At 60.4% G+C, this 230,686-nt stretch carries 207 protein-coding genes, 2 tRNA genes and 3 pseudogenes (2 of these 212 cut by a window edge); 97 read left to right on the top strand and 115 right to left on the bottom strand.

From position 1 onward, the window contains the following. Positions 1 to 50: the end of an Lrp/AsnC family transcriptional regulator gene (locus F506_RS04685; protein ID WP_053195561.1), read on the top strand. 460 nt of this gene lie to the left of the window's left edge; only the last 50 of its 510 coding nucleotides appear in the window; the start codon falls outside the window, past its left edge; the stop codon is at positions 48 to 50. Positions 51 to 99: 49 nt separating this feature from the next. Here F506_RS04685 and F506_RS04680 read toward each other — a convergent pair whose 3' ends face one another. Further along, a complete protein-coding gene (locus tag F506_RS04680) occupies positions 100 to 1,002 on the bottom strand; it encodes a LysR family transcriptional regulator (protein ID WP_053195560.1) in 903 nt (300 codons plus the stop codon). Positions 1,003 to 1,292: 290 nt separating this feature from the next. Between F506_RS04680 and F506_RS04675 the strand changes: the two genes are divergently transcribed. The 7 genes from F506_RS04675 to F506_RS04645 all read left to right on the top strand — a co-directional run bounded on the left by F506_RS04675 (position 1,293) and on the right by F506_RS04645 (position 9,407). Beyond that, positions 1,293 to 2,771 (top strand): ABC transporter substrate-binding protein, encoded by a 1,479-nt coding sequence (locus tag F506_RS04675; protein ID WP_407638238.1) that lies wholly within the window; start codon positions 1,293 to 1,295, stop codon positions 2,769 to 2,771. Positions 2,772 to 2,831: 60 nt separating this feature from the next. Then, positions 2,832 to 3,749: an ABC transporter permease gene (locus tag F506_RS04670; RefSeq protein WP_053195558.1), complete on the top strand. Its 918-nt coding sequence runs from the start codon at positions 2,832 to 2,834 to the stop codon at positions 3,747 to 3,749. A 9-nt stretch (positions 3,750 to 3,758) separates the two neighbouring features. Beyond that, positions 3,759 to 4,679 (top strand): ABC transporter permease, encoded by a 921-nt coding sequence (locus F506_RS04665; RefSeq protein WP_144423995.1) that lies wholly within the window; start codon positions 3,759 to 3,761, stop codon positions 4,677 to 4,679. Positions 4,680 to 4,691: 12 nt separating this feature from the next. Further along, positions 4,692 to 5,714 carry an ABC transporter ATP-binding protein gene (locus tag F506_RS04660; protein ID WP_053195557.1) on the top strand — a complete coding sequence of 341 codons (1,023 nt, stop codon included), beginning with the start codon at positions 4,692 to 4,694 and terminating at the stop codon, positions 5,712 to 5,714. Next, entirely contained in the window at positions 5,711 to 6,583 is an 873-nt protein-coding gene (locus F506_RS04655) for an ATP-binding cassette domain-containing protein (RefSeq protein ID WP_053195556.1), read from the top strand. The genes F506_RS04660 and F506_RS04655 overlap by 4 nt, the downstream gene beginning before the upstream one ends. A gap of 60 nt (positions 6,584 to 6,643) precedes the next feature. Next, entirely contained in the window at positions 6,644 to 8,053 is a 1,410-nt protein-coding gene (locus F506_RS04650) for a M20 family metallopeptidase (RefSeq protein WP_053195555.1), read from the top strand. Positions 8,054 to 8,225: 172 nt separating this feature from the next. Continuing rightward, on the top strand, positions 8,226 to 9,407 hold the full coding sequence (locus F506_RS04645; protein ID WP_053195554.1) for a M20 aminoacylase family protein: 1,182 nt from the start codon (positions 8,226 to 8,228) through the stop codon (positions 9,405 to 9,407). Positions 9,408 to 9,508: 101 nt separating this feature from the next. On the opposite strand, the gene F506_RS04640 is transcribed toward F506_RS04645, so the two are convergent. The 4 genes from F506_RS04640 to F506_RS04625 form a co-directional block, all read right to left on the bottom strand. Then, entirely contained in the window at positions 9,509 to 11,062 is a 1,554-nt protein-coding gene (locus F506_RS04640) for a methyl-accepting chemotaxis protein (RefSeq protein ID WP_053195553.1), read from the bottom strand. A gap of 166 nt (positions 11,063 to 11,228) precedes the next feature. Then, a complete protein-coding gene (locus F506_RS04635) occupies positions 11,229 to 12,404 on the bottom strand; it encodes an NAD(P)/FAD-dependent oxidoreductase (RefSeq protein ID WP_053195552.1) in 1,176 nt (391 codons plus the stop codon). A 34-nt stretch (positions 12,405 to 12,438) separates the two neighbouring features. Beyond that, complete coding sequence (locus F506_RS04630) at positions 12,439 to 13,968, bottom strand: amidase (RefSeq protein ID WP_053195551.1); 1,530 nt, start codon at positions 13,966 to 13,968, stop codon at positions 12,439 to 12,441. Between the two features lie 33 nt (positions 13,969 to 14,001). Beyond that, positions 14,002 to 15,234, bottom strand: a complete 1,233-nt coding sequence (locus F506_RS04625; protein WP_053195550.1) for an MFS transporter — start codon at positions 15,232 to 15,234, stop codon at positions 14,002 to 14,004. A gap of 130 nt (positions 15,235 to 15,364) precedes the next feature. Here F506_RS04625 and F506_RS04620 point away from each other — a divergent pair, with 130 nt between their 5' ends. Next, positions 15,365 to 16,279 (top strand): LysR family transcriptional regulator, encoded by a 915-nt coding sequence (locus tag F506_RS04620; RefSeq protein ID WP_053201258.1) that lies wholly within the window; start codon positions 15,365 to 15,367, stop codon positions 16,277 to 16,279. Between the two features lie 69 nt (positions 16,280 to 16,348). Here the strand turns inward: F506_RS04620 and F506_RS04615 are convergent, their stop codons facing one another. Beyond that, positions 16,349 to 17,911, bottom strand: a complete 1,563-nt coding sequence (locus tag F506_RS04615) for a DHA2 family efflux MFS transporter permease subunit (protein WP_053201256.1) — start codon at positions 17,909 to 17,911, stop codon at positions 16,349 to 16,351. A 17-nt stretch (positions 17,912 to 17,928) separates the two neighbouring features. Beyond that, positions 17,929 to 19,074, bottom strand: coding sequence for an HlyD family secretion protein (locus tag F506_RS04610; protein WP_053195549.1), 1,146 nt, complete (start codon positions 19,072 to 19,074; stop codon positions 17,929 to 17,931). 191 nt (positions 19,075 to 19,265) lie between these two features. On the opposite strand from F506_RS04610, the gene F506_RS04605 reads away from it, so the two are divergent. Beyond that, a complete protein-coding gene (locus tag F506_RS04605) occupies positions 19,266 to 20,744 on the top strand; it encodes an efflux transporter outer membrane subunit (RefSeq protein WP_235471378.1) in 1,479 nt (492 codons plus the stop codon). Positions 20,745 to 20,798: 54 nt separating this feature from the next. Here F506_RS04605 and panE read toward each other — a convergent pair whose 3' ends face one another. The 4 genes from panE to F506_RS04585 all read right to left on the bottom strand — a co-directional run bounded on the left by panE (position 20,799) and on the right by F506_RS04585 (position 23,745). Beyond that, a complete protein-coding gene (gene panE / locus F506_RS04600; RefSeq protein ID WP_053195548.1) occupies positions 20,799 to 21,731 on the bottom strand; it encodes a 2-dehydropantoate 2-reductase in 933 nt (310 codons plus the stop codon). 2 nt (positions 21,732 to 21,733) lie between these two features. Beyond that, complete coding sequence (locus F506_RS04595; RefSeq protein ID WP_235471377.1) at positions 21,734 to 22,084, bottom strand: winged helix-turn-helix transcriptional regulator; 351 nt, start codon at positions 22,082 to 22,084, stop codon at positions 21,734 to 21,736. Positions 22,085 to 22,150: 66 nt separating this feature from the next. Then, positions 22,151 to 22,954, bottom strand: a complete 804-nt coding sequence (locus F506_RS04590; protein ID WP_053195547.1) for an SDR family NAD(P)-dependent oxidoreductase — start codon at positions 22,952 to 22,954, stop codon at positions 22,151 to 22,153. Positions 22,955 to 23,184: 230 nt separating this feature from the next. Then, positions 23,185 to 23,745 (bottom strand): TetR/AcrR family transcriptional regulator, encoded by a 561-nt coding sequence (locus F506_RS04585; protein WP_053195546.1) that lies wholly within the window; start codon positions 23,743 to 23,745, stop codon positions 23,185 to 23,187. 201 nt (positions 23,746 to 23,946) lie between these two features. Here F506_RS04585 and F506_RS04580 point away from each other — a divergent pair, with 201 nt between their 5' ends. Continuing rightward, on the top strand, positions 23,947 to 24,588 hold the full coding sequence (locus F506_RS04580) for a glutathione S-transferase family protein (protein WP_053195545.1): 642 nt from the start codon (positions 23,947 to 23,949) through the stop codon (positions 24,586 to 24,588). Positions 24,589 to 24,652: 64 nt separating this feature from the next. On the opposite strand, the gene F506_RS04575 is transcribed toward F506_RS04580, so the two are convergent. Next, positions 24,653 to 24,991 carry an STAS domain-containing protein gene (locus F506_RS04575; protein WP_053195544.1) on the bottom strand — a complete coding sequence of 113 codons (339 nt, stop codon included), beginning with the start codon at positions 24,989 to 24,991 and terminating at the stop codon, positions 24,653 to 24,655. Positions 24,992 to 25,268: 277 nt separating this feature from the next. Here F506_RS04575 and F506_RS04570 point away from each other — a divergent pair, with 277 nt between their 5' ends. Next, positions 25,269 to 27,008, top strand: a complete 1,740-nt coding sequence (locus tag F506_RS04570) for a chloride channel protein (protein ID WP_053195543.1) — start codon at positions 25,269 to 25,271, stop codon at positions 27,006 to 27,008. Between the two features lie 97 nt (positions 27,009 to 27,105). Here the strand turns inward: F506_RS04570 and F506_RS04565 are convergent. Continuing rightward, positions 27,106 to 27,724, bottom strand: a pseudogene (locus F506_RS04565) (3-oxoacid CoA-transferase subunit B). A gap of 12 nt (positions 27,725 to 27,736) precedes the next feature. Continuing rightward, on the bottom strand, positions 27,737 to 28,441 hold the full coding sequence (locus F506_RS04560) for a CoA transferase subunit A (protein ID WP_053195541.1): 705 nt from the start codon (positions 28,439 to 28,441) through the stop codon (positions 27,737 to 27,739). A 159-nt stretch (positions 28,442 to 28,600) separates the two neighbouring features. On the opposite strand from F506_RS04560, the gene F506_RS04555 reads away from it, so the two are divergent. Next, positions 28,601 to 29,161 carry a PAS and helix-turn-helix domain-containing protein gene (locus F506_RS04555; protein WP_053195540.1) on the top strand — a complete coding sequence of 187 codons (561 nt, stop codon included), beginning with the start codon at positions 28,601 to 28,603 and terminating at the stop codon, positions 29,159 to 29,161. A gap of 11 nt (positions 29,162 to 29,172) precedes the next feature. Here F506_RS04555 and F506_RS04550 read toward each other — a convergent pair whose 3' ends face one another. Then, the gene (locus F506_RS04550) at positions 29,173 to 30,075 is read right to left on the bottom strand and encodes a LysR family transcriptional regulator (protein ID WP_053195539.1); all 903 of its coding nucleotides are present in this window, start codon (positions 30,073 to 30,075) and stop codon (positions 29,173 to 29,175) included. Positions 30,076 to 30,223: 148 nt separating this feature from the next. Between F506_RS04550 and F506_RS04545 the strand changes: the two genes are divergently transcribed. Next, positions 30,224 to 31,117 carry an MBL fold metallo-hydrolase gene (locus F506_RS04545; RefSeq protein ID WP_053195538.1) on the top strand — a complete coding sequence of 298 codons (894 nt, stop codon included), beginning with the start codon at positions 30,224 to 30,226 and terminating at the stop codon, positions 31,115 to 31,117. 29 nt (positions 31,118 to 31,146) lie between these two features. Continuing rightward, a complete protein-coding gene (locus tag F506_RS04540) occupies positions 31,147 to 31,785 on the top strand; it encodes a DsbA family protein (RefSeq protein WP_053195537.1) in 639 nt (212 codons plus the stop codon). A gap of 6 nt (positions 31,786 to 31,791) precedes the next feature. Here F506_RS04540 and F506_RS04535 read toward each other — a convergent pair whose 3' ends face one another. Together F506_RS04535 and F506_RS04530 are read right to left on the bottom strand one after the other, a co-directional pair. Continuing rightward, a complete protein-coding gene (locus F506_RS04535) occupies positions 31,792 to 32,448 on the bottom strand; it encodes an HAD family hydrolase (protein WP_200907713.1) in 657 nt (218 codons plus the stop codon). A 41-nt stretch (positions 32,449 to 32,489) separates the two neighbouring features. Beyond that, a complete protein-coding gene (locus F506_RS04530; RefSeq protein WP_053195536.1) occupies positions 32,490 to 33,932 on the bottom strand; it encodes an aminotransferase-like domain-containing protein in 1,443 nt (480 codons plus the stop codon). Positions 33,933 to 34,112: 180 nt separating this feature from the next. On the opposite strand from F506_RS04530, the gene F506_RS04525 reads away from it, so the two are divergent. The 10 genes from F506_RS04525 to F506_RS04480 all read left to right on the top strand — a co-directional run bounded on the left by F506_RS04525 (position 34,113) and on the right by F506_RS04480 (position 45,975). Further along, positions 34,113 to 35,435 carry an aspartate aminotransferase family protein gene (locus F506_RS04525; RefSeq protein ID WP_053195535.1) on the top strand — a complete coding sequence of 441 codons (1,323 nt, stop codon included), beginning with the start codon at positions 34,113 to 34,115 and terminating at the stop codon, positions 35,433 to 35,435. Positions 35,436 to 35,464: 29 nt separating this feature from the next. After that, positions 35,465 to 36,958, top strand: coding sequence for a CoA-acylating methylmalonate-semialdehyde dehydrogenase (locus tag F506_RS04520; RefSeq protein ID WP_053195534.1), 1,494 nt, complete (start codon positions 35,465 to 35,467; stop codon positions 36,956 to 36,958). A 606-nt stretch (positions 36,959 to 37,564) separates the two neighbouring features. Beyond that, the gene (locus tag F506_RS04515) at positions 37,565 to 38,758 is read left to right on the top strand and encodes an ABC transporter substrate-binding protein (protein ID WP_053201250.1); all 1,194 of its coding nucleotides are present in this window, start codon (positions 37,565 to 37,567) and stop codon (positions 38,756 to 38,758) included. 105 nt (positions 38,759 to 38,863) lie between these two features. After that, entirely contained in the window at positions 38,864 to 39,724 is an 861-nt protein-coding gene (locus tag F506_RS04510; protein ID WP_053195533.1) for a branched-chain amino acid ABC transporter permease, read from the top strand. A gap of 10 nt (positions 39,725 to 39,734) precedes the next feature. Then, positions 39,735 to 40,721 carry a branched-chain amino acid ABC transporter permease gene (locus tag F506_RS04505; RefSeq protein WP_053195532.1) on the top strand — a complete coding sequence of 329 codons (987 nt, stop codon included), beginning with the start codon at positions 39,735 to 39,737 and terminating at the stop codon, positions 40,719 to 40,721. Then, positions 40,721 to 41,515 (top strand): ABC transporter ATP-binding protein, encoded by a 795-nt coding sequence (locus tag F506_RS04500; protein WP_053195531.1) that lies wholly within the window; start codon positions 40,721 to 40,723, stop codon positions 41,513 to 41,515. Before F506_RS04505 ends, F506_RS04500 begins: the two co-directional genes overlap by 1 nt. Next, positions 41,512 to 42,216 (top strand): ABC transporter ATP-binding protein, encoded by a 705-nt coding sequence (locus tag F506_RS04495; protein WP_053195530.1) that lies wholly within the window; start codon positions 41,512 to 41,514, stop codon positions 42,214 to 42,216. Before F506_RS04500 ends, F506_RS04495 begins: the two co-directional genes overlap by 4 nt. Positions 42,217 to 42,264: 48 nt before the next feature. After that, complete coding sequence (locus F506_RS04490; RefSeq protein ID WP_053195529.1) at positions 42,265 to 43,518, top strand: Zn-dependent hydrolase; 1,254 nt, start codon at positions 42,265 to 42,267, stop codon at positions 43,516 to 43,518. Between the two features lie 19 nt (positions 43,519 to 43,537). Further along, positions 43,538 to 45,037, top strand: coding sequence for a M81 family metallopeptidase (locus tag F506_RS04485; RefSeq protein ID WP_053195528.1), 1,500 nt, complete (start codon positions 43,538 to 43,540; stop codon positions 45,035 to 45,037). A gap of 8 nt (positions 45,038 to 45,045) precedes the next feature. After that, on the top strand, positions 45,046 to 45,975 hold the full coding sequence (locus tag F506_RS04480; protein ID WP_053195527.1) for a DMT family transporter: 930 nt from the start codon (positions 45,046 to 45,048) through the stop codon (positions 45,973 to 45,975). Here the strand turns inward: F506_RS04480 and F506_RS04475 are convergent, their stop codons facing one another. After that, a complete protein-coding gene (locus tag F506_RS04475; RefSeq protein WP_053195526.1) occupies positions 45,976 to 48,021 on the bottom strand; it encodes a putative bifunctional diguanylate cyclase/phosphodiesterase in 2,046 nt (681 codons plus the stop codon). Positions 48,022 to 48,316: 295 nt separating this feature from the next. On the opposite strand from F506_RS04475, the gene F506_RS04470 reads away from it, so the two are divergent. After that, on the top strand, positions 48,317 to 50,017 hold the full coding sequence (locus F506_RS04470) for a methyl-accepting chemotaxis protein (RefSeq protein ID WP_053195525.1): 1,701 nt from the start codon (positions 48,317 to 48,319) through the stop codon (positions 50,015 to 50,017). Positions 50,018 to 50,109: 92 nt separating this feature from the next. Here the strand turns inward: F506_RS04470 and F506_RS04465 are convergent, their stop codons facing one another. From F506_RS04465 to F506_RS04445, 5 genes are all read right to left on the bottom strand, one after another. After that, the gene (locus F506_RS04465) at positions 50,110 to 50,661 is read right to left on the bottom strand and encodes a peroxiredoxin family protein (RefSeq protein WP_200907712.1); all 552 of its coding nucleotides are present in this window, start codon (positions 50,659 to 50,661) and stop codon (positions 50,110 to 50,112) included. 182 nt (positions 50,662 to 50,843) lie between these two features. Next, entirely contained in the window at positions 50,844 to 51,506 is a 663-nt protein-coding gene (locus tag F506_RS04460; protein WP_053195524.1) for a BON domain-containing protein, read from the bottom strand. Further along, the gene (locus tag F506_RS04455) at positions 51,499 to 52,095 is read right to left on the bottom strand and encodes a phosphoheptose isomerase (RefSeq protein ID WP_053195523.1); all 597 of its coding nucleotides are present in this window, start codon (positions 52,093 to 52,095) and stop codon (positions 51,499 to 51,501) included. The genes F506_RS04460 and F506_RS04455 overlap by 8 nt, the downstream gene beginning before the upstream one ends. 163 nt (positions 52,096 to 52,258) lie before the next feature. Then, positions 52,259 to 52,657: a YraN family protein gene (locus F506_RS04450; protein ID WP_053195522.1), complete on the bottom strand. Its 399-nt coding sequence runs from the start codon at positions 52,655 to 52,657 to the stop codon at positions 52,259 to 52,261. A 6-nt stretch (positions 52,658 to 52,663) separates the two neighbouring features. Further along, positions 52,664 to 53,893, bottom strand: coding sequence for a penicillin-binding protein activator (locus F506_RS04445; RefSeq protein WP_053195521.1), 1,230 nt, complete (start codon positions 53,891 to 53,893; stop codon positions 52,664 to 52,666). A gap of 11 nt (positions 53,894 to 53,904) precedes the next feature. Here F506_RS04445 and rsmI point away from each other — a divergent pair, with 11 nt between their 5' ends. Continuing rightward, on the top strand, positions 53,905 to 54,813 hold the full coding sequence (gene rsmI / locus F506_RS04440; RefSeq protein WP_053195520.1) for a 16S rRNA (cytidine(1402)-2'-O)-methyltransferase: 909 nt from the start codon (positions 53,905 to 53,907) through the stop codon (positions 54,811 to 54,813). Between the two features lie 31 nt (positions 54,814 to 54,844). Here rsmI and F506_RS04435 read toward each other — a convergent pair whose 3' ends face one another. From F506_RS04435 to F506_RS04405, 7 genes are all read right to left on the bottom strand, one after another. Then, positions 54,845 to 55,177 carry an SMR family transporter gene (locus tag F506_RS04435; protein ID WP_053195519.1) on the bottom strand — a complete coding sequence of 111 codons (333 nt, stop codon included), beginning with the start codon at positions 55,175 to 55,177 and terminating at the stop codon, positions 54,845 to 54,847. A 44-nt stretch (positions 55,178 to 55,221) separates the two neighbouring features. Then, positions 55,222 to 56,298 (bottom strand): septal ring lytic transglycosylase RlpA family protein, encoded by a 1,077-nt coding sequence (locus F506_RS04430; RefSeq protein WP_053195518.1) that lies wholly within the window; start codon positions 56,296 to 56,298, stop codon positions 55,222 to 55,224. Between the two features lie 97 nt (positions 56,299 to 56,395). Beyond that, complete coding sequence (rodA, locus tag F506_RS04425) at positions 56,396 to 57,505, bottom strand: rod shape-determining protein RodA (protein WP_053195517.1); 1,110 nt, start codon at positions 57,503 to 57,505, stop codon at positions 56,396 to 56,398. 4 nt (positions 57,506 to 57,509) lie between these two features. Next, entirely contained in the window at positions 57,510 to 59,447 is a 1,938-nt protein-coding gene (gene mrdA, locus F506_RS04420) for a penicillin-binding protein 2 (protein ID WP_053195516.1), read from the bottom strand. 23 nt (positions 59,448 to 59,470) lie between these two features. After that, on the bottom strand, positions 59,471 to 59,983 hold the full coding sequence (mreD, locus tag F506_RS04415) for a rod shape-determining protein MreD (protein WP_053195515.1): 513 nt from the start codon (positions 59,981 to 59,983) through the stop codon (positions 59,471 to 59,473). Then, a complete protein-coding gene (gene mreC, locus F506_RS04410) occupies positions 59,980 to 61,071 on the bottom strand; it encodes a rod shape-determining protein MreC (protein WP_053195514.1) in 1,092 nt (363 codons plus the stop codon). Before mreC ends, mreD begins: the two co-directional genes overlap by 4 nt. 249 nt (positions 61,072 to 61,320) lie before the next feature. Next, on the bottom strand, positions 61,321 to 62,364 hold the full coding sequence (locus F506_RS04405) for a rod shape-determining protein (protein ID WP_007881173.1): 1,044 nt from the start codon (positions 62,362 to 62,364) through the stop codon (positions 61,321 to 61,323). A gap of 272 nt (positions 62,365 to 62,636) precedes the next feature. Here F506_RS04405 and gatC point away from each other — a divergent pair, with 272 nt between their 5' ends. The 5 genes from gatC (at position 62,637) to F506_RS04380 (ending at position 67,819) form a co-directional block, all read left to right on the top strand. Continuing rightward, positions 62,637 to 62,939 (top strand): Asp-tRNA(Asn)/Glu-tRNA(Gln) amidotransferase subunit GatC, encoded by a 303-nt coding sequence (gene gatC / locus F506_RS04400; RefSeq protein ID WP_053195513.1) that lies wholly within the window; start codon positions 62,637 to 62,639, stop codon positions 62,937 to 62,939. Positions 62,940 to 63,022: 83 nt separating this feature from the next. After that, a complete protein-coding gene (gene gatA, locus F506_RS04395; protein ID WP_053195512.1) occupies positions 63,023 to 64,489 on the top strand; it encodes an Asp-tRNA(Asn)/Glu-tRNA(Gln) amidotransferase subunit GatA in 1,467 nt (488 codons plus the stop codon). Positions 64,490 to 64,532: 43 nt separating this feature from the next. Next, positions 64,533 to 65,993 carry an Asp-tRNA(Asn)/Glu-tRNA(Gln) amidotransferase subunit GatB gene (gene gatB / locus F506_RS04390; protein WP_053195511.1) on the top strand — a complete coding sequence of 487 codons (1,461 nt, stop codon included), beginning with the start codon at positions 64,533 to 64,535 and terminating at the stop codon, positions 65,991 to 65,993. Between the two features lie 229 nt (positions 65,994 to 66,222). Then, complete coding sequence (locus F506_RS04385) at positions 66,223 to 67,119, top strand: TauD/TfdA dioxygenase family protein (RefSeq protein WP_053195510.1); 897 nt, start codon at positions 66,223 to 66,225, stop codon at positions 67,117 to 67,119. A 187-nt stretch (positions 67,120 to 67,306) separates the two neighbouring features. After that, on the top strand, positions 67,307 to 67,819 hold the full coding sequence (locus F506_RS04380; protein WP_053195509.1) for a hypothetical protein: 513 nt from the start codon (positions 67,307 to 67,309) through the stop codon (positions 67,817 to 67,819). A 109-nt stretch (positions 67,820 to 67,928) separates the two neighbouring features. Here the strand turns inward: F506_RS04380 and pyrE are convergent, their stop codons facing one another. Beyond that, positions 67,929 to 68,594: an orotate phosphoribosyltransferase gene (pyrE, locus tag F506_RS04375; RefSeq protein ID WP_053195508.1), complete on the bottom strand. Its 666-nt coding sequence runs from the start codon at positions 68,592 to 68,594 to the stop codon at positions 67,929 to 67,931. A 129-nt stretch (positions 68,595 to 68,723) separates the two neighbouring features. Between pyrE and F506_RS04370 the strand changes: the two genes are divergently transcribed. Next, positions 68,724 to 69,497: an exodeoxyribonuclease III gene (locus tag F506_RS04370; protein ID WP_053195507.1), complete on the top strand. Its 774-nt coding sequence runs from the start codon at positions 68,724 to 68,726 to the stop codon at positions 69,495 to 69,497. Positions 69,498 to 69,595: 98 nt separating this feature from the next. Here the strand turns inward: F506_RS04370 and F506_RS04365 are convergent, their stop codons facing one another. The 4 genes from F506_RS04365 to F506_RS04350 form a co-directional block, all read right to left on the bottom strand. After that, the gene (locus F506_RS04365) at positions 69,596 to 72,250 is read right to left on the bottom strand and encodes a DNA topoisomerase III (protein ID WP_053195506.1); all 2,655 of its coding nucleotides are present in this window, start codon (positions 72,248 to 72,250) and stop codon (positions 69,596 to 69,598) included. A 378-nt stretch (positions 72,251 to 72,628) separates the two neighbouring features. Further along, positions 72,629 to 73,105 carry a DUF494 family protein gene (locus tag F506_RS04360; RefSeq protein ID WP_053195505.1) on the bottom strand — a complete coding sequence of 159 codons (477 nt, stop codon included), beginning with the start codon at positions 73,103 to 73,105 and terminating at the stop codon, positions 72,629 to 72,631. A gap of 159 nt (positions 73,106 to 73,264) precedes the next feature. Further along, the gene (dprA, locus tag F506_RS04355) at positions 73,265 to 74,380 is read right to left on the bottom strand and encodes a DNA-processing protein DprA (RefSeq protein WP_053195504.1); all 1,116 of its coding nucleotides are present in this window, start codon (positions 74,378 to 74,380) and stop codon (positions 73,265 to 73,267) included. Then, positions 74,377 to 75,249, bottom strand: coding sequence for a hypothetical protein (locus F506_RS04350; protein ID WP_144423994.1), 873 nt, complete (start codon positions 75,247 to 75,249; stop codon positions 74,377 to 74,379). The genes dprA and F506_RS04350 overlap by 4 nt, the downstream gene beginning before the upstream one ends. Before the next feature lie 133 nt (positions 75,250 to 75,382). On the opposite strand from F506_RS04350, the gene def reads away from it, so the two are divergent. Then, positions 75,383 to 75,895 (top strand): peptide deformylase, encoded by a 513-nt coding sequence (gene def / locus F506_RS04345; RefSeq protein WP_053195502.1) that lies wholly within the window; start codon positions 75,383 to 75,385, stop codon positions 75,893 to 75,895. 77 nt (positions 75,896 to 75,972) lie between these two features. Here the strand turns inward: def and F506_RS04340 are convergent, their stop codons facing one another. Beyond that, a complete protein-coding gene (locus F506_RS04340; protein WP_053195501.1) occupies positions 75,973 to 77,040 on the bottom strand; it encodes an MBL fold metallo-hydrolase in 1,068 nt (355 codons plus the stop codon). A gap of 159 nt (positions 77,041 to 77,199) precedes the next feature. Here F506_RS04340 and F506_RS04335 point away from each other — a divergent pair, with 159 nt between their 5' ends. From F506_RS04335 to F506_RS04300, 8 genes and pseudogenes are all read left to right on the top strand, one after another. Next, the gene (locus F506_RS04335; protein WP_053195500.1) at positions 77,200 to 77,640 is read left to right on the top strand and encodes a MerR family transcriptional regulator; all 441 of its coding nucleotides are present in this window, start codon (positions 77,200 to 77,202) and stop codon (positions 77,638 to 77,640) included. A gap of 117 nt (positions 77,641 to 77,757) precedes the next feature. Then, positions 77,758 to 78,942 carry an isovaleryl-CoA dehydrogenase gene (locus F506_RS04330; RefSeq protein ID WP_053195499.1) on the top strand — a complete coding sequence of 395 codons (1,185 nt, stop codon included), beginning with the start codon at positions 77,758 to 77,760 and terminating at the stop codon, positions 78,940 to 78,942. A gap of 37 nt (positions 78,943 to 78,979) precedes the next feature. Further along, positions 78,980 to 80,173: an acetyl-CoA C-acetyltransferase gene (locus F506_RS04325; RefSeq protein WP_053195498.1), complete on the top strand. Its 1,194-nt coding sequence runs from the start codon at positions 78,980 to 78,982 to the stop codon at positions 80,171 to 80,173. A 16-nt stretch (positions 80,174 to 80,189) separates the two neighbouring features. Then, the gene (locus tag F506_RS04320; RefSeq protein ID WP_053195497.1) at positions 80,190 to 80,801 is read left to right on the top strand and encodes a 2-hydroxychromene-2-carboxylate isomerase; all 612 of its coding nucleotides are present in this window, start codon (positions 80,190 to 80,192) and stop codon (positions 80,799 to 80,801) included. Beyond that, positions 80,801 to 81,253, top strand: a complete 453-nt coding sequence (locus tag F506_RS04315; RefSeq protein ID WP_053195496.1) for a YchJ family protein — start codon at positions 80,801 to 80,803, stop codon at positions 81,251 to 81,253. Before F506_RS04320 ends, F506_RS04315 begins: the two co-directional genes overlap by 1 nt. 51 nt (positions 81,254 to 81,304) lie before the next feature. Next, a complete protein-coding gene (locus tag F506_RS04310; RefSeq protein WP_053195495.1) occupies positions 81,305 to 82,954 on the top strand; it encodes a carboxyl transferase domain-containing protein in 1,650 nt (549 codons plus the stop codon). 146 nt (positions 82,955 to 83,100) lie between these two features. After that, positions 83,101 to 84,075, top strand: coding sequence for a DUF4410 domain-containing protein (locus F506_RS04305; protein ID WP_235471504.1), 975 nt, complete (start codon positions 83,101 to 83,103; stop codon positions 84,073 to 84,075). Positions 84,076 to 84,205: 130 nt separating this feature from the next. After that, a pseudogene (locus F506_RS04300) lies at positions 84,206 to 85,663 on the top strand (acetyl-CoA carboxylase biotin carboxylase subunit); the annotation flags it as partial. Positions 85,664 to 85,742: 79 nt separating this feature from the next. Here the strand turns inward: F506_RS04300 and F506_RS04295 are convergent. After that, positions 85,743 to 86,996, bottom strand: coding sequence for an MFS transporter (locus tag F506_RS04295; protein ID WP_053195493.1), 1,254 nt, complete (start codon positions 86,994 to 86,996; stop codon positions 85,743 to 85,745). Positions 86,997 to 87,122: 126 nt separating this feature from the next. Between F506_RS04295 and F506_RS04290 the strand changes: the two genes are divergently transcribed. The 9 genes from F506_RS04290 (at position 87,123) to F506_RS04250 (ending at position 98,374) form a co-directional block, all read left to right on the top strand. Further along, positions 87,123 to 87,947, top strand: a complete 825-nt coding sequence (locus F506_RS04290) for an AraC family transcriptional regulator (RefSeq protein WP_053195492.1) — start codon at positions 87,123 to 87,125, stop codon at positions 87,945 to 87,947. A gap of 403 nt (positions 87,948 to 88,350) precedes the next feature. After that, positions 88,351 to 89,169, top strand: a complete 819-nt coding sequence (locus tag F506_RS04285) for a transporter substrate-binding domain-containing protein (RefSeq protein WP_053195491.1) — start codon at positions 88,351 to 88,353, stop codon at positions 89,167 to 89,169. A gap of 95 nt (positions 89,170 to 89,264) precedes the next feature. Further along, complete coding sequence (locus tag F506_RS04280) at positions 89,265 to 90,152, top strand: NAD(P)-dependent oxidoreductase (RefSeq protein ID WP_053195490.1); 888 nt, start codon at positions 89,265 to 89,267, stop codon at positions 90,150 to 90,152. Positions 90,153 to 90,625: 473 nt separating this feature from the next. Beyond that, positions 90,626 to 91,294, top strand: a complete 669-nt coding sequence (locus F506_RS04275; protein WP_144423993.1) for a CC0125/CC1285 family lipoprotein — start codon at positions 90,626 to 90,628, stop codon at positions 91,292 to 91,294. A gap of 10 nt (positions 91,295 to 91,304) precedes the next feature. Then, positions 91,305 to 92,537, top strand: a complete 1,233-nt coding sequence (locus F506_RS04270) for a S1C family serine protease (protein ID WP_053195488.1) — start codon at positions 91,305 to 91,307, stop codon at positions 92,535 to 92,537. Between the two features lie 532 nt (positions 92,538 to 93,069). Beyond that, on the top strand, positions 93,070 to 93,564 hold the full coding sequence (locus F506_RS04265; protein WP_235471368.1) for a sigma-70 family RNA polymerase sigma factor: 495 nt from the start codon (positions 93,070 to 93,072) through the stop codon (positions 93,562 to 93,564). Between the two features lie 18 nt (positions 93,565 to 93,582). Beyond that, complete coding sequence (locus F506_RS04260; protein WP_053195486.1) at positions 93,583 to 94,578, top strand: FecR domain-containing protein; 996 nt, start codon at positions 93,583 to 93,585, stop codon at positions 94,576 to 94,578. A gap of 96 nt (positions 94,579 to 94,674) precedes the next feature. Then, complete coding sequence (locus F506_RS04255) at positions 94,675 to 97,101, top strand: TonB-dependent siderophore receptor (RefSeq protein WP_053195485.1); 2,427 nt, start codon at positions 94,675 to 94,677, stop codon at positions 97,099 to 97,101. 25 nt (positions 97,102 to 97,126) lie between these two features. Further along, the gene (locus F506_RS04250) at positions 97,127 to 98,374 is read left to right on the top strand and encodes a PepSY-associated TM helix domain-containing protein (protein ID WP_053195484.1); all 1,248 of its coding nucleotides are present in this window, start codon (positions 97,127 to 97,129) and stop codon (positions 98,372 to 98,374) included. Positions 98,375 to 98,420: 46 nt separating this feature from the next. Here F506_RS04250 and F506_RS04245 read toward each other — a convergent pair whose 3' ends face one another. Together F506_RS04245 and F506_RS04240 are read right to left on the bottom strand one after the other, a co-directional pair. Continuing rightward, a complete protein-coding gene (locus F506_RS04245) occupies positions 98,421 to 98,954 on the bottom strand; it encodes an NADPH-dependent FMN reductase (RefSeq protein WP_053195483.1) in 534 nt (177 codons plus the stop codon). 143 nt (positions 98,955 to 99,097) lie between these two features. Beyond that, positions 99,098 to 99,970 carry an aldo/keto reductase family oxidoreductase gene (locus F506_RS04240; protein ID WP_053195482.1) on the bottom strand — a complete coding sequence of 291 codons (873 nt, stop codon included), beginning with the start codon at positions 99,968 to 99,970 and terminating at the stop codon, positions 99,098 to 99,100. Between the two features lie 120 nt (positions 99,971 to 100,090). Between F506_RS04240 and F506_RS04235 the strand changes: the two genes are divergently transcribed. Next, positions 100,091 to 100,990 carry a LysR family transcriptional regulator gene (locus F506_RS04235; protein ID WP_053195481.1) on the top strand — a complete coding sequence of 300 codons (900 nt, stop codon included), beginning with the start codon at positions 100,091 to 100,093 and terminating at the stop codon, positions 100,988 to 100,990. A gap of 142 nt (positions 100,991 to 101,132) precedes the next feature. Beyond that, entirely contained in the window at positions 101,133 to 101,804 is a 672-nt protein-coding gene (locus tag F506_RS22995) for a hypothetical protein (protein WP_144423992.1), read from the top strand. A 44-nt stretch (positions 101,805 to 101,848) separates the two neighbouring features. On the opposite strand, the gene F506_RS04230 is transcribed toward F506_RS22995, so the two are convergent. From F506_RS04230 to F506_RS04215, 4 genes are all read right to left on the bottom strand, one after another. After that, entirely contained in the window at positions 101,849 to 102,745 is an 897-nt protein-coding gene (locus tag F506_RS04230) for an NAD(P)-dependent oxidoreductase (protein WP_053195480.1), read from the bottom strand. Then, positions 102,742 to 103,059, bottom strand: coding sequence for a putative quinol monooxygenase (locus F506_RS04225; RefSeq protein WP_053195479.1), 318 nt, complete (start codon positions 103,057 to 103,059; stop codon positions 102,742 to 102,744). Before F506_RS04225 ends, F506_RS04230 begins: the two co-directional genes overlap by 4 nt. 9 nt (positions 103,060 to 103,068) lie before the next feature. Further along, positions 103,069 to 104,436, bottom strand: coding sequence for an NAD(P)H-dependent oxidoreductase (locus F506_RS04220; protein WP_053195478.1), 1,368 nt, complete (start codon positions 104,434 to 104,436; stop codon positions 103,069 to 103,071). Positions 104,437 to 104,760: 324 nt separating this feature from the next. Then, on the bottom strand, positions 104,761 to 105,675 hold the full coding sequence (locus F506_RS04215) for a LysR substrate-binding domain-containing protein (RefSeq protein WP_053195477.1): 915 nt from the start codon (positions 105,673 to 105,675) through the stop codon (positions 104,761 to 104,763). Between the two features lie 255 nt (positions 105,676 to 105,930). On the opposite strand from F506_RS04215, the gene F506_RS04210 reads away from it, so the two are divergent. Both F506_RS04210 and F506_RS04205 read left to right on the top strand, forming a co-directional pair. Continuing rightward, the gene (locus F506_RS04210) at positions 105,931 to 106,995 is read left to right on the top strand and encodes a TRAP transporter substrate-binding protein (protein WP_053195476.1); all 1,065 of its coding nucleotides are present in this window, start codon (positions 105,931 to 105,933) and stop codon (positions 106,993 to 106,995) included. Positions 106,996 to 107,021: 26 nt separating this feature from the next. Continuing rightward, positions 107,022 to 108,863, top strand: coding sequence for a TRAP transporter large permease (locus F506_RS04205; protein ID WP_053195475.1), 1,842 nt, complete (start codon positions 107,022 to 107,024; stop codon positions 108,861 to 108,863). Positions 108,864 to 108,933: 70 nt separating this feature from the next. On the opposite strand, the gene phoR is transcribed toward F506_RS04205, so the two are convergent. The 7 genes from phoR to pstS form a co-directional block, all read right to left on the bottom strand. Next, entirely contained in the window at positions 108,934 to 110,253 is a 1,320-nt protein-coding gene (gene phoR / locus F506_RS04200; RefSeq protein WP_053195474.1) for a phosphate regulon sensor histidine kinase PhoR, read from the bottom strand. Between the two features lie 92 nt (positions 110,254 to 110,345). Beyond that, positions 110,346 to 111,023, bottom strand: a complete 678-nt coding sequence (locus tag F506_RS04195) for a response regulator (protein ID WP_053195473.1) — start codon at positions 111,021 to 111,023, stop codon at positions 110,346 to 110,348. Between the two features lie 49 nt (positions 111,024 to 111,072). After that, on the bottom strand, positions 111,073 to 111,783 hold the full coding sequence (gene phoU / locus F506_RS04190) for a phosphate signaling complex protein PhoU (RefSeq protein WP_053195472.1): 711 nt from the start codon (positions 111,781 to 111,783) through the stop codon (positions 111,073 to 111,075). Between the two features lie 168 nt (positions 111,784 to 111,951). After that, the gene (gene pstB, locus F506_RS04185) at positions 111,952 to 112,737 is read right to left on the bottom strand and encodes a phosphate ABC transporter ATP-binding protein PstB (RefSeq protein WP_053195471.1); all 786 of its coding nucleotides are present in this window, start codon (positions 112,735 to 112,737) and stop codon (positions 111,952 to 111,954) included. 38 nt (positions 112,738 to 112,775) lie between these two features. After that, positions 112,776 to 113,684 (bottom strand): phosphate ABC transporter permease PstA, encoded by a 909-nt coding sequence (gene pstA, locus F506_RS04180; protein WP_053195470.1) that lies wholly within the window; start codon positions 113,682 to 113,684, stop codon positions 112,776 to 112,778. Continuing rightward, positions 113,684 to 114,658 (bottom strand): phosphate ABC transporter permease subunit PstC, encoded by a 975-nt coding sequence (gene pstC / locus F506_RS04175; protein WP_235471367.1) that lies wholly within the window; start codon positions 114,656 to 114,658, stop codon positions 113,684 to 113,686. Before pstC ends, pstA begins: the two co-directional genes overlap by 1 nt. Before the next feature lie 172 nt (positions 114,659 to 114,830). Next, positions 114,831 to 115,880, bottom strand: a complete 1,050-nt coding sequence (gene pstS / locus F506_RS04170) for a phosphate ABC transporter substrate-binding protein PstS (RefSeq protein WP_053195468.1) — start codon at positions 115,878 to 115,880, stop codon at positions 114,831 to 114,833. A gap of 385 nt (positions 115,881 to 116,265) precedes the next feature. Here pstS and ppk1 point away from each other — a divergent pair, with 385 nt between their 5' ends. Together ppk1 and F506_RS04160 are read left to right on the top strand one after the other, a co-directional pair. After that, entirely contained in the window at positions 116,266 to 118,374 is a 2,109-nt protein-coding gene (gene ppk1, locus F506_RS04165) for a polyphosphate kinase 1 (RefSeq protein WP_053195467.1), read from the top strand. A gap of 145 nt (positions 118,375 to 118,519) precedes the next feature. After that, positions 118,520 to 118,978 (top strand): SixA phosphatase family protein, encoded by a 459-nt coding sequence (locus F506_RS04160; protein ID WP_053195466.1) that lies wholly within the window; start codon positions 118,520 to 118,522, stop codon positions 118,976 to 118,978. Positions 118,979 to 119,048: 70 nt separating this feature from the next. On the opposite strand, the gene F506_RS04155 is transcribed toward F506_RS04160, so the two are convergent. From F506_RS04155 to F506_RS04135, 5 genes are all read right to left on the bottom strand, one after another. Beyond that, positions 119,049 to 120,785: a methyl-accepting chemotaxis protein gene (locus F506_RS04155; protein ID WP_053195465.1), complete on the bottom strand. Its 1,737-nt coding sequence runs from the start codon at positions 120,783 to 120,785 to the stop codon at positions 119,049 to 119,051. 542 nt (positions 120,786 to 121,327) lie between these two features. Next, positions 121,328 to 123,442 carry a methyl-accepting chemotaxis protein gene (locus F506_RS23770; RefSeq protein ID WP_083457578.1) on the bottom strand — a complete coding sequence of 705 codons (2,115 nt, stop codon included), beginning with the start codon at positions 123,440 to 123,442 and terminating at the stop codon, positions 121,328 to 121,330. 305 nt (positions 123,443 to 123,747) lie between these two features. Further along, complete coding sequence (locus F506_RS04145) at positions 123,748 to 124,794, bottom strand: glycosyltransferase family 4 protein (protein WP_053195464.1); 1,047 nt, start codon at positions 124,792 to 124,794, stop codon at positions 123,748 to 123,750. Next, the gene (locus tag F506_RS04140) at positions 124,776 to 125,636 is read right to left on the bottom strand and encodes a UDP-2,3-diacylglucosamine diphosphatase (protein WP_053195463.1); all 861 of its coding nucleotides are present in this window, start codon (positions 125,634 to 125,636) and stop codon (positions 124,776 to 124,778) included. The genes F506_RS04145 and F506_RS04140 overlap by 19 nt, the downstream gene beginning before the upstream one ends. Continuing rightward, positions 125,633 to 126,400, bottom strand: a complete 768-nt coding sequence (locus F506_RS04135; protein WP_053195462.1) for a GNAT family N-acetyltransferase — start codon at positions 126,398 to 126,400, stop codon at positions 125,633 to 125,635. Before F506_RS04135 ends, F506_RS04140 begins: the two co-directional genes overlap by 4 nt. 292 nt (positions 126,401 to 126,692) lie before the next feature. Here F506_RS04135 and F506_RS04130 point away from each other — a divergent pair, with 292 nt between their 5' ends. From F506_RS04130 to F506_RS04105, 6 genes are all read left to right on the top strand, one after another. Beyond that, positions 126,693 to 127,430, top strand: a complete 738-nt coding sequence (locus F506_RS04130) for an acetoacetate decarboxylase (protein WP_053195461.1) — start codon at positions 126,693 to 126,695, stop codon at positions 127,428 to 127,430. A gap of 63 nt (positions 127,431 to 127,493) precedes the next feature. After that, positions 127,494 to 128,276, top strand: coding sequence for a 3-hydroxybutyrate dehydrogenase (locus F506_RS04125; protein WP_053195460.1), 783 nt, complete (start codon positions 127,494 to 127,496; stop codon positions 128,274 to 128,276). A 751-nt stretch (positions 128,277 to 129,027) separates the two neighbouring features. Next, positions 129,028 to 129,960 carry a BKACE family enzyme gene (locus tag F506_RS04120; RefSeq protein ID WP_053195459.1) on the top strand — a complete coding sequence of 311 codons (933 nt, stop codon included), beginning with the start codon at positions 129,028 to 129,030 and terminating at the stop codon, positions 129,958 to 129,960. 418 nt (positions 129,961 to 130,378) lie between these two features. Beyond that, positions 130,379 to 131,116, top strand: a complete 738-nt coding sequence (locus F506_RS04115; RefSeq protein ID WP_053195458.1) for a gluconate 2-dehydrogenase subunit 3 family protein — start codon at positions 130,379 to 130,381, stop codon at positions 131,114 to 131,116. A 49-nt stretch (positions 131,117 to 131,165) separates the two neighbouring features. Beyond that, the gene (locus F506_RS04110; RefSeq protein ID WP_053195457.1) at positions 131,166 to 132,944 is read left to right on the top strand and encodes a GMC family oxidoreductase; all 1,779 of its coding nucleotides are present in this window, start codon (positions 131,166 to 131,168) and stop codon (positions 132,942 to 132,944) included. Further along, the gene (locus F506_RS04105) at positions 132,941 to 134,257 is read left to right on the top strand and encodes a cytochrome c (RefSeq protein WP_235471363.1); all 1,317 of its coding nucleotides are present in this window, start codon (positions 132,941 to 132,943) and stop codon (positions 134,255 to 134,257) included. The genes F506_RS04110 and F506_RS04105 overlap by 4 nt, the downstream gene beginning before the upstream one ends. A gap of 715 nt (positions 134,258 to 134,972) precedes the next feature. Here F506_RS04105 and F506_RS04100 read toward each other — a convergent pair. The 7 genes from F506_RS04100 to F506_RS04070 form a co-directional block, all read right to left on the bottom strand. Further along, complete coding sequence (locus F506_RS04100; protein WP_053195456.1) at positions 134,973 to 136,304, bottom strand: hemolysin family protein; 1,332 nt, start codon at positions 136,302 to 136,304, stop codon at positions 134,973 to 134,975. Positions 136,305 to 136,559: 255 nt separating this feature from the next. Next, the gene (locus F506_RS04095) at positions 136,560 to 137,273 is read right to left on the bottom strand and encodes a hypothetical protein (protein WP_053195455.1); all 714 of its coding nucleotides are present in this window, start codon (positions 137,271 to 137,273) and stop codon (positions 136,560 to 136,562) included. Positions 137,274 to 137,571: 298 nt separating this feature from the next. Beyond that, positions 137,572 to 138,990, bottom strand: coding sequence for a dihydropyrimidinase (gene hydA, locus F506_RS04090; RefSeq protein ID WP_053195454.1), 1,419 nt, complete (start codon positions 138,988 to 138,990; stop codon positions 137,572 to 137,574). A 13-nt stretch (positions 138,991 to 139,003) separates the two neighbouring features. After that, positions 139,004 to 139,732, bottom strand: coding sequence for a maleate cis-trans isomerase family protein (locus tag F506_RS04085; protein ID WP_053195453.1), 729 nt, complete (start codon positions 139,730 to 139,732; stop codon positions 139,004 to 139,006). Between the two features lie 17 nt (positions 139,733 to 139,749). Then, entirely contained in the window at positions 139,750 to 140,556 is an 807-nt protein-coding gene (locus F506_RS04080; RefSeq protein WP_053195452.1) for an ABC transporter ATP-binding protein, read from the bottom strand. Positions 140,557 to 140,566: 10 nt separating this feature from the next. After that, positions 140,567 to 141,382, bottom strand: a complete 816-nt coding sequence (locus F506_RS04075; protein ID WP_053195451.1) for an ABC transporter permease — start codon at positions 141,380 to 141,382, stop codon at positions 140,567 to 140,569. A gap of 46 nt (positions 141,383 to 141,428) precedes the next feature. After that, complete coding sequence (locus tag F506_RS04070) at positions 141,429 to 142,487, bottom strand: ABC transporter substrate-binding protein (RefSeq protein ID WP_144423990.1); 1,059 nt, start codon at positions 142,485 to 142,487, stop codon at positions 141,429 to 141,431. Between the two features lie 333 nt (positions 142,488 to 142,820). Between F506_RS04070 and F506_RS04065 the strand changes: the two are divergent. Then, positions 142,821 to 143,222 (top strand): annotated as a pseudogene (locus F506_RS04065) (putative sulfate exporter family transporter); the annotation flags it as partial. Here F506_RS04065 and F506_RS04060 read toward each other — a convergent pair. Beyond that, positions 143,211 to 143,684: an SRPBCC family protein gene (locus F506_RS04060; protein ID WP_053195450.1), complete on the bottom strand. Its 474-nt coding sequence runs from the start codon at positions 143,682 to 143,684 to the stop codon at positions 143,211 to 143,213. The pseudogene F506_RS04065 and the gene F506_RS04060 sit on opposite strands and share 12 nt — an antisense overlap. A 110-nt stretch (positions 143,685 to 143,794) precedes the next feature. On the opposite strand from F506_RS04060, the gene F506_RS04055 reads away from it, so the two are divergent. The 7 genes from F506_RS04055 to F506_RS04025 all read left to right on the top strand — a co-directional run bounded on the left by F506_RS04055 (position 143,795) and on the right by F506_RS04025 (position 151,501). Then, positions 143,795 to 145,876 carry a UvrD-helicase domain-containing protein gene (locus tag F506_RS04055; RefSeq protein WP_053195449.1) on the top strand — a complete coding sequence of 694 codons (2,082 nt, stop codon included), beginning with the start codon at positions 143,795 to 143,797 and terminating at the stop codon, positions 145,874 to 145,876. A gap of 217 nt (positions 145,877 to 146,093) precedes the next feature. Next, positions 146,094 to 146,894 carry a basic amino acid ABC transporter substrate-binding protein gene (locus tag F506_RS04050; RefSeq protein WP_053195448.1) on the top strand — a complete coding sequence of 267 codons (801 nt, stop codon included), beginning with the start codon at positions 146,094 to 146,096 and terminating at the stop codon, positions 146,892 to 146,894. Positions 146,895 to 147,020: 126 nt separating this feature from the next. Beyond that, positions 147,021 to 147,764, top strand: a complete 744-nt coding sequence (locus F506_RS04045; protein ID WP_053201242.1) for an amino acid ABC transporter permease — start codon at positions 147,021 to 147,023, stop codon at positions 147,762 to 147,764. After that, positions 147,745 to 149,046, top strand: a complete 1,302-nt coding sequence (locus tag F506_RS04040) for a TIGR03862 family flavoprotein (protein ID WP_053195447.1) — start codon at positions 147,745 to 147,747, stop codon at positions 149,044 to 149,046. The genes F506_RS04045 and F506_RS04040 overlap by 20 nt, the downstream gene beginning before the upstream one ends. After that, the gene (locus F506_RS04035; protein WP_053195446.1) at positions 149,043 to 149,255 is read left to right on the top strand and encodes a SlyX family protein; all 213 of its coding nucleotides are present in this window, start codon (positions 149,043 to 149,045) and stop codon (positions 149,253 to 149,255) included. The genes F506_RS04040 and F506_RS04035 overlap by 4 nt, the downstream gene beginning before the upstream one ends. Before the next feature lie 51 nt (positions 149,256 to 149,306). Beyond that, entirely contained in the window at positions 149,307 to 150,461 is a 1,155-nt protein-coding gene (dinB, locus tag F506_RS04030) for a DNA polymerase IV (RefSeq protein ID WP_053195445.1), read from the top strand. 107 nt (positions 150,462 to 150,568) lie between these two features. Further along, positions 150,569 to 151,501, top strand: a complete 933-nt coding sequence (locus F506_RS04025; RefSeq protein ID WP_053195444.1) for a recombination-associated protein RdgC — start codon at positions 150,569 to 150,571, stop codon at positions 151,499 to 151,501. 79 nt (positions 151,502 to 151,580) lie between these two features. Here F506_RS04025 and F506_RS04020 read toward each other — a convergent pair whose 3' ends face one another. Continuing rightward, positions 151,581 to 152,213 (bottom strand): TetR/AcrR family transcriptional regulator, encoded by a 633-nt coding sequence (locus F506_RS04020; RefSeq protein WP_053195443.1) that lies wholly within the window; start codon positions 152,211 to 152,213, stop codon positions 151,581 to 151,583. A gap of 345 nt (positions 152,214 to 152,558) precedes the next feature. On the opposite strand from F506_RS04020, the gene fusA reads away from it, so the two are divergent. Together fusA and F506_RS04010 are read left to right on the top strand one after the other, a co-directional pair. Next, a complete protein-coding gene (gene fusA / locus F506_RS04015) occupies positions 152,559 to 154,670 on the top strand; it encodes an elongation factor G (RefSeq protein ID WP_053195442.1) in 2,112 nt (703 codons plus the stop codon). A gap of 272 nt (positions 154,671 to 154,942) precedes the next feature. Continuing rightward, positions 154,943 to 156,100 carry a branched-chain amino acid ABC transporter substrate-binding protein gene (locus tag F506_RS04010; protein WP_083457576.1) on the top strand — a complete coding sequence of 386 codons (1,158 nt, stop codon included), beginning with the start codon at positions 154,943 to 154,945 and terminating at the stop codon, positions 156,098 to 156,100. A gap of 117 nt (positions 156,101 to 156,217) precedes the next feature. On the opposite strand, the gene gabD is transcribed toward F506_RS04010, so the two are convergent. The 12 genes from gabD to F506_RS03950 form a co-directional block, all read right to left on the bottom strand. Continuing rightward, complete coding sequence (gene gabD, locus F506_RS04005; protein WP_053195441.1) at positions 156,218 to 157,672, bottom strand: NADP-dependent succinate-semialdehyde dehydrogenase; 1,455 nt, start codon at positions 157,670 to 157,672, stop codon at positions 156,218 to 156,220. Positions 157,673 to 157,704: 32 nt separating this feature from the next. Beyond that, positions 157,705 to 159,108, bottom strand: coding sequence for a dihydrolipoyl dehydrogenase (gene lpdA, locus F506_RS04000; RefSeq protein WP_053195440.1), 1,404 nt, complete (start codon positions 159,106 to 159,108; stop codon positions 157,705 to 157,707). A gap of 7 nt (positions 159,109 to 159,115) precedes the next feature. Next, a complete protein-coding gene (locus F506_RS03995; protein ID WP_053195439.1) occupies positions 159,116 to 160,390 on the bottom strand; it encodes a pyruvate dehydrogenase complex dihydrolipoamide acetyltransferase in 1,275 nt (424 codons plus the stop codon). Position 160,391: 1 nt separating this feature from the next. Next, a complete protein-coding gene (locus tag F506_RS03990; RefSeq protein WP_053195438.1) occupies positions 160,392 to 160,883 on the bottom strand; it encodes a VOC family protein in 492 nt (163 codons plus the stop codon). Then, positions 160,880 to 163,084 carry an alpha-ketoacid dehydrogenase subunit alpha/beta gene (locus tag F506_RS03985; RefSeq protein WP_053195437.1) on the bottom strand — a complete coding sequence of 735 codons (2,205 nt, stop codon included), beginning with the start codon at positions 163,082 to 163,084 and terminating at the stop codon, positions 160,880 to 160,882. Before F506_RS03985 ends, F506_RS03990 begins: the two co-directional genes overlap by 4 nt. 39 nt (positions 163,085 to 163,123) lie before the next feature. After that, positions 163,124 to 163,978 (bottom strand): SDR family NAD(P)-dependent oxidoreductase, encoded by an 855-nt coding sequence (locus F506_RS03980; RefSeq protein WP_083457573.1) that lies wholly within the window; start codon positions 163,976 to 163,978, stop codon positions 163,124 to 163,126. Further along, positions 163,975 to 164,730 carry an ABC transporter ATP-binding protein gene (locus F506_RS03975; protein ID WP_235471361.1) on the bottom strand — a complete coding sequence of 252 codons (756 nt, stop codon included), beginning with the start codon at positions 164,728 to 164,730 and terminating at the stop codon, positions 163,975 to 163,977. The genes F506_RS03980 and F506_RS03975 overlap by 4 nt, the downstream gene beginning before the upstream one ends. Then, entirely contained in the window at positions 164,727 to 165,494 is a 768-nt protein-coding gene (locus F506_RS03970; protein WP_053195435.1) for an ABC transporter ATP-binding protein, read from the bottom strand. The genes F506_RS03975 and F506_RS03970 overlap by 4 nt, the downstream gene beginning before the upstream one ends. Continuing rightward, positions 165,491 to 166,795, bottom strand: a complete 1,305-nt coding sequence (locus F506_RS03965; protein WP_200907711.1) for a branched-chain amino acid ABC transporter permease — start codon at positions 166,793 to 166,795, stop codon at positions 165,491 to 165,493. Before F506_RS03965 ends, F506_RS03970 begins: the two co-directional genes overlap by 4 nt. A gap of 4 nt (positions 166,796 to 166,799) precedes the next feature. Further along, positions 166,800 to 167,741, bottom strand: a complete 942-nt coding sequence (locus F506_RS03960) for a branched-chain amino acid ABC transporter permease (protein ID WP_053195434.1) — start codon at positions 167,739 to 167,741, stop codon at positions 166,800 to 166,802. A 126-nt stretch (positions 167,742 to 167,867) separates the two neighbouring features. Further along, positions 167,868 to 169,103: a branched-chain amino acid ABC transporter substrate-binding protein gene (locus F506_RS03955; RefSeq protein ID WP_053195433.1), complete on the bottom strand. Its 1,236-nt coding sequence runs from the start codon at positions 169,101 to 169,103 to the stop codon at positions 167,868 to 167,870. A 74-nt stretch (positions 169,104 to 169,177) separates the two neighbouring features. After that, positions 169,178 to 169,999 (bottom strand): shikimate dehydrogenase family protein, encoded by an 822-nt coding sequence (locus tag F506_RS03950; protein ID WP_053195432.1) that lies wholly within the window; start codon positions 169,997 to 169,999, stop codon positions 169,178 to 169,180. A gap of 155 nt (positions 170,000 to 170,154) precedes the next feature. Between F506_RS03950 and F506_RS03945 the strand changes: the two genes are divergently transcribed. Beyond that, positions 170,155 to 171,024: an SDR family NAD(P)-dependent oxidoreductase gene (locus F506_RS03945; RefSeq protein WP_235471360.1), complete on the top strand. Its 870-nt coding sequence runs from the start codon at positions 170,155 to 170,157 to the stop codon at positions 171,022 to 171,024. Positions 171,025 to 171,036: 12 nt separating this feature from the next. Continuing rightward, the gene (locus tag F506_RS03940; RefSeq protein ID WP_053195430.1) at positions 171,037 to 171,753 is read left to right on the top strand and encodes a FadR/GntR family transcriptional regulator; all 717 of its coding nucleotides are present in this window, start codon (positions 171,037 to 171,039) and stop codon (positions 171,751 to 171,753) included. A gap of 329 nt (positions 171,754 to 172,082) precedes the next feature. Here the strand turns inward: F506_RS03940 and F506_RS03935 are convergent, their stop codons facing one another. Beyond that, complete coding sequence (locus F506_RS03935; protein WP_235471357.1) at positions 172,083 to 173,078, bottom strand: alpha/beta fold hydrolase; 996 nt, start codon at positions 173,076 to 173,078, stop codon at positions 172,083 to 172,085. 93 nt (positions 173,079 to 173,171) lie between these two features. Between F506_RS03935 and F506_RS03930 the strand changes: the two genes are divergently transcribed. Both F506_RS03930 and F506_RS22530 read left to right on the top strand, forming a co-directional pair. Continuing rightward, positions 173,172 to 173,609, top strand: coding sequence for an Rrf2 family transcriptional regulator (locus F506_RS03930; RefSeq protein ID WP_053195429.1), 438 nt, complete (start codon positions 173,172 to 173,174; stop codon positions 173,607 to 173,609). Between the two features lie 9 nt (positions 173,610 to 173,618). Continuing rightward, the gene (locus F506_RS22530; protein WP_083457570.1) at positions 173,619 to 173,807 is read left to right on the top strand and encodes a DUF1289 domain-containing protein; all 189 of its coding nucleotides are present in this window, start codon (positions 173,619 to 173,621) and stop codon (positions 173,805 to 173,807) included. 256 nt (positions 173,808 to 174,063) lie between these two features. On the opposite strand, the gene F506_RS03925 is transcribed toward F506_RS22530, so the two are convergent. Further along, positions 174,064 to 174,140, bottom strand: a tRNA-Asp gene (locus tag F506_RS03925). Between the two features lie 77 nt (positions 174,141 to 174,217). Further along, complete coding sequence (locus F506_RS03920; protein WP_053195428.1) at positions 174,218 to 174,814, bottom strand: nitroreductase family protein; 597 nt, start codon at positions 174,812 to 174,814, stop codon at positions 174,218 to 174,220. Positions 174,815 to 175,100: 286 nt separating this feature from the next. Between F506_RS03920 and F506_RS03915 the strand changes: the two genes are divergently transcribed. Further along, positions 175,101 to 175,292: a hypothetical protein gene (locus F506_RS03915; protein WP_053195427.1), complete on the top strand. Its 192-nt coding sequence runs from the start codon at positions 175,101 to 175,103 to the stop codon at positions 175,290 to 175,292. A gap of 216 nt (positions 175,293 to 175,508) precedes the next feature. Here F506_RS03915 and mnmE read toward each other — a convergent pair whose 3' ends face one another. The 5 genes from mnmE to rpmH form a co-directional block, all read right to left on the bottom strand. Beyond that, positions 175,509 to 176,915 (bottom strand): tRNA uridine-5-carboxymethylaminomethyl(34) synthesis GTPase MnmE, encoded by a 1,407-nt coding sequence (mnmE, locus tag F506_RS03910; RefSeq protein WP_053201232.1) that lies wholly within the window; start codon positions 176,913 to 176,915, stop codon positions 175,509 to 175,511. A 106-nt stretch (positions 176,916 to 177,021) separates the two neighbouring features. Continuing rightward, positions 177,022 to 178,674 (bottom strand): membrane protein insertase YidC, encoded by a 1,653-nt coding sequence (yidC, locus tag F506_RS03905; protein ID WP_053195426.1) that lies wholly within the window; start codon positions 178,672 to 178,674, stop codon positions 177,022 to 177,024. Positions 178,675 to 178,693: 19 nt separating this feature from the next. Beyond that, on the bottom strand, positions 178,694 to 178,963 hold the full coding sequence (gene yidD / locus F506_RS22525; RefSeq protein ID WP_083457568.1) for a membrane protein insertion efficiency factor YidD: 270 nt from the start codon (positions 178,961 to 178,963) through the stop codon (positions 178,694 to 178,696). After that, entirely contained in the window at positions 178,963 to 179,373 is a 411-nt protein-coding gene (gene rnpA / locus F506_RS03900) for a ribonuclease P protein component (protein ID WP_144424146.1), read from the bottom strand. Before rnpA ends, yidD begins: the two co-directional genes overlap by 1 nt. A 37-nt stretch (positions 179,374 to 179,410) precedes the next feature. Further along, a complete protein-coding gene (rpmH, locus tag F506_RS22520) occupies positions 179,411 to 179,548 on the bottom strand; it encodes a 50S ribosomal protein L34 (protein WP_006461360.1) in 138 nt (45 codons plus the stop codon). 1,021 nt (positions 179,549 to 180,569) lie between these two features. On the opposite strand from rpmH, the gene F506_RS03890 reads away from it, so the two are divergent. From F506_RS03890 to F506_RS03875, 4 genes are all read left to right on the top strand, one after another. Continuing rightward, entirely contained in the window at positions 180,570 to 182,492 is a 1,923-nt protein-coding gene (locus F506_RS03890; RefSeq protein WP_053195423.1) for a PrkA family serine protein kinase, read from the top strand. Between the two features lie 81 nt (positions 182,493 to 182,573). Further along, the gene (locus tag F506_RS03885; RefSeq protein WP_053201230.1) at positions 182,574 to 183,839 is read left to right on the top strand and encodes a YeaH/YhbH family protein; all 1,266 of its coding nucleotides are present in this window, start codon (positions 182,574 to 182,576) and stop codon (positions 183,837 to 183,839) included. Further along, positions 183,836 to 185,398 carry a SpoVR family protein gene (locus tag F506_RS03880; RefSeq protein WP_053195422.1) on the top strand — a complete coding sequence of 521 codons (1,563 nt, stop codon included), beginning with the start codon at positions 183,836 to 183,838 and terminating at the stop codon, positions 185,396 to 185,398. The genes F506_RS03885 and F506_RS03880 overlap by 4 nt, the downstream gene beginning before the upstream one ends. Positions 185,399 to 185,422: 24 nt before the next feature. After that, positions 185,423 to 186,037 (top strand): LON peptidase substrate-binding domain-containing protein, encoded by a 615-nt coding sequence (locus F506_RS03875; protein ID WP_053195421.1) that lies wholly within the window; start codon positions 185,423 to 185,425, stop codon positions 186,035 to 186,037. Here the strand turns inward: F506_RS03875 and F506_RS03870 are convergent, their stop codons facing one another. From F506_RS03870 to metH, 4 genes are all read right to left on the bottom strand, one after another. After that, the gene (locus tag F506_RS03870; protein WP_016834912.1) at positions 186,038 to 186,718 is read right to left on the bottom strand and encodes a MarC family protein; all 681 of its coding nucleotides are present in this window, start codon (positions 186,716 to 186,718) and stop codon (positions 186,038 to 186,040) included. A gap of 110 nt (positions 186,719 to 186,828) precedes the next feature. Beyond that, entirely contained in the window at positions 186,829 to 188,010 is a 1,182-nt protein-coding gene (locus F506_RS03865) for an MFS transporter (RefSeq protein ID WP_235471501.1), read from the bottom strand. Between the two features lie 346 nt (positions 188,011 to 188,356). After that, the gene (locus F506_RS03860) at positions 188,357 to 188,632 is read right to left on the bottom strand and encodes a WGR domain-containing protein (protein ID WP_053195420.1); all 276 of its coding nucleotides are present in this window, start codon (positions 188,630 to 188,632) and stop codon (positions 188,357 to 188,359) included. Positions 188,633 to 188,682: 50 nt separating this feature from the next. Continuing rightward, complete coding sequence (gene metH / locus F506_RS03855; RefSeq protein ID WP_053195419.1) at positions 188,683 to 192,441, bottom strand: methionine synthase; 3,759 nt, start codon at positions 192,439 to 192,441, stop codon at positions 188,683 to 188,685. Between the two features lie 184 nt (positions 192,442 to 192,625). Here metH and F506_RS03850 point away from each other — a divergent pair, with 184 nt between their 5' ends. The 3 genes from F506_RS03850 (at position 192,626) to F506_RS03840 (ending at position 194,434) form a co-directional block, all read left to right on the top strand. Then, positions 192,626 to 193,189, top strand: coding sequence for a phosphorylase family protein (locus tag F506_RS03850; RefSeq protein WP_053195418.1), 564 nt, complete (start codon positions 192,626 to 192,628; stop codon positions 193,187 to 193,189). Between the two features lie 147 nt (positions 193,190 to 193,336). Continuing rightward, on the top strand, positions 193,337 to 193,948 hold the full coding sequence (locus F506_RS03845) for a cysteine hydrolase family protein (RefSeq protein WP_053195417.1): 612 nt from the start codon (positions 193,337 to 193,339) through the stop codon (positions 193,946 to 193,948). Positions 193,949 to 193,981: 33 nt separating this feature from the next. Further along, positions 193,982 to 194,434: a cupin domain-containing protein gene (locus F506_RS03840; RefSeq protein WP_053195416.1), complete on the top strand. Its 453-nt coding sequence runs from the start codon at positions 193,982 to 193,984 to the stop codon at positions 194,432 to 194,434. 69 nt (positions 194,435 to 194,503) lie between these two features. On the opposite strand, the gene F506_RS03835 is transcribed toward F506_RS03840, so the two are convergent. The 9 genes from F506_RS03835 to hemE all read right to left on the bottom strand — a co-directional run bounded on the left by F506_RS03835 (position 194,504) and on the right by hemE (position 205,157). Then, complete coding sequence (locus F506_RS03835) at positions 194,504 to 195,409, bottom strand: LysR family transcriptional regulator (protein WP_053195415.1); 906 nt, start codon at positions 195,407 to 195,409, stop codon at positions 194,504 to 194,506. A 22-nt stretch (positions 195,410 to 195,431) separates the two neighbouring features. Continuing rightward, the gene (fmt, locus tag F506_RS03830; protein WP_053195414.1) at positions 195,432 to 196,397 is read right to left on the bottom strand and encodes a methionyl-tRNA formyltransferase; all 966 of its coding nucleotides are present in this window, start codon (positions 196,395 to 196,397) and stop codon (positions 195,432 to 195,434) included. Positions 196,398 to 196,409: 12 nt separating this feature from the next. Next, complete coding sequence (locus F506_RS03825; RefSeq protein ID WP_053195413.1) at positions 196,410 to 197,189, bottom strand: SDR family oxidoreductase; 780 nt, start codon at positions 197,187 to 197,189, stop codon at positions 196,410 to 196,412. Positions 197,190 to 197,280: 91 nt separating this feature from the next. Further along, on the bottom strand, positions 197,281 to 197,991 hold the full coding sequence (locus tag F506_RS03820; protein WP_053195412.1) for a thiol:disulfide interchange protein DsbA/DsbL: 711 nt from the start codon (positions 197,989 to 197,991) through the stop codon (positions 197,281 to 197,283). A gap of 101 nt (positions 197,992 to 198,092) precedes the next feature. Beyond that, the gene (locus F506_RS03815) at positions 198,093 to 198,734 is read right to left on the bottom strand and encodes an SPOR domain-containing protein (protein ID WP_053195411.1); all 642 of its coding nucleotides are present in this window, start codon (positions 198,732 to 198,734) and stop codon (positions 198,093 to 198,095) included. Positions 198,735 to 198,741: 7 nt separating this feature from the next. After that, positions 198,742 to 200,490 carry an arginine--tRNA ligase gene (gene argS, locus F506_RS03810; protein WP_053195410.1) on the bottom strand — a complete coding sequence of 583 codons (1,749 nt, stop codon included), beginning with the start codon at positions 200,488 to 200,490 and terminating at the stop codon, positions 198,742 to 198,744. Positions 200,491 to 200,614: 124 nt separating this feature from the next. Then, entirely contained in the window at positions 200,615 to 201,133 is a 519-nt protein-coding gene (locus tag F506_RS03805) for a DUF6622 family protein (protein ID WP_053195409.1), read from the bottom strand. 168 nt (positions 201,134 to 201,301) lie between these two features. After that, positions 201,302 to 203,338, bottom strand: coding sequence for a primosomal protein N' (locus tag F506_RS03800; RefSeq protein ID WP_053195408.1), 2,037 nt, complete (start codon positions 203,336 to 203,338; stop codon positions 201,302 to 201,304). 739 nt (positions 203,339 to 204,077) lie between these two features. Next, positions 204,078 to 205,157 (bottom strand): uroporphyrinogen decarboxylase, encoded by a 1,080-nt coding sequence (hemE, locus tag F506_RS03795; protein WP_053195407.1) that lies wholly within the window; start codon positions 205,155 to 205,157, stop codon positions 204,078 to 204,080. Between the two features lie 147 nt (positions 205,158 to 205,304). Here hemE and F506_RS03790 point away from each other — a divergent pair, with 147 nt between their 5' ends. Then, positions 205,305 to 206,090 (top strand): transporter substrate-binding domain-containing protein, encoded by a 786-nt coding sequence (locus F506_RS03790; protein WP_053195406.1) that lies wholly within the window; start codon positions 205,305 to 205,307, stop codon positions 206,088 to 206,090. A 57-nt stretch (positions 206,091 to 206,147) separates the two neighbouring features. Here the strand turns inward: F506_RS03790 and F506_RS03785 are convergent, their stop codons facing one another. From F506_RS03785 to F506_RS03730, 12 genes are all read right to left on the bottom strand, one after another. Then, entirely contained in the window at positions 206,148 to 206,915 is a 768-nt protein-coding gene (locus F506_RS03785) for an SGNH/GDSL hydrolase family protein (RefSeq protein ID WP_053195405.1), read from the bottom strand. Positions 206,916 to 206,917: 2 nt separating this feature from the next. After that, positions 206,918 to 207,724, bottom strand: a complete 807-nt coding sequence (locus tag F506_RS03780; RefSeq protein WP_053195404.1) for a PPK2 family polyphosphate kinase — start codon at positions 207,722 to 207,724, stop codon at positions 206,918 to 206,920. A 46-nt stretch (positions 207,725 to 207,770) separates the two neighbouring features. Next, the gene (locus F506_RS03775; RefSeq protein ID WP_053195403.1) at positions 207,771 to 208,181 is read right to left on the bottom strand and encodes a CoA-binding protein; all 411 of its coding nucleotides are present in this window, start codon (positions 208,179 to 208,181) and stop codon (positions 207,771 to 207,773) included. Positions 208,182 to 208,430: 249 nt separating this feature from the next. Further along, positions 208,431 to 208,853, bottom strand: a complete 423-nt coding sequence (locus tag F506_RS03770) for a F0F1 ATP synthase subunit epsilon (RefSeq protein ID WP_053195402.1) — start codon at positions 208,851 to 208,853, stop codon at positions 208,431 to 208,433. A gap of 71 nt (positions 208,854 to 208,924) precedes the next feature. Beyond that, complete coding sequence (gene atpD, locus F506_RS03765) at positions 208,925 to 210,325, bottom strand: F0F1 ATP synthase subunit beta (RefSeq protein ID WP_053195401.1); 1,401 nt, start codon at positions 210,323 to 210,325, stop codon at positions 208,925 to 208,927. Positions 210,326 to 210,381: 56 nt separating this feature from the next. Continuing rightward, positions 210,382 to 211,251 (bottom strand): F0F1 ATP synthase subunit gamma, encoded by an 870-nt coding sequence (atpG, locus tag F506_RS03760; protein ID WP_053195400.1) that lies wholly within the window; start codon positions 211,249 to 211,251, stop codon positions 210,382 to 210,384. 29 nt (positions 211,252 to 211,280) lie between these two features. After that, complete coding sequence (gene atpA, locus F506_RS03755; protein WP_053195399.1) at positions 211,281 to 212,822, bottom strand: F0F1 ATP synthase subunit alpha; 1,542 nt, start codon at positions 212,820 to 212,822, stop codon at positions 211,281 to 211,283. Between the two features lie 58 nt (positions 212,823 to 212,880). Further along, positions 212,881 to 213,414 carry a F0F1 ATP synthase subunit delta gene (locus tag F506_RS03750; protein WP_053195398.1) on the bottom strand — a complete coding sequence of 178 codons (534 nt, stop codon included), beginning with the start codon at positions 213,412 to 213,414 and terminating at the stop codon, positions 212,881 to 212,883. 1 nt (position 213,415) lies between these two features. Continuing rightward, positions 213,416 to 213,886, bottom strand: coding sequence for a F0F1 ATP synthase subunit B (locus tag F506_RS03745; protein ID WP_034296260.1), 471 nt, complete (start codon positions 213,884 to 213,886; stop codon positions 213,416 to 213,418). Positions 213,887 to 213,962: 76 nt separating this feature from the next. Further along, positions 213,963 to 214,208: a F0F1 ATP synthase subunit C gene (atpE, locus tag F506_RS03740; RefSeq protein WP_006461334.1), complete on the bottom strand. Its 246-nt coding sequence runs from the start codon at positions 214,206 to 214,208 to the stop codon at positions 213,963 to 213,965. Positions 214,209 to 214,285: 77 nt separating this feature from the next. Next, the gene (gene atpB / locus F506_RS03735; RefSeq protein WP_053195397.1) at positions 214,286 to 215,101 is read right to left on the bottom strand and encodes a F0F1 ATP synthase subunit A; all 816 of its coding nucleotides are present in this window, start codon (positions 215,099 to 215,101) and stop codon (positions 214,286 to 214,288) included. Further along, positions 215,098 to 215,442, bottom strand: a complete 345-nt coding sequence (locus F506_RS03730) for an ATP synthase subunit I (RefSeq protein ID WP_053195396.1) — start codon at positions 215,440 to 215,442, stop codon at positions 215,098 to 215,100. The genes atpB and F506_RS03730 overlap by 4 nt, the downstream gene beginning before the upstream one ends. Positions 215,443 to 216,530: 1,088 nt before the next feature. On the opposite strand from F506_RS03730, the gene F506_RS03725 reads away from it, so the two are divergent. The 4 genes from F506_RS03725 to F506_RS23835 all read left to right on the top strand — a co-directional run bounded on the left by F506_RS03725 (position 216,531) and on the right by F506_RS23835 (position 220,282). Then, complete coding sequence (locus F506_RS03725) at positions 216,531 to 217,973, top strand: DUF6056 family protein (RefSeq protein WP_053195395.1); 1,443 nt, start codon at positions 216,531 to 216,533, stop codon at positions 217,971 to 217,973. 10 nt (positions 217,974 to 217,983) lie between these two features. Beyond that, positions 217,984 to 218,964, top strand: a complete 981-nt coding sequence (locus tag F506_RS03720; protein ID WP_053195394.1) for a glycosyltransferase family 2 protein — start codon at positions 217,984 to 217,986, stop codon at positions 218,962 to 218,964. Beyond that, a complete protein-coding gene (locus tag F506_RS03715; RefSeq protein ID WP_053195393.1) occupies positions 218,957 to 219,373 on the top strand; it encodes a GtrA family protein in 417 nt (138 codons plus the stop codon). The genes F506_RS03720 and F506_RS03715 overlap by 8 nt, the downstream gene beginning before the upstream one ends. Before the next feature lie 747 nt (positions 219,374 to 220,120). Further along, the gene (locus F506_RS23835; RefSeq protein WP_407638213.1) at positions 220,121 to 220,282 is read left to right on the top strand and encodes a DUF6680 family protein; all 162 of its coding nucleotides are present in this window, start codon (positions 220,121 to 220,123) and stop codon (positions 220,280 to 220,282) included. A gap of 487 nt (positions 220,283 to 220,769) precedes the next feature. On the opposite strand, the gene F506_RS03710 is transcribed toward F506_RS23835, so the two are convergent. Further along, on the bottom strand, positions 220,770 to 221,903 hold the full coding sequence (locus F506_RS03710; protein ID WP_053195392.1) for a hypothetical protein: 1,134 nt from the start codon (positions 221,901 to 221,903) through the stop codon (positions 220,770 to 220,772). 844 nt (positions 221,904 to 222,747) lie between these two features. Here F506_RS03710 and F506_RS03705 point away from each other — a divergent pair. From F506_RS03705 to F506_RS03680, 6 genes are all read left to right on the top strand, one after another. Then, positions 222,748 to 223,629: a hypothetical protein gene (locus F506_RS03705; RefSeq protein WP_144423989.1), complete on the top strand. Its 882-nt coding sequence runs from the start codon at positions 222,748 to 222,750 to the stop codon at positions 223,627 to 223,629. 40 nt (positions 223,630 to 223,669) lie between these two features. Further along, positions 223,670 to 224,257 (top strand): hypothetical protein, encoded by a 588-nt coding sequence (locus F506_RS03700; RefSeq protein WP_144423988.1) that lies wholly within the window; start codon positions 223,670 to 223,672, stop codon positions 224,255 to 224,257. Positions 224,258 to 224,323: 66 nt separating this feature from the next. Continuing rightward, positions 224,324 to 224,707: an SMI1/KNR4 family protein gene (locus F506_RS22515; protein ID WP_083457563.1), complete on the top strand. Its 384-nt coding sequence runs from the start codon at positions 224,324 to 224,326 to the stop codon at positions 224,705 to 224,707. Positions 224,708 to 224,820: 113 nt separating this feature from the next. Continuing rightward, positions 224,821 to 225,132 carry a hypothetical protein gene (locus tag F506_RS03695; RefSeq protein WP_144423987.1) on the top strand — a complete coding sequence of 104 codons (312 nt, stop codon included), beginning with the start codon at positions 224,821 to 224,823 and terminating at the stop codon, positions 225,130 to 225,132. A gap of 90 nt (positions 225,133 to 225,222) precedes the next feature. Then, the gene (locus tag F506_RS03690; protein ID WP_053195388.1) at positions 225,223 to 225,555 is read left to right on the top strand and encodes a hypothetical protein; all 333 of its coding nucleotides are present in this window, start codon (positions 225,223 to 225,225) and stop codon (positions 225,553 to 225,555) included. 533 nt (positions 225,556 to 226,088) lie between these two features. Then, positions 226,089 to 226,505: a hypothetical protein gene (locus F506_RS03680; RefSeq protein WP_053195386.1), complete on the top strand. Its 417-nt coding sequence runs from the start codon at positions 226,089 to 226,091 to the stop codon at positions 226,503 to 226,505. A gap of 114 nt (positions 226,506 to 226,619) precedes the next feature. Here F506_RS03680 and F506_RS03675 read toward each other — a convergent pair whose 3' ends face one another. Continuing rightward, positions 226,620 to 227,549: a LysR family transcriptional regulator gene (locus tag F506_RS03675; RefSeq protein WP_053195385.1), complete on the bottom strand. Its 930-nt coding sequence runs from the start codon at positions 227,547 to 227,549 to the stop codon at positions 226,620 to 226,622. A 140-nt stretch (positions 227,550 to 227,689) separates the two neighbouring features. On the opposite strand from F506_RS03675, the gene F506_RS03670 reads away from it, so the two are divergent. Next, complete coding sequence (locus tag F506_RS03670; RefSeq protein ID WP_053201226.1) at positions 227,690 to 228,919, top strand: FAD-dependent monooxygenase; 1,230 nt, start codon at positions 227,690 to 227,692, stop codon at positions 228,917 to 228,919. A gap of 163 nt (positions 228,920 to 229,082) precedes the next feature. On the opposite strand, the gene F506_RS03665 is transcribed toward F506_RS03670, so the two are convergent. The 4 genes from F506_RS03665 to F506_RS03650 form a co-directional block, all read right to left on the bottom strand. Then, on the bottom strand, positions 229,083 to 229,661 hold the full coding sequence (locus tag F506_RS03665) for a TMEM175 family protein (RefSeq protein ID WP_053195384.1): 579 nt from the start codon (positions 229,659 to 229,661) through the stop codon (positions 229,083 to 229,085). Between the two features lie 301 nt (positions 229,662 to 229,962). Continuing rightward, positions 229,963 to 230,038, bottom strand: a tRNA-Thr gene (locus F506_RS03660). A 24-nt stretch (positions 230,039 to 230,062) separates the two neighbouring features. Then, the gene (locus F506_RS03655) at positions 230,063 to 230,542 is read right to left on the bottom strand and encodes a ClpXP protease specificity-enhancing factor (protein WP_053195383.1); all 480 of its coding nucleotides are present in this window, start codon (positions 230,540 to 230,542) and stop codon (positions 230,063 to 230,065) included. A 141-nt stretch (positions 230,543 to 230,683) separates the two neighbouring features. Beyond that, positions 230,684 to 230,686, bottom strand: the 3' end of a protein-coding gene (locus tag F506_RS03650) for a glutathione S-transferase N-terminal domain-containing protein (protein ID WP_053195382.1). 609 nt of this gene lie beyond the right edge of the window; 3 of the gene's 612 nt are visible here — the last part of the coding sequence; the start codon falls outside the window, past its right edge; the stop codon is at positions 230,684 to 230,686.

Here is a 230,686-nt window from a genome sequence, read left to right as displayed (position 1 = left end):
CCTTCATGGTGATCAAGGAAGTGCTGTCGACCACGCAGCTGCATCTGTGAGACATGAAAGGTGAGAGGTGAGCGATAAGAGGTGAAAGGTGAAAGGCGCCTAATCCTTGTTCAGCTCCGCCAGCAGGTAGTCGAGGAAGATCTCCACAATGCGCGGCAAGGTGCGGCCCGACAGCGTCTGCACCTCGACGTAGCGGCCGTCAAGCGCGCGGTCGCTGATCGGCACCATGGTCAGAACATCCTGGCGATAGCGCACCGTCACTTCCCCGGTCAGCGAGAGCGCATCGCCTTCCAGCAGATAGTTGTGCAGCGTCTGGATGTAGTTGCTGGTCAACACCGGCTCGAACACCAATTGCTGGCGGCTGCAGGCCAGGTCGAACAATTGCCGCAGCGTAGTGTCCTGCTCGGGTAGCGCCAGCGGATAAGGACGCAGTTGCGACAGCGTGACGCTCTTGAAGCGGCTCAGCGGATGGCCCTTGCGCATCAGCAGCAGCACGGGCGCGGGCTGCTGATGCGCGATCTTGATGTCGGGTTCCGGCAGCCGGTTGAAGGTCACGCCGATGTCGGAGTCGCCTTCACGCACCTGGCGCGAGACCAGCCCCGGCGGTCCGACGTAGACCTGAAACTGGATGGCCGGATATTTCTGCTGGAAACCGCGGATCACCCGCGGCAGGAAGTCGATGCCGAAACCTTCCGACGCCGCCACGCGGATGCGACCGCGGCGCAATCCCTTCAACGCCAGCAAATCGGCCACCATCCGGTCGGCCTCCAGCGTGACCTTTTGTGCGTGCGCGGCCAGCATCTCGCCGCCGGCGCTGAGCACCATGCCGCGCGGCCGGCGCTCGAACAGGACGGTGTCGAGCAAGGATTCCAGGTTGCTGATCTGGCGACTGATGGCCGAACTTGCGACGTTCAGGCGTTGTGAGGCTGCGGCGATGGAGCCGCAGCGCACCACTTCCAGAAAGTAGCGCAGCGCCGTGTCCTGCAGATATTGCGATTTCATGACTTTCCTTTTTTGCAGCGAATGACGACAGATTAGCCGTTTTTCATGGCAATCGACAATCCTGCATTCTCATTACAGCAACGCTGGCTTCGTAATTCTCTAATTGTGGCACCCCCGCAATCGACCTAGTATCCATTGCACGTCGTTGTGCCACGCCATCGTGTGGCGGCGTTGTTTTCCCCAACACTTCAAATGGAAGGGCTGCAATGAACGTGAAGAAGAACATGATGCAGAAGTCGCTGGCGAGCCGGACGCGCGGCGCATTGCTGCTGGCGGCGACTGCGGCGGGCATGGCGATGTCGGCGCCGGCGCTGGCCAACAAGGCCAACGACACGCTGGTCTACGCATCCGACAGCGAAGTCGAGAACATCAGCCAGTATCACAACAACCTGCGCGAAGGCGTCATCCTCGCGCACCTGATCTGGGACACGCTGATCTACCGCGATCCCAAGAGCGGCGACTACAAACCGCAGCTGGCGACCGCCTGGAAATGGGAATCGCCGACCGCGCTGGTGCTGGATCTGCGCCAGGGCGTGCAGTTCCAGAACGGCGACAAGTTCAGCGCCGACGATGTCGTGTTCACTTTCAACTACGTCGTCTCCAATGAGTCCAAGGCCGTCACGCGCCAGAACACCGACTGGATCAAGAGCGCCGAAAAGCTGGGCGACTACAAAGTCCGCATCAACCTGAAACAGGCTTTCCCGGCCGCGCTCGAATACCTGTCCGGTCCGTTGCCGATCTATCCGGGCGCGTACTTCAAGAAGGTCGGCCTCGAAGGCTTCTCCAAGGCGCCGATCGGCACCGGTCCGTACAAGACCACCAGCGTGACGCCCGGGCAAGGCGTCACCCTGGTGAAGAATGACAACTACTTCAAGGACAGTCCGCAAGGCCAGCCCAAGATCGGCAACATCAAGTTCGTCGTCATTCCGGATCCGGAAACCCGCTCCGCCCAGCTGATGACCGGCGCCGTCGACTGGATCTGGCGCGTGCCGGCCGACCAGGCCGAGTCGTTCAAGAGCATGCCCAAGGTCACCGTGCAAAGCGGCGAGACCATGCGGGTGGGTTTCCTGACCATCGACGCGCCCGGCTCGTCGTCGCCCAACTCGCCGATGAGGGACTTGCGCGTGCGCCAGGCCATCAACTACGCAATCAATCGCAAAGGCATTGCCGACAACCTGGTGCGCGGCGGCAGCAAGCCGATCTACACCGCGTGCTTCCGCACCCAGTTCGGGTGTGACGCCAAGGTCGCGATCAACTATGAGTACAACCCGGCCAAGGCGAAAGAACTGCTCGCCGCCGCCGGCTTTCCGAACGGCTTCGATACCGATATCTATGCCTATCGCGAGCGCGAATTCGCCGAGGCCATCATCGGAGACCTGCACAAGGTCGGCATCCGCGCCCGCCTGCACTACATGAAATACGCGGCGCTGCAGGTGGAGTACCGCAACGGCAAGACGCCGTTGACCTTCCAGGCCTGGGGATCGTTCTCGATGAACGACACCTCGGCATTCGCGGGCGTGTTCTTCAAGGGCGGCAGCGACGACATCACCAAGGATCCTCAAGTGCGCCAATGGCTGGAAACCGCCGACAGCTCGACCGATCCGGCGGTGCGCAAGGTCAATTACTCGAAGGCGCTGGAGTCGATCTCAAAACAGGCATTCATGGCGCCGCTATTTTCCTACTCCACCTTTTACGCCTACAACTCGCAGCTGAAGTTCCAGGGCTATCCGGATGAGTTGCCGCGCTTCTACGAAGCCAGCTGGAAGTAGTTCCGCCATGGCGGACGGCAACCGCCGTCCGCCCAGCCAACGTGAAGAGGGCTTGCCGCCATGTTGATCTATCTCTTGCGCCGCCTTGCGATTGCCTTGTGCGTCGCCGTGACGGTATCGATCGTCAGTTTTTCACTGCTGCACATGTCGGGCGACCTGGCTACGGCGATTGCGGGACCTGAAGCCAGCGCCTCGCAGGTGGAAGCAATACGCGTCCAGTTCGGCCTCGACCGGCCGATGATGTCCCAGTATGTCGACTGGCTGGGCAACGCCATGCATCTCGATTTCGGCAAGTCCTTCTACTTCCAGGGACCGGTCATGGAAATGGTGGCCGAACGCCTGCCGATCACCATGAAGCTGGGCGGCATCGCCTTGCTGCTGGCCGTCACGGTGGCCATTCCGCTCGGCGTGCTGGCGGCGATTTATCGGGACACCTGGCTGGACCGCGCGGCGCTGGTGATTGCCGTGGTGGGACAGGCCATGCCCAGCTTCTGGTTCGGCCTGAGCCTGATCCTGATTTTTTCCGTCACGCTGCACTGGTTTCCCGTGTCCGGCAACGAGAACTGGGAACACTTCGTGCTGCCGGCCATCGCTCTCGGCTACTACGCGATGCCCGCGATGATGCGGCTCACGCGCGCCGGCATGCTCGAGGTGCTCGGTTCCGACTACATCCGCACCGCACGCGCCAAAGGCCTCAGCAAAGGCAAGGTGATCTTCAAGCACGCACTGCGCAATGCCGTCATCCCGGTGGTGGCGCTGGCCGCCGTCGAACTCGGTTTCATGCTGGGCGGCTCGGTGGTGATCGAATCGGTCTACTCGATGCAGGGACTCGGCCAGCTGGCCTGGGACGCCATTTCACGCAACGACTATCCGGTGGTGCAGGCAGTGGTGCTGATCATCGCCATGTTCTACATCGGCCTGACCTTCCTGGCCGACGTCATCAACGCGCTGCTCGACCCGCGCATCCGCACCCGCTGAGGAATCGCCATGACGACCATCTCGACTTCCACCCTCCCTGCCGGCGGCCTGTTGCAGGGCGCGCTAAAACCGGCGCCGCTGTGGCGCCGCAAGCTCAATCGCATGCTCGGCCATCGCGGCCTGGTGCTGGGTGCAGCCATCCTCGCCGTCATCGTGCTGGCGGCATTGTTTGCACCGCTGCTGGCGCCGCACGACCCTTACGATCAGAACGTCGCGCAACGCCTGATCCCGCCGGTGTGGAATGCGCAGGGCAGCTGGGAGCACATCCTCGGCACCGACAAGCTCGGCCGCGATTACCTGAGCCGCCTGATCCACGGCGCGCGCGTGTCGCTGATCATCGGCGCCGCGGCGGCGCTGATCTCGGGCCTGATCGGCACCACGCTGGGCGTGCTGGCCGGCTACTTCGGCGGCCGGGTCGATGCGCTGATCAGCTACATCATCACCACACGGCTGTCGATGCCGGTGGTGCTGGTGGCGCTGGCGATGGCATCGCTGGTGGGCGGCTCGCTCAAGGTGGTGATCATCCTGCTAGGCCTGCTGCTCTGGGACCGCTTCGCCGTGGTCACGCGGTCGGCCACGCAGCAACTGCGCGATGCCGAATTCATCGCGGCGGCCAAGGCCATCGGCGCGTCGACGCCGTACATCCTGGTGCGCGAAATCCTGCCCAACATCATGAGCGCACTGATCGTCGTGATCACGCTGGAAATGGCGCATGCGATTCTGCTGGAAGCGACCTTGTCCTTCCTCGGCCTCGGCGTGCAACCGCCGACCCCGTCATGGGGGCTGATGGTTGCCGAAGGCAAGTCCTACATGTTCTTCAAGCCCTGGGTGATCGTCATCCCCGGTCTGGCGCTGGCGCTGCTGGTGCTGGCCATCAACCTGGTCGGCGACGGTTTGCGCGATGTCAATGCGCCCGACGGCCGCAACTGAAAGGGGCAAGCCATGAGCGTCCTGTCCGATGTCTTGCTCGATGTAAAGAACCTGCGTGTCGACCTGCCTACCGAGAACGGTCTGCTGCACGCCGTGCGCGGCATCGACTTCCATGTCAGGCGCGGCGAAATGCTGTGCCTGGTCGGCGAATCCGGCTGCGGCAAGTCGATGACTTCCCTGGCGCTGATGGGACTGTTGCCGCGCAAGGCCATTTGTACGGCCGACCGCCTCGCATTCGACGGCGTCGAGCTACAGGGATTGACGGAAAAACAGCTCAACCAGCTGCGCGGCCAGCGCATGGCGATGATCTTCCAGGAGCCGATGACGTCGCTCAACCCGGCCTATACGCTCGGCAACCAGCTGTGCGAGGCGATGCTGGAACACCCCGGCGTCACCCGCGCCGAAGCGCGCGAGCGCGCCATCTATTTACTGCACAGGACCGGCATCGGCAACGCCGAGGACCGCCTGCGCCAATATCCGCATCAACTATCGGGCGGGCTGCGCCAGCGCGTGATGATCGCCATGTCGCTGATGTGCAGTCCCGACCTGATCATCGCCGACGAGCCCACAACCGCGCTCGACGTCACCATCCAGGCGCAGATCCTGCGCATGATCCGCGATCTGCAGCGCGAGTTCGGCACTGCCGTGGTGTTCATCACCCATGATCTCGGCGTGGTCTCGCGCATCGCCGATCGCGTCGCCGTGATGTACGCCGGCCAGGTGGTGGAGACAACCGACGTCGCGCAGCTGTTCGCGGCGCCCCTGCATCCCTATACGCGCGGTTTGCTGAACTGCATTCCGGTGCGCGGCAAGACGCCGCCGGGCAGCCGGCTGCAAGCGATTCCCGGCGTGGTGCCGAGCCTGACCGGCGAGGTCCGCGGTTGCGCTTTCCGCAATCGCTGCACGCTGGCCGACGCTGTTTGCGAACAGGAGCCGCCGATGCTCAACACTGCGGCCGACGGCAAGACTCACTACGCGCGCTGCCACAAGATCGCGGCTGCGCAAGCGATGCCATTGAACGAGGTGGCTGCATGAATACCATCGATACCGGCGTAGCGCCGACCGCGCCTCCACCGGACACGCAGCCGGACCGCGACATTGCGCTCGAGCTATGTTCACTGGGCAAGGTGTACGCGCTCAAGCGCGGCATGTTCAAGGCGCCCGGCGAGATCAGGGCGGTCAACGACGTGTCGCTGCGCTTGTATCGCGGCGAGACGCTAGGCCTGGTCGGCGAGTCGGGTTGCGGCAAGAGCACGCTGGCCAAGATGCTGCTGGGTCTGCTCGAACCGAGCAGCGGCAATGTGCTGATCAACGGCCAGGAAGTCGATCCGACGCTGCGCAAGGACAACGCACGCCACATCCAGCCGATCTTCCAGGACCCCTATTCTTCGCTCAATCCGCGCAAGACCGTGTCGGAGATTGTCGGCCTGCCGCTCAGGCTGCATCGCGTCGGCTCTTCCGCCGACCGGCAAAAAGCGGTGCGCAAGATCCTCGACCTGGTCGGCATGCCGGAGCGCACTTACGGCCAGTATCCGAACCAGCTGTCCGGCGGCCAGCGCCAGCGCGTTGCGATTGCGCGCGCCCTGATTCTGCAGCCGGACATCCTGATCTGCGATGAACCGACGTCGGCGCTGGACGTCTCGGTGCAGGCGCAGATCCTCAATCTGCTGCTGGACCTCAAGGCCGAGTTCGGCCTGACCTATCTCTTCATCAGCCATGACCTGGGCGTAGTCGAACACCTGGTCGACCGCGTCGCCGTCATGCACAAGGGCAGCATCGTCGAACTGGAAACCCGTGAAAAGATTTTCTCCGCTCCCGGACATCCCTACACGCGCATGCTGCTGGCGTCGGCGCTGACGCCCGAGCCGGGCCTGGGCATTCCGGAGCTGGCGGCGAGCGAATGAGAGCAGCCGGCCGCGCCCGGCCACATTAAAAATGATTGACGACTACACAGGAGAAGCAACATGAGCAGAGCACAAGCCATCGCGCAGGCGAGCGCCTATTTTGACGATGGCCGTTTCATGCAGGCACTGCAAAAACGCGTCGCCATCCGTACCGAAAGCCAGGAAGCCGCAAGCAGGCCTATCCTGTACGACTACCTGCGACTGGAAATCCAGCCCGAACTGGAAGACCTCGGTTTCCACTGCGAGATCATCGACAATCCGCTGCCGGACGGCACGCCGTTCCTGCTTGCCGAGCGCATCGAGGAAGGCGCTGCCTTTACCCTGCTGACCTACGGCCACGGCGATGTCGTGCGCGGCTACGACCATCAATGGCGCGCCGGACTCAAGCCCTGGGAAATCGTGGTCGAAGGCGACCGCTGGTACGGTCGCGGCATCGCCGACAACAAGGCCCAGCACACCATCAATTTCGCCGCCCTGGCGGAGGTCTTGAAACTGCGCGGCGGCAAGCTCGGCTACAACGTCAAGGTCATCCTCGAAATGGGAGAAGAGGCCGGTTCGCCGGGGCTCAAGGAAGTCGCCGCACAGTACGCCGAGAAACTGAGGTCGGATCTCTTCATCGCCTCCGACGGTCCGCGCGTCAATGCGCCGACGCCGACCATGTTCCTGGGCTCGCGCGGCGGCTGCAATTTCGACCTGCGCGTCAACGCGCGCGACGGCGGCCACCACTCCGGCAACTGGGGTGGCCTGCTGCGCAACCCCGGCGTGCGCCTGGCCAATGCGATTGCCTGCCTGGTCGACGGCAAGGGCCGCATCCGCGTGCCCAGCCTGTTGCCGGATGGCTTGCCCGACAGCGTGCGCCACGCGCTGCGCGATGTCGAAGTCGGCGGCGGCCCCAATGATCCAGAAGTCGATGCCGACTGGGGCGAACCCGGCATGACGCCGGCCGAGCGCGTGTTCGGCTGGAACACACTGGAAGTGCTGGCCTTCAAGACCGGCAATCCGGAAGCGCCGGTCAATGCGATTCCCGGTCACGCCCACGCACATTGCCAGATCCGTTTCGTGGTCGGCAGCGACGACCGCAATTTCATCGCCAACATCCGTTCGTATCTCGATGCCCATGGCTATACCGATGTCGAAGTGACGCTGTCGGGCATCCAGTTTTCCGCCACCCGCCTCAATCCTGATGACGAGTGGGTGCGCTGGGGTCTGGCGTCGATGCAGGAAACCAGCGGCAAGCAGCCGACGCTGCTGCCCAACCTCGGCGGATCGCTGCCCAACGACGTATTCTCCGACGTGCTCGGCTTGCCCACGCTGTGGGTGCCGCATTCCTACCCGGCCTGCTCACAGCACGCGCCCAACGAGCATATACTTGCCAGCGTCTCGCGCGAATCGCTGCAAGTCATGGCGGGCCTGTTCTGGGACCTGGCCGAACAAGGCAAGCAGGTGCTGGCGCGCAGACTGGCAGCCTGAGAACGTGTTTGCGATCTTACTGCGCGACCCTGATTTGCCGCTAAACGGTACTCAACATCCTCATGTACTTAGGTACATTCCGGTGTTTCCGTGCCGTTTAGCGACAACTGAGGGCCGCTCGCTACAGATCGTAAACACGTTCTGACAACAATTCTTCATCCGGAGCAAATCCATGAGCACAAAGTTTTGCCAGATCGCCGATCTGGATGACGTCAAGCACGAACTGGTCGGCATTCGCCGCCACATCCACCAGCATCCCGAATTGTCGTATGAAGAAGTCGACACCGCGCGGCTGGTGGCGGAACGGCTGGAAGACTGGGGCTATGCGGTCACGCGCAACATCGGCGGCAACGGCCTGGTGGCCACGCTGCGCGCCGGCAGCAGCACGCGCAGCATCGGCGTGCGCGCCGACATGGATGCCCTGCCCATCCACGAGATGACCGGACTGAGCTACGCCAGCGAACATCAGGGGAAAATGCACGCCTGCGGCCACGACGGCCACACCGCGATGTTGCTGGGGGCGGCATTACAACTGGCGCGCACGCGTCGTTTCGACGGCACCGTCAACCTGATCTTCCAGCCTGCCGAAGAAGCCGGCTTCAACAGCGGCGCCGAACAGATGCTCAGGGACGGCTTGTTCGAACGCTTCCCCTGCGACGCCATCTTCGGCATGCACAACCACCCCGGCGTCGCCACCGGCACCTTCATGTTCCGCGCAGGCGCCTTCATGGCAGCCTGCGACACGGTCAAGATCAAGATCATCGGCAAGGGCAGCCACGCGGCGCGCCCGCATCTGTCGGTCGATCCGCTGGTCGCCGCCAGCAGCCTCGTGATGGCGCTGCAGACCGTGGTCTCGCGCAATGTCGATCCGATGGAAACGGCTGTGGTGACGGTCGGATCGCTGCATGCTGGCCATGCCGCCAACGTGATTCCGGAACACGCCGCCATGGAGCTGAGCGTGCGCTCCTTCAAGCCGGAAGTGCGCGAGTTGCTCGAACAACGCATCCGCGCACTGGTGCTGTCGCATGCGGAGAGTTATGGCGCCCGCGCCGAGATCGAGTACATCCGCGGTTATCCGGTGCTGATCAATTCGGAAGCCGAAACCGAATTCGCCAGGCAGATCGCGGAGGAACTGGTCGGCGCAGACAAGATCATCGCACCGTTCGGACCGATCGCCGGCAGCGAAGATTTTGCCTACTTCCTGCAACAGCGTCCCGGTTGTTTCGTACGGGTCGGCAATGGCGCCGGCCAGCCGATGCTGCACAACGCACACTATGATTTCAACGACGACAACGTGACGGTCGGAGCGGCCTACTGGACGCGTCTGGTGGAGCGCTACCTGCAAGCGCAGTAAGTACGTACATGTAAAAAGAGCCTGGCCGGCACCACCTCGGGGTAGTGCCGGCCAGGCTCTTTTTACTTGCCGCCGGGCTGTTTCGTACGGCGCCGCCGCGACTAGTGCGCCGCCGGTTTCAGTTTGAACACAGTGACCAGCTGCTTCAGGTTTCTCGCCTGATCTTCCAGCGAATGCGCCGCTGCGGCGGCTTGTTCGACCAGCGCCGCGTTTTGCTGCGTCACGCCGTCCATCTGGGAGATCGCCTGATTGACCTCCTTGATGCCGGCGGCCTGTTCCTGGCTGGCCGAATTGATCTCCCTGACCAGCGTGTTGGCGCTCTGCACGCTTCCCACCACTTTGCTCATGGTGGCGCCGGCCTGTTCCACCAGCTTGCTGCCGGAGGCGACCTTGTCCACCGATTCATTGATGAGTATCTTGATTTCCTTCGCCGCCGTGGCGGAACGCTGGGCCAGTCCGCGCACTTCGGACGCCACCACCGCAAACCCCCGGCCCTGCTCGCCGGCCCGGGCCGCTTCCACGGCGGCGTTCAGCGCCAGGATATTGGTCTGGAATGCGATGCTGTCGATGACGCTGATGATGTCGACGATCTTGCGGGAAGACTCGTTGATCGTATTCATCGTCTCGATCAGCTGGGCCATGACGTCGCCGCCTTCGCTGACGACTTCTGCGGCAGACGTCACCAGCTGGTGCGCCTTGCCGGAATTCTCCGCGTTCTTGCCGACGCTCGCAGTCAGCTGCTCTATCGAGGCGGCGGTTTCTTCCAGTGCACCGGCTTGCTCCTCGGTGCGGGACGAGAGATCCAGATTTCCGGAAGCGATCTCGCCGGAGGCAATGGCGATGCTGTCGGCGCCGTTGCGGACGTTCGAGACGATCACATGCAGTTGCTCGCTCATGCTCTGCAAGGACATGACGAGCTGGCCCACCTCATCCTTGCTGACGATCCTGGCCTCCGAAGTCAGATCGCCAGAGGATACCTGCTTGGAAATCGCCAGCGCCATGTCGATCGGGCGCGTGATGCTCTTGGTCAGCACGATGGCAAAGAAGATGCCGGCCAGGAGAATCACGCCCTCGAGTGCAAAGATCAGTTTCTGGCTATTTTCGGCCGTCGTTTCCACATGCTGGGCGATGGTGTCTATTCTGCCGCGCTCGAAGTCGAGCAGCTTGCGCATGGCGTCCTGGGTGCCTTTGGCGACCGGCAGATACTCCGCTTCAAAGACTGCGGCGATCTCTTCCGCCTTGCCATCCTTTTTCAGCTTGTAGATGCTGTCCCTGACGGTCAGGAATTTCTTGCGGTAGTCGTTGATGTTCTTGAACAGCTGGCGTTCTTCTTCCGTCGAGAGCAGCTTCTCCACTTGCGCCAGGGTCTCGGCGGAGGCCTTGCTCGACTGTGCGGCCTCCTTTGACAAGAAGGCATCCAGTTCGGGATCCTTGCTTTTCACGACTGAAGTCGTGCGTTGGATCGCGTTGAGCAGCAGGGTATTCCATTCCGACACCAGTCGCTCCGAGCGCAAGGGCTCGTCCATCATGGAGCGCGTCTCCTCGGTCACGGCCTTCAGCCGCAAGATGCCGATCCCCGCCACCAGGATCGAAAATACCAGAACTACTGCAAAGCCGCCCCCAAGCCGCGGACCAATTTTTATATTTTTCAACATGACGTGTTCCGTAATCAGGGCCGCGATATGTGGTCACATGCGGCCATAGGTAGTTCTGCGTAAGGTCCTGTATGCCGTCCCCGGCATGTCCCGATTCTAGAAGTGTCTGCCCCTGCTCGCCATATCAATATTGCGAAGCGATGTTTGCCGTATCGGCAAACCGGGACTACATCGCCGCTTCTTTCGCGCGAAGGCGATCGCAGCTCAACGCCTCCGCGCTGACGCCGAATGCGGCTATCGCCGCCGGCACAGCCAGGCCGCGCGCCAGGGCGGCATAAGTTTCTCCGGCCGCAGGCGCGGTCTGGATGCCGTAGCCGCCCTGCCCCGCAGCCCAGAAAAATCCACTCAGTCCGCTATCGAAACCGCCGACAAAGCTGCCATCCCCGACAAAGGAACGCAATCCGGCCCAGACATGCGATGGCCGACGGATGGCAAGCGTCGTGGCGTTCTGGATCTGATCGATGGCGATGGCGATGTCCAGCTCTTCCGCCTGGACATCATGCGGCTCGACCGGATCGGCATTGGCCGGCGAGCCCAGCAGCAACCCTGCATCCGGCTTGATGTAAAACGACTCGTCGACGCTCATGAACATCGGCCAGGAGGTGCTGTCCTGTCCGGCATCGGCGGTGAAGGTAAACGCCGAGCGGCGCTTGGGCACCAGCCCGATGGGTCTGGCGCCGGCCATGCCGCCGATGACGTCGGCCCAGGCTCCGGCCGCGTTGATCACCACCGGGGCGCGGAATTCTCCCTGTGAAGTCGAGAGCCGCCACTGTCCGTCGAGGTACGCCAGGCCGAGCACTTCGGCGTCGCACACCACGCGCGCCCCGGCACCGCGTGCGCCCCGCAGGAATCCCTGGTGCAAGCCGTGGACGTCAATGTCGCAGGCGTCTTCTTCGTACACGGCGCCGCCTAGGGCTTCCCGACGCAATACCGGCACCCGCGCGCATGCTTCATCCGGACTCAGGCGCTGCACCTTGTCGGAGACCGAACGCACCAGCGCTTCATGCGCATCCAGTTGGTCCAACTGATCCGTCCTGGCGATGAAGAGCGCTCCGCGCGGCGTCAACAACGGATGTTCCGCGAAGCCGGCCGGCGGATGATCGAAGAACGCCCGGCTGGCGCAGGTCAGCGCGCGCACTTGCGGCGGGCCGTAGCTTTCCATGTAAGCCGCCGCTGAACGTCCGGTGCTGTGATACCCGGGCTGCGATTCGCGCTCCAGCATGATGACGCCGGCATGCGGCGCCAGCCAGTACGCGATCGATGCGCCGGCGATACCGGCGCCGACGATCAGGAAATCCGTCTGCGTCGCCGCATTGGAAGAAGATGAAAACTGGTCTGGCATGGGTATGTTCCTTTCCCTCAATCCGACGCCGGGCTCAGACGGCCGGCCCTCCGGCCACGGCCGTCGGCGCCGGCGCGCCTGCAGGTTGCGGCGAATCGGTAACGATGGATTTCAGGTCGACCTCGCTGCGCCGCAGCTGCTGCAGGTCGGGACGCGGACGGCGCAGTTCGTCGCTGCCGTCGAACAGATTTTCCAGCGCTGCGGCGCACCCGAGCAGATGACGGTCGGCACGGAAAGCGCCCGTCACTTGCAAGCCGAACGGCATCTGCCTGTGGTCGGTGCCGCAAGGCAGCGAGATCGACGGATTGGTCGCCAGCGTGACCACGTAGGTCAGCGCCAGCCAGCGATAGTAATTTTCCAGTTCGACGCCATTGATCTCCTTCAGATACAACTGGCTCCAAGGGAAAGGCGAGACCGGCGTGGTCGGCGACAGGATCAGATCGAACCGGGAAAACTGCGCCTGGAAGCGGCGGAAAATACGCGTCTGCTCGCTGTGCGCCCAGGCCGTGTCGGCCAGCTTCATGGCGGCGCCCAACTCATAGTTGGCGCGCGTGTTCGGTCCGAGCGAGGAAGGATCGCGACGATAGGCGGCGTCAAAACCGGTGAAGAAACTCTCGGCGCGAATGACGTCGAAACAGCGATGCGCCTCACCCATATCCACGTCGATCTGCTCGCAGGTTTTCACATGAGGACGGATGGCGGCGATTTTTTTGCGGAAGACTGCGCGGATGTCGTTGTCGACATCGCAGACGCCGAAGTCTTCGGTATAGCCGATGCGCAGTTGCGACAGATCGATGTCCGGCAAGGTCGCAAACGGATCGTCGCCCAGCGGATAACTCAAGGGATCGCTGCTGTCCATGCCGGCGCTCGCGCGCAATTGCAGCACGGTGTCCGCGACGTCGCGCCCCATTGGACCGACGACGGAGATCGGCGTCCAACCCAGCAATTTGCGCTCGCTCGGTACCAGGCCGGGCGATGGGCGGAAGCCGACCACGCCGCATTTGGCCGCCGGAATGCGCAAGGAACCGCCGGTGTCGGACCCGCTGCACAGCGGCAGCAAATCGCAGGCCAGCGCGGCAGCCGAGCCGCCTGAGGAGCCGCCGGCATTGAGCAGCGGATTGAAGGGATTGCCGGTCGCGCCCCATACCGTGTTGCGGCTGTTGGCGCCGGCCCCCATCTCCGGAACGTTGGTCTTGCCGGCGACGATGGCGCCTGCGCGGCGCAACCGCGCCACCAGCACGTTGTCGCGCGCAGGAATGTTGCTGCGGTAGATGGCCGAGCCGTAGGTGGTAAGCAGACCCTCGGTTTCTTCCAGATCCTTGATGCCGATCGGCAAGCCATGCAGCAGACCCAGCGGTGCGCCAGCCATCACGGCCTGCTCCGCGCGCCTGGCTTCATCGCGGGCGCGCTCGAAGCACGTCGCGGTGACGGCGTTCACGCGCGGGTTGATATCTTCGATGCGGGAGATACAGGCGTCCAGCAGTTCCACCGGGGAAAGTTGCCTGGCGCCGATCAGGGCGCGCAGGGCGACTGCGCTTTTTTCAACGATGCTGTGGTCGGGCATAAAAATCCTTGAGATAGCGGGAGGCGGGAGGTATCAGGCGTGCTGCGCATAGGCCGATGATTTCAGGGTGCGGATGAACAGGCTGACCAGCACCGAGAAGCAGGCCGCGGCAATCAGGAAACTGAACGCATAGTCGTAGTTGCTGAAGGCGCTGACCAGGAAGCCGATGACCAGCGGCGAAATGAAGCCGGCCGACTGGCCGCCCAGGTTGACCATGCCGATACTGGTGCCGATGAGATTGGCGGGCAGCATCTTGGTCGGCAGCGCGATGCAGGTCGCCAAGACGAAGGATTTGAAGAAATAGGCGATGCACTGATACGTGATCAGGGCGGCGACGCTGTTCGAGGTGTACATGCAATACACGAAGATGGCCGTCAATATCGAACTGCCGATCAGCAGATAGCGTTCGCGCCCGTCGAAGAATCGCATCATCACCCAGCCGCCGATACCGGTGGCGATGCCCGCCAGTACATACGGCAACGGCAACAGCAGCCCGACCGATTTCAGGTTCAGGCCGCGCTGCGTCATCAGGTACGTCGGCATCCAGGAATCCAGTCCCTTGTTGACGATGCTCAGGCCGAACCAGACCGCCACGATCTGCCACATCAGCGGCATCTTCAGCAGCGTGCGGAAGGCTTGCTTGTTGATCGCCTTCTTTTCCGCCTCTGCGGCGGCATCGCCCCTGGCCGCCCTGACCGGCTTCACCACGAACCAGTACATCAGCGCAAACGCCAGGCCGGCGATGCCGATGTAGTGGAACACGTTGCGCCAGCCGAACTGGATGATCATCGGTGCAATGATCAGTGGCGCCAACATGCTGCCGACATAGTTGGAGGACATCAGCAGCGACGACATCTTGGGCCGCTCTTCCTTGCTGAAGGTCTCTGCCACGCCCTTGACGCTGGCAGCGGGAAACGCGCCCTCTCCGAGACCGAACACGAAGCGGATGATGACCAGGCTGGAGATCGACCAGGCCAGCCCGGTGAAGGCGGTAAACACCGACCACATCAGGATGGAAATCACGATCACCGGACGCGATCCGAAGCGGTCGGCCAGCCAGCCGCCCGGCAATTGCAGCAGTGAATAGCCGAGGAAGAAGCTGCTCAGCAAGATGCCGAGGTCGGAAGGCTTGAGCTGGAATTCGCCGGCGATGTAGGTGGCCGCAAACGTGATCGCGGCGCGATCGATGTACGAGACGCACCAGCCCAGGTACAGCAGGGCCAGCACCACGTATTTGTATTTGCCCGCTTCTGTTGTTGCCTTCATGCTCAGTTCCTTCCCGGATGGAATTGACTCACGCTGATGAGTCCATCCTAAGGGTGCCGGTGGTTTGCAACAAGAACAAAGTTTCGAACAATCGATTGCCGATTCGGCAAACCACTTCTACAATGAAACCATGACCAATACCCGCGTCCTGCAGGGAACCTCGATACGCTACTTTCTGGAAGTGGTGCGGCGAGGCTCGATCACCGAGGCGGCCCTGACGCTGAATGTTGCGTCTTCCGCCATCAGCCGGCAAATTGCGCGGCTCGAGGATGAACTGGATACGCAGCTGTTCGAACGCGTTTCGCGCGGCATGAGGCCGAACGCTGCCGGCGAACTGCTGGCGGCCCACGCCCTGCGCGCCCAGCTGGAAACCGAACGTATCGGCAACGAGCTGCTGGCGCTGAAAGGCTTGCGGCGCGGCGAAGTCAAACTGGCCAGCACCGAGGGTTTTGCGCTGGACTTCCTGCCAGCGGCGATCGAACACTTTCGCCGGAGGCACAGCGGCATCCGCTTCCAGCTGTCGGTCGGCAATGCCGGCGACGTGGCGCAGGCGATTCGCGAGGGCACGGTCGACATCGGCCTGACGTTTACGATGGCGCCCGACCGCGACATCAAGGTGGAATATGCGCAGAGCGCCCCGATTCTTGCGGTCATGCACCCCAGGCATCCGCTGGCCGGGCGCAAGCAGGTGGTGCTCTCCGAGCTGGTCGGCTATCCCCTCGCGCTTCCCCAGAAGAGCATCACCATGCGGCGCCTGATCGATGCGTGCTGCAGCCGCAAGAACCTGCTGCTGGAGCCGACCCTGAGCAGCGATTCCATCAATGCCTTGCTGGGATTTGTGCTCGCAGGCGACGGCGTGGCCTTTGCCGCGGGGCTGCCGATTCGCAAAATGGTCCGCAACGGCGTGCTGGTGGCATTGCCGATCCGCGACCGCGACATGAACACGCTGCAGATGGAGATTCAGTCCTTGTCGGGACGCACCTTGCCGGATGCCGCCCGCGCCTTCCTCAATACCTTGATCGCACGTGCGAGCAGCGACGACTAGTTCGCCCGGGGGATGACCACCGTGCGGATCCGGCCGGCGATCGTCACCGGCCGGCTACAGATTTCCGGATCAATGCGCGTCGGCTGACGGTGCTTTCGGCGGCGCGACTTTGTGCATCAGCGGAATCAGCACGATCGCCACCAGGAAACACACCATTACCGCCAGGAAGGCATCGGCGAAGGTCTGCGTCTGCGCTTCGCGCATGGTCAGCTTCCACAGCTGCTGCAAGGCGCCGGTCGGTGCGCTGCCGCCGTCGAGCCCCCATGCCAGCATGTTGGCGCCGGTGTTCTGCAGCAGATTGTTCATCGATTCGTTGGCGCTGTTGAGATGTTCCGCCAGGCGCAGGAAATGCAGGTTGGTGCGATCGTTGAGAATCGTGCCGCACACGGCGATGCCGATCGCCCCGCCCAGATTGCGCATGAGGTTGAACAAACCCGAGGCCTGCTTCAGGCGCTCGGGCTTGAGCGCTCCCAAGGTGAGCGTCACCACCGGCGCCACCGCAAACTGCTGCGCGAACCCGCGCAAGGCTTGCGGCAGCAGCAACTCGCGCCAGCCCCAGTCGTGCGTGATCGGCGTGAAGTTCCACATGCTCAGCGCGAAGCAGGCCATGCCGAACATCATCAGCCAGCGCAGATCGACGCGCCGCCCGAGATAGGTGTAGAACGGAATCGCGCAGATCTGGAACAGGCCGGTGGCAAAGATCGCCAGCCCGATATCGAGCGCGCTGAAGCCGCGTACGTGCGCCAGAAACACCGGCGTCAGATACACCGTGGCGAAGATGCCGATGCCGGTGACGAAAGAGAAGAAGCAGCCCAGCGCGAAGTTGCGATCCTTGAGCGCGCGCAGATCGACCACCGGATTGTCGTACGCCAGGCTGCGCCAGATAAAGCCGATGCCGGCGACGATGGAAATCCATACGGTGGTTCTGATGACGTCGTCGCCCAGCCAGCCTAGCCGCGGACCTTCTTCCAGCGAATATTCCAGGCAGCCGAGACTGGCCGCCAGCAGGATCATGCCGAGATAGTCGGCGCCCTTGAGCAGCGACAGGTTGGGCTTGTCGATGCGCACCAGCATCGGCACCACCACCGCGACAAAGATCCCCGGCACCAGGTTGATGAAGAACAGCCAGTGCCAGGAATAGTTGCTGGTGATCCAGCCGCCCACGGTTGGTCCGAGCGTCGGCGCCAGGGAAGATAGCGCACCGACGGTGGCCGCTGCAATCACGCGCTGATGTCCGGAGAAATAGAAGAACGCCGAAGTGAACACCATGGGAATCATCGAGCCGCCGAGGAAGCCTTGCAGGGCGCGGAAGAAAATCATGCTGTTGATATCCCACGCCATGCCGCACAGCATGCTGGCGATGGTGAAGCCGACCGCCGACGCGCTGAACAACCAGCGCGTCGACATCACGCGCGCCAGCCATCCGGACAGCGGAATGACGATGATTTCCGCGATCAGGTAGCTGGTCTGGACCCAGGCGGTCTCATCCGCGCCGGCCGACAGGCCGCCGCCGATATCGGCCAGCGAGGCCGAGACGATCTGGATGTCGATCAGGGCGATGAACATGCCGACGCACATGGTGGCGAAGGCGAGGATCTTGGCCTTTTGCGTCAGTTCGGCAGGCGACGCCATGGCAGCGGCGCTCACGTTCAGCTCCGCTTGCCGGTGGCGTTGGTTGCGCTGGCTGCATCGGCTGCATGGGCTGCATTGGCCGTGCGCTCATCCACCTCCGCCGTCACCGACAGGCCGGGACGCAATTTCCCCAGGCGGGCGGCCTCGCCGTCGAGCAGGATGCGCACGGGCACGCGCTGGACGATCTTGGTGAAATTGCCGGTGGCGTTTTCGGCGGGCAGGATGCTGAACTGCGCCCCGGTGGCCGGTGCGATGCTGGCGACGTGGCCCTCGAAAGTTTCACCGGGCAATACGTCGGCCTTGATCTTCACCGTCATGCCGGTCTGGAAGCGGGCGATCTGGCTCTCCTTGAAGTTGGCGTCGACCCACAAGCCGTCGGCCGGCACCACCGACAACAGCTGTGCGCCGGTGGCGGCATATGCGCCGGTGCGTGCGCGCCGGTTGCCGACCACGCCGTCGACCGGTGCGCGCAGTTCGGTGTACGCGACATTCAATTGAGCGAGATTGCGTTCGGCGACGGCTTGCTGCATGGCCGCCTGGACTTTCTGCTTTTGCGTGGCGAGCACGTCGAGCTGGCGTTGCGCCGCAATCAGGCCGGCTTGCGCCTTCTGGCCGTTGGCCTGCGCCTGCTTGTAGTCGGCGTCGGCCTTCTGGAAGCTTTGCACCGACACCGCCGACTTGGCCGACAGGCTTTGATAGCGCGTCTGGTCGTCGCGTGTGCGGGTCAGGTCGGCGTTGCTGGCGGCGACACCGGCCTTGCCCTGCTCGATCACTGCTTCCTGCAGGCGGCGCTCGGCGTCGATGTTGGCCAAGGCGGCTTGCTGCGCTTGTACTGCGGCATCCAGTTTTTCCAGCACCGCGACGTAATCGCGGTCATCGATCTTGATCAGCAGGTCGCCGGCCTTGACGCGCTGGTTGTCGGTAACCAGCACCTTGACGATATTGCCCGGCACTTTCGGCGCGATCACGGTGATGTCGCCGCCGACGTAGGCATCGTCGGTATGTTCCCAATGGCGGCCTTCCGCAAACCAGTAGATCAGATAAGCGGCCACCGCCAGCAGGACCAGCGCCAGCACCGCAAATTTGATGAATTTCTTCTTGCCCACGGGCGTCGCCGTTGCCGTGGTTGCTGCCCCCGCTGTTGCATTTGTCTGCGTTGTCATCTTGATACCCCAATCCTTCTCTAGTGTCTGTCTTGCGCCCGATGGATGTCGCCTTGCGGCATTTTTTTACTACAAAGAATTTTTGAAACTGCCAGTTGCTTTCATTTTGATAGTTAGATTAAACTAGAGACTATCATTTTGCAAGTAACTTTTTAAAACACAACATCCGACACTTCTCAAGGGGTAATGACATGGGCAACAGCACATATATGGGCATCACCGCGGACGCCACCGCATCGCGCGCGGCGCGGCTGACGACCGTGGCGTTGGCGGCGGGGATTTTCCTGACGGCCTGCGCCAGCGGACCCGATTACCAGGCCCCGACGGTGACGACCGGGTCATTCCACAATGCGACGCTGCTGGAACAGCGCACGGCGACTGCAGCATCGATGCCACAACTTGAGCAGTGGTGGACCGGCTTCAACGATCCGGTATTGAGCCGCATCGTGCAGCGCGCAATGGAGCAGAATCTCGACCTGGCAGCCTCGCTGGCGCGCGTGGAGCAAGCGCAGGCAGTGGCCCGCCACGCCGGCGCCGAGCGGCTGCCGCAGGTCGGCCTGGATACGCAAGCCGGACGCCAGCGCCAGTCACTCAACAGTCCGCTGGGCAAGATCGCGTCCGGCTTTCCCGGCTATCAGCGCACGCAGACCTTGTATGACGTCGGCGTCGGCGCCAGCTGGGAGACCGACCTGGCCGGCTCGTTCAAGCGCGGCGCCGAAGCCGCCGATGCCGAGCGTGACGCGGCCGAGGCGGATCATCTCGGCGTGCGCATCTCGATCACGGCGGAAGCTGCCGATGCCTACTTCCGCATACGCAGTGCGCAGGCGCGCATCCGCATTGCCGAAGACCAGGTGCAGACCAGCGACAACTTGCTGGGACTGGTGAAGTTGCGCCTGCGCGACGGTTTATCCAACCAGCGTGAAGATGCCCTGGCGCAGGCGCAATTGTCGCAGGCGCGCTCCGGCATACCGCCCTTGCGCACCGAACTCGAGCGCCAGCTCAATCGCCTCGACGTCTTGATGGGTGCAGTGCCCGGCACCTACGCGCGCGAGCTGGACGCAGGCGCGGACGGCAATATTGTCGTGCCGGCCATCAGCGTCGCCGATGGCAGCGCCGGCTTGTTGCGCCGCCGCCCCGACGTGCTGGCGGCTGAGCGCAAGCTGGCGGCATCGAATGCGCGCATCGGCGTGGCCATGGCCGAGTACTACCCGAAACTGTCGCTGTCGGCCTTGCTCGGTTTTGAAAGTTTGGGGGCTGCCGGCCTGTTCAGCGCTGACAGTTTCCAGCCGCAGGCGGCGTTGGGATTGCGCTGGCGCCTGTTCGATTTCGGCCGCATCGATGCGGAAGTCGCACGTGCCAAAGGCGTCAACCAGGAAGCGCTGGCGCGTTACCGCCAGTCCATCCTGCGCGCCACCGAAGATGTCGAGAACGCCATCGTGACGCTGGTGCAACTGGAGAAGCAAAGCATCGAGCTGGCCGATGAAGTGGCGGCGCGGCAACGCGCACGCAGCGCGACGCAGGATGCGTATCAGGGCGGCGTACTGAGCCTGACCGAGGTGCTGGAGGAGGATCGCTTGTTGCTGCATGCGCGCGACCAGCTGGCCCAGGTGCGCGCCGACGATGCGCGTGCGGCGGTGTCGACGTTCCGCTCACTGGGCGGAGGATGGTAGAAGAAACTGCATGCGCCCCGTCCGGAGGCGCATGTATCCGGTGACCGCGACAGATCAGGCCGGCTGGTGCAGCAGGCGCGCTTCGTAGGTCTTGAGATGGGTGTAGACGACTTGCAGCAAGTCGGTTTTGACTGCCGCTTCGCGGCCGCGGCGCAGCAGGTCGCCGATGATGTGATCGGCTTCGATGCGCGCGCCGTTGCCGATATCGCGGAACATGGACGCGGTCAATGTCGAACCGGTTTCGGTGAGCATCTTGCGCGTGCGTTCGAAGAACGGGCCTCCCGGCGCATGGCCGTTGGCGGCGGCGACGCCGCTGGCTTCGCCGAGCAGGCCGTTGACGAATTCCAGTCCGCCGCTGGCGGCCATGATGTCGCCGATGTTGGAACGCATCAGGCTGGTGCTGCCGGCCAAAGATGCCAGCATGATCCATTTTTCCCACATCGATTGCAGGATGGCGGTGCTGACGGCAACGTCGAAGCCGGCGCCGGCGAGTTGCTGCCCGATCGCTTTCACGCGCGGCGATTCGGTACCGTCGCGTTCGCCGAAGGTCATGCCGTGGAAGGTATTCAGATGGCGGATGGCGCCGTCGGCATCGACGGTGCTGGCAATGACGCATTGGCCGCCGAGGACTTTTTCCGCGCCGAAACGCGCTGCCAGCATATCGAGATGTTGCATGCCGTTGAGCAGCGGCAGGATGGTGGTATCCGGTCCGACTGCGGCGGCAAAGGAATCGATGGCGTCGGCCAGGTCATAGGCCTTGCAGCTCAGGATGACCAGGTCATAGGCTTGCTGCAGATCTTGCTTTTGCACCGTGGGCGGATTCGGCAAGCTCAGGTCGCCGACCGGACTCTTGATCTGCAGGCCGTCCTGCGCCAATCGTTGAGCGCGTTTCTCGCGCACCAGGAAAGTGACATCCCGTCCTGCCGCCAGCATGCGGCCGCCAAAATATCCGCCGACTGCGCCGGCTCCCACCACCAGAATTCGCATTGCTAAATCTCCTCGCTTTTTCCCTGCAAATAATTTTCGGCATCCTCGCCCGGCAACGATGAGGACCGCGGCAGATCCGTCTGTCCTTCAATCGGCAAATGGCGGCTGCCCCAGTCGTACATCGCCGCGATCACGATACGGAAATCGCGACCGCGCTCGGTCAGGATGTACTCGTGGCGGGGCGGATGTTCACAGTATCGGCGCCGCTCCAGCAAGCCGGCGTCAACCAGCGTTTGCAGACGGCGCGTCAGCATGTTGGGTGATATTGCCAGATTTTTCTGAAACTGGTCGAAGCGCGTCAATCCGCGCAGGCAGTCACGCAGAATCAGAATGCTCCACCACTCGCCCACCATTTGCAGTGTGCAAGCGACTGGGCATTCCGCATCGGCTATGCATTTGTGACGCATGCGCGTGACGGCTTACTTGAGGTAGCGTGCGGCGGGCTTGCTGAGCGACAGGTTCGGGCCCATGGCGTGACGTGCGGCGGTCAGCGTTTCCCATTGGGCGGCGTCGGGCAAGGACGGAATTGTCACCGGCTCGCCCAGGTCGAGACCCGACAATGCGGCGTCGACCAGGTCGTCCACTTCCATCAGCATTTCCGCCGGCAGGTTTTCGATGCCGGTGCCGGAACGTTCCCAGATCTCGGTGCGGGTGGCGCCCGGCAATACGGCTTGCACGCGCACGCCATGCTTGCCCAGTTCTTTTTGCAGCGATTGGCTCAGGTTCAGGACGAAGGCCTTGGTGCCGCTGTAGGTGCCGTTGAACATTTCGGGCGCTAGCGCCAGCACCGAGGAGACATTGATCAGCGTGCCGCCCTTGCGTGCGATGAAGCCGGGTGCAACCGCTGCGGCCAGGCGCAGGACGGCGGTGATGTTGAGCTGGATCATGGCATCGTAGCGTTCGACGTCGCCGTCGGCCAGTTCACCGGAAATCGACATGCCTGCGTTGTTGACCAGCATCGTCACCGAAGCGTCGCTGCGCAGGCGTTGCTCGACCTTCAGCAGGTCGGCCTTGTTGACCAGATCGGCTGGCAGGATATCGACCTTGACGGAAGTTTCCTTGCGCAGGCGTTCGGCCAGGGTTTCCAGGCGCTTGACGTCGCGCGCCACCAGGATCAGGTCGTGGCCGCGGCGCGCCAGGCGGTCTGCGTAAGTGGCGCCGATGCCGGTCGAGGCGCCGGTGATCAGGGCGGTGCCGGGCTTGTTGTTGATTGCGTTGCTCATTGTGTTCTCCAAAGGGTTAGCGGTAATGCCCGACGATTCGGTCAGTTACTTTCATAATAATAGTTACATGGCGAAAGTCAAGCAAGTTCATCATTTCAATCGATGCAATAGGGAATGCCTAACGATGTCCGGTGCCTGACGGCGACGCCTCGGAACGGATGGGAAACTTCGGAGGAGATGCGGTGCAGCAACGAACGTCGCCGCACATCGGCCGCCGGCGGTGAGCCGGATTACTGTCCGAGCAGGACGGCCGGAAAATTGCGCATGGTGCGCGTAAACGGCGCCGTGCTGCCCAGCGCGCGCGAAACCACCAGCGAGCCGTGCAGCGTGATCATCGCGTCTTCGGCACGGCGGCCGGCCTCTTCCGCGCTGACGCCGGTTTCGGCCACGACGGCGGCCAGCGCCTTGATCAGGCCGCCGAGGCGCTGCTTCAGGTATTGCTGATACAGCTCGCCGGCTTCGCCGATCGTGAACAAGTCGGTAAGACAAGGCTTGGAGCCTTTGGCGTAGAACTCGCTGAGGCCGGCGCTGAATTTCTTCAGGCGCTTTTCCGGCGATCCTGGTTCGCTCAGCGCCGGCAGGACGTTTTCGCCGAGCCATATTCCCACGGCTTGCAAGGCCGCCTCACCCATGTCGGCCTTGCCGTTGGGGAAGTAGTGATAGAGGCTGGACTTGCCCAGGCCGGTTGCCTCCGACAGGCTCGCCAGGGTCGCTCCCTGGTATCCGGAGCGGCGGAATTCGGCGAGGATGCGTTGGACGACTTCGTCTCGGGACAGGGTGGGTGCGGGCATAAATATGACTTCGGTGAGGGACTGCGTCGTTGGCGGCTGCACTGGACAGATGGCGGCGCCGTTTTGCGTTTCAAGGATTATAGATTTATTTGACAGCCTGCTTTCGATTGTTTATTGTACCGAACGTTCGGTACGGTTTCTGAGAGATTGCCGAACTTGCATATTTCCCTCGATCCGCATCGCCACCTTAAGGAGTCTTCCATGTCGACCAGCCCAGCCAGACAACCCGCCCAACCCATCCGCCTGTACGGCTTTCCACTGTCCGGCCATAGCCACCGGGTCGAATTGTTCCTGACGCTGCTGGACCTGCCTTACGAATTCATCTACGTGGATTTGCCGAAGAAAGCGCAGAAGGACGCGGCCTTCCTGGCCAAGAATCCGCGCGGACAGGTGCCGGTGATCGAAGACGGCGACATCACGCTGTATGACTCGACCGCCATCCTGGTGTACCTGGCCCGACAATATGGCGAAGCCGGATGGTTGCCGTCGGACCCGGCCGATGCGGCGCGCGTGCAGCAGTTCCTGTCGCTGGCATCGGGTGAAGTGCTGGAAGGTCCCGGCAAGGCGCGTCTGGTGAAGGTGTTCGGCGCGCCGCACGACTACGCGCTGGCGACACAGAAGGCGGCGGCGTTGCTGCAACTGCTCGACGACCACCTTGCCGGTCGCAGCTTCCTGGTCGGCACGCGTCCGACGATTGCCGATATCGCCTGTTACAGCTACGTCGCGCACGCGCCCGAAGGCGGCGTCAGCCTCGATGCGTACACCCACGTGCGCGGCTGGATCGCGCGTATCGAGAGTCTGCCGAAGTTCGTACCGATGCCCGCCACGCCGCTGGCGGCATAGCAGTTCTGCACGGGAGGGATCTGATGCGATGGCCTGATCCTGAGGCGGAAGGATTCGCGCCGTATTACGCGTGGCTTGCGTGCGGCCATTCTTCGACGGTATCGACCACTTTGTAGAGCGCCGCAAAGCCGCTGTCGTCAAAGACATCGCGCACGCACGGACGCATGCCGGTCACCAGCAGGCAATCCCGTGCGCCTTGATTTTTTTTGCTGAGCAGATACAGCACCCGCAATCCGTCCGCACCGAGTTCGGTCAGGCCGCTGAAATCGAGAATCAACTTCTTTGCCGTGCCATCGCATTGCTCGCGCAACTGAACCACGAATTCGCCGACGCCATTGGCATCCAGACGGCCAGCCGCACGTACGATCATCACGCCGTCTTTTTGACTGGTTTCCAGCTTCATGTTGTCTTCCGTCGGTTGTAAGGGCTTTGTATTATGAACGCGCGCGAATGCAATCGGAGGCGCGAATGGTTACCAATCGTTACGAGCACCCTTCATCTCCATAGAACTCGATTTGATCAGTATCGAATTACGAAAACATTCCATATAGAACAACGAAAAATATCAACGACAAATCGATTTTTCCACTCAAATTCATTAAATACATCACATTGTGATATATTTAATTGCGCCAATTTTTCCGAATGCGCCGCCCCTTTTCACCCTTTCCGAATCCATCATGCATCGCCACCAACGCGACTTCGGCCTCGACCGCCGCGTACTTTTCCTTGCCGGTATCGCCGTCGTGATCGGCGGCATCAGCACCGTTGCCGCTTTCGTGCTGCTGAACCTGATCCATTTCTTCACCAATCTGTTTTTCTTCCAGACGCTGTCGTTTGCGGATCGCTCGCCTGCAACCCACGCGCTGGGAATGGCGGTGGTGGTCGTGCCGGTCATCGGCGGCCTGATCGTCGGACTGATGGCGCGCTTCGGCTCGGACAAGATCCGCGGCCACGGCATTCCGGAAGCCATCGAAGCGATCCTGTTCGGCAAGAGCAAAATGTCCGCCAAGGTCGCGCTGCTGAAACCGCTGGCTTCCGGCATCGTGATCGGCAGCGGCGGACCGTTCGGCGCCGAAGGACCGATCATCATGACCGGCGGCGCGATCGGCTCTCTGATCGCACAGCATTTCCACGTCAGCGCGGCCGAGCGCAAAACCCTGCTGGTCGCGGGCGCCACGGCCGGCATGACCGCCGTGTTCGGCACACCGGTTGCGGCGGTGCTGCTGGCGGTGGAATTGCTGCTGTTCGAATGGCGGCCGCGCAGTCTGTTGCCGGTGATCCTGGCGTGCGCGGTGGCCGGTTTTGCGCGGCCGCTGCTGCTGGAACCGGGCCCTTTGTTCCCGCTGCACACCGATCCGGTCGGCTTGTCGGCGCTGCTGGTATGCGTTGTCGCCGGGGTGCTGAGCGGTGCGTTGTCGGCGGCGATGTCGGTGGCCTTGTACTGGATCGAGGACCGTTTCCACGCCTTGCCGCTGCACTGGATGTGGTGGCCGGCGCTGGGCGCGGTGGCGGTCGGCATCGGCGGCTATTTCGAGCCGCGCGCGCTGGGCGTGGGCTATGACGTCATCGCCGATCTGCTCAACCATCACCTGGCCATATCGGCGGTGCTCGCCTTGCTGGCGGTAAAGGCGATCATCTGGGTGATTGCGCTGGGCTCCGGCACTTCAGGCGGCGTGCTGGCGCCGTTGCTGATGCTGGGCGCCGGACTTGGCACCGCAATCGCCTATCTGGTGCCGGGCAGCGATCCGACTCTATGGCCGCTGGTGTGCATGGCGGCGGTGCTGGCCGGCGTGCTCGGCGCGCCGCTGACCGCAGCCGTGTTTGCGCTGGGGCTGACTGGCGACTTCAACGCCTTCCTGCCGCTGCTGCTGGCGACCGGGATCGCTTACGGTTTTACGGTGCTGCTCATGCGTCGTTCCATCATGACGGAAAAAATCGCGAGACGCGGCCTGCACATCTATCGCGAATACAGCGTCGATCCGCAGGAACGCATGTTCGTGGAAGAAGTCATGACGCGCGATGCCATCTCTATTCCGGGTTCGCTCCGCCTGGCGGAAATCGCCGCCACCTACTTCGGCGCGACACAACAGCACCGCGCCTTCCCTGTCTGCGACAGCCACGGAAAATTGCTCGGCATGCTTGATCGCGACACCCTGCTGGCGCAGCTCGGCCGGCATGCCGGCACGACGCCGATCGGCGACATGCTGGCGTCATCCACCTCGCTGCTGGCCTTCTCCACGGAAACCTGCCAGTCGATCGCACGGCGCATGGCGGCGCATCACGTCGAACGCCTGCCGGTGGTGGCCGATGCATCGTCGCTGCAACTGATCGGCATTGTCAGCCGCAGCGACCTGGTCAAACCGGCGCACACCGTATTCCATGAAGAACACGTGCGCGAACGGCTGGCGCGGCGCTGAACAGAGCAAATCAAACGCGCATAAAAAACGGTACAGGCTTCGACCCCTGTACCGTCCGCTCTCCGAAGAGAACGCAGAACAAACTTGCGTATCCGGATCACACCGCGCTGACGTCCAGCTCCGCTTCGGTGTTGGCGATCACGTCTTCCTTGCTCACGCCCGTGGCCAGCTCGATCAGCTTCTGGCCACTCGGCGTCACATCGATCACGCCAAGGTCGGTGATGATGCGATTGACCACGCCCACGCCCGTCAGCGGCAGGTTGCATTGCTTCAGGATCTTTTGCGAGATGCTGCCGTCCTTGCCCTTGGCGACGTGCTCCATCAGCACCACCACGCGGCCGACACCGGCCACCAGGTCCATCGCGCCGCCCATACCCTTGACCATCTTTCCCGGAATCATCCAGTTGGCCAGATCGCCCTGCTGCGAGACCTGCATCGCACCCAGAATCGCGATGTTGATCTTGCCGCCGCGGATCATGCCGAAGGAGTCCGCCGACGAGAAGAAGGATGAGCCGGGGATGGTCGTCACCGTTTGCTTGCCGGCGTTGATCAGGTCGGCGTCGACCTTGTCTTCGGCCGGGAACGGGCCGATGCCGAGCAGGCCGTTTTCCGATTGCAGCCAGACTTCAATGTCCTTGGGGACGTGATTGGCAACCAGCGTCGGCAAGCCGATGCCGAGGTTGACGTAAAGCCATTTCGTCTCTGGTCCATGCCATTTCATGATCTCCTTATTTCGCCGCAGCCGAAACCGTGCGTTGTTCGATGCGCTTTTCCGGCGTGGCGTTGACCACGATGCGGTGCACGAAGATGCCGGCGGTATGGATCTGGTCCGGGTCGAGCTCGCCGATGTCCACCAGTTCCTCGACTTCGACGATGGTGATCTTGCCGGCCATGGCGACGTTGGGGTTGAAGTTGCGCGCGGTCTTGTTGAAAATCAGGTTGCCGGCACGGTCGGCCTTCTGCGCCTTGACCAGCGAGATGTCGGCTACCAGCGAGCGTTCCATGACGTACCGGGCGCCGTCGAACTCGCGGATTTCCTTGCCTTCGGCCACCAGCGTGCCCACGCCGGTCTTGGTGAAGAACGCCGGGATGCCGGCGCCGCCGGCGCGCAGCTTCTCGGCCAGCGTACCTTGCGGGGTGAATTCGAGCTCCAGTTCGCCGGCCAGGTATTGGCGTTCGAATTCCTTGTTTTCACCAACGTAGGAGGCGATCATTTTCTTGATCTGGCGGGTGTTGAGCAGTTGGCCCAGGCCGAAACCGTCGACGCCGGCGTTGTTGGAAATCGCCGTGAGGTTCTGTACGCCGGAGTCGCGCAGCGCGGCGATCAGTGCCTCAGGAATGCCGCACAGGCCGAAGCCGCCGACGGCAATCGTCTGGCCGTCCTTGACGATGCCGGATAACGCGCTGGACGCGTCGGGATAGACTTTATTCACGTGTCTCCTTTCGATTCTTATAGGTTCAAAATGTCAGCTGGCATCATAGGACGCTGATAGGGCAGCAACAATACGGTAAAAATACCTAGAACTCCCGCCAGGCCTTATTATTGGGGATTCTCAACAGTATTTTTACGATACCGCATTTGGCAGCACATCATGAGCAACTCGCATTCGATCGACTTTGAACAAGTATTCATGCATGCCCCGATCGGCATGTGTGTCTCGCACAATCGCGTGATCCAGCAAAGCAACCTGGCGCTGGCGAAGATGTTCGGCTATGCGCCGGGGGAATTGTCAGGCAAGTCCTTCAAGGTCCTGTATCCGACTGCAGACGAATTCGAGCGTACCGGCGTACGCCTGGTGCCCATCCTCAACGAAAAGGGCTTCTACTCCGACGAGCGCATCATGAAGCGCGCCAACGATGAGATGTTCTGGTGCCACGTCACCGGCGCCTCGCTGGTGCAGGGCGATCCGCATGCGGCCGGCATCTGGACCTTCGAGGACGTCAGCGCCAAGCGTCCGCTGGCGCCGGGACTGACGCCGCGCGAGCGCGAAATCGCCGCGTTGCTGGTGGAAGGCAAGACCAGCAAGCTGATCGCGCGCCAGGTCGAACTGAGTCCGCGCACGGTGGAAATGCATCGCGCCCGGCTGATGCGCAAGTTCGGCGCGGCGACGTCTTCCGAACTCGTACACAAGCTGCTCAGCATTACTCCGTAGCTGCGGAACGACTACGCCGTCAGTTGCCAGTCCGGTTCTCCGGCAAATCTCTCCGCCAGAAAATCCAGCATCGTGCGCAAGGTCGCCGGCATGTGCTTGCGCGACGCGTACACGCCGTAAATGTCGAGCACGGTCGGCTCATGCCTGGGCAGCAAGGCCACCAGCTCGCCCGAAGCCACGTAGGGCGCCGCAGCATAGGACGGCAGATGCGCCACGCCGGCGCCGGCCAATGCCGCCGCCAGCAAGACCATCGCTTCATTGGCGCTTATGTTGCCGCCCACCGCCACCGAACTGCGCGTGCCCTTGTAGTCGAACTCCCACAGGCTCTTGCCCACGTAGGAATGCGTCAGGCAATTGTGCAGCGCCAGGTCTTCCACCTTCTTGGGCGTGCCGTGCTCGCGCAGGTAAGCGGGCGAGGCGCAGATCGTTGAACGGCACACCGACAGCTTGCGTGCGATCAAGCTGGAATCGAGCCGCGTCGTCATGCGAATGGCCAGATCGATGCGCTCTTCCACCAGGTTGACGGTACGGTCCAGCATCACGAGATCGACCGCCACATCCGGATAGCGCTTGCAATACTCCGTCACCGCGCGCACCAGCTGCGGGCCGAACGAGGTGCTGGTGGTGATGCGCAGCAATCCCTTGGGCGCCTGCTGCGGCTGACTGACCGCGTTTTGCAGATCGCCAGCCGCCTCGAGCATCCGGCGGCAACGGGCGAGAATCTCGTTGCCCGCCGGCGTCAGGCTCAGGCGGCGCGTGGTCCGATGCAGCAGCCGCGCGCCGACCCACTCTTCCAGCTCCGCCAGGTAGCGCGAAATCACCGGCCGCGACAGGTCCAGCTGCAAGGCCGCCGCCGACTGGCTGCCGCTGTCGACCACCGTCACGAAAACCTGCATTGCCGTCAATCTGTCCATGTTGTGTTCTCCATGCCTGATTCCATTTGTCCGATTTCAGAAACAAACTATGTTCCATTATGCTGTTTTTCAAAAACAAATAAATCATTAATCTTCACCCATCGCAGTTTCCCGTTCCTGACCTTTGAACTACTTTGGAGAGATCAACATGCATCTGAACATTCGCACTATTTCCCGTCCGCTGCTGGCGCTGGCCGCCGCCGCGGGATTCCTTGCCGCTGGTAATGCTGTTGCTGCCGAGGCCCTCACCCTGAATGTCTACAACCCTGGCGAGCAGGCCTTGTTCCCGGTCAGCTCGGTGCTGGTCAGCGGCAAGCAAGACGCTATCCTGGTTGACGCTCAGTTCGGCCGTGCGCAAGCCGAACAAGTCGTCGCAAAGATCCGCGCCGGCGGCAAGAAGCTGGTGGCGATTTATATCAGCCACGGCGACCCGGATTACTACTTCGGCCTCGACACCATCAAGGCCGCCTATCCCGACGTGAAGATCCTGGCGACGCCGCAAACCGTTGCGCACATCAAGGAAACCATGGCCGGCAAGCTGGCGTTCTGGGGACCGAAGCTGGGCGCCGATGCGCCGACGCAACTCGTCGTACCGGACGTCCTCGACGGCGACTCGCTGACGCTGGAAGGCAAGAAGCTGCAAGTGGTCGGTCTCGACGGTCCGCAACCTGAACGCAGCTTCGTCTGGATTCCTTCGATCAGGGCCGTGGTCGGCGGCGTGGTCGTGGACGGCAATCTGCATGTCTGGATGGCGGATACGCAGGGCGCGCAATCGCACAAGGACTGGCTCGGCACATTGGCCCGCATCGAAAAGCTGAAACCGAAAACCGTCGTCCCCGGCCACTACGCCGCAGGCGCGCCGATGAACATCGCGTCCGTCAAATACACCCACGATTACATCAAGGCCTTCGATGCTGAAAGCGCCAAGGCGACCGACTCCGCCGCACTGATCGCCGCCATGAAGGCACGCTATCCTGCGCCGGCCAACGTCTCGTCGCTGGAGCTGAGCGCCAAGGTCGCCAAGGGCGAAATGAAGTGGTAGGCCACGTCGACGAAGCGAAAGGAAAACCCATGAGCATCACCGCCCTGCATTACATCTACGACCCGCTGTGCGGCTGGTGCTACGGCGCCGCGCCGCTGGCGAAAGCTGCACGCGAAGTCATGCCCGTAATCGGCCATGGCGGCGGCATGATGACCGGCGCCAACCGCAAGCAGGTCAGTCCGGCCTTGCGCAATTACGTCATGCCGCACGACCGCCGCATCGAGGAACTGAGCGGCCAGCCGTTCGGCGACGCCTATTTCAACGGATTGCTGCTGGACGAAACGGCGGTGTTCGATTCGGCGCCGCCGATTGCGGCGATTCTGGCAGCGGAAGAAATCGCCGGACGCGGACTGGACCTGCTGTCACGTTTGCAAACAGCGCATTATGTCGATGGCAAACGCATCGCCGACGCAGACGTACTACGCGTGCTGGCAGTGGAGTCGGGGCTGGATGGCGACGCATTCGCGCAAGCGTACGCGCGCATCGCCGGGGAAGAATTGCAGCAGCACATCGCCGCCAGCCGCCGCTTGCTGGCGCAGGTCGGCGGCCACGGGTTTCCGGCCTTTGTACTGGAGCAGGACGGCCGCTTCGAACTACTCGATACCGGCCGCTGGCTGGGAGAACCCGATGCGTGGCGCGCGCATCTCGCCGCGTACACGCACCGCTGAACCGGCTTACACAGGCAAGCCAAGTTCTCGCAGCTGTTTCACCGTCTCGGCGCAATCGACATGATGGATCGCATGCCAGCCGAGGCGGCGCGCGGCGTCGACATTGTGGGCGTTGTCGTCCAGGAAGACCAGTTCCGACGGCTTCAGGCCCGGCAGGTGCTCGCCGTAGCGCGTCAGCGCGATCTGGTAGATCACCGCGTCGGGCTTGATGCATTGCTCCGTTCCCGACACCACGATGTCGCGGAAAATCTGCAGGAAATCGTAGTTCGCCAACGCATACGGAAACGTCTCCGACGACCAGTTGGTCAGGCCGAACAGCGGCACGTGCTTGTCGTGCAAGGTACGCAGCAGTTCGACGCCATCATGCAGCGGCCCGCGCAGCATGTCGGTCCAGCGATCGTAAAACGCCCGGATCATCGGCTCGTGCTGCGGATGTTCGGCCACCAGCAATTCGGTGCCGTCCTTGAGCGTGCGACCGCCGTCCTGGCGGATGTTCCAGTCGGGTGAACAGACGTTGGTGAGGAAGTGTTCACGCTCGGCGGCATCGGGAATCAGGTCTTGATACAGGTGCAGCGGATTCCAGTCGAACAGCACGCCGCCGAAGTCGAACACGACGGCGCGAATGCCGGCCGGGCTCGCATAATCAGGGTTGAATTTTTGCATCAGGCGACCATCAGATGAAAGTTGAAGGAATGCTCTAGACATCAAAGCGTGCGGAAAAATTCATACAACTCCGCGGCATCCGCATACGCCACGTTGAAACGAAACCACGGCTGTTCCGGCGGCGTAAGGTGGAAGAATTCCCCCGGTGCCAGCCAGATGCCCTTTTGCCGCGCACGGTCGGCGATCTCGCGTGCGCTCAGATCGCAACCGTCCAGCCGGGCCCACGAAAACATGCCGCCGCGCGGCGTCGTGAACGGCGTCAGGCCGGTTTCACCGAGCTTGCCGTTGACGCGCGATTGCGCATTGAGCAGGGATGCCGCCAGGTTCTCGACGTGGCGGCGATGGTGGCCTTCGGTCAGCACGCTGTGTACCAGGCGTTCATTGATTTCCGAATTGGTCAGGCTCAGCACCATCTTGGTGTGCACCAGCTGGCGCGCCAGGTCGCGCTGGCAGGCGATGAAGCCGAGGCGCAGCGAGGGCGCGATGGTCTTCGAATAGCTGCCGACGTAAATCACGCGCTGCAAACCGTCCAGCGCCGCCAGCATCGGATCGGTCGGCTGGCCCAGTTCGCGGAAGATGTCGTCCTCCACCACCCAGAAGCCATGCCGCTCGGCCGCCTGCAAGACGCGCATTGCGCAGGCCGGCGTGTACGAAGTGCCGGTCGGATTGTGCAACACGCTGGTGGTGAAAAACAGCTTCGGCTTGTGCGTGCGCGCCAGCGTCTCCAGCATCTCGGTATCGACGCCGGTGGGCGTGCGCGGAATGCCAATCACGTTGAGGTCGGCCATCCTGAGCATGGCGATCAGGTTGCAATAACCGGGATCGTCGACGAACACCGTGTCGCCGCGCTTGACCATGGTGCGGATAATCAGGTCCAGCCCCTGAGTCGCGCCGTGCGAGGTCAGCACCTGGTCGAGCGAGACTTCCAGCGACCAGTTGGCCAGGAACTGGCAAATGATCTGGCGCAGCGGCGCGTAACCGTAGGGATGGCCATAGCCGACCTGCTGCGCGCCGGGCGAGCGGATGATGCGCCGCTCGGCCTGGTGCAGACCTTCGTCATCCAGCCATTTGCCGGGCAGCCAGCCGCAGCCGGCCTTGATCGGCACGCGCTCGTCGGCGAACATTTCCGACAGCAGCCAGGCTGAATCGATCACCGGATCGGGCGGCGTGAAGGCCATCGCCGGCGGCGGGTTGGCGCCCCTGGCCGCGATGAAGAAACCGGCGCCGCGCCGCACGATCAGCAGGCCGCGCGCCACCAGTTGCTCATAGGCTTCCACCACGGTCGAGGCGCCGATGGCGTGCGACTCGGCGAACTGCCTGACCGACGGCAGGCGTTCGCCCGAACGCAGCGCGCCCTGTTCGATCAATTGCGCCAGTCCGCTCACCACTTGCTCGACCAGGCGGTTGCCTGCCCCCCTGGCGCCACCCTTTGCACCGTTGCGTTCCAATGTCAGGTAAACCGCTTCCCGCTGGGCTTTCGCCATCTTTTCCTCGCTGCCGCCCGCCGCCGATGCGCTTCGCATCTTGTCAGGCGGGCAAGTGTCATCAATACAGATTGTTGAAACAAACAATACAGTTCTTCGGTTAATTCCAAAGTGTATCTAACAATCCAGGCCGCGTCTCGCAATAATCGAGCATCTTCAACCGCCCGAGGTGCGCCTGAAATGAACAAACCACTTTCCGCTTCCGACCTGTCCGCCTATTGGATGCCCTACACCGCCAACCGCAACTTCAAGGCCAGCCCGCGCATGCTGGTGTCGGCGGAAGGCATGTATTACCGCGACGACGCCGGCAACGCCATCCTCGACGGCACCGCCGGCCTGTGGTGCGTACCGCTCGGCCACGCCCAACCGAAGATCGTGTCGGCGGTGCAGAAGGCCGTGGCGACGCTGGACTATGCGCCGTCGTTCCAGCTCGGCCATCCGATGGCCTTTGAACTGGCGGAGCGCCTGAAGCAATACACCGGCGGCCGCTATTCGCAAGTGTTCTACACCGGCTCCGGCTCGGAAGCCGTCGACACCGCCCTGAAGATCGCCCTGGCCTATCACCGCTCCCGCGGCGACGCCACCCGCACCCGCCTGATCGGCCGCGAGCGCGGCTACCACGGTGTCGGCTTCGGCGGCATGTCGGTCGGCGGCATCGGCGGCAACCGCAAGACTTTCAATTCGGCCCTGCTGCAAGGCGTGGATCACCTGCCGCACACCCACAACCTCGAAAAGAACGCCTTCACCAAGGGCGAACCCGAATACGGCACCCACCTGGCCGACGAACTGGAACGCCTGGTCACGCTGCACGATGCGTCCAATATCGCCGCCGTGATCGTCGAGCCGGTGGCCGGCTCTACCGGGGTGCTGATCCCGCCCAAGGGTTACCTGCAACGCCTGCGCGACATCTGCACCAAGCACGGCATCCTGCTGATTTTCGATGAAGTGATCACCGGTTTCGGCCGCCTTGGCACGCCGTTCGCGTCGGACTACTTCGGCGTCGATCCGGACATTTTCACCACCGCCAAGGGCCTCACCAACGGCGTGGTGCCGATGGGCGCCGTGTTCGTCAAGCCGCACATCCACGACGCCTTCATGAACGGCCCCGACGGCATCGAGCTGTTCCACGGCTACACCTACTCCGGCCATCCGCTGGCCTGCGCGGCCGGTCTGGCGTCGCTCGACATCTTCGAACAGGACGGCATCCTCGAACATGCCAACAGCGTCGCCGACTACTGGCAGGAAGCCGCTCATTCACTGCGCGGCCTGCCGCACGTGATCGATATCCGCACCATCGGCATGATCGTCGGCATCGAGCTGGCGTCGATTCCGGGCAAGGTCGGCGCACGCGCCTACGACGCCTTCCGCCGCGCCTTCAATGACGGCATCCTGATCCGCGTGACAGGCGACATCATCGCCTTGTCGCCACCGCTGGTCATCGAGAAAAAGCACATCGACGAGCTGTTCGGCAAGCTTGCCGCCATTTTGAAAACACTGGATTAAGAACCTAAGAACCGAGGAAACAAGTCAGCATGGAAAAGATCACCCACTTCATCGGCGGCCGTCGCGTCGACACCAACAGCGACCGCTACGCCGACGTCTTCAACCCGGCGCTGGGCGTAGCGGTGGCGCGCGTCGCGCTGGGCACGGCGGACGAAGTCAATGACGCCGTCACCGGCGCTGTCGCCGCCTTCCCGGCATGGTCCAACACGCCGCCGCTGACGCGTGCACGCGTGCTGTTCAAGTTCCTGAATCTGATCCAGCAGCACGCCGACGACTTCGCCGCCATCCTGACCCGTGAACACGGCAAGACCTTCTCCGATGCGCAAGGCGAAGTCGCGCGCGGCATTGAAGTGGTCGAGTATGCAGTCGGCATTCCGCAAATGCTCAAGGGCGAATACACCGACCAGATCGCGCGCGGCATCGACGCCTGGTCGATGCGCCAGCCGCTGGGCGTGGTGGCCGGCATCACGCCGTTCAACTTCCCGGCGATGGTGCCGATGTGGATGTTCCCGATCGCGCTGGCCTGCGGCAACTGCTTCATCCTCAAGCCGTCCGAACGCGATCCGTCGGCCTCGCTGCTCATCGCCGAGCTGCTGCAGCAGGCCGGTTTGCCGGACGGCGTGTTCAGCGTGATCCAGGGCGACAAGGTCACCGTCGATGCATTGCTCGATCATCCGAAAGTCAAGGCCATCAGCTTCGTCGGCTCCACGCCGATCGCCGAATACATCTACGCGCGCGGCAGCGCCAAGGGCAAGCGCGTGCAGGCACTGGGCGGCGCCAAGAATCACATGGTCGTCATGCCGGACGCCGACATGCAAGTCGCGGTGGATGCGCTGATCGGCGCGGCCTATGGTTCGGCCGGCGAGCGCTGCATGGCGATCTCGGTCGCCGTCGCAGTAGGCGACGCCGGCGACAAGCTGGTCGCGGCACTGGCGGAACGCACACGCAATCTGAAGATCAACGACGGCATGGAAAAAGATGCCGAGATGGGTCCGGTCGTTACTGCTGCGGCAAAAGCGCGTATCGAAGGCCTGATCGGAAAAGGCGTTGAAGAAGGCGCGACGCTGGTCGTGGACGGTCGCGGCTTCAAGGTTCCCGGCCGTGAAAATGGTTTCTTCGTCGGCGGCACGCTGTTCGACCACGTCACGCCTGAAATGAGCATCTATAAGGAAGAAATTTTCGGGCCGGTGCTGTGCGTGGTGCGCGCGCCCGACGTCGCCACTGCGGTCGAACTGATCAACGACCACGAATACGGCAACGGCGTCGCAGTCTTCACGCGCGACGGCGGCGTGGCGCGCGAGTTCGTGCGCCAGATCGAAGTCGGCATGGTCGGCGTCAACGTGCCGCTGCCGGTGCCGATGGCGTTCAGCAGTTTCGGCGGATGGAAGCGCAGCCTGTTCGGCGACCATCATGTCTACGGTCCGGAAGGCGTGCGTTTTTATACCCGCGCAAAAGCAGTGATGCAGCGTTGGCCGAACACCGCCAGCGCCGGCGCCGAGTTTGCGTTCCCGCAGATGAAGTGACCCTGGAAGAAAAATGAAAACGGCGATTTCTTCATAGAAAAAACGGCATGAGCAAACCTCATGCCGTTGCCGTTTCCAGAACCGGTTTTTCCATGTGAAGTATTGGTGCGAGAGATGAAACTGATGGTGCAGAACGATACTGGAAATGCACCGTCATCTTCTGAAAGAGAGGATTAAATTCATCAAAAGAAAAATCCCTCCGTGAAGTAATTCACGTAGCATGCAGTAACGCGAAAAAAACAAAAATGCGAACGTGCAAAGAGACACGATCATGCAAACATTCGCGCCAGTAAAAATATAAAAACGAACAGAGACATCCAACCAGGAGGAGCAAACATGATCCATCGTCATCATGCATTGCGACGTTCGCACATTCGCGTGCGCACAAGGTCGCAAAATCGTCATCTTCACGCTGCTTTTACCGAGGTAAACGCGGTGCGTTCGCCGCTGTCACCACACTAGATTCCTCACGCATTTTTTCATCTCCGAGCACGATGATTTTTTGTCGTCACGGGCATGGAACTTGCGTCACAATACCCCGACTCAATTGCACAATTGCTGATCAACCCTTTCAATGCGCAGTCATTTTTTGGAGATGTGAACATGATGAAACGCCGCGATTTTCTCAAGCTGTCAGCCCTCGCCGCACCAGGCGCGTTGTCCTATACCGACGTCTTCGCACAAGCCGATGCGATCCAGTTCGGTTGCCCCGTTCCGATGTCCGGCCCTTTCGCCGCCAACGGTAAATACGCCGACATGGGCATGAAGCTGGTGCTGCAGAAATACGGCAAGGTGCTCGGCAAGAACCTGAGCTACACCACATTGGATACCGAAGGAAAACCGGCGACCGCCGTGCGAAAAGTGCAGGAAACGATGGAAAAGGGCACGCGCTTTTTCGCCGGCGGCATCCTCTCCGGCGAAGCGCTGGCGATGGGCAAGGAAGCGGAAAAAGGCGGCGGCATTTTCATCACCACCGCAGGCGCCGATGAAATCACCGGCAGCGATTGCAATCGCGCCACCTTCCGCTGGTCGGTGCCGACCTTCGGGGCGATCGAACAAACCGTGCGGCCGCTGCTGGAAAAAATGCCGAACGCAAAACGCTGGTACACCATCACGCCGCAATACGTGTTCGGCGACGGCCTGCTGAGCGCGGCCAAGGCGATCTTCAAGGAAAAAGGCATCGAACACGTCGGCAACAGCTACCACTCGCTGGCGGAGAAGGAATTCAGCGGCTACCTCACCAATGCCATGGCGGCCAAGCCGGACGTCCTGCTGTTGCTGAACTTCGGCTCGCAATCGTCGGACACGCTGCGCCAGGCGGTCAGTTTCGGCATGAAGAACAACTGCACGATCCTGATGGCCTGGGCTTCCGGCCTGGAGCAGTTCGAAACCCTGGGCGCGGATATCTGCGACGGCGTGTACTTCGGCGCGCAGTACTGGCACGCCATTGACGCACCGTTCAACAAGGAATTCGTCAAGACGGTCAACGACGCGCTGAAGATCGATCCGAACTACAGCCTGGCCGGCTCCTACATCTGTACCAAGATCGTGCTCGACGCCATCATCAAGGCCAACAGCACCGATCCGAAGGCAGTCATCGCAGCCATGGAAGGGATGAAGTACGAGGGCCTGACCGGCACCGAAGAAATCCGCAAGGGCGATCACCAGGTCATCAAGAACTACTACCTGCTCAAGGGCAAGGCCAAGTCGAAGATGCGCAACAAGAACGACTATGCGGACATCATCTCGTCCGGCAAGTCCTTCCTCGCGCTCGACAAGACGATGTGCAAATTGACCTGATCGGGTTGATGTAGGTTTGTTTCTGCGCGGCGCCGTGCACCTCCCTCGCACGGCGCCAATTCCGCACATTACTGCAAGCTGCTTGCACAAGCGTTTCGAGGTTTCATGAATATCTATCTGCTGCAAATTGCCAACGGCATCGGCATCGGCATGCTGTATTTTTTGCTGGCGGTGGGCCTGTCCATCGTGTTCGGCCTGCTGCGTTTCGTCAATTTCTCGCATGGCGCATTCTTCCTGCTGGGCGCTTATCTGTGCTTCCAGCTCGGCGAAATGGGCGTCAATTTCTGGTGGTCGCTGCTGGTCGCGCCCGTCGTGGTGGGCTTGTTTGCGTTCCTGGTTGAGCGCTTCGTGCTGCGCCACATTTATGCCTTGCCGCATCACTTCCACATTCTGTTTACCGTCGGCCTGGCGCTGGTGTTGCAGGAGGCAGTGATCTCTTACTGGGGGCCGCTGGGCAACAATATTTCGCCGCCGGATCTGCTGCAGGGCGTGGTCATGGCCGGCGGTTTCGTCTATCCGAAATATCGCCTGTTCGTGATCGCGTTCACCGCCGTGATGGCGCTGTTGTTATGGTGGATCCTCGAAGGCACGCGCCTCGGTTCCATCGTACGCGCCGGCAGCGAATCGACGGAGATGGTGTCGCTGCTGGGCCTGAACATCGATCGCATTTTCAGCCTGGTGTTTGCGCTGGGCGCGTTCACCGCCGGCCTGGCGGGCGCGCTGGCGGCTCCGATCCGCGGCGTCGAGCCGTTCATGGGCGTGGAGGCGCTGGGCATCGCATTCGTGGTCGTGGTGATCGGCGGCCTCGGCAGTTTCTCCGGTGCGCTGGTGGGCGGCATTCTGGTCGGCATCGTGCAGAGCGTGATGAGCACGGTGTGGTCGGAAGGCGCGCATCTGATGATTTATGTGGCGATGGCGGCGGTCATGCTGTTGCGTCCCAACGGCCTGCTCGGCCGCGCCAGCTGAGGAGACGGCCATGAAACATATCGCTCATTTCCGCTTCACCCTGCTGGCCATTGCCGTGGTGTTGCTGCTGCCGCTGTGCGTCGGTTCCGGCACGCTGGCGACCGAAGTGCTGATCTTCGCTTTGGCGGCGCTCGGTTGCAACCTGCTGCTCGGCTATACCGGCCTGATGTCGTTCGGCCAGGGGATTTTCTTCGGCATCGGCAGCTATGCCACCGGACTGGCGCTGTTGCACCTGAAGGCGCCGCTGCTGATTTCGCTGATGATCGCCGCCGTCATCGGCGGGCTGATTGCTCTGCTGGTGGGCTGGTTTTCGATTCGCCAGCGCGGCACCTATTTCGTCATGCTGACGCTGGCGTTTGCGCAGATGTTCTACTTCCTCGCCTACACGATGAAGGACATCACCGGCGGCGACAACGGCCTGCTCGACATTCCGCGTCCGAACCTGTCGGTGCTGGGCCATACGCTGTTGCCGACGACCACGTCGTGGCAGTACTACAGCTTCGTCGCGATCCTGTTCGTGGTGGTGTTCTGGCTGCTGCAGCGCGTGGTGGATTCGGTACTGGGTCGCACGCTGCTGGCGGTGCGCGACAACGAGGCGCGCGCATCCGCGGTGGGCTACGACATCACCTTGCTGAAGCTGGCGGCGTTCGTCATCTCGGGCGCCGTGACCGGGCTTGCGGGCGGCTTGCACGCGATGATGACCGGCGTCGCGCCGCTGTCCAACATCGAATACCACACCAGCGAATCGATCCTGATCATGACCGTCATCGGCGGCACCGGCAATCTGTTCGCCTCGGTGCTGGGCGCATCCTTCTACGTTCTCGTCGGCAACTGGCTGTCGACCCTGTGGCCGCGCTGGCTAATGCTGCTCGGCTTCCTGCTGATCGGCGTGAGCCTGTACATGCACAAAGGCTTGTACGGTCTTGCGCAATCGCTGCTGCAACGCATTCGCCCGGGCGCGAAACCTCGCATCGACGTCGCCAAGGAGATCCACTGATGAGCACATCCATCCTCAAGGCCGTGAACGTCACCAAGCGCTACGGCAAGTTCACCGCAGTCAACAACATCACGCTGGATATCCTGCGCGGCACCGTGCATTCGGTGATTGGCCCGAACGGCGCCGGCAAGACCACGCTGTTCCACACGCTGACCGGCACCACGCCGATCACCGAGGGCAGCATCCTGGTCGAGGGCGAAGAGGTTTCACACCTGCCCGGCTACAAGCGCGTGCGCAAAGGCCTGGCGCGCTCGTTCCAGGTGACGAGCCTGTTTCCCAACCTGAGCGTGCGCGAGAACCTGCGGCTGGCGGCGCAAGGCACGCGCCCCGCGCAGGCGCTCAATCCATGGAAGCGGCCTGAGTTGCTGCGTCAGGCTTGCGACGTGGCCGAACAGCTGGTGGTGCGCCTGAGCCTGCAAGGCGTCGCGGACCGCCTGTCGTCGGAGCTCTCGCACGGCCAGCAACGCCGGCTGGAAGTCGGCATGGCGATGGCGGGACAGCCGAAGGTGATCTTCCTCGATGAACCGACCTCCGGCATGGGCATCGACGACATCGCCGACATGAAAAAACTGATCCACAGCCTGCGCGACAATTACACCGTCGTGCTGATCGAACACAACATGGACATCGTGATGGACATCTCCGACAGCATCACGGTGATGCAGCAGGGGCAGATCCTGGCGCAAGGCAAGCCGGACGAAATCCGCAACGACGAACGCGTGCGCCGCGCTTATCTGGGCAGCATGATCACAGGTGGAAAGAAAGCGGAGAAGGAAACGGGAGAAGCGTCATGATCCTCAGCGTACAGGACATTCACGGTTACTACGGCAAGAGCCACATCCTGCAAGGCGTGTCGCTGGACGTCGCGGCCGGCGAAGTGGTGACGCTGCTGGGCCGCAACGGCGCCGGCAAGAGCACCACCTTGAAGAGCATCGTCGGCGTGGTCCAGCCGCGCCAGGGCAAGGTCATGTTCGAAGGCAATAACGTCGCCGGCCTGCCGGCCTACAAGATTGCTGCGCGCGGCGTGTGCCTGGTGCCGGAACATCGCGGCATCTTCAAGCTGCTGACGGTGGAAGAAAACCTGACCATGGCGGCGCGCAAGGATTCTGCCTGGGGACTGGAAGACGTGTACAAGATCTTCCCGCGCCTGAAGGAGCGCCGCAAGAACGGCGGCGGCCAGTTGTCTGGCGGCGAGCAGCAGATGCTGGCGATTGCGCGCGCGCTGATGACGCATCCCAAGGTGCTGATGCTGGACGAACCGGTCGAGGGACTGGCGCCGGTGATCGTCGACGAGATCGTCGCGCAGATCAAGCTGATCAAGGCGACCGGCATGTCGATCATCCTGGTCGAACAGAATCTGGCGGTGTGCACGCAACTGGCGGATCGGCATTACATTGTGGAACAGGGGCGCGTCGCCTATACCGCGACCAATGCGGAATTCCTCGCTGACGACAGCGCGAAAGATCGCTATCTTGGCGTGAATTTGGCGGCCTGATTTGCTCTCCAAGCCGACGGAACAATCAACGAATTTGACGGAATCATCATGAACACGAAAACCAGCATCACCAATTTACGCATCGACGGCAAACGCCTGTGGAACTCGCTGATGGAACTCGGCGCCATCGGCGCAACGCCGAAGGGCGGCGTCTGCCGCCTGGCGCTGACCGACCTCGACAGGCAGGGCCGCGACCTCGTCAGCAGCTGGGCGAAACAGGAGGGCATGAGCGTCACGGTCGATCAGATCGGCAACATCTTCATGCGGCGCGCCGGCCGCAACAACGACTTGCCGCCCGTCGTCACCGGTTCGCATATCGACACGCAGCCGACCGGCGGCAAGTTCGACGGCAACTACGGCGTGCTGGCCGGCATGGAAGTGATCCGCACCCTCAACCAGCACAACATCCAGACCGAAGCGCCGATCGAGGTCGCGGTGTGGACCAATGAAGAAGGTTCGCGCTTCGTGCCGGTGATGATGGGTTCGGGCGTGTTCTGCGGCGCATTCACGCTGGAGCATGCCTACAGTGCGACCGACGTCGACGGCAAGAACGTCAGGGACGAACTGGCGCGCATCGGCTATATCGGTGAACAAAAGTGCGGCGATCATCCGATCGGCGCGTATTACGAAGCGCACATCGAACAGGGGCCGGTGCTGGAAAACGCCGACACCGTCATCGGCGTGGTGCCGGCGGTGCTCGGCCTGTCGTGGTACGACTGCACGGTCACCGGCTTCGAATCGCATGCCGGTCCGACGCCGATGGAAATCCGCAAGGATGCACTGCAGGTCTCAACGTACATCATGCAGGAGGTCGTGGCGATTGCGAACCGCTATCCGCCCTACGGCCGCGGCACCGTCGGCCAGGTGCAAGTGATGCCGAACAGCCGCAACGTGATTCCGGGCCAGGTGAAGTTCTCCATCGACCTGCGCAACGTCAGCGATGAAACGCTGAACCGGATGCACGAAGACTTGCTGGCGTATCTGGAGCAAACCCGCCAGAAGACCGGATTGAAAATCGAACTGGAACGCGTGTCCTACTTCCCGCCCTGCCCCTTCCATCCCGATTGCGTGGGTGAAGTGCGCAATGCATCGGCCATGCTCGGCTACGCCACCATGGATGTGGTTTCCGGCGCCGGCCACGACGCCATCTACGCCGCGCGCCTGGCACCGGCCGGGATGATTTTCGTACCGTGCAAGGATGGCGTGAGCCACAACGAGATCGAGGACGCCAAACCCGAGCATCTGGAAGCCGGGGCCAACGTGCTGCTGCATGCCATGCTCGCCAGTGCAAAAGTAGTCTGAACATCGCCAAGGAAATGTCATGCCGTTAAAGATTGTCGTCGCCCGCCTCAACCACGAGACCAACACCTTCTCGCCGATCCCGACGCCGCTGGAAGCCTTCCTGCCGCAATGGGATGGCGCCGCGTACAAGGACCAGAAAGGCGCGCGTACCGCGATGGGCGCTTTCCTCGATATCGCCGACGGCATGTCCGCGACCATCGTGACGCCGTTGGCAGCGACCGCCAATCCGAGCGCGACCGTGGCGGCCGATGCCTATACGCTGATGACCGATGCGATCGTGCGTGCCGTCGAAGGCGGCTGCGACGCCATCATGCTGGACCTGCATGGCGCCATGGTGGCGGAAAATGCCGACGACGGCGAAGGCACGCTGCTTGAACGCATCCGCAAGATCGCGCCGCACGTGCCGCTGTGCGTGGCGCTCGACCTGCACGGCAACGTCACGCAGAAGATGGTCGACAACGCCGACATCATCGTCAGCTTCAAGACTTATCCGCACATCGACATGTTCGAGACCGGTGAACATGCCGGCCGCCTGCTGGTGGAATTGCTGCAGGAGAAATCGCGCCCGGTCACCGGCTGGCGTCAAGTGCCGCTGCTGTCGGCGACGCTGACCAGCAATACCTCTGCGTCGGCCATGCAGCGCGCGGTCGAACGGGCCAAACTGGCCGAGCGGCAGGCGGGCGTATTGGCGGTGTCGGTGCTGGCGGGATTCCCGCTGTCCGACTTCCGCGATGCCGGCATGTCGGTGGTGGTGGTGACCGACAACGATGCCGCGCTCGCACAACGTGTGGCCGATGACATCGCACAACAGATCTGGGCCGAACGCGACGACTTCGTCTACGACAGCCAACCGCTGCGCCAGTCGCTGGCGCATGCGCGCGAGATGGCCGCCGGTCCCGGCAAGGGGCCGGTGCTGTTGCTGGATCACAGCGACAACGTCATGTCGGGCGGCACCTGCAACACCATGGACGTATTGGAAGCGGCGCTGGCCGAAGGCATGAGCGGTATCGCCGCCGGTCCGATCAGCGATCCCGAAGCGGTCGCGCAATTGCTCAAGGCCGGCGTCGGCACCTCTGTCACGCTGGCGGTCGGCAACAAGGTGGCGCTGACGCAGCAGGGCATCGTCAAGACCCCGCTGCAACTGACCGGCAAGGTGCTGGCGATCACCGACGGCGTGTTCCGCGTGTCCGGTCCCATCTATACCGGCTCAACCATCAACATGGGCAGCAGCGTGCTGTTCGATACCGGCGCGGCGAAGATTGTCATCACCGAAGAGCGCGTGGAGCCGTACGACCTCGGCGTGTTCACCAGCCTCGGCCTCGATCCGGCCGCCATGGACTACGTAATCCTGAAGTCGCGCATGTATTGCCGTCCGGTGTTCGTCCCGATCAGCAAGGGCTTGGTGGAATGCGACTCCGACAGCGGCGGCCCGACCAGCTCCAACTTCGACCTGTTCCCTATCCGCAAGGTGCGCCGTCCGGTCTATCCCTTGGACGCGGCCACGCCGTCGCCGGTCTGAATACGACGATGCCGCTGACGAGCGCGCAGAGCCGCAAGGACAGCGCCAGGGCCAGATTGTTGCTGCTCGTGCTGGGCGTCCTCTGGGGACTCAACTGGCCCGCGGTGAAAGTATCGCTGAGCGGAATTTCACCGTGGACCTTGCGCAGCATCGGCCTCGGGGCGGCGGCGTGCACGCTGTTCGTACTGGCATTCGCGCGCGGCCGCAGCCTCCGCATCGGGCGGCGCGATCGTCCGCACATCGTCATGACCGGCCTGCTCAACATTGCGCTGTTCAACATCCTGCTGACCTTCGCCCAGCTCGGTGCGGCGACTTCGCGCGTGGCGATCATCACCTATTCGATGCCGTTGTGGGCGACCCTGTTCGCGCGCATTGCGCTCGGAGAAAAACTCGATCGCGTACGCAGCATGGGCCTGGCGTTCGGCGCCAGCGGCCTGGCGGTGCTGATTGCCCCGCTGATCGGCGGCGGCCTGCTGAACCTGCCGCATGGCATCCTGTATGCACTGGCGGCGGCGCTGGCCTGGGCGGCCGGCACCGTCTACATGAAATGGGCGAGGATCAATGCAGAGCCACTCGCGATCGCCGCGTGGCAATTGCTGATCGGTGCGCTGGTGGCGCTCACCGGTCTGCTGTGGTTTGAGGGATGGCCGCACCTGGATCCGGGCACGCTGCCTGTGCCGGTAATCTGCGCGCTGGCGTATCACGTCTTCTTTGGGATGGCAGCAGCCTACATCCTGTGGTTCGAAATCATCGCCAGGCTGCCTGCCGGCATCGCCGCGCTCGGCACGCTGCTGGTGCCGGTGGTCGGCGTCAGCAGCGCGGTGCTACTGCTCGGCGAACGTCCCAGCGCGCCGGACCTGCTGGGCTTCGCGCTGATCTTCGGCGCCGCCGTATGCGTGCTGCTGCCGGCGGGCGCCCTGTGCCTGCGCAAGGCCTGATCAGTTCTGCATCGCCTGCAACGAGTTGACGAAGGCGGTGTTGAGCACGTGGTGCGGCACATAGAGCAAGTCCGTCACCGTCTCCGGCGCCAGCGCGCGCGAAAAGAAAAATCCCTGTCCGAAATCGCAACCGATGTTGCGCAGGTGATCGACTTGCATCTCGGTCTCGGTGCCTTCGGCCACCACTTCGATGCCGAGATTGCGTGCCAGCGTCATGATGGTCTGCACGATCTGCAGGCGCTCGCGATCCTCGTTCATGCGCATGACGAAGGAACGGTCGATCTTCAAAACGTCCAGCGGAAAACGGTGCAGGTAGCTCAGGGATGAATAGCCGGTGCCGAAATCGTCGACGCTGAAGCGCACGCCGATCTCGCGCAGCTGCGACAGGATGCGGATGGTGCGCTCGACGTCGCCCATGGTCACGCTCTCGGTGATCTCCAGGCGCAGTGTGTTGGGATCGATGCCGGTCTCGGCGACGATCTGCTTGATCTGGTCCACCAGATTGGGTTGCACAAACTGGCGCGGTGAAATGTTGACGCTGATGGTGAGCGGCTTGGCGCGCGGAAATTGCCGGTGCCACTGGTGCATCTGACGGCAGGCCTCGCGCAGCACCCACATGCCGATGTAGAGGATCAGGCCGGTGTCTTCGGCGACGTCGATGAAGTCGCCCGGATAGACCAGCTCATCCGGTCCGCGCTGCCAGCGCACCAGCGCCTCGACGCCGACGATGGTGCCGCCCTGCAATTCGATGATGGGCTGGTAGTGCAACACGAATTCATTGTTCTTCAAGGCGTGGCGCAGCGCGGTCTCCATGGCGAGGCGGCTTACCGCGCCCTTGCGCATGCTGCGGTCGAACACTTCGTAACGGCTCTTGCCCATCGTCTTCGCGCGGCCCACGGCAAGGTCGGCATCGCGCAGGACTTCATCTGCAAGTGTGTGCCCGATGTCGCCGAACACGATGCCGATGCTGGCGCTGGCGTAGATTTCCTGGTCGCGGATCAGGAACGGCAAGGCCATCGCGGCCTGGATCCGCTCGGCGATGCGCACCGCTTCGCCGACATCGTCAATGTCGCTCAGCAGCACCGTGAATTCGTCGCCCCCCATGCGCGCCAACGTGTAGCCCGGGTTGACGCCGCCGGCGCCCTGCTCTGCGGATGAGGCAGGATGATCCGGACGCAGGGCATTCTTGAGACGCGCCGCCACCTGGATGATCATGGCGTCACCGGCAAGATGGCCGAGACTGTCGTTGACGATCTTGAAGCGGTCGAGATCGATGAACAGTACCGCGAAGCGCGCGTTGTCGTCGTCCCATTGGCGTTGCAGCGCCTGTTCCAGCTGCTGCAGGAACAGGCTGCGGTTGGCCAGTCCGGTCAGCGCATCGTGCGAGGCGTCGTGGGCCAGGCGGCACACGGCTTGCGTGCGCTCGGCGACACGGCCGAGGCGCGTGCCTATCTGGCGCATGAGATTCATCAATCGCAGCAATTGATCGTCGAGCGACAAAATACGCACCGAGAAAAATTCCAGCACCGCAATGACTTCGCCGCCACTCATCACCGGAAAGGCGATGGCTGCGCGAATGCCGACCGCGCGAGCGACGTCGGCGCGCAACGCGTCGCGGTCAGCGCCGAAATTGACGATCCAGAGCGGCGCGGCTTCCTTGAGCACGCGTCCGGGCAAGTCTTTCTCAGCGAGGAATTGGGGGTCGCCGGACATGCAGCGGAAGGCGGAAAATTCGGACCGGTTGGCGCCATGCCAGATGCCGCTGGAAACCAGGGCGGAGGGCTTGGCGCCCTTGCGCACGTGGAAGCAATGGCCAAGCGGCCAGCCGGTATAGCGACAGATCTCGTCGACGGCGAATTGCAGCGCCTGGTCGAGCGTATCTGCTTCATTGGCTGCGGCGGTGACGGCTTCAAGCACCTGCAAGCGGCGCAGGCGGCCTTCCATAGCGGCATCGGCCTGCACGCGGGCGTCGCGTTCACGCACCAGCGACTGCGTCAGCTTTTCTAATTCCGCAGCATGCGCAGCCGCGTCCGGTTTTGTTGTCATGTGATCGTGAGGGTGATCGTGAAGTGAGTGACACGGCGACCATGCGCATTGCCGTGGTGCACTTCCGAAGCCTTGGATTATAGCGGCACGTTATCACTATTGCATGGTTGCCTTTCGGTCATATTGTCTTAATTTGTGCTCCTTCCTGACGCAGAGTTGACAAAAGGCCTGACAAAGCATCGCTCACCTTCGGTTTGAAGCCATTTCGCTGTGATACGCTGGACCGATAACAATAATTCAACGCCCGCGCACACCGGCGCGGAAATGAAAAGCAGTACGGGAAAAGGAGACGGCCATGAAGAACTACAGGATAGGTGTACGGCTCGGTATCGGTTTCGTGGCGATGCTGATGTTGATGGCGGTCATGGTGGGCATCGGCGTTTGGCGCCTGCAAGGTATCGGCGACGCCACCGACGACATGGTGAAAAATGCCCTGCAGAAAGAACGTACGGCCAATCAATGGCACGCCGCCATCAAAGAGAATGGCGTACGCACCTTCGCCGTGATGCGCAGCGAAGATGCGGAATTCCAGAAGTTCTTCCAGGCTCAGATCGACAACGAATCGAAGCGCATCAGCGTAGTGCAAAAGCGCGTCGAAGCGGCAGTCACTTCTCCCGAAGAAAAGCAGCTGTTCGACAACGTCGGCAAACTGCGTACGGCGTATCGCACCGCGCGCGAAGATATTTTCAAGATGAAGGCGGCCGGCAAGGTGGAGGAAGCCAAACAGCTGACCAACACCACGCTGGTCAAGATGATGGACGAGTACGCGAACAGCGTGCTCAAGTATGCCAACTATCAGACCCAGGTCATCGACGATGCCGCCGGCGACATTTACCAGAGCTACCAGTCCGGACGTACGCTGCTGCTGAGCCTGGGCCTGATCGAACTGGTGCTGGGCGGCCTGCTGGGCTGGCTGCTGACGCTGAGCATTACGCGTCCACTCAACGAAGCGGTGAGCATCGCCGAGACGGTGGCTTCCGGCAACCTGACCTCGCACATCGACGGCAGCGGCAAGGATGAAACCAGCAAGCTGTTGCAGGCGCTTAAGACCATGAACGACAACCTGCTCAATATCGTCGGCGAAGTGCGCAGCGGCACCGATACCATCGCCACCGCCTCCAGCGAAATCGCCACCGGCAACCTCGACCTGTCGGCACGCACCGAAAGCCAGGCCGGCGCGCTGGAAGAAACCGCTTCCGCGATGGAGCAGCTGACCTCGACCGTGAAGCAGAACGCCGAAAACGCGCGCCAGGCCAACCAGCTCGCCGTTTCGGCATCCGAAGTCGCGGTCCAGGGCGGCAGTGTGGTCGGCCAGGTGGTCGACACCATGGGCGAGATCAACGAGTCATCGCGCAAGATCGTCGACATCATCAGCGTGATTGACGGGATTGCTTTCCAGACCAACATCCTGGCGCTGAACGCCGCCGTGGAGGCCGCGCGCGCCGGCGAACAAGGCCGCGGCTTCGCCGTGGTGGCGTCGGAAGTACGCAGCCTGGCGCAACGCTCGGCTTCGGCCGCCAAGGAAATCAAGTCGCTCATCGACGATTCGGTCAACAAGGTCGGCTCGGGTACGCGTCTGGTGGAGCAAGCCGGCAAGACCATGACCGAAGTGGTGGCGAGCGTCAAACGCGTCACGGACATCGTCGGCGAAATCAGCACGGCCAGCCAGGAACAGAGCGACGGCATCGAGCAGGTCAACCGCGCCATCACGCAGATGGACGAGACCACGCAGCAGAATGCCGCGCTGGTGGAGCAAGCCGCCGCAGCGGCGCAATCGCTGCAGGATCAGGCCAGCACGCTGACCCAGGTGGTGAGCGTGTTCAAGCTGGACAATACCGGCGTGACGGTCAAGCCGGCGCTGCGCACACTGGACATCACGCCGCAGCGCAAGCCGGCAGCAGCGACACGGACCCGCGTGGCGCAAGCGGATACGCCGAAGCTGAACCAGGCGCCGACGCCGGCCAAGGCATCCGAAGGTGAGTGGGAACAGTTCTGACCGCGCTATAGCGCGAGATGGCGCTCGGGAAAGCCAATGAAAAACGCCGGCATGCATGCCGGCGTTTTTCATTGTGGAATCGGATCTGCGCTTTACGCGGCCAGCGCCTTTTCCAGCAACTGATGCAGTTCGGCGAACTGCGGCTCGCCGACATAGCGCTTGAGGATGCTGCCATCCTTGCCGATGACAAAGGTGGTCGGCGTCAGCTTGACGTCGCCGAAGGCCTTCGCCAGCGTGTCTTGCGGATCGAGCGCGACCTTGAACGGCAGCTTGCGGGTTTCGGTGTAGTTGAGGACGTAGTTCGGCGGATCGTAGCTCATCGCGACGGCAACGAAGTCCAGGCCCTGGTCCTTGTACTTGTTGTAGGTCGAGATCATCTGCGGCATTTCACCGACGCAGGTGGTGCAGCTGGTGGCCCAGAAATTGACCATCACGACCTTGCCGCGCAGGTCCTTGAGCGCGACTTTCTGGCCGTCCAGCTTGACGAAGGTCACATCCGGGGCGGCATTGCGCGCCGACAGCGAGCTGTAGCCGAACAAGGCGACGGCGGCAACGACGGCCAGTCCGCCCAGCTTGAGGCCGAGGCGACGGCGTGGCGCGGCAGCTGGTGCGGGCGTTGCAGTGGTGGCGTTTTTGGCTTCCATGTTCTTTCCATAGCGGCATTGCCGGATGGCAAGGCGACAACATCAAACCTTGCCACGGCATCCGGAAACATCAGTCGATCGGCACATTATAGACGCACGATGAAAAAACCGCCGGGCCATGAACGATCATGGACGCGGCGGTTCGGCCTGCTGCAGTGACTTGCCCTGCGACGGTGGCCGACTTACTTGGCCGGATCCGGCGGCGCCTGGCGGGAGTACTGCTTGAGTTCTTCTTCCGAAATGTATTCGTACAAGGTCACGACCTTTTGCACGCCGCTCACGCCGCTGGCGATATCCGCACCGCGCTTGCCTTCACGTTCGGTCACACGTCCCATCAGGTAGACGATGCCGCGCTCGGTGGTGACCTTGAACGCGCTGGAGTACAGGTCCTTGGCGTCGACCAGGCTAGCCAGCACCTTGCTCGTCACGAGTGCGTCACCCGAACGCGACGAGAAGTTGGACGAACCGGAAATGGCCAGTTCATTGAACACGCCTTCGACGCCTGGCAAGCTCTTGATCTCGCGTTCGGCGGCGGCCTTGGAGGCTTCGTCAGGCACTTCGCCGCTCAGCAGAACCTTGCGATTGAAGCTGGTGACATTGACGTGGGAACCTTGCGGCACCACGCCGGGGATGTTGGCTTCGCCCTTGACCACGATGGACTTGTCCTCGGTCTGCGCACCCAGCGTGCGACGGTCGGTAGCGGCAAACGTGCCGGCCAGCAAACCGCCGGCCAATACGCCGAAGCAGCCCTGCAAGCCGATCGCGAGCATGCCGCAGACGGCAGCGGCGGCCAGCGGACGGCGCAACTTCAACAATGTGGTCCAGCCAGCCTTGGCATCATTCATGCACATCACCTCCAAAGAGCGCGACATCGATACCGTCGCAAATACAATGTAAAGTCACCAGATGCACTTCCTGGATGCGCGCGGTACGGTCATGCGGCACACAGATATGTACGTCGGCGTCGGTCAGTTTCTTGCCGATGGCGCCACCGCCCTTGCCGGTCAGCGCCACTACGCGCATGTCGCGTTCCTGGGCGATTTCGATCGCCGCCAGCACGTTGCCGGAATTGCCCGACGTCGAGAACGCCAGCAAAACGTCGCCGGCCTGGCCGAAGGCCTGGACCTGCTTCGAGAAAATTTCCTGGTAGCTGTAATCGTTGCCGACTGCGGTCAGGATCGAGGTGTCCGTGGTCAACGCCAGCGCCGGCAGGGGCAGGCGCTCGCGTTCAAAACGACCCACCAGTTCGGCGGCGAAATGCTGGCAGTCCGCTGCCGAACCGCCGTTGCCGCAGGCAAGAATCTTGTTGCCATTCGACAGCGCCGTGAACATAAGTTCAATCGCCTGTTCGATCGGCTGCGCCAGCACGGCGCCGGCGTGGATCTTGAGTTCGGCGCTTTCCTGGAAATGCGAAAGGATACGTTGATTGGTCATGATGCGAATAGGTTTAGCGATGAATGGGGAACGGGATTATCGGGTCAAGTCGCCCGGATTGCCGGCCTGAAACGGGCCGACAGCGGCAGGCAGGGCCGATAAGCTCGCCAATTATAGTGTAGTTGGGGGAGCGTTCCGCTTATGCAAGCACGAAAGAAGCGTATCAAAATGCTTCAGGAGTTGCTTCCACGGCATTTTTCAGCCAGTTCATGCGGTCGCCGTCGTAGCAGATCACATCGAAGCGGCAGGCTGGCGGCATGCGGTAGCGCTGCAGGAAGATCTGGGCCGCGACGATCAGGCGGCGCTGCTTGGCGCGCGTGACGCTGGCCAGCGCGCCGCCGAAACTGTCCTTGCTGCGCTGGCGCACTTCGACAAACACCAGCGTGTCGCCGTCCTGCATGATGAGATCGATTTCGCCGCCCTTGCAGCGAAAGTTGCGCTCAATCTGGCGCAAGCCTTCGCCGCACAGGAAAGCCAGCGCGGCATCCTCGGCGGCGTCGCCGCTGACTTGCTTGCTGGTGCGGGTGCGGGCGCTGCCGCGCAGCCGGTCGAACAAAGCCATGTCCGCTCAGCGCTGGTCAGCCACCGGGACCGCGACGCCGTCCTGATACACGGCCTGGGTTTCCTTGCGCTGGAAGTACGTGGCGCCGGCGCCCATGTTGGCGTTGATCTGGCCCGTCACGCCGTCGATGTCGAAGCCTGAATGCTGCGCCGCGATTTCACTGGCGACGCGGAAGGCGTCGATGCCGAGCGCATACAGGCGCTCAAGGTCGGCATTGGGCTTGCCGTCGGCATTGGCGACCGAGCGCGGATAGGCTGCCACTGCAGCATGGTCGGCCTGCAATTGCCATGGCATGTCGATCAGGTGCACGCCATCGAGTTCGGGCAGGCGGCTGTCGTTGGCCGGCGGCGCGGTATTGGCGGCAGCGGCTTTCGCCGCAGCGTTGAGCGCCGCGGTCGCGCCGGCCAGCGTCAGCGGATTGAGTTGCGACGTACCGTACAGCGGAATCTCGCTGCCGATGGCGCTGCGCAATTGAATGGTCTGGGCGGCGTCAAGCGCCACGAACAGCAAGGCCGGCTTTTCCGCCTGGATGCGTTGGCTCAGTTGCGCCAGGCCGCTGGCGCTGAGTGCGTTGTTGGGTACGCTCAGTTCGAGGTTGTCGACCGTCAGGCCGATCTGCCGGGCTTGCTGGGTGAAGGCTTTGGCGGCGCGGCGCTGCCAGGCGACATTGGTGGAAACCGAAAAAATCTTGCCGGGCGCCTTGACGCGTTCAGCCCACGTGGCCACCTGGCGCGCTTCGTCCTCGATCGACAAACCCATCAGCAGCAGTTGGCGCGGCAGGCGCTGGTCGGCGCCGTCGGGAAGATCCGGCTGCGCCAGCGCGATGGTCGGCTTCACGACGTTGTTCGATTGCGCCAGCGCGGTGACGGCGCTGCGCGCCAGCGGGCCGACGATGATGTCGTACTTGGCGGCGGCATCGTTGTACGCGTTCAGCACGTCCTGCACGGCGTCGCCGGTTTCGATGATGGTGATGACGAGATTGTCGCGCGTGCGTTCGGAGGCAGTCAGGAACCCGGTGCGCACCGCATCGGCGGCGGCGCCGAATACGCCAGAGCGCAGCGGCAGCAGCAAGGCCACCCGTTTTGGCGGCGGCGCGTTGTCGCTCTGCGCGAGCGGTGCCGGTTCAGCAGCCGCATTCCCGGCATTGTCGGCAACGGTTGTATTTGCCTGCACGGAAGCGCACAATCCGCTCAGCATGACAGTCTGCACGATGACTTTCGCCCATTTTCCCAACATTATCTTCTCCAATGAGTCACCCCAACTCCAGCGCGGCAGCCGCGTCGTCAGTCCTGAGCGAGGCCGCGCAGCAGACCTATCCTGAGTCGGCATTATATGTGCTGGCCACGCCCATCGGAAATGTTTGCGACGTGACGTTGCGTGCTTTGCACGTCCTGACCATCGCCGACGCCGTCGCCTGCGAAGACACCCGCAACACCAGCCACCTGCTCACGCGCTACGGCATCAGCCAGACGCTGATCGCGGCGCATGAACACAACGAACGCGAAGCCGCCGACAAGATCATCGCGCGCCTGCAGCAAGGCCAGCGCATCGCGCTGGTGTCGGATGCCGGCACGCCGGCGGTGTCCGATCCTGGCGCGCGCATCGTCGAGGCGGTGCGCGCGGCGGGGCTGCGCGTGGTGCCGCTGCCGGGTCCATCGGCGGCGGTGGCGGCGCTGTCGGCCAGCGGATTTGTCAACGATGCGTTTCGCTTCATCGGTTTCTTGCCGAACAAATCCAGGCAGCGCGAACATGCGCTGCAAAAACTGGCAGCCGACACCGCCACGCTGGTCTTCTACGAAGCGCCGCATCGCATCGTGGAAACCGTCGATGCGTTGCTGCAGGCCTTCGGCCCCGAGCGTCACGTGGTGCTCGGCCGTGAACTGACCAAGCTGTTTGAAACCGTGCATCGCTGCCCGCTGGCCGAAGCGCCGGCCTGGCTGGCCGAAGACAGCAACCGCCAGCGCGGAGAATTCGTGGTGCTGGTGGAAGGCGCGGCGGCGGCTGGCGATGACGACAATGCCGAAGCCGAACGCGTGCTGCGCATCCTGCTGGAAGAATTGCCGCTCAAGCAAGCGGCGGGACTGGCCGCGCAAATCACCGGCCAAAAGAAAAACGCGCTCTATGAGCGCGCTTTGCAGATCAAGGATGCGGGCTGAAGCGTTGATCTGGCGATGCCATATAGTGCTATCAGTGCACGGCCGATTTTGAAAACAGGTTGAGCACGACGACGCCGACCAGAATCAATCCCATGCCGATGATGGCCGGCAGATCCAGCGACTGGCCGTACAGGAAATACGCCACCACCGAAATCAGCACGATCCCCAGCCCCGACCAGATCGCATACACGATGCCGACCGGGATCGATTTCAACGTCAGCGACAGGCACAGAAACGCCACTGCATAACCGATGACCACCACGATCGACGGCACCAGGCGCGCAAAGCCCTCGGCGGCGCGCAGGGCGGAGGTGGCAATGACTTCGGCCACGATGGCGATGCCCAGCAATAAATAGGGATGCATGTATCTGTTCCTGTGCAGGTGTGATGTAGAAAGGATCAGCGGGCTCAGCGCTCGACCACGAACGGCGTCACGCTACTGCGCTGACGCACGATCTGGGCGGCATCCATGGCCGCCGGGCGAGTGGCGTAAGGGCCGGCATACAAACGATACAGGCCGTTGACGACGATGGTTTCCATTTTTTCGACGGCGCCGTTGAGGCTTTGCATCAGCTTGTCGCGCGCAGCGACGGCGTTGGCCTCCTGCGCGTAGGCGCCGAATTGCAGATAGAAGCCGCCGGCCAGCGCCGTACCGGCCGGTGCGGCGGCATCGGCGGTGGCCGGCGGTGGCGCCGTCGTCATCGCCACCGGGACGATCTGGCCGGGCGGCGCGACGCTGCCGACCGAGACCGGTTCGGCTGCGGGCGCAGCGGCGGTGGTGGCAGTGGTGGTGTTCGGAATCCCGTTGCGCTTGTTCTCCGCCATGCGGGCGATTTCGTCAGGCAACAGGCGCTCGACTTCCAGCTCGCTGCTGCCGGAGGAGAGGTAGCCGAGCTTGAGCGCTGCGGTATAGGACAAGTCGATGATGCGCGTCGAATGGAACGGCCCGCGGTCATTGATGCGCACCACTACCTGCGCGCCGGTCTTCAGGTTGGTGACGCGTGCATAGGATGGGATCGGCAATGTCGGATGCGCAGCCGACATCTTGTACATGTCGTACAGTTCGCCGGACGAGGTCTTCTGGCCGTGGAATTTCTTGCCGTACCAGCTGCCGATGCCGCGCTGCTTGAACGGCCGGTTGTCGCTGATCGGGGTGTAGGTCTTGCCGAAGACGGTGTAGGGACGCAGCGCCGATTTCGAATACGGTTCGACGCGCGGCTCGGCATCGGGTGTGTCAAGCAAGCCTTCCGGCGGCTGGTCGCCCGGACCGTCGTCCTTGTAATAGCCGCCGCGGCCGGAGCCCGCAGCCGGCAGCGCCGGCAAAGGCTTGCCGTTGGCGCTGCGCGCTGTCGACGTGGACGTGGACGTCGTCGCCGACGGCGACGGATTGAGCGGCGGCGCACTGCTGCACGCCGCCAGCGCCAGCGGCGCCAATAAGGACAGCCAGCGCATCATGCGCGGCGTCGTGACAAGAAAATCCCGCATTTCAATGTTCCCTGAGTCTCGGTTGTTTTAGGGCCTGTTAACAGGCCCTAGATCGAGCGCAACGATACCAGAGTATCGGCAACCCCCGCCAGCGTTGTCAGGTTTGCACTAGTTTGCGATGGCGCTGAATGCTCATCAGGATACCCGCGCCCAGTCCCAGCGTGACCAGCGCGGTGCCGCCGTAGCTCATGAACGGCAACGGCACGCCGACCACCGGGAGGATGCCGCTGACCATGCCCATGTTCACAAACGCGTAGGTGAAGAAAATCATCGTGATGGAGCCGCCCAGCAAACGCGTGAACAGCGTCGGCGCGTTGGCGGTGATCATCAGGCCGCGCCCGATCAGCAGCAGATAGAGCACCACCAGAATGCTGTTGCCGATGAGGCCGAACTCTTCCGAGAACACCGAGAAGATGAAGTCGGTGGTGCGCTCGGGGATGAATTCCAGGTGGGTCTGCGTACCCATCAGCCAGCCTTTGCCGGTGACGCCGCCGGAACCGATGGCGATGGTCGACTGGATGATGTGGAAGCCCTTGCCGAGCGGATCGGAAGTCGGATCGATCAGCATCATCACGCGCTGGCGCTGGTAGTCGTGCAGCACCGACCAGACCACCGGCAGGCTGGCGGCGCCGGCGACGGCCAAGCCGGTCAGCACCTTCCACGACAGGCCGGCGAAGAAGATCACGTAGAAACCAGCCGCCAGCACCAGCACGCCGGTGCCGAGGTCGGGCTGGCGGATGATCAGGCCGACCGGCACCGCCAGCAGCAATCCGGCGATCAGAAACACATGCCAGCGGATCATGCCTTCGCGCTTCTGGAAGTACCACGCCAGCATCAGCGGCATGGCGATCTTCATGATCTCGGATGGCTGCACGACCATGCCGATGTTGAGCCAGCGGCGCGAGCCTTTCTTGACGATGCCGAACAAGGCCACCGCAATCAGTAGCGTGACGCCGACCGTGTAGATCGGCACGGCGAAGCGCAGCAAGGTCTGCGGGGAGACGTTGGCGGCGATCCACATCACGATGAAGGCGATCAGGATATTGCGCAGCTGGTCTTCGACGCGGCCGGGGAAGTTCATGCCGGCCGAATACAGCGTGACGATGCCGACCGACATGATCAGGAAAATGATCAGCGACAGCGCGCCGTCAAACACCGCCAGGTGCGGTTTGATGATTTGCCAGAGCGGGGGGCGGTGCAAGTTCATCTGTTTAATCCCTGATATCGTTGCCGACCGCGTCTGTTGCAGGTTGTGTGGCGGCATCGCTGCCCTTGGCGGCGGCCTTGGCCTTGTCGCCGGGACGTTTGCCGAGCAGGTAGAAGTCGATCGCCTTGCGCGCCAGCGGCGCAGCGGCTTCGGCGCCCCATCCGCCGTTTTCGACGATGACCGAAAGCGCGATGCGCGGCTTGTCGGCTGGAGCAAAGGCGGTAAACAAGGCGTTGTCCAGCAGATGGGTGGCAAGGCGCTTGGCGTCGTACTTCTCGTTCTTCTTGATCGAGACCACCTGCGCCGTACCGCTCTTGCCGGCCGATGTGTATTCCGCGCCGGCGAACACGCGCGCGCCGGTGCCTTCCTTGTTCACGCCAACCATGGCCTGCTTGATGACGTCGATGTTTTCCTGCTTCAGCGGGATGCGATAGCTTTCCTTCGGCACGGTGACGGTGCGGTCATGCGTGACGCCATCTTCGATCATCTTGACCAGATGCGGCTTCATGACCACGCCGTTGTTGGCCAGCGTCGCGGTCGCGTGCGCCATCTGGATCGGCGTGAATGCGTTGTAGCCCTGGCCGATGCCCAGCGAGATGGTTTCGCCGGCGTACCACTTGCGCTGCTCCGGCTTGCGGTAGGCGTTGCGCTTCCAGGTGGTGGACGGCAGCAGGCCCTTGCGCTCGTGTTCCAGGTCGATGCCGGTGACCTGGCCGAAGCCGAACGGCTTCATGAAATCGTGGATGGCGTCGACGCCGAGGTCGTTGGCCAGCATGTAGTAGTAGGTGTCGCAAGAGACCACGATCGAGCGGTACATGTCGACCACGCCGTGGCCGCCTTCCTTGTCGTCGCGGAATTTATGATTGCCGAGCCAGAAGAAGCCGGGGTCGCGGATGGAGTCGGTCGGCTTGCGCTTGCCCAGCTCCAATGCCGCCAGCGCCATGAACGGCTTGTACGTCGAACCGGGTGGATAAGTGCCGGACAGCGGACGGTTGATGAGTGGACGATCGGGCGAATTGTTGAGTTCGTCCCAGGTTTGCTGGTCGATGCCTTCGACGAAGACGTTGGGATCGAACGACGGCTGCGAAACGTAGGCGAGGATGTCGCCGGTGGCCGGATCGATCGCGACCAGCGCCCCTTTGCGGTCGCCGAAGGCTTCCTCGATCACTTTTTGCAGCTCGATGTCGATCGACAGGATCAAGTTCTGGCCCGGGCTGGCCGGCGTGCGCGAGAGCGTGCGCACGGCGCGGCCGCCGGCGGAGATCTCGACTTCTTCGTAGCCGGTGGTGCCGTGCAGCTGGGTCTCGTAACTCTTCTCGAGGCCTTCCTTGCCGATGTAGTCGGTGCCGTTGTAGTTGGCTTCGTCGTCGGAATCGGAGATGCGATCGGCGTCGCGCTGGCTGATGCGGCCAATGTAGCCGATCACGTGCGCGGCGGTTTTGCCGTACGGATATTGGCGGAACAAGCGCGCCTGGATGTCGACGCCGGGGAAGCGATAACGCTGCGCGGTGAACCTGGCGACTTCCTCGTCGGTCAGGCGCGTGCGGATCGGCAGGCTTTCGAAGTTCTTGGATTCTTCCAGCAGCTTGCGGAAACGGCGCCGGTCTTTCGGCTGGATGTCGACCAGCGGGCTCAGCTGATCGACCAGGTCGTCGAGGCTGCCGGTGATCTTGGACGGTGTGATTTCGAGCGTGTAGGCGGAGTAGTTGCGCGCCAGCACCACGCCGTTGCGATCCAGGATCAGGCCGCGGTTGGGCACGATGGGCACCACCGAAATGCGGTTTTCCTCGGCCTGCGCGGCATAGGCGTCATGGCGCACGATCTGCAGCCAGACAAAACGCGCCATCAGCAGACTGAAACACACCAGCACCAGCACCGCGACTGCGAACAGGCGCAACCGGAAGAGCTTCAGTTCATGCTCGGTGTTTTTGAACTCTGTCATATCGGAGCGTGTTATGACCTAGTCTAGATCGGACGGTTGTCGTCGCGATTGATCGCACGTCGTTGCGGCGCCAGCAGCAGCCACGCCACCACCGGCCACAGCAGAGCGCAGACGAAACTTTCGCTGAAGTAGTACCAATGCGGGAATTTGCCGCTGACGATCAGGCGCACGACCAGTTGCACTGCCTGCGTCAGCAGCAGCAGCGGCAGGATGTGCAATGCCTGGGTGCCGACCGGAAACCACAGCACGCGGCGGTGGATCATGATCGAGAAGTAGGACAGCAGCGTGTAGGCCAGGGCGTTTTCGCCGAGCAGCGTGGCTTCATTGACGTCCATCAGCAAGCCCATCATGAAGGCGATGCTGATGCCGATCTTGCGCGGCTCGTGGATCGCCCAGAACACCAGCACCAGCGCGACGAAATCGGGCACGCCGACCCATTGCCCCCACGGCAGCAGATTGAGCAGGAAGGCCGCCACCAGGCTCAGCGCGATGAACAGCGGATTAGCCGGCAGCAGGATGTAGTGCGGATCGTTCATCGGGCGCTCTTGGCGGGTTGTGCCGACGTTGCCGCCGGCGGTGTGGCTGGTTTGGCGGCCGGCGCTGCAGCGGTTGCCGGTGCCGGTGCAGCCGAAGTTGCTGCAGCTGCAGTAGCAGCAGGAGCGGTACCCTTGCGCTCTTCGTTCGGCGCGTCCTTGGGCGACACCGCCTCGCTTTCCTTGGCGGTGTCGCGCAGGCGGCGCTTGAGCAGCTTGTCGCCCTTTTCCCCCGCGCCTTCAGGATCGGGACGCGGCGCGATGGTCTGTTCGACCAGCAAAATCAGCAGCTGCTTGTGGCGATCGACGCCGGCAGCCGGCAGGCAGACGATGTGGGCGAAAGCATCGGTCGACTTGGTCTCGACCTGCTGCACCGTCGCCACCGACAAGCCGGGCGGATAGATACCGTCGATGCCCGAGGTGACCAGCGCATCGCCCTTCTGAATGTCGGCGTTGGCGGCCATGAAGCGCAAGTCCAGCACGCCCGACTGGCCGCGACCGTAGGCCACGCTGCGCAAGCCGTTGCGCAGGACCTGCACCGGAATGGCCTGGTCCTTGTCGGTCAGCAGCGTGACTTCGGACGTGAACGGGAATACGCGCGTGACCTGGCCGACGATGCCGACGTCATCGATCACCGGCTGGCCGGGCGCAACGCCCTGCTGCGAACCACGATTGAGGATGATCTTGCGGGTGAACGGATCGCGCGCATCGTAAAGGATTTCACCGACCACCGATCTGTTGGCGATGCGTTGTTGCATGCTCAGCAACTTGCGCAGCTGGATGTTTTCGGCGGCCATCTGGCGCTCTTGCTGCATCAGCTGGGCATTCACGGCTTGCTGGCGGCGCAGGGCGTCGTTTTCCTTTTGCAGCGCAGTCAGGGAATTGAAGTAATCGCCGACCTTGTAGGCGGCGTCGCGCGGCACCATGGCGACGACCTGGAACGGATACAGCACCGTGCCGACTGCCTGGCGCACCATCGACAGCGCATGCATGCGCGAATCGACCACCAGCATGATGATCGCTATCAGCGCAAAAAAGCCGGCGCGGGCGCGGGCCGAGGCGCCTTGCTTGAAGAGTGGTGGGATATCCATGTGTCGTCAGGCCGAGACCGATGCCGGGTGAGCCGAAAACCGCAACAGCCCGCGCACGGCGGGCTGGAGGGAGAACAGCGGACGGATACCGGGAAGGTTCCGGCCAATGTCAGGAAGGCAACGCGCTGCAGCAGCCGAGATTTGGCCGTTGTGCGAACTGTAGGTTCGCAGCACCGACCCAATCTGCTTGTGCTCAGTCATAGGCGCGTTTCGGTTCCTCGAGGTTGGCCGGACTCCTGTGGCGGAGAATTATTCGTTGGAGAAGATCGAACCCAGTTTGTCCATGCGATCGAGCGCCATGCCGGAACCGCGCACCACGCAGGTCAGCGGATCTTCCGCCACGATCACCGGCAGGCCGGTTTCTTCCATCAGCAGACGGTCCAGGTCGCGCAGCAGCGCGCCGCCACCGGTCAGCATCATGCCCTTTTCGGCGATGTCGGCGCCCAATTCCGGCGGCGTCTGTTCCAGCGCGTTCTTGACGGCGGACACGATGTTGTTGAGCGGGTCGGTCAGCGCTTCCAGGATTTCGTTGCTGGAGATGGTGAACGAACGCGGGATGCCTTCGGACAGGTTGCGGCCCTTGACTTCCATTTCCTTGACCTCGGAACCCGGGAAGGCGGAACCGATTTCCTTCTTGATCGCTTCGGCGGTCTGCTCGCCGATCAGCATGCCGTAGTTGCGGCGGATGTAGTTGACGATGGCTTCATCGAACTTGTCGCCGCCAACGCGCACCGAACCCTTGTACACCATGCCGCCCAGCGAAATGATGCCGACTTCCGTGGTGCCGCCGCCGATGTCGACCACCATCGAGCCGGTGGCGTCCGAGACCGGCAGGCCGGAGCCGATTGCCGCTGCCATCGGTTCTTCGATCAGATAGACCTGCGACGCGCCGGCGCCGAGCGCCGATTCGCGGATCGCACGGCGCTCCACCTGGGTCGAGCCGCACGGCACGCAGATGATGATGCGCGGGGACGGACGGAACAGCTTGGAATCGTGCACCATGCGGATGAATTGCTTCAGCATCTGCTCGGTGACGGTGAAATCGGCAATCACGCCGTCTTTCATCGGGCGGATCGCCTCGATGTTGCCGGGAACCTTGCCCAGCATCTGTTTTGCTTCCTTGCCGACCGCCTGGATGGTCTTCTTGCCGTTCGGACCGCCTTGCTGGCGGATGGCGACCACGGACGGTTCGTCGAGGACGATGCCCTGACCGCGTACGTAGATCAGTGTGTTAGCCGTTCCAAGGTCAATTGCGAGGTCGTTAGAGAAGTAACTGCGTAAAAATCCAAACATGAATTGTCCTGATGCGCCAGAGTCGCGCGCGTTGCATTTGGTAAGTGGGGGTGTCTTTTTAAGCCGCGGCGACACAAATACGGCGCCCGCAAGGCATTAGTCCTACATTCTACCTTATAATTTGGCAGAAACCAGCAGGCAAAATAGCCATCCATCCTTGCCTGATAAGAGATTTTTCTGCGTTTTTGCAGGCTTTTACCTGCGCATTTGCCATCATGGCGATCCGATTTTTCAACACATTAGTTTTTGCGCCCGGCGCGCACCTTCCTATCATGACTCTTGCCCTTTCCGATGTGAAACGCATTGCCAACTTGTCCCGTCTCGAGTTGACGGATGAACAAGCCGGCCAAACCCTGGACAAACTCAACAGCATCTTTTCGCTGGTGGAACAGATGCGCGCCGTGGACACGACGGGCATCGAGCCGCTGAGCCATCCGATTGCGGCGCTGACCGCCGACCTGGCGCTGCGCCTGCGCGACGACGCGGTGACCGAAACCAACCAGCGCGAGGCATACCAGCAACCAGCGCCGGCGACTCAGGACGGCCTGTACCTGGTGCCCAAGGTCATCGAATAAATCACGTCGCTGCGCACAGAAACCGCGCGCAAAAAAGACGCTTCGGCGCCTCAGCCTCACCGAACCTGAAACGACATTTTTCCATGCACACCAAGACCATCAAAGAGCTGTCGACGCTCTTGCAGACCAAGAAAATTTCCGCGGCCGAACTGGCCACGCTGTTCCTCGACCGCATCGGCCAGAGCGATCTCAATGCTTTCCTGCATGTCGATCGCGAACTGACCTTGCAACAGGCCGCGCAAGCCGACCGCCGCATCGCCGCCGACGATGTCACTGCATTGACCGGCATCCCGATCGCGCACAAGGACTTGTTCGTGACGCGCGGATGGCGCACCACGGCCGGTTCGAAGATGCTGGAAAATTATGTGAGCCCGTTTGATGCGACCGTGGTGGAACAGTTCAACGCCGCCGGCACTGTTACATTGGGCAAGCTCAACTGCGACGAATTCGCGATGGGGTCGGGCAACGAGAATTCCTATTTCGGCGCCGTGAAAAATCCTTGGGACAAGCGCGCCGTGCCGGGCGGTTCGTCCGGCGGTTCGGCCGCAGCGATTGCCGCGCGCCTGGCGCCGGCCGCGACCGGCACCGATACCGGCGGCTCGATCCGCCAGCCGTCGTCGCTGTGCGGCGTGACCGGCATCAAACCGACTTACGGCAGCGTCTCGCGCTACGGCATGATCGCGTTTGCGTCGTCGCTCGACCAGGGCGGCCCGATTGCAAAAACCGCCGAAGACTGCGGCCTGCTGCTCAACGCGATGAGCGGTTTCGACCAGCGCGATTCGACCAGCATCGAACGTCCGAAGGAAGATTTCACCCGTTCCCTGAACGACAGCATCAAGGGTCTTCGCATCGGCGTGCCGAAGGAATTCTTCGGCGCCGGCCTGGCCCCTGATGTCGAGCAAGCCGTGCGCGCCGCGCTGGCCGAATACGAAAAGCTCGGCGCCACGCTGGTCGACATTTCGCTGCCGAAGACCGAGCTGTCGATCCCGGTGTATTACGTGATTGCGCCGGCCGAAGCATCGTCGAACCTGTCGCGTTTCGACGGCGTGCGCTACGGCCATCGCGCCGCCGATTACAAGGACCTCTCCGACATGTACAAGAAGTCGCGCGCGGAAGGTTTTGGCGACGAAGTGAAGCGCCGCATCCTGGTCGGTGCCTATGTGCTGTCGCACGGCTACTACGACGCCTACTACCTGCAGGCGCAAAAAATCCGCCGCCTGATCGCGCAGGATTTCCAGAACGCGCTGACCGGCCCGGACCGCAAGTGCGACGTCATCATGGGGCCGGTCTCGCCGACCGTGGCATGGGATCTGGGCGACAAGACCGACGATCCGGTGGCCAACTACCTGGCCGACATTTTCACCTTGTCGACCAGCCTGGCGGGTCTGCCGGGCATGTCGATTCCATGCGGATTCGGCCAAGGCGAAAAAAACGGCAATCGTCCGGTCGGCCTGCAAATCATCGGCAGCTACTACGATGAAGCGCGCCTGCTCAACGTCGCCCACCAATACCAGCAGGCCACCGACTGGCACCTGCGTGCGCCGGCCTGAGCGGCTTGCGCAAGGTAAAACGAACACATCAGCGAGGAATACTATGCAGTGGGAAGTCGTCATCGGTCTGGAAACGCACACACAGCTTTCGACCGAATCCAAAATTTTCAGCGGCTCATCGACCCGGTTCGGCTCCGCTCCCAACACCCAGGCCAGCCCGGTCGACCTGGCCTTGCCGGGCGTGCTGCCGGTGCTCAACAAAGGCGCGGTCGAGCGTGCCATCCAGTTCGGCCTGGCGATCGGTGCGACGATTGCGCCGCGCTCGGTATTTGCACGGAAAAATTATTTCTATCCCGACCTGCCCAAGGGTTACCAGATCAGCCAGTTTGAAATCCCGGTGGTCCAGGGCGGCAAGATTTCCTTCGTGCTCGAGAAGGACGGCAAGGCTGAAATCAAGACGCTGCAACTGACCCGCGCCCACCTCGAGGAAGATGCCGGAAAATCGCTGCATGAAGACTACCAGGGCATGACGGGCATCGATCTCAACCGCGCCGGCACGCCGCTGCTGGAAATCGTCACCGAGCCCGACATGCGCAGCGCCGCCGAAGCCGTGGCCTACGCCAAGGCGCTGCACTCGCTGGTGATGTGGCTGGGCATCTGCGACGGCAACATGCAGGAGGGCTCGTTCCGCTGCGACGCCAACGTCTCGGTGCGCCCGGTCGGCCAGAAGGAATTCGGCACCCGCTGCGAGATCAAGAACCTCAACTCCTTCCGCTTCATGGAAGACGCGATCAACTACGAAGTGCGGCGCCAGGTCGAGCTGATCGAAGACGGCGGCACCGTGGTGCAGGAAACGCGCCTGTACGATCCGGACAAGAAGGAAACGCGCTCCATGCGCAGCAAGGAAGACGCGCAGGATTACCGCTACTTCCCCGATCCGGATTTGCCGCCGCTGGTGATCGCGCAAGAGTGGATCGAACGTGTCAAAGCCACCATGCCGGAATTGCCGGGCGCGATGCGCGAACGTTTCGTCGGCGATTACGCACTGCCTGAATACGACGCCGCCGTGCTGACGCAATCGAAGGCGATGGCGTCCTATTTCGAAGCGGTGGTTGCCGCCGCCGGCAAGGAGCAGGCCAAACCCGCCGCCAACTGGCTCATGGGCGACGTCGCCTCGACACTGAACCGCGAAGACACGGACATTGCCGCCGCGCCGGTCAGCGCGGTGCAATTGGCGCTGCTGCTGAAGCGCATCGCCGACGGCACCATTTCCAACAAGATCGCCAAGGAAGTCTTCGCCGGCATGTGGGAAGCCAAATCCGACAAGGACACGCTGGCCGACGACATCATCGACGCCAAGGGTCTGAAGCAGATTTCCGACAGCGGCGCACTGGAAGCCATCGTCGACCAGGTGCTGGCGGCCAACGAAAAGTCGGTGGCGGAGTTCCGTTCCGGCAAGGAACAGGCCATCAACGCCCTGATCGGCCAGGCCATGAAAGCCACCAAGGGCAAGGCCAATCCGGCGCAACTGACCGAGTTGCTGCGCAAGAAATTGACGGCCTGACCACGGCGTTTTGATTGCGCCAACGACCGAAGCCGCTGCTGTTGCAGCGGCTTTTTCGTTTCTGCGCCGCGGAGTGCGCAGAAAACACATATGGTTATGAGAACTTATTACTTGCTGGCCTGACTGGCGAGGGGTGTAATCCTTGTTTTACCACCCTCGGGGCGGGGTCGCTAATCGCAAGCCAATCGCAAGCCGACCACCGCCGCCCGGCAACGGAGCCAGATTCGTCATGTCCAGCGCAAGCGCACTGCAAACCCCTTCCGCCGCTGCGGAACAAGATTTCACTATCCGCGCCTTCGGCGGCCCGCTGGGCGCCGAAATCACCGGCCTCGACCTCAACCTGCCGGTCTCCGACCGCGAAGTGGCCGACATCCGCGCGGCGCTGGTCAGGCACGGCGTGGTGGTGTTCCGCGACCAGCGCATCACGCCGGACCAGCATGTCGCCTTCAGCCGCCGTTTCGGCCCGTTGCAGGTGCATGTACTCAACCGCTTCCACCTGAAGAATTACCCGGAAATCCTGATCGTCTCCAACGTGCTCGAAGACGGCAAGCCGATCGGCCTGGTCGACGCCGGCGCCGACTGGCATTCGGATCTCTCGTACATGCCCAAACCCAGCCTGGGTGCGCTGCTGCATTCGCAGGAGCTACCGGCGGAACAGGGCGACACGCTGTTCGCCAACACCGCCGACGCCTACGACACGCTGCCGGCCGGGATCAAGAAGCTGCTGGAAGGCAAACGCGCGGTCCATTCCTACATCTACCGCTACGAACGGCTGCGCAAGCTGTCGCCGTGGCGTCCGGAGCTGACGCAAAAGCAGATCGACGAAGTACCGCCGGTGGAGCATCCGGTCGTCACCACGCATCCGGAAAGCGGCCGCAAGATCCTGTTCGTCAGCGAAGGCTTCACCTCGCACATCATCGGCATCCCGCGCGATGAAAGCAATGAACTGCTCAAGACCTTGCATGCACACGTCACGCGCCCCGAGAACGTCTACCGCCATCAATGGCAACCGCACGACATCGTGTTCTGGGACAACCGCAGCACCCAGCACTACGCCGCCATCACGCCGCAACACCTGCGCCGCACGCTGTATCGCACCACCGTCGAAGGCGACGTCCCGGTCTGAAGCTTGCCGATCCGGCAAGAATCGACAAAAAAAGCCCTCGCAAGAGGGCTTTTTTATTGCCTGTCAGACATTGTTTCCGCTCACGAAGGAACGGCATGGCGCGCGGCCGGTCCAAACTCCAGATGACGCGCCCGATGCGGTCGTGCGCGTCCTGATCGGACATTATTCGAACAACAGGAGAATGCTCATGAGATTTCGCACAACTTTTATGATCGTGGTGCTGGCGCTGGTCGCCATCTTCGCCGCCGTCAACTGGGAAGCCTTCCTGGCGCCAACGCCGCTGACGCTGGTGTTTACCGACTTCCAGGCGCCGCTGGGCCTGGTGATGCTGGGCGTGGTGGTGGTCCTCGCCGCAGCCTTCCTGCTGTACGTGATGGCGCTGCAAACCAGCGCACTGTTCGAAGCGCGGCGGCTGACCAAACAGCTCGATATGCAGCGCGAGTTGGCCGACCAGGCTGAAAAATCGCGCTTCATCGAATTGCGCGGCTACCTGCAAAGCGAATTGCAGCAGCTGCAGCAACGCCAGAACGCCCACCTGAGCGCGTTGACCAACAAGATCGAATCGGTGCAGCAGGACATCCAGCAACGCGGCCAGCTGACCGAAAACGCAGTGGCGGCGCAGATCGGCGAGCTCGATGATCGCCTGCAGCGCCTGGGAGTCGGCACGACCGGCACAGCAGCCATCAGAGCTACGGTCTGACGCCTGCTGCAAAAGGCACGACCAACACAAAACGCAGCAGATGGAAAAATGCCCCGCGTCGCCATGACCCGGGGCATTTTTTGTGGCCTGCCGCTTGCGGCAACAGCGTTTATTGCACGCCGTAACGCGCGCGGTAAGCCGCCACGGCGTCCTTGTACTGCGACAGCTGCGCGTCGGCGCCGGCCTGCGCCAGGTATTGCAGCAAGTCGTTGAGATTGCCGATCGAGATCACCGGCATGTCGTAGGCCTTGCCCACTTCCTGCACCGCCGACAGCGCCGACAGGGCGTCGTCCTTGCCCGAGCGCTCCATGCGATCCAGCGCGATCAGGACCGCGCAGGGAGTAGCTCCGGCAGCGCGGATCATGTCCACCGATTCGCGCACCGAGGTGCCGGCTGAAATCACGTCGTCAATGATCACCACGCGGCCTTGCAGCTTGGCGCCGACGATGGTGCCGCCTTCGCCGTGGTCTTTGGCTTCCTTGCGGTTGTAGGCGAACGGCACGTTGCGGCCCTGGCCCGCCAGCGCAACGGCGGTGGCGGAGGCCAGCGTGATGCCCTTGTAGGCGGGACCGAACAGCATGTCGTATTGCAGGCCGGACTCCTGCAAGGTCTGGGCATAGAACTGCGCCACCCTGGCCAGCGCCGCGCCTTCGTTGAACAGCCCCGCATTGAAGAAGTAAGGCGAAGTGCGGCCGGCCTTGGTGACGAACTCGCCGAAGCGCAACACGCCTGCGGACACGGCGAACTCAATGAATTCTTGTCGTAAGTTGCTCAAAATACATTCCTGGAAAATTGTCTGCGAAGAAACCCGTCCTACGTGCCGGGATCCGGCTCCGGGTGTGCAAGACCCACATTTTAAATGAATCAGGTATGCTACGCGCCTGACTTTTGATCTCCGAAAACCATGCCAAAAATCGTCTCCGCCAATCTCAACGGCATCCGTTCCGCCGCCAAAAAGGGTTTCTTCGAGTGGATGGCCAAGGAATCCGCCGACTTCATCTGCGTGCAGGAACTGAAGGCCCAGGAAGCCGACATGTCGCCCGAGTTCCTCGCGCCGGAAGGCTACGTGGGCCATTTCCACTACGCCGAGAAGAAGGGCTACTCGGGCGTCGGCGTCTACAGCAAGCGCACCCCGAACGCGGTGCGTATCGGCTTCGGCGTGCAGGAGTTCGACGATGAAGGCCGCTACGTCGAATGCGACTTCGGCGACCTCACCGTGATCTCGCTGTACTGCCCCTCGGGCTCGTCGAGCGAAGAGCGCCAGCAAGCCAAATTCCGTTTCATGGAAGTGTTCCTGCCGCACTTGCAGGAGCTCAAGAACAGCGGCCGTGAAATCGTCATCTGCGGCGACTGGAACATCGCCCACAAGGAAATCGACCTGAAGAACTGGAAGAGCAACCAGAAGAACTCGGGCTTCCTGCCGGAAGAACGCGCCTGGCTGACACGCGTGTTCGATGAACTCGGCCTGGTCGACGTCTACCGCACCATCCATCCGGAAACCACCGGCGACGCCTACACCTGGTGGAGCAACCGCGGCCAGGCCTGGGCCAACAACGTCGGCTGGCGCATCGACTATCACATCGCCACCGCCGGCATCGCCAAGAAGGCAAAGACCGCAGCGATCTACAAGACCGCGCGCTTCTCGGACCATGCGCCGCTGACGATCGATTACAAGTGATGAACGTGAGGAATGCAGGATAGCGTTTGCATCCGTATCTGTACCAACCATGAAAAAGCCCTCGTTACCGAGGGCTTTTTTTGTGCGCCGATGATTGATCAGGCGGCAGCGGCTTTCTTCGGTGCAGCCTTTTTCACGGCCGGCTTTTTAGCCGCAGGTTTCTTGGCGGCCGGCTTCTTCGCTGCTGCCGCCGGCTTGGCCTTCGCCTTGGTTGCCGTTGCAGTCGCAACGTCGTCACCTTCCGCAGCGGCTGCCGCAGCCTTGCCTTTGGCCGGCGCCTTGGCCTTGCGCTCCTCGAACTCGAAGCTGATCTTGCCGTCCTTGCCGCGCGCCAGGAACGCCTTGAACGGACGGCGCGTGCGTTGCGAAATGAAGCCCGGCAGCAAGTCGGTCTTGCCTTCGTTGAGCAGTTTGGCCATCTGTTCCGGCAGGATTTCCTGCTGCAGGATGATGCGGCCGCTGCGGAAGTCACAGGCCTTCGGCTTGGCAACCTGCTTTTCGCACACGTAGGCCAGACCCATCTCGTACACGCCGCTGCCGCATTTCGGGCAAGGGCCGAGCGGCGTCTGCTCACTGAAGTCGACCGGTTCGCCGCCCTCGGCGTCGTCGTTCTGGCCGAAATCGAATTCGAGCTTGAAGTTCTTGATTTCCTCGTCGCGCGAAATCTTCAGGATCGCCGCGAACGGACGGCCCATCTTCGAGCGGAAGCCCTGCAGCGGACCGATGGTGCGGTTGGCCAGCAGCTCTTCCACTTCGGGAATTTCAAACTGGCGACCGGCCGGCGTCTTGCTCATCGAGAATTCGCACTTGGTGCAGGCGAAGCGGCGATAGTTTTCCTTCACCACGCTGCCGCAATTCGGGCAAGGCGTCTTCAGCGTCGCGTAGTCGCCGGGGATGGTGTCGTTGTCATACTCCTTGGCGCGCTTGACGATGATTTGCGTCATCTGGGCGATCTCGCGCATGAACTCTTCACGGCTGATCTTGCCGCGTTCCATCTGCGCCAGCTTCTGCTCCCATTCGCCGGTGAGTTCAGGCTCGGTCAGTTCATCCACGCCCAGTCCGTGCAGCAGCGTCATGAGCTGGAACGCCTTGGCGGTCGGCATCATTTCGCGGCCTTCGCGCAGCAGGTATTTTTCGTTGAGCAGGCCTTCGATGATGGCCGCGCGCGTGGCCGGCGTGCCGAGGCCCTTGCCGGCCATCGCTTCGCGCAACTCGTCGGAGTCGATCAGCTTGCCGGCGCCTTCCATGGCCGACAGCAGCGTCGCTTCGGTGTAGCGCGCCGGCGGCTTGGTGACCAGGCCGTTGGCGGTGATCTTGTCGGTCTTGACCTTTTCGTCCTTGGCGACGGCGACCAGCGTGCCGCTGTTTTCATCCTTCTCGTCAACCACGTCCTTGCCGTAGATCGCCAGCCAGCCCGGATTGGTCATGACCTTGCCTTCGGTCTTGAACTGATGGCCGGAGACTTCGGTGAAGCGCGTGGTGACCTGAAATTCCGCAGCCGGGAAGAACACCGCCATGAAGCGGCGCGTCACCAGGTCGTACAGTTTCTGTTCCGGCTCCGACAGGTTCTTCGGCACTTGCGTGGTCGGGATGATCGCAAAGTGATCGCTGATCTTGGTGTTGTCGAAGATGCGCTTGTTCGGCTTGACCCAACCCTGCTTGAGGATCTGCTTCGAGAACTGATGGTAGTTGTTGTTCTCGGACAGCGCTTCCATCGTGTCCTTGACGGTCTGCAGATAATCTTCCGGCAGATGGCGCGAGTCGGTACGCGGATAAGTCAGCACCTTGTGCTTTTCGTACAAGGCCTGGGCCAGGCCGAGCGTGTTCTTGGCGGAGAAGCCGAAGCGCGAGTTGGCTTCGCGTTGCAGGCTGGTCAGGTCGAACAGGCCGGGCGCCATTTGCGTGGTTGGCTTGGATTCTTCGGTGACGTTGCCGATCTTGCCGCGGCAGGCGGCCACGATCGATTCCGCGGCAGCCTTGCTCCACAGGCGCTCGGGACGCTTCTCCGGATCGTTCTCGTCTTTCTTGTGCTGCTTGTCGAGCCAGCGGCCTTCATAGATGCCGGCGGCGCAAACGAAGTCGGCGCGCACTTCCCAGAAATCGCGGGAGACGAACTTCTTGATCTTTTCTTCACGCTCGACCACGATCGACAAGGTCGGCGTCTGCACGCGGCCGACGGTAGTCAGGTAAAAGCCGCCTTCCTTCGAATTGAAGGCGGTCATGGCGCGCGTGCCGTTGATGCCGATCAGCCAGTCCGCTTCGCTGCGGCAGCGGGCGGCGTCGGCCAGCGGCAGCATTTCTTCGTCCTTGCGCAGGTTGGCGAAACCGTCGCGGATCGCTCCCGGCGTCATCGACTGCAGCCACAGGCGCTGCACCGGCTGCTTGGCTTTGGTGTATTGCGCGATCAGGCGGAAAATCAGTTCGCCTTCCCGCCCGGCGTCACATGCGTTGATCAGGCCGGTAACGTCCTTGCGCTTGATCAGCTTGCTCAACGCCTTGAGGCGCGACTCGGTCTTGGCGATCGGGTTGAGCGCAAAGTGCGGCGGGATCATCGGCAGATGCGTGAAGGTCCATTTGCCGCGCTTGACGTCGTATTCCTCGGGAACGGCGATTTCCAGCAGGTGGCCCACGGCCGAGGACAGGACGTATTCGTCGGATTCGAAATACTCATCGTGCTTGGTAAAGCCGCCGAGCGTCTTCGCGATGTCGTTCGCGACAGAGGGCTTCTCGGCAATGATGAGGGTCTTGCTCATAAATGTGATCTCAAAGAGGATGCAAAGGGGTCGTAGGCTGCTGCCCGGCCGCGCCAATATGTGGCGCTGAAGCGCAATTTTTATTGCGTATTGGCAATATGCTTTTTATATAGTAGCTAATATTTGAGCAGTGCGGGGGAATGATAAGCGCGTTGCAGAACAAACGGCAAGCGCGGCAAGAAGGCCGTGGCTCCCCCCGGACGTACCGGCTTTGGACAATCTGCAGACGAAATCGGGAAAAACAAGCGTGCCCCGGCACGGTGCAGCACATCTGCACATGCCGCCTGGCAGTGTGCATGCGAAGCGGCCGCAACATGAAAAACGGCGCCGCAAGGGACGCCGTCTTTTGTTGTCTTGAATGCAAAATTGAACCGGGAGTCAGTGCAACAATCGCGGTTCCGCATCGTCTTCGTCGAGGAACAGCTCGTCGAACATCAGGCCGTCCGGCTCCTTGCCCTGGCTCCACAAGACCATCAGCACGATGACCTTGAGCTTTTCCAGCGACACCGGCGCGTCGCCGACTGCGAGCGCGCGTTCGATGACGATTTCGCGCTGCACGGCGTTGAGCATCTTGGCGGATTCGAGGAACTGGATGAAGCCGACGGCTTCGGTGCCAAGCACATCCATCTCTTGCTGGGCATAAATTCGGATACCGAAGGAGAAGGCGGTTTGCTGGGGATATTGATCAGCGAACTCGTGATTGGCTTCTTCCAGATCGGTGAGCCAACCGAGCGCCCTGGTGATTTCCTCGTCCTCAAAACCAATGGCGGTCAATTTCTTGACCAAGGCCGCTGGTTCAGGGCAGGCATCGGGGCGATAGTAGGTTTCGTACAGATAAACAAGGACGTCAAACATGGCTCTACTCTATCGCGAAGGTTGACACAACACAAGTCTACGAATCCAGTATGGCAGGATTTTGAGATTTGCGCAGAATATCTTGCGAGTTGTTGTCTGGCCGTTATCTGATTGCGCGAGTCATTGCCTGAGGTCCGTTTTTTGCGCAATTTACGTGCATCAGTTGACGCGCCTGTAACGTCCTCCCGGCAGACATTCCACTGCGCCGTCGAGCTCCAGCGATAGCAGCCGCTCGCTCAGCGCGGCAGCGCCAAGACCGCTGCGCAGGCTGAGTACATCCGCATCAACCGGATCGAAACCCATCGCGCCGAGCAGTGCGTCGGCGTCCTTGTCTGCGCGCGTAATGACGGAGGGTTGCGCAGGCTGCATCGGCATCGGCAGCTTGCCGAGTTCTTCGAGAATATCCTCTTCCGATTCGACCAGTTTGGCGCCCTGCTTGATCAGTTGATGGCATCCCTTGGACAACGGCGAATGAATCGAGCCGGGAATCGCGAACACATCGCGGCCTTGTTCGGCCGCCGTGCGCGCCGTGATCAGCGAACCCGATTGCGCCGCGGCTTCGACCACCAGCACTGCACGCGCCAGTCCGGAAATGATGCGGTTGCGGCGCGGGAAATTAGCCGCCACCGGCGGCATGCCGAGCGGATATTCGCTGACGATGCAACCCTCCTCCGCCAGACGTTGCGCAAGCGCGCGATTACGCATCGGATAGACGATGTCGATGCCGGTGCCGATCACGGCGACGCTGGAGCCTTCGCCGCGCAGGCCGCCGTGATGCGCCGCCGCGTCGATACCCAGCGCCAGCCCCGACACCACCGTTAACCCGGCGCGGCTGGCTGCCTCGGAAAACCGTTCGGCGTTCTGCATGCCCTGCGCCGTGGCGTTGCGGCTGCCGACCACCGCGAGCGACGTCGCCGACAGCAACGCGCTGCGTCCTTTTATATAGAGCAGGATCGGCGGGTCGGAAATGTTCAGCAGGGCTTGCGGATAATCGGCGTCGGCCAGCGTGAGGATGCGATGGCCAGGCTGTGCGGCCCAGTCCAGCGTCAGTTCGAGCCGGTTCTGCATCATGGCGGTCGGCGCTTGCAGCAGCGCGCGTGCGATGCGCTCCGGCACGACTGCACGCAGCTCGTCGAAACCGGCGCTGAAGACGTCGCCCGGCAGGCCGAAGGTCGACAGCAATCTGCGCGCCATGTCGACACCGACGCCGTCGGTTTGCATGAAGCGAATCCAGTCGCGCAGCTCGGCTGCGTCATTGAAATTGGCGATGGTCAATGTGGTGTGTATTCCGTTGATGGCGCGAGCGCCTTGTCCCCTACCTGCAACGCATCGACGGCCCCGGTGACGAGTCCGTACGAAACGCTGTCGTAGACGTGAAATATCAGCAAGCGGCCGCTCTCGTTTTCCGATGATCCGGATGCTTGCTGCTGCGAGTCCTTTCCGGCAACGCGATGCGCCGCCGGTGTCGCGATCAGCGCCAGCGACATGCCGGCGGCGACGTTGTCGCGGGCGCCTTTGTTGATACCGATCACATGATCTTGCGCCGCATGTGTGGCGCCGCCGGCGATGGAAATGATGCGTGCATTCACCGCTGCGCCGTGCCGGATGGCGGCGGAATTCGCTGCGGGCGCGGCAACTGGAATCAGCAGGTCTCCCGGCATAATTTCTTGCGTTGACGCGGTGATGATGAAGCTATGCGCGCGGCCTGTTCCTTCACGCTGCAGCACCGCTTTGCCGAGCGCAATGGCTTCGTCGCCCAGATGTTCGCCGCTCAGCGGATCGAGCAGTTTCAGCGAAGCCCGCACGATGCGGAATTCGATGATGCCGTGAAGATCGCCCGCCACCGCGACACGGTCTCCCTTGCTCATCAATGCAGGCCGGCCGGGTGTTGCGACGATGCGCAGAGCGTGCCTCAATTGCATGGCGTCGATGAGCAGCGGCGCAACAGGACGTATCTGCTGCGCACGCTGCACGGTCTGCGGCAAAGCGCCACGCCGCACCGCAGGTATCAGTTGCGTGACTGCCTCGTCAGCCTCCGAAACGACGGCCGCAACAGCGCCAGACAGGCCCGGCAAGAGGAGAAGCATGGCGGCTATGATAAAATTTTTCAAAAATCGCCCCAAAAAAGCGACAAATCGCGGCACTCAACGGAATCGTCCCGAACAATATTGTTGCCATAATGACAACAAACATCGATTCTGCCGACAATTCCTTGAACTGGCAAGAACAACCCTCAGCTATCGCTGTAGAGCGCAGATAGCGCAGTGAGCAAAAAGTATGGCCTTATTGAATATCCTCCGTTACCCGGATCCCCGCCTGCACAAGGTTGCCAAGCCCGTCACCGTGTTCGACGAGCGGCTGAAGAAACTCGTCGCCGACATGGCGGAAACCATGTACGACGCGCCCGGCGTCGGCCTGGCGGCGACCCAGGTCGACGTGCATGAGCAGGTGCTCGTGATCGACGTATCCGACACCAACAACGAACTGCGCGTGTTCATCAATCCGGAAATCACCTGGTCCAGCGACGAGAAGCAGGTCTACGACGAAGGCTGCCTGTCGGTGCCCGGCATTTACGACGGCGTCGAGCGTCCGGCACGCGTCAAGGCGCGCGCCTTCGATGCCGATGGCAAGGAATTCGAAGTGGAAGCCGACGGCCTGCTGGCAGTCTGCATCCAGCATGAGATGGACCACCTCAAGGGCAAGGTTTTCGTGGAATACCTGTCGCCGCTCAAGCGCAATCGCATCAAGACCAAGATGCTCAAGGAAGAGCGCGAACTGAAGCGCGGATAAGCCTCAACGCGCAAGGCGCGTGACGAGATCTGCCAAGAAAAAAACGGCCTGCGGATTGCAGGCCGTTTTTCATTGCATCAGGAGGCTACGATGAAACGGAAAATCCCGTCGTCGCCGAGCCGTCGTTGCAGCACGCCGTCGAACCACAGCTTGTGCAAATGCGCCACCGCCTCGCCCAGCGCAAAACTCAGCTGATGCGTGTCGAGCGGGCGCTTGAACATCACCGGCAATATCTCCACCGCCGTCTTCGGCGTCGCGCACGCCTCCAGCACTTCCGCCAGACGCGCGCGGTGGTGATCGTTCAGCTGCGCGATGCGCGTATGCAAGCCGCGGAACGGTTTGCCGTGCGACGGCAGCACCAGCGTGTCGTCGGCCAGGCCGGCATATTTTTTCAGCGAATCGAGGTATTGCTGCACCGGATTGGCTTCCGGCTCGATGGCGAACACCGACACGTTGGTCGAGATGCGAGGCAACACCATGTCGCCGGAAATCAGCAGGCGCGCATCGTCGGCATACAACGAGACATGTTCCGGCGAATGGCCGAAGCCGGTGATCACGCGCCACTCGCGCGCACCGATGCGCACCGTATGCTGGTCCTGCATGCGCGTGTATGCCAGCGGCACGCTGGGCACCAGGTTCTGGTAATAGTTGTTGCGACCGGCCAGCTTGGCGATCAGCTCTTCGTCAATCAGGCCGTGGCGGCGGAAATGCGGCGCCGCCGAGGTGCCGTCCGCGCCCGGCAAACCGGCCGACATCAAGCGCGCAAACCCGTAATCGCCGGTGCTCATCCACAACGGCGCATGCCAGCGCCCGCACAGCCAGTCCGCCAGGCCGACATGGTCGGGATGACAATGCGTGACCAGTACGCGAATGATTGGCAAGCCGCGCAGTTGCGTGGCGAAAATACTTTCCCAGCTCTCCCTGGTGGCGTCGGTGGCGATGCCGCAATCGACCGCGGTCCAGCCGCGTACGCGTCCGGTCGGCGTCTCGATCTCGTCTTCCAGCAGCCACAGGTTGATGTGGTCCAGGGCGAACGGCAGCCCCATGCGTAGCCACAATACGCCGGGCGCGACTTCCATGGTTGTGCCCACGGCGGGCAAGTTGTCGCCAAAGGCGTATTCGAGCTGGGATTCAAGAGCGTTCATGGGTACCTGACTGTAACCGGAAGATTTCCCGATGTTATCAAACTGGCAAAACACGAAGAAATATTTTCATTTTTTGCAGAGCAGCCTACAATATACTTTACGTTAACGTAAAGTGCCACGACCGCCCCGGAAACCGCAACGCGCCATCCTGAAGAGATCATGCCGACCTACACCATTACCGAGCTGGCCAAGGAATTCGACATCACGCCGCGCGCGATCCGGTTTTATGAAGACCAGGGATTGCTGAGCCCGAAGCGCGAAGGCAGCGGCGGCCGCAACCGCGTCTATGCCGCACGCGAACGTACCCGCCTCAAGCTCACGCTGCGCGGCAAGCGACTCGGCCTGACTCTCTCGGAAATCAAGAACCTGGTTGACATGTACGAGTCGCCCAAGGATACCGAATCGCAACTTCAGCGCTTCCTCGCCGTACTCGCGCAGCATCGCGAAAAACTGGAACGCCAGCGCGAAGACCTCGAAGTGACGCTGGAAGAAATCGCCGCCCACGAGGCCGAATGCCTGCAATTGCTGGAAACCGACCTGCCGCTCAAAGCACCCGCAAAACGCGCCGCCCGCACCGCCGCCGCACGAAAATCCGCCTGACCCCATGAATACGCATTGCTCATTATTTAGGCATCATTCGCAATTGAATTGACGTTAACGTAAAGCACGACGCTCGCATATAAATCAAAACCGATTATCCAAACGAGGAGACACAACATGATCCATCTGCCAGGCTTGACCTTCGATCACGGTGAAGACATCGCCGCCTTGCGCGAGAGCGTCGCCGCATTCGCGCAGGCTGAAATCGCCCCGCGCGCAGCGGAAATCGATCGCAGCGACCAGTTCCCGATGGACTTGTGGAAAAAGATGGGCGATCTCGGCGTGCTCGGCATCACCGCCGACGAAGAATACGGCGGCGCCGCGATGGGTTATCTCGCGCATATCGTCGCGCTGGAAGAAATCTCGCGCGCCTCGGCCTCGGTCGGCCTGTCCTATGGCGCGCACTCCAACCTGTGCGTGAACCAGATCAAACGCAACGGCACCGCCGCGCAAAAGGACAAGTACCTGCCCAAGCTGATCTCGGGCGACTTCGTCGGCGCGCTCGCCATGTCGGAGCCCAATGCCGGCTCCGACGTCGTCAGCATGAAACTGCGCGCCGACAAGAAGGGCGACCGTTACGTATTGAACGGCAGCAAGATGTGGATCACCAACGGCCCCGATGCCGACGTACTGGTGGTGTACGCCAAGACCGACCTGGAAGCCGGCGCACGCGGCATGACCGCCTTCCTGGTCGAAAAGGGTTACAAAGGATTCTCGGTCGCACAAAAGCTCGACAAGCTCGGCATGCGCGGTTCGCACACCGGCGAACTGGTGTTCCAGGATTGCGAGGTGCCGGAAGAAAACGTGCTCGGCGGCGTCGGTCGCGGCGTCAACGTGCTGATGTCCGGGCTCGACTTCGAACGCGCGGTGCTGTCCGGCGGCCCGCTCGGCATCATGCAGGCCTGCATGGATGTCGTCGTCCCCTACGTGCACGACCGCAAGCAGTTTGGCCAGGCCATCGGCGAATTCCAGCTGATGCAGGGCAAGATCGCCGACATGTATTCGACCATGATGGCCTGCAAGGCCTATGTCTACGCCGTCGGCCAGGCCTGCGACCGCGCGAAGACGCCGGACGCAGCGCGCGCGCTGCGCAAGGACGCCGCCGGTGCCATCCTCTACTCCGCAGAGAAAGCCACCTGGATGGCCGGCGAGGCGATCCAGGCGCTGGGAGGCAACGGCTACATCAACGAATACCCGGTCGGCCGCCTGTGGCGCGACGCCAAGCTCTACGAGATCGGCGCCGGCACCAGCGAGATTCGTCGCATGCTGATCGGCCGCGAACTGTTTGCCGAGACTATGTAAACATTTTTTGAATCATTCATCCTAGCAGGAGAAGAACATGCAAGACCGTATTGAAGATCCGATTGTCATCGTCGGCGCCGCGCGCACTCCCATGGGCGCTTTCCAGGGCGAATTGTCGGCGTTGACCGCCAGCGATCTCGGCGCCGCCGCCATCAAGGCCGCGCTGGAACGTGCCGGCGTCGCGCCCGAACAAGTGCAGGACGTATTGTTCGGCAACTGCCTGATGGCCGGACAGGGCCAGGCCCCTGCGCGCCAGGCGGCGATCAAGGCTGGCATTCCCGTCTCGGCCGGCGCCGTGACCTTGTCGAAGATGTGCGGCTCGGCCATGCAGGCGACCATGTTCGGCTTCGACTCCATCCTTGCCGGCACCAACGAAGTGGTGGTCGCCGGCGGCATGGAATCGATGACCAACGCCCCCTACCTGATTCCGAAAGCGCGCGGCGGTTATCGCATCGGCCACGGCATGATCTACGACCACATGATGCTCGACGGCCTGGAAGACGCCTATGACAAGGGCCGCGCCATGGGCACCTTCGGCGAAGACTGCGCCGCGAAATACCACTTCACGCGCGAAGACCAGGACGCCTTTGCAATCGCCTCGGTCAAGCGCGCGCAACAAGCCACGGCAGACGGTTCGTTCAAATGGGAAATTGCACCGGTCACCGTGACCACCCGCGCCGGCGATGTCGTGGTCGATACCGATGAAGGTCCGCGCAAGGCCAAGGTCGAAAAAATCCCGACGCTGAAAGCCGCCTTCAAGAAAGACGGCACCATCACTGCCGCCTCCTCCTCCTCGATCAACGATGGAGCCGCCGCGCTGGTGCTGATGCGCGAATCGACGGCGAAGAAACTCGGCAGCACGCCGATCGCCCGTATCGTCGGCCACGCGCGTCACTCGCAGGAACCGAACTGGTTCACCACCGCCCCGATCGGCGCCATCAACAATCTGTACAAGAAAATCGGCTGGAGCACCGCCGACGTCGATCTGTTTGAAATCAACGAGGCCTTCGCCGCCGTGCCGATGGCCGCGATGAAGGAACTCGGCATCACCCACGACAAGGTCAACATCCACGGCGGCGCCTGCGCGCTGGGCCATCCGATCGGCGCATCGGGTGCACGCATCCTCGTCACGCTGATCGGCGCACTGAAGAAAACCGGCGGCAAGCGCGGCGTCGCGTCCTTGTGCATCGGCGGCGGCGAAGGCACGGCGCTGGCGATTGAATTGCTGTAATCACTCCGGGATCAACATGAGCGACCAAAAATCACCTGTCGATTTCTACTTCGACTTCAGTTCGCCTTACGGCTATTTTGCATCACTGCACATCGAAAAGCTGGCGGCGCAATACGGCCGTACGGTCAACTGGCGCGCCATCCTGCTCGGCCCGGTGTTCAAGACCATGAACATCGCGCCGATCGCCAACGTGCCGTTGAAGGGCGACTATGCGCGCCACGACATGGAACGCAGCGCGCGTTTCCACAACATCCTGTTCCGCCATCCCGACGTCATGCCGATCGCCACGCAACATGCGGCGCGCGCAGTGTTATGGGTGCAGCAAAACGATGCGGCCAGGGCGGTCAATCTGATCCATGCCATCTACAGCGCCTACTTCACCGAGAACATCGACATCAGCAAACTCGAGACGGTGATCCGCATCGCCGGCGATAACGGCATCGACGCCGGCAAGCTGAGCACGGCGCTCAACGACGACACCGTCAAGGAAGCGCTGAAAACCGAAGTCGCCGCCTCAATCGAACGCGGCGTGTTCGGCTCGCCGTTCGTGATCGTCGACGGAGAATCGTTCTGGGGCTTCGACCGCTTCGACCAGCTTGAGGCTTTCCTGAAGAGCGGAAAGATCTGATGGCGGGCAAGACAGACAAGGTGGCCTGTCCCTGCGGCAAAGGCGTCTACGGCGCCTGCTGCGGCCGCTTCATTTCGGGTGAAGCGGTGCCGGCGACGGCGGAGCAATTGATGCGCTCGCGCTATACGGCGTTCGCGCTGCGCGAGGAAGCGTATCTGCGCGCGACCTGGCATCCCGATACGCTGCCGGAGGAACCCCTCACCGCCGAGGACGACGTCAAATGGATAGGGCTCGACGTGATCAGGCACAAGCATGTCAAAGGTGCAGATGAAGGCGCAGATAAAGGCGCAGATAAAGGCGCCGACGAAGCGACCGTGGAATTCGTGGCGCGCTTCAAGGTCGGCGGCCGTGGTCATCGCCTGCATGAAGTCAGCAGTTTCGTACGCCAGCCGGATGCCGCCGGCGTAGCGCGCTGGTATTACGTCGACGGCGCATTTCCGGATGACGAGTGAGAGCGGCGTTGTTGGCCGCTCCAGAAAAATATATTGAGACAAAGGATCACCATGCCGCAACTCGAGAGCAAACTGAACACGCGCAGCGAAGACTTCCAGAGCAACGCGACGGCGATGCAAATCATCGTCGACGATCTGAAAGAGAAGATCGCCGTCATCGCGCAAGGCGGCGGCGAGGCCGCACGCGACAAGCATCTGGCGCGCGGCAAACTGCTGCCGCGCGACCGCGTGCAGATGCTGCTCGATCCCGGCACGCCCTTCCTTGAGTTCTCGCAACTGGCCGCCTACGGCATGTACCAGGAAAAGGGCAAGGACAAGGACCAGCAACTGCGGGACGCGGCGCCGTCCGCCGGCATCATCACCGGCATCGGCCGCGTCGCCGGCCAGGAATGCGTGATCGTCTGCAACGACGCCACCGTCAAGGGCGGCACCTACTATCCGATGACCGCCAAGAAACATCTGCGCGCGCAGGAGATCGCCGAGTTCAACAACCTGCCCTGCATCTACCTGGTCGACAGCGGCGGCGCCAACTTGCCGAATCAGGATGAAGTGTTCCCCGACCGCGATCACTTCGGCCGCATCTTCTTCAACCAGGCCAACCTGTCGGCCAAGGGCATTCCACAAATCGCGGTGGTGATGGGTTCGTGTACGGCGGGCGGCGCGTACGTGCCGGCGATGAGCGACGAATCCATCATCGTCAAGGATCAGGGCACCATTTTCCTGGCCGGCCCGCCGCTGGTGAAGGCCGCCACCGGCGAGGTCGTCACGGCCGAAGAACTGGGTGGCGGCGACGTGCACACGCGCCTGTCGGGCGTGGTCGATCATCTGGCGCAAAACGATCTGCACGCGCTGTCGATTGCGCGCAGCATCGTCGGCAACCTCAATCGCACCAAACCGCAGCAGCTTGCCCTGCGGAAGGTCGATGAGGTGCGCGAACCGAAATATCCGGCGCGCGAACTGTACGGCGTGATCCCGACCGACACACGCAAGCCGTTCGACGTGCGCGAAGTGATTGCACGCGTGGTCGACGGTAGCGAGTTCGACGAATTCAAGGCGCGCTACGGCACCACGCTGGTATGCGGTTTCGCGCATCTGTACGGCATGCCGGTCGGTATCATCGCCAACAACGGCATCCTGTTTTCGGAGTCGGCGCTCAAGGGCGCGCACTTCATCGAATTGTGCTGCCAGCGCAAGATCCCGTTGATTTTCCTGCAGAACATCACCGGCTTCATGGTCGGCAAGAAATATGAAAACGAAGGCATTGCGCGCAACGGTGCCAAGATGGTGACCGCCGTCTCGACCGCCGCCGTGCCGAAGCTGACGATGATCATCGGCGGCAGTTTCGGCGCCGGCAACTACGGCATGTGCGGTCGCGCTTTCTCGCCGCGCTTCCTGTGGATGTGGCCGAACGCACGCATCTCGGTGATGGGCGGCGAGCAGGCCGCCAGCGTGCTGGCGACCGTCAAGCGCGACGGCATTGAGTCCAAGGGCGGCAGCTGGACGGCGGAAGAGGAAGCCGCCTTCAAGACCCCGATCCGCGAACAATACGAACACCAGGGCCATCCCTATTACGCCTCGGCACGCCTGTGGGACGACGGTGTAATCGATCCTGCCGATACGCGCATGGTGCTCGGGCTGGGCTTGAGCGCAGCATTGAATGCGCCGATCCAGGAGACCAGGTTCGGTGTGTTCCGGATGTGAAGCCTGACGGCATTTGCGACCTGGAGAACGTGAATTCCCGTTTTTGCAAAAATTCGCGCATCGGAACGGCTGAAAATGGGCCGATGCTTCCTGTTGAATACCGGTAGAATTTTGGACTTCGACAACAAGAAAAATGGGTGAAGGAAATGCTGAAATACGGGGGCTCGGTTCTACTTGCAGTTTTTATTCTCACGGGTTGCGCTGGTACCGTTCATCGCGACAATAACGCCCTGAAGTCGAATTTCGCGGCGGATTCGGTGAGCGAAGTTGAAGTACAAATGACGGACGAAGCTCAAAAGTTGCAAACCGACAATACGCAATTCAGCACCAACGACTTGCTCGGTTATATCGAGCGCAAACTCGACGGGCAGAATTTGCTGAAAAACAATGCGCCGTATCGACTGCAGGTCACCGTTACCCGCTTCCGGATCCGGTCGGCATTTAGCGCAGTGATGTGGGGAATCATGGCTGGCACGGATTCCGTCGAAGGAAAGGTCCGGGTCTTGGATCGCGACGGAAAACAAGTCCACTCCTTTGATGTCTCGGCATCGTATGGTCTGGGTGGATTGGCTGGTGGCCAGGATGGCATGCGGATGAACTGGCTGTACGGAAAGTTTGCCGAATTGACGATTGCGGAACTGACGGGGAAAACGGAATTTACCAACGTCAAAACCGATCGCAAGGACGCCGTTAAATCTAAATCGACCACAGAAGCCAAATCGACCTCGAAGCACCTCTTTACGATTCCAGACGACAGCAACTTTGCGCCACTGGAGAATGCCGATGCGATTCCCTACGTCAACCAGCATGCCAAAGATAGCTATGCGCTGTATCTGACCAGACAGAAGCCACGTGCGTACGTCATTGCCGATTCCGGAGCATGGGCCTATCGGGTCGGAAAAGATGCGCTGACCAATGCTCTCGTCGCTTGTGAGTCGAGGACGCAATCGACATGCTATCCCTACGCCATCGACGACCACGTCGTCTGGCAGACCGATGACGTCGCACGAAACGCCATCCGCAGGAAAGTGCTTGCAGAAATCGCCGCCGGACAAAACGCCGGAAGGGCCGTGCAAAGCACCGAAACAGTCGTGCAGAAGGCGCAGCAAACAGAAAAATAGGCCCTGCGGGGTGATCGGAAATTGCACGGACATTTCCACCTCGCGAGCCGTCCAAGGAATTTCTCATTCGAGACATGCAAGACCGTATGCCTCGGATGACCAGAAAGATGGCCACATAAAAGGAGACAACATGTTCAGCAAAATCCTGATCGCCAATCGCGGCGAGATCGCCTGCCGCGTCGCCGAAACTGCACGCCGCATGGGCGTCAAGACCGTTGCCGTGTATTCCGAAGCGGATGCGCAGGCCAAGCACGTCGCCGCCTGCGACGAGGCGGTGCTGATCGGCCCGGCGCCGGCCAAGGAAAGCTATCTGCTCGGCGACAAGATCATCGCGGTGGCGCTGGCGACCGGCGCGCAGGCGATCCATCCCGGCTACGGCTTCTTGTCGGAGAACGCCGGTTTCGCCGAAGCCTGCGCCAAGGCCGGGCTGGTCTTTATCGGCCCGCCGGCCTCGGCGATCCATGCGATGGGCTCGAAATCGGCGGCCAAGGCCCTGATGGAAAAAGCCAATGTCCCCCTGGTGCCCGGTTATCACGGCGACAACCAGGATGCCGATTTCCTGCAGAAGGAAGCCGACCGCATCAGCTATCCCGTGCTGCTCAAGGCCAGCGCTGGCGGCGGCGGCAAGGGCATGCGCATTGTCGACAAAGCGGAAGACTTCAAGGCCGCGCTGGCGTCATGCAAACGCGAAGCCATCAACAGCTTCGGCGACGACAAGGTGCTGGTGGAACGCTACCTGACGCGTCCGCGCCATATCGAAATCCAGGTCTTCGCCGACAGCCACGGCGAGTGCGTCTATCTGTTCGAGCGCGATTGTTCGGTGCAGCGCCGTCACCAGAAAGTGCTGGAAGAAGCGCCCGCACCGAGAATGAGCGAAGAGCGCCGGCGCGCCATGGGCGATGCCGCCGTGGCCGCAGCAAAGGCGGTCGGTTATGTCGGCGCGGGCACGGTAGAGTTCATCGCCAATCAGGACGGCTCGTTCTACTTCATGGAAATGAACACGCGCCTGCAGGTCGAACATCCCGTGACCGAGATGATCACCGGCCTCGATCTGGTCGAATGGCAATTGCGCGTGGCCTCCGGTGAAAAACTGCCGCTGCGCCAGGAGCAGTTGCAACTCAACGGCCACGCCATCGAGGCGCGCATTTACGCCGAGAATCCGGAGAAAGGTTTCCTGCCGTCCATCGGCACGCTGCGCTATCTGCATACGCCGCCGGCAGTGCATTTCCGCGTCGACAGCCATGTGCAGACGCCGGCTGCGGTGCGCATCGATTCCGGCGTGCGCGAAGGCGATGCGATTTCACCGTTTTACGATCCGATGATCGCCAAGCTCATCGTCTGGGGCAAGGACCGCGACGCCGCGCTGGCGAACATGACGGCGGCGCTGGCACAGTACCGCATCGTCGGGCTGGCCACCAATATCGGTTTCCTGCAACGGCTGGTTGCAGGACAAGCCTTCTCCACCGCAGATCTCGACACCGGGCTGATCGAGCGCAATCACGACGCCCTCTTCCCGCCGCAGCTACCGGCATCGACCGCCGTGCTGGCGCTGTTGCAGCAACGCTTGCAGCAGGAACAAAAGGATGCGAAGGCAGGAAAAAAGAAGGCGGCGTAAAACAGGACGGTGTCCGGCTTCCATCGGGAAGCCGGACACCTCGGGAGAAAAACTATGCCGTGGCCGGCACCCGCTCCAGCTTGGGCAGGAAAGCCGCCAGCAAACCAATCAGCGGCAGAAACGCGCACACCTGATAGACAAAGAAAATGTCGGTGACGTCGGCCAGATGCCCGAGCAGCGCCGCGCCGATGCCGCCGAAACCGAACATCAGGCCGAAGAACACGCCCGAGATCAAACCCACCTTGCCCGGCACCAACTCCTGCGCATACACCACGATGGCCGAAAACGCCGACGCCAGGATGAAACCGACAAACACGCACAGCACGCCGGTCCAGAACAGGTTGGCGTGGGGCAGCAGCAAGGCGAACGGCGCCGCGCCGAGAATCGAGAACCAGATCACGCGCTTGCGTCCGATGCGGTCGCCGATCGGTCCGCCGAAGAAGGTCCCCGCCGCCACCGCGCCAAGGAACAGGAACAGCAGGATCTGCGAATCGCCTACGGCCAGATGGAATCTGTCGATCAGATAGAAAGTGAAATAGCTGGTGAAACTGGCCATGTAAAAGTACTTGGAAAACACCAGCAAGGCCAGCACCACCAGCGCCTTTTTGACCGCGCCGGGAGACAGGTGATGATGCACCGTCGCGCGCGTCTTCCTGGCGCCGGCGGCCAGATGGCGGCGATACCAACTGCTCACGCGCGACAGCACCACGATCGCCACCACGGCGAAGATGCAGAACCACGCAATATTGGGTTGACCGAACGGCACCACGATCGCCGCCGCCAGCAACGGTCCGAATGCCGAGCCGGCATTGCCGCCGACCTGGAAAGTCGACTGCGCGAACCCGAAGCGGCCGCCGGACGCCATGCGGGCGATACGCGAGGCTTCCGGATGGAAGGTCGACGAACCGATGCCGATCAGCGCTGCCGCCAGCAAGAACCAGCCGAAGCTGCCGGCCATCGACAACAGCACGATGCCCAGCAATGTGAACAGCGCCCCGCACGGCAGCAGCAACGGCTGGGGATGTCTGTCGGTGACCATGCCGATCCACGGCTGTATCAGCGAGGCCGTGACCTGGAAGGTCAGCGTGATCAGACCGACCTGGGTGAACGTCAATCCGTAGTTTTGCTTGAGCATGGGATAGATGGACGGTAACAGCGCCTGGATCAGGTCATTGATCAGGTGGGCGAAACCGACCGCGAGCACGATGCGCAGCACCAATGGCGAACTGCCTTGCTGTGCTCCCGGCGCTGCGCTTGCAGCCGGAGTGCCGGACAAGGCGGCGGAAGGAGATGTCTGGATGGTCATGGCGATGAGAGGCGAATAAAAGGATGAAATGGCAGGAATGGCAGGACGACAGGTGAATGGTATAGTGACACTTAAAAACCGGAATGACATTTTTCGTCGATTAAGTGACAACTCCATTTTCTCGCCATGACCCGCACCGTCCACTCCAGCCCCAAGGCGGCCCGGCTGCAGCAATTGCCGCAAGCGGTAGTCGCTTTCAGCCGCGACTTCGATCACGACCAATTGCTGGCCACGCACTCGCATCCGCGCGGCCAGTTGCTGTACGCCGCCGAAGGCGTCATGCAGGTGCGTACTTCTCACGGCCTTTGGGTGATCCCGCCGCAGCGCGCGCTGTGGGTGCCGTGCAGCCTGGCGCATGAAATCCGCATGCTCAGCGCGGTGCGCCTGCGCACGCTCTACATCCGCCCGCACGAATCGGAACTGATCGGCGCCGAGTGCCGTTTGCTCGAAGTCAGCGCGCTGCTGCGCGAGCTGATCCTGGCGCTGCTACAGGAAGAATCCGACTACGACACCCGCGGCCGCGGAGGCCATCTGGCGCAACTGATCCTGTCGGAAATCGACGGCGCCGCCGCCATCCCCGTGGTGATTCCGTGGCCGTCCGACCGGCGCGTGGTGGCGGTGTGCGAAGCCATCCTCGCCGATCCCGGCAACGCCAACTCGCTGGCGCACTGGGCGGAATTCGTGGGCGCCAGTCCGCGCACACTGATCCGCCTGTTCCCGAAAGAGACCGGCCTGCACTTCCGCCATTGGGTGCAACAAGTCCACATCACCGATGCGCTGCTGCGGCTGTCGCAGGGCGAAGCCGTCGAACGCATTGCCGAACGGCTCGGTTACAAAAGCGCCAGCGCCTTCACCAGCATGTTCCGCGGCGTGCTCGGCAAGACACCGAGCCAGTATGGCGGCCTGGCGCGCCGAAACATTGCGGTCGACATGCTGCAGCGCGAGAAGTAAGACTGCAACGCCGCGCGCTGTTGCAGCGCAAAATGTGCGCCGTCACGATCGGTTATCACGCGATGAATTAGTTTCATTGGACAGTGCCGGAGGCCGGGCGTAGTGTCGCTTTCCAACCGGCCGCTTGCATCGCTGAAATGCATTCTGAAGAGCCGGTGACAGAATCAAGAACCATAAAAGCCGGCGGACGCACCCAAGGCAGCAGCTTCGGGACGTCACGCTTCAGGCGGAGACAACACAGGATTTTTCACGCGAAAACGATTTCCATCGCCGGCGACGCATTGCGTCCGTTGCGAAGGCCTTGTTACGCCCGCAATTTCCTATGACCGCATTGCCGAATTGCCGAAGTGAATTTGTTTTACCAAGCAGTGACACAACAACAATTCTTACTCCAGGAGATTGCATGAACACCTTCAAAGCCAGCATCAAATCCGGCATCAAATACGCCGCCGCAGCCGTCCTCGGCCTGGTCTGCCTCGCCCAGTCGGTCAGTGCGGACACGCTCAGCGACATCCGCCAGCGCAAGAAAATCGTCATCGCCATCGACCTCGGCTCGCCACCGTTCGGCATGACCGACGACAAGCTTCAACCGTACGGCTCCGACGTCAGTGCCGCCAAGATGCTGGCCAAGGACCTCGGCGTCGAGATGGAAATCATCCAGGTCACCGGCCCCAACCGCGTGCCCTTCCTGCTGACCAACAAGGCCGATATCGTCATCGCTTCATTCAGCATTACGCCGGAGCGTGCCAAGGTGATCAACTTCAGCGTGCCTTACAGCGCATCGGAATCGGTGGTCGGCGCAGAACGTTCGATGCAGATCAAGAGCCTGGCCGACCTGGCCGGCAAACGTGTCGGCGTGGTGCGAGGCAACCTGCAGGACACGCTGCTGACGCCGATCGTCCCCAAGGGCACGATCCTGGTGCGCTACGACGACGACTCGACCAACGCGGCCGCACTGCTGTCGGGCCAGGTCGACGCCATCGGCACCGCCAAGGAACTGGTGACCACGACGGCGCGCAAGAATCCGGGCCGCAACATCGAGACCAAGTTCTCGGTCAAGGTCGTACCGCACGGCATCGGCGTGCGCAAGGAAGACACCGCGCTGCTGGCCTGGATCAACAGCTGGGTAGTCACCAACATGAAGAACGGCAACCTGGCGAAGTCGTATGAAGCGGCGGCCGGCGCACCATTGCCCGATCTCTCGCAATACCTGCCTAAATAAAAGATATTGAAGACAACATCGTTTGGCGTCGGCGCTGCTGTTGCAGAAACAGCAGCGCCGGCTTTTTTCACTTTCGCGAAAGCATTTCTCCAGTCATGAAAAATATCGGATTCATAGGCGTCGGCATGATGGGCCAGGGCATGGCGCACAACCTCGTCATCAAGGGTTTCAACGTCACCGTAATGGGCAACCGCAATCGCAAGCCGGTGGAAGAACTGGTCGCCGAAGGCGCGCGCGAAGCGACCAGCCTGCAAGACCTGGTGGCGAACGTTGACGCCATCATCCTGTGCGTCACCGGCTCGCCGCAGGTGGAAGACCTGATCTTCCGCGCCGGCGGCATCCTGGAAAACTGCCGCAGCGGCCAGATCCTGATCGACTGCTCCACCAGCGAGCCGATGTCGAGCGCACGCATCGCCGAACAACTGGCGGCCAAGGGCGTCAGCTTCGTCGACGCACCGCTGGCGCGCACGCCGGTCGAAGCCATGCAGGGCCGCCTCAACACCATGGTCGGCGCCGATGACGCCACCTTCGCCAAGGTCAAGCCGGTGCTCGAAGCGTTCTGCGAAAACATCTTCCATATCGGCGGCACCACCAGCGCGCAAAAGCTCAAGCTGCTTAACAACTTCATCGCGATCGGCACTGCCACGCTGGCGACCGAAGCGCTGGCGATGTGCGACGCCGTCGGCGTCGATCAGCGCAAGTTCTTCGACGTGATCAGCAAGGGCGGCGCCAACAGCGGCATCTTCCAGATGATCGCCGGCGGCATCCTCGAAGGCCGTTCGGACGGCATGAAATTCAGCATCGCCAACGCCGGCAAGGATCTGAGCTACTACAACAACATGACCGCGGCATTCACCAACCCCTCCATGATCGGCCCGCACGTCGCCGCCACCTTGCAGCAGAGCGCGCAGGAAGGTTTTGGCGAGCAGATGCTGGGAGCGATGGTACAGGCGCACAAAAACAGGCTCGCAGCGAAGAAGTAAGCAGCCGCGCCGCCGCATCGACGGCATGCCCTGGCGTAAAAAACGGCCGCACTGCTGCGCGCCGTTTTTTTTTGTACGAAGCCCCGGCACTTCTCCTGCCGGAGAGGGGTGCGGTGAACACAATCAATGTGGTAACCTGAAGCGACTGCGCACCCCCTGCCTAGGGGAGCGACAGCAACTCAATACAACTAAGCATCAAGCCCGGCACTTGCGTTTCAATCGCATTGCGCCAAGGGCGTCGATCATAAAGAGATGGGGAAAACATGAAAAAAACAAAGATGGCGCCGTTCAATGTCGTTCTCGTTTCAAGCACCCTCCCGGGGCGCGCCTCCTGTCGTACCCGCTCCTGCGCTTCTGCATACTAAGCTCGCTTCATTGCTATTACGGTGATGGCAGCAAGATCTGCTGCTACTCGAATGACAATCGCGCGAGCCGGCTTGTCCTGTTCGCCCCTGCCCAATGACACTAAAATAATGCGCCGATTGCTACGACCAGGAACCGCCCTCATCCCGCTGGTGCTTGCCCTGCTTGCCGGATGTGCCACCGGATACGGTCCCCAAGGCTTCACCGGGGGATACATCGACACCAAGATCCAGGACGACGTTTATCGAATCAGGTATTCCGGCAACGGGATGACCAGCAGGGACAAGGTCTGGCAATACTGGATCTATCGCTGCGCAGAACTGACCACGCAAAAAGGTTATTCGCACTTCATGCTGCTAAAAACGGGCGAGCCGATACCCGCGCCGCAGGCCGATTCCTCGCCGATTGGGGACCATGCCTATCGAAGCACCTCGGCTGACGACGAGGGTGATGCGCTGTCGCGGGCCACGCCTGCGGCTACGCGCTCGGCGCCGATTTATATCTTCACGCCGTCGACACCGGTGATCAGATACGCCAATGAAGGCAGCATCAAGATGGTGAACAACCCTGCCGCCTACCCTGGCCGCACCATGTTGCGCGCGGACGTGATCCTGAAACTGATCGGACCTTACGTGCAGACCGGCGGCAAAACGCGCGCGCCTTCGGAACAGGAACTGCTCAAGGCTGCCGTCGTCATCGCCCCCGGTACGCCTTCGGCACCTCCCATCAAAGGCCGGGTCACGCTCGATGACCTGAAATATCTTTTGCCGCCTCCTTGAACGGACCGTGATGAAACCTCACTCCCTTAAGATTCTTGCAGCCAGCCTGGCTCTCTCGGCTGCCGTTCCGCAGGCCCATGCGATGGATGCCGAAGCCCTGTTCCAGCAGGCCTCTCCCAGCATCTGGGTCGTCAACGCCATGAATGCGCAGGACAAGTTGATCAGCGCCGGTTCGGCGGTCGTCATTGGCCCCGGGCGGCTGGTCACCAATTGCCACGTCCTGGCGCGCGCCAGCAGCTTCAAGTTGCGGCAAGGCAAAGTGACCTTGCCCGGCAAATTGGAATTCCCCGACGTTGAGCGGGACCTCTGCCAGGTCCGGGTCGAAGGCATGACGGCGCCGGCGGTCTCCATCGCGCCGTCGCGCAACCTGCGCGTGGGCCAGAAGGTTTTCACCCTGGGCGCCCCGAGTGCATTGGAGGAAACCATCAGCGACGGACTGCTGTCGGCCCTCAGGCTTGATCCCGATGGAAAGCTGCGCTTCCTTCAGATCTCGGCCCCGATCTCCTCGGGGTCGAGCGGAGGCGGCTTATTCAATGACAAAGGCGAACTGATCGGCATCACCACCGCAATGCTGGCCGGGACCACCCTCCAGAATTTGTCCTTTGCCGTACCCGCCGACTGGATCTGGGAATTGGAAGCGCGCGGTCGTGCCGCCAAGCCGTCCGCCCCGATCGCGGTAGCGTCCAACACGGCTTCGGCACCTGCCGCGACTACGCCCCCCGCTCCCGCTCCTCTTCCCGTTACCGCCCCTGTTGCCGCCACCAACAAGGCGGCGGAGACACCAGCCGCGCCCGCGCCAGTCGTCCCACCGGCAGCCCCATCGCCAGCCGCCACACCGCCAGTAGCCGCACCATCGGCAATTTCCTCGCCGGTAGTGGCAACACCGCCGATCACGCAAGTTGCAGCGACAGGCTGGAACGGTCTCATGCGCTGCGCAGCCCGCCATGGAAGCGAGGCAAGCGATGTGGCGTATCAGTCGGAGTTTGAGGTGCAGGTTACGAATTCAACGGTAACGCTGCGCCGCAAGAACGACCAGGTGGCGGAGGCCCTGACAGGACGTATCAGCGACGGCCGCCTTGAACTCAAAGGGGTCGGCTACAAGGTTGAGCACCCCGAGGAAATCTGGAAGTTTCGTTTCAACGGCGACGTCCAGTCCGGCCCTCTGGTGTATTCCGGAAAAGGCAATATGCTGTCGGGCGCAGATATCATTCGTGACTGTGACGTGACAATCAAGCGCATCTGACCCGCTCAGGCTCTTGCCGAACCTCGCTTGCCGGAAAATTGCGAAACGGAATTTTTCCCGCCGACGCGGATGCTGAGCTTGCTTCGCATGCGGTTCGCAAGGTTGGTGCATGAGAAAAATTCCGGCGGCTTGCCGATCAGCCCGCATAAGACGATACTGAGAAGTCCCATCTCTGTGAAGCGAGGAGACTATGGACCGATCACATGATGCACTGACGTTGCAGATGCTGGATTGGATTGCACAAGGAAAACCTTCTTATGCAGAAGTCCTGGATGTCTGGAAAAGTACATGCCCCCGGCTGACAATATGGGAAGACGCCTGCGCCGACGGCTTGGTTGATGCAACCGCAGGAATGGCCGGCACGGTGTCACTCACGGAAAAAGGAAGGCGCTTCCTTTCTCGATCAACCTTGGTCCAGCCCGAGGGGTCACTCCATAAACAACACCAATTGCCGTAAATTTGTAAATAACAATTATTCTCAGTTAAAATCTCCCCTATCGAATAATGCGAGGGGAAGATGTCTTCAAACGAGATGGGTGCCACGCTGGGAGCGATGTATCGCGATCATCACCGCTGGCTGCTCGGCTGGTTGCACAAGCGCTTGGGCAATGCGTTCGACGCTGCCGACCTGGCCCAAGATGCCTTCATGCGGATCTTGCTGAAGAATGACGACTTCCGCGTCAAAGAACCGCGCGCACTGCTCACCACCATCGCCCAGGGCATAGTCGCTAACCTGCGTCGCCGCCAGGAGATAGAGCGTTCCTATCTGGACGCGCTGGCGCTCATGCCGGAGGCCCACGCGCCTTCGCCTGAATCGCGCATGATCATGCTGGAAACCCTGGTGGCGCTTGATCGCATGCTAGGCGTTTTGCCGGCGCTCACGAAGGAAGCCTTCCTGCTGTCCCAGCTTGAGGGCCTGCGTCAAACCGAAATTGCAGAACGGCTGAACATTTCAGTGCCGACCGTCAAGCGGCACATCGCCCGCGCGCTGGAGCAATGTTGCTTCTGGGAGGAAGCGACGGCTTGATCGTTCGCTTCGTTGATCATGAGTAATCCTGACGTTTCCCGCCCCGTCACCTTATCGCCCCTGGTAAAACAGCAGGCAATCGAATGGCTGCTGGAGTTGCAATCCGAAACGGTGACTGACGACACTCGCCGCAACTGGCAACGGTGGCGGCAAGCCCATCCCGAACATGAATTGGCCTGGCAAAAGGTAGAAGCCTTCGGCGACCGAATGAATACCTTGCAGCCGTCGCTGGCACGGGCAGCGTTGACCGCCAAAGACTCGCTGGAGCGACGTCGCGCCGTCAAGATGGTGGCCATTCTCCTGTTTGCCGGCACCGCTGCCCTGAGTGTGGAACAGATCCTTCCCTGGCGCACCTGGCGCGCCGATCATGTCACCCGTGCGGGAGAAATACGCACCGTCACTCTCGAAGACGGCAGCCAACTGGCGCTCAATACGCGCTCGACGGTCAAGGTCGAATTCAGCGGCAAGGAGCGGCGGATACGCCTGATGAGCGGCGAAATCATGATCTCCACAGCGCACGAGAACGTCACCGATGCGACACCTTATCGTCCTTTTCTGGTGGAGACCCCGGATGGGGAGCTGCAGGCTTTGGGCACGCGCTTCACGGTACACAAGACCGAAGCTGAACGCAGCAGTGTTGCGGTCTATGAAGGCGCGGTTGAAGTACGTCCGGCGTTGGGCGGGACCCGAGTGCTGTCCGCCGGCAGTGCACTGGAATTCAGCACTCGCGATATCGGTCCGCTCAGTGTCGCTCCGGCGCATGCCGCAGCGTGGACTCGCGGCATGCTGGTAGTGGAGGACATGCCGCTTTCGGACTTCGTCGCGGAGCTGGCGCGCTATCGCAGCGGGTGGATCAACTGTGATGACGCAATTGGCCAACTGAAGGTGACAGGAACTTATCCTCTGGCGGATACCGACAAGGTGTTATTGATGCTGACGAGGGTGTTTCCGGTGGACATCGCTTACCTGACACGCTACTGGGTTACCGTCCGTCCGCGTGGCAATGGCGCATAGGACAAAAAATTTTCTCGCCGTTTGATCCCTTTCCCTTTCTGAAGGGGCAATGAAGATAAGAGCACATCTTCATTCAACTTCAGGGGAAACAAGACCATGATCAAGAGAGCAACATCGTCGACGGCGCGCAGCACCTCCCGGCAAACCATCCTGGCGCATGCCGTCGCGCATGCGATTGCAGCGCTGCTGGCGTCGTTGCCCGCATATGCCCAGCAACAGGAAATCACCCGCAGCTATCGCGTCGCGCCCGGCCCGTTGACCAGCGTACTGAAGCAATTCGGCAGCGACGCCGGCATCATGCTGTCCTTTTCCAACGAACTCACTCAAGGCTTGCAAAGCCCAGGCATCAACGGCACTCGCACGGCTGCGGAAGGGCTTGCGCAGGGGCTGGCGGGCAGCGGCCTGGTCGCGGTGCGCCAGGAAGACGGCAGCTTCATCGTGCAAAAAGCTGCCGCCGGCAGCAGCCGAGCCGACGCGCCCTTGCCCCTGGTGACTGTGCACGGTGCGGCGGAAACAGCCACCAGCCACGTCAACGGCTACGCCGCCAAGCGGACAGCCACGGCGACCAAGACCGATACTCCCATCGAAGAGATTCCCCAGTCCATTTCCGTGGTGACCAGCGACCAGATCACCACCACCGGCGCGCGCACGCTGCAAGATGCACTCGGCTATACAGCCGGCGTGTCCGCGGAACAGGGATCTTATGGGGTCATGACCTCAGAATCCTTCTTCATCCGCGGCTTTGAAGTGCAACCCTATTCCGGTGGCATCCTGCGCGATGGCATGAAGTACCAGCCCAATGTCTATAACGGTGCACAGGAAGTGTATGGCCTGGAGCACGTGGAGGTGCTCAAGGGGGCTTCGTCAATCCTGTACGGTACCGCAGCCCCGGGCGGTCTGATCAATGCGATCACCAAGCGTCCCACCGCTGAATCCCTGCGGGAGATCAACGTCGAATACGGCAACCACAACCGTAAGCAGATCTCCGGCGACATCAGCGGTCCGCTCGATGACGCCGGCGAATTGACCTATCGGCTGACCGCACTGGAACGCAAGGCCGACAGTTTTGCGGACTTCGGCAAAAACGACCGTACCTACCTGGCGGCCGCCCTGACCTGGAGTCCTTCTGCGGCAACGTCGCTGACATTGCTGTCCAGCTATCAGCACAGCAAGACCACCGACAATGGGCCGCTGCCGCGCCAGGGCACGTTGCTGTTCAATCCGAATGGCCAGCTTCCGGGAGATCGCTATCTCGGCGAGCCCTCGTTCAACCTGTTCGACAACACCCAGAAAACAGTCAGTAGCATCTTCGAACACGCCTTCAGCGATACATTGAAGTTCCGTCAGAGCCTGCGTTATTTCACTTCTTCGCTCGACTACAAGTACTATCAGATCACTGGGGTGGGAACCGACTTGCGGACCGTCAGCCGTCGCGGCCGCGCGTTCCTGGATAGCACCGAAGCGGTCACCGCCGATACCAATCTGGAATACAGCTTCGACACGGGGCCTGTCGCGCACAAGGTATTGCTGGGTGTCGACTACCTGACTCAGCGTCATACCAGTGATCGCGCCAATACCACCTTCACGGACATCGACATGTACAACCCGGTGTATGGTCAGCCGTTTGGCTCCGCCACCGACACCGACAAATGGCGCCTGAAACAAAGCGGCACTGGCCTCTACCTGCAGGACCAGCTCAAAATCGCCGACAAATGGGTGCTGCTGGTGGGTGGCCGCCAGGATTGGACCCGGCTGGAAGACCGCGACCTGTTGAACAACCCGGATGGAATCGTCCAGACCGACAAGGCATTCTCCGGCCGCGCCGGCTTGGTGTACCTGGCCAACAACGGCCTGTCGCCCTATGTCAGTTTCAGCCAGTCGTTTGCCCCCGAAGAAGGCTTCGATCGCCTGCGCAACGCGTTCAAACCCACCCGTGGCGAACAATACGAAGTGGGCTTGCGCTACCAGACGCCAGACAAGAAACTGCTTTTGAGTGCTGCGATCTACCAACTCACGCAAAGCAATGTGCAAACGCCCGATCCCGTCGATCCGGACAACTTTTCGGTACAGACCGGCGAAGTGCGCTCGCGCGGCGTCGAACTGGAAGCCAAGGGCGCTCTCACCAAAAATCTGAATATCTCGGCAGCCTATTCGCTGATCAGCGCCGAGACCACCAAGAGCAACAATCCGGCCGAAATCGGCGCCACCTTCGTCGGCGTGCCGCGCTCCACTGTATCGCTGTGGATGGACTACCGCTTCAGCATTTTCGGCCTGCCAAACCTGCGCGCCGGCGCGGGCGTGCGCTACATCGGCGGCCGCCCGGGCAATGCCAGCGGCCTGCCGGACCAACCCGCCTACGCACTGGTAGACGCCATGGTGGCTTACGAGAGGGACCGCTGGCGCTACGCCATCAATGCCACCAACCTGGCAAACCGCCTTTACGTGCCTTCGCCCTGCTTTGGCCGTTCCTGCACTTACGGTCAGCCGCGGACTATCGTAGCCAGCGCCAGCTACCGATTCTGAACGCCAACAGCCGTCGGTTGCTGCCATGAAGCTTTTCTCAGCACGCCAAGGGGCCTTGCTCCTGCATCGTTATGTCGGGCTGGTGATTGCCGGATTTCTTACCCTTGCCGGCCTGACGGGAAGCGCTCTCGCATGGAATGACGAATTGGAAGCCTGGCTGGCTCCCAGACTATTCCGAGTGGCGGCTCCGACGCCGGGGGCTGTACTCCTGGACGGCCTGCAGCTGCGGCGAATCATCCTGTCACGCCTGCCCGCGGCCGATATCACGCATACCCCCTTGCGCAGCATGCCGGCGCGCAGCGTGACTTTCAGAGTGAAGGGTCGTGTAAGTCCCGTCACCGGCGAACGCGCAGTACTGGATTTCGACGAGGTCATGATCAACCCTTACACGGGCGAGATCCTGGGGACTAGAAAATGGGGGCGCCCGAGTTGGAGCGCCGAGAGCATCATGCCCTTCATCTACCGTCTGCATCAGTCGATGGCGATGGGCGTAGTGGGAACCTATCTCTTCGGTTTCATCGCGCTGCTGTGGACTGTCGATTGTCTGGTCGGCCTATTTCTCACGCTCCCGCCACCGCCAAAGCGCGTCGCCAGGAAACCGTGGCTGGCACGCTGGACGCCAGCGTGGAAGATTCGTCAGGACGCACGCGGATACAAACTTCACTTCGACCTGCATCGGGCGGCAGCCTTGTGGTTTTGGGTTCTGCTCCTATTGCTGGCCTGGAGTAGCGTGGCCTTCAACCTGTCCGAAGTCTACGATCCGGTGATGAAAAAGCTATTCGGCGCACAGTCCGAAGAAGCCTTGTTGTCACGCCCGTCTTTGAGAAACATGGTCCCCGCGCTGGATTGGGAGAAGGCGCGAGCGCGCGGACGCGTACTGATGTCGGCACTGGCGGACCGCCACAACTTCACCATCCAGCGCGAGGACATGCTTGCCTATGACAGTGGGCTCGGCATCTATCGCTACGATGTCCGAAGCAGTCTTGATCTGCGCCAGAGGGCCGGCAGCACTCAGGTATATTTCGATGCCGGCACCGGTGCACAGCTAGCCGTCTGGCTGCCAACCGGCGGCGCTCCCGGAGACACCATCCGCACGTGGATCACCAGTATCCACATGGCTGCGATCTGGAGTTGGCCGTTGAAAATTCTGATTAGTCTGGCTGGAATTATCGTCGCCATGCTCTCTGCCACGGGCGTGCTGATCTGGTGGCGCCGCTACCGAGCCCGGCGAGAAACCAGGTTGCTGCATTTTTCTTCTCTGGAACAAGAATAGATAAATCTTTCTGCTTCACCGGAGAAGCACATCAGCTATCGGCCAGCTACTGACATCGGGCAATCTCGTCCGAGAATCCTCGCAAGAATTCGATCACTTGCATTCTGAATTCAGGTTGCATTACCAACGTGGCAACCTCTTCCGGTGACTTCCCCACCAGAGGAAGCTGAAGAAAATGTCGATCCAAGAACCGATTGCTAACGGTCGACAAGACCAATCGCATTGAGGCCAACATGTCTTCCCCACGATGAGAGGCGTGAACTAAAGCGATAGGCTTGCCGATGATTTCGGCTCGCGAGACCATCCAATCGATGACATTTTTCATACCACCGGGGATGGCGCGGACGTACTCCGGGCTTGAGATGATGACGCCATCAGCTTGAGCCACCTGCGCGATCAGGACTTGTATTGCTGCAGGCGTATTTTCTGCCTCAAGATCAGGCGAAAATACGGGGAGAGAGCCAATCCGATCGAAAACTTTCACTGTCATACCTTCGGGGGCCAGGCCTTGCATCGCCTTCAGTAAAGCAGTATTGGTGGAAACGCTGCGCGCGCTCCCAGAAATGGCAAGAATCTTCATGAGAAAACAATGTACATTGAGATAGTTAGCATTATCTCTCGATAGAGTCTGTAATCGGCCAAAATCGGACCTCAGAGCGTGGTGTCAGGAGCGATGAACTTCGCAGGCCGCGCCTGAGACGGTGTGACGGAGCAACGAGTAGCTCAGGCCGGCGGACCAATGCCGTCGAGCGCTGCGACCGCTTCGGGCGAAAGCTTCATTGCTGCGGCGGCGATGTTTTGCTGCAGGTGAGCGACCGAAGAGGTTCCCGGGATCAGCAGGATGTTGGGCGAACGCTGCAGCAGCCAGGCCAGCGCGGTTTGCAGTGGTGTCGCTCCGCACTCGGCCGCTACGCGCTCGAGCGTGGAAGACTGCAGCGGTGAGAAACCGCCCAGCGGGAAGAACGGCACATAGGCGATACCTTCGCTTGCCAGTTGCGCCACCAGTGCGTCGTCGTCCCGGTGTGCCAGGTTGTACTGGTTTTGCACGCAGACGATATCGGTGATCGTCTTCGCCTGTGCGATTTGTTTGACCGTCGCATTGCTCAGGCCGATATGCCGCACCAAGCCCTTGCGCTTCAGCTCCGCCAGCGCTGTCAGGGACTCTTCCAAATCTCCCTCCGCCGGCCCGGCCACGTCGAACATCAGGCGCAGGTTCACGACATCCATCACTTCCAGACCCAGGTTGCGCAGATTGTCGTACACGGCGGACTCCAGCTCGGCGGGCGACATCGCAGACTGCCAAGAGGCATCGGCGCCGCGACGTGCGCCGATCTTGGTGACGATTGTCAGGTCGTCGCGGTAGGGGTGCAGGGCGTCGCGAATGATCTGGTTGGTGATGTGCGGGCCGTAGAAGTCGCTGGTATCGATATGGTCGACACCCATATCCAAAGCCGCCCGCAACACGGCAATCGCCTGCTGGCGGTCCTTGGGTGGCCCAAATACATGCGGACCGGACAGCTGCATGGCGCCATAGCCCATGCGGGTGACATTGAGGTCGCCGATCCTGTAATGGCCGGCGTGTTTGGCCTGGTTCATCTGTTTCTCCTTGCGGTTGATAGGTAGGTGAGTGAAACCAGTCTAAGCGCAGGAACGTTGTGCGACAATCCGGCACAATAGAACAGCTTGTGCACAATTCAGGACAATCCGGAGAAACCCATGGCTGATCTGCAAGACATTGCCGCCTTCGTCGCCGTCGCCACGCACGGCGGCTTCCGCGGTGCGGCGCGCATCACCGGCACCAGCGCCTCGCAACTGAGCGAGGCCGTCCGCCGCCTGGAGGCGCGCCTGGGAGTGCGTCTGCTCAACCGCACCACCCGCAGCGTGGCCGCCACCGATGCCGGCCGGCATCTGCTGGAACACCTGACGCCGGCGCTGGGGGCGATCGAATCGGCGCTGGACGTGGTGAATGGTTTTCGCGACCGGCCCGCCGGGCGATTGCGATTGAACGTCCCCCTGGCCGCCTCAAAGCTTGTATTGCCGCGCATCGTCCCTCAATTCCTCGCGGCCTATCCCGAGATCTGCCTGGAAGTGATCGTGGAGGATCGTTTCGTTGAACTGCTTCAGTCGGGTTGCGACGCCGGTATCCGCTATGAGGAAGGCATGGACCAGGACATGGTGGCCATTCCCGTCGGCCCCCGCCGTCAGCGCATGGCGCTGGCCGCTTCCCCATCCTATCTCGCGCAGCATGGCAGGCCGCGCCACCCGGACGACCTGCGCAAGCATCTCTGCCTTCGCGGGCGCTTTTCCAGCGGACTCATGCCGCAGTGGTTTTTTGAGCGAAAAGGAAAGTCGGTGACAATCGAAACGGATGGACCGCTGATCGTGAATCTCGGCGCCGCCGCCGACCTGGCGGTCGATTCGGCTGTGGCCGGCGCTGGAGTAATCTATCTGTTCGAGGAATGGCTGCAACCCTATATCGACCGCGGCGAGCTGGAGCCGCTTCTTGAATCCTGGTGGCCCAGTTTCACCGGTCCCTCACTGTACTATCCCGGTCGCCGCTACCTGCCTGCGCCATTGCGGGTCTTCGTGGATTTCGTGCAGACCATGCGCTGGTAGCGCGTTGGAGCATTATGAGCGCACCACTGAAACGCCGACTGACTTGAGGAAGTCGGCTTCCGGCCGGAAGCTGACGTTGACGAACCTGCGTAAACTCCAGTAATTTGTTCCTTCCTTGACATACATTGAGCGTCTAAAAGCAATGAAGAAGTTATTGGTTCCAATATTTGTGGCGATTGGGTTGTCAGGTTGTTTGCACGACCGGGAAATTTATCCTGGCTCTCCGGCCTCTGGAGTTGACCCTCTAGCTAACTTAAATTCTCCGTGTCCCGATTTAAGCGGTGACTATGAGTTTATTGCCTCGCTTCTGAAAGGCGACCAGAACGAACAAATATATGGAAGAACTCATGGTCTTGATTCTGCACTTCCGATTTCTGGCTATTCGACAGAATGGACAAAAATGATTCGCGGTTATCGGCTAGAGGCGGGCACCCGTTTTCAAGAACGACCCCGTTATGGAAAAATTACTCAAATAAGCGAGCGAGTTTATTTGCTGAGCATGTTCTACAACGACGGTCTTGCAGGCGAATATCATACGGACCTGACTGACAAGTCTAAATTTGTTTGTATGAACAATCGTTTGATTGGGGGTGGGCGCAGTCAAAATTCGGGTAGTTCAGAATGGGGGAAAAACGATTCCAGCGGGATGTATCAGATATACAAAGACGAAGATGGAAATTTGATCCGTGAGCAAATATCCCAAGTACATATGAACGCACTCTTGGGAATACCCACAGGAACGGCGGAGTATTTCTACACAATCCGCTTCAAAAAATTAAATCCGGCTTCCGTCACTTCACCACAAAAGAGATAGGGACTCGAGAAGTCCGTAACCGGCCAGCACTGGATACCTCCACATTACAAAGGAAGCCGATTGCGCCGACGCAGTTCCCGGATCACGCCGCTGTGGTCGAGATCGCCGTCGCCGTTTTTCAACATATCGGAAAACAACCGATCGGATTTGTTGAGCATTGGCAAATCCAGCCCGACGCTCGCGGCAAAGCGAATCGCCGTGCTCGTATCCTTGACTTGATAGCGTGCCGGGCCGCCGGGCGTAAAGTCGCCGCTGATCATGCGTAGCGCATGCTGACGCAGGATTGTCGAGTCGGCAAAGCCGCCTAGCAGTGCCTCCCGCACCTTTGCGGGATCGGCGCCGCCGCGCTCAGCCAATAGCAAAGCTTCCGCCACGCTGGCGATATTGTTGGCAACCATCATCTGATTGACCAGCTTCGCCAGTTCTCCCGAACCTGCCGGACCGACATGCGTCGGGCGCCCCATCTTTTCCAATAGCGGCAGCGCCTGCTCATAGGCCTGCGTCGTGCCGCCCGCCATGATCGCCAGGCTGGCCTCCATCGCGCCCTTTTCGCCTCCGGATACCGGTGCATCGACATAGGCAACTCCTCGCGCGGCGGCCTGCTGTGCCTGATGACGCGCGGTCTCGACCGGAATCGAACTCATGACGACCAGCAAACTTCCGGGTCTCATGCGGGCGATCAGTCCGTGCTCGCCCAGCAGGAGTTCATCGCAACTGGGGCCCGAACTTAGCATGCATATCAATGCATCGACATTGCGGACGACATCGCCGGGCTCGGTGACCGTCACGGCGCCGAATGCGGAGAGGCGCTGTGCTTTCTCCGGCGTGCGATTCCAGGCCTGCACACGATAGCCGGCCTGCGCCAGATGGCGCGCCATGGGAAACCCCATGATGCCGGTACCGATGAAGCCGACTGTTCCGATGGTGAGTGGTGCCGTCATGCCTTCCCTCCGTTGGCGATGCTGCCGAACCGCACCGCCAGTTCCCGCTCGATACAGGCAGGAAAGCCCGCCCTGAAACGCGCCAGATGGGGCGTTTCCAGATGCAGATCGAATGCTGCCCGGTCGTCATAGATTTCATAAAAAAGCACCCGCGTCGAGTCTGCAATACACACAACGTCGAACTGCCGGCAACCTGGTTCGTCAGCTACCGAATGTCGTGCGTCGTCATGTGCCAGCGCAAGGAAATCCGCCATGCTGGCGGATTTGACCTCGAACTCTGCAATGACGACAAATGCTGTTGCGACATCTGTCATGCGCGGCTCCTAACGCAACAAGATGCTGCCACCCGGATTGGTGCGAGCATGCCGTTCCATTTCCTGACGCAGTTTCACCACGTCCAGATCGCTCGACAGCTCCACATCTTCGAAGCGGACGACGGTGTCTTTCTTGACAGCGCGCTTGAGCTTGACGTTGTGCGCCAGACCGATCGGCAACGCCCCCAGCGCGAGGCTCTTCGAAGCAGGGATCGCATTGGCCCACACGGCATAGCCGCCCTCGCCATCCAGCATCTCACCGGCCTGCAGGTCGCGCTTGGCGGTCGCAACGGCATCGCCACGGAATTCCTTCGAGCACCCGGTGGATTCTCCTCGCAATACTGCCGACAACACGCTGATGCTGGTTTCCAGGCCGATCATGTGGAACGGGCGCCACATCGAGCCATACCAGCCGGACTTGTCGACCAGCAGACCGTATTGCTTGAAGCAGGCGCGTGCGTATTCAGTCGGCGCCTTGAAGGTGACGAAGACGCCGTAGCGGATATTGTTGAAGACTTCGCGGCCATCCGGCTCCTGGCTGGCCGCGATGTCGACCAGGCCGCTGCGCGCCAGCCGGCCGCCGTCGGCGGCTGGGCGAAATACGCTGGCCAGATCATGCAAACCGGTCGGCGGAAATGCCAGGCCGTCGTCAGGGCAATCGAGGCCGGTGCCGTTGGCGACCGCCGCCATTTCGATCGCGGCCTTGGTGCCGTCGGTGAAAGAGTTATACATCTTGGGATTGAAATCGCCCTTGGCAACTTCTTCTTCGGTCCAGCCAAAGAATCCCCAGACGGTGTCCGGCGTCGAATAGCGGTAACGCGGCTCGTAGTTCATACCCTTGCCTGCCGAGACCAGTTCGAAACCGCAGGACCGCGCCCAGTCAACCAGTTCGCAAATGATGGCCGGTTGATCGCCGTAGGCCATGCTGTAGACCAGACCCTTGGCTTTGGCGCGTGCCGCCAGCAAAGGACCGCACATGGCGTCGGCCTCCACGTTGACCATCACCACGTGCTTGCCGCCGTCGATGGCCGACAAGGCGTGGCGTACGCCGGCGATCGGATGACCGGTCGCCTCGATGATGCATTCGATCTCCTGGCAATCTGCCAGTGCGGCGGCGTTTTCCAGCACGCAGGTGGTGCCGTTTTTGACTGCGTCGCCGAGTGTCTTGGCCTGGTATCTGTCCTTTTCCCAGCCGACTCGCTCCAGTGCAGCATGGGCTTTTTCCACATTCAGATCGGCAACGCCGACGATGTGCATGCCTTCGATAAGCCGCGCCTGAGCCAACACCATGGAGCCGAATTTACCGGCGCCGACCAGGCCGACGCGCACCGGGCGGCCGGCCGCCGCGCGTTCGCGCAGCAAGCTGTACAGATTCATTTTTGATCCTCGTCAATGACAGAAGGTATCGCCCTTGTCTCTCGCGTTCTGGGCTTTGGGTGCGATACCTGAAAGCGTGAAATTGCCGTTATGTCTTGCCCCACGCGTGAAACAGCGCTATGGAACAAACCAGCCGACAGACTCTTACGCATTGAGCGAACTGCTTCTTGCGCAGCTTGGACTCGCCCAATTCGTGCAAAAAAGTTTACTCAGCGCATCCTGTTAAAACAATTAACATTTACGAGAGAAATGCTTAGTTTTTCTAAAAAATAAAAGAGACGAGAAGAAGAGCGGAGGAAAAGAAGAGGAAGGGAGAGGTAATTTCTAGAACGGTAAACGCAGATACTGCGCTTGCTCCGCCTGCCATTGCGCGACTTCTGCGCGTAGCCAGTCGATGAAGACACTGACTTTGTTTTTGCGCAGGTGATCAACCGGACAGACGATCCATTGGGTGGTCTGGGAAATCTTCGGCGGCTTGCGCACCGGACAAACCAGGCTGCCGTCGCGCAGTTCGCGCCACATCATCAGGCTGCTTTCCAACGCCAGGCCGATGCCGTCGGCGGCAGCGTCAACCGCCATGTGGCTGCGGTCGAACAATACCCGGCGCATCTGATTCGGCGGCGTGATCTTGCTCATGGAAAACCAATAGGGCCATTGCACTTGCGATTTGACCGACTGAATCAATCGGTGCTGAGCGACATCGGCGACATTCATACTGTCCGCAGCAGCATAGCCGGGGCTGCACACGGGGAAAAACCATTCCTCCGTCAGCCCTTCAGTGAACAAGCCGGGCCATTGGCCCCGTCCATGGCGAATTTCAACGTCCACCGTCTCGCGCGTAAAGTCGGTCACTTCATTGGTTCCGTTGAGCCGCACCTCCAGGTCGGGATTGGCATCCAGAAACGAACGCAATCGCGGCAGCAGCCACTTGCTAGACAGGGTTGGCGTCGCCCGCACCGTCAGCAGCGTCACCGGCCGCAGGCCGCGAATGCTTTGGGTGGCCTCGGAAATACGGTCGATCTCCTCGGCGATCATGGAGAAATAGCGCTCGCCGGCCTCCGTAAGTGCGACGCCGCGGCCGACCTTGACCATCAAGGAGGTGCCCAGATGCGTTTCGAGCGCCTGGATCTGTTGGCTCACCGCAGAGGGAGTGACATTGAGTTCTTCCGCCGCACTCGAAATGCTGCCGGAGCGGGCTACCGCATGGAAAACACTGATCGAGCGAAGAGGAAGATACATGGCGTGAACTCTTTAAATTTTCTACATGATACTTAAAAATAAATTAATTGTACTTCACCAATAAACCTTTTACATTCAATCACGGACTCCCCAGGCAAGCTCGCAGAAAGCGACCGGGGAATCTCGAAGGCACTCGACCAAGATGTCGCGTGCTGCAGCCAGACAAGCTGCACCGTATCCGGAAAAACAAGGCGTCTCCACCAGGCAAGTCGCCCTCTACCCGGATCCCGACCTATAAAAACTGGAGACAACAGCATGAAGCAAACCACACCGCCACGCGGAGATTTTTCGTCAAATTCATCGTCGGACCTGCCTTCCGCCAAACGCCGCAGCCTGTTGACCGCAGCAGCGACGTTGCCGTTGTTCACGGTCTGGTCTGGCCCTGCCCGCGCCGCCGAATTCAACTACAAGCTGGCCACCGGGCAGTCGCTCGATCAACCGATCAATGCACGCCTGAAGCAGGCCACCGATCGCATCCGTGAAGCCAGTGCGGGTCGACTCGACATCCGCTTTTTCCCGGCCAGCCAACTGGGCTCGGATACCGATCTGCTGACGCAAGTGCGCTCGGGCGGGGTCGAGTTCCTCAACATCGCCGGCTCGGTCATTTCAACCGTTGTGCCGTTGGCTGCAATCACCAACGTCGGCTTCACGTATTCCGACTACCAGCAAGTGTGGAGCAGCGTGGACGGCGATCTGGGCAAGCTGATCCGCGCACAAATAGACAAGAGCGGCTTCGTCTCCGTGGCCAAGGCCGGCGACAACAGCTTCCGCCAGATTTCATCCGCCTCCAAGCCGATCAAGACGCCGGCCGACCTGCAGGGCTACCGCATTCGCGTCCCCGTGTCCCCGATGTTCACGTCGCTATTCAAATCTCTGGGCGCCAACCCGACCTCCATCAACTTCAACGAGCTCTACACGGCGCTGCAAACCAAACTGGTGGATGGCCAGGAAAACGGCCTGGTTGCCATCGACTCCGGCAAACTGTACGAGGTGCAGAAGTACATCACCCAGACCAATCACATCTGGGATCCGTTCTGGATGCTGGGCAATCGCCGTGCGTTTGCCAATCTGCCAGACGATCTCAAGAAAATCGTGCAGCGCGAGTTTGACCGCGCCTACATGGAACAACGCGGCGACGTTGAGCAACTCAACACCACGCTCAAGGACCAGCTCACCAAGAAAGGCATCGTCTTCGAGACCGCCAATCGCGACTCCTTCCGCAAAGCCTTGTCCGACGCCGGGTTTTACAAAGAATGGCGCGATAAATTCGGCGCTGCGCCATGGGCTGCGCTGGAGGCCGTCGTAGGGAAAATGTCGTGAGCGCCGTTCATAGCCCCGCACCGCCGATGCCATTGAACAGGCCCGTCGGCAACATGCTGGGCAGCGTGCAGTACTGGCTGGAAAAATCGGTGGAAGTCCTCACCGCCGGCGTACTGGTCGCCGAGGTGGTGCTGCTGTTCATCGGCATCATCGCGCGCTCGGTGCTGCACAGCTCGCTGATCTGGAGCGATGAACTGGCATCGATCCTGTTCCTGTGGCTGGCGATGTTGGGGAGCGCGCTGGCAGTGCAGCGATCCTGCCATATGCGCCTCACATTCTTTGTATCGAAAATGTCACCGCGCGCGCAAGCGTGGGCGGAGACGCTTGCGGTAGGCGTCACCGCCGTACTGCTCGTGATGATGATCCATCCCAGCTTTGACTATGTCGAGGACCAGGGTTTCGTCGAAACGCCTGCGTTGGGCTGGAGCGGCATGGTACGGGCGCTGGCTGTACCGGTTGGGTTCCTGATTGCCTTCGTGAGTTGTGCGCTGCGCCTGATGCATCACAAAAAAAGCGACATCCTTACGGTAGCAGCGTTGCTGGCGGTCATCGCCGGGGCCTGTTACCTGGGGGCGCCGATGTTCACTGCCATGGGACAAAGCGCGCTGCCGATCTTCTTCATCGGCTTGTTGGGTGCGGCAGTCATGACCGGTGCCCCAATCGCCTTCGCCTTTGCGATTGCGACCTGTGCGTATCTGCTCACCACGACGACCACGCCGGTGGTGATCGTCGTGGGCCGCATGGATGAAGGCATGAGCAGCCTCATCCTGCTGGCGGTGCCGATGTTCGTGCTTCTGGGGCAGTTGGTGCATGCGACCGGCCTGGCGCGCGTGATGGTGGAATTTTTGGCGGCTCTGGTCGGCCACGTCCGAGGCGGCATGTCGTATGTACTGCTGGGCGCTATGCTGCTGGTATCCGGCATCTCCGGCTCCAAAACCGCAGACATGGCCGCAGTGGCGCCGGTGCTGTTTCCCGAAATGCGCAAACGCGGCATGCAGGACAGCGAGCTCATTTCCTTGCTGGCCGCCTCCGGGGCGATGAGCGAAACCATTCCGCCGTCGCTGGTCCTGATCGCGATTGCGTCCGTGACTGGAATATCGATCGCGGCGCTGTTCACCGCCGGCATCATGCCCGCCTTCGTCCTGGCGATCGTGCTGGCCGTAGTCGCCTGGTGGCGTGCCGGATCGGACCATGTCGCGACCAATCGCGCACCGATCAAACGCGTGCTAAAAACCTTCGCCATCGCCGTGCCTGCCCTACTGCTGCCCTTCGTCATCCGTACCGCAGTAGTGGAAGGCGTGGCGACTGCGACCGAAGTATCCACCATCGGTATTGCCTATTCGCTCATCGTCGGCCTGATCATCTATCGCGGCAGCCTGAAGTGGCATATGGCGTTGCCGATTCTGGTGCAGACGGCGGCACTGTCCGGCGCCATTCTCTTTATCGTCGGCGCAGCCAGCGCGATGGGATGGGCATTGACGCAATCCGGTTTTTCACATGACCTTGCAGCAATGATGACCGCCGTGCCGGGCGGGGCAACCGGCTTCCTGCTGGTTTCCATCGCGGCCTTCATTGTCCTCGGCAGCGTACTGGAGGGCATCCCGGCGATCGTGTTGTTCGGCCCTTTGCTATTTCCGGTGGCACGCCAGCTCGGCATCCATGAAATCCACTACGCGATGGTCGTAATCCTTGCGATGGGGCTTGGCGTTTTTGCTCCTCCGTTTGGCCTGTGTTATTACGCCGCCTGCATCATCGGCGAAGTAAAACCGGAAGTGGCGCTGAAACGCATCTGGCTCTATCTGGGAATGCTGCTCCTGGGATTGATTGCAATTACCTTCATTCCCTGGATATCAATCGGCTTTCTTTAACTTCTCGAGACCTCAAAGAAAAAAGCCCGCCAAGCGGGCTTTTTCATGCCGTGACACTCCTGATTACAAGTCAGGCGCTCTCCACCGGCACGAATTCCTCTATCAGTACATTCGCCGGGAAGCTCACCGTGAAGGTGCTGCCCTTGTCCGGCACCGATTCCACGCCCAGGGTGGCGCGGTGGCGCAGCAGCACGTGGCGCACGATAGCGAGACCCAGGCCGGTGCCTTGCGTTTCGCGCGAGCGGCTCTTGTCGACGCGGTAGAAGCGCTCGGTCAGGCGCGAGATATGTTCCTGGCTGATGCCGATGCCGTTGTCCCGCACCACGAATTGCGCGCCGCCGTCCGGCTTGCGCTCCCAGTACAACTTGATGGTGCCGTCTTGCGGCGTGTAGCGCACGGCGTTCGAGACCAGGTTGCTGAAGGCGCTGCGCAGTTCGTCGACGTTGCCCTGAAGATCGGGGCCGTCGGCGTCCAGCGTGATCTGGTGCTTGCCGGCCGACAGCGCCTTGGCCTCTTCCAGGATGCCTTCCAGCAACGGCCGCACATGCACGCGTTCCGAACGCAGCGGGTAGTCGACCGACTCCAGCCGCGTCAGCGTAAGCATGTCGCCGATCAGGTTCTGCATGCGCTGCCCCTGCTCGGTCATGAGCTTGAGATGCGCGGTGCGGACTTCAGCGTCGAGGTTCGGCTGCGCCAGCGCGATCTCGAGGAAGCCGTTGATGACCGTCAGCGGCGTGCGCAGCTCATGCGATGCATTGGCGATGAAGTCGCGGCGCATCATGTCGATCCGCTCCGATTCGGTGGCGTCGTGCGTGACCAGGATCTGGCGGCGGTTCTCGAACGGAATGATCTGGACGATCAGCTTGCGCTCCTGCACGCTCAGCACCAGCGGCTGCTCATAACGGCCGAGGATGATGTAGTCGATGAAGGCGGGATTGCGGATCAGGTTGGTGACGCGCATGCCCTTGTCGCGCTCGAGTTGCAAACCCAGGTGCCGTTGCGCCGCCGGATTGCACCATTCGAGGAACAGCACGTCGTCCATGATCACCACGCCGTCCGGCAGCAGGCTCATGGCCTGGCGGAAACGCGCCAGCCATTCGGCCAGCTCGATCTGGTTCTTTTCATCGTCGCGGCGCATGCGGTACAAGCGCGCAAAAATGTCGGTCCAGGCGCCCCACCCGTCCGGCAACTTGGCGTGGCTGGGATTGTCGAGCCAGCTGCCGAGGCGGAACAGATAGTGCAATTGGGTAAACGCCAGCGCGCCCATGCCGCCCAAGGCGACGATCAGCCCGGCGGTTGCACCGAAGAAAAACCAGACGACGCAGACGCCAATCAGGCAGATCAGGAAGCGCAAGGCCGCCGGAACCCAAAACAGCAGTTGTGGACTCATGTAGTGCTCGTTAGTTTAGAACTGGAACAGGCGTCCAGTATAGAGGTCTTTCGGGTTCCCGCGTCTCCTGCGGAACCGCCGTACTGTTTTTGTTATTTTGCCGACAGCATGTAACCGACGCTGCGCACCGTCTTGATCAGGTGCTCGGCTTCGCGCAAGGCCTTGCGCAGGCGCAGGACGTGGACGTCGACGGTGCGCTCTTCGATGACGACATGGTCGCCCCAGACGCGATCCAGCAACTGGCTGCGCGAAAACACGCGGTCCGGATGCGCCATGAAGAACTTCAGCAGCTTGTATTCGGCATGGCCGATATCAATCTTGTCGCCGTTCAGGGCGACCGAACAACTGGCCGGATCCAGCGTGACTGGACCGACGAGCATTTCTTCCTGCGCAAATTCGGGACTCTTGCGGCGCAGCAAGGCTTTGATGCGCGCAGTCAGCTCGCGCGGCGAAAACGGCTTGGTGATGTAGTCATCGGCGCCGTTGTCGAGGCCGGCGATCTTGTCCTCTTCCATGCTCTTGGCGGTCAGCATGATCACCGACAGCTGCTGCAACTGGCGGTCGCCGCGGATGCGCGACAGCAGGTGCAGGCCGCTGCGGTCCGGCAGCATCCAGTCCAGCAACACCAATTGCGGCGCGCGGCGCTGCACGAACTCCCAGGCCGCCGCAGTATTGGACACGACGAAGCTGGACCAGCCCGCCTCCTTGAGCGTGAAGGCTATCAGTTCGGCAATCGACGGTTCGTCTTCAACGATCAGGATGGTGGTCATGGCTTGCGCTATCGGGAGTGGTCAGTGGCAGGTCAGGAAAACTCCGCGATCAGTCTTCTTCGGCTTCAAGGATCTTGGCCGCACCGAAGTCGGTGTGACGAATGTCCTTGCCGCCGACGACGTAGATCACGTATTCGCCGATGTTCTTGGCGTGGTCGCCGATACGCTCAATGGCCTTGGCCACCCACAGCGTGTCGATCGATGCCGAGATGGTGCGCGGATCTTCCATCATGAAGGTTGCCAGGCTGCGCGTGATCGAACGGAAGCCGTGGTCGATGCTGGCGTCCTGCGCGATCAGCGCGGTCGCCTGGTCGGTATCGAGACGGGCGAACGAATCGAGCGCGCTGCGCAGCATTTCCGACGCTTCTTCGGCGATGACGCGCACGGTTTCGTAGTGATTGATCGGGCCGATGCCGCGCTTGTGCAGGTGGATCGCATTGCGTGCGATCTTGGTGGCTTCATCGCCGACGCGTTCCAGATCGGTGATGATCTTGATGGTCGCCATCACGGTGCGCAGATCGTTGGCGGTCGGCTGGCGACGCACGATCAGGTGGCTGCAGGCATCATCCAGTTCGACTTCCAGGCGATTGACCGCCTCGTCGTCCTTCATCACGCGCGCGGCCAACTCCAGATTGCCGCTGCGGAAAGCCGCGATCGCATCCTGGAACTGGCGCTCCACCATGCCGCCCATGGCCAGCACGTTGGAACGAATGGTTTCCAGATCAGCATCGTATTGCTTGGAAGAGTGATCGCCTGTCATGTCACGTCCTTAAAAATAGAAAATATTTGTTGATGACCCGCTGGCCTCAAGAGGTGCGGCAGAAGCGTAGCGAGCAGCGCCGAGGTCTGAGTGAGAAGCGCAGCCGTACTGGGGTACGGCGAGCATCGCCACTCGGAGATCGGTGCGCGCAGTAGCTTATGCCGTACCTTATCCAAAACGGCCGGTAATGTAGTCTTGGGTTTCCTTGCGCGCCGGATTCATGAAAATCTGGTCGGTTTCACCAAATTCCATCAATTCGCCCAAGTACATGTAGGCGGTGTAATCCGAGCAGCGCGCCGCTTGCTGCATGTTGTGCGTCACGATGGCGATGGTGTAGTCGTTCTTCAGTTCGCCGATCAGCTCTTCCACCTTGGCGGTCGAGATCGGATCCAGCGCCGAAGTCGGCTCATCCAGCAGCAGCACTTCCGGCTTGACCGCGACGCCGCGGGCGATGCACAGGCGCTGTTGCTGACCGCCCGACAGGGACAGGCCGCTCTTGTTCAGCTTGTCCTTGACTTCACCCCACAGCGCGGCCTTGTTCAGGGCCCATTCGACGCGTTCGTCCATTTCGCCCTTGGGCAGGTTTTCGTACAAGCGGATGCCGAAGGCGATGTTGTCGTAGACCGACATAGGGAACGGCGTCGGCTTCTGAAACACCATGCCGACCTTGGCGCGCAGCATGTTCAGGTCCTGGCCCGGTTCGAGGATGTTGTTGCCGGCGTACATGATCTTGCCTTCGGCACGTTGACCCGGATACAGGTCATACATGCGGTTGAAGGTGCGCAGCAGGGTCGACTTGCCGCAGCCCGACGGGCCGATGAAGGCGGTGACCTTGCCTTCGAAGATATTGAGGTTGATGTTCTTGAGGCCCTGGAAACCGCCGTAGTAGAAATTCAGCTGCGAAATTTCGATGGTCGATTTCTTGTCTGCTGTTGCGGATGTTTGCGTAGTCATAGTATTCACTTGTCGATTCGCTTATCGGTTATCCGGTATCAACCGGGGACGCGTTGGCTGAACATGGTGCGGGACAGGATATTCAGCGCGAGCACACTGAAGGTGATCAGCAAGGCGCCACCCCATGCAAGTGCTACCCAGTTGTCGTAGGGACTCATGGCGAACTGGTTGATCACCACCGGCAGGTTGGCGATCGGCTGGTTCATGTTGGTGCTGAAGAACTGGTTGTTGAGCGCGGTGAACAGCAACGGAGCGGTTTCGCCGGAGATGCGCGCCACTGCCAGCAACACGCCGGTCACGACGCCGGCCTTGACGGCGCGCAGGCGCACCATCATCGCTACTTTCCAGCGCGGCGCGCCGAGCGAGAAGGCGGCTTCGCGCAGGCTGCTCGGCACCAGCTTCAGCATGTTGTCGGTCGTACGCACCACCACCGGGATCGCAATCAGCGAAATCGCGAAGGTGCCGGCCCAGCCGGAGAAGTGGCCGACATTGGCGACGTAGATCGCGTAGACGAACAGACCGATGACGATGGACGGCGCCGACAGCATGATGTCGGTGACGAAACGCGTGACCTGCGCCAGCTTGCTCTCTTCGCCGTATTCAGCCAGGTAGATGCCGGCCAGGATGCCGATCGGCGTGCTGATCACAGTGCCCAGGCCCACCATCAGCAAGCTGCCGATGATCGGATTAAGCAGGCCGCCGCCGTCGCCGCCGGGCGAAGGCGTGTTTTGCGTGAGCATGCCGAAGTTGAGTGCGCCGAAGCCCTTGATCACCAGCGTCAGCAGGATCCAGGCCAGCACGGCCAGGCCGGCCGCCATCGCCAGGAACGAGAACAGCATGCCGACGCGATGCTGCAGCAGGCGACGGCGATAGACCGGGTTCAGCGGCGAGTTCAGCGGCACGGCGACATCCTTCGCACCGGCTTGCGGAGTGACTTGTTGGTTCATTATTTTGCACCTTCCTTGCGTGTCATACCCATCAACATGACCTTCGCCACGGCCAGCACGATGAAGGTGATCACGAACAGGATCAGACCGAGGGCGAACAGCGACGACACGTGCAGCTTGGACGACGCTTCCGCGATTTCATTGGCGAGCGTGGAAGCGATACTGTTGCCGGCGGCGAACAGCGACCACGAAAGACGGTGGGAATTGCCGATCACGAAGGTGACCGCCATGGTTTCGCCGAGGGCGCGACCCAAGCCCAGCATGACGCCGCCGACCACACCGGTCTTGGTGTACGGCAGCACCACCTTGCGCACCACTTCCCAACGCGTACAGCCGAGGCCGTAAGCGGATTCCTTCAGCACGGCCGGCACCACTTCGAACACGTCGCGCATCACCGAGGCGATGAACGGGATGATCATGACCGACAGGATCAGGCCGGCGGTCAGGATGCCGATACCCATGGTCGGGCCCTGGAACAAGGCGCCGATCACAGGCAGTTGGCCGAGGGTGGCTTTCAGGGCCGGCTGGACGTATTCGGCGAACAATGGCGCAAACACGAACAGGCCCCACATGCCGTAGATGATGCTGGGCACACCGGCCAGCAGTTCGACTGCCGTGCCGAGAGGACGGCGCAGGCGGCTCGGGCAGATTTCGGTGAGGAACAGGGCAATGCCGAAGCTGACCGGGAACGCGATCAGCAGCGCGATCAGCGACGTCGTCAGCGTGCCGACGATGGCGATCGCGGCGCCGTACTGGTCATTGACCGGATCCCACTCCACGCGCGTGATGAAGCCCGGGCCAAACTCATGGAAGGCCGGCCAGGCGCCGATGAAGAGGGAAACAATAATCCCGCCGAGCATCACCAGTACCGACAAGGCGAAGATCAGCGTGACTTTATGAAAGAGGAAATCTTGAATGCGCTGCTTGCGCATGGTCGCCAACAGCGCTGCGTGCGCGTGCTGAGCTTGTTGCATGGCGCTATCTGCGGGAGGCTTGCCTAAATCGGTGTTCGACATGGTCGTGGCAGAGATGTTTGAGCTCATTATTTTCACCATTTGGTGCGGATTGCGGCGATGGTGAACGCCGCCGCAATCCGCTATACATCATTCAATGCACTACCGAACTACAGGTTCTTGCTGAGTCTGATTACCAGATGGCCTTGCCGGAGCTGTCCTTGATATTGGCTTTCCAGGAATCTTCAACCAGCTTGGTGACCGAGGCAGGCAGCGGCACGTAGTCCAGATCGGCTGCAGCTGCGCCGCCGTTCTTGTATGCCCAGTCGAAGAACTTCAGGACTTCCTTGCCCTTGGCGCCGTCGGCAGCTTGCGCCTTGTGCAACAGGATGAAAGTCGCGCTGCTGATCGGCCAGCTGTTCTTGCCGGCTGCATCGGTGAAGTCAACTGCGAACCCTGGAGTCTTGGCCCAGTCGGCAGCGGCGGTAGCCGACTTGAAAGTCGCGTCGTCAGGCGACACGAAAGCGCCGTCCTTGTTCTTCAGCTGGGTGTAGTTCAGCTTGTTCTTCTTCACGTAAGCGTATTCGACGTAGCCGATTGCACCCTTGACCTTTTGCACGTTGGCGGCGACGCCTTCGTTACCCTTGCCGCCCACGCCAACCGGCCACTTCACTGCAGTGCCTGCGCCGATTTTCGACTTGAAGTCGGCATTGGCCTTCGACAGGTAGCTGGTGAACACGAACGATGTGCCCGAACCGTCGGAACGGTACACAACGGTGATGTCTTCTGCCGGCAGCTTGACGCCTGCGTTCAGGGCAGCGATTTCAGGAGCATTCCACTTGGTGATCTTGCCGGCGTAGATGTCGCCCAGCACTTGACCGGACAGCTTGACCTGGCCTGGTGTCGTACCTTCCAGGTTGATGACCGGAACCACGCCGCCGACCACTGCCGGGAATTGCGTCAGGCCGTCAGCTTCCAAATCGGCTTGCGACAGCGGTGCATCGGATGCGCCGAAGTCAACGGTCTTGGCCTTGATTTGCTTGATGCCGCCGCCGGAGCCGATGGATTGGTAGTTCAGGCTGTTGCCGGTGGCCGCCTTGTACGACTCCGCCCACTTGGCGTAGATCGGGTATGGGAACGATGCGCCTGCGCCGGTGATTTCTGCTGCATGCACTGCGGCGGAAAATGCGACCGTGCCGCACACTGCCACTGCAACAGATTTAAGAATGTGATTGAACCCCATGTCTTGCTCCTTTGTTTGACGAGATAGTTTGTCGAAGAACCCATTTCATAAATTGCCGTCCTACTGCACTGCTGACGGAATTTATAAAGAAACCTGCGGAACTGATGGAATGAGTTCCTGGGACGGGGTGAACTTTAACCAGCAAATGTGACGAGTTTATGACCCGCCCTTGTCATAAAGGGAAAAGAAGGGATTGCTTGACGGACAACAATGAAATCGGCGTGCGGACGGCGTTAGAATCAGGGATAGCGAGACAATTTCCAGACGGAAATGCAGATGCGCATGGGATATGGCGTTTGTGACAAAGCGCTCCGGCCTTGTCATTAACTTGTCATACAGCCCCCCTACACTGCGAAAAAGCTATGAACACCAATGGGATCGGCGCATGACCAGAAAAGAAAAACCGGACGATAACGCACACACAGAAATCAATCCGACCGCCATTTACCTCAACCGCGAACTGTCCCAGCTGGCGTTCAATCGCCGGGTGCTGGCGCAGGCCGAGAACAAGCAGATTCCGCTGCTGGAGCGTCTGCGCTATCTGTGCATCTGCAGCAGCAACCTCGATGAATTCTTTGAAGTGCGCATCGCCAGCCTGCTGGCCAATCGCATCGAGGGCGAACACATCGATCCGCCTGAACTGAGCGCGGCGCTGGAGCGCACCAGCATCGAATGCCACCAGATCGTGGCGCGCCAGTATGAATTGCTGAACAAGGACATCCTGCCGCAACTGGCGCACAAGGGTATCCACCTGCTGCGCCACGAAGACCGCAACGAGGCGCAGCGCGCCTGGGTCAAGCAGTACTTCGAGCAAAACGTGCGGCCGCTGCTGACACCGATCGGCCTTGATCCGGCCCATCCGTTCCCGCAGGTGCTGAACAAGAGCCTGAACTTCATTATCGAGCTGTCCGGCAAGGACGCCTTCGGCCGCGGCACGGCGATCGCCATCGTCAAGGCGCCGCGGGTTCTGCCGCGCGTGATTCGCCTGCCCGACGGCCTGTCGGACAAGAAAGGCGTGTCGTTTTGCCTGCTGTCCTCGGTGATCCATGCGCATATTGCGGAATTGTTTACCGGCCGCGAAATCACCGCCTATTCCCAGTTCCGCGTCACGCGCAACAGCGACCTGTGGGTCGACGAAGAAGAAGTCAAGAACTTGCGCCAAGCCCTGCAGACTGAATTGCAGAGCCGCCAGTTCGGCGTCGGCGTGCGTCTCGAAGTCGCCAACAACTGTCCCGAACACCTCGCGCAATTCCTGCTCGAGCAGTTCTCGATCGAACGCAACCGCCTGTATGCCGTCAAGGGACCGGTGAACCTGGTGCGCCTATCGGAACTGGTCGACCTCGTGTCGGAGCCGGCGCTGCGCTTCCCGCCGTTTGCGCAGACGCTGCCGCCGCACCTGCAGAACGAAAACATCTTCGCCGTGCTGAAGAAGCGCGACGTGCTGCTGCATCATCCGTTCCAGTCGTTCCAGCCGGTGGTGGATTTCATCCGCACCGCGGCGCAAGATCCCAGCGTGATGGCGATCAAGCAAACCATTTACCGCACCGGCATGAACTCCGACCTGATGGAAGCGCTCATCCACGCCGCCCAGCGCGGCAAGGAAGTCACCGTCATCGTGGAACTGATGGCGCGCTTCGACGAGGAAGCCAACATCAACTGGGCGGTCAAGCTGGAACAGGCCGGCGCGCAAGTCGTCTACGGCGTGGTCGGCCTCAAGACCCACGCCAAGATTGCGCTGGTGATCCGCCGCGAAGACAATGCCCTGCACTTCTACGCTCACCTCGGCACCGGTAATTACCACCCGACCACGACCAAGTTCTATACCGACTTCGGCCTGCTGACCTCGCACCGCGAACTGACCGCCGAAGTCAACGAAGTGTTCATCCACCTGACCACGCTGACCAAGCCGCGCACCCTGAGTTATCTGTGGCTGGCACCGTTCTCGCTGCAGAAGGAAATTATCCGCGCCATCCGCAACGAAGCGCAGATCGCCCGGGAAGGCCGGCCGGCGCGCATCATCGCCAAGATGAACGCCTTGCTGGACGAGTCGGTGATCCGTGCGCTGTATGCGGCCTCGGCCGACGGCGTCAAGATCGACCTGATCGTGCGCGGCGCCTGCGCGCTGCGTCCGGGCGTGGCCGGTCTGTCTGAAAACATCCGCGTGCGCTCGGTGATCGGCCGCTACCTGGAACACTCGCGCATCTATTATTTCCGCAACGACCTGGCGCACGACGTCTATCTGTCGAGCGCCGACTGGATGAACCGCAACCTGTTCCGCCGCATCGAAGTGGCGTTCCCGATTCTGGACAAGTCGCTCAAGAAACGCATCATCACGGAAGGCCTCGATCCCTACCTGAAGGACAATACCAACGCCTGGCACCTGAACTGCGACGGCGTCTATGTACAGAAGAAACCACGGACGCGCCAGGCTGCATTCAGCGCGCAAGCTCACCTGATGCACACACTCGGCATTGCCGTGCCAGGCGAGGAATGACACGACCCGGCCTGGAGGGGCTGACAAGACGCCGCCGGCGTTGCTTCTCCCGGTCCGTTAACTGGGATACTCTTGTACTGTCTGCGTCGGCGCGCCATGCCATCGACGTTTTATCAGCGACTCTTATCAGCGGAGGCGAATCCCCATGGAACTGATCTTATGGCGTCATGCCGAAGCGGAACTCGGCGAACCCGACGAGGGCCGCGCCCTCACCGGCAAGGGACACAAGCAGGCCTGGAAGGTCGCCGACTGGCTCGACCGCAATCTGCCGGAAAGCTGCCGTATCCTGGTCAGTCCCGCCACCCGCACCTTGCAGACGGCCGAAGCGCTCGGCCGCAAGTTCAAAATCCATCCCGACCTGGCGCCCGACAAAAGTCCGCAAGACCTGCTCGCCGCCGCCAACTGGCCCGACAGCCGCGAACCGGTACTGGTGATCGGCCACCAGCCGACGCTGGGCCTGGCGGCCGCGCAACTGATCAGCGGCCAGCAGCAGGAATGGTCGATCCGCAAAGCCAACGTGTGGTGGATCGCGCAGCGCGAACGCGGCGACATCACGACCAATTATTTGCGTGCGGTGATGGCGCCGGATCTCATTTCCAAATAGTCAAAATAAAAAGGCTGCTCATCGAGCAGCCTTTTTAACGACCGGACCCGATCACCCGGGCCGGAACGGCTTAAAACTCTTCCCAGCTTCCTTCATCCTGCGACACCGCAGGACGCTTCGGCGTCGGCGCCAAGGTCTTCTGGCGCGCCGCTGGCGGCTTGCTCGCCGGGGCCGCCGGAGCGGCTGCCTCGGCCGCCAGCTCCAACGGCGGATTCACAGTCTTCAGCATCGACGGCGTACTCACAGCCTGGGCGGCGAAGGCGGCGTTGTCGATCTTGAAGACGCCGACCGCGCGCGCCAGCAGATCGGCCTGTTCCTGCAGGCTCTCCGCCGCCGCTGCGGCCTGTTCGACCAGCGCCGCATTTTGCTGCGTGATTTCATCGATCTGCGAAATGGCGTTGTTGACTTCGGCAATGCCGGCGCTCTGTTCCTTGCTGGCGGCGGTGATCTCACCCATGATGTCGGCCACGTGCTTGACCGAGGTGACGATTTCGCTCATGGTCACGCCGGCTTCATCGACCAGCTTGCCGCCGGCGTCGACCTTGCTGACCGAGTCGCCGATCAGGGTCTTGATTTCCTTGGCGGCCGATGCCGAGCGCTGCGCCAGGCTGCGCACTTCGGAGGCCACCACGGCGAAGCCACGACCCTGCTCACCGGCGCGCGCCGCTTCCACTGCCGCGTTCAAGGCGAGGATATTGGTCTGGAAAGCGATGCCGTCGATGACGCCGATGATGTCGACGATCTTGCTCGAGCTTTCCTTGATCGAACCCATGGTCTGCACCACGTCGCCGACCACCTTGCCGCCCTTGACCGCATAGTCGGAGGCCGACATCACGAGCTGGTTGGCCTGATGTGCATTCTCGGCGTTCTGCTTGACCGTCGAGGTCAGTTGCTCCATCGAGCTGGCGGTTTCTTCCAGGCTGGAAGCCTGCGATTCAGTGCGGTTCGACAGGTCGGCGTTGCCGGTGGCGATCTCTTGCGACGCCACCGCGATGATGGCGGCGCTCTGCTTGATTTCATTGACGGTCACCGCCAGCTTGGTCTGCATCGTGTTGAGCGAATGCACCAGTTGACCCGCTTCGTCGTGGCTCTTTTCTTCCACGGTCTGGGTCAGGTCGCCGCTGGCGATGGTTTCGGTGATCTTGCCGGCGCGCAGCAGCGGCGCGGTGATGGTGCGGGTAATCGACCAGGTGAAGAAGGCGCCCAGCAGCAATGTCACCAGGCCGATCACGATCATGCCGATCTGGCCGCTGTGATAACTGGCCTGGAAGGCCACGTAGGCCGCCGACATGTCTTCCTGCTGATACGCGGCGAGCGCGGCGACGCTGGCCATCCACTTGTCGTAGGACGGCAGGAAGTCGCTCTTGAGGAGTTGGGCCGCGTCGAAGTAATTGCCGGCGCCGACCATTTCACGGATCTTTTCGACGATCGGGAACAGCACCTTGCGCTCGGCGGCGGAGGCCGTCAGCAGCGCCTTGCCCTTGTCGGTGGAAGTCAGCTTGGTGAGTTGATTTTCATAGCCTGCGTAAGCCTGCAGGATCTTGGCCAGGCGCTGGTTTTCCTGCTGGCCTTCGGCGGCGTCGGTAGGCGTGACCACCTTGCGCAAGGCCAGCGCCAGGGCGCTGCCGGATTCGCGCATGCTCATCGCCGCGGTCATGCTGGCGACCTTCTGGTCGATGATGTAGGCGCTGCTGCTTTCCATCTCGGTCATGCGCCACAGGCCGTTGAGCAGGATCGCCGCTGCGCAGAGCAAGACCAGGCAGAACCCCAGTGCAAGACGTGTGCCAATTTTGATATTTGAAATCATAACGCTCAACTTCCCCTGATAAAAAACTGCCGTCCCTGAAGATGCAAACCGCCGGATAGTTCCACTACTTGCTGTTGCAGGAAGATCGGGCCGGATTCACCGGCGGACGGTCTGCCTTGTTTCGTCAGCAGGATTCATGCCTGCCTGGGTTTCGAGTAATTGTACGGGTTTCGCTCCGTTTTTTCTTGTTGTTCAGCAACATCTGTTGATCGGGAAAAGGCGGTGCGCCAAGGTGGAAGATTCCGCCTCGGCCATTCCTTTTATCGCCGTGAATGCCGCGTCTGTGCGCGTGTACTGTTCCGACGTTTCGTTACCCTTCGATGCTTGTGCCGCATCTTAGATAAGCGCCGAAAACAAGGCTAATGCTTTGTGCGCATGTAACTATACCTTTATCGCATAGTTATCTTAAGCACAATCCGGACGCACGAAAGCGGCGCACCCGGAATGGAAAACGCATGAAAAAAGTCCGCACAACGAATCGTGCGGGTTCTTGCTCTGCGGTGATTTTACCGCCATGGCCGCAACGCGGTGCGCACGGCGGATCAGAACTCGTCCCATTCATTGCCGCCGGCATCGACTGGTTTGGCGACCGTCGTCGACGCGCGCTTGCCGGTCGCTTTCATTGCCGACGGCCTTCCCGGCGCCGGCAATGTCGCCGCTGCGAAAGGTGACGGAGTACGCGACGGCGCAGGCAAGGACATCACCGGCTTGTGCTGCGCCTCCGCCGGCGTGATCCGGAATACGCTGACAGCCTTGGCCAGCACATCGGCCTGCTCCTGCAAACTCTCGGCCGCCGCCGCAGCTTGTTCAACGAGCGCGGCATTCTGCTGCGTGATCTCGTCCATCTGCGTGATGGCGCGATTGACTTCTTCGATGCCGGTGCTCTGCTCCTGGCTGGCGGCGGTGATCTCGCCCATGATGTCGGCCACGTGCCGGACCGAGGTCACGATCTCGGTCATCGTCGCACCGGCTTCGTCGACCAGCTTGCCGCCGGCGTCGACCTTGCCGACCGAGTCGCTGATCAGTTGCTTGATCTCCTTCGCGGCAGACGCCGAGCGCTGCGCCAGGCTGCGCACTTCGGAGGCCACCACGGCAAAACCGCGGCCCTGCTCGCCGGCGCGCGCCGCTTCCACCGCCGCATTCAATGCCAGGATATTGGTCTGGAAGGCGATGCCGTCGATCACGCTGATGATGTCGACGATTTTGCTCGAACTATCCTTGATCGAGCCCATGGTCTGCACCACGTCGCCGACCACTTTGCCGCCCTTGACGGCGAGTTCCGAGGCCGAGGTCACCAGCGAGTTGGCCTGGCGCGCGTTGTCGGCGTTCTGGCGCACGGTCGAGGTGAGTTCTTCCATCGAGCTCGCGGTTTCCTCCAGGCTGGAGGCCTGCGACTCGGTGCGATTGGACAGGTCGGCATTGCCGGTGGCGATTTCTTTCGACGCGACATGGATCACGTCGATGCTGGCGCGTACATCGCTGACGATGTCCACCAGGCTGCCGGTCATGTCGTTGAGCGCATGCAGCAGCTGCGCCGATTCGTCGCTGCCCGTGACCACCGCACGCGAAGTCAGGTCGCAGGAAGCCACGCGCTGCGCCATCGCCACCGATTCCGACATCGGCACGGTGATCGAACGCGACAGCATGTAGCCGACCCATGCGGCAAACAAGGCGAGCGCGCCGATGCCGCCGAGCAGCCAGATTTCCATGCGGCGCAATTGCGCGGTCTGCTGGCCGAGGGTGCTTTCGAGGCTGCCGATGACGGCGTCGACGACCTTGAACTGGGCATCAATGGCTTCGGTGAATTTGCCGAAATATTCCTGCGGAGGAAACTCCAGCGCCTCCGCCTTGAGGATCTTTTCGTCGGCCAGCGCAATCACGGCGGCGGCCTTTGTCTTGGCGTCTGCCACGGTTGCGCCGAGCACGTCCTTGAGCGAGGCGTTGATCAGGAACGCCTGCTGGAACAGCTGGTCGGCTTGCCGCAGACGTTCGACGGCGCCCTGGCGGGGGCTGATGATGGCCAGCTTGTCGTCGGGCGTGGCGACTTTCTTGCCGAGCATGGCCGAGCCTCGCGCGCGCATCTTGCCGAGTTCTTCGGTCAGCAGCGGGAAGGCGATGAAGCCGCCGCTGATCAGCTTCGAACTGTCGAGGTCCGGATCTAGACTGAGCCGGAAGTCATCGAGAATGAGGTCGTTGATCTCGAACAGCCTGACGATGCCGTCGCTGTGTCCGCTGAAACTCTGCGGCCCGGTTACCTGCCCTGCGGCGACACCGTCGCGCAGGGTGTTCCACGCCGCCATCACGCTGGCGAGATCCTGTCCGATGGCTGGATTGCGCACACCGGATTTCTTGAGCTGCGCCTGCAGTTCCTGCAGCGCCCGGTCGACTTCCTGCGCCTTGGCCTGCCGTTGAGCCGCGACCGTGGCGTTACCGCCGAGCAGGACCGCCGACATGCCGCGGTGCTGCTGCATCAATTGCATCGAACGCAGCAAGGCGCGCGCAGGCACCACGCCTTTCATTTCCAGGGTCTTGTGAGCGATCACGCTTTCCGCGCTGATGATGTACAAAGTGGTGGGCACGCCGAACAAGGCGAGACCGATGATTCCGAGCAGGGCGAATTTCTTCCACAACTGCAATCTGGCGAACAGACTTTTCATGACTTCCCCCCAATGATGTTTCTATAAAGCATCGCGAGCACATGGCCACATCGGGACAAACAGGACGGTGAAGTGGACTTCATCTTGTTTTATATCGAAACGGCCACATTGCAAGCGACTTGACCTACGGACCGGTATGCAAAAAGCATACCGGTCCTTGCCCGTCAGGGCTGCAGAGGCGCATGGGAAAAGGAGGCGGTTAAAAGTCCGTCTGTTCGGGCGTATCGAAATGGCGACACCGGCCCGCGAACGGGGCCGGCAGGTGCAGGAGATCAGAGCAAATTCAGCGCAAATTGAAAATAAAATCAGCGGGAATCATGCAGTACGGCGCCGCCCAACTCCACCGCAGCCGTGTTGCGGGCGTAGTGCAGATGCTGCAGGAATTGCTGGGTGGCGGCATCCCATGAATACGTCAGCGCATGCGCGCGCACATCGTCGCGCGACAGTTGCAAGGCATCCATGCAGGCGACGTCGAGTTCATCGTTCAGGGCGCCGGAGACACCGTTGGCGACGACGTCGATCGGCCCTTCGACCGGATACGCTGCGACCGGTACGCCGCAGGCCATGGCTTCGGCGAGCACGAGTCCGAAGGTATCGGTACGGCTGGGGAATACGAAGACGTCGGCGCAGTTGTAATACGCCGGCAATTCGTCATGCCCCTTGGCGCCGAGGAAGCGCACATGCGGATAGCGCTGCTCGAGTTCTTCGCGCTGCGGACCATCGCCGATGACCCATTTGGAGCCCGGCAAGTCAAGCTTGAGGAAGGCTTCGATATTCTTTTCGACGGCGACGCGGCCGACGTACAGGAACAGCGGCCGCACGATGCAGGCATGGTCTTCCGCCGCCGGCCGGAAGTGTTCCGTATCGACGCCGCGGCCCCACAGGGCGACGTTGCGGAAACCGTTCTTTTCCAGCGCGTCCTTCATCTTCGGCGTCGGCACCATGATGGCTTTGGACGGGCCGTGGAACCAGCGCATCAACCGGTACGTCAGCGCCTTCGGCAACAGCTTGCGCGCGCTCAGGTATTCCGGGAAGCGGGTGTGATAGGCGGTGGTGAAATCCAGCTTGTTCTTAAGGCAGTAGCGGCGCGCCGCCAGACCCATCGGGCCTTCGGTGGAGATGTGGATGCAATCCGGCTTGAACGCATCCAGCGCGGCGGCGATCTTGGCATACGGCTTGTAGGCCAGCCGTATTTCGGGGTAAGTCGGGCAGGCGAACGTACGGAAATCGCGCGGCGCCAGCATCAGTACGTCATGACCTTTGTTGCGCAGGCATTGTTGGGTTGCCCGCAGGGTGTTGACTACGCCATTGACTTGGGGCTCGCCCGCGTCGCTTACGATGGCAATGCGCATAAATCTTCTACTCCGGCTAATTTCGAACTCTTCTTCAATTGCATGATCTCGCCCCAGGTCACCAGGCGCAGTTCGCCGGAGGCATCTTCCACCAGCGCGGACAGGCTTTCCACCCAGTCGCCGTCGTTGCAGTACTTGATGCCGTTGATGTCGCGGATTTCCGGTTTGTGTATGTGGCCGCAGATGACGCCGTCGAGGCCTTTCTTGGAGGCTTCCGCAGCCAGCGCATCTTCGAACGAGGTGATGTAGTTGACCGCGTTCTTGACCTTGCCCTTCAGGTATTGCGACAGCGACCAGTACGGCAATCCTGCACGCGCACGCCAGCTGTTGAACCACTGGTTGAACTTGAGGATCATGGTGTAGAGGTTGTCGCCGACATAGGCCAGCCACTTGGCGCAGGCGATGACGCCGTCGAAACGGTCGCCGTGGATGACCAGCATGCGCTTGCCGTTGGCGGTGGTGTGCACCAGCTCGTCACGGATCTTGATGCCGCCGAAATCGAGGTCGATGAACTGACGGATGACTTCGTCGTGGTTGCCCGGCACGAAGACCACGTTGGTGCCCTTCTTGGCTTTCTTGAGCACCGTCTGCACCACGTTGTTGTGGCTTTGCTCCCAGTACCAGCGACGCTTGAGCTGCCAGCCGTCGATGATGTCGCCGACCAGGTACAGCGTGTCGGACTCGGTGGCGCGCAGGAATTCCAGCAGCCGTTGCGCCTGGCATCCCGGCGTGCCGAGATGCACGTCCGAGATCCAGATGGTGCGAAAATGGAGAGGATCGCGTTTCGTTCCCAGAGTGGCGTCTATACCGTTGGCATCCAGAAATTGATCGCGTGATTTCATGCGGCTCTCGATTCTTTCAGGTAGTGGCGGGCGTAACGGCCGTCCAGCTTTGCCAACGGCAACAGCAGGAAGAAATCGGCCGAGTGGAAATCAGGATCCCATGCCGGCTCGCCGCAGACCCATGCGCCGCTGCGCAGGTAGCCGCGCAGCAGCGGCGGGACTTGCGGCTGGTGGCCGGCTTCGCGTTCCTCGATCGGGAATGCCGTGTGCGGCGTGACGCTGTACTCTTGCGGCGCCATGTTGTTTTCGCGGAAGGCGTGATACAGCGCTGCCGCGTTGTGACCGCCATCGGCCAGGCTGACGCTGGCGCAACCCATCAGGTAGTCGCAGCGTTCGCGGCGCATGAAGTCGGCAATGCCGGCCCACAGCAACATGATGACGGCGCCGCTGCGATAGTCCGGATGGATGCAGGCGCGGCCGGCTTCGCAGATGGAGTTGCGGATATTGTCGAGGCGGCTCAGGTCGAATTCCTGCTCCGAGTAAAACTTGCCCATGCGGCGTGCAGCGTGCGGGCTCATCACGCGGTAGGTGCCGACCACGCTCAGGGTCTTGTTGTCGCGTACGATCAGGTGGTCGCAGTAGTCGTCGAATTCATCCTTGTCGAGACCTTCTGCGTTGGCCAGTGCGGACAGGTTCATCGTCTCGATGAAGACCTTGTAGCGCAGACGCTGTACTTCGCGCACTTCTTCCGGCGTGGTGGCCAGGCTCAGTGACAGTTTGGAGGAACTCAGGTTAGCATCTGCCGGAGTGGTAAGCAGTCTCATGCATCGTCCTTTTTCAGTTGACAACGTTGCAGAGCGTAACTGCCGATTATTTCAGGCCAATGACAGCTGGACGCGACATGGCGTGATAGCAACGGATAGCGGTACAAACGAGCACGATCGCGCGATTGTCAGCCTCCAGCAAGCTTTACGGGGCGACAACAGTCGATGAAGAGATGAACTTTATGTCGTAGCGTCCCTCGAACAGGCAAGAGCGAATTATCGTTTCGTTATCGCTTCATTACCGCTTTATTGCTGCTTCGATTCATTCCCCTTCCCCGCAAAGAAAGATGCCATGACTGAAGATGAAATCCGTCGCAATGCTTTCGCCATGCCCATCCACAACCCGGCGTTTCCGCCAGGCCCCTATCGCTTCGTCGATCGCGAGTTCCTGATCATTACCTACCGTACCGATCCGGAAGCGCTCAGGAAGATCATTCCCGCACCCTTGCAGTTCGTCGAGCCGATCGTCAAGTTCGAGTTCATCAACATGCCCGACTCGACCGGCTTCGGCCATTATTGCGAGTCGGGACAGGTGATCCCGGTCACGCTCAACGGCGTCGCCGGCGGCTATGTCCACAGCATGTACCTCAACGACCATCCGCCGATTGCGGGCGGACGCGAGCTATGGGGCTTCCCCAAAAAGCTCGGCTCGCCGGAGCTGCGGGTGCACACCGACACGCTGGTCGGTACGCTCGATTACAGCGATTTTCGCGTCGCCACCGGCACCATGGGTTTCAAGCACCGCACGCTCGATCATGAGACGGTGGCGAAGACGCTGGCGTCGCCCAGTTTCCTGCTGAAAATCATTCCCCACGTCGACGGCACACCCCGCATCTGCGAACTGGTACAGTACAGTCTGTCGGACATCACCATCAAGGGTGCCTGGACCGGTCCCGGCGCGCTGGACCTGCATTCGCATGCACTGGCGCCGATCGCCGACCTGCCGGTGCTGGAAGTCATCTCTGCGGTGCACATTTTGTCTGACCTGACTTTGCCGCTGGGCACGGTCGCTTACGATTATCTTGCTTAATATCTGGTCATTATTTGCTTAATGTTTGTTTAATTTGCTTAATTTGTTTAACAAAGGAACGTCATGGTACTCAAAGATAAAGTCGCTCTGATCACAGGCGCAGCCAGCGGCATCGGCAAGGAAATCGCCATTGAATACGCCAAGGCCGGCGCCAAGGTCGTCATCGCCGATCTGGCGCTCGACGCCGCCAAGGCCGCCGCCGACGAGATCAACAAGAGCGGCGGCACCGCAATGGCCGTCGCCATGAACGTGGTCGACGAAGCACAGGTCGACAAGGGCATCGCCGACGCAGTGGCCGCCTACGGCACGCTCGACATCCTGATCAGCAACGCCGGCATCCAGATCATCGCCCCGATCGTCGACAGCACGCTGGAAAACTGGCGCAAGATGCTGGCGATCCACCTCGACGGCGCCTACCTGACCACCCGCGCGGCAATGCGCGCAATGATCAAGGCCGGCAAGGGCGGCTCGATCATCTATATGGGTTCGGTGCACTCGCACGAAGCGTCCCCGCTGAAAGCGCCGTACGTCACCGCCAAGCATGGCCTCATCGGCCTGGCCAAGGTGGTCGCCAAGGAAGGTGCGAAGGACAAGATCCGCTCGAACGTGATCTGTCCGGGCTTCGTGCGTACGCCGCTGGTGGAGAAGCAGATTCCTGAACAGGCCAAGGAACTGAACATCAGCGAAGAAGACGTGATCAAGAAGGTGATGCTGAAGGATACTGTTGACGGTGAATTCACCACGACTGCGGATGTGGCGCAGACGGCGGTGTTCCTCGCGGCGTTTCCTACCAATGCGCTTACCGGGCAGTCGGTGGTGGTTAGTCATGGGTGGTTTATGCAGTAAGCGGTTGCCGCTTGCGTTGGATGAAGAGGCCGCCTTTATTGGCGGCTTTTTTTTGTCTGTTGTTCCGACTTCGGTTTGTCGGTAGCTTCTGTGGTTTGTTCTTCGGACGACCCTGCCGGGGGTAGCCCGGCGGCTACTCACTTTTCTTGTCTCGCCAAGAAAAGTAAGCAAAAGAAGCGACCGCTGGTTCGTAGCCCCCTGCCGGGGGTTCCCGGCGTCGTCAGGTACAAATCGGGAGGGGAAACAAACTCGCTGCGCTCAGACAAGTTTCCCCTCTTTATCCGATTTGCACCTGCCGCCACCGGCTACTCGCAAGCGGACTGCCAGACTGGCTCGCTTCGCATCGCCAGGGGACCGTGGTGAAGTGAAAGTCGCAGTTCTCCGCTATCAATCAAACCCAAGATGGCAATCACGATGCCGAAGGCGAGCCACCCAAGGCAATGCGAAGCGAGCCGAGAAAGAAGTTCCGCTTATGAGTCGCCGTTGGTGACGTGCTCAAATCGGAAAAAGAAGGGAAACTTGTCTGAGCGCAGCGAGTTTGTTTCCCTTCCCGATTTGAGTGCGGCGCCAACGGGAACCCCGCGCAGCGGGGCGGCGAATCGCGGTCGCCTTCTTTTGCTTACTTTTCTTGGCGAAGCAAGAAAAGTGAGCGGCTGCCGGGCCGCCCCCGGCAACCACGGTCGTCCGAAGAAAAAACAGAATGAGTTACAGAACAAACGAGCTCGAACCGACAAACTAACAGGAGAACCCAATGAAAAAACCCAAGAAAGTCATCATCACCTGCGCCGTAACCGGCGCCATCCACACGCCATCGATGTCCCCCTACCTGCCCGTCACCCCGGACGAAATCCGCGACGCAGCACTGGGCGCGGCAGAAGCCGGCGCCGCCATCGTCCACCTTCACGCCCGCGATCCGCAAAACGGCAAGCCAACGCAAGACCCCGCCGAATTCCGCAAATTCCTCCCCCAGATCAAGGCAAAATCCAACGTCGTCATCAACCTCACCACCGGCGGCGCCCCCACAATGGGCGTGGAAGAACGCCTGCAACCGGCGCTCCAACTCAAACCCGAGGTTGCCTCCCTCAACATGGGCTCGATGAACTTCGGCCTGTACGAAATGCTCGACCGTTTCAAGGACTTCAAATACGACTGGGAAAAGCCCTACCTCGCCGAATCGGACGACCGCATCTTCCGCAACACCTTCAAGGACATCGCCTACATCCTCGAATCGTGCAGCGCCAACCAGACCCGTTTTGAAATCGAGTGCTACGACATCGGCCATCTCTACACCGCCGCCCACTTCATCGATCGCGGCCTGATCAAGCCGCCGTTCCTGATCCAGTCGGTATTCGGCCTGCGTGGCGGCATCGGCAACGACGTCGAAGACGTGATGCACATGAAGCGTACCGCCGACCGCCTGTTCGGCGACGACTATTACTGGTCGGTGCTGGGCGCCGGGCGCGGCCAGATTCCGATCGCGACCATGTCGGCGGCGATGGGCGGCCATACCCGCGTCGGCCTGGAAGATTCTCTGTGGGACGGCCCGGGCAAGCTGGCGCAAAGCAACGCCGCGCAAGTCAAGCGCATCCGCACGGTGATCGAAGCGCTGTCGCTGGAAGTGGCGACACCTGACGACGCCCGCCAGATGCTCAAGCTCAAGGGTGGCGACAACGTCGGTTTCTGAGCACGCTCCGCATCGCCTACACGCCTCTTCGGCCCGCTCCTACAGAGGATGTAGGAGCAGCTTTACTTTTTATCTCCCGCGGCGCTTCACGATTTTGTGAGCGCCGTTTTTTTTGATTTTCTTTCGCTGTCAGCTTTCTTTTTCGTTCGAAGAAGATCGTTGCAGATCGCGTTATTTCCCCGCCTGTTCGCCGGTGCTGCGCCGGGCTCGCCGTCAGCTTGCGAAAGCGAGCCTGCGAAGGGAAGGCTTGCCTGCGGAACATCATTGCAATCGCCCCGGTCGAACTTCCTGCAAAACAAAAAAGCCGAAGCCAGTGTGCTTCAGCCGACCCCAGGTAAACGGCGCAGCAGGTCTGCAACCGCACGAGCAAAGATTCGCAGTCCGTGCCGCTCCGCGTGCTAACCAGCCCAGGTGAACAATGAAAAAAGACAATCCGCCTCCTGCGGAACCCGGCGTGGCTTCACGCCGCGGATTCCTCTTCAAGACCATCGCCATCGTTCCGGCCGCATCCGCACTGACCGCCGGCACCCTGTTGCCGTCGGCGGCGCAGACCGTGGACGCCGGCACAGTGGCGGGAGAGTACCAGCCGCGCTTTTTCAATGCCGACGAATGGATCTTCCTCAAGGCCGCCGTCGACCGCCTGATCCCCGCCGATCCGGAAGGACCGGGCGCCCTTGACCTGAACGTGCACGCGTTCATCGACGGCCAGATGGAATCCGGTTTCGGCCACGCTTCCAACTGGTACATGCAGGGACCGTTCAAGGGCGATGCGCCGGCATTGTTCGGCTACCAGGCCAGCATGCCGCCGCGCGAACTGTACCGCGCCGGCATCGCCGCGCTCAATGAACACTGCCGCAAGAATTTCAGCGGCAAGACCTTCGCGCAACTCGCTCCCGGTGAGCAGGAACAGCTGTTCAAGGACATGGACGGCGGCACGCTGAAATTCGAACAGGTATCGGCCCAATGGTTTTTCACTTTCCTGTTGCAAAACACCAAGGAAGGCTATCTGTCGGACCCGATCCACGGCGGCAACAAGGGCATGGGCAGCTGGAAGATGATCGGATTTCCCGGCGCACGGGCGGACTTCCTCGACTTCGTCGGACCGTCCGACAAGGTCTATCCCTATGGCCCGGTGAGCATAGGCAAGCGCGGCTGAGCCGTTGAACATTGCGTCGTCCCGACAACAAGAACAAGGAAGCATAAGCATGGCAGACATCACCAAACCGAAAGTAGACGTCGTCCTGGTCGGCATGGGCTGGAGCGGTTCCATCATGGGCATGGAAATGACCGAAGCCGGCCTTACCGTGGTGGGCCTGGAACGCGGCGAGAACCGCGACACCAATCCCGATTTCGCCTATCCGAAAATCGCCGACGAACTCACCTATGCGCAGCGCTACAAGCTGATGCAAAATCTCAGCAAGGAAACCATCACCGTGCGCCACTCGCCCGGTGAAGACGCCTTGCCGTATCGCCAGCTCGGCTCCTTCCTGCTCGGCAACGGCGTCGGCGGCGCCGGCGTGCACTGGAACGGTGTCACCTGGCGCTCCTACGACGCCGAGCTGCAGATGCGCAGCCACTATGAGCAACGCTACGGCAAGCGCTTCATCCCGGTCGACATGACGATCCAGGACTGGCCGATGACGTATGCAGAACTCGAACCTTTCTACGACCGTTTCGAATACATCGCCGGCGTGTCGGGCAAGGCCGGCAATCTCGACGGCAAGATTATCGAAGGCGGCAATGTATTCGAAGCGCCGCGCAAGCGCGACTATCCGCTGCCGCCGCTGAAGAACAATGCGCCCGCCACCCTGTTCGAAACCGCTGCGCGCGAAGTCGGCTACCACCCGTTCCCGATCCCCGCCGCCAACGCCTCGCAGGCATACCAGAATCCCTACGGCATGCAACTGGGTCCCTGCAACTATTGCGGCTATTGCGAACGCTTCGGCTGCTACATGTATTCCAAAGCGTCGCCGCAAACCTGCATCCTTCCGGCGCTACTGAAGAAACCCAATTTCGAACTGCGCGACAAGTCCTACGTCACCCGGATCAATCTCGCGAGCGACGGCAAGCGCGCCACCGGCGTGACCTACATTGATGCGCAAGGGCGCTCGGTGGAACAGCCGGCCGACCTGGTGATCCTGTGCGCCTACCAGATGCACAACGTGCGGCTGCTGCTATTGTCGGGCATCGGCAAACCCTACGATCCCAAGACCGGTGTCGGCACGGTCGGCAAGAACTACGCTTACCAAAAGAACAGTTCGGTATCGCTGTTCTTCGACAAGGATTTTGCGGCCAACACCTTCGCCGGCGCCGGTGCCGGCGGCCAGGTGTTCGATGACTTCAACGGCGACAATTTCGACCACGGTCCGCACGGCTTCGTCGGCGGCGCTTATATCAGCGCGATGGTCACCGGTGGCCGTCCGATCGGACAATCCATCGTGCCGCCCGACACGCCCAAGTGGGGTAGCGGCTGGAAGAAGGCGCTCAAGGACAACTATCTGCATTCGTTCAACATCGGTTCGGAAGGATCGGTCATGGCCAACCGCGACAACTATCTCGACCTCGATCCGACTTATCGTGACGCCTACGGCTTGCCGCTGCTGCGCATGACTTTCGACTGGAAGGAAAACGAAATCCGCATGACCCAGTACGTCACCGATCGCGTGGTGGAGGTTGCCAAGGCGATGAAGCCGAAGCTGATGCACGCCAGCGCCACCAAATCCGGTGAGCATTACGATGTGCGCCCTTATCAGACCACCCACACCACCGGCGGCGCCATCTGCGGCGACCGTCCCGACAACAGCGTGATCAACAAGTACCTGCAATCGTGGGACGTGCACAACCTGTTCATCATGGGCGCCAGCGCTTTTCCGCAGAACTGGGCCTACAACCCGACCGGCATGGTCGGCGCTCTGGCCTACTGGTCGGCAGCCGCAATCCGCGAGCGCTATCTGAAAAACCCCGGCCCGCTGGTGCAGGCATGAGCGCGCGTCGCTTCGGGCAGGCTGTGCTGGCGACGGCAGCGCTGAGCCTTGCGGCGGTAGCCGTCGCGCAGACGGTCAATCCGACACCGTCGACGCCGCAACCGCAGCAGATCCAGCGCGGCGAATACCTCGCCCGTGCCGGCGACTGCATGGCCTGCCACACGGTCAAGGGCAAGGCGCCATTCAGCGGCGGCCTGCCGATGAACACGCCGTTCGGCACCATCTATTCGACCAACATCACGCCGGACAAGCAAACCGGCATCGGCGACTACAGCTATGACGATTTCGCCTCGGCGCTGCGCAAGGGAAAAGGCCGCAACGGCGTGCGCCTGTATCCGGCGATGCCCTACACCTCGTTCGCCAAGCTCAGCGATGAAGACGTCTCGGCCCTGTACGCCTACTTCATGCAAGGCGTGAAGCCGGTACAGCAGGACAATCCGAAGACCGCGTTGCCGTTCCCGTTCAACATGCGCATTCTGATGGCCGGCTGGAACATGCTGTTCTTCGAGAACAAGCCGTTCAAGGCGGACTCGACCCAAAGCATCAGCTGGAATCGCGGCGCCTATCTGGTGCAAAGCCTCGGCCACTGCGGCGCCTGCCATACGCCGCACGGCCGTTTCGGCCAGGAGAAATCGCTGGATGGCGGCGATGAAGGTTTCCTGTCCGGCTACACGCTGGACAACTGGCACGCACCCAGCCTGCGCAACGACAAGGACGGCCTGGGCCGCTGGAACAAGGAACAGATCGCCTCCTACCTGCGCACCGGCCGCGCCACGGACGGTGCGGCCTTCGGCGCAATGAGCCAGGTCGTCAATGACAGCACGCAATACCTCAGCGACGCCGACCTGCTGGCCATCGGTGAATACCTGAGCAGTCTTCCTGGCAAGAAGTCCGGCGACGGAGCTGCGCCGGCGACGGCGGCATCCAACGCTGCCGGCGCCGACCAGCCGGCCACGCTGGAGCTGCGCTCGGGCAAGCTGCAGACTGCCGGCGCGCTGGTCTACCTCAACAACTGCAATGCCTGCCATCGCTCGGACGGCACCGGGGCGATGAAGGCTTTCCCGGCGCTGGGCAAGAACGCGGTGGTCAACGTGGCCGATCCGACGTCGCTGATCCATGTGGTGCTGGCGGGCAGCGCGATGCCTTCCACCAAGTCGGATCCTTCGGCGATGGGGATGCCGGCGTTCGGGTGGCGGTTGAGTGATCAGGAGGTGGCGGAGGTAGTCAGCTTCATTCGTGGGAATTGGGGTAATCATGCTGCGGCGGTTACTGCTGAGCAGGTGGCGGTTGTGAGGAAGGGTGTGGAGAAGTGAGTGTGATGCTCGCTTTTCTTCTGTGACTGTTGTTCCGACTTCTGTTTGTCGGTAGCTTCTGCGGTTTGTTCTTCGGACGACCCTGCCGGGGGTAGCCCGGCGGCTACTCACTTTTCTTGTCTCGCCAAGAAAAGTAAGCAAAAGAAGCGACCGCTGGTTCGTAGCCCCTTCGGGGTTCCCGGCGTCGTCAGGCGCAAATCGGGAGGGGAAACAAACTCGCTGCGCTCAGACAAGTTTCCCCTCTTTATCCGATTTGCACCTGCCGCCACCGGCTACTCGCAAGCGGACTGCCAGACTGGCTCGCTGCGCATCGCCAGGGGACGGAGGGGGCTCGATGGTCACAGTTCTCCGCGGTCAGTTCAAGAAAGAATGAGAATCACGATGCCGCAGGCGAGCCACCCAAGGCAAGGCGAAGCGAGCCGAAGAAGAAGTTCCGCTTATGAGTCGCCGTTGGTGACGTGCTCAAATCGGAAAAAGAAGGGAAACTTGTCTGAGCGCAGCGAGTTTGTTTCCCTTCCCGATTTGAGTGCGGCGCCAACGGGAACCCCGAAGGGGCGGCGAATCGCGGTCGCCTTTCTTTGCTTACTTTCTTTGGCGAAGCAAAGAAAGTGAGCGGCTGCCGGGCCGCCCCCGGCAACCACGGCCGTCCGAAGAAAGAAAAGAATAAGCTACAGAACAACGGCAAGTCGGAACAAAACACAAAGAGGCAAAACAACTATCCCTCCATCTCCCCCACCCACTCCCCATCCTGCATCTTGGGATAAACCTTAACCAACAAAATCTTCGGCCCCTTCATCTTCTTGACCACGATGTCAAAAGCATGAAACTCCACCTTCTGCCCTTCCTTCGGCACTTCACCCAGCTTCTCCATGACCAGTCCGCCAACCGAATCGACCGTCTCGTCATACTCGAAATCGATGCCCAGCATGTGCTCCAGCGTCACGATAGGCAGGCTGCCCTTGCCCAGCAACGTGCCGTCATCCTGCCGCGTCCACTCATTGGAGGTGTGACGGAACTCATCGCGGATCTCGCCCACCAGCACGCTCAGCAGATTGTCCAGCGTGACAAAGCCCAGCGGCGCCTGCCCCTTGCGCCCGATGATCGCAAAATGCGGCGAGCCGGTGCGGAAACGGCGCAGCAACTCCTGCGCCGACAGGCTCGGTGAAATGTACTGCACCGGACGCAGGTAATGGCGCAGGTCGACAATGGCCTTGCCGTCCTGCTGCGCGATGAAGACATCCTTCAGATGCAACAGTCCCAGCACTTCCTGCTGCCCGGCGTCGAAATACGGATAGCGGCTGAAACGGTTGCGGTAAATGATCTGCATGTTTTCATCATGCGTATTGGCCGCGCTCAGCGCGACAATCTCGTTGGCCGGGCGCATCAGGTCCATCACCTTGAGGTCGCCGAAGTCGAGCGACTGCGCCAGCACGCTCCACTCCTGCGGCGTGAACTTGCCGGTCTTGCCGCCGGAGCGCAGGATCAGCTTGAGCTCGTCCGAGGAATAGTGGGAATCGTGCCCGTGCACGCCGCCCAGGCCGGTCACGCGCAACACCCAGTTGGCGCTCAGGTTGAGCAGCCAGATCGCCGGGTACATCATCCAGTAAAAACCGTACAGCGGCATCGCGCACCACAGGCCGATGCGCTCCGGGTTGCGGATCGCCATCGACTTCGGCGCCAGCTCGCCGACCACGATGTGCAGGAAGGAAATGATCACGAAGGCGAAGACGAAGGACACGCCGTGGATCAGCTCCAGCGAACTCACGCCGAGCAAGGCGAACAGGGGTTCGAGCAGGCTGGCGAAGGCGGGTTCGCCGATCCAGCCCAAGCCCAGCGACGCCAGCGTGATGCCGAGCTGGCAGGCCGACAGGTAGGCGTCGAGTTGATTATGGACAGTCGCCAGTATGCGGCCGCGCAAGCCCTGCGTCTTGACGATGGCTCTGATGCGGGTCTGGCGCAGTTTGACCAGACCGAATTCTGCTGCGACGAAAAAACCGTTCAGCGCGACCAGAAAGAGGGCCGCGACGATCAGCAAGATGTTTTCCAACGAGGGTACCTATTGAGTAGTAAAGAAAGTGCGCCTGCCGAAGAGCAGCTAACAAAACAGCGCGAAGTCCGACGGGCCGGGCCGCGGATGCGCAATGAAGAAATCGCGAGCGGGAAAAACTGCGAAGGTTTTGTTAGCTGCTCTTGCATGTTGCTGCAAGCACAAGACGTAATTTAACACGAGACGGCACACGGCCAGGCGTCTTCTCCGGAAACGATGTCATTCCGGCAAAAGAGCCGGAATGAGAAAATCGCCTCAGCGTTTCAGTTCTGGCGTGATGAAACGCAGTCCCAGCACGACATAGCGGCCGCGCGTATCGGCTCCGAAGGTATTGCCGTAAGTCAGGTCAAGTTCCACATGTTCCGGTACCAGCGTTGCGCGCACACCGGCCTGGTAGGACGGCTTGCCCTTGTTCTCGCCGAACACTTCCCCGATGAACGAGAGCCGGTCGATCAGCCTGGTCTCGTTGCCGAGACCCCAGGTCAGGCGCGTGGTCTGCTCCTTGCCCTTGCGGATGGCGCCCAGATTGGTGTGCAGCAGCACCGCATCTTCCTTGAACGAGAACGAGGTCAGCAACTTGGAATAGACATTCCACGAGCGCCGGCGGCCGTCGTCGCCACTGTCGGTCTGGCGCACTGCGCCAGCCAGCATGCCTACACCATAACCGTCGGGCGACATTTCGCGGAACACGGTCTTGCCCTGCAACTGGCTGTTGGCCAGGTACATCCCGGTGCCGTCGCGTTGCCAGGAATTGCCCCACGACACTTCCAGATTGCCGGTCAGGTTGCACGATGGATTGAGCCAGCGCTCGGTGCCGTCGCGATTGAATTTGCCCCAGGCTTCCAGTTGGCATTTGTTGGCGCCGAGGACTTGTGCGTCGTCGACATTCATTGCACCGGCGGCAAATGCCGACTGTACCCCCAGCAATCCGTGGACGGCCACGGTTGCCATCAAGATGTATTTTTTCATAGAGATCTCGTCATTGAATTCTGACGCAGGCTGCGATGGTTTGCGTCGGGCCTGATGCTAGCACCATGCCTTCAGGACAAGCAATCGGAAAACGGATGAGAACGGGGGCAAATACGGAACAAACGCGGAAGAACGGCAAATAAGATGGAATTATCAGATAAAAAACCACAGTCGCAACACGCTGTATTGCGACTGCTTATCGTTTACTTTCGACGCGCGTGCTGCACGTGGCACGCATGCAATCCCTGCAATCCCATGCGATCCCATGCAATTCGCCGCCGATCAAATCAGCGCCGCATCAGCGCTTGCGCGGACGCGCCGGATCCGGCAAACCGCACTTCAGAAACTCGCCGCGACCGGCGGCACCTTGCGGCTCCTTGCCGTCATACACCACCTCGCCGCGCGACAGCGTGACCACCGGCCAGCCGGTCACCGCCACGCCTTCATACGGCGTGTAGTCGACGTTGTGATGCAGGTTATCGTTGGCGATCACGACTTCCTTGTGCGGATCCCAGATCGCGATGTCGGCGTCGCCGCCGATGGCGATCGTGCCCTTCTGCGGATACAGGCCGTACATCTTGGCCGGATCGGTCGCCGTCAGTGCGACGAAACGATTGAGGTCGATGCGGCCCTTGCCGACGCCCTCCGAGAACAGGAGCGGCAGGCGCGTCTCCAGTCCCGGCGTGCCGTTCGGGATGTAGCGGAACGGCACTTCCTTCCCGCCCGGCATCTTGCCCTTGGGATCGGCGTAGCGAAACGGCGCATGGTCCGATGAGAACACCGTGAACAAGCCGTTGGCCAGGCCGTCCCAGATGTATTGCTGGTTCTCCTTGTCGCGCGGCGGCGGGCTGCAGATGCACTTGGCGCCGTGATAGCCCTCCTGGTCAAGGTCATCCGCCGTCAGCATGAAATACTGCGGGCAGGTCTCGGCGTAGATGCGCAGGCCATGACCATGCGCCCAGCGGATTTGCTCGATGGCTTCCTTGCCCGAGACGTGCACGATCAGGATCGGCACGTCGACCAGCTCTGACAGTGCGATCGCGCGATGCGTCGCTTCGCGCTCGACCAGCATCGGCCGTGAAGTCGCATGGTACTTCGGCGCGGTCAATCCGGCGTCTTCCAGTTGCTCCGTGAGCCATGCGATGCAGTCGGCGTTTTCAGCATGAATCATCACCATCGCACCCTCGCGCCGCGCGATGGCCAGCACGTCGATGATCTGCCTGTCATTGAGCTTGAGATCGTCGTAGGTCATGTAGATCTTGAAGGAGGTGTAGCCTTCGCTGATCAGTTGCGGCAACTCTTCCTTCAGGACTTTCTCGGTCGGGTCGCTGACGATCATGTGGAAGGCGTAGTCGATCACCGCCTTGCCCTCGGCGCGGCGATGATAGTCCTCCACCGCGGCGCGCAGCGACTGTCCCTTGGCCTGGGCAGCAAACGGAATCACCGTCGTGGTGCCGCCGCACGCCGCCGAGATCGTGCCGCTGCGGAAATCGTCGGCCATCTCCAACCCCTCTTCCATCGGCTGGTCGAGATGGCAATGGCTGTCGACGCCGCCCGGCAGCACCAGCTTGCCGGCGGCATCGATCTCGCGTTTGCCGGACGCAAGATTGCGCCCCATCGCCACGACCTTGCCGCCGGCGATGCCGACATCGCACTGCATGATGTCGGATGCGGTGGCGACGGTGCCGTTGCGGATTACCAGATCAAAATCTTCCATGTCGCGACCGTCCTTACGCGACGTCGCGGAACAGGCTGCCCCAGCCGCGGATGCGCGACGGATCCGATCCGGCCTGCCTGAGCGACTTCCACACCACGGTGGAAATCGTGTCATAGATCGGGATGCCGACCTCGCGCTCCAGCTCTTCCACCAGCGGCGCACCGCGCAGGTTGGTGCAGAAGATGGTGATGGCCTGCGGCTTTTCCCTGGCGACCTCGCGCACCATGGCGCGCAACTCGTCGGCGCCGACTTCGGAGAACGAGAAATTGTCCTGCTTGCGCAGATGGCGCTCGGCGATGCACTCCATGCCGGAGGCGGCGTAGTTCCTGATGATGGCGGCCTGGACGTCGTCGAGGTAAGGCGTCACCAGGCCGAAGCGCTTGACGCCGGTGATGTCGAAAATCTCGTTCAATGCCAATACCGACGTGCATGCCGGAATGCCGGTCGCTTCGGTGATGCGGCGGCACAGGCGTTCGTCGGCGTCGAAGCCGAGCCAGCCCGACGAGGTGCCGTTCCAGCCTATGCTCTGCACCTTGGCGTGCGCCAGCAACTCGGCGGCGCGCAGGATCTCGCTGTCGTCGAATTGCGCCAGCGCCTGATTCGACAAGGCGATCTCGGTCACGCGGAAGCGGCCGAAGTGGGCGCTGGCTTCGGGAATGTCCGCGATCATCGCGGTGGTGACCGGCTCCAACGTGGTGTTGGAGGACGGCGTCAGCATGCCGAGCAGGGTACGTTGAGTCATGATGGTTTCCTTGAAATCTATGCCGCCAGCTTGATGGCGTCGGCATGGGCCAGCGCGGATTCCTCGCGGATCAGGCTCAGCACATGGCGTTTGTATTGGTTGAATTCGGCGGTGGTGGTGTCGCGCGGCCGCGCCAGGTCGATGTCGATCAGGTCGCGGATGCGGCCCGGACGATGCGTCATGACGGCAACCTTGGTCGCCAGCACCAGCGCCTCGTCAACGCTGTGCGTGACGAACACGATCGTACCCTCATAACGCTGCCACAGCGTGACCAGCTCTTCCTGCATTTCCATCTTGGTCTGCGCATCGAGCGCGGCAAACGGCTCATCCATCAGGATCACTGACGGATTCTGCAACAGGGCGCGGGCGATGCCGACGCGCTGCGCCATGCCGCCGGAAAGCTCGGCCGGAAAGTGGTTTTCAAAGCCCTTGAGCTTGACCGTCTCGATGAACGGCTGAGCCGCGGCGCGGCGTTCGGCGGCACTCTTTCCCTGCAGCTTGAGCGAGAATGCGATGTTGTCCCACACCGGCAGCCACGGCATCAGGTTAGCCTGCTGGAACACCATGCCGCGGTCGGCGCCGGGACCGGTGATCGGCTTGCCGTCGACGGTCACGCTGCCCGAGGTCGGATGTTCGAAGCCCGCGATCATGTTCAGCAGCGTCGACTTGCCGCAACCGGACGGACCCAGCAAGCAGAGGAATTCCTTCTTCCCCAGGCTCAGCGTGACGTTGTCGATGGCGAGCATATCGCCGCCGCTATTCTTGTCCTTGCGTTTTTTATCCTTGAAGACCTTGACGATATTATTGAGTTCGATGAATGCCATGCTGTTCTCCTTACGCTTTGCCCTGTACCGTCGCCACGTGTTGCCAGCGCAGTACCGAATTCATGATCAGTTTGAGGATCAGGTCGGCCAGATAGCCGAGCAAGCCGATGCTGATCATGGCCGCGATCACCAGGTCGTAGCGCAGGAAATAATACGAATCCCACAGCGCGTAGCCGAGACCGCTCTTGACCGCCACCATCTCCGCCGTCACGGTCAGCATCCAGGCGCTGCCGATGCCGATGCGCAAGCCCGCGAAGATGCTCGGCATCGCCGCCGGCAGGATCACGAAGCGCAACAGCTGGCCCTGATTGGCGCCGGCCATCGCCGCTGCGCGCAGCAGGTTGCGGTCGGAGGTTTTGACGCCGTGCACGGTGTTCATCAGGATGGGAAAGAACGCGCCGAGGAACACCAGGAAGATCGCCGGCTTGTTGGCGATGCCGAACCAGATGATCGCCAGCGGAATCCACGACACCGGCGGAATCGGACGCAGCATCTGCACCGTCGGTTCGATGGCGCGCTCGACCCAGCGCCACCAGCCGATCGCCACGCCCAGCGCGATGCCGGAAACCGCCGCGATCAGGTAACCCGCGGTGACCCGCATGCAGCTGGCCATGGCGTCGAAGATCCAGCGGCCGCTGCTATCCTGGGCCGCTTCGCTGTAGCCGAAGATCCAGTCCGTCCATGTCGCGAACACGCGCGACGGCGCCGGCAACAAGGAGGCAGGAATCGCCCCCGAACGGGAAAACGCCTCCCAGAACAGCACCAGAAAAATCGGTACGGCGAATCGCCACTTCGCCTCCGACAAGGAGCGCATCAAACCATTCATAGTGATCACCTGCTTTCTATCCTGTTAAATCAGCATTGCGCCTGAATCAATAACCCAGTTCGGACTTCGGCTTCTTCGTCACTTCCATCAGGAAGCTGTAGTCCATGTTCTTGTCGATCTGCGCCGAAACGTCGGTGGAGATGTACTTGAGGTCCTTCATCATGGCGCCGATGGCTTGTGTCTGTTGACGATACATCTTGAAGTCCGGATAGGAATTCTTCAGCGCTTCGGTGGCGACGGTCTTGTCCAGACCGGTGCCCTTGACGATGCTGGCGACCCAGGCCTGCTTGTCCTTTTGCAGGCTGTCGACCAGGCGCACCACGGCGGCGACGGTTTCCTTCACTTCGGCCGGATGTTCCTTGATCACGTCAGAACGGGTCACGATCAGGTTGGTCAGACGGCCGGCCGCCTGCTTGTAGGGGAATGCAAAATGCTTGCCGACGCCGGTCATGCGGATCTGCGAAGCGAACGGCTCGACCGAGCAGATCAGCTCGACTTCGCCGCGCTGCAGGGCTGCGGCGTGATCGGATGGATTCGGGATGTTGACGAATTGCACGTCCTTGTTCGGGTTGATGCCGTTCAGGGCCAGCTCGCCGCGCATGTGCAAGTCCTGCGCATTGCCGCGCGAGGCCGCAATGCGGAATGGCTTGCCCTGCGCCTTGTAGTCGGCGATCAGTTTCTTCAGACCGGCCCAGTCGTCGGAGGCCAGCGCAGTATCCTTGCCGACCAGCATTTCAGAGCCGCCGTTGACCTGCCCCGATACCGCCACCAGGTCGAAGCCCTTGTCGAGGCCGCTGACGAAGGACAGGTAAGTCACCTGCGCGATGTCCACGCTCTTGGACACCAGCGCGGTCAGCGCATCGCTGCCGGCGGTGAAGTTGATGCCTTCGATGTCGACATTCCTAGCCAGCTCAGGCACCAGCGCCATCGACATGCAGTGCGCACACTTGGCATAGGCCAGCTTGAATTTCGGTTTGGCCTGGGCTTGTGCCTGACCTGCGCCGGCGAAAGCCAGGCTCAAGGCCAGGCCGGCGGCCACGACGACGGTGCGCATGACGGACGAACGCGGCAGTTTTTCTTGTGCGCCGGATACTTGATGGTGCATGGTGACTCTCCCGTAAGTAATTCAAAGATGGAACTCATCAAAACAATGAGCATGGACTGCAATGTAAATTGTGACAATTTAAAATACTAATTGCGACAAACAATGCAATACCTGTGCCAGGACAGTTTCAATCGGTTTTTACCGGGAAGAACAGATGAAAGGGCGTGAATTCACTGCGGCGAGGCAGCAGAAGGCATCCATGCTGGTGCAAAAGAATGGAAATCGAACCAAACCGGTGCGACAAAATAATTTGCAAATGTGGAGAAAATTTTTATTAATTGTGACAATATATCCCCACAAAATCGATCGCCCCAGGACAACGCAATGACCAGCACCGCCAACACCGCCGTGATCACGAAGATGGTGCGGGTCATGATGCTGGCGCCGTTCCTGCTGGTCTTGTCGGCTTATGTACGGCGCGACCGGGCCGTGGCCGCTACCGGGAAGAGCGCCAATACCTCGCGCCTGGCCGGCGTGCCGTGGTTTGCCTTCGCCTTCATCGGCATGGTGGCGCTGAACTCGCTGCTGCCGATCCCGGCTGCCGCGACCGGCGCCCTGCTCGACGCCGACACCTTCCTGCTGGCGATGGCGATGGCCGCGCTGGGCCTGACCACGCACCTGTCATCGGTGCGCCGCGCCGGCATGCGTCCGCTGCTGCTGGGGGGAATGCTGTTTGCCTGGCTGGTGGTGGGCGGTGCGGCGGTCAATGCCGTCGTGACATTTCTAATGCACTGATCCCTTGACGATCAGTTCCCGAATGATGCGGATGGTGTCGATGTCCGCCTCTTCATACGCCGAGCGACGGAACTGGTCGTAGAAAGCCTTTTCGGTGCCGGCCTCTTCGTCCGGCGTGCCGTCGTCGTATTCGAAACGCACGAACAGCGCCTCTTCCTCGGGCTCTTCGATCGTCATGCTCAGACTGGACGTGGGGATGTCGCCCTGCGCCGGCACGTGGTAGTGCACGCGCTGCAGCGCTTCATAAGTCACGACGTCATGGATGCGCAATTCGCCGTAGCGCAGCATGCGCCTGACAGCCGCGTCCGTCTTGTCGGACAGCACGCATTCGTCGAGATGCTCCATGAACAATTGCGGCGCTTCAGCGCGCAGGACGAGGCCGCGCCACAGCTGTTCGCGGGTCAGATTGTCGATCAGCGGGTTGAGCGGATCGTTGATTTGAATCAAGTGATTGAATTTCATGCCGGGACCTGTTTACTTGTGCCGTTATTGTCCCACAGAAGGCCCGGCCGGACAGGGTCGCCCTGCTACAATGGCGCGTTATTCCTGTTCCCGTCCCGATCGATCCCTGCATGTCTTCTGCCCCCGCATTTGGTCTCAACGCCCCACAGAGCGAAGCCGTTCTGTACATGAACGGCCCTTGCCTGGTACTGGCAGGCGCCGGCTCGGGCAAGACGCGCGTCATCACGCAGAAGATCGCCCACCTGATCGAGAACTGCGGCTACGAGTCGCGTCACATCGCGGCGCTGACCTTCACCAACAAGGCCGCGCTGGAAATGCAGGAACGCATCGCCAAGCTGCTCAAGGAACCCAAGCAGGCCAAGCACCTGACTGTATCAACCTTCCATTCACTGGGCGTCAAGATCCTGCGCCAGGAAGCCAAGCACCTCGGGCTGAAAGATCGCTTTTCGATCATGGACAGCGACGATTGTTTCTCGCTGGTGCAGGATCTGGCGGTAACGACCGACAAGCAACTGATCCGTCGCATTCAGAATGCGATGTCGCTGTGGAAGAACGGCCTGATCGACCCCGAGCTTGCGCTCAGGAACGCGGTCGATGAAGAAGAGGCGGTGGCCGCACGCATCTATCGCAGCTATGTGGCCACGCTCTCGGCTTATCAGGCGGTCGACTTCGACGACCTGATCCGCTTGCCGGTCGAGCTGTTCCGCAACAACGAAGAAGTCCGCGATCGCTGGCAGCGCCGCCTGCGCTATCTGCTGGTCGATGAATACCAGGACACCAACACCTGCCAGTACGAACTGGTCAAGCTGCTGGTCAGCGGCATCGGCAAGAAGCCGATGTTCACCGCCGTGGGCGACGACGACCAGGCGATCTACGCCTGGCGCGGCGCCACCATCGAGAACCTGAAGACGCTGCAGATCGACTTTCCCAATCTGCATCTGATCAAGCTGGAGCAGAATTACCGCTCCAGCACGCGCATTCTGCAAGCCGCCAATTCGGTGATTTCCAATAATCCCAAGCTGTTTGAAAAAGCGCTCTGGTCGGAACACGGACTGGGCGACCCGGTCAAGGTGATGGCGATGGACGACGACGAGGCCGAAGCCGAACAGGTCGCCATCATGCTGTCGGCGCATCGCTTCGAGCGCCGCGCAAAATTCTCCGATTACGCGATCCTGTACCGCGGCAATCACCAGGCGCGCATCTTCGAAAAGGCGCTGCGGCGCGAACGCATTCCCTATGTCATGTCGGGCGGCCAGAGTTATTTCGACCGCGCCGAGATCAAGGACATCATCAGCTACCTGCGCCTGATCGCCAATCAGGACGACGATCCGGCATTCATCCGCGCCGTCACCACGCCGCGCCGCGGCATCGGTCAGGCCACGCTGGAAGTGCTCGGCACGGTCGCGGGTCAATGGCAGTGCTCGCTGTTCGAAGCCGTATACAAGGGCGCGCTGGAAGACAAGCTCCCCGACAAGCAATTGCTGCCGCTGCGCCAGTTCTGCGACTTCATCAACAACCTCGAATCGCGCGCCAGCCGGCCGGGTCCGTCCGGCAGCGGCGAGAACGCCGCGCAGGTGCTCGACGACATGATGGAAGCGATCAACTACGAAGGCTATTGCTACGACGCCTTCGACGAACGCCAGGCGCAGAGCAAATGGCAGAACGTGCAGGAATTCACCTCCTGGCTCAAGGAGCGCGGCTGCGGCGGCAAGGATGGCGAAGGCGAAGAAAAGAACTTGCTGGAGCTGACCCAGATGGTTGCACTCATGACCATGCTCGAAGGCAAGGACGAAGAACAGGACGCCGTGCGCATGTCGACCTTGCACGCGTCCAAGGGGCTGGAATATCCGCACGTGTTCCTGATCGGCGTGGAAGAAGGAATTTTGCCGCACAAGGGCGATCCCGATGCGCCGGCAGAGACCATCGCCGCGCGCATTGAGGAAGAACGCCGCCTGATGTACGTCGGCATCACGCGCGCCCAACGCAGCCTGCAGATCACCTGGTGCAAGCGGCGCAAGCGCGCGCGCGAATTCACCGCCTGCGATCCGTCGCGCTTCATCAAGGAAATGAACCTCGATGTCGGCGACGCCGTGCCCAAGGAAGAAGAAAAGATCACGCCGCAGAACCGGCTGGCCAATCTGAAGGCCTTGCTGCAACAACCGCGCAGCACGCCGACACCGTCGAACGACTGATCCTGCCTTCGCCGGATTTGTTGCACATTTTCCAATATTTACGCACCAAAAACGCGACCGCACCTGATTTTGCGCCGCGAATCGCGTTGAACCGGCCGGTAAACGTTTACAATCCTCCCCTTTCCGAAACCCCGGACGGGCATGCGCCGCGCGGTATCGATGGTCCCTGTTTTCGTTCGCTGTTTTCATCGCCGTTTCTATTTTTACAAGGTTGGTCATGAACAAGTTCTTCAAGCAATTCGCTCCCGCCCTGGCGCTGGTCGCCGCCGTCGCCGCACTGTCCGCCTGCGGCAAGAAAGACGAACCGGCGCAAGCGCCCGCCGCCGCTGCCGCCAAGGTCTATCTGGTCGGCGTGGAATCGGCTTATGCGCCGTTCTCTGCGGAAAATGAAAAGAAGGAAGTGGTCGGCTTCGACATCGACGTGATGAAGGCGCTGGCGCAAAAGATCGGCATCGAAGTGAAGTTCGTGCCGACGCCGTTTGAGGGCTTCTTCAATTTCCTGGCGCAGGGCGACCGCGATCTGCTGATCTCGGCCATCACCATCACCGACGAGCGCAAGCAGACCGTCGATTTCTCCGAGCCGTACTTCGAAGCGAGCCAGCTGATCGCGGTGCCTGCAGCCGATGCCAAGGTGCAGAAGTTCGATGACCTCAAGAACCTCAAGGTCGGCGTGCAAAGCGCCACCTCGGGCGATGAAATCGTGCAGCAGTTGCTGGGCAAGAACAATCCCAACATCAAGCGCCTCGATTCCACCCCGCTGGCATTGAAAGAGCTGGAAACCGGCGGCGTTGACGCCGTGGTCGCCGATGACGCCGTGGTCAAGAACTACATCACCAACAACCCGTCGAGCAAGCTGCGCACCGTATCGGACGCCGGCTTTCCGAAGGAGTATTACGGCATCGCCGTGCGCAAGGGCAACACCGAACTGCTCAACAAGGTCAACAAGGGCATGGCTGACCTGAAGGCCGACGGCACCTTTGACAAGATCAGCACGCAGTACTTCGGCGCAAAAAAATAATACCTCTGCGCGCTGCCATGCAGCCGCCGCAAGCACAGTCCGGCTGCGGCGCTACGGTATAATCCCGACAAATGCGTAATCCGGCCGGATTGCGCATTTTTCATGTCCACCATTCAATTTTCTGCCATGGATTTCCGCTGGAGCATCATCGAAGGCTACGCGCCGCTGTTCATCAAGGGCTTCTTCATGACGCTGGAAGTGGCCGTGATCAGCATCGTCGCGGGTACCGTGATGGGTCTCTTGCTGGGCATGCTGCGCCTGGCCGACGTGCAGCACGGCGTGTGGAAATACATCCTGCGCGTTACCAAATGGATCGCTGGTTTCTACGTCGCCTTCTTCCGCGGTACGCCGCTGTTCGTGCAGATCCTGCTGATCCATTTTGCCGTGATGCCGGTGCTGATCCATCAGGACAACGGGCTGCTGATTTCGGGTGAACTGGCGCGCACCATCAAGCAGGATTACGGCGCGTTCGTGTCCGGCATCGTGGCCTTGTCGCTGAATGCCGCGGCTTATATTTCCGAAATTTTCCGCGCCGGCATCCAGTCCATCGACCGTGGCCAGAGCTATGCGGCATCGAGTCTGGGCATGGGTTATCGCCTGCGCATGCGCTACATCATCCTGCCGCAGGCGTTTCGCCGCATGCTGCCGCCGCTGGGCAACGAGGCCATCACGCTGCTCAAGGATTCATCGCTGGTGTCGACCATCGGCCTGGCCGAGCTGGCGTACGCCGCGCGTACCGTGGCCGGCAGTTATTCCCGCTATTGGGAGCCGTACATCACGATTTCGGTGGTGTATTTCAGCATGACGATTTGCCTGGCCATGCTGGTGGCCAAACTGGAAAAGAAATACAGTGCGCCCTCCCGCCACTGATCCCGGCCACGTGGCTTCGGTCGCCGTGATCGGCGGCGGCCCGGCCGGCCTCATGGCGGCCGAAGTGCTGGCGCTGGCCGGCGTGCAGGTCGATCTCTACGACGCCATGCCCTCGGTCGGACGCAAGTTCTTGCTGGCCGGCAAGGGCGGCATGAACATCACCCATTCGGAAGATCTCCACAATTTCCTCTCGCGCTACGGCGCGCGCCGCAATGAGGTGGCTGCATTGCTGACGGATTTCACGCCCGACGATTTGCGGGCGTGGATACACGGACTGGGCATCGGGACCTTTGTCGGCAGCTCCGGACGCGTCTTCCCGACCGACATGAAAGCCGCCCCGCTGCTGCGCGCGTGGCTGCATCGCCTGCGCGAAGCGGGCGTGCGCTTCCACATGCGGCATCGCTGGCAGGGTTGGGACGCCGACGGCAAGCTGCGCTTCATCACGCCCGAAGGTGAATTTTTCACGGCCGCATCGGCCACCATTCTTGCACTGGGCGGCGGCAGCTGGGGGCGCCTCGGCTCGGACGGCGCATGGATGCCGCTGCTGGCTGAACGCCGCGTCGATCTGGCGCCCTTGCAGCCGTCGAACTGCGGCTTCGATGTCGACTGGAGCGAACATTTCCGCAGCCGCGCCGCCGGCGAACCGCTCAAGACCGTCGCCGCCACCGTCATGCTGAAGGATGGCACGCCATTGCGCCGCCAGGGCGAATGCATCATCACCGATACCGGCATCGAAGGCGGCCTGATCTACGCGCTGTCGGCGCCGTTGCGCGACGCCATCATGCCCTCCGCGCCGGCCACGCTGTATCTCGATCTGTTGCCCGACTGGCTGCCGGCGCGCGTGCTGAGCGAGCTGCAGCATCCGCGCGCCGCGCGCTCGATGTCCAGCCATTTGCAAAGCCGCCTCAAACTCAAGGGAGCAAAAGCTGCGCTGCTGCGCGAATGCACCAGCGCGGAGGATTTCCACGACATGCACAAGCTGGCGCAGGCGATCAAGGAATTGCCAGTCCGGCTGCGCGCGGCGCGGCCGATTGACGAAGCCATCAGCAGCGCCGGCGGTGTACCATTCGAGGCGATGCAGGGCGCGGGAGAACATCATCTGATGCTGCGCCGGTTGCCCGGCGTATTTTGTGCTGGCGAGATGCTGGATTGGGAAGCGCCGACCGGCGGCTACCTGCTGACGGCCTGCTTCGCCAGCGGCCGCAAGGCCGCGCAAGGCGCCTTGCGCTGGTTGGGCGACACAGCGGCAGAGACAGCGGCCACAAAGGAGAACACACCATGATCGACGAAGAACGTCTGGTCGACATCGAACTGAAACTGACGCATCAGGAAGACACCGTCGATGCACTCAACAAGATCGTCTACGAGCAGCAAAAGAAGATCGACGAGCTTGAAAAGCTGCTGACCGCGCTGGCGCGGCAGGTGAAGGACGCCGCCAACAGCGTCAGCGAGCCGCGCAACATCGAGAATGAAAGACCGCCGCATTACTGATGCCGCGCGTGCGGCTGTACCGCCGGCACGCGCTCTCCATTTCCCTTCTTCATGAACGCCAACGCCCGCCGCATTGCGCACCTCGACATGGACGCGTTCTATGCGTCGGTGGAATTGCTGCGCTATCCGGAATTGCGCGGCCGGGCCGTGGTCATCGGCGGCCGCTCGGTGCATCAGCCGGTCATGCGCGACGACGGCACGCGCGAGTTTTCCGTCCTGCGCGATTACGTGGGACGCGGCGTCATCACGACCTCGACCTACGAGGCGCGCGCGCTTGGCGTGTTTTCCGCGATGGGGATGATGAAGGCGGCCCAGCTGGCGCCCGACGCCGTGCTGCTGCCGGTGGATTTCGATTCGTACCGGCATTATTCGCGGCTGTTCAAGAAGGCTGTTGCGAGCATCGCACCGCTGGTGGAAGACCGCGGCATCGATGAAATCTACATCGATCTCAGCGAACACGAAGAAGAAACACGCGCCCTGGCCACACGCATCAAGACCGCCGTCAACGAGGCCACCGGGCTGTCGTGCTCGATCGGCGTCGCCCCCAACAAGCTGCTCGCCAAGATCTGCTCCGACCTGGAGAAACCCGACGGTCTGACCATCCTGACCATGGCCGACGTGCCGACGCGCATCTGGCCGCTGCCGGCGCGCAAGATCAACGGCATCGGTCCGAAGGCGGCCGAAAAGCTGACCGCGCTCGGCATCCTGACCATCGGCGACCTGGCGCGTACGGATGCCGGCGTGTTGCAGGACCATTTCGGCCGCAGTTATTCGGCCTGGCTCGGCAATGTCGCGCAAGGCATCGACGAGCGCCCGGTCTCGACCAGTTCGGAGCCGAAATCGATCAGCCGTGAAACCACCTTCGAGCACGATCTGCATGCGCGCCATGACCGCGACAAGCTCTTGGGCATTTTCACTGCGCTGTGTACGCGCGTGTCGGAGGACCTGCACCGCAAGGGTTATGTCGGACGCACCATCGGCATCAAGCTGCGCTATGCCGATTTCTCCACGGTGACGCGCGACGTCACGCTGCCGGCGTCGGTGAACGATCCCGCGGCGATCCGGCGCGCCGCCGGCGAATGCCTGCGGCGGGTCCCGCTGGAGCAGCGCATCCGGCTGCTGGGCGTGCGCGTAGGGGCCTTGTCAAAGAATGACGGCACGCCTGAGCGTGAGGATTTTTCGCAGGGTGAACTTGGTTTCGAGTAAGCGAATCAGGCTGCGTGCGGCCTGCGCCGACGCGCGCATATAAAGTCCGCGTGAATCTTCGGCGCACTTCTGGCTGCGTGTAAAATGGACGCTTTTGCCCGAACGCCATGTGGTTTAAGAACCTTCAGATTTATCGCCTTCCGGCCCCTTGGGCCATCAGCGCCGACCAGCTCGAATCCAATCTCGCTCCTCAGGCCTTTGCCGCCTGCTCCAGCCTGGAAATGCAGTCGCAAGGCTGGGTTTCGCCGCGCGGCAACGAGCGCCTGGTGCATGTGGTCAACCGCCAGTTCCTGCTCAAGCTGGACACCGAAAAGAAACTGCTGCCGAGCACCGTGATCAACCAGGTGACCAAGGCACGCGCCGCCGAGTTGGAAGAACAACAAGGTTTTGCACCGGGCCGCAAGCAGACCAAGGAACTGAAAGAACAGGTCACCGATGAGTTGCTGCCGCGCGCCTTCAGCATCGTGCGCAGCACCTGGACCTGGATCGATCCGGTCAACGGCTGGCTGATCGTCGATGCCGGCAGCCCCGGCAAGGCCGAGGAAGTATTGAAGCTGCTGCTCAAGGCGATCCCGAAATTCCCGCTGGAGACGCTGCGCACGGTGCGTTCGCCGTTGTCGTCGATGACCGATTGGCTGGCCTCGGACGAAGCGCCGAGCGGCTTCACCGTCGACCAGGACACGGAACTGCGCGCCAGCGGCGACAGCAAGGCGACCGTGCGTTTCGTGCGCCATACGCTGGAGCCGGAAGACGTGCAGCGCCACATCGAATCAGGCAAGCAATGCACGCGCCTGGCGCTGACCTGGAACGACCGCGTGTCGTTCGTGCTGACCGAGAACCTGAGCGTGAAGAAGATCACGCCGCTGGACGTATTGAAGGAAGACAGCGACGTCACGTCGAAGAACGACGACGAGCGCTTTGACGGCGACTTCATGTTGATGACCGGCGAAGTCAGCAAGATGCTGGCCGACCTGGTCGAGGCGCTGGGCGGACAATTGCGCGAGAACGACGGTACTGCGGCATTGGCTGCTGCGGCCTGATTCGCTTCCGCCAACGAACGACGCCGGGCGATCGCAAGATCGGCCCGGCGTTTTTCATGGCGCCGCAGGAATGTTCCGCTTACTGCGCGACGCGCTTTTTCTTCGGTGCGATCAATACCGCGTCGAGCGCCTTCATGGCGTGGCAGATGGTGTTGGCCAGGCGTTCGCAGCTGACGCCGTCGCGTGCGCTCAGGGACAGGCCATGCAGCACTGCGGTGTAGAAATCGGCCAGCCCGTCGATGTCGGCGTCGGCGCTCAGTTCGTTCTGCTCCTGCGCCTTGCGGAAACGCTTGAGCAGTTCCTGGCGCTTCTTCTGGCGGCGCGCCGTCATTTCTTCGGCGTGGGCGGCGTTTTCCGGGGCGCAGTTGATGGCCGAGACGACCACCATGCAGCCCTTGCCGTTGGCCGGGTCGGCGTACAGGGCGACGCTGGTTTGCAACATGTTGTGCAAATCCTCGCGCATGCCCTTGCCTTCTTTCAGAGCGTTGATTGGACCGATGGCCGTGGTTGCCGAATAGAAATCGATAGCTTCGCGGAACAGCGCATTCTTGTCGCCGAACGCGGCATACAGACTCGGCGCCTTGACGCCGATGGCGGCCGTCAGGTCAGCCATGGTGGTGCCTTCGTAACCTTTGTTCCAAAAAACCTGCATTGCCAGGCGTAACGCTTCGTCTCGGTCGAAACTGCGCGGCCGCCCTCTTGTTTGCTGCATGGGAATTCTCCTTTTTGCTACGGCTGCATGGAATATCGATGTTCAGTGTAGCTTAATATAACTTGAATTACAAAAATACATTGACAACATTTCCCGTAAAAATCTATTATGTAACACGCATTACATAAATACAAACTATGATGATGCGCAGGCTTTCCGGCTTGCAGTTGCCTTGCAGGAAAGAAAGCCGCCAGACGAACCGGGGAAGGATTGCGGGCCGGATTTTCGGCCCGTGTCAGCCAGGACGGCGGACAGCATGGGATGCAAAAATATGCGCATAATGTGACTTCGCCGCGATTGCTTTCTGCCGGTTCCATCCAACGATGCAACGAAAAGGAAAATGTCATGACACGCAAGACCCGTATAGAACATTACCGGAACATTGGTATCAGTGCGCACATCGATGCCGGTAAAACCACCACCACCGAGCGCATCCTGTTTTATACCGGCGTCAATCACAAGATTGGCGAAGTGCATGACGGCGCCGCGACCATGGACTGGATGGAGCAGGAGCAGGAGCGCGGCATCACCATCACGTCGGCCGCCACTACCGCCTTCTGGAAAGGCATGGCCGGCAATTATCCGGAACACCGCATCAACATCATCGACACGCCGGGCCACGTCGACTTCACCATCGAAGTCGAGCGCTCGATGCGCGTGCTCGACGGCGCGGTCATGGTCTACGATTCGGTCGGCGGCGTGCAGCCGCAATCCGAGACCGTGTGGCGCCAGGCGAACAAATATGGCGTCCCGCGCATGGCCTTCGTCAACAAGATGGATCGCGTCGGCGCGGACTTTTTCCGCGTGCAGAAACAGATCGGCGACCGCCTGAAAGGCAATGCCGTGCCGATCCAGATTCCGATCGGTGCGGAAGACCATTTCCAGGGCGTGATCGACCTGGTCAAGATGAAGGCGATTATCTGGGATGAAGCCAGCCAGGGCGTGAAGTTCGAGTACCAGCCGATCCCGGCCGAGCTGGAAGAGACGGCGCGCGAGTGGCACGACAAGATGATCGAACAGGCCGCCGAGGCCAATGAACAGTTGCTGGAGAAGTATCTCAGCGGCACGCCGCTGACCGAGGAAGACATCAAGCACGGCCTGCGCCTGCGCACCATCGCCGGCGAGATCGTGCCGATGCTGTGCGGCAGCGCGTTCAAGAACAAGGGCGTGCAGGCCATGCTCGACGCGGTCATCGATTATCTGCCGTCGCCGATCGACGTGCCGGCGATCAAGGGTCACGATGAAGAAGACAACGAGATTGAGCGCCACCCGGCCGATGATGAAAAATTCTCGGCGCTGGCCTTCAAGATCATGACCGACCCATTCGTCGGCCAGCTGATTTTCTTCCGCGTGTATTCGGGCATGGTCAATTCGGGCGACACCGTCTATAACCCGATCAAGGGCAAGAAGGAGCGCCTCGGCCGCATCCTGCAAATGCATGCGAACGAACGCAAGGAAATCAAGGAGGTGTATGCGGGCGACATCGCGGCTGCGGTCGGGCTCAAGGACGTCACCACGGGCGACACGCTGTCCGATCCGGATCACGTGATCATCCTGGAACGCATGGTCTTCCCTGAGCCGGTGATTTCGCAGGCGGTGGAACCGAAGACCAAGGCCGACCAGGAGAAGATGGGTATCGCCCTGAATCGCCTGGCGCAGGAAGATCCGTCGTTCCGCGTGCGCACCGATGAAGAATCCGGCCAGACGATTATTTCCGGCATGGGGGAGCTGCATCTGGAAATCCTGGTCGATCGCATGAAGCGCGAGTTCAACGTTGAGGCGACCGTTGGCAAGCCGCAGGTCGCCTACCGCGAAGCGATTCGCAAAACCGTGGAGGATGTCGAAGGCAAATTCGTCAAGCAATCCGGCGGACGCGGCCAATACGGCCACGTGGTGCTGAAGCTGGAACCGCTGCCGCCCGGCAAGGGCTATGAGTTTGTCGACGCCATCAAGGGCGGCGTGGTGCCGCGCGAGTTCATTCCTGCGGTCGACAAAGGCATTCAGGAAACGCTGGGCAGCGGTGTGCTCGCCGGTTATCCGGTGGTGGACATCCGCGCGACGCTGACCTTCGGTTCTTATCATGACGTCGACTCGAACGAAAATGCCTTCCGCATGGCCGGTTCGATGGCGTTCAAGGAAGGCATGCGCCGGGCCAGCCCGGTGCTGCTGGAACCGATGATGGCGGTCGAAGTGGAAACGCCGGAAGACTACGCCGGTACCGTGATGGGCGACTTGTCGTCGCGTCGCGGCATGGTGCAGGGCATGGATGAGATCGCCGGCGGTGGCGGCAAGATCATCAAGGCCGAAGTGCCGCTGTCGGAAATGTTCGGCTACTCGACGTCGTTGCGCTCGGCGACCCAGGGACGCGCGACTTATACGATGGAGTTCAAGCACTATGCCGAAGCACCGCGGCAGGTGATTGAGCAACTGACAACGTCCAGGAAGGACGGCAAGTAAGCATTGCCGGGCGAATGCGGTCCGCATTCGCCCGCGTCCTCCCGTCAATGCGGATGCCCTGCCAGGGCCTGCCGCCCCTCCCTCCGCTCTGCAATCTGCACACACATTGCAACAGAAAGTTGCCGCCGATCATGACTTTCACATTGACGGCGTGAATGCTTACGAAATCCCGTATCCGGATGCTAGGATGATGTCAGCAGCGCCAAGAGCCGGACAGTCCAACCGGCCGATAAGATGTCTTTCTTGCTTGCAGGGCCAGGGGAGGTATTGCAATGAAATCGACAGGATTGATTTTCAGGTTGCTGGTCGTCTCGCTGTATTTGTATTGCGTACCTGCAGGCAACGCCGTGGGTCAGGGTGTCAGAACAGTACAGATCGGATTTGCGGCGCCCTTGACGGAAATGCCTGGCAAAAGTGGACGCGACGCTGCCTTGCTTGCCATCGATGAAATCAATGCTCGCCCGCTGTACATCGCCGGAGAAAAGATAGTTCTGAAGCTGCTGGATCAGGATGACAAGGCCGATGTCAATATCGCCATCCTGACCGCACGCTATTTCATCGCATCCAAAGTCGTCGCGGTCGTCGGGCATTGGAATTCCGCCGCCAGCATCGCCACGGCGAAGATTTACAGCGACGCCGGGATCGCCGAGATCAGCCCCTCCTCCACCAGCACCGAATACACGCAGCAAGGTTTGCCAACCACCTTTCGCATGGTCGGCCATGACGGCATACGGACAAATTATATCGGGGAGCATGTCTTGAGAACCTTACGGGCGGAGCGCATCATGGTGATTGATGACGCCACCTTGTTCGGCAAGGCGATAGCCGATCAGTTCATCAACTATATTCAGGCAAACGGCGGCTTGATTTCAGGACGCATGAGCATCAGCAACAAGACATCGAATTATGCGCTGGCGCTGGAGTCGGTCCGACAGGCCAGGCCCGATCTCATCTTTCATGCCGGCCGCCTGTATTCGGGGGACCTGAATCACAGCGAGAGTCTCCTCGGCGGTCTCAGGCGACTCGGCTTCCCGAAGAACATGGTTCTTGCAGAAGTGACGATCGATCCGGAGTCCATGCGTGAAGCGGCTCTGGGCGATATCAATATATTCTCGATTTCTCCCGGCATTCCTTTTGAGAAACTGCCGCGCTGGAAGTCTTTTCAGAAGAACTTCACCGCCCGTTTTTCCTCGCGCATTACGCCATATACGCTCTCGGCTTATGACGCCGTCTATGTGCTTGCCGAGGCGATGAAGCAGGCCGGCTCCCTCGATCCGCCGAGAATCAGCGCCATCTTGCACAACATCAAATACGTCGGATTGACGGGACCGATCTCGTTCGACGCCAAGGGCGACGTCACCAGTCCCAGCTACACGCTGTATCAGATCAAGCAGGGCGCCTGGGTGCCGATCAGCGTTCTCGGCAGATAGCGCAATCCGGGTGGGGGGCGCCTGGCGTCAGAATCGGTGAACCCGAGACTCCTGCTTCAATCCGGGTAAACAATCTTGGAAATTGAGGGAGGAAATCTTGCAGAAAATAGCTATCCCTCAAATACCCCCCATACAGAGATACTTCGTGACGTGATAATCGTCCAGTCCGTATTTCGAACCTTCGCGTCCGATGCCCGATTGCTTCACGCCGCCGAATGGCGCCATCTCGTTGGAGATCACACCGGTGTTGATGCCGACCATGCCATATTCCAGGCCTTCGGCGATACGCCAGACGCGGCCGATATCGCGCGTATAGAAGTAGCTGGCCAGGCCGAACTCCGTGTCGTTGGCCAGGCCGATGACCTCGTCATCCGACTTGAAACGGAACAGGGGCGCCAATGGGCCGAAGGTTTCTTCTTTCGCCACCAGCATCCGCGAATTGGCATCGCACACCACGGTCGGCTCAAAGAACGTCTGCCCCAGCGCATGACGCTTGCCGCCGGTGATGACTTTGCCACCCTTGCCCAGCGCATCGGCGATATGTTCTTCCATTTTGGCGACGGCGTTTTCGTCGATCAATGGCCCTTGGCTGACACCCGCCGTCAGACCATTTCCCACTTTCATCTTGTTGACGGCCGCAACCAGCTTCTCCGCAAACGCATCGTAGACGCCGTCCTGAACGTACAGTCGATTCGCACACACGCAAGTTTGACCGGTATTGCGGAATTTGCTCGCCAGCGCGCCCTCTACGGCAGCATCCAGATCGGCGTCGTCGAATACGATAAATGGCGCGTTGCCGCCTAACTCCAGCGACACTTTCTTGATCGTTCCGGCGCTTTGCGCCATCAGTATCCGCCCCACTTCGGTCGATCCCGTAAAGCTGAGCTTGCGCACGATGGGGTTGCTTGTCATTTCAGCGCCGATGGCCGCCGCCGAGCCGGTAATGACCGAGAAGACACCGCGAGGCACACCTGCCTCTTCCGCCAACACAGCCAACGCCAGCGCCGAATAGGGAGTCTGGGTCGCAGGCTTGACCACGATCGGGCAACCTGCGGCTAAGGCGGCGCCCACCTTGCGCGTGATCATGGACGAGGGAAAATTCCACGGTGTAATTGCCGCGCAGACGCCAATCGGCTCTTTGACCACCACGATGCGACGGTCGGACGACGGCCCGGGGATGGTGTCGCCGTAGGCGCGCTTGCCTTCTTCGCCGAACCACTCCAGATACGACGCGGCGTAGGCGATCTCGCCCTTCGACTCCGCCAGCGGTTTGCCCTGCTCCACGGTCATGATCGTTGCAAGGTCGTCCGAATTGGCAATCATCAGATCGAACCAGCGGCGCAAAATCGTCGCACGCTCCTTCGCGGATTTGTTGCGCCAGCCGCGCCAGCCGGCGTTGGCGGCGTCAATTGCACGACGCGTTTCACTGCCGCCCATTTTGGGAATCGTCCCGATGATCTCGCCCGTGGCCGGATTGTTGACGGAAACGATGCCGCCTTCGTTGGCGTCGACCCATTGGCCGTCGATGTAGCATTGCTGGCGGAATAAGCCAGGTTTGTTCAGTGCAAGCATGTGAATCTCTTTCAAAAAGAAAATGCTGATCGTCAGATATGCAAGGCACGGCCATACGCAGCCAAGACGGCTTCGTGCATGCTTTCGGAAACGGTGGGATGCGGGAAGACCGTTTCCATCAATTCGGCCTCCGTGCTTTCGAGTTCACGGGCAATCGCATAGCCCTGAATCATCTCGGTCACTTCTTCGCCGACCATGTGCGCACCCAGTAATTCGCCGCTGGCGTCATCGAAGACGACCTTCGCAAAACCGCCCGTGGCGCCCAGCGCAATGGCCTTGCCGTTGACTGCCAGAGGAAATGTCCCGATACGCACCTTGTGTCCGTTCGCTTTGGCCTGTGCTTCGGTCAGCCCGACGCTGGCGACTTGCGGATGGCTGTAAGTGCATGCCGGAATCCTGGTAGCATCCAGGGCATGCGGATTCATGCCGGCGATCTTTTCCACACAGATCACCGCTTCATGACTGGCCTTGTGCGCCAGCCAGGGCGCACCGGCGAGGTCGCCAATGGCGTAGACGCCCGGCTCGCCTGTCGCGCCATAGGCGTCGGTGACGACATGGCTTCGATCGATTTTCACCGCTGTCGCTTCCAGGCCGAGCTCCTCGATATTGCCGACGATACCGGCTGCAGTCAACACGACATCGGCAGTCAGGCTTTCCTTATGCCGGCCGTCCAATTGCAGCGTCCACTCGTCAACGCCGCCGTTGCGCCGCTTGCTGCTGCTCGTCAGGCGCGACCCCAGATAGAGTTGCATGCCCTGCTTACGCAAGGCGTCGCCCATATGCCTGGAAATATCCTCGTCTTCCACGGGCAGCACACGCTCGGCCATTTCAACGACGCTGACCTTGGCGCCCAGTGCGTGATAGAAACTGGCGAACTCGATGCCGATCGCACCGGCGCCGACGACGACCAGATGTGTTGGCACGCGCGTGGGCATCAGCGCCTCGCGATACGACCACACGCTCTCGCCGTCCGGCGTCAGGCCGGGCAACGGCCGTGCGCGCGCGCCGGTCGCGAGAATGATGTGCTTTGCCGAGATCGTTGACACGCCATTGGCGGTAGTGACGTCCAGCTTGCCGCCGCCGGCCAGCCGGGCGTGTCCTGCAATCACGGCAATCTTGTTTTTCTTCATCAGGTACGTCACGCCGCTTTGCAACTGTCCTGCAACGTCGCGTGAACGCTTGACCATGGCGGCAAGATCAATCTGCGGCGCGGCAACCTGGACACCAAAGCGTCCGGCATCCTTGACCAGACGCAGAATGTCTGCCGAGCGCAGCAGCGCCTTGGTCGGGATGCAGCCCCAGTTCAGGCAGATGCCGCCCAGTTGCGCCTTTTCCACCAGCGCCGTTTTCAATCCCAGTTGCGCGGCGCGGATAGCGGCCACATACCCGCCAGGGCCGCCGCCGACGACCACCAGGTCATAGTTTTCCATTGTCATTGTCGCCTCAGATCAAGGTGCTCAGGGGGTGCTCGATATGGCGCTGGAACAGCGCCAGCCACTGCGCAGCCACCGCGCCGTCAATGGCGCGATGATCGACCGACAGGGTCACATTCATGACGGACGCGATGGCAATCGCGCCATCCGCCACGACCGCCTGCTGCGATGTCGTGCCGACCGCCAGGATTGCTGCCTGCGGCGGATTGATGATCGCCGAGAACTCCTGCACGCCGAACATGCCCAGATTGCTGATGGTGAAGCTGCCGCCCTGATATTCCTCCGGCGCCAATTGGCCACTGCGCGCGCGCGCCGCCAGATCGGCGATCTCAGCGCTGACGGCGGAAAGCGATTTGCTGTCAGCCGCGCGCACCACCGGCGTAATCAGGCCGCCATCGGTCGATACCGCCACCGAAATATCGGCCTGCGCATACTGACGCAGCGCACTATCGGTCCAGCCGACATTCATCTGCGGCGAAGCCTTCAACGCCGCAGCGACTGCTTTGACGATGAAGTCGTTGACGGAAATCTTGCGGCTGCTACCGGCATTGATCTCTGCACGCAAGGCCATCAGCTTGTCCATCTTGCAGGCGGCGCTGAGGTAGAAATGCGGAATGGTCGATTTGCTTTCGCTCAGGCGGCGAGCAATCGTGCGGCGCATTCCCGAATGCGCAATTTCCACGTAGCCCGCATCGGTCGCCTTGGACGCCGATGACGCTACCGATGTGGATGTCGCAGCGGCATTGACATTGACAGGCTTGCTTGCAGTCGCAGCAGCCAGAGCATCGACATCGCGCTTGACGATGCGGCCATGCGGACCGCTGCCTTGTACGCCTTGCAGACCGATGCCACGATCCCTGGCCAGACGGCGCGCCAGCGGGCTGACAAAGACGCGCCCTCCTGCAGGCGCCCTTTGTGCTGTTGCCGAGACTGCGGGCGCAGGCGCGAAGGGCGCTGCAGGTGCAGGCGCGGCTGCGGGTGCGGTACCCGACGCTGTTCCAACGCCGGCGGCGGCCAGCACGGCGGCGATGTCGACACTGGTTTCACCTTCGGCAAACAGCACCGCGATGGGCGCTCCGACTTCGATGTCCTTGCCGGCCGGCGCCAGGATCTTGCCCAGGATGCCGGCCTGATCTGCGTCGAACTCAATCAGGGCCTTGTCGGTTTCTATCTCGGCCAGGGTTTCGCCGATGCGAATGCTGTCGCCCTCTTTCCTGGACCATTCCTTGATCACCGCAGATGTCGCGTTGGCGGCAATCTCGGGCATACGAATCAATATAGCCATCTCAGTTGCTTCCTTTTTTCAGGTCGGGGCGATAAGCCTCAATGTCGGTGTATTCGACCAGCTCCAGCACATTGCCTTCCGGGTCTTCGCAGAACGCCAGGTAGACGCCCGGACGCGCTTCGACGCGCTCCACCCCTGTCAGAAATCGGCTGCCGGCCTGGAGCAATATCGCAATCGCGGCATCGATATCACCGACGATGAATGTCAGATAACTGGCGCCGGCTCTATCCAGAATGTATTTTCCCGGCATTGCCGCTGCCGGCGCCGACGGTGTGTTCGGGGCCAGCAACTTGACGCGCTCGCCGTAAGGCGTTTGCAGCCGCACCACCGTATAGCCGTCGGCGGACAATGCGGACGGCGCGGCCTTCGCCGCCGGCACCACGATCTCACTGACAAATTGAAACCCCATCACGTCCTGGTAAAAGGCGCGCAGCTTGGGCAAGTCGCGGCAGGCGATGCCCACCTCGAGTGGGACGATCATGTCGATAGTCATGCCGACTCTCCCTGGGCTGCGCCTTTGTCGCGCATGACCTGCTGCAAGCCCGCCACGACTTCTTCGGTGCGTGCGGCGGCGGCGCGTTCCAGCACTTTCGAGATGCTGGGCGACGCCTCGCTGCCGGAAACACGCTGCACCGGTTGATCCAGCCAGTCGAAGTAGCGACGCTGAATTTCGTCGGCCAGCCAGGCGCCATACGACGTACCGGCGGCGCCCTGTTCCACGATCAGCACATTGTTGGTCTTGCGCAGGCTGGTTTCGATGGTGTCCCAGTCGATGCTGGCGCGGTCCAACCAGCGCAGGTCCACCACTTCAGCGTCGATGCCGGTCTGCGCTACGGCTTCCAGGCTATGCCCCACCATCGACAAATAGGTCAGCACCGTCATCTCGCTGCCGGCGCGACGCACGGCCGCCTTGCCGAATGGAATCTGGTAGTCGAAGTCATCGACCGGTGCGATACCCGACGCGTTGTACAGATCGACGTGTTCGATGACCAGTACCGGATCTTTCAAGGCCAACGCCGCATTCATCAATCCGACATAGTCGAACGGAGTCGACGGCGCCACAATGCGCCAGCCCGGGCTGGTCGCAAAGATGCCGGCAGGATCCATCGAGTGCTGCGATCCGTAACCGGTGCCCATGGCAACCTTGGTGCGCAAGACGAACGGCACTTCGATATCGCCGCCGAACATATGGCGCGCCTTGCCGATCTGGTTGAATACCTGATCCGCTGCTACCCACATGAAGTCGGGATACATGAATTCGACCACCGGCTTGAAACGGCCATCCATGGCCAATCCGCCACCGAGACCGCAAAATGCGTTCTCGCTGATCGGCGTACCCAGCGTACGGTCCGGGAATTTGTCCTTGAGGCCGCGTGTCGCACCATTGGTACCGCCCTTCAGGCGGTGCACGTCTTCACCCATGACCACGACGCTGTCATCGGTGCTCATGCGACGATCCATCACATCGGCGACCACATCGATGAACTTGCGCGTGTCCAGCTTGCCGCCGAAGCTTTCCTGCTCTTCGGTACGGGCGCCTTGCAACTCCGATAAATCACCGCGCACGCCGACGTTGCGGAAATCCGGGCTCGGCCACAGTTCGGGACGAATGCGCTTCTTGCCCGCCTTGCCGTTGGGATCGGCTTCCGTCAGCTCCTCCACGGCCTTCGCCATGGATGCCTTGATGCGATTGCGCAAGGCCAGGATGCCGGCCTCGTCAATCAGGCCGCGGGCCTGCATCTTGCTGCCCAGCAGATCCAGCGGATCGCGCTGGCGCCAGGATTGTTCCTCTTCCCGCGAGCGATAACCGAAAGCACTTCCCGGGAAACCGCCATTCTGATGGAAGAAGCGATACACATCGGCCTCGATGATCGTCGGCCCCTTGCCGGTGCGCATGTGCGCCAGCGCTTCATTCATGGCCAGATAGACGGCCAGCGGATCCATGCCGTTGACTTTCCAGCTGGGGATATTGAAGGCCAGACCGCGTGCCGACAGGCGCGGTTCTGCCGTGGCTTCGTCTACCGTAGTAGACACGGCGTAGCCGTTGTTCTCGATGAAGAAGCACAGCGGCAGTTTCCACGCTGCGGCAATGTTCATGGTTTCCAGCACCGAGCCGATGTTGACCGCGCCGTCGCCGAAGTAGGTCACGGCGACGTTTTCGGTTCCGGCATGACGATGCGCCCAGGCGGCGCCTGCCGCCAGTGGCACGCCGCCGCCCACGATCGCATTGGTGCCCAGCACGCCCGCCTCTTGCCAGCGCAAGTGCATGGAGCCGCCGCGGCCGCTGCAAAAGCCTTGCGCCAATCCAAGGATCTCCGCCAGGGTTCGCTGCAGCAAGGTATCGATTTCCGGCGTGAGCTCGGACTTGGGGTCGATGCCCTCGGGTGTCAGGTAGGCCAATGCCTTGGACAGAAACTGATGATGCCCGCGATGCGAACCATTGACCTGGTCGGCTGCCAACAGCGGCACGATGGAACCGGCGGCGCCGCCTTCCTGCCCGATGCTGGAGTGCGCGGGACCGTGCACGAGGCCATCCATCGCCAGTTCCAGAACGGTTTCTTCAAATGCCCGGATCAGGTGCGAATGGGTCAGCAATGTGCCCAGCACGGCCGGATCAGCGGCAGCCCAGTCGGCATCGGTAGTGCGCAATTCGACCCAGTTCGATGCCGGGGCGAGTGCAATGTGGTCTGACATGGTGTCAATCTCCAGATAGAGGTAGCGGTGAGTTCGGTATTAGATGTAGCTGTAGGAGGACCAGCCGCCGTCGGCGACGATGGCCTGCCCGTTGATATAAGAGGCGCTGTCGGACGCCAGGAACAGCGCCAGCGTCGCAATCTCGTGCGGCTGTCCCAGACGCCGCGCCGGCGTGCGCTTGACCAGTGCATCCAGATCCATGCGACCGGTTCGCACCAGCTCGTCGACCAGCGCGGTTTGGACGTAGCCCGGCGCCAGTGCGTTGACGCGCAAGCCCGACGGCGCCCATTCAACCGCCATGACCTTGGTCAGCATCACCACGGCCGCCTTGCTGGCGCAATACGCGGCACGCTCGGGAGCGGCAACGGTGCCGTACATCGAGGCGATATTGAGGATCACGCCGCCGCCCTGCTTGACCATATGGCGGGCTACCGACTGGCCACAATAGAACACGCCGTTGAGATTGATATCGATGGCGCGCCGCCAGTCGGCAGGCGCCAATTCCAGGGTCGGACGGTTGGCGGAAATGCCGGCGTTGTTGAGCAACACGTCAATCCGCCCAAAACGCGCCTGCGCGGCGTTGACCGCCTGTTCGACGGCGACGTCATCGGTGATCGATGCCAGGTAGGTGGCGACTTCGATGGTCGGGAAGACCGCATGCAACTCGGCACGCGCCTGCGCCAGCAACTCCTGGTTGATATCCAGCAGCGCCAGGTGCGCGCCGTTGACGGCAAAGGCGTTGGCCATCGCGCGACCGATGCCGCTGCCGGCGCCGGTGATGAAGATCACCTTGCCGGCCAGATCGGAAAAATTCCTGTACTGCGCGACGGCATGCAAGGCATGCGCGTCCAGGTCCTGCTGTCCCGGGTTCACGGTAGATACTGCGTTCGTCATACTGCCAGCCAATCTTTCAAAAGTTGGGGGTTGTCTGTCAATTCGTCCGGGGTGCCGCGAAACACGATGTGTCCGTGGCCCAGCAAACAAACGCCGGTTGAAATTTTCAATGCGATGGTGAGCTTCTGTTCCACCAGCACGACGGACACGCCGCGCCGATGGATCTCCTGGATCGCTTCGCCGACCACGGCGACGATCTTCGGCGCCAGACCTTCGGTCGGCTCGTCGATCAGGATGACCCGGGGGTTGCCCAGCAGCGAACGGCAGATCGTCAGCATCTGCTGTTCGCCGCCCGACAGATTGCCGGCGCGGGTATTGCGACGTTCCTTGAGACGCGGGAAGAAATCGAACATGTGTTCGACCGTCCATTGCGGCGCATCCTTGTGACCGGGCTGCATGCCCATCTGCAAGTTCTCGTCGACGCTCAGATTGCCGAATACCTCACGCTCTTCCGGCACAAAGGCAATGCCCGCGCGGCAGATGGCATAGGGACGCGAACCTGCCAGGTCCTTGCCGTCGAGCAGCACTTGCCCTCCGGTCGGCGGCACCAGCCCCATGATGGCGCGTGCCGTGGTCGAACGACCCGAACCATTGCGGCCCAGCAGGCTGATCACTTCGCCGTGCCCGACGTCGAAACTGACGCCCTGCAGAATGTGGCTTTTCCCGTAGTGTGCGTGCAGGTCACGCACCTGCAGCAAGGGAGCACCCTGCGCATGCTGCAAAGTTGACGGGATGGATTGACTGTTCATCATACGTTCACCTCGGTGCCCAGATAAGCCTCCTGTACTTGTGCATTGCTGCGCACTTCTTCCGGTGTGCCGGTGGCAACCACCTGGCCGTACACCAGAACGCTGATGCGGTCGCACAGAGAAAACACCACGTCCATGTCGTGCTCGACGATCATCAACGTGCGGCCGGCCGACAACTCGCGCAGCAAGTCGACGGTGTAATCGGTCTCTTCGCGCGACATCCCCGCCATGGGCTCATCGAGCAGCAAGACCTTGGGATCGGACGCCAGCGTCATGCCGATTTCCAGAGAGCGCTGCTCCGAATAGGAGAGCTCTCCTCCCAGGGTGTCGCGATGGCGTGTCAAGCGAACCTGCTCCAGCAGTTGTTCCGTCAATTCACGCACCCGGGAAAAACCGGAGACCGGACGCCACAAGGTGTATTGCAGTCCGAAGCGCTGCATCACGCCGAGCCGCAGGTTTTCGTAGACGGACAGCTTCGGAAAGATATTGGTGATTTGAAACGAGCGCGCCAGGCCAAGGCGATTGATGCGCTCGGCAGCGAGTCCGCCAATCGGCTGCTGCCCCAGCAGGATCTCGCCGGAACTTGGTTTGAACTGCCCCGAGATCAAATGAAACAAGGTCGATTTTCCTGCACCGTTCGGGCCGATGAAGGCATGGCGCTCGCCCTCGGACAGGTCGAGGCTTACGCCACGGATGATGTGCGCCTCGCCAAAGGATTTATGGACCTCGCGCAAGCTCAGCGCGATCTTATTGGCTCCTGCGCTCATGCTGCCTCCTGCTCGTTAAGCACCGCCCATGCGCGACTTGTTCTGCGTAGCGCCAAACCTCCCGCCATCACCAGAACCAAAGGCACTATCCAGGTCAACACGGCGCCGGGCAACCACGTCCGGCCGAACAGATCAATACCTGGCCAGACCTGCCCCGGCACTAGCAGCGACTGATAGTCCGCGCCCAGCGCACGCTGCAGCAATTCGACCGTAAAGACCGTCGCCGCAGCGCACAGCACGGTCCCGATGCTCCAGCCCAGCACATGGCGCAGCAATACGGCGCTGTCATGCTTGCTGCTCTTCCACCAGGAAAAAATTCCGGACAGCCCGGAAGGCATGAACATCATGACCGCCACGAAAATGATGCCCTGGTAGAGTAGCCAGGAACGCGTCAGATCGGATACGGCGTAGCCGAAGAAGGTCATGACGGCAGCGCCCAGAGCCGGTCCGAAAAACACGCCGACGCCGCCGATGTAGGCGTTCAGCACGACCTCGGAAGACAGGCGCACGTCGAACAGCACATAGTTTGCCGCCTCGTTGTTCATCGCCAGCAAGCCACCGGCGATGCCGGCAAACATGGCGGAGATCATGAACACCAGCACCCGCAGCACGTGCACGTTGTAGCCGAGGAATTTCAGACGATGCGCGTTCTCGCGCAGTCCCAGCGTCAATCGGCCCAGCGGCGTGCGGCTGAAGAAATACAGCAGCGCCAGCGAACCGACCACCCAGACCAGGGTCAGGTAATACACTTCGGACGGATTGCCGAACGAGATGCCCCACGCCGGCATGCGCATGGAAGACACCCCGCCTTCGCCGCCGAAGGTGCTTTTCAGATGCGGCGCCAACGCATGAAGCAATTCGGCCAGCGCCAGGGTAATCATGGAAAAATAGACGCCGCTGCGCTGTGTCGAAAACCAGCCGGCGACCAGACCCAATGCCGCGCCGCCGAGCGCGCCGAACACCGGCATCAGCGGCGTGGGCAACAAGCCTTCGCCGGAGAGCGCGTTCATCGCATGCAGCGTGGCAAAGGCGCCGATGCCAAAATACGCAGCGTGTCCGAACGACAGCATGCCGCCCTGTCCGGCCAGCACATTGAAGGCGCTGGCGAACAGTGCGCCGATCAGCATCTGAATGGCGGCGTTCACCAGGGCCTGCGACAACAAGCCGGGCAAGGCCACCAGCAACAGCAGGACTGCCGCCAGCAAAAGACGCAGATACAGTCTTTCGGCGCCGCCGCGATGCGCCCCGGCAGACCCGGCGGACAAGGATGCCTGAAGAGAATGATTCAATGGTTTGTTCATTTGTTTATTCCTTCTCGCCCATCAGGCCCGACGGACGCACCAGCAGTACGACCAGCATCAGGGCAAACGGGATGGTTGCCGCCAGCGATGAGACTTTCAGCATCAATAGGCCGCCGACTTGCTGCGCCCAATCACCGGCGCCGAGATATCCCAGCAGATCTGCCGCACTCAGATCGATCCCCACGGCAAAGGAGGAAATCAGGCCGATCAGAATCGAGGAGAGCATTGCGCCTTCCAGCGAGCCCAGCCCGCCGATGACCACCACCACGAACACCAGCACGCCCAGCTCCAGCGCCATGTTGGGATTGGTCGTATAAAAGGCGCCGGCAATCGCTCCTGCCAGGCCCGCCAGAGCAGCGCCGACGCCGAACACGCCCATGAACACCAACGGGACGTTGTGGCCCAGGGTCTCGGCCATGGCCGGCCGATAGATGGCCGAGCGCACCACGATGCCGATGCGGGTGCGCGACAGCAGCAGGTAGATCGCGCCGAACATCAGCAGCGAAATCACCCCCATCATCAGGCGATAGAACGGATAGTCCGTGCCGAACAGGCGGAACGCCGGGAAACTCAGCGCAGTCGGCACCTGATAATTGACCGGATAGTTGCCGAAGAAGAGCTTGATCACTTCGGCGATGATGAACGACAGGCCGAATGTCAGCAGAAGTTCATGAGCATGGCCGTGCTTGTGCACGCGACGCAGGAAGTAGCGCTCGACCATCACGCCGAGAAACCCGACGATGACGGGCGCAACAATGATCGCCGGCCAGAAGCCGATGACCTTCTGCAAGCTGTACGCCAGGTAGGCGCCTACCATGTAGAACGAGGTATGCGCAAAATTGAGCACACCCATCATGCCGAAGATGAGCGTCAGACCCGCGGACACCATGAAGAGCAGGAGACCGTAGATCGTGCCGTTGATCAGCGAGACAGTGAAGAATTCCATAAGTACTTTCCGGGGTGAGCGGGTAAAGCGGGCCCACGCTGCACAGAAATCTGGGCAGCCTGAAGTTGCCGGTCGCCGCCATTTCGCCGAAACGAAGATGACGCCGACCGCTATGACGATGAAGGATTACGCCGGGCGTTGCATCTTGCAGGAGCTCTGCACGGGATTGGCAGCCTCTTCTGCACTGAACTTCCTGACCACCTTGAAGCCCATGTCGGTGTCGTCAACTTTGTACTTGACGTTCTTTTCAACACGCGACACCACGACCGGCAGCAGCACCTGATGGTCGGCTGCGCGAATCGAGGTTTCGCCCATCGGCGTCTCGATCTTGACCTTCTCCAGCGCCTTGGCCAGTTCGGTCACGTTGACTTTGTCGCCGCTTACCTTGGTCTGCTTGAGCGCTTCACCCAGCATCTGCATGCCGAATACGGTTTGCGGCTCGATGAACGTCGGATAGTGTCCGGTCTTGGCCTTGTAGTCGTTGCCGAATTGCTCGGTCTGCTTGTTCGTTTCGATGTTGAACGCATGCGAAATGTAGTGGCCCAGCGCGGTGTCGCCTGCGTTGCCGATGTTGCCCGGCTGATCGAGGAAGACGGTGCCGAAGCGCAGCTTCAGGCCGGCAGCGCGCGTTGCCTTCATCAGCAACAGCAAGTCGTTGGACCAGTTTCCGGTCAATACCGTCTCGGCGCCGCTGGCCTTGATTTTTGCGACGTAGGGCGAGAAATCCTGGATCTTGTTGACGTCGTGTAGCGTGCTTTCCACGACGGTATAGCCGCCGGTCGGCGCGAATTCCTTGATGGCCTTGTCCATGTCGGCGCCCCAGGAATAATTCTGGTTCATCGCGTAGACCTTGCTACCCAGCTCTTTGGTTTCCTTCATTGCCGGCACTAGCGTTTTTACGCGCATCACGGCATTTGTGGTGAAACGGAAATGATAGAAGTGGCACTTGTCGCCGGTCAGTTCCAGCGCCTCGCCACCCATGTTGAGGAACAGCACTTCCTTGCCGGCATTGCGCAGATTGTATTTGCGTACGTCTTCCGTGATCTGGCCCGACACCGCAGACGATGAGCCTTGGATGATGATTTGCGCACCGCCGGCGATTGCGGCCTTCACCTTGTCGGACGCGCCCGCCGGACCGCCCTGATTGTCGTATTCGGTGATTTGAACAGGGACGCCGTTCCAGCCGCCCGCGGCGTTCAGGCGATCAAGTTCGTACTTGACCGCAGCCCGATACAACAGGCCAGTCGATGCTTGCGGCCCCGAAAGCGTCTCCACCAACGCGATCTTCAACGGTGCGCCCGCCTGGGCTGCTCCCGCCGCGATCAAAGCGCAGAAAGACAAAGCGATTTGTTTCTTGTTCATTGATACATCTCCATTTTGATTTTTGAAATGACATCCGGCACTGCAAAAAGACAACTGCAAAAAACTGCTGCAAGTCAGATCAAGCCCAGGAACTGCCCCATGCGCTCGATCTGCACTTCCATCATGTGGCGCCCGGGGTGCACGGCGAAGCCGCACGCACCGGCTTTTGCCAGCAGCGGCGTGATCTCCGTCTTCATGATCACTTCGGCAACGACCGCGCCCGGAGGCAAGCCATCCGGCGTGAACGGCAGCGGGTCCGACTCCTGCAAGCCGAGTGACGTGGAATTGATGGCGAGGGTGTAGCCCTGCGGCCGTGCGTCGGCCAGATGGGCGTCCAATCGCGGATAGCGCTGACGCAGTTCGCGCACCAAGTGTTCCGCGCGCACCGCACTGCGGTTGTATATGCCGATGGCCGCGACGCCCTCATCCGCCAGCGCGTGGACGATCGCCTTGGCAGCACCGCCGGCGCCGGCGAGATAGACCCGACGCCCCTTGAGAACATGGCCCTGCGCCAACAGACCGCCGACGAAACCAATTCCGTCGAAGTTGCTGCCGATCAGGCTGCGCGCGCCATCCGGCTGGTCATCGAAGCGCACGATATTGACGGCGCCCATGCGCTGCGCCGACTCGGTCAGCGTAGTGCAATGTTGAAGAATGATTTCCTTGTAGGGGATGGTGACGACCAGCCCTGCCAGACTCCGGATCAGCGGCACCGCCGCGATGAATTGCGCGAAATGATCAGGGCGGACATTGAACGGCACCATCACCGCATCCACGTCGTGCTGCGCCATCAACGCATTGAATGCGGGCGGCGTACGGACATGGCCTATCGGGTCCGCAAGAATTGCCACCACCTTGGTGCTGCCGGTAATCTGCCTGCCTGTATTGCTCAGCATGATGCCTCCTCGCTAACGCCCGCCATCGTGTGTGGCCAGTCTTTTTATCGTTTTCCCGGCAGCATGGTTTGTGATGCCGGAGTAGAATTTTGCAAAGATGTCTGATAAGATATTAAACATGTCAGACAAGTTGAGAGGCGATTTTACCGAGCACTTTGGAAGGTGTCAACAGATCGCTGCTGACGTGGCCAGCAAATAAAAAATGCGGGAAATCGGCGTGTAGTCGACTGGTAATCAGCGCGAATACGGCGCGATACCTGCCTGCCCATCAAGGAGATAACGTGATTTCGTTCAGCAACAAGACCTTTTTAATTACCGGCGCAGCCGGCGGGATTGCCCGTGCAACCGCCCTGCTGGTCGCCCGACATGGCGCCAACGTCGCATTGAGCGACGTCAACCCATCCGCCCTGGAAACCTTGCAAAGCGAATTGCGAGCGCAAGTCCCCGAGGCCCAGATCAGCATCCACGTCACCGACGTCTCCGATGCGCAGGCTTGCCGCAACGTTGCACAGCAGGTCGCAGCGCGCTTTGGCGGGATTGACCATCTGGTCCACTCTGCCGGCATCTATCCTGAAAAACTGGTGACCGACATGACTGCCGATGAATGGCACAAACTGATGCAGATCAATCTGGATGGCACCTTCTACATTTGCCGTGCCGTCATACCGTTCCTGACCGAGGGCAGCTCCATCGTCACGCTGTCTTCCGTCGCGGCGCAGCGTGGCAGCTATGCACATGCGCATTACGCCGCTTCCAAGGGCGCGGTCATCAGCTTTTCCCGCAGCCTGGCGCTTGAACTCGCGCCAAAAACACGAGTCAATGCCCTGTCTCCGGGTATCATTGCGACTCCGATGACCAGGGACTTGCTAGCAAAGAACGAACAGGCGCTATTGCAAAATACGCCGCTCAAGCGCCTCGGCACGGCGGAAGAAGTTGCCGGCGGCATCGCCTTCCTGTGTTCGCCGCTTGCAGGCTTTATCACTGCAGAGACTTTGCAGGTCAATGGCGGTTTGTATATCAATTGATAATTAGAAGTCATGAGACACGACACCGCATCAGCATCCGGGCAATCGCTTACCGAAGACATCGTCGAATGGCTCAATGAGGAAATTCGCTCTCAGCGCCTGCGACCAGGCGACAAGTTGCCGAGCGAAAAACAACTTGGGGAGCAATTCGGCGTGAGCCGCTCCGTCGTGCGCGAAGCCTTGTCGCAGCTCAAGTCGGAAGGGATTGTGAATTCTCAGCAAGGCCGTGGCGTCTTCGTCAACGAGCGCGGCTCGCGACAAGCATTTCGCCTTGATGCCACAGCCCTGGATGATGCCGAAGGACTGGAACATGTCATCGAACTATTGGTGACGCTCGAAGCGGCAGCAGCACGTTATGCTGCGGTACGCCACACCCCTGAGGATCTCAAGCGAATCAAACAGGCGCTGGTGGGCATGGAATACGCGATTGTCAACGATCGCCTGGGAGACGAGGAGGACTACGCCTTTCATCAGGCCATCGTCGATTCGACGAAGAACCCGCACTTCCGCATGCTCAATGAATACCTGGAACGCCATGTCCGCCGCCTGATTCGCCAGGCACGGACAAATACGGCTGCCAACTATCAGAATCTGATACAGGCCGTACAAGATGAGCACAAGGCAATTGTTAAAGCCATTGCGGACAGGGATCCTGCTGCAGCCGCGCTTGCCGCTGAGACGCATCTTCGCAACGCAGCCAAACGACTGAACAAATATTTACGAGACTAGCAAGTAAGTTGTATTCACCCAGATCTCGATCAACAGCGCGCACTGTAGCCGGCCGTCAGGAAAGCCCCGCCGGCGATGGTCGCGCCGATCACGCGCCTGAACGAAGACCGACACCGAGCAGACGGCTATGCTCCGGCTTTTTACACGAAACTCCACGAAGCGCTGGTAAAGATTGGGGTGTACGCCGTGCTGCCTTCCTCGAGATCGTGATCTTCTGATTTTTATCTGGATACGGTTCCTCCGTATTCTTTTTGCCTGCAAGAAACCATCTGGTTGGTTTTTTACGGGAGGTCAGCTCTGGCCGATATCCAGACAGAAAAATGGAATGCCTACGTTGACTTCCCTTCCAACTCATTGGCGAAGTCGATAATCATCGTCGACAGAATTTCTGGGCGTTCCTGCGGCAACCAATGGCCGCAGCCTGGTATCACATGCGTCCCCCGCAAATAGGGAACTTGCGCCGTCATGGAGGCGATGATGTCCGCCATACCGGGAATGCTCAACCCTGTGTCTCGCTCACCAACCAGGTACAGCGCCGGCACGGCGACGACGGCATCAGAATATTCCGCCTCTTGCTCCCAGTTCCTATCCAGGTTTCGGTAGTAATTCAGGCCGCCCCGAAAACCGCTTCTTTCAAACTCACGTGCGAGAACATCAATGTCATTTTGCGTCATCCACGACGGAAGCGACTCTGGCACAGGCAGGGCTGCGAGCAGACCTTGCGTCTTGTTCACCATTCCGAATGGATTGGGCGTTCCGTCGCTCTCGCGGCGCGGCCCTGCTTCCCCCGACGCGGCATACATAATCTTGAGCAAGGTTTCTGCAACGTTTGCACTGAACTCCCTCTCTGCAGGCCCGACATTCTGGAAGTAAAGCGCATAGAGCTCCAGGCCCTCTGTACGCGGGAAAAATGTCGTCGGAGGCATCGGTGACCGCTTCATCATTGGTACCCCTAACGCAATCACTCCGCGAAATCGCTGGGGATATCGCAATGCGGCTTGCCAAGCTACGTTCGCGCCCCAATCGTTCCCGACAATCAGCGCATCCGCGACTCCCAAGACGTCGAGCAGTCCAACCATGTCTGCCACTAGCTGCTCCATCGAGAACGCTTCGATGGCTTGCGGACTGTCGGTCTTCCCATAGCCGCGCATGTCCGGCGCGACTGCCTTGAATCCTGCTGCGGCCAGGGCTCCCATCTGGCTTCGCCATGAGTACGAGGTTTCAGGGAATCCGTGGCAAAGCAAAATCAGTGGTCCGCTGCCTTGCTCTGCAAGATGCATGTTGATGCCGTTCGCTACGACAGTCCGGTACTGAATACTTTCCACGATAAAATCTCCTGATAGAATAACTTCGTAACATCATAAGTTACAGTAAATCCTTGGTCAACCTCATAATTCAGCGTTCATTGAAAGGCGCCGATGCGCACTGACACTCGCTTGTCTCGCATGCTTCACGTGCTGGTACATATGCATTTACTCGGAGGCAGGGAAACGTCGGAAACAATCGCCCTGATGCTAAACACCAACCCGGTGGTGGTTAGACGAACCATGGCCTGCTTGAAAAGCCATGGCATTGTTCAGTCCGAAGGCGGGAAAGGTGGCGGATGGGTTCTTGCGAAGACGGCGAACCAAGTGACCTTGCTGGATGTGCAATCTGCACTGAGCTCTGAAAGTATTTTCTCGATTGGCCTCTCCTCAGACCATCCTGAATGTCCAGTCGAGGCTGCCGTGAATTCTGTCGTGGGTGAGGCGCTCAGGCAATCGCAGGCGCGCTTCATGGAGAATCTTCAAGGAGTTACATTGGCCGATTTGGCAGCTTCGTTCAACCCGGCAATGCATAAGCCCGGCCCAGGTTAACAGCGCGTCATGTCGAAAGAGATAGAAAGTCCGTGTATATCGCTGTGCCATCTGAAACATGACATATGTACCGGCTGCGGCCGCTCCAAGTCTGAAATCAAGGATTGGAAAGGCATGAAGCACAAGGAGCAGAAGGTGACTGTCGAACGTGCGGCGGTGCGGCTAAAGGAAATGCGCAAGAAGGAGCGAAAAGGCTAATACCTGCAGCAGAGTAGAGCGCCTGTGTCTTCGGACTTATTCAAGAACGGCGCATTTCCGTGAAATGTTAAGGTCATTCGGGAGAATCGGCTTGTTGATTTGCCGCATATATGACGGAGTCGCCGTGTTTGCGAGAACCTGGAGGGTGGGGTCAATTTGATCGGGTCAATCCGGCCTGCAAACGAACAGCAGTGGCATACCGATAGAAGCAGAAAACAAAAAAGCCCTTGAAAATCAAGGGCTTTTCTGACTTACTTGGCGGAGCGGACGGGGCTCGAACCCGCGACCCCCGGCGTGACAGGCCGGTATTCTAACCAACTGAACTACCACTCCAGATTTGGTTTTCAGTTTCGCTGAAAGACCGCAAGTATAGCCGAGCTTCTCCAGGAATTCCAGTACTTTTCCACAAATTAGCCCTGAAATTTGCCTTCAAACGCCAATTTGCTCAGCGGCTCGCGCGGAGACGGCAGTTCGCGGGCTTGCAGGCCTTCCGGCAGGATCGATTTGTCGCCGATTTTACCGATGGCAATTGCAGCTTCGACCGCGAAATCAGCCGGTACGCCCAGCTCGGTGCGCGTTTTTTCCTTGTCGAAACCTGCCATGCCGTGTGCATGCCATCCCGACAGGCTGGCTTGCAACGCCAGGTAGGCCCAGGCCGAACCGGTGTCGAAGGAATGCGTCGGCGCAGGTCCCGGCGCAGCGGCGCCCGGAGGCGTAAAGGTGGTCTTGGACAGCACGATGATCAGCACCGAGGCCTTGTCCGCCCAGCTGCGGTTGAAGTCGTTGAGCAATCCCAGCAGGCTGTCCCATTGCGGCGTGCCGCGACGTGCGTAGACGAAGCGCCATGGCTGCGAATTGTAGGACGACGGCGCCCAGCGTGCGGCTTCGAGGAAACTCAGTACGGTTTCTTCGGAAATGTCGGCGCCGGTGTAGGCGCGGGGCGACCAGCGATTCAGGAATTGCGGGTCGATGGGATGATCGGCAACGCGTGGATTGGTTTGCGACATGAAGGCTCCTGAAAAATGGGAAAGATGCCGTTCTGCGGCATCGTGCAGAGCGGCATCTTAGCAGTTGTTTTCGGGCTCTGCAGGCGACGCCGGAAAGACTGCCGGCATGGTGCCGGTTTGCGTTTTCCAGCAGAGGATCGAGATGCAGGAACATGTCCGGACGCACGTAACTGAACACAATGAGAACACGATGAGGACTCAATGACGTGTCGCAAAACCGCCACCGTCTTGCGGCGGCGGATCACCGTGCTACCATTCCCTCATAAAAATGAGATGGAGACAAACGATGAACATACTCAGAGAAGCAGAGCGCGAAGTCTGGGTCGACGGCACGATTTACCAGTTCAAATCGAAGGTGGAAGCCAGCGGCTTCGAAGACATGTGCCGCGCCATCGGCAAGCTGCACAACGCGCTGCAGTTGTATCCTCCCGCCGCCATCCTGCAGACCGCGCCGCATGACCGCTCCGAAGAAGTCTGACGCTCGCCGGCGCTATCGGCGTTGCCCAGAAAAAAACCCGCGGCCTTGCGGCGCGCGGGTTAAATCCAATCCTCAGGGGGGTGATGAATTGGAGGGGAGGGAGTGCTCAAGATAACGCCCCCTTCCCTGCCCACCTATGTTTTTTACACCCTGTAACATTCGTTACAGGATTGTCTTTCTCCTTGGCTTGCATACTTCTCCGCAGGTCGTCCCGCCTTATTTTCCGATGCAGAAACGCGAGAAAATCACGCCCAGCAAATCGTCCGGCGTGAACTTGCCGGTGATGCTGCTTAAACGCTCCTGCGCCAGGCGCAGTTCTTCCGCAAACAAATCCAGAGACTTGTCGCTGGCCTGGTTGTCGACCGCAGCGTGCAGGGCGGCGCTTTCCAGATAGTCGCGCGCGGCCTTCAGGGCGATCAGATGGCGTTCGCGCGCGAGATAGCGCGACTCCACCGTTTGCTGCCAGCCGGCGATGCGCAACAATTCGCCGCGCAGCAGGTCGATGCCGACCTGGTCGGTGGCCGACAGGTAAATGTGCGTGGCATCCGTCATCTTGTCGACTGCGGGCTTGTGGCCGGAGCGATCGATCTTGTTCCAGATGCGGATGACCGGCACGCCGTCGGGGAAGCGCTCGGTGATTTTTTCATCTTCCACGGTCGGCCCCCGATCGGCGTCGAGCATGTGCAGGATGACGTCGGCCCTGGCGACTTCACCCCAGGTGCGTTCGATGCCGATGCGTTCGACTTCGTCGGGACCGCTGCCATCTTCATCGGCTTCGCGGATACCGGCGGTGTCGATGATGTTGAGCGGCATGCCTTCAATCTGGATGGTCTCGGTGACCTTGTCGCGCGTGGTGCCGGCGATCGGCGTGACAATGGCGACATCGGAGCCGGCCAGGATATTGAGCAGCGACGACTTGCCGACGTTGGGCTTGCCGGCCAGCACGACGTTGAGGCCGTCGCGCAGCAGCGCGCCTTGCGACGCGTGCATGAAGACGTCGTCAAGCGTGGCGCGGATCGCGGCGAGTTGGCCGCGCGCGTCGGACTGCTCGAGGAAGTCGATTTCTTCTTCGGGAAAATCCAGCGTCGCTTCGACCAGCATGCGCAAGTTGGTGACCTTGTTCACCAGGTCGTGAATGACTTTGGAGAACGCGCCCGACAGCGATTCGGAGGCCGACTTGGCGGCCGCTTCGGTGGACGCCTCGATGAGATCGGCGACCGCTTCGGCCTGCGCCAGGTCGAGCTTGTCGTTGAGGAAAGCGCGCTGGGTGAACTCCCCCGGCTCGGCCAGCCGCAGGCCGATGTCGGCGCCGGCTTCGAGGCAGCGCGCCAGCAGCATCTGCATGACCACCGGGCCGCCATGGCCTTGCAGTTCGAGCACGTCTTCGCCGGTGTAGGAATGCGGCGCCTTGAAGTAGATCGCCAGGCCCTGATCGATCAGGCTGCCATCGGCGCGCCTGAACGGCAAATAGCAGGCATGGCGCGGCGCCAGCGTGCCTTCATCCTTGCCGCAGACAGCTTGCACCACCGGCCACAGGTTCTTGCCTGAAAGACGGACCACGCCGATGCCGCCGCGTCCTGGGGCGGTGGCGATCGCGGCGATGGGAGAAGTATCGAGAGTCATGATGCGCACTACTTTTCAAAAGAGAGGAAAACGGGGGCGAAAAAAAAAGCCCGTGAAAATCATGCCACGGGCTTTTTCGACTAACAAGTGAATCACGAGCAGGTCGTTAAGCCTTGCCTGCCTGCAGCTTTCTGGTGATGACCCATTGCTGCGTGATCGACAGGACGTTATTCACGACCCAGTACAGCACGAGGCCGGACGGGAAGAAGAAGAACATCACCGAGAACACGATAGGCATGAACATCATGACCTTGGCCTGGACCGGATCCGGAGGGGTCGGGTTGAGCTTGGTCTGGATGAACATCGAGACGGCCATCAGCACCGGCAAGATGTAGAACGGATCAGGCGCGGTCAGATCGTGGATCCAGCCCAGCCATGGCGCGCCGCGCATTTCCACGCTGGCCAGCAGCACCCAGTACAGCGAAATGAACACAGGAATCTGAATCACGATCGGCAGGCAGCCGCCCAGCGGATTGATCTTTTCGGTCTTGTACAGCGACATCATTTCGCGGTTCATGGCCTGCGGATCGCCCTTGTGACGCTCGCGGATCGCGGTCATCTTCGGCGTGACGGCCTTCATCTTGGCCATGCTGCGATAGCTGGCGGCCGACAGCGGGAAGAACACCGCCTTGATCAGCATGGTCAGCAGAATGATGGTCCAGCCCCAGTTGCCGACGTAGGCATGGATGTGGATCATCAGCCAGAAGATCGGTTTGGCGATGATGGTCAGCCAGCCGTAGTCCTTGACCAGTTCCAGGCCCGGGGTGGTCTTTTCCAGCACGGACGATTCTTGCGGACCGGAGTACAGGCGCGCGTCCATGGTGACGCTGGCGCCAGGAGCAACCGTGCCCAGCGGCAGGATGTTGCCGACGGCGTACAGGTTGGTGCCGATCTTCTTGGTGAAGATGTCGCGCTGTGCTTTTTCAGGCGGAATGATGGCCGACACGAAATAGTGCTGCACCAGTGCGATCCAGCCGTTGTCGGCCTTGTTGGCGTGCTGTTCCTTGCCTTCTTCGATCTTCTCGAAGGTCAGCTTCTGGAATTTGTCGGCGTCGGTGTAGACCGCAGGACCGGTGAAGGTGCTGTAGAAGTGCGACTCGCCGCCCGGCTTGTTGCCGTCGCGCACCAGTTGCAGGTACAGCGAAGGATTGATCGCCGCTGCGCTGTCGTTGGTGACGGTGTGCTTCAGGTCGATCGAGTAGTCGCCGCGCTTGAAGGTGTAGGTCTTGGTCAGCTTGACGCCGTTTTCCTGCGCTTCGAGCACCAGCGGGACTTCGTTGCCGTTGTCCAGCGCCCGTGCGCCCGGCTTGGCGATGAAGATCGACTTGTGGGTCGGGAACGGGCCGCCGATCAGGCCGGATTCGGCCAGATAGGTGTGGCCGGCGCTCGAATCGAACAGGACCAGGTTCTTGGCCGGGTCGGCGGTGTCGCGGTGCTTCAGCAGTTCCAGACGCTTGAGTTCGCCGCCGACGGTATCGATGTCGGCCTTGACGACGTCGGTCGTGATGGTGATGGTCTCACCCTTGGCGGCAGGCAAGCCGCCCGCAACGTCGGCTGCGCCGGCAGTCGCACCGGCGGCGCCGGCCGCTTGCGGCACAGGCGATTTGGACGGGTCAGCGCCGGCAGCAGCCGGAGTCGCCTCTTGGGTCGTCGTCGGGAAAAACATCGACGGCTTGCCGTTATGACGTTGCCAGCTATCCCAGAGCAGCAGCAGGGAAAACGAGAAGACAACCCACAGGACGGTACGTTTGATATCCATAAGAGTATTGACCAATAAATCAGGAGTGGCTGCAGCCGCCAGCGGCTACAGTGGGAGAGGAGGAATCTGATGTGGAGGACTCAGGTACCGGATCGAGTCCACCGGGATGCCAGGGATGGCATTTGCACAGGCGTTTGCCGGCCAGTACGCTGCCCTTCCATGCGCCATGGAGGCGAATGGCTTCTGCGGCGTAGTCGGAACAGCTGGGATAAAAACGGCAATTCTGCCCGAGATAAGGGCTCACTCCCAGCTTGTAGGCACGTAACAGCAGGAGTAAAGGCGTTTTCATCACGTATTTTCCGGCTTCCTGGCAAACGCGGTCGCGTTCAGCAAAAATGCAAACAACTGTGACAACTCGTCGCGCAATTCCGCTTTGAGTCTGGTGTTGGTCGCCGGTCCGCTCTTGCTGTTGACCGGCTTCGACAAACGCACGATGCAATCCACCTGGGGCAATGCCAATGCCGTTTGCCGGAACAATTCGCGGGTGACGCGCTTGATCGTATTCCGGGTGACCGCGCGCGGCGCCATGCGTTTGGCGGCGACGACACCCAGACGCGCTAGCGGCAAGTCGTTGTTGCGCGCGTACAGGACGAAATGGGCAGTCCGATACACCGGTCGCAAACGAAAAACGGATGAAAACTCATCCGTTTTAACGATTCTCTGATCGCGTGAGTAGAGATAGGAACGATCGCCTGTCACACGAACAGCAGCGCACTGATTCTGGCTATTGCCCGGATCAAACAGCTGCCAGGCGCTTGCGGCCCTTGGCGCGGCGTGCGTTGATGACAGCGCGGCCACCACGGGTTGCCATACGGGCACGGAAACCATGGGTACGCTTGCGGCGCACGACGGAAGGTTGGTAGGTACGTTTCATGTTGGACTCGCTTACTTAATCAATAATCGGCAAAAATACATCGGAATCTCCGCGGAATTTCTGTTTTCTGCGCGTGCCTCTTCTTGTAGGTAGAGAGGCATTTGAGAGCCGAAACCGCAAGGCCACAGCACGAACGCAATTCAACGGATGGTGAACCCTGAATTAGACTGCATTTTTCACTTGTTTGTCAATGACTTATCTACTCCGGGCTTTCTCCGCAGATCGCTTGCGAACGCCTTCGGGACGGGCTCCCAGGCGATTTCCCCCGTAAGTTCATCGAGGGCATCTATCAAAAAGATTGCAAAGCTTGCCGGAAAGCTATCGAGTTAATCGTTGCGAAGCGGTCACATGGTAAAAAAGCAACGTTTCACGCGCGCAATGAAAAAGAATTTTCAGCGCCGTTTCCGCCACGGCGACGCTCCCGCCAACCGCGATCCCTGCGGCAGGATATTTCCCGGCATCAAACTTGCATTGCCTGCTGCGACGGTTTCCAGTCCAGCAAAACGCACTTGCGCGATGCCCGCCGGCGTCATCGCGCAAGCGCGCCAGGCCTGCTCCGATTCGCTTGCGAGGCCGTGCACCGGAATTACGTAACAAGGTCAACCGCGCATCGCGCTCAACCATTTAACGAACAGGGGAATGGCAAAAAACGCGGCGCACAATTTCGACGCTTTTGCATATCGAAAAGCTGGCTCCGAAAACGGCAGTTGTTTTCGGATACGGGAAAATCATTTAGCAGTACGCTGAAACAAAAGCAGCACGATGACTTCAGAAAAAAAGGAATAGAATAAAAACGAAAATTTTGTTTTCCGGTCCAAGTTCATAAGGACGCGTGCGGCGTCACTGCGTTGAAAACGCATTGCGAATGGTTTGAAAATGCATTGAAAATTCCAATGCCGCGCACGATAGCGAAACCTGCTGAAACTGGTCAGGAGCTGATGCTCAGGAAACCGCGGTCGATAAATCTAAAAACATAACGCACGTATTCAATTTGTTGTCTCATTGAAGTTACGGAGGTGGTATGGATATCTACAGCAGCTTTGCGAGTCGCTTTGACAAGACCAGAGAAGAAGAATTTTCGCTTGAAGAATATCTGAATCTTTGCAAGAACGATCCGGCTGTGTACGCATCGGCCGCAGAACGCATGCTGATGGCGATTGGCGAACCTGAGAAGGTCGACACGCGCGAAGACCCTCGTTTGTCGCGCTTGTTCGCCAACAAGGTGATCAAGGTCTATCCCGCCTTCAAGGAGTTCTACGGCGCGGAAGAAGTCATCGAACAGGTGGTCGCCTATTTCCGCCATGCCTCGCAAGGCCTGGAAGAAAAGAAGCAGATCCTGTATCTGCTGGGTCCGGTCGGCGGCGGCAAATCGTCCATCGCCGAGCGCCTCAAACAGCTCATGGAGCACATCCCCTTCTATTCGATCAAAGGTTCGCCGGTCAATGAATCGCCGTTCGGCCTGTTCGATTACGAGGAAGACGGACAAATCCTCGAAGAGCAGTTTGGCATCCCGCGCCGCTACCTCAAATCCATCCTGAGTCCGTGGGCGGTCAAGCGCCTGCATGAATTCAACGGCGACATCCGCCAGTTCCGCGTGGTCAAGCGCTATCCGTCGATCCTGCGCCAGATCGCGATCTCCAAGACCGAGCCGGGCGACGAAAACAACCAGGATATTTCCACGCTGGTCGGCAAGGTCGACATCCGCAAGCTCGAGCAATACTCGCAGGACGACGCCGACGCATACAGCTATTCCGGCGGCCTGTGCCTGTCGAACCAGGGCCTGCTGGAGTTCGTCGAAATGTTCAAGGCGCCGATCAAGGTGCTGCATCCGCTGCTGACCGCCACCCAGGAAGGCAACTTCAAGGGCACCGAAGGTTTCGGGGCGATTCCGTTCGACGGCATCATCCTGGCCCACTCCAACGAGTCGGAATGGAAGGCCTTCCGCAACAACAAGAACAACGAAGCGCTGCTCGACCGTATTTACATCGTCAAGGTGCCGTACTGCCTGCGCGTGTCGGAAGAAATCCGCATCTACGAAAAGCTGCTGCGCACGTCCTCGCTGGCCAAGGCCATCTGCGCGCCGGGCACCCTGAAGATGATGGCGCAATTCTCCATTCTCACGCGCCTGGGCGAGCCCGAAAACTCCAGCCTGATCTCCAAGATGCAGGTGTATGACGGCGAGAACCTGAAGGACACCGACCCCAAGGCCAAGTCGTATCAGGAATACCGCGATTACGCCGGCGTCGACGAGGGCATGACCGGCATCTCGACGCGTTTCGCCTTCAAGATCCTGTCGCGCGTGTTCAACTTCGACACGACCGAGATCGCCGCCAACCCCGTGCATCTGATGTACATACTGGAGCAGCAGATCGAGCGCGAACAATTCCCGCCCGAACAGGAGCAAAAGTACCTGTCCTTCGTCAAAGACACGTTGGCCTCGCGCTATGCGGAGTTCATCGGCAAGGAAATCCAGACCGCTTATCTGGAGTCGTATTCCGAATACGGCCAGAACGTATTCGACCGCTACGTGACCTATGCCGACTTCTGGATCCAGGATCAGGAGTTCCGCGATCACGATACGGGCGAGAGCTTCGACCGTGCGTCCCTGAACGCGGAACTGGAAAAAATCGAGAAGCCTGCCGGCATCAGCAATCCGAAGGACTTCCGCAACGAGATCGTCAACTTCGTGCTGCGTGCGCGCGTCAACAACGGCGGCAAGAATCCGCTGTGGACCAGTTACGAAAAGCTGCGCGTGGTGATCGAGAAGAAGATGTTCTCCAACACCGAGGACCTGCTGCCGGTGATTTCCTTCAACGCCAAGGGTTCGACCGAAGAAATGCAGAAGCACGAAGACTTCGTCAATCGCATGGTCAGCAAGGGTTACACGCCGAAGCAGGTGCGTTTGCTGTGTGAATGGTATTTGCGCGTGCGCAAATCCTCTTGAACCAGGGACGCGGGTTGCCGATGACAGAACGCGTCAGCTGAAAGCAACCCGCCCGGCTGTACCATCAGCAGGAGAATGGATTTGCTCCATCAGATCATCGACCGCAGGCTAGCTGGCAAGAACAAGAGCATCGCCAACCGGGAGCGTTTCCTCAGGCGTTTCCGCAGCGATATCCGGCGTTCCGTTACCGAAGCGGTACGCGACCGCAGCATCAAGGACATCGAGAACTCGAAAAGCATCAGCATTCCGCGCAAGGATATTTCCGAACCGGCGTTCCACCATGGCCGAGGCGGCAAGCGCGAGATCGTACATCCCGGCAATCAGGACTATTTGCAGGGCGACCGGATTCCACGCCGCAGCGGCGGCTCCGGCGACGGCGGCAGCACCGCCAGCAACGAGGGCGAGAGCCAGGATGAATTCACCTTCGAGTTGTCGCGCGAAGAATTCATGCAGTACTTCTTCGAAGACCTGGAATTGCCGCGCCTGATCCAGACCAACCTGATGTCGATTCCAAACTGGAAGAACATGCGCGCCGGTTATTCGGTCGACGGTTCGCCCGCCAACATCGACATCGTGCGTTCGCTGCGCAGCTCGCTGGGCCGGCGCATTGCGCTGGGCGGCCCGCTGGTGGCCAAACTGCGCGAGCTGGAAGAACAATTGTGCGAGCTCAACAAGCATCCCAACGACAAGTTGTCGGAAATCCTCCTGCTGGAAGAGGAGATACACCATCTCAAGGCGCGCATCTGGCGCATCCCGTTCATCGATCCGTTCGACCTGCGCTACGTCAACCGCGTGCGCCAGCCGCAGCCGTCGAGCCGCGCCGTGATGTTTTGCGTGATGGACGTGTCGGGCTCGATGGATGAGCAGCGCAAGGACTTATCGAAACGTTTCTTCATCCTTTTGTATCTGTTCCTGACGCGCAACTATGAGCACATCGAGGTGGTCTTCATCCGCCATCACACGCGCGCCGACGAGGTCGACGAGGAGACTTTTTTCCACTCGCAGGAAAGCGGCGGCACGGTGGTCTCCAGCGCGCTCGAGCTGATGCAGGACATCATCAGGGCTCGCTATCCGTCGAGCGAATGGAACATCTACGGCGCCCAGGCTTCCGACGGCGACAACTGGAACGACGATTCGCCGAAATGCCGCAGCATCCTGGAAGAAGCGATCCTGCCGATGTGCCGCTACTTCGCCTATATCCAGGTGGCCGAGCCGGAACAGAACCTGTGGACGGAGTACACGCAGCTGCTGCATGAGCATCCGCACTTCGCGATGAAAAAGGTGCAGTCCTCGTCCGAGATCTATCCGGTCTTCCGCGAACTTTTTGAAAAGCAGGTCCATGCATGAATACGCGACTGAACACGCCGCCTGCGTCCCTGACTCCGCCGACGAAACATGATCCCCTGCCCTGCCCCTCGGACTGGAGCTTCGAGCTGATCGAGCGCTACAACGAGGAAATCGCCAAGGTCGCGGCAAGCTACAAGCTGGATATTTATCCGATCCAGCTGGAGATCATTTCCGCCGAGCAGATGATGGACGCCTATGCTTCCTCGGGCATGCCGGTCAATTACCGCCACTGGTCGTTCGGCAAGCATTTCCTCGCCACCGAGCGCGACTACAAGCGCGGCCAGATGGGCCTGGCTTACGAGATCGTGATCAATTCCAATCCCTGCATCGCGTACCTGATGGAAGAGAACACCATGACCATGCAGGCGCTGGTGGTGGCGCATGCGGCATATGGACACAATTCGTTCTTCAAGGGCAACTATCTGTTCCAGCTGTGGACCGACGCCAGCGCCATCATCGACTATCTGGTCTACGCCAAGAGCTACATCGCCGAATGCGAAGAGCGCTACGGCTTCGACCGGGTGGAAGAATTGCTCGACTCCTGCCACGCGCTGATGAATTACGGCGTCGACCGCTACAAGCGCCCGCAGCGCATGTCGCTGGCGCAGGAACGTGCGCAGCAGCGTGAGCGCGAAGCCTACGCGCAGTCTCAGGTCAACGAGTTGTGGCGCACGCTGCCGGCAAAGAAGGAAACCGCCGCGGCCCAGGTGGACGAGCGCTTCCCCCCGGAACCACAGGAAAACCTGCTGTATTTCGCCGAAAAGAACGCGCCGCTGCTGGAGTCGTGGGAGCGCGAAGTCATCCGCATTGTGCGCAAAGTGGGCCAGTATTTTTATCCGCAGCGGCAAACCCAGGTCATGAACGAAGGCTGGGCCACGTTCTGGCATTACACGCTGCTCAACACCATGTACGACCAGGGCAAGCTGACCGACGGCTTCATGATGGAATTCCTGCATTCGCACAGCAATGTGGTGTTCCAGCCGCCGATCACCAAGCCGTATTACAACGGCATCAATCCGTACGCGCTGGGCTTTTCGATGATGAGCGACATCCGCCGCATCTGCGAAAACCCGACCGCCGAAGACAAGCAGTGGTTTCCCGACATGGCCGGCAGCAACTGGCTGGACACGCTGCATTACGTGATGCGCAACTTCAAGGACGAGAGCTTCGTCGCGCAATACCTGTCGCCGAAATTGATGCGCGACATGCGCATGTTCGCCGTGCTCGACGACGAAAGCCGCAGCGAACTGGAAGTCTCGGCGATCCACAACGACAGCGGCTATCAATACGTGCGCCAGGCCTTGTCGCGGCAGTACGACATCAACCATCGCGAACCGAATATCCAGGTCTGGTCGGTCAACACGCGCGGCAACCGCAGCCTGACGCTGCGCCACTTCCGCAGCGACGGCCGTTCGCTGGGCGATAGCACCAACGAAGTCCTGCGCCACATGGCGCGGCTGTGGCAGTTCGATGTCTATCTGGAGAGCGTCGACGACAACGGCTACATCGTGCAGCGCTATGAGTGCATCAGCGACAATCGCTACGTGCTGCGCACCTGAAGCGAGAGGCGTCATCAGGACATCATGGAAACCATCCCGCTTTTCCCGCTAGGCTCGGCGCTGTTTCCGGACGGCCGGCTGCCGCTGCAGATCTTCGAAGTCCGCTACCTGGACATGGTGAACAAATGCATCGCCAACGGCACTTCGTTCGGCGTGGTCGCGCTGACCGCCGGCAACGAAGTACGCAAGCCCGGCCAGGTTGAAAGCTTCGTGCCGGTCGGTACGCTGGCGCATATCAAGGAGTGGTCGGCGCCGGTGCAGGGTCTGCTGCGCATTTCCTGCAACGGCACCTCGCGCTTTCGCATTGCCGCCAAGGAGCAGCTGAAGCACGGGCTGTGGATGGCACAGGTCGAGCCGCTCGAGAACGACCAGAGCGTCGCCATTCCGGACGAGTTGCAGAACACCGTCACTGCGCTGATGAATTTGCTGGCGTCGCTGAAGAACCATTCCATTCCCGAAAGCGATATCCCCGTGGCGGCGCCATATCGTCTCGACGATTGCGGCTGGGTCTCCAATCGCTGGAGCGAAATGCTGCCGATGAGCGTGGAACAGAAGCAAGGTTTGCTGGCGCTGGACAACCCCGTGCTGCGCTTGGAACTGGTGCAGGACCTGCTCGGCGAGCGCGGCTTGCTGCACTGACTACGGCGGCAGCATCCCCGTCTCCACCAGCAAACCGGTGAATCCCGACCAGAAAATCTGGATGCCGATGCACAGCAGGATAAACGCCGACAGCCGCAACACCACCATGGTGCCAAGACGGCCGAGCAGGCTGACGATCTTGTTGGCCGAGCGGTAGCACAGATAAATCACTAGCACCGTCAGCGCCGAGCCGAGCGCTGCGCTGCCGATAGACATGACCCAGTCCACCAGCCGCGCCGGCGTATTGGCGCCGAGTGTAATCGACGCCGCGATCGTGCCCGGACCGACCGTCAGCGGGAAGCTGATCGGATAGAAGCTGCGCGCCTTCAATTCTTCATTCGACTCGTCGTCGTAGGCCTTGGCCACCTGCTTGGGAATCGCCGCATCGTTGCCACCGTCGCTGAGCAGCTTCCAGCCCGATACCGCGACCAGGATGCCGCCGCCGATACGCACGATCGGCAGGGAAATGCCGAAGAACGCCAGCACGTGCGAGCCGATGAAAATCGCCCCTACCAGCAGGAACCAGCAATTGATCGCCACCTGGCGCGCCACGCGGTTCTCGATCTGGCGCGGCACGTCGCCGAGCAGGTTGGCGAATACCGGGGCGATGCCGAGCGGATTAAGGATAGGCAACAAGGTCACCGGAATAAGCAGCACGGCTTTGAGGAAAATGATCAGCATCTGAGGCCCGGGGAAGCAAGGAAACGGCAGGCGATCGCCTGCATCCCCGTAGCGTAATGCAGGCGCGCCGTCAAATCAAACCCGGCGAAGCGCTGCCAGTACCGATTCCGTCATGCGCTTGCGGCCTGCAAGCCGCCGCTGCCGCTGTTCTTGTTGCGCAAGGTGCGCCGCAGCAAGAACATGCAGATGCTGAAATTGAGCAGGTTCCACAGGATGCCGTTGATGAAGGCCGCATGATATGAACCGGTCAGATCGAAGATCTGGCCCGACATCCAGCCGCCCAGCGCCATGCCCAGCATGGTGCACATGATGACGGCGCCGACCCGGCCGCCGGCTTCGGAGGCCGGGAAGTATTCCCGCACGATGATCGCGTAAGACGGCACGATGCCACCCTGGAACAGCCCGAACAGCGCCGAGATGACATACAGCGACACCAGTCCGTCGAACGGCAGGAAAAGCAGCAAGGCAATCCCCTGCAGCGCCGAGCCGAGCAGCAGCGTGCGCAAGCCGCCGATGCGGTCGCAGATCAATCCGGAAATCAGCCGGCTCACCACGCCGCACGCCAGCATCAGCGACAGCATCTGCGCACCACGCGCGGCGCCGTAGCCGAGATCGCCGCAGTACGCCACGATATGCACCTGCGGCATCGCCATCGCCACGCAACACGCGACGCCGGCCACGCACAGCAGCAGCTGCGCCTTGCCCGCCGGCAGGCCGAACGGACGCTCCGAAGTCAGGCTGACGCCATTGCGCGCCGCCGCGGCAACCGCCACCGGCGGCCGCCGGCGCATCAGCAGCGCCAGGCCGCCCATGACGATGAAGCACACCACGCCGAGGCCGAAGTAAGTCTGGCGCCATCCCACCGTATCGACGAAATGCTGCACGATCGGCGGCCAGATCGCGCCGCCCAGATAGTTGCCGCTGGCGCACACCGCCACCGCGATGCCGCGCCGGCGCACGAACCACAGCGAGGTGTCGGCGATCAATGGCGAGAATGTCGCCGAGCTGCCGCACAAGCCGATCAGCAAACCGTGCGCGAGCGTGAAGACGATGATGTTGGGCGCCATGCTGGCCAGGATGAAGCCAAGTCCCAGGCACACCGCGCCGACCAGCAGCGGAATCATGACGCCGAAACGATCGGCCAGCTTGCCCATCAGCATGCCGCCGATGCCGAAGCCGATCATCGACAAGGTGTAAGGCATCGACGCCACGCCGCGCGCGACGCCGAATTCCGCCTGCACCGCAGGCAACACGACGGCGACCACGTACATGCCGCTGGCGCCGATGACCATCAGCACCAGCGTGATCAGCAGCCGCACGACGGCATAGGATGAATCGGCGCCGGAATCGCCGTGGTGATTTTTTCCAGGATCGTTGTTGAAAGCGGAATGTGCTGCTGGGGTGGAAGTCACGCGCGGGTTCTCCGTCTCGTTCGGGAATATTGTTTTGTCTCCTGCTGCAGTGCAGTGTCTCGATGGCGTGATCAATGCAACAACACCATCGTCAACTCAACAGCGGTGGACAGCCTAACACGAGACGCCCGGGCATGCAGGAGAGGGAAAAATGCGGTCTCAAAAAGCAAAACGGAGAGAAAATCTCTCCGTCTTCATGGCCGCCGGCATGTGTTCCGGCCCTGCTTCAGATCAGGCGATAACCGCCTTTTTCCTTCTTCTGCGCGATTTTCTGGATCAGCCTGAAACCGGCCTCCTGGTCATTGACCACGGTCACGCGACCGCCGCCGCGCGCCTGCGGTTTGCCGGTCCAGCATTGCGTGACGATCCAGTCGCCCAGCAAATCCTGGGTCAGGTCGGCGACGAACAAGCGTGCGGCATCGGGCTGGTCGGTGAAGAAGTTCAGGCGCAGCGGCCCGGTGACGGGCAACATGTGGGTGACGTTGTCGGCGGAATCGATCATGGCGCGAGAGAAGAAATCTGGATAGGCAAAAGGGTAAGTGAAAACGTCAATCAGGACAAGTTCGGCGCCAGCCAGCGTTCGACATCTTCCTTGGCGACGCCGCGGCGCGCGGCCATGTCGGCGACCTGATCGTCGCCGATCTTGCCGACCACGAAGTACTTGGAATCGGGGTGCGCAAAATAGAAGCCCGACACCGACGCGCCCGGGAACATGGCGTACGACTCGGTGACCGTCATGCCGATTTCATCGCATTGCATGACCTTGAAGGCCTCCGCCTTGACCGTGTGTTCCGGGCAGGCCGGATAGCCGGCGGCGGGACGGATGCCGACGTACTTTTCCTTGATCAGTTCTTCGGTGCTCAGCGACTCCTGCGGCACGTAGCCCCACAGATCGGTGCGTACGCGCTCATGCAGATATTCGGCGAAGGCTTCGGCCAAACGATCCGCCAGCGCCTTGAGCATGATGGAAGAATAATCGTCGTGCGCGTCTTCAAAGCGCTTTTCGTATTTCTCGATACCGAGACCGGAAGTGACCGCGAACATGCCGATGTAGTCGGCGATGCCGGATGCCTTCGGCGCGATGAAATCGGCCAGGCACTGGTTCGGACGCGCCAGGCCGTCGATCACCGGCTTCTCGGTCTGCTGGCGCACACCGTAGTAAGTCAGCGCCACTTGCGTGCGCGTGTCGTCGGTATAGATCTCGATATCATCGTCGTTGACGGTATTGGCCGGCAACAGCGACACGACGCCGTTGGCGGTCAGCCAGCGGCCGTCGATGACTTTCTTCAGCAAGGCCTGGGCTTCTTCGAATACCTTGCTCGCCGCTTCGCCGACCACTTCATCGGTCAGGATTGCGGGATACGGACCGGCCAGGTCCCAGGTCTGGAAGAACGGGCCCCAGTCGATGTATTTCGCCAGCGTCGCCAGGTCGACATTCTTGAACACGCGGCGGCCGATGAACTTCGGCTTGACCGGTGCAAATTCGAGTTGCATCTTGTTGTCGCGCGCGGCGGCGATGGTCACCAGCGGCACGGCCTTCTTGTTGGCGTGCTGCTCGCGGATGCGTTCGTAGTCGGTGGCGATATCGGTAATGTACTGATCCTTCTGCTCGGGCGTGAGCAGCGACTGCGCCACCGAAACGGCGCGCGAGGCGTCCGGAACGTAGACCACCGGGCCGGAGTAATTCGGCGCGATCTTGACCGCGGTATGCGCGCGTGAAGTGGTCGCACCGCCGATCAGCAACGGCATCTTGACGCCGCTGAAATAGCTGTCGCGCTGCATTTCCTTGGCGACGTAGGCCATTTCTTCCAGCGACGGCGTGATCAGGCCGGACAAGCCGATGATGTCGGCGTTCTCTTCCTTGGCCTTGGCCAGGATCTGCGAGCACGGCACCATCACGCCCATGTTGACGACTTCGAAGTTGTTGCATTGCAGGACCACCGAGACGATGTTCTTGCCGATGTCGTGGACGTCGCCCTTCACCGTCGCGATGACGATCTTGCCCTTGGGCTTGGCGACGACGCCGGTTTCCTGTTCGATCAGGCGCTTCTCTTCTTCGATGAAGGGAATCAGGTGCGCCACGGCCTGTTTCATCACGCGCGCCGATTTCACCACTTGCGGCAGGAACATCTTGCCCTGGCCGAACAGGTCGCCGACCACGTTCATGCCGTCCATCAGCGGCCCCTCGATCACGTGGATCGGACGACCGCCGCTCTTCAAGAGATTCTGGCGTGCTTCTTCGGTGTCTTCGACGATCCATTGGGTGATGCCGAGCACCAGCGCGTGCGCGAGTCGTTTTTCAACCGGCTCGCTGCGCCATTCCAGGGTGGCTTCTTCCTTCTTGTCGCCGGCCTTCAGGGTCGCGGCGATGTCGATCATGCGTTCCGTGGCGTCCGGACGGCGGTTCAGCACCACGTCTTCGACGGCTTCGCGCAATTCGGCCGGCAAGTCGTCATAGACGCCGATCATGCCGGCGTTGACGATGCCCATGGTCATGCCGGCCTTGACGGCGTGGTACAGGAACACGGTATGGATCGCTTCGCGCGCCGGATCGTTGCCACGGAAGCTGAAGCTGACGTTGGATACGCCGCCGCTGATCTTGGCGTACGGCAGGTTCTGGTGAATCCAGCGGGTCGCTTCGATGAAATCGACGGCGTAGTTGTTGTGCTCTTCGATACCGGTGGCGACGGCAAAGATGTTGGGATCGAAAATGATGTCTTCCGGCGGGAAACCCACCTTGTCGACCAGCAGGCGGTAGGCGCGCTCGCAGATCTCGATCTTGCGTTCGTAGGTGTCGGCCTGCCCGACTTCGTCGAAGGCCATGACGATTACGGCGGCGCCGTAGCGGCGGCACAGCTTGGCTTCGTGCAGGAATTTCTCTTCGCCTTCCTTCATCGAAATCGAGTTGACGATGGACTTGCCCTGCACGCACTTGAGGCCGGCTTCGATGACCGACCATTTGGAGGAGTCGATCATGACCGGCACGCGCGCGATGTCCGGCTCGGAGGCGATCAGGTTGAGGAAGCGCGTCATGGCGGCCTGCGAATCGAGCATCGCTTCGTCCATGTTGATGTCGATGATCTGGGCGCCGTTTTCAACTTGCTGGCGCGCCACCGCCAGCGCTTCGTCGTACTGTTCGTTGAGGATCAGGCGCGCAAAGGCCTTGGAGCCGGTGACGTTGGTGCGCTCGCCGACGTTCACGTACAGCGACTGGTCATTGATGATGAACGGCTCCAGGCCCGACAGCAGCATCTCGTGCTTGCCTTCGGGAAGCTTGCGCGGTGCGATGCTGGCTACGGTGTCAGCGATCGCCTTGATGTGCGCAGGCGTGGTGCCGCAGCAGCCGCCGGCGACGTTGACGAAGCCGCTTTCGGCGAAATCCTTCAGCAGCGACGAAGTGACGTCGGGCGTTTCGTCGAAACCGGTGTCGCTCATCGGGTTGGGCAAACCCGCGTTCGGATAGATGCAGACGAAGGTGTCGGCGATCTTGGACAGCTCTTCGGCATAGGGACGCATCAGCGCTGCGCCCAGTGCGCAGTTCAGGCCCACGGTCAGCGGCCGCGCGTGGCGGATCGAATGCCAGAATGCCGGTACGGTCTGGCCGGACAGGATACGGCCCGAAGCATCGGTGACGGTGCCCGAGATCATGATCGGCAAACGCGCTTTTCCCTGGGCCTCGGACTCCTCGAAGAACATGTCGATCGCAAACAGCGCGGCCTTGCAATTGAGCGTGTCGAAGATGGTCTCGACCAGCAGCACGTCGGCGCCGCCTTCTACCAGTGCGCGTGTCTGTTCCAGATAGGACGCCACCAGTTGATCGAAGGTGACGTTGCGGGCGGCGGGATCATTGACGTCCGGCGAAATCGATGCGGTCTTCGGCGTCGGGCCGAGTGCGCCGGCGACGAAACGCGGCTTGTCGGGCGTCGAATATTTATCGCAGGCGGCGCGCGCCAGCCTGGCCGACTGCACGTTCATCTCGTAGACCAGATGCGCCATGTGATAGTCGTCCTGCGCCACGCCGGTGGCGCCGAAGGTGTTGGTCTCGACCAGGTCGGCGCCGGCGGCGAGGTACTGCTCGTGGATTTCCTGGATGATGTGCGGCTGGGTCAGGCTCAGCAACTCGTTGTTGCCCTTGACGAACAGCTCCTTGCCCGGCACGCTGAAGTCCTTGAAGCGCTCGCCGCGATAATCTTCTTCCGTCAGCTTGTACTGCTGGATCATGGTGCCCATGGCGCCGTCCAGAATCAGGATGCGCTGCGACATCAGGTCGCGCAGCAGCAGTTCAGTTTGGCTCAGATCGTTTGGCTTCATGGCGTTCTTCAGTGTGGGACCGTGTGGCGGTGTGAAATAATGCAACCCGAATGCAAAAACCCGGTCACGCGACATGCCGGGTTGATCAGATCAGTCAAGACTTGAAATTATACGTGAAACGCCCGCCAACCCCCTGACCGACCGCCACGCTTTCCTAGCAAACAACGGATACCGACATCCCGCAATGACACAGAAAATCCTGGTGCTGACCGCTCTTGCCTCCGAACTCAACGCCGCAGCCGCTCCAGCGGGCGTGGATGTGATCTATACGGGGGTTGGCAAAGTCAATGCCGCCTCAACCGCGACGGCGGCAATTTTGCAGCACCGGCCGCAATTGGTGATCAACTTCGGCACTGCGGGCAAGATCAATCCGCACCGCGACGGCCTGCTCGACATCGCCAGCGTCATCCAGCGTGACATGCTGGCCATCCCGCTGGCCGCGCGCGGCGTGACGCCCTTGTCGGACGAACCTGACTGCTACGCCTCCGGCCACGGCGATGCCCGCTGCGGCACCGGCGACAGCTTCGTCACCGCCGCCGATCCCTGGCTGGTCGAACAGGGGGTGGATGTTGTCGATATGGAACTATTCGCCATCGCCCACACCTGTCATCGATATGGCGTCTCCTGGCGTGCATTCAAGTTCATCACCGACGCTGCCGACGACAACGCCGCCGACCACTGGAACGACAATGTGCATCGCGGCGCCGATCTGTTCTGGGAACGCTTGCGCCTGATACTGGCGGCGTAAGTCTCTTCGGCCCTTCGGCCGTCCACCGCGCCGCATACCTCCGGATATGTGCTGATTCCGCACATATCTTGTGAGGCCGCGCTACTGTTGGCGCGGCGCTGGTTCGCCTACTCTTCGTCCTGTCGTTTATCAACCCAGGAGAAGAACATGTCGCACCCCACCATTCGCACCATCGCCGGCGCTGCTGCACCGGTTGCACTGCAAGCCGCCGGCACCGCGCTGCTGGTCATTGATTTTCAGAACGAATACTTCAGCGGCAAGATGCCCATCCCCGACGGCATGGCTGCGCTGAACAACGCCAAGCGACTGATTGCCTTTGCCGATCGCCACAACATGCCGGTGTTCCACGTCCAGCATGTGACGCCTTCCGGTACGCCGATCTTCGCGGTGGACGGCGATACCGTCGCCATCCACAAGGATATCCAGCCGGCAGCCCACCACCGCGTGGTGCAGAAGAGCTCGGTCAGCGTGTTCCCTACTACCGATATCGATGCGCAACTGCAAGCCGCCGGCGTCAAGACGCTGATCATTGCCGGCCTGATGACGCATGCCTGCGTGGCCGGCGCCGCACGCGACGCCGTCCCTGCGGGTTACGAAGTGATCGTCGCCGCCGACGCCTCGGCCACACGCGACCTCGATGCGCCTGGCGGCGGTGTGATCACCCACGACGTCCTGCATCGGAGCGCCTTGACGACCATCGCCGACACCTTCGGCGACGTGCTCGATACCGGCGCCATTCTCGAACTGCAAGTGCAGTAACTCCCCAAGCCCATCGACTTTCAAAGGACAGATATGAAACGCATCGCAATCACACTGCTGTTGCTGGCCGCCGCCGGCGCCAGCTTCGCCGGCAACAACGTCAAAACCGGCAAGCCCGCCGCCCAGCCGCTGGTTTCCTTCCCGGCCGCCGATCTGAAATGGCGTGAACTGCCCGGTACCGGCGGCATCAAGGTAGCCGACTTGCGCGGCAGCATCACCGGCAAGGGGGCTTATGACGCCTTCGTGATCTTCCCGGCGGGCAAGGACAATCCTTACCACCTGCACACGCAGAACCTGCCGACGGTGGTCCTGAAAGGCACGTTCTACGCCGTCATCGACGGCAAGCGCATCGAGTATCCGGCCGGTTCGTTCTATAACCTGCCGGCCAACATGCCGCATTACAGCGGTTGCGCCAAGGGCGACGATTGCCTGCTGTTCCAGTACCAGGCCGATCATTTCGACCTGGTTCCGGTCGAGAAAAAGTAATCCTGCCGTCTCCATGAAAAAAGGCTGCACCTTTGCGGGTGCAGCCTTTTTTCACGTCTGTGCGCCGGTCTACACGGACCAGCGCGGCGTAGCGTAATAGTCCGCCAGGAAATCGACGAAGGCGCGCACCTTGGGCGAAAGGTGATGGTTCTGCGGATACAGCACGTACAGGTCGCGCGATTGCAGCCGGTACTCGGGCAGCACTTCCACCAACTCGCCGCGCTTCAGGTCCTCGTGCACCACGAAGGTGGCCGATGCCGTGATACCCATGCCGGCGCGTGCGGCGGCGCAGACGATCAGGCCGGTGTTGGCCTGGACATTGCCGCTCAGGCTGACCAGTTGCTCGCGGCCGTCAGGGCCGATGAATACCAGTTCGGTCGTTTGCAACGCGAGCGAATACGCCAGGAAATTATGCTGCTGCAAATCCTTGGGTTCGCGCGGCGTACCGTGTTTTTCCAGATAGGCGGGCGTCGCCACCAGCGCCATGTCGCTGACCGCCAGCCGCTTGGCAACCAGCGTCGAATCGGGCAAAGAACGCGTGATGCGCAAGCCGACGTCGAACTCTTCGCTGATGAGGTCGACGAAACGGTCATTGCAGACCACATCGACTTTCAGCTCGGGATACGCCTGCATGAATTGCGGCAGCCAGTTGGGCATTTCCAGCGTGCCGAACACCATCGGCGCATTGATGCGCAGCACGCCGCCCGGCCGCGCATGGTGATGCGAAACCACGCGCGCGGCGTCTTCCACCTGGTCGATGATGTCGATGCAACGCTGGTAATAGAGCTGGCCGACTTCGGTCAGCGAGAAACGCCGCGTAGTGCGGTTGAGCAACTGCGCGCCGAGCAACTCCTCGAGCTGGCGCACCTGGCGCGACACCACCGTGTGCGAGATGTCGAGCGCCTCGGCGGCGGCCGAGAAACCGCCGCTTTCCACCACGCGCCGGAAGATGCGCATTGCCGCCAGTTGATCCATTGCTCCTCCTCGGAAAACTAACTTATCGGAAAGCGCCGTCCGCCAGTGCAAAGCCCTTGAGGAATTCCGCCGCCGGCAAACGCTTTCCGCCCGGCTTTTGCAATTCCGTGACGTGCAGTACGCCCTCGCCGCAGGCTACTTTGACGCCGTCATGCGCATTGGCGGCGAGGACGCTGCCGGGTGCAGCGCCGGTCTTTTCAGCCAGCGCCTGCGCCTGCCACAGCTTGACGGTGACGTCGCCCGAAGGCGTCGCAAACTGCGCCGAGCCGACCGGGAAAGGATTGAAGGCGCGGATCTTGCGCGCCAGCACGGCGGCAGGCTGCGTGAAGTCCAGCGCAGCTTCTTCCTTGGCGACCTTGGCGGCGTAGTTGGCGCCTTCGTCCGGTTGCGGCGTGGCCGGCAATGCGCCCTGCTCCAGCTTGCGCACCGCCTCGACGATCATCTTGCCGCCCAGCGCAGCCAGCTTGTCGTGCAGGCTGGCGGTGGTGTCGTCGGCAGCGATGGGCAGCGACTCGACCAGCAGCATCGGGCCGGTGTCGAGTCCCTCTTCCATCTGCATGATGGTGATGCCGGTTTCGTTGTCGCCGGCTTCGATGGCGCGATGGATCGGCGCCGCGCCGCGCCAGCGCGGCAGCAGCGACCCGTGGATATTGATGCAACCCAGGGGCGGAATATCCAGCACGCTGCGCGGCAGGATCAGGCCGTAGGCGGCGACGATCATGAGGTCGTGCGGCGTGTTGCGCAGCAGCTCGTGCGCCTCGCGCGCGACGTCCGGATATTTTCCGTCCAGGCGCAGCGACACCGGTTGCGCCACCGGCGTGCCGTGCGCCAGCGCGCATTGCTTCACCGGCGAAGCCTGCAACTGCATGCCGCGACCGGCGGGACGATCGGGCTGGGTCAGCACCAGCGTGATGTCGTGTCCCGCGGCGTACAGCGCTTCCAGCGCAACGGCGGCGAATTCGGGGGTTCCGGCGTAGATGATTTTCATGGTCTTGCTCGTTCAGAGGTTTCGTTTTTTGTGCGGCGCTTTGGAAAACGCGAAGTCGTACACGCTGTTGGGCAGCAGCCGCAGCAGCTTGGCGACCACGCCCATCTGCCACGGGATCACGCGATAACTGTCGCCGGCGGCGATCGCCGCCAACGCGCGCGCCGCGAATTTCTGCACCGGCATCAGGAAAGGCATGCGGTAGTGATTGACCTGCGTCATCGGTGTGTCGATGTAGCCGGGCGCAATCGTCACCACCTTGATGCCGCTGGCGCGCAGTTCGATGCGCAGCGATTCGCAATAGCTGATGACCGCCGCCTTCGATGCACTATACGCCTCGGCGCCGGGCAGACCGCGGATACCGGCGACGCTGCCGATGCCGACCAGGCGGCAGTCCTGCGGCCGCGCTTTCATCTGATCCTTCATCGCGGCGATGAACGGATGGAAGGTAGCGACCGTGGCCGTCACGTTGGTGGCGATGATGCGCTCGAAGACCGGAATGTCTTCGGCGTATTCGGTCAGCGTGCCTTGCGAGATACCGGCGTTGGCGATCACCACGTCAATGCCACCGGCCACCGCGAGGAAATCCTGCGCCGCCTCCTGTAGCGCGCCGTGGTCGGTGACGTCCAGCACGTACAGCTGATGGCGCTCGGGATGGGCGAGTCCGGCGCGCAGCTGTTCCAGCATGTCGCGGCGGCGCGCGACCAGCCCTAGCATCGCGCCTTGCTGCGCGTAGGCCGCGGCCAGCGCGGCGCCGATGCCGCTCGATGCTCCGGTGATGAAGACTCGCTGCATGCAGTCCCTTCCGTTCGATGGTTATCCGTGCGCGCTAATAAAAACGGCCCGTTCTCTCGCGAGCGACGGACCGTGTTCGGCGCGGTGAAGCTTATTTCTTCTTGGCCGGCTTGGCTGCTTCAGCCGGCTTGTCGGCGCCTTTTTCCGCCGCCAGCTTGGTCAGCAGATGATCCATCACTTGCAGCGATGCGGCTTGTTGCATGGATTCAGGCTGATTGGCCATGGAGGCGCCGGCAATCGACGGCGAGGTCAGGTAACGGCCGTCGATGGCGATGGTCGGCACACCGTCGATTTTGTATTGTTCCTGCAGCTGCGAGGCGCGACGTACCTTGGTCTGGACGCCGAAGGAGTTGTACAGGTCGAGGAATTTCTGTTTGTCGATGCCTTGCTTCTCGATGAACTCCAGGATGGTCTTGTCGGTGTCGACGCGTTGACGATCAACGTGGATGGCCTGGAAAATCTTCGGATTCATTTCCGCGGTCTTGCCCATCGCCTCGAGCGCGTAGTACAGCTTTTGCTGGGGGATGAATGAGTCGCGGAAAGCGACCGGCACTTGCTTGAAGACAATCTTGTCGCCCTGCTTCTTGACCCACGCCGTCAATGCCGGATCGAAGGCGGCGCAATGCGGGCAGCTGTACCAGAAGAATTCTGTGACTTCGATCTTCTTGCCCGACTCGGTCGGCTGGGCTTGCTCCAGCGTACGATAGTCGGTGCCGTTCTGTGGATTGGCGGGAGACGCGCCGGCCGAAACGGCCAGCAAACCCAGGCTGATGGCAGCGAGAGCATGACGGAACAAACGCATAATTCTTAACCCCTTCTCAAGGTATTCGCAAATAAATATGATGGCGGACCGTCATGCCGGGGCTAAAAGCCGAACCACGGCGACAAATGGGGAAACAGTCCTTATTTTGGTATGCGCACGATGGCTGCATCGACGCCGCTGTCAGACAACTTGCTGCGCATCCGGTTCACTGTCTCCTGCTGACCGATGGGGCCAATCCGTACGCGGTACAGCGTACCGTTGTCGGAAGGCCGTTCGCTGACCTTGGCTTCGAAACCGAGCAGCGCCAGCTTGGCGCGTGCGTTTTCGGCGTCGGCCTGTTCACGGAAGGCGCCGGTCTGCAGGAAATAGGTCCACTTGTCGTCGACCGCGCTGTCGGACTTGGCCGGCGCTTCCTTGGTGATGGCGGTCAGCTTGTCCTTGTCCTTCGGTACGTCGGCCTTCGGCGCCGGTGGCGTGTCGGGCTTCTTGGCTTCCGGCGCGGGCTTTTCCTGATCAGGATTCTTGGGCGCCGGCGGGGCTTCCTTGGCAACGTCCTTGTTGCCGTAGAGCGGCTTGTTCGGATCGGCGGACTGGCCCGGCGACAGCTCGGTGCGCTCCTGCTTGGCGACCTTGTTGACGAATGGAATCGGCGACTTGGTAATCATCAGCGCGACGACCACGGCGATGCCGAGACCAACGATGAGACCGAGGATCAGGCCCAGGAACGTGCCGCCGGCCTGCTTGCGTAAAATCGGGTGGTGTTGTTTCACTTGTGTCTTCATTACAGGGTTACATTCTTGTCGGGGCGGAAACGCCGATCAATGCCAGGCCGTTGCGCAGCACCTGGCGGGTCGCACTCATGAGCGCCAGGCGCGCCATCCTGGTTGGGACATCGTCGACCAGCACGCGTTCCGCATTGTAGTAGCTATGCAATTCGCCTGCCAGATCGCGCAGGTAGAAAGCCACCTGATGCGGCCCAAGCTCCTGCAGCGCATGGGCCAGCGCTTCCGGATATTCGGCCAGCTTGGCCAGCAGGCTGACTTCGCGCGGCGCGGTCAGGGGCGACAGGTCGGTCACCTGATCGAGACCGGCTTCATCGCCGGCCCACTGGTTCAGCACCGAGCAGATGCGCGCGTGGGCGTACTGGACGTAGTAAACCGGATTTTCGTCGTTGCGGGTCAGCGCGACGTCGACGTCGAAGACGAATTCGCTGTCGGCCTTGCGCGAGATCAGGAAGAAACGCACCGCGTCGCGGCCCCTCGTCAAATCCTGGAGATCGCCGGCGTCAGTTTCGGCGTCGGCGTCCGTGCCATTGGACCATTCGATCAGGTCGCGCAGCGTGACATAGGAGCCGGCGCGCTTGGAGATCTTCACCTCTTCGCCGTTCTTCATGACGGTGACCATCTTGTGCAGCACGTAGTCGGGATAGCCTTGCGGGATGCCGACATTGGCCGCCTGCAAACCGGCGCGCACGCGTGCGATGGTGCCGTGGTGGTCGCTGCCCTGGATGTTGATGACCTTGCCGAAACCGCGCTGCCACTTGGTGATGTGGTAGGCGACATCGGGCACGAAGTAGGTGTAGGTGCCGTCGCCCTTCTTCATGACGCGATCCTTGTCGTCGCCGTAGTCGGTGGTCTTGAGCCACAGCGCGCCGTCCAGTTCGTAGGTCTTGCCGGCCTTGATCAGTGCGTCGACCGCTGCGGCGACCTTGCCTTCGGTGTACAGCGACGATTCCAGGTAATAGTTGTCGAACCTGACGCCGAAGGCCTGCAAGTCCAGATCCTGCTCGCGGCGCAGGTAGGCCACGGCGAAGCGGCGGATCGATTCGATGTCGTCGACGTCGCCGCTGGCGGTGGCCGGCTCGCCGTCGCTGGCGGCGACTGTCTTCTTGGCCTTGAAATCGTCGGCGATATCGGCGATGTAGTCGCCGTTATAGGCCGACTCCGGCCAGCCCGCGTCGCCCGGCTTGAAACCCTTGGCACGCGCCTGCACCGAAGTCGCCAGCGTGGCGATCTGGACGCCGGCGTCGTTGTAATAGAACTCGCGCGTGACGTCGTAGCCCTGCGACTGCAGCAGCGCCGACATGGCGTCGCCGAGCGCGCCCTGGCGGCCGTGGCCGACATGCAGCGGACCGGTCGGATTGGCGGAGACGAACTCGACCAGCACCTTCTTGCCGGCGCCGGCGCTGCTCTTGCCGTATTGCGCGCCTTCGGCCAGCACCACTTTCACCACGGCCTGCTTGGCGGCTTCGGCCACGCGCAGGTTGATGAAGCCGGGGCCGGCGATGTCGGCGGAGGAGATCAGTTCTTCGCGGCCGGGCTGCGACAGCACGCCGTCGACCAGCGCCTGCGCCAGTTCGCGCGGGTTTTTCTTGAGCGGTTTGGCCAGTTGCATGGCCAGGTTGCAGGCGATGTCGCCATGCGACGGGTCGCGCGGACGCTCCAGGGTGATCGCCGGCGTCAGGCCGGAGCCCTCGATCAGCGGCGCCATGGCGGCCTGGAATAATTCGGTGATGCGTTGTTTTTGTTGGGCGAGCATGGGAACAGATGGGGTCGGCGGCAGCGCTGACACGCCAGCCGCACATTGATGAATATATAAACCCCGGATTATACCGGCTTGCCGCGCTTGGATTGAAGGCGATCTTGCAGGCGCGGTTTCGATATCACGCCGCCGATTGCACCGCCGCTGACGACGCCTGGCGATAAAGATGCACGATGCGCAACAAACGGCCGACCGGGATGCCCATGAACAAGCCGTACAGCAGGCTGACCGCCAGCGTGAACAGGACGCCCTGGACGTACTGGGAGTGCATTGCCTGCAATACGCCCACAGTGTATTTGACCGCAAACACGCTGACCATCATCAACAAGGGCATCCAGCTGCCGCGCAGCCAGACCGTGCCGCGGTCCGGATAGGGGGTGATGCCGGAACGCCCGGCCGCCGTCGCGCTCAACACGCCGCTGACCAGCGCCGCCAGCGCGGCTACTGCCAGGGCCCGGGCATCGGCGTGCGCTTGCTGGTACAGGCCGTTCAGCGACAAGACCAGCAGCAGCAGCGGGATCAGCGCCACCTTGAACAGGGGACTTTCGCGGTCGGCGGCGGCCAGCCAGCCGCGATAGACCAGGAAGGCCAGCATGGCCCAGACCCACAGCGGCGTATGAATGATGATTTGTTGCAACATGGCGGCTCCGGCAAGAAGGAATAACAGGAACGAAAGGAACAAAAGGGATGCCGCCACGTTAGCGAAGCCCTGCGCGCGATACCAGCGCCGTGCGATGAATGGTGCGAAAACGGCGGGCTGCAGGGGTTTTGATGCGACGAAAGGGCGCGCCGGAGCGGCGCATTGCGCTCAGATATCGACCGGATCGACTTCCAGCGACCATTTGGCGCGCGTCTTCGTCTGGCGCAAGACTTCCATCCAGTCGCGCAGGAAGGCCTGCAAGGCCGGCCGCGACGGGCATTCGATCAACAGCTGGGCGCGTTCGACGTTGGCTACGCGCGTCATGGTCATGGGGATGGGATCGTTGATGGTGATGCCGGGATGCTCCAGGCAGGTCGCCGCATCCTGCAGGAAAGCCAGTGCGACGTCGAGTTCGGCCGCCTCGGCGCGCAGCAGCGCCTGGTAGAGGAACGGCGGCAATGCCGCTTGCTGGCGCTCTTCGAGCAACTGGGTGGCAAAGCCGTCGTAGTCGTGCGCAGCCACCGCACCGTACAGCGGATGATGCGGATAGCGGCTCTGAATCAGTACTTCGCTGGGCGAGCCGCCCTCCTTCTGCCCGGCCCGGCCCGCGCGGCCCGCGACCTGCATCAGTTGCGCGAATAAACGCTCGCTGGCGCGATAGTCATGCGAAAACAGCGCGGTGTCGGGATTCATCACCCCCACCAGCGTCAGGCGCTTGAAGTCGTGCCCCTTGGCGACCATCTGCGTGCCGATCAGGATATCGACTTCGCCGCGGTGCACGCTGTCGAAGGCATTTTGGGCCGAACCCTTGAGACGCGTGGAATCGGCGTCGATGCGCAAGATGCGCGCCTCCGGGAACATCGCCTGCAGGCCTTCTTCCACGCGCTGGGTGCCGCGCCCCAGCGGTTGCAGGTCGACGTTGCCGCAGGTCGGGCAGGCTTTGGGGATATACAGTTCCAGGCTGCAATGGTGGCAGCGCAGGCGCCGCTCGGGCTTGTGCAGCACCATGAACGAGGTGCAGCGCATGCAGTTGCTGATCCAGCCGCAGGCGTCGCAATTGAGTACCGGTGCATAGCCGCGCCGGTTGAGGAACAGCAGCGACTGCTCGCCGCGCTCCAGGCGCAGCTTGAGGGCCGCCACCAGCGTCGAGGTCAGGCCGTCGTTGGGCCGGTCGCGCTCCATGTCGATCATCTTGACCTTGGGCAGCACGGCGTCGCGCACCGCACGCTCGCGCAGCTGCAGCTTGCGGTAACGGCCGGCCTGGGCGTGCTGCCAGGTTTCCAGCGAGGGCGTGGCCGAACCCAGCACCACCGGAATCGCCAGCTGGTGCGCACGCCAGACCGCCAGGTCGCGCGCCGAGTAACGCAGGCCTTCCTGCTGCTTGTAGGACGGATCGTGCTCTTCGTCGATCACGATGAGCTTGAGATGCGGCAGCGACGACAGGATCGCCAGCCGCGTGCCGAGCACGATGCGCGCCTGGCCCTGGTGCGCCGCCAGCCAGCTGAGCGTACGCTCGCCTTCGGCCAGGCCGCTGTGCAGGCTGACCACGTGCACGCCCGGAAAGCGCGCGCGGATATTCGATTCGAGCTGCGGCGTCAGGTTGATTTCAGGCACCAGCACCAGTACCTGGGCGACTTCGCCGGCTGCTTCGTGCTGCGCCAGGATGCGCGCCGCCGCCTGCAGGTAGACCTCGGTCTTGCCGCTGCCGGTCACGCCGTACAGCAGCAGCGGCGCAAACCCCCGGGCGTCGGCGATGGCGTCGACGGCCTCTTGTTGTTCAGGCTTCAACTGCGGCGTGTTGACCGGGTTGCCGTCGTGGCCGGCATCGAGCTTGGCCAGCTTCTTGAGCGCGCGGTCGAGCGCGGTCGTGGTCAGGGTGCGCAAGTTCTTCGGCAAACCCGGCAACGCCACCTCACCCAGCGGGCGCTGGTAATAATCGGCGGCGAAACCGCACAGCGCCAGCCATTGCGGCGGCAGCGGCGCCAGCTGGCTGCGCACCGCCAGCACGTCCTTGAGCTTGCCGTCCGGCACCTCGGTCTGTTCGGCCAGGCCGATGATCAGGCCCGCCACCTCGCGACGGCCGAACGGCACGATCGCCAGTTGGCCGATTTGCGGCAGGGCCTCGTCGCCCTGGCGGCGCCAACGGTAGTCGAAGGTCCTGTCAAGCGGGGTATCGAGAACGATCTGAAGGATGCGTTGTTCCACGAACTTAATGTGATTCCTGAAAAGATGACCTAAGTAACGGTTTCATAACTACTTTTTAGGCTATCCACAAAACCTGTGGATAACTTTGTGCATAACCCGGGCTTGACAGCGATTTTCCCAGTCTGGATGCGGGTTTCAATAAATTGCTCAAATCAAAAGCAAAATTTAAATCCTTAAAAATCAATGACTTGCAAAACATGCCGCCGCCTATGAAATTTATTTTTAAATTTTTATATTGCCGCGCACAAGAGCGATTTTGTGCATAAGTCTGCTTTTCTGCACCGAAAAGGTATCGCGGCGAGATCGTTCGCACTACTTTCTGTCAAGCAAATTTTGTCGGGAGAATCCTGACAGCGCAGTAGGATTCCGCGCCGGTTTCTAAAGTAAAACGTTAAAAAAGCGTGTAACTCACGGTTTCATAAGTGCTTTTTCAACTATCCACAATTCCTGTGGATAACTTTGTGGGCAACTCCCTCTTGACAGCCCCGAAGCCCACGTTTCATGCGGGTCTCGATAGTTTGCTCAAATCCCGCGCAAGAAACAAATTCTTTAAAAATCAATGACTTGCAAAAATTCGAAAATCATCGCTTTACAAATATGGATATGAATGATTCCCACTAAGGAAAGCGCCGTTCGTGTGCATAACTGCGCATGCGCGCGGCCCCGATGTGCATCGCGCCGCATGCTGGTGAGTATGTACTGTGTTTTCAGCGGCTTATCGTTTTCCGCCCGGCCGGAATCAGCCGCGCAGTTCCCGGCTGATGCCATGCACCGCCTCCACCAGGGTCGTGACAGACTCCGGCGGGGTGAACTGGGAGATCCCGTGGCCGAGGTTGAACACGTGACCTGCGCCGGCGGCGGGCTTGCCGAAGGATTCCAGCAACTTGCGCACTTCGGCCTGGATCTGCGCCGGTCCGGCAAACAGCACGTTGGGATCGAGGTTCCCCTGCAGCGCCACCTTGTCGCCGACGCGGCGACGCGCATCGGCCAGGTTGACGGTCCAGTCCAGCCCTACGGCATCGGCGCCGATGTCGGCGATCTGCTCGAGCCACAATCCGCCGCCTTTGGTGAAGACGATCGCCGGGATCCTGACGCCGTCCTTGTCGCGCTTGAGCTGGCGCATGACTTCACGCATGTAGTCCAGCGAAAACGCCTGGTACACGCCGTCAGCCAGCGCCCCACCCCAGGTGTCGAAAATCATCACGGCCTGGGCGCCGGCGTCGATCTGCGCATTCAGGTAAGCGGCGACGGCGGCGGCGTTAGTCCTGAGGATGTGGTGCATCAGGTCCGGACGGTCGTACAGCATGGCCTTGACGATGCGGAAATCGTCGGAACCGCCGCCTTCGACCATATAGCAGGCCAACGTCCACGGGCTGCCCGAGAAACCGATCAGCGGCACGCGGCCGTCCAGTTCGGTACGGATCTGGGTGACGGCGTCGAACACGTATTGAAGACTGTCCAGTTGCGGCGCCTGCAGCGCCAGCACGGCCTTTTCATCGCGCAGCGGGCGCTCGAACTTCGGCCCCTCGCCATCGGCGAAGAACAGGCCCAGACCCATCGCATCGGGCACGGTCAGGATGTCGGAAAACAGGATCGCCGCGTCCAGCGGATAACGCTCGAGCGGCTGCAGCGTGACTTCAGTGGCGTAATCAGGATTCTTGGCCAGGCCCAGGAACGAACCGGCGCGCGCGCGCGTGGCGCGGTATTCGGGCAGGTAGCGGCCGGCCTGGCGCATCAGCCACAGCGGCGTGTAATCGGTCGGCTGGCGCAGCAAGGCGCGCAGGAAGGTATCGTTCTTGAGCGGAGCAAATTGAGGCATAGGCGTTCTGGAGCAATCTGGACTTCATGTTGGCCGCATCGGCAATCTTCTATTATCTCATCCAAACCGCAAAACAGCCCTGCCCGATTGATGGCCGGGGCTGGTGGTGATATCGTCTTTGCTTCACAAAAATAATCAGGAGACGACATGAAGAAATACCTCGGGAAATGGCTGCTGCCCCTCACACTGCTGTGCGCCGGCCTGGCGATGCAGACCGCCGGCGCCGCCGAAAGCAGCCGCCTCGACGAAGTGATCAAGTCCGGCAAGTTGCGGGTGTGCATGACCGGCGATTACAAGCCGTTCACCTATTTCAAGACCGACAATACGTTTGAAGGCATGGACGTCGACCTGGCGCAATCGCTGGCCAAGTCGCTGGGCGTCGAGGTGCAGCTGGTCAAGACCACCTGGACCAACCTGATGAGCGACTTCCTGGCCAAATGCGACATCGCCATGGGCGGCGTGTCGGTCACGCTGGATCGCCAGAAGAAGGCCGGTTTCGCGGTCTCGCACATGGTCGACGGCAAGTCGCCGATTGTGCGCTGCGCCGACGTCGCCAAGTTCCAGACGCTGGACATGATCGACCAGCCCGGCACGCGCGCGATCTTTAATCCGGGCGGCACCAACGAGCGTTTCGCGCGCGCCAATTACAAACGGGCGCAACTGATCCTGCATCCGGACAACGTCACGATTTTCCAGCAGATCATCGACGGCAAGGCCGACGTCATGGTCACCGACGCCAGCGAGACCTTGTGGCAGGCGAAACAGCATCCGGAGCTGTGCCCGGTCCATCCGGAGCAGCCGCTGCAATTCTCGGAAAAAGCATTCATGCTGCCGCGCGCCGATGTCGCCTTCAAGGAATACGTGGACGCCTGGATGCATTTGCAGAAAGCCACCGGCGAGTACGACCGCGTGCTCAACAAGTGGCTGCATTGATATTGATGCGCGGATAGGTTTTTAGCCATACGACGCCCGCCGGTAACGCGGGCGTTTTTATTTCAGCGTGCGCAAACCTGCGACGGTTGCCTGCGCCAGTTGTTGCGCCCAGAGGCGCGCGCCGGCGGCAGACGGATGATAACCATCGCGCGCCATCAGGCTGCGATCGCGCGCGTCGCTGCGCACCGGCACGTAGATCGCCCGCTGCAGTGCCGATGCCAGCTGCTGCGCGGTGCGGCTGAGCGCAGCGGCCTTCATGCCCAGCACCTGCCGCAAAGGTTGCGGCAATGCAGGAAACAGATGCAGCGGCGGCGCTCCCGAAATGATCAGCAAGCGGGGCGACAGTTGCTGCTGCAAAGCGCGCGTCAGCGCCTCCAGGTCGCGGCGATAACGGCCCGTGCTGTGAAAGGCGGTGCTGTCGTTGACGCCGAAGGCGACCAGTACGATGCGGAGCTCCCGTTCCTGCGGCATCGCCATTTGCGCCAGTTGCGGCAAGAGGTCTTGACGGGCGTCAGCCACCGTGGCGCCATTCTTGCCGAAGGCGCACCACCGCACTGGCCGCTGCAACGCGTCGGCCAGTTCCCGCGCAAACTGCGCAGTGACGGCTTGCTCCTGGCATTCCACGCCCACGCCGGCCACGGGCGATTCGCCGATCGCGATCAGCACCACCGGAGCGGCATCGTCGGCATCGGCCGGCGTGCACCATCCTTCACGTGCGCCGTCCGCTTCCGGCAAACGCGGCGTGATGCGGCGCGTGCGCTTGCCTTGCACCAGCAGCCAGGGTAGCAGCGGCAAGGCCAGCAATTCAGGCAGCCAGCGACGCACGCTTACACCACCTTGAGGCCGGTGAGTTCTTTCTTGCCCGGTGGGAAGGCCAGCTTCATCGCCTGCAAGGTCTCCAGCACCACGCCTGCAATGGCCAGGTTACGGTGGGTCTTGGAGTTCGACGGAATCACATACCACGGCGCGTGATCGGCATCGGTGGCCTGGATCGCCTGGCTGTAGACCTTCTGGTAGTCGTCCCAGCTCTTGCGTTCCTCCAGATCCTGCAACTCGAATTTCCAGTGTTTGGAAGGATCGTCCACCCGTTCCTGCAGCCGCGCGCGCTGCTCGTCTTTGGAAATGTGCAGAAAGAATTTCAGCACCACGGTGCCGGTCTCGCTGAGCAAGCGTTCGAAGTCATTGATCTGCGCGTAGCGGCGCTTGCACTCGGCCGCATCGATCCAGTCATGCACGCGCGTGATCAGCACATCCTCGTAGTGGCTGCGATTGAAGACGGCCAGTTCACCTTTGGCCGGCACCTGCTGATGGATGCGCCACAGATAGTCGTGCTGCAGTTCAAGCTGGCTCGGCGCCTTGTAGCTGACGATGCGCAGGCCTTGCGGATTGACGCTGCCGAATACGCCTGACACGGTGCCATCCTTACCGCTGGTATCCATGCCTTGCAGCACCACCAGCACTTTGCGCTCGTGCTGCGCGAACAGCATTGCCTGCTGCTCGGCGATCTGCGCCGCCAGCGTCTGGACCTGCAATTTGTCGGCGGCCTTGTCGCCGCTCGAGAGCGGCTTGGCGCCGGCGTTTTCGTCCTGGATTTCCTGCTTTTTATTGGCGCGGAATTGCTCGCGTATACCCATCGTGACGATCTCCTGTGTGGCTTTTGCCGCAATGAAAGCGATTGGACTACAACACCCCGTGGGTAATTCCCATGGCGTGATCCACCTTGATGCAGCGGTCCATGATGACTTTCAGGCCGGCAGCCTCGGCTTTGGCTGCGGCGGCGTGATTGACGATGCCCTGCTGCATCCACACGCAGGCAACGCCGATGGCGATGGCCTCATCCACCACAGGCGGAATGTCCGCCGACTTGCGGAAGCAATCCACGATGTCGATCCTGACCTGGCCGGCCAGCGCCTCGACGGCTTCGGTGAGACTGGCGTAGCAATGCTCGCCGAGGATCTGCTGGCCGGCGTACATGGGATTGACCGCGACGATGCGATAGCCCTGGCGCTGCATGTAGGCGGTGACGTCGTAGCTGGGGCGATCGGGACGATTGGACAGGCCGACGACGGCGATGACTGGCTTGGCGCTCATGGACAACTCCTGTGTGAAGAGCTTATTGCCGCCTTCTTCCGGCTACGGCAACGGACATTCGGGAACAGTCACTTTAACCGATCGGGCACGAAGGCGTCGTGCGTCGTCATCATCATTAACAGCGGCTGCAGCAACAGCATCCGGAATACCGATAAAAATCCACGGGCAATAAAAAAGGCAGCCTGAGCTGCCTTTTTTAATGATGCTGAAGATGCCGTTGCTGCAGGGCGTTCGTAATCGACGCTTTAATCAACGCTTCTGACGCAGTTTCGCGATCGCCGCCAATTGCGCCACTGCCGTCGCCAATTCGGCTTGTGCAGCTGCGTAATCGATTTGGGAGTCGCGATTCGCCAGGGCTTCTTCCGCGAGTTTCTTCGCGGCGCTGGCCTTGGCTTCGTCCAGGTCCGAGCCGCGGATCGCGGTGTCGGCCAGAACGGTTACGGTGTCAGGCTGCACTTCCAGCAAACCACCGGCGACGAATACGAATTCTTCGTGCGCCTGGCCAGGAATCTTGATGCGTACTGCACCTGGCTTGATGCGCGTGATCAAGGGGGTGTGGCGAGGATAAATCCCCAGCTCACCCGCTTCACCCGGCAACGCGACGAATTCCGCCTCGCCGGAGAAGATTTCTTCTTCGGCGGAGACTACGTCGACGTGAATAGTATGTGCCATATCGTTTCCTATCCGGTCAGCCGTCTTGCCCTGGCTTCAGGCAACAACGGCTTCGCGAGAATCAAGAGATCTTAGTTGATCTTCTTGGCCTTTTCGATTGCTTCTTCGATCGTGCCAACCATGTAGAACGCTTGTTCCGGCAGGTGATCGAGTTCGCCGCTAGCGATCATCTTGAAGCCCTTGATCGTGTCTTTCAGCGAAACGTATTTACCTGGCGAACCGGTAAACACTTCGGCAACGTGGAACGGTTGCGACAGGAAACGTTGCATCTTGCGAGCGCGCGCCACCAGCAGCTTGTCTTCCGGAGCCAGTTCGTCCATACCCAGAATCGCGATAATGTCGCGCAATTCCTTGTAGCGTTGCAGGATACCTTGAACAGCGCGGGCTGTTTCGTAGTGTTCCTGACCGACGACTTGCGGATCCAGTTGGCGCGATGTCGAATCGAGTGGATCGACCGCAGGGTAGATACCCAGCGAAGCGATGTCACGCGACAGAACGACGGTCGAGTCCAAGTGGGCAAACGTGGTTGCAGGCGACGGGTCGGTCAAGTCATCCGCTGGAACGTAGACGGCCTGGATCGATGTGATCGAACCGGTCTTGGTCGAAGTGATGCGCTCTTGCAGACGGCCCATTTCTTCAGCCAGCGTCGGTTGGTAACCCACTGCGGAAGGCATACGGCCCAGCAGCGCGGACACTTCGGTACCGGCCAGTGTGTAACGGTAGATGTTGTCGACGAAGAACAGAACGTCCTTGCCTTCATCACGGAAACCTTCAGCGATCGTCAGACCGGTCAGCGCCACGCGCAGACGATTGCCCGGCGGTTCGTTCATCTGACCGTAGACCATGGCGACCTTGGAGTTTTCCGGGGTTTCCAGATCCACGACCTTGGCGTCGGCCATTTCGTGATAGAAGTCGTTACCTTCGCGAGTACGCTCACCCACACCTGCGAACACGGACAAGCCGCTGTGCGCCTTGGCGATGTTGTTGATCAGTTCCATCATGTTCACGGTCTTGCCCACACCCGCGCCACCGAACAGACCGACTTTACCGCCCTTGGCGAACGGGCAAACCAGGTCAATCACCTTGATGCCGGTTTCCAGCAGTTCCTGCGACGGCGACAGTTCGTCGTATGCAGGAGCCTTGCGGTGGATCGTTGCTGTTTGTGCGTGGCTCACGGGACCGCATTCGTCGATCGGGTTGCCCAGAACGTCCATGATGCGGCCGAGAGTGGCCTTACCGACCGGCACAGTGATGCCCTTGCCGGTGTTCTTGATTGTCATACCACGACGCAGACCATCCGAAGTACCCAGTGCAATCGTACGAACGACACCGTCGCCGAGCTGCTGCTGAACTTCCAGCGTCAGTTCCGAGCCATCCATCTTCAAGGCGTCGTAAATCTTAGGCATCGCGTCGCGTGGAAACTCAACGTCCACAACAGCGCCGATACACTGAACGATTTTGCCATCAGCCATTTTCGTTCCTTCAATATATAAAATTAAATACTGTTACGCATCTCTGCATTACGTCGTTAGACCGCTGCCGCACCGGCGACGATTTCGGACAGTTCCTTGGTAATCGCGGCCTGACGAGTCTTGTTGTAAACCAACTTCAACTCGCCGATCACGTTACCGGCGTTATCGCTTGCTGCCTTCATCGCCACCATACGGGCCGATTGCTCGGACGCCATATTTTCGGCCACGGCCTGGTAGATCAGTGCTTCGACATAACGCACCAGCAACTCGTCCACCACGCTTTGCACGTCGGGTTCGTAGATGTAGTCCCACGAATGCGCGCCTTCGTCCGCTTGCAACTTGTCGCTCGAGAGCGGCAACAGTTGCTGCAGCGTCGGCTCCTGACGCATCGTGTTGATGAATTTGGTATAGACCAAATAGACTGCATCCAGCTTGCCTTCCTGGTAAGCGTCGAGCAGCACCTTGACGGGGCCGATCAGCTTTTCCAGGTGCGGCGTATCGCCGACCTGAACCACGTGCGACACCACTTTGGCGCCGATGCGATTCAGGAAACCGAAACCCTTGTTGCCGATCGCAACAGTCTCGATTGCGTTGCCTTGCGCTTCCAGTTCACGGATCTTCGCAGTGGCCAGGCGCAAGGAGTTGGTGTTCATGCCGCCGCACAGACCCTTATCGGTCGTGACGACGATGAAACCCACCTTCTTGGCGCTGTCCTGCTTGACCATGAACGGATGCGTGTACTCCGGGTTGGCGCGCGACAAGTTCGAAGCGATGTTACGAATCTTGTCACTGTAGGGACGCGCCGCGTGCATCCGGTCCTGCGCCTTGCGCATTTTGGATGCAGCGACCATTTCCATCGCCTTGGTGATCTTCTTCGTATTTTCTACGCTCTTGATCTTGCCGCGTATCTCTTTACCTGTAGCCATGAGACAGACTCCTTATAGCTTCAGTGAGATTAGTACGCGCCGGATTTTTTGAAGTCGGCAATCGCCGCAGCCAGGGCCGCTTCAGCTTCTTTGTCCAGTTGCTTGGTGTCTTCGATCTTTTGCAGCAGGGCAGCGTGGCTGGTCTTCATGAAGTTATGAACACCGGCTTCGAATGCCAATACCTTCTTGACTTCGACGTCGTCCAGGAAGCCCTTGTTGACGGCGAACAAAGTCACGGCCATCAGCGAGATCGACAGCGGCGAGTACTGAGCCTGCTTCAGCAGTTCAGTCACGCGTGCACCGCGGTCCAGTTGCTTGCGGGTAGCTTCGTCGAGGTCGGAAGCGAACTGCGCGAACGCAGCCAGTTCACGATACTGCGCCAAGTCGGTACGAATACCGCCGGACAGGCTCTTGATGACTTTGGTCTGAGCAGCGCCACCGACGCGCGACACCGAAATACCGGCGTTGATCGCAGGACGGACACCGGCGTTGAACAGCGATGTTTCCAGGAAGATCTGACCGTCGGTAATCGAAATCACGTTGGTCGGAACGAATGCGGACACGTCGCCGGCTTGTGTTTCAATGATCGGCAGTGCTGTCAGCGAACCGGTCTTGCCCTTGACTTCGCCGTTGGTGAACTTCTCGACGTAATCAGGGTTGACGCGTGCTGCGCGTTCCAGCAGGCGGCTGTGCAGGTAGAACACGTCGCCCGGATAAGCTTCACGGCCCGGTGGACGGCGCAGCAGCAGGGAAACCTGACGGTAAGCAACCGCTTGCTTGGACAGATCGTCATACACGATCAGCGCGTCTTGACCGCGATCGCGGAAGTACTCGCCCATGGCGCAGCCGGAGTAGGCCGACACGTATTGCATCGCTGCCGACTCGGAAGCCGACGCGGCGACGACGATGGTGTACTCCATCGCGCCGTGCGATTCCAGCGAGCGCACGATGTTCTTGATCGACGATGCCTTTTGACCGATCGCGACGTAGATACATGTCACGTTCTGGCCCTTTTGATTGATGATCGCATCAATCGCAACAGCAGTCTTGCCGGTTTGGCGGTCGCCGATGATCAGTTCGCGTTGACCGCGGCCGATAGGCACCATGGAGTCGATCGACTTCAGGCCGGTTTGCATCGGCTCGGAAACGGATTGACGTGCGATAACGCCCGGAGCGATCTTTTCGATCGGGGCTGTCAGCTTGGCGTTGACCGGACCCTTGCCGTCGATAGGCTGGCCCAGCGCGTTGACCACGCGGCCGCGCAGTTCAGGACCGATAGGCACTTCCAGAATACGGCCTGTGCACTTGACGGTGTCGCCTTCGGAAATGTGCTCGTACTCGCCAAGAATAACGGCGCCAACGGAATCGCGCTCGAGGTTCAGCGCCAGACCGAATGTGTTGCCTGGGAATTCCAGCATCTCACCTTGCATCACGTCAGACAGACCATGGATACGGCAGATACCGTCGGACACGGAAATAACCGTGCCTTGATTGCGAATCTCAGCGGTATCGCCAAGGCCTTGAATCCGGCTCTTGATCAGCTCGCTGATTTCAGATGCGTTGAGTTGCATACTAACTCCTAAAAATTTTTCTATCGCTTAGCTATTACGCCAGGGCTCAGGGCTGTATTTACGCAGCCAGAGCAACATGTAACTGTTGCAGCTTCGCGCGCACCGAGGTATCGAACACTTCGTCACCGACAACCACGCGCACGCCGCCGATCAAAGCATTGTCCACCTTGACGGTTGGCGTCAGCTTGCGACCGAATTTCTTTTCCAGCGTGACGACGACGTCCTTCAGCTGCGCATCAGACAACTCGAATGCGCTGGTGATTTCTGCGTCGGCTGCGCCTTCCTGTGCGTTTTTCAGCGCATGGAATTGCGTGGCGATCTCCGGCAACAACGCCAGACGACCGTTCTGCACCAGGGCGCTGACGAAGTTTTTCGCTTCGCCGCTGAGCGGTGTTTTCAGAACGGCAGCGAACGTGGAGGCGATCTGCTCATCCGACAGCGCCGGATTTTGCACGAACGCCTTGACGTCAGGATTGCTCGCGGCTTGCGCCATTTCGGAAACGAGATCGGCCCAGGCTGGCAGACTGCCGGCCTTGGCCACGCGATACAGAGCTTCTGCGTAAGGACGAGCGATCGTTGCGAGTTCGGCCATATTACAGCTCTGTTTTCAGTTGGTTCAGCAGGTCAGCATGCGCCGCTGCATTGACTTCACGCTTCAGGATCTGCTCGGCGCCTTTGACCGCGAGGGTCGCAACTTCGCCGCGCAACTCTTCACGCGCTTTGGTCACTTGCTGCTCTGCATCCGCCTTTGCATTGGCGATGATGCGCGCTGCTTCGTCGGAAGCGGTTTTCTTCGCTTCTTCGATGATCAGCTGAGCACGCTTTTCAGCGTCGCCGATACGTTTCTGGCCTTCGTCGCGTGCTGTCGCCAGCTCTGCCTGAACGCGCTTTTCAGCGGCAGCCAGGTCAGCCTTGCCGCGGTCTGCTGCAGCCAAGCCGTCCGCAATCTTCTTCGCGCGCTCATCGAGCGCCTTGATCAACGGCGGCCAGACGAATTTCATCGTAAAGCCGGCGAGGATGAAGAAGACCACGAACTGCGCAAACAATGTTGCATTTAAGTTCACGGTAATTTCCTTCTCAGAATATCGTGTGCCGAATCAATCAATCCGGCAAAAGTGAGAATCGGCTATGCCGCCCGAATTACTTCGCGATGAACGGATTTGCAAATGCGAACAACATGGCGATACCAACACCGATCAGGAACGCAGCGTCGATCAGACCGGCCAGCAGGAACATCTTGGTTTGCAGTGTGTTCATCAGTTCTGGCTGACGTGCAGATGCTTCGAGGTACTTACCGCCCATGATTGCGATACCGATACAAGCACCGATAGCACCCAGGCCAATGATCAAACCGCAAGCCAAAGCAACGAAAGAGACATCAGTCATGACAATTCCTTAGAAAGTTAAAGTTAATACGAAAATCAAAAAACAAACCAAAAAGCTAAAACCGTACAGCAGCCTTGTTAGTGCGCCTCATGCGCCTGGCCGAGGTAAACCAGTGTCAACATCATGAAAATGAATGCTTGCAACAGCACGATCAGGATGTGGAAAATTGCCCAGATCGAACCTGCGATGACATGGCCGACAAAGCCGAATGCCGTAGCAGCCGAACCCAGCAATGCGATCAGCAAGAACAACAGCTCACCCGCATACATGTTGCCGAACAACCGCATGCCCAGCGACACGGTCTTTGCAGCAAATTCAATGATATTCAACAGCAGATTGAAAGGCGCCAGCCAGATGCCGAACGGCGCCGCAAACAGTTCATGAATGAAGCCGCCCACACCTTTGATCTTGAAGCTGTAGTACAGCATCAGCGCAAGCACGCCCAGGGCGATGCCCAATGTACCGTTCAGGTCGGCGGTAGGAACGATGCGGTGATGGATTTCTTCCATGCCCGCCAGGCGCATGATGCCCGACACCAGATCGACAGGCAGGAAGTCCAGCGAGTTCATCAGGGCGACCCAGACGAACACGGTCAGCGCCAGCGGCGCGATGAAAGTACGGTCGCCGTGGACGATGGCCTTGGATTGGTCTTCGACCATCTCGACCACCATTTCGACGAATGCCTGGAAACGGCCCGGCACGCCCGAGGTGGCCTTGCGCGCAGCCAGGTACATGAACAGGCAGCCGACCACGCCGCAGAACACCGACCAGAAAATGGTGTCCATGTTGATAATCGAGAAATCGACAATCTTGTCTTGGTGTTGCGAGGAGAAATGTCCGAGATGGTGGACGATGTATTCTGAAGCAGTAGGTGCGTGCGCAGCAGCAGTCATGGTCGATGTCTAAACAGTAAAATTAAGTAACTTTTAAGCACCACGATGAAGCTCAGCACAAATGCGAGCCAGTTCACACCGCGATACAACCAAACAACTGCGCCCATGAGCGCAAGAGTCGTAGCAATCTTGATAAATTCCCCGAACAAAAACGTCATCGGGTTAGCCCCACCAGGCTTGCGAGTACTTGTATAGAGACGCAGGGCGAACAGGCCATTGGGAATGAAGCAACACATCCCGCCCAGCAATGCAGACCACAACGCAGATACCCCGCCCAGCAAACCAGCAATACATGCAGCGACGACCATGGCCACAAGCTGCAGAAGGATGATGCGCAGCATATATATCCAATATCGTGCAGGCCGCACTCATTATGAGCAGACGGCGGTTTAGAAGCCCGGCGATTATAAAGGCTTGCGTCCGAATCCGTCAAACTTTTAACGCACGATTACAGTGATATATCGTCAAGTTGCAGGTTAGTTGTCGGCTTTAACATACAGCTGCATTGTGAGCCAAAATCGGGCGAGGGACCATTACCTGCAAGGTAATGCAAAATACACCGAACAAACTTCGGGAATGCTGTCATCGGACTGACAAAAACGCGATCCGGATGGGCAAAAATGCACAAAACCAAGATGTGACTGAGATTGGTCAGACACTCATAAGGATGCCGCGAGTTACTCCTATTGCCTATCGCACACACCTGCTCAAGGCCATTCACATATTGAATTTTGGAGTTGAATCAATGCAAACACGAGTCTAAAAACACACGTTAACCCTATAATTTTTACTAAAACATGCAATGGACATGCATTAATTTGCTGGATGGGCTCAAAAAGGCTCGTGCAGGGCCAAAACATAGACACGTCGAATCAATTTCCAAGCAATGCACCTCTAACTTTGCCGAAATTTGGGCTCACTCCGTCCTGGCGAGACCCCCCCGCCAGTGGCACTGGCCGATTGTACGCATACTCGCGCCTATCTTATGGGATTCTTGTCGCCAATCCCGGCTTCAAAGCCGCTAGCATTGATTCCCAACCTGCTTCAACGTCAATTCACGGTAGCTAGACCAAACGGAGCTTAGGTAGCAGACATCACCTATATCCGAACTTGGCAGGGCTGCCTTTGCTTAGCCGTGGCGATGAACTTATTCTCTAGAAAATTGTTGGTTGAGCCGTCCGATCGACCATTCACAGCGAGTCAATCATTGATGCCATTGCCAAAACAGTGCGAAGCCGCCACGCTTGACCTGGCCGAATACATCGATGATTCTGCAACATGCTGCGACGACACAGTTATCTTGGCAGTGTCAGTCCGAACGAGTTTGAAGCGCGCACGCACGAAAATGAGCTACCTACCAAATTCCAGGTAACTCCACTCTGTTTTTCAGATCGTCATTCCACCCAGTCGGCAAGCTTGTTGAAATATAATGTTGGCGCCCGATAATTCTTATTTCAAGGCCTTCGATCTCATGACAAGCAAGCTCCAATCACCACTCCGGCAAAAAGTCGACATTTCTGACGCTGGATTGGCTGCCTTCACCAGGACGATTCTCGTTGCCCTCGCGATCATGTTCCTAGGCTGGATCTTATGGAATGCCTGGCATGCGATTCCTGCCGTAGACGATTTTTGCTACGGCGCCGGCGCTCAGGAACGCGGCATCATCCAGAATGTGGTCAACGAATACTTCACATGGGGTGGCCGCTTCTCCGCCACGGTACTGATCTCCGCCTTCGCTAGCATCGAATCGCTGCTGCTGGGCCACTACTACCTGGTTCCACTCGCCATCCTGACGCTGAACCTGCTGGCCGCCTGGCATTTTCTACGTGCCGTCAACCTGCGATCTCCCGCCTTTTTCATGCTGTTCTGCCTGATGCTAATGGCGACCTTCCGGATGCGGGAGTCGCTATTCTGGCTGTCTGGCGGAGCCACCTACGGAACGGCATGCGCGCTGCTGCTGGCATTGATCGCGGAAGAGTGGAAAATCTATTCGGGCGCAGTCGAACTTGGCGCAAAGCGGGTTGCCGCCTTGGCACTGGGCGGTTTCGTATTGGCAGGCCTTAATGAAGTGGCCTCGCTGTCGCATATGGTGCTGGTGTGCCTGTTGAGCGGCTCGCTGCTGTTCAAACAAAAACGTGACCGTCTGTACCTGATCGCAGCCCTGGTCACGATCTCAGGAACGATCGTCGCTGGTGCCGCCCCCGGGAACTTCGTGCGCGCAACCACGAAGATTCATGATGCCGGCATCCTGCACGCCGTCGGCGCGTCGCTGCGCATCCTCATTTCGAAATACGCAGTCGTCATTGTGGCTCATACGTTGGTCTTTTCCATCTTCATGTGGGCATGCCGCATCGACCATCGCTCCGGCCCCCGGCGCTCCCATATCGTTCCCATCGTTCTCTGCCTGATGCTAGCGCTTTGGGCTGGCATCTTCCCACGGGCCTATGCCCTCAACGACCTTGGCCCGGAACGCTCGAGGACGATCGACTTCCTATTTGTCAACCTGATCGCATGCCTGGCTGCGATCTGGCTCAACGACAAGCGCAGGACCCGCGACGACGCTCGACGCCCCATACTGGCCTCGATCATTGGCACAGTAGTGTTGGCCACCATCGCTTCCTTCTTCGTCCTGCCGAATGCGACAATCGCACCGATATGGAGCGAAATCCAGCAAAGTGCGAAGCTACGAGAACTGATGGATGCCCGCTTCGAGCTGGTCAATCGATCCGACCGTGGGTCCCTGACGGTAATGGCCTACACCCACGAACCCAGCCCCATCACCTACTTCAACGACATACGGAACGATGCGCGCGAATGGGAAAACGTCTGCTTCGCCAAGTATTTCCACCTGACGGATGTGACTGCACAATGATCGACATACAATGACGGTAACCAAGAAAATATCGCTGGTGGTCCCCTTCTACAATGAGGGGGGTGGCGTACATTCCTTTGCTCGTTCGATCGCCGCCATCCTGGCCGCGATCCACGGATACGACTTCGAGATCATCTGTATTGATGACGGCAGTAAGGACACTACGCTCCAGGAATTGATGCAGGTCCGATCGCTCGACCCGCGCTTCACGGTACTGGAGCTATCGCGCAATTTCGGCAAGGAAGCCGCCATGACGGCTGGCATCGACTACGCAGACGGTGACGCCGTGATTCCCATCGATGCGGATCTTCAGGATCCCCCCGAACTAATCAAAACAATGATCGCGCACTGGGAGCAAGGTGCCGAAGTCGTTCTGGCCAAGCGGGTTGACCGCAGCAGTGACTCCTATCTCAAACGCAAGACCGCGGCGTTGTTCTACCGTTTCCACAATACGCTGTCGGGCGTCAAGATCCCGGAGAACGTCGGCGACTTCCGCTTGATGGACCGCGTCGTCGTGAAAGCGCTCCGACAGCTTCCCGAGCGGCAACGCTTCATGAAGGGCTTGTTCGCCTGGGTCGGTTTCAAGACGGTAACGGTCGAGTACAAGCGGGAAGCGCGCGAAATCGGAATCACCAAGTTCTCTGGATGGAAACTGTGGAATTTCGCGCTAGAGGGCATCACCAGTTTCAGCACCACGCCGTTGAAGATCATGACCTATGTCGGTGCCATGGGAACGCTGGTGACGGCGTGCTACGCCCTGTACATTGTCATCAGGACCTTGGTTCACGGCGTTGACGTGCCCGGCTATGCCTCGCTGCTGGTCGCGATCCTCTTTACCGGCAGCCTACAGCTGGTCGGCATTGGCATACTGGGGGAATACATCGGACGTATCTATATGGAAAGCAAGCAGCGCCCCGTCTACGTGGTGCGCAAGCGCTACGCGGATGGCGACGACAGTGGCGGGCAGCTCCGTTACTCGGATAATGAATAGAACTTCCGTCGAGGAGAAGCGCGGACAACTGTCGCTGCTTCAATTCCTGGTCTTTGCCTTGGTAGGCGCGATAGGTACGCTGACGCACTACGCGGTGCTCTTGACACTGGTCGAACTCTGTGGAAAGTCCGCCGTAACAGGCACCGCTTGCGGAGCGCTGGCCGGAGCTCTGGTCAATTTCTTCCTCAACCACAAGCTCACCTTCCGCAGCGAGCAGAAATTCCGCAAGACCATTTTGCGCTTCTTGCTGATCGCCGGCGCCAGTCTGGCGCTTAATACCCTGCTGCTCCACCTTGTGCTGCAGGCCACCGACTGGGACTACCGGATCGCGCAACTGGGCGTGACAGCCCTGATCCTGGTTTTCAACTATGTGTTCAGCGCAGCTTGGGCATTTGCCGAACGAGAATAATAGGTTTGACCTCTTCATCCCGCCAAAAAAACTTTAGGTTGGCGTATGCACCTTCGGAGAAAGAATTAACAAAATGCAAACAATTTTAACGGGCGGACTCCCGTAGATGAGAGGCCTATCTACTTGATGGGACGCATGTACATGCCGAGCGGCATAATGATGATTCCCAAACCAGAGTGGTACGACACTCATAAAAATGCCGCGAACTGCCCCCATTACCCTGCCACATAAGGCGTCCAAGGCCATTCATGCATTGTTTTTTTGGAATGGCTTAGCCCAAAAGCGAATCACGAAACGCAAGCTTTCCCCATAATTTTGCCGAAGCATCAATTGGGGATGCATTAATTTGCCGATTGGCCTCAGAAAAGCTTAGTGGAGAGCTACATCACAGACACTTCGAGTTGGCTTGTCAGCAATGCCCCCTTAACTTTGCCGGAATCTGCGCGCTCCTTGTCCTAACGGGACACAGGCAAGCAACGGGAACGCTCGATTGTACGCGCAACACCCATACTCCGACCCGTGGCTTTAGGGAAAATGCTGCCAAGGCCTGCCTAGACAGCTGTATCGACGCAAAAAAGCAAAACGTTTCCATGAAGAAATGTTCGACGACATCAAAAAATCTCTGTCGTGTGAAAACGTTGATTTGCATCGAAAACTGACCCACTTAGGGAGTAACCCCCTCGGGCTGGACCAAGGCCAGTCGATGAATTGATACGCTTGTCGAGCCTTCTCCAGAGGAGCGACACCATGGCAGCACGAGGACCATATAGCCCGACCGCAGTCAGTAACATTGAAAGTCAACAAGAAGAATTTCGAACACGAATGTTGGCACTTCTTGCAGGGAACAGTTCGTTGAAGATGGAAATTACGAATATTCCAGCTGCGTCTGTAGATCCTTCCGAAAATTAATACGCATCAGCCCAAGCCCCGGAGCAGACTCGTCTTTTTCAGACTCTCCTACAACGACAGCTTGACTCCATTGAGGCAAACCTCGCCCTTTCACCCGACGCGCGCGAATTCATGGAGCGAACTGTCGCAGTGATTCAAGACGTCATCCGTGTAGTCAAAAAAGACTAATCTCGGAGGATGCACCATGGCTGGCGAGCAATTCGAATACAAGGGAAAGTAAGTCAGTATCCAAATGATGCAACGGGTGACGGAGTTAATAAGCAGCTTAGTCGAATGGTCGCTCGCCATGAAAAACTAAAACAAGGCAGACTTAGAGCGCTGGAGGGCGAAAATGCAGACTTGAAAGCTCGGATAGCTATCTTGGAGAGAGATGGAGTTGCTCCAAGATGATACGCTTTCAATGCCCTGCGATACTACGACAGGAAGTCGACTAGGAGGGATGTGCCACCAGCCGGCGGTACAAGGACCAAGCAATATCTGCAACAGGCTACATTCTAGGTTTCAGACCAGGTCGGATCTCCTTAATCGTCGCATCCAACTGAGCCATGTACTTTCGGAACATCGGATCGTGCAACGCCTTTCGAATCCCCGTCGCTCGAATCGCGGCGAGTTCGCCACCGCGCGCAATGCGTTCCTGATGTATCCGGTCGGCGTTTGTTCCGGGCGTGATAGTGGCACCGACAGCAACTTCCAATGACATCAGTCGTATCCATCTCCGGTAGAAGCCGTCCAAGTCGTGGAAGTTTTTCTTTATCGCAAGAGATATGCTCGCGGCAAGCGTCAGTAGTCGAGCGACTGCCGGGGGGTGTAGAACATTAGGCTGGTTTGTCCAGTCGATGCTCTTGGGCTTGATGAACACTGCTGCCGTCAATGCACCTGTCGATATTAGCGCGGCAAGAACACGCTGGAAACACTTGCGTTCGTCTGCCGACAGATTCTCTGCTTCATCCACTTCCCACAATTGACCCAGCAAGCTACTCACAGCGATGCGACATAAAGTTATGCCCAACAGGTCGGCATCACGCTCTAATGCTTGCCCGATAAGCCAAGCGCCGTCGACATCAATGGCGCCGCTCTCCGAATTTTCTGCGTGTGCTTGCCTAGGATACTGAGACTTATGCCCAGCAAGGTGATGTCCGGCCTCGTGCCCGGTGAAGAACGCTACTGCTGCAAAGTATAAGAAGGAGCTGAATGAGGTCGTAAAGCCGCCAGGTAAAGGACTCCTGGTTAGAAGACGCTGCATCAGAGTGGTATTCATGAGATCGGGAAACGCTTCCTCAAAACGTTCTGCTACGCTATCAACCCGATCACGCAGAAGCTCCATCAGACCTTCGCTAAAAACGATCCAGTCCCTGCCAGATCCACTCCAAACGGCTAGGGCATTTTTTGTTGCAGAACTCGATATGGCTGCAACAAGTTTCTCAGGCTCCGCTTTGTACATCGACCGGGCCTTTTGAACTACCCAATTCATCACGTCTGTAGTAGTAGTAACAAGAGGTGATTTGTTCGGCGCGGAAAGATCGCTCGTGCCAAAGTGGATTGTAAGTTGCTGTTGCAAGTCAGCGTCTGTCTGGGCTAAGACGAGGTTGCTGGCGAAATTGTGACGTGGAGTTGTCATCATTTAGTATGGTGTGTGCAATGGCAACGCAAAGGGTAAAGCTCCCAAATTACTTCTACTTGACTATTCTAACGGTCCCTAGATCTACACACCGACACTGACATGTCAGCTTTTTCCGATTGCGGATATCAAGTTACGCTCCCTATCCTTTCGCTACTGCGTTGGCCTATTTGGGTAAGCGCTGATCCTATGAAATTCTTCGCCGATTAATTTACCAGACAGCGGTAACTTATCCAGCCTAATGAGACATTTTCATTAAAGAAAGTAGTTGCGATCCTGCCGTAAGCTATCGAGACGCCTTAGCATCCGTTTTTGAGCATCCGCAAATCGAGCTCTATTTTCAGGGATCTTCTCGGTGGAAAAATAGGTATCAAAAGCACGGGTACGAAACAGATCTCGCTCTAATCGCCTCCATTGACGCTTGAGAAATCCCATACTTTGGCACTTCCCTTCAGCTCGAAGCATCCGATAGGCGACGCGAGTTCTTTTTTTGAGAGCCGTGCGTGTTGATGACATTTTTGCGTAGTTATATAGCGTACGCTCGTAATCAACTGGCCCTTAATTTCGTGGACACAACCGACTAACATTACGTTCGCAATCGGCCAGAAGCGGCTCATCTGTTCCACCCTTTCCTAGCAACATACTTACCCGTACGCGAAATCTGTTGCCGGAAGCTTTTCATTGCTTCATGACACTGTTACAGTGGCGCAAAACAATCGAGTAGCCTGTCTTTCGCTCACATTAATTTCACTTTTTCCGGAGCCCGCTTGTCCTTCGTGTGGGTGAGGGAGGTAGCTTATTTGCGCCATGCGTTAGAACGTGGAAATACGAGAGCTATCTCATTACCATGACATCACCAGCTCCTGAATCTCGCCAACAAAATACAGCCCCCCTGGAAACAGCAGAAAACGCTAGCGCTATTAGCGCGCGTCGACCAGACGGCGTTACTGTACTTGTCTATTTCATGCTGTTCCACTTAGGCGGTACCGCAATCTATTTTCTACTGTTTGGCCGCTACATGCAGGAGGTTGCGATTCTTCCCCGCGCGCCGATAGGCAGTCGCTTGCAATGGCAATTATTTGAAGCATGGAACTGTGCCAACTTCTTCATCGCTATCGGACTCCTGTGGGCACAGCGATGGGCGCGATGGGGATACATCATTGGAGGACTGTTAGGTTTCTCGCTCATTTTTTTCATGTATCAACAGACGCAAAAAATTCTCTTTGTAGAGCTGCTGTTTTCTGTCCCTTGCTTCGTCGTATTCGTCTATCTGCTTTATCGCAAAGACGCTCACCTTTACTTTTCGTCGCCAACGACACTTCAGCGGCCACGCACTCCCCTCCGGCGCCGACTAGGCGCATGTTTGTATGTGCTGACCACAATCTTTGCATTCTGGAGTCTCAATGCGATTGTCTTGGGAATTACCGAGATATATCCACAAACACTCTATCGAGACAAGCTAGCCTTTCTTGCGTTGCCTATGATTGCTATTGCCGAATGGATAGGGAAGACCCCTGGTGTCGTGTCCAGAGTAAGTAACTTGGCTATCGCCTTCTCCGTGTATCTGATGCAGATATTTCTTTATAAATACGCTTCTCCCTACACTGCGCAGATTGGGCCATCTCTTTGGCAACTCAGGAATTGGGCTATCGGGGTCAGTAGCGTCTCGATCGTTCTTCTTTACTTACAATTCCGACGATACCGACAGCAGCTCTCGACCAAAAGCTGAAATACTTTAACTAAATTCTCACTGCCACCCGACTAGGTTCTTGGAAGCCCATTCATCCAGTAAAAATATGCGGATCAACGTTTTTCGTCAGGCATGCTGCTCAGCAGATGATCAAATGGGCAATCTCGAGGCCATCCACAGGGTAAGTAGTAGCACGACGCTTAAAGCCTTGTTACAGGAAATATGTGCAAAGGATTTCTTACAGTATTCGTCCACTAACGATCGCCTCAGCGTCGAGGTGGATGGCCGACAGCTCGCGGAAGTCTACCCGTCAGGTGAGGTTCGCTGGAAAGCAGATACGTCGCCAGAGGCACCGGTGGGACTAGTAATAGGCCAGAGTTCTCTACATTTTGTCTTTCGCTTGGGTGCCCACGGCGACGTCAATGTCAAACGTCGATCGCAAGAACCTCCATCAAATTACCAAATCGGCGCAATGCAACTCGACCGGCGTATGTACGGTGGAATTGGGGCCTTTTTCGGACTGGTCATGGCGTGGATACTGCTCCATACTGTTTTGGAGACCTTCTATTTCGATCGTATGGAAAAGTGGCTCATCTGTCTTCTTGGCATCATTGCGGGATCTATTGTCGGGCGAATCGTCGCATCGGGGAAATGGCCGGCTCTGTAGGTTTTGCATGGACGTTCGCAATCGGCCAGTTGCAGACTTCTCTCCTAAAGCCAAGAGCATAAAAATATGAACGAAGTTGATGCAAAAAATAGCCCCTTTCGCCTCCCGACAGACTTGGAGATTGATGCTGCTGAAAATAGTTTAGGGATGAAATTTCATCCGGACTATCGAAAGTTTCTTCTTAGTGGAGGAGACGTAGCGAATGCAGTGTTCACTCCAGCAGTCGTTTTGCCAGGGTCGGGATACTGTGACTTGGTGGAGATTGCAGAAACCGCATGGAAAGTGATGGGAGTTCCTCGTCACTATTTACCGTTTATCGAAGATAACGGCGACTATTTTTGCATTACGTCCGACGGAGATATTGTGTATTGGTCTCACGACGGCGCAACAAGCGAACGATGGTCAACGCTCGAGCTGTGGTATCAACAGGTATGTGTGGAACGAAAGTGAATTAGCTCGTCCGCTTTCAGCCAGAAGCGGTCGTCTCTGCAAGAGCGTTTTTTGCGGAATGCAGTATGCGATGATAAAGCTGTGATTCACAATTACGTTAATTTGACTCTAAGATGAGAATCTTTCCGCCAGTTGAAAAGAAGGTTAGAGCTACATTCCCAGCTCAAGAAGCCGAAGTAGCTATTTCTGCATTGTCTGGTATGACAATGCCGCCTCTCGACAAGGAGTGGACGGCGACCCGTGCACGCGTTCAGGTAGCGATTTTTATGTCATCTAAGGCGCACCTTGAAAGATTGTTGGCCGGCGTTGCCGGCGCAGAGATTGATTGGAGAGATATTTTAGTGAGTAGTGGTCTTGCCGAGTCGAATTGGCCGCAGGTCGCAAAAGATGCAGGCTTTGATATCCAGATAGGCGAGGCGACGTAGCTTTTTCTAAGTCCGCAGTCGGCCAGAAGCTGACCTTCGATCCAAGCCCTAATCTCTCTATGTTCATGTTCCACTGAGAAGAATCAAACGATGATCCGTTCAAAAAATGAAATTCTGTCTAATATCGACAAGTTTGAACCCAGCGCAGAGGGTAATTGGCTCGGTTTAGATACCCTCCTTGCCGAACTTTGGCAGTCGACCAAAATATCTGAGGACTGTTTGCCAGTCCTGTTCCGCGTGTTTGAGAGATTTCCAGATGACCCAAGTGCTGAGGTTTGTTGGGGAATTATTCATGGAATAGAATCAGCTAACCTCGACTATGAAAAACAACTGCGGGAGTCGTTGTTGAGGCAACCTTCTCATCTTGGGAAGATCATGCTCTTTCGTCTCGAAAAATCGAAGGTCTCTGCACAGCAGATTTAAAAATCTTCGTTGGGTGAAGGCAGCGTCCGCAATCGGCCAGAAGCGGACCTACATTGAGAATCATATGTGATCTGAACTCAGACTTTAGACAGCATTGCCATGAACCCAACCTTAACTATCTGTGCAAACGGACATGTATCTCTCGATTTCGGCGATTACAATTCAGTGGCATACAAACAGGCATGCGCCAAGCTTGAAAACGAATTGGGATTCATTAGGCATGGAGATACCCTTATCGGTTTCGATGAAGGCATAAACCCCTCGTTCTTACGTGCCGACCTTGAAATCTCTAGCGGCTGGGATAACTGGAAGGGCAGTTATCTGCTCGCGAATTCAGATACGGGCGATGTAATACTCAGGTATTTGTATGCTGAACTTATATAACGAGCTTTTAAGCCAATCTATGCTCGCTATAACTTATCTTTGACGATGGCCAATTCGTGGCCTGTGAGTAGAGAACGGATGGTCACTTGAAGTCCGCTTCCGGCCAGAAACGGACATCTTACAAATACAAAAGTCTAAGAAGGATTCGAATGAACAGCGACGAAATCTATGAAAAAGTGACGACATCGGCAGATAGATTCGGCGCTGGCAATCCCCAGCAATTCGCATTTCTTGCATCCGTGCTTGCTAAGTGCGAGCAACAGCAAGTGGCTAAAGCGCTTATCAATATTTTCAAGCAGGAAAATTCCTATGAACGTCAGGAATTGGGTGGTCAACTCTTGGTTAAGATACAACCTCGTTATGCTGCCGATGTGCACGTAATAATTCAGTCGGTACTTGGTCATTGGAATCGTAGTGTCGAACAGCTCCCTCACTACCTCGCATCTACGTATGGCGTCGATATTTGCAACCAGTGCTTGGAAGGGATATTGGAGTTAGAGCCCGACGAGAACAAACGTAATGAACTAAAAACGATGTTGTGGTGGATACGCAATCAGCATAACTGAAGATGTCCGTAATCGGCCAGATGCAGACATCGAGAAAGTCATACTGAGCGACTTCTTGTGCTCCGAAAGCCCCCAATGTGCGCCCAGTGGACGACTTCGATCACTGCGCTTCCTCTAGGTCTGCGGTCCCATAGACGGGTTAAACGCGCCAGCCAACCGTATCTGTATCAATTCCAGTAGCGCCCGGACACGCGCCGTCACGGAATGGCGATGACTGTATGCCCCCAACAACTTCAGTGGCGCAGGACACAGGTCCAGTGGCACCTCCTGCAATCGCCCCGTAGCAAGGTCTTCCTGGCAAGGATAGGCCGCCACAATCGCGAAGCCGATGCCTTGCCGTGCGCCTGCCACAGCAAGTTCTCCGCTATTGACTCGGTAACGGCTGCGGACCGGCACCTTGACGATTTCGCCCGTAGCGTCCTGAAACTGCCAGGGCTGGCCCTTCAGCGCACTAAGGGTGGTGATGCAGGGCAGAGACTTCAGTTCGCGCACATGGTGTGGGATGCCAGTCTTGGCCAGCAATGAGGGGGCGGCAACCACGATGCTGGGCAGTGTGGCGAGTTCGCGGGTGATGAAAGCACTGTCCTCCTGATGGCCCCGGTGGAAGACAATGGAAAGGTCGACATCCTCTCGAAGTGCCTCCAGCCCGGTCATCCGGGTATCGCATTCGAGCTCGATGCCTGGATGGAGGCTACAGAATTCGGCGAGGATGGGCGCCAGCAGCCTTGGTGCCTCTCCGGGCATGCACATCTTCAGCGGACCGCGCAGTTCGCGCTGTACTGCACCCAGCTCTTCCTGCGTGGAGAGCAGGGTGTCGAGCAAGGGCTTTACTCGTTCGTAGAGCAGTCGACCGGCTTCCGTCATACGCAGGTGACGGGTGCTTCGCTCCAGCAGGCGTGTGCCGAGTCTGCGCTCCAGTGCGGCAACGTGGCGGCTGACGTTGGAGGAAGGCATGGCCAATAGACGCGATGCGCCGGCAAAGCTCTGCTCATCAACCACTGCCGCATAGACGCGGACAGCATTCAGATCGAGTGCATCGCGCATTGATTATCCCGTTTAAGGTATGAAAATGTCCCATTTTTGCATGCTAGTTCTCTGTAGTGGTGAAATTTAAGATGCCCTTTTTCCCGATGTGACGCGGTGGAGCGTGCATCGGGCACCGTATGGACAAGGAGAGCTTCAGCATGGAAATTGGAATACTTGGCGGCGGCATTGCGGGCCTGAGCGTGGCACTGGCATTGCACAAGCAGGGTTACAGCCCTCGGATCTATGAGCGCCGTGCGGTGCCGGCAACCATGGGGGCCGGTGTGACGCTTTGGCCCAATGCCAGCTTTGTGCTGGGAGAACTGGGACTCCTGCAAGACATTGAAGCCATTGGCGGTCGGCCGCTGACAATGCGTCGCCAGGATGCTGCGGGAAATGCACTGGGGGGCCTCGATATTGGCTTACTGGACCGGACGATGGGGTACCCAACCTACACGGTGCTGCGCAGGCACTTGCAGGAGGTGTTGCTGGACCATGCAGCACGGGCGGGGATTCCGGTGGAATTCGGGCGCCGGGCCGTGGCCATTGAGCTGGATGCTCATGGCAGAGCCGTGGCCCATTTCGAAAATGGCACGAGCATCTGCCCGGATCTACTCATTGGCGCGGATGGCCGCATGGAGTCAGTGGCGCGCAAGTTTGTCGCGGGTGACAACAGACCAATCTATCAAGGCTTTGTGAACTGGATCGGTGTAGCGCAGGGGCCGCATGCGCTGGTGGACGATATTTCGATTCAGGACTTCTGGGGCGCGGGCGAGCGCTTTGGTTGCGTGGCGATTCGCCCCGATCTGGTGTATTGGGCCGCGGCGCAGGCACGGCCCCTGAATGAGGCCACGCCCACCGCAGGTATGCACAAGAAGGAGGTCGAGAATCTGTTCGCGCAATGGCCTGAGCCGGTCTCAAACATCATCCGTGCCACGCCCGAGAATGCCATCCGGCTGATTGCAGTGCATGATCTGGAGCCGTTGCATACATGGAGTCGAGCGAATGTACTGCTGGTCGGGGATGCCGCACACGCGCCGTTGCCGACGTCGGGGCAAGGAGCCTGCCAGGCGCTGGAAGATGCGTGGCATTTGGCCCGGTGCCTGGATGGTGCGAGTGGAGGCCTGGAAGAAATATTCCAGGCGTTTGCGACAATTCGCGGCCCCAAAACCACAAGGCTGGCGGAACAGGGCCGGTTCTTCGCGCGCGAATTGTTCGCCACAGATCCTGAAACATGTCGCATCCGCAACGAGAGAGCCAAGGCGTCCGATCCTGTGCGTGACGTGCAGGTCTTGGCAGCCGGATGGGGACAAGGCCTGCCGATGCCTGGTGGCGCTGACAGCACGTCAGCGAAGGAAGGTGGCTTTAGCAACCTGTACCGCATTGAATGATGTGTGCTGAATTCCGCACGGATAGAAAGTCATGTCCCTAGAAGTCAGCTAACGGCCAGGAGCGGTCATAGCTCTTTTCATCATTCATAAGAGAAGAGCTATGGTCATGCGAATGCGGCGAATCTTGAAGGCACTTAAGAACTACGAGTATGCTCAGCTGACTTTAGCTGCGAGTACCGGAACTTTCCAGGCGATGATCTGGAACGAACCAGAGCACGGCAAGCACGACATAGATGACGTTACCGGCCAGGGGATTCCAGACTGACAAGGGAATGGCCAGCGCGTACAACAAGATCGAGGCGGAGTTCTTTATGCCTTTGCCGCTGGCTTTCGCCAGCCGGGAGTCGCCCCCTTCCCCTGCAATCAACGTACGCCGCAACACCAGAAACGCTATCGAGCACATGAGCAGCACTGCGCCGTAAGAGGCTACCGGTACAGGATCGCGATGATGCTCCGCGACCCAATTGGTGACGAAGGGGATCAGTGACAGCCAAAACAACAAATGCAGGTTGGCCCAGAGAATGCGACTGTTGACGTGGCTGACCAGTTGCAGCAGATGATGGTGATTGACCCAGTAGATGCCGACATAAGTGAAGCTCAGCGCGTAGCTGAGAAATTGTGGGGCCAGTTTGAGCAACTCGCCCAAACCCGCCCCGTGTGGCATCTGGAGGCCCAGCACCATGATCGTGATGGCGATGGCGATGACGCCGTCGCTGAATGCTTCCAGTCGTGCTTTATTCATGGGACCACAGCATCCATGGAAACGTGCCTGGCGTCAATCCTCTCGAGCACGATCAAGCCCAGCAAGACAGGACGGGCATTCTCACTCCTGCAAAGTCCCAGGCGTGGGACCACAATCGGCCGGAAGCAGACCTAAGCGGCAAAAAAATAGCCCAACTAAATTGGGCTATTTTTGCGAGTAGAAATTATCCCGTTTTAGTGACTGCATAAAATCACCAAAAAATAGGCCGCTCCGCAAAAAAGTGCGTTGCGGAGCAAAAAAGAAAAGGCCCACCGAACGGTGGGCCTTTTCTTTTGAAACTTGGTGCTGGCTGCAGGACTTGAACCCGCCACCCCCTGATTACAAGTCAGGTGCTCTACCAGATGAGCTAAGCCAGCAAAAACTGAGACCGCGATTATAACCTATTTAATTCTGGTTAGTACAGGCCTTCCGCCTTTTTTTGGTGGTTCCGGTTCATTATCCGGCGCCGGCTTGCTGCCAGCGTCGTTTTTATCAGCAGTCGGGACCGATGCCAGTCCCGGCGCCGGTGCGGATTCCGGGGCATCTTCGGTGTCGCCGACGGCCAGCACGGACGGTGCTTCGAAGGCCATGCCCTGGCCGTTTTCACGAGCGTAAATCGCGATGACGTTTTCGACCGGGACCGAGATGTCGCGCGAGACGCCGCCGAAACGGGCGCTGAAATTGATGAAGTCGTTGTCCATCTTGAGGCCGCTGGTGGCTTCAAAGCTGATGTTCAGGACGATCTCGCCGTTCTTGACGAATTGCATGGGGACGCGTGTGCTGGCGTCCACGACGACCGCGATGTGCGGCGTGTAGCCGTTGTCCGTGCACCATTCGTAAATGGCGCGCAGGAGATAGGGTTTGGTAGACACTTCTGGCATGACGTAAACCGATCCGGAAAGACGAACTGCGCTTGCTTGCGCTGAGGCGGCAGTCCTAAATGCGTTCGCCGATTGTCCCTTGTGTGGATCAACCGGCGAGGCGCAATGATACTGATGTTGCTTGCTGCTGGACTCTGTCGATTA

Source organism: Herbaspirillum hiltneri N3, assembly GCF_001267925.1.
GTDB lineage: Bacteria > Pseudomonadota > Gammaproteobacteria > Burkholderiales > Burkholderiaceae_D > Herbaspirillum > Herbaspirillum hiltneri.
The sequence above is the reverse complement of the archived record's forward strand: the minus strand, read 5'-3'. Positions and strand labels throughout refer to the sequence as shown.

Excerpts from the sequence above, each read along its gene's own strand:
- F506_RS04080 (WP_053195452.1), bottom strand. The coding sequence starts at position 140,556 with ATGGCATTCATCGAACTCAATAATATCGTCAAGGTCTTCAAGGATAAA.
- F506_RS04660 (WP_053195557.1), top strand. The coding sequence starts at position 4,692 with ATGAGCGTCCTGTCCGATGTCTTGCTCGATGTAAAGAACCTGCGTGTC.
- F506_RS03770 (WP_053195402.1), bottom strand. The coding sequence starts at position 208,853 with ATGGCACATACTATTCACGTCGACGTAGTCTCCGCCGAAGAAGAAATC.
- F506_RS03865 (WP_235471501.1), bottom strand. The coding sequence starts at position 188,010 with ATGGTCATCGGCGCCAGCGGCATGTACGTGGTCGCCGTCGTGTTGCCT.
- gatA (WP_053195512.1), top strand. The coding sequence starts at position 63,023 with ATGCACACCAAGACCATCAAAGAGCTGTCGACGCTCTTGCAGACCAAG.
- F506_RS04550 (WP_053195539.1), bottom strand. The coding sequence starts at position 30,075 with ATGGACAGATTGACGGCAATGCAGGTTTTCGTGACGGTGGTCGACAGC.
- F506_RS03750 (WP_053195398.1), bottom strand. The coding sequence starts at position 213,414 with ATGGCCGAACTCGCAACGATCGCTCGTCCTTACGCAGAAGCTCTGTAT.
- F506_RS04655 (WP_053195556.1), top strand. The coding sequence starts at position 5,711 with ATGAATACCATCGATACCGGCGTAGCGCCGACCGCGCCTCCACCGGAC.
- F506_RS03690 (WP_053195388.1), top strand. The coding sequence starts at position 225,223 with ATGATCCGTTCAAAAAATGAAATTCTGTCTAATATCGACAAGTTTGAA.
- lpdA (WP_053195440.1), bottom strand. The coding sequence starts at position 159,108 with ATGACAATGGAAAACTATGACCTGGTGGTCGTCGGCGGCGGCCCTGGC.
- atpE (WP_006461334.1), bottom strand. The coding sequence starts at position 214,208 with ATGACTGATGTCTCTTTCGTTGCTTTGGCTTGCGGTTTGATCATTGGC.
- mrdA (WP_053195516.1), bottom strand. The coding sequence starts at position 59,447 with ATGACAGAGTTCAAAAACACCGAGCATGAACTGAAGCTCTTCCGGTTG.
- F506_RS04640 (WP_053195553.1), bottom strand. The coding sequence starts at position 11,062 with ATGTTGAAAAATATAAAAATTGGTCCGCGGCTTGGGGGCGGCTTTGCA.
- mreC (WP_053195514.1), bottom strand. The coding sequence starts at position 61,071 with ATGGATATCCCACCACTCTTCAAGCAAGGCGCCTCGGCCCGCGCCCGC.
- def (WP_053195502.1), top strand. The coding sequence starts at position 75,383 with ATGGCCTTATTGAATATCCTCCGTTACCCGGATCCCCGCCTGCACAAG.
- F506_RS04095 (WP_053195455.1), bottom strand. The coding sequence starts at position 137,273 with ATGAAAAAATACATCTTGATGGCAACCGTGGCCGTCCACGGATTGCTG.
- F506_RS04520 (WP_053195534.1), top strand. The coding sequence starts at position 35,465 with ATGGAAAAGATCACCCACTTCATCGGCGGCCGTCGCGTCGACACCAAC.
- F506_RS03860 (WP_053195420.1), bottom strand. The coding sequence starts at position 188,632 with ATGATCGATTCCGCCGACAACGTCACCCACATGTTGCCCGTCACCGGG.
- F506_RS04330 (WP_053195499.1), top strand. The coding sequence starts at position 77,758 with ATGATCCATCTGCCAGGCTTGACCTTCGATCACGGTGAAGACATCGCC.
- F506_RS03985 (WP_053195437.1), bottom strand. The coding sequence starts at position 163,084 with ATGTCAGACCACATTGCACTCGCCCCGGCATCGAACTGGGTCGAATTG.
- F506_RS04060 (WP_053195450.1), bottom strand. The coding sequence starts at position 143,684 with ATGAAATTCAATCACTTGATTCAAATCAACGATCCGCTCAACCCGCTG.
- F506_RS04125 (WP_053195460.1), top strand. The coding sequence starts at position 127,494 with ATGGTACTCAAAGATAAAGTCGCTCTGATCACAGGCGCAGCCAGCGGC.
- F506_RS04405 (WP_007881173.1), bottom strand. The coding sequence starts at position 62,364 with ATGTTTGGATTTTTACGCAGTTACTTCTCTAACGACCTCGCAATTGAC.
- F506_RS04115 (WP_053195458.1), top strand. The coding sequence starts at position 130,379 with ATGAAAAAAGACAATCCGCCTCCTGCGGAACCCGGCGTGGCTTCACGC.
- F506_RS04135 (WP_053195462.1), bottom strand. The coding sequence starts at position 126,400 with ATGAGACTGCTTACCACTCCGGCAGATGCTAACCTGAGTTCCTCCAAA.
- F506_RS04315 (WP_053195496.1), top strand. The coding sequence starts at position 80,801 with ATGGCGGGCAAGACAGACAAGGTGGCCTGTCCCTGCGGCAAAGGCGTC.
- rodA (WP_053195517.1), bottom strand. The coding sequence starts at position 57,505 with ATGAACTTGCACCGCCCCCCGCTCTGGCAAATCATCAAACCGCACCTG.
- F506_RS04020 (WP_053195443.1), bottom strand. The coding sequence starts at position 152,213 with ATGCAGCAAACAAGAGGGCGGCCGCGCAGTTTCGACCGAGACGAAGCG.
- F506_RS03840 (WP_053195416.1), top strand. The coding sequence starts at position 193,982 with ATGAAACGCATCGCAATCACACTGCTGTTGCTGGCCGCCGCCGGCGCC.
- rpmH (WP_006461360.1), bottom strand. The coding sequence starts at position 179,548 with ATGAAACGTACCTACCAACCTTCCGTCGTGCGCCGCAAGCGTACCCAT.
- F506_RS04275 (WP_144423993.1), top strand. The coding sequence starts at position 90,626 with ATGCGCCGATTGCTACGACCAGGAACCGCCCTCATCCCGCTGGTGCTT.
- phoR (WP_053195474.1), bottom strand. The coding sequence starts at position 110,253 with ATGAGTCCACAACTGCTGTTTTGGGTTCCGGCGGCCTTGCGCTTCCTG.
- F506_RS04485 (WP_053195528.1), top strand. The coding sequence starts at position 43,538 with ATGCCGTTAAAGATTGTCGTCGCCCGCCTCAACCACGAGACCAACACC.
- F506_RS04490 (WP_053195529.1), top strand. The coding sequence starts at position 42,265 with ATGAACACGAAAACCAGCATCACCAATTTACGCATCGACGGCAAACGC.
- F506_RS03965 (WP_200907711.1), bottom strand. The coding sequence starts at position 166,795 with ATGAACAAACCATTGAATCATTCTCTTCAGGCATCCTTGTCCGCCGGG.
- F506_RS04370 (WP_053195507.1), top strand. The coding sequence starts at position 68,724 with ATGCCAAAAATCGTCTCCGCCAATCTCAACGGCATCCGTTCCGCCGCC.
- F506_RS04470 (WP_053195525.1), top strand. The coding sequence starts at position 48,317 with ATGAAGAACTACAGGATAGGTGTACGGCTCGGTATCGGTTTCGTGGCG.
- F506_RS04615 (WP_053201256.1), bottom strand. The coding sequence starts at position 17,911 with ATGGCGTCGCCTGCCGAACTGACGCAAAAGGCCAAGATCCTCGCCTTC.
- F506_RS03845 (WP_053195417.1), top strand. The coding sequence starts at position 193,337 with ATGTCGCACCCCACCATTCGCACCATCGCCGGCGCTGCTGCACCGGTT.
- F506_RS03825 (WP_053195413.1), bottom strand. The coding sequence starts at position 197,189 with ATGCAGCGAGTCTTCATCACCGGAGCATCGAGCGGCATCGGCGCCGCG.
- F506_RS04145 (WP_053195464.1), bottom strand. The coding sequence starts at position 124,794 with ATGCGCATTGCCATCGTAAGCGACGCGGGCGAGCCCCAAGTCAATGGC.
- F506_RS03730 (WP_053195396.1), bottom strand. The coding sequence starts at position 215,442 with ATGCTGCGCATCATCCTTCTGCAGCTTGTGGCCATGGTCGTCGCTGCA.
- panE (WP_053195548.1), bottom strand. The coding sequence starts at position 21,731 with ATGCGAATTCTGGTGGTGGGAGCCGGCGCAGTCGGCGGATATTTTGGC.
- F506_RS04285 (WP_053195491.1), top strand. The coding sequence starts at position 88,351 with ATGAACACCTTCAAAGCCAGCATCAAATCCGGCATCAAATACGCCGCC.
- mreD (WP_053195515.1), bottom strand. The coding sequence starts at position 59,983 with ATGAACGATCCGCACTACATCCTGCTGCCGGCTAATCCGCTGTTCATC.
- F506_RS04335 (WP_053195500.1), top strand. The coding sequence starts at position 77,200 with ATGCCGACCTACACCATTACCGAGCTGGCCAAGGAATTCGACATCACG.
- F506_RS04280 (WP_053195490.1), top strand. The coding sequence starts at position 89,265 with ATGAAAAATATCGGATTCATAGGCGTCGGCATGATGGGCCAGGGCATG.
- F506_RS23835 (WP_407638213.1), top strand. The coding sequence starts at position 220,121 with ATGGCAGCACGAGGACCATATAGCCCGACCGCAGTCAGTAACATTGAA.
- F506_RS04555 (WP_053195540.1), top strand. The coding sequence starts at position 28,601 with ATGAGCAACTCGCATTCGATCGACTTTGAACAAGTATTCATGCATGCC.
- F506_RS03720 (WP_053195394.1), top strand. The coding sequence starts at position 217,984 with ATGACGGTAACCAAGAAAATATCGCTGGTGGTCCCCTTCTACAATGAG.
- F506_RS03955 (WP_053195433.1), bottom strand. The coding sequence starts at position 169,103 with ATGAACAAGAAACAAATCGCTTTGTCTTTCTGCGCTTTGATCGCGGCG.
- F506_RS04010 (WP_083457576.1), top strand. The coding sequence starts at position 154,943 with ATGAAATCGACAGGATTGATTTTCAGGTTGCTGGTCGTCTCGCTGTAT.
- F506_RS04160 (WP_053195466.1), top strand. The coding sequence starts at position 118,520 with ATGGAACTGATCTTATGGCGTCATGCCGAAGCGGAACTCGGCGAACCC.
- F506_RS04260 (WP_053195486.1), top strand. The coding sequence starts at position 93,583 with ATGAGTAATCCTGACGTTTCCCGCCCCGTCACCTTATCGCCCCTGGTA.
- F506_RS04505 (WP_053195532.1), top strand. The coding sequence starts at position 39,735 with ATGAAACATATCGCTCATTTCCGCTTCACCCTGCTGGCCATTGCCGTG.
- F506_RS04460 (WP_053195524.1), bottom strand. The coding sequence starts at position 51,506 with ATGAATGATGCCAAGGCTGGCTGGACCACATTGTTGAAGTTGCGCCGT.
- F506_RS03805 (WP_053195409.1), bottom strand. The coding sequence starts at position 201,133 with ATGTTGCAACAAATCATCATTCATACGCCGCTGTGGGTCTGGGCCATG.
- F506_RS04385 (WP_053195510.1), top strand. The coding sequence starts at position 66,223 with ATGTCCAGCGCAAGCGCACTGCAAACCCCTTCCGCCGCTGCGGAACAA.
- F506_RS03715 (WP_053195393.1), top strand. The coding sequence starts at position 218,957 with ATGAATAGAACTTCCGTCGAGGAGAAGCGCGGACAACTGTCGCTGCTT.
- F506_RS04665 (WP_144423995.1), top strand. The coding sequence starts at position 3,759 with ATGACGACCATCTCGACTTCCACCCTCCCTGCCGGCGGCCTGTTGCAG.
- F506_RS03725 (WP_053195395.1), top strand. The coding sequence starts at position 216,531 with ATGTTGGCGCCCGATAATTCTTATTTCAAGGCCTTCGATCTCATGACA.
- F506_RS04105 (WP_235471363.1), top strand. The coding sequence starts at position 132,941 with ATGAGCGCGCGTCGCTTCGGGCAGGCTGTGCTGGCGACGGCAGCGCTG.
- F506_RS04230 (WP_053195480.1), bottom strand. The coding sequence starts at position 102,745 with ATGACGGCACCACTCACCATCGGAACAGTCGGCTTCATCGGTACCGGC.
- F506_RS03970 (WP_053195435.1), bottom strand. The coding sequence starts at position 165,494 with ATGAGCGCAGGAGCCAATAAGATCGCGCTGAGCTTGCGCGAGGTCCAT.
- gabD (WP_053195441.1), bottom strand. The coding sequence starts at position 157,672 with ATGCTTGCACTGAACAAACCTGGCTTATTCCGCCAGCAATGCTACATC.
- F506_RS22515 (WP_083457563.1), top strand. The coding sequence starts at position 224,324 with ATGAACGAAGTTGATGCAAAAAATAGCCCCTTTCGCCTCCCGACAGAC.
- F506_RS04645 (WP_053195554.1), top strand. The coding sequence starts at position 8,226 with ATGAGCACAAAGTTTTGCCAGATCGCCGATCTGGATGACGTCAAGCAC.
- F506_RS04680 (WP_053195560.1), bottom strand. The coding sequence starts at position 1,002 with ATGAAATCGCAATATCTGCAGGACACGGCGCTGCGCTACTTTCTGGAA.
- F506_RS04675 (WP_407638238.1), top strand. The coding sequence starts at position 1,293 with ATGGCGATGTCGGCGCCGGCGCTGGCCAACAAGGCCAACGACACGCTG.
- pstC (WP_235471367.1), bottom strand. The coding sequence starts at position 114,658 with ATGCAACAAGCTCAGCACGCGCACGCAGCGCTGTTGGCGACCATGCGC.
- F506_RS04670 (WP_053195558.1), top strand. The coding sequence starts at position 2,832 with ATGTTGATCTATCTCTTGCGCCGCCTTGCGATTGCCTTGTGCGTCGCC.
- F506_RS04270 (WP_053195488.1), top strand. The coding sequence starts at position 91,305 with ATGAAACCTCACTCCCTTAAGATTCTTGCAGCCAGCCTGGCTCTCTCG.
- F506_RS04075 (WP_053195451.1), bottom strand. The coding sequence starts at position 141,382 with ATGAATGGTTTGATGCGCTCCTTGTCGGAGGCGAAGTGGCGATTCGCC.
- F506_RS03880 (WP_053195422.1), top strand. The coding sequence starts at position 183,836 with ATGAATACGCGACTGAACACGCCGCCTGCGTCCCTGACTCCGCCGACG.
- F506_RS04620 (WP_053201258.1), top strand. The coding sequence starts at position 15,365 with ATGACCAATACCCGCGTCCTGCAGGGAACCTCGATACGCTACTTTCTG.
- F506_RS04450 (WP_053195522.1), bottom strand. The coding sequence starts at position 52,657 with ATGGCTTTGTTCGACCGGCTGCGCGGCAGCGCCCGCACCCGCACCAGC.
- F506_RS03960 (WP_053195434.1), bottom strand. The coding sequence starts at position 167,741 with ATGGAATTCTTCACTGTCTCGCTGATCAACGGCACGATCTACGGTCTC.
- F506_RS04635 (WP_053195552.1), bottom strand. The coding sequence starts at position 12,404 with ATGCCAGACCAGTTTTCATCTTCTTCCAATGCGGCGACGCAGACGGAT.
- F506_RS03820 (WP_053195412.1), bottom strand. The coding sequence starts at position 197,991 with ATGCGTTTGTTCCGTCATGCTCTCGCTGCCATCAGCCTGGGTTTGCTG.
- F506_RS04465 (WP_200907712.1), bottom strand. The coding sequence starts at position 50,661 with ATGGAAGCCAAAAACGCCACCACTGCAACGCCCGCACCAGCTGCCGCG.
- F506_RS04360 (WP_053195505.1), bottom strand. The coding sequence starts at position 73,105 with ATGTTTGACGTCCTTGTTTATCTGTACGAAACCTACTATCGCCCCGAT.
- F506_RS04480 (WP_053195527.1), top strand. The coding sequence starts at position 45,046 with ATGCCGCTGACGAGCGCGCAGAGCCGCAAGGACAGCGCCAGGGCCAGA.
- F506_RS03930 (WP_053195429.1), top strand. The coding sequence starts at position 173,172 with ATGCGCACTGACACTCGCTTGTCTCGCATGCTTCACGTGCTGGTACAT.
- rsmI (WP_053195520.1), top strand. The coding sequence starts at position 53,905 with ATGAGTCACCCCAACTCCAGCGCGGCAGCCGCGTCGTCAGTCCTGAGC.
- F506_RS04495 (WP_053195530.1), top strand. The coding sequence starts at position 41,512 with ATGATCCTCAGCGTACAGGACATTCACGGTTACTACGGCAAGAGCCAC.
- F506_RS04195 (WP_053195473.1), bottom strand. The coding sequence starts at position 111,023 with ATGACCACCATCCTGATCGTTGAAGACGAACCGTCGATTGCCGAACTG.
- F506_RS04070 (WP_144423990.1), bottom strand. The coding sequence starts at position 142,487 with ATGCACCATCAAGTATCCGGCGCACAAGAAAAACTGCCGCGTTCGTCC.
- hemE (WP_053195407.1), bottom strand. The coding sequence starts at position 205,157 with ATGCCTCAATTTGCTCCGCTCAAGAACGATACCTTCCTGCGCGCCTTG.
- F506_RS03680 (WP_053195386.1), top strand. The coding sequence starts at position 226,089 with ATGAACAGCGACGAAATCTATGAAAAAGTGACGACATCGGCAGATAGA.
- gatC (WP_053195513.1), top strand. The coding sequence starts at position 62,637 with ATGACTCTTGCCCTTTCCGATGTGAAACGCATTGCCAACTTGTCCCGT.
- F506_RS04475 (WP_053195526.1), bottom strand. The coding sequence starts at position 48,021 with ATGACAACAAAACCGGACGCGGCTGCGCATGCTGCGGAATTAGAAAAG.
- F506_RS03675 (WP_053195385.1), bottom strand. The coding sequence starts at position 227,549 with ATGCGCGATGCACTCGATCTGAATGCTGTCCGCGTCTATGCGGCAGTG.
- F506_RS03915 (WP_053195427.1), top strand. The coding sequence starts at position 175,101 with ATGAACATACTCAGAGAAGCAGAGCGCGAAGTCTGGGTCGACGGCACG.
- F506_RS03775 (WP_053195403.1), bottom strand. The coding sequence starts at position 208,181 with ATGAGCGCCAAGCCAGTCATCGCCGTCGTCGGCCTGTCCAATCGTCCC.
- F506_RS03990 (WP_053195438.1), bottom strand. The coding sequence starts at position 160,883 with ATGACTATCGACATGATCGTCCCACTCGAGGTGGGCATCGCCTGCCGC.
- gatB (WP_053195511.1), top strand. The coding sequence starts at position 64,533 with ATGCAGTGGGAAGTCGTCATCGGTCTGGAAACGCACACACAGCTTTCG.
- F506_RS04325 (WP_053195498.1), top strand. The coding sequence starts at position 78,980 with ATGCAAGACCGTATTGAAGATCCGATTGTCATCGTCGGCGCCGCGCGC.
- F506_RS03995 (WP_053195439.1), bottom strand. The coding sequence starts at position 160,390 with ATGGCTATATTGATTCGTATGCCCGAGATTGCCGCCAACGCGACATCT.
- F506_RS04295 (WP_053195493.1), bottom strand. The coding sequence starts at position 86,996 with ATGACCATCCAGACATCTCCTTCCGCCGCCTTGTCCGGCACTCCGGCT.
- F506_RS04535 (WP_200907713.1), bottom strand. The coding sequence starts at position 32,448 with ATGCAAAAATTCAACCCTGATTATGCGAGCCCGGCCGGCATTCGCGCC.
- F506_RS04320 (WP_053195497.1), top strand. The coding sequence starts at position 80,190 with ATGAGCGACCAAAAATCACCTGTCGATTTCTACTTCGACTTCAGTTCG.
- F506_RS04120 (WP_053195459.1), top strand. The coding sequence starts at position 129,028 with ATGAAAAAACCCAAGAAAGTCATCATCACCTGCGCCGTAACCGGCGCC.
- F506_RS04110 (WP_053195457.1), top strand. The coding sequence starts at position 131,166 with ATGGCAGACATCACCAAACCGAAAGTAGACGTCGTCCTGGTCGGCATG.
- F506_RS04455 (WP_053195523.1), bottom strand. The coding sequence starts at position 52,095 with ATGACCAATCAACGTATCCTTTCGCATTTCCAGGAAAGCGCCGAACTC.
- F506_RS03875 (WP_053195421.1), top strand. The coding sequence starts at position 185,423 with ATGGAAACCATCCCGCTTTTCCCGCTAGGCTCGGCGCTGTTTCCGGAC.
- yidD (WP_083457568.1), bottom strand. The coding sequence starts at position 178,963 with ATGAAAACGCCTTTACTCCTGCTGTTACGTGCCTACAAGCTGGGAGTG.
- F506_RS22530 (WP_083457570.1), top strand. The coding sequence starts at position 173,619 with ATGTCGAAAGAGATAGAAAGTCCGTGTATATCGCTGTGCCATCTGAAA.
- F506_RS04445 (WP_053195521.1), bottom strand. The coding sequence starts at position 53,893 with ATGTTGGGAAAATGGGCGAAAGTCATCGTGCAGACTGTCATGCTGAGC.
- F506_RS03980 (WP_083457573.1), bottom strand. The coding sequence starts at position 163,978 with ATGACGAACGCAGTATCTACCGTGAACCCGGGACAGCAGGACCTGGAC.
- metH (WP_053195419.1), bottom strand. The coding sequence starts at position 192,441 with ATGAAGCCAAACGATCTGAGCCAAACTGAACTGCTGCTGCGCGACCTG.
- F506_RS04435 (WP_053195519.1), bottom strand. The coding sequence starts at position 55,177 with ATGCATCCCTATTTATTGCTGGGCATCGCCATCGTGGCCGAAGTCATT.
- F506_RS04380 (WP_053195509.1), top strand. The coding sequence starts at position 67,307 with ATGAGATTTCGCACAACTTTTATGATCGTGGTGCTGGCGCTGGTCGCC.
- F506_RS04245 (WP_053195483.1), bottom strand. The coding sequence starts at position 98,954 with ATGAAGATTCTTGCCATTTCTGGGAGCGCGCGCAGCGTTTCCACCAAT.
- F506_RS04590 (WP_053195547.1), bottom strand. The coding sequence starts at position 22,954 with ATGAGCAACGCAATCAACAACAAGCCCGGCACCGCCCTGATCACCGGC.
- F506_RS04570 (WP_053195543.1), top strand. The coding sequence starts at position 25,269 with ATGCATCGCCACCAACGCGACTTCGGCCTCGACCGCCGCGTACTTTTC.
- F506_RS04595 (WP_235471377.1), bottom strand. The coding sequence starts at position 22,084 with ATGGTGGGCGAGTGGTGGAGCATTCTGATTCTGCGTGACTGCCTGCGC.
- F506_RS03920 (WP_053195428.1), bottom strand. The coding sequence starts at position 174,814 with ATGTCGCAAACCAATCCACGCGTTGCCGATCATCCCATCGACCCGCAA.
- F506_RS04290 (WP_053195492.1), top strand. The coding sequence starts at position 87,123 with ATGACCCGCACCGTCCACTCCAGCCCCAAGGCGGCCCGGCTGCAGCAA.
- F506_RS03890 (WP_053195423.1), top strand. The coding sequence starts at position 180,570 with ATGGATATCTACAGCAGCTTTGCGAGTCGCTTTGACAAGACCAGAGAA.
- F506_RS04240 (WP_053195482.1), bottom strand. The coding sequence starts at position 99,970 with ATGAACCAGGCCAAACACGCCGGCCATTACAGGATCGGCGACCTCAAT.
- F506_RS03870 (WP_016834912.1), bottom strand. The coding sequence starts at position 186,718 with ATGCTGATCATTTTCCTCAAAGCCGTGCTGCTTATTCCGGTGACCTTG.
- yidC (WP_053195426.1), bottom strand. The coding sequence starts at position 178,674 with ATGGATATCAAACGTACCGTCCTGTGGGTTGTCTTCTCGTTTTCCCTG.
- F506_RS03790 (WP_053195406.1), top strand. The coding sequence starts at position 205,305 with ATGAAGAAATACCTCGGGAAATGGCTGCTGCCCCTCACACTGCTGTGC.
- F506_RS04340 (WP_053195501.1), bottom strand. The coding sequence starts at position 77,040 with ATGAACGCTCTTGAATCCCAGCTCGAATACGCCTTTGGCGACAACTTG.
- F506_RS03835 (WP_053195415.1), bottom strand. The coding sequence starts at position 195,409 with ATGGATCAACTGGCGGCAATGCGCATCTTCCGGCGCGTGGTGGAAAGC.
- F506_RS04310 (WP_053195495.1), top strand. The coding sequence starts at position 81,305 with ATGCCGCAACTCGAGAGCAAACTGAACACGCGCAGCGAAGACTTCCAG.
- pstA (WP_053195470.1), bottom strand. The coding sequence starts at position 113,684 with ATGAACCAACAAGTCACTCCGCAAGCCGGTGCGAAGGATGTCGCCGTG.
- F506_RS23770 (WP_083457578.1), bottom strand. The coding sequence starts at position 123,442 with ATGAAAAGTCTGTTCGCCAGATTGCAGTTGTGGAAGAAATTCGCCCTG.
- dinB (WP_053195445.1), top strand. The coding sequence starts at position 149,307 with ATGAACGCCAACGCCCGCCGCATTGCGCACCTCGACATGGACGCGTTC.
- F506_RS04250 (WP_053195484.1), top strand. The coding sequence starts at position 97,127 with ATGAAGCTTTTCTCAGCACGCCAAGGGGCCTTGCTCCTGCATCGTTAT.
- F506_RS03665 (WP_053195384.1), bottom strand. The coding sequence starts at position 229,661 with ATGAATAAAGCACGACTGGAAGCATTCAGCGACGGCGTCATCGCCATC.
- F506_RS03975 (WP_235471361.1), bottom strand. The coding sequence starts at position 164,730 with ATGATGAACAGTCAATCCATCCCGTCAACTTTGCAGCATGCGCAGGGT.
- F506_RS04510 (WP_053195533.1), top strand. The coding sequence starts at position 38,864 with ATGAATATCTATCTGCTGCAAATTGCCAACGGCATCGGCATCGGCATG.
- F506_RS04585 (WP_053195546.1), bottom strand. The coding sequence starts at position 23,745 with ATGCCCGCACCCACCCTGTCCCGAGACGAAGTCGTCCAACGCATCCTC.
- F506_RS04265 (WP_235471368.1), top strand. The coding sequence starts at position 93,070 with ATGGGTGCCACGCTGGGAGCGATGTATCGCGATCATCACCGCTGGCTG.
- F506_RS04220 (WP_053195478.1), bottom strand. The coding sequence starts at position 104,436 with ATGAATCTGTACAGCTTGCTGCGCGAACGCGCGGCGGCCGGCCGCCCG.
- F506_RS04210 (WP_053195476.1), top strand. The coding sequence starts at position 105,931 with ATGAAGCAAACCACACCGCCACGCGGAGATTTTTCGTCAAATTCATCG.
- F506_RS04215 (WP_053195477.1), bottom strand. The coding sequence starts at position 105,675 with ATGTATCTTCCTCTTCGCTCGATCAGTGTTTTCCATGCGGTAGCCCGC.
- F506_RS03670 (WP_053201226.1), top strand. The coding sequence starts at position 227,690 with ATGGAAATTGGAATACTTGGCGGCGGCATTGCGGGCCTGAGCGTGGCA.
- F506_RS03850 (WP_053195418.1), top strand. The coding sequence starts at position 192,626 with ATGACACAGAAAATCCTGGTGCTGACCGCTCTTGCCTCCGAACTCAAC.
- F506_RS04045 (WP_053201242.1), top strand. The coding sequence starts at position 147,021 with ATGGATTTCCGCTGGAGCATCATCGAAGGCTACGCGCCGCTGTTCATC.
- F506_RS04305 (WP_235471504.1), top strand. The coding sequence starts at position 83,101 with ATGCTGAAATACGGGGGCTCGGTTCTACTTGCAGTTTTTATTCTCACG.
- argS (WP_053195410.1), bottom strand. The coding sequence starts at position 200,490 with ATGCTCGCCCAACAAAAACAACGCATCACCGAATTATTCCAGGCCGCC.
- pstS (WP_053195468.1), bottom strand. The coding sequence starts at position 115,880 with ATGGGGTTCAATCACATTCTTAAATCTGTTGCAGTGGCAGTGTGCGGC.
- F506_RS04140 (WP_053195463.1), bottom strand. The coding sequence starts at position 125,636 with ATGAAATCACGCGATCAATTTCTGGATGCCAACGGTATAGACGCCACT.
- F506_RS03815 (WP_053195411.1), bottom strand. The coding sequence starts at position 198,734 with ATGAAGACACAAGTGAAACAACACCACCCGATTTTACGCAAGCAGGCC.
- F506_RS04235 (WP_053195481.1), top strand. The coding sequence starts at position 100,091 with ATGGCTGATCTGCAAGACATTGCCGCCTTCGTCGCCGTCGCCACGCAC.
- F506_RS03710 (WP_053195392.1), bottom strand. The coding sequence starts at position 221,903 with ATGATGACAACTCCACGTCACAATTTCGCCAGCAACCTCGTCTTAGCC.
- F506_RS04035 (WP_053195446.1), top strand. The coding sequence starts at position 149,043 with ATGATCGACGAAGAACGTCTGGTCGACATCGAACTGAAACTGACGCAT.
- hydA (WP_053195454.1), bottom strand. The coding sequence starts at position 138,990 with ATGGAAGATTTTGATCTGGTAATCCGCAACGGCACCGTCGCCACCGCA.
- F506_RS04605 (WP_235471378.1), top strand. The coding sequence starts at position 19,266 with ATGGGCAACAGCACATATATGGGCATCACCGCGGACGCCACCGCATCG.
- F506_RS04085 (WP_053195453.1), bottom strand. The coding sequence starts at position 139,732 with ATGACTCAACGTACCCTGCTCGGCATGCTGACGCCGTCCTCCAACACC.
- F506_RS04625 (WP_053195550.1), bottom strand. The coding sequence starts at position 15,234 with ATGAAGGCAACAACAGAAGCGGGCAAATACAAATACGTGGTGCTGGCC.
- F506_RS04500 (WP_053195531.1), top strand. The coding sequence starts at position 40,721 with ATGAGCACATCCATCCTCAAGGCCGTGAACGTCACCAAGCGCTACGGC.
- pstB (WP_053195471.1), bottom strand. The coding sequence starts at position 112,737 with ATGACTACGCAAACATCCGCAACAGCAGACAAGAAATCGACCATCGAA.
- F506_RS04430 (WP_053195518.1), bottom strand. The coding sequence starts at position 56,298 with ATGCGGGATTTTCTTGTCACGACGCCGCGCATGATGCGCTGGCTGTCC.
- F506_RS04530 (WP_053195536.1), bottom strand. The coding sequence starts at position 33,932 with ATGGCGAAAGCCCAGCGGGAAGCGGTTTACCTGACATTGGAACGCAAC.
- F506_RS04155 (WP_053195465.1), bottom strand. The coding sequence starts at position 120,785 with ATGATTTCAAATATCAAAATTGGCACACGTCTTGCACTGGGGTTCTGC.
- F506_RS04630 (WP_053195551.1), bottom strand. The coding sequence starts at position 13,968 with ATGCCCGACCACAGCATCGTTGAAAAAAGCGCAGTCGCCCTGCGCGCC.
- ppk1 (WP_053195467.1), top strand. The coding sequence starts at position 116,266 with ATGACCAGAAAAGAAAAACCGGACGATAACGCACACACAGAAATCAAT.
- atpG (WP_053195400.1), bottom strand. The coding sequence starts at position 211,251 with ATGGCTACAGGTAAAGAGATACGCGGCAAGATCAAGAGCGTAGAAAAT.
- F506_RS04650 (WP_053195555.1), top strand. The coding sequence starts at position 6,644 with ATGAGCAGAGCACAAGCCATCGCGCAGGCGAGCGCCTATTTTGACGAT.
- atpB (WP_053195397.1), bottom strand. The coding sequence starts at position 215,101 with ATGACTGCTGCTGCGCACGCACCTACTGCTTCAGAATACATCGTCCAC.
- F506_RS22995 (WP_144423992.1), top strand. The coding sequence starts at position 101,133 with ATGAAGAAGTTATTGGTTCCAATATTTGTGGCGATTGGGTTGTCAGGT.
- fmt (WP_053195414.1), bottom strand. The coding sequence starts at position 196,397 with ATGAAAATCATCTACGCCGGAACCCCCGAATTCGCCGCCGTTGCGCTG.
- atpA (WP_053195399.1), bottom strand. The coding sequence starts at position 212,822 with ATGCAACTCAACGCATCTGAAATCAGCGAGCTGATCAAGAGCCGGATT.
- F506_RS03705 (WP_144423989.1), top strand. The coding sequence starts at position 222,748 with ATGACATCACCAGCTCCTGAATCTCGCCAACAAAATACAGCCCCCCTG.
- F506_RS04515 (WP_053201250.1), top strand. The coding sequence starts at position 37,565 with ATGAAACGCCGCGATTTTCTCAAGCTGTCAGCCCTCGCCGCACCAGGC.
- atpD (WP_053195401.1), bottom strand. The coding sequence starts at position 210,325 with ATGGCTGATGGCAAAATCGTTCAGTGTATCGGCGCTGTTGTGGACGTT.
- F506_RS04540 (WP_053195537.1), top strand. The coding sequence starts at position 31,147 with ATGAGCATCACCGCCCTGCATTACATCTACGACCCGCTGTGCGGCTGG.
- phoU (WP_053195472.1), bottom strand. The coding sequence starts at position 111,783 with ATGACAGGCGATCACTCTTCCAAGCAATACGATGCTGATCTGGAAACC.
- F506_RS04610 (WP_053195549.1), bottom strand. The coding sequence starts at position 19,074 with ATGACAACGCAGACAAATGCAACAGCGGGGGCAGCAACCACGGCAACG.
- F506_RS04365 (WP_053195506.1), bottom strand. The coding sequence starts at position 72,250 with ATGAGCAAGACCCTCATCATTGCCGAGAAGCCCTCTGTCGCGAACGAC.
- F506_RS04255 (WP_053195485.1), top strand. The coding sequence starts at position 94,675 with ATGATCAAGAGAGCAACATCGTCGACGGCGCGCAGCACCTCCCGGCAA.
- F506_RS04580 (WP_053195545.1), top strand. The coding sequence starts at position 23,947 with ATGTCGACCAGCCCAGCCAGACAACCCGCCCAACCCATCCGCCTGTAC.
- F506_RS04055 (WP_053195449.1), top strand. The coding sequence starts at position 143,795 with ATGTCTTCTGCCCCCGCATTTGGTCTCAACGCCCCACAGAGCGAAGCC.
- F506_RS04575 (WP_053195544.1), bottom strand. The coding sequence starts at position 24,991 with ATGAAGCTGGAAACCAGTCAAAAAGACGGCGTGATGATCGTACGTGCG.
- F506_RS04205 (WP_053195475.1), top strand. The coding sequence starts at position 107,022 with ATGCCATTGAACAGGCCCGTCGGCAACATGCTGGGCAGCGTGCAGTAC.
- F506_RS04225 (WP_053195479.1), bottom strand. The coding sequence starts at position 103,059 with ATGACAGATGTCGCAACAGCATTTGTCGTCATTGCAGAGTTCGAGGTC.
- F506_RS04050 (WP_053195448.1), top strand. The coding sequence starts at position 146,094 with ATGAACAAGTTCTTCAAGCAATTCGCTCCCGCCCTGGCGCTGGTCGCC.
- F506_RS03940 (WP_053195430.1), top strand. The coding sequence starts at position 171,037 with ATGAGACACGACACCGCATCAGCATCCGGGCAATCGCTTACCGAAGAC.
- F506_RS04025 (WP_053195444.1), top strand. The coding sequence starts at position 150,569 with ATGTGGTTTAAGAACCTTCAGATTTATCGCCTTCCGGCCCCTTGGGCC.
- F506_RS03695 (WP_144423987.1), top strand. The coding sequence starts at position 224,821 with ATGAGAATCTTTCCGCCAGTTGAAAAGAAGGTTAGAGCTACATTCCCA.
- F506_RS03655 (WP_053195383.1), bottom strand. The coding sequence starts at position 230,542 with ATGCCAGAAGTGTCTACCAAACCCTATCTCCTGCGCGCCATTTACGAA.
- F506_RS04525 (WP_053195535.1), top strand. The coding sequence starts at position 34,113 with ATGAACAAACCACTTTCCGCTTCCGACCTGTCCGCCTATTGGATGCCC.
- F506_RS03780 (WP_053195404.1), bottom strand. The coding sequence starts at position 207,724 with ATGGGTATACGCGAGCAATTCCGCGCCAATAAAAAGCAGGAAATCCAG.
- fusA (WP_053195442.1), top strand. The coding sequence starts at position 152,559 with ATGACACGCAAGACCCGTATAGAACATTACCGGAACATTGGTATCAGT.
- mnmE (WP_053201232.1), bottom strand. The coding sequence starts at position 176,915 with ATGACTCTCGATACTTCTCCCATCGCCGCGATCGCCACCGCCCCAGGA.
- F506_RS04130 (WP_053195461.1), top strand. The coding sequence starts at position 126,693 with ATGACTGAAGATGAAATCCGTCGCAATGCTTTCGCCATGCCCATCCAC.
- F506_RS04545 (WP_053195538.1), top strand. The coding sequence starts at position 30,224 with ATGCATCTGAACATTCGCACTATTTCCCGTCCGCTGCTGGCGCTGGCC.
- F506_RS03950 (WP_053195432.1), bottom strand. The coding sequence starts at position 169,999 with ATGCTGAGCAATACAGGCAGGCAGATTACCGGCAGCACCAAGGTGGTG.